The 230686-nt window shown below is 61.3% G+C and carries 203 protein-coding genes, 1 tRNA gene, 4 pseudogenes and 1 riboswitch (1 of these 209 running past the window's edge); of the genes and pseudogenes, 113 read left to right on the top strand and 95 right to left on the bottom strand.

Annotated features, from left to right (window positions below; translation table 11 throughout):
* Nucleotides 1-16 precede the first annotated feature (16 nt).
* Nucleotides 17-952 (top strand): 2-hydroxyacid dehydrogenase, encoded by a 936-nt coding sequence (locus BM216_RS15335; protein ID WP_093000044.1) that lies wholly within the window; start codon nucleotides 17-19, stop codon nucleotides 950-952.
* Nucleotides 953-1010: 58 nt separating this feature from the next.
* Nucleotides 1011-1883 (top strand): D-amino-acid transaminase, encoded by an 873-nt coding sequence (locus BM216_RS15330; protein ID WP_093000043.1) that lies wholly within the window; start codon nucleotides 1011-1013, stop codon nucleotides 1881-1883.
* A gap of 112 nt (nucleotides 1884-1995) precedes the next feature.
* On the opposite strand, the gene BM216_RS15325 is transcribed toward BM216_RS15330, so the two are convergent.
* Nucleotides 1996-2904 carry a ribokinase gene (locus tag BM216_RS15325; protein ID WP_093000042.1) on the bottom strand — a complete coding sequence of 303 codons (909 nt, stop codon included), beginning with the start codon at nucleotides 2902-2904 and terminating at the stop codon, nucleotides 1996-1998.
* A 155-nt stretch (nucleotides 2905-3059) separates the two neighbouring features.
* Here BM216_RS15325 and BM216_RS15320 point away from each other — a divergent pair, with 155 nt between their 5' ends.
* The 7 genes from BM216_RS15320 (at nucleotide 3060) to BM216_RS15290 (ending at nucleotide 8175) form a co-directional block, all read left to right on the top strand.
* Entirely contained in the window at nucleotides 3060-3815 is a 756-nt protein-coding gene (locus BM216_RS15320) for a FadR/GntR family transcriptional regulator (RefSeq protein ID WP_093000041.1), read from the top strand.
* Nucleotides 3816-3844: 29 nt separating this feature from the next.
* Entirely contained in the window at nucleotides 3845-4291 is a 447-nt protein-coding gene (rpiB, locus tag BM216_RS15315) for a ribose 5-phosphate isomerase B (protein WP_093000040.1), read from the top strand.
* A gap of 30 nt (nucleotides 4292-4321) precedes the next feature.
* Nucleotides 4322-5239 (top strand): NAD(P)-dependent oxidoreductase, encoded by a 918-nt coding sequence (locus BM216_RS15310; protein WP_093000039.1) that lies wholly within the window; start codon nucleotides 4322-4324, stop codon nucleotides 5237-5239.
* On the top strand, nucleotides 5236-5913 hold the full coding sequence (locus BM216_RS15305) for an amino acid ABC transporter permease (RefSeq protein WP_093000038.1): 678 nt from the start codon (nucleotides 5236-5238) through the stop codon (nucleotides 5911-5913). The genes BM216_RS15310 and BM216_RS15305 overlap by 4 nt, the downstream gene beginning before the upstream one ends.
* Before the next feature lie 11 nt (nucleotides 5914-5924).
* Entirely contained in the window at nucleotides 5925-6596 is a 672-nt protein-coding gene (locus BM216_RS15300) for an amino acid ABC transporter permease (protein WP_093000037.1), read from the top strand.
* A 27-nt stretch (nucleotides 6597-6623) separates the two neighbouring features.
* Nucleotides 6624-7349 (top strand): amino acid ABC transporter ATP-binding protein, encoded by a 726-nt coding sequence (locus BM216_RS15295; RefSeq protein WP_093000036.1) that lies wholly within the window; start codon nucleotides 6624-6626, stop codon nucleotides 7347-7349.
* A 67-nt stretch (nucleotides 7350-7416) separates the two neighbouring features.
* A complete protein-coding gene (locus tag BM216_RS15290; RefSeq protein ID WP_244530195.1) occupies nucleotides 7417-8175 on the top strand; it encodes a transporter substrate-binding domain-containing protein in 759 nt (252 codons plus the stop codon).
* A 130-nt stretch (nucleotides 8176-8305) separates the two neighbouring features.
* Here the strand turns inward: BM216_RS15290 and BM216_RS15285 are convergent, their stop codons facing one another.
* Genes BM216_RS15285 through BM216_RS15255 form a run of 7 tightly spaced genes read right to left on the bottom strand, consistent with a single transcriptional unit; the run spans nucleotide 8306 to nucleotide 17269 of the window.
* A complete protein-coding gene (locus BM216_RS15285) occupies nucleotides 8306-9631 on the bottom strand; it encodes an omega-aminotransferase AptA (RefSeq protein ID WP_244530189.1) in 1326 nt (441 codons plus the stop codon).
* A gap of 50 nt (nucleotides 9632-9681) precedes the next feature.
* Nucleotides 9682-11106, bottom strand: a complete 1425-nt coding sequence (locus BM216_RS15280; protein ID WP_093000034.1) for a M20 family metallopeptidase — start codon at nucleotides 11104-11106, stop codon at nucleotides 9682-9684.
* 19 nt (nucleotides 11107-11125) lie between these two features.
* Entirely contained in the window at nucleotides 11126-12733 is a 1608-nt protein-coding gene (locus BM216_RS15275; protein ID WP_093000033.1) for an ABC transporter ATP-binding protein, read from the bottom strand.
* Nucleotides 12733-13527, bottom strand: coding sequence for an ABC transporter permease (locus BM216_RS15270; protein WP_244530188.1), 795 nt, complete (start codon nucleotides 13525-13527; stop codon nucleotides 12733-12735). Before BM216_RS15270 ends, BM216_RS15275 begins: the two co-directional genes overlap by 1 nt.
* Before the next feature lie 17 nt (nucleotides 13528-13544).
* Complete coding sequence (locus BM216_RS15265; RefSeq protein WP_093000032.1) at nucleotides 13545-14498, bottom strand: ABC transporter permease; 954 nt, start codon at nucleotides 14496-14498, stop codon at nucleotides 13545-13547.
* Nucleotides 14499-14502: 4 nt separating this feature from the next.
* Nucleotides 14503-16068 carry an ABC transporter substrate-binding protein gene (locus BM216_RS15260; RefSeq protein WP_093000031.1) on the bottom strand — a complete coding sequence of 522 codons (1566 nt, stop codon included), beginning with the start codon at nucleotides 16066-16068 and terminating at the stop codon, nucleotides 14503-14505.
* Nucleotides 16069-16105: 37 nt separating this feature from the next.
* The gene (locus tag BM216_RS15255; RefSeq protein ID WP_093000030.1) at nucleotides 16106-17269 is read right to left on the bottom strand and encodes a C45 family autoproteolytic acyltransferase/hydrolase; all 1164 of its coding nucleotides are present in this window, start codon (nucleotides 17267-17269) and stop codon (nucleotides 16106-16108) included.
* 108 nt (nucleotides 17270-17377) lie between these two features.
* On the opposite strand from BM216_RS15255, the gene BM216_RS15250 reads away from it, so the two are divergent.
* The 11 genes from BM216_RS15250 to recX all read left to right on the top strand — a co-directional run bounded on the left by BM216_RS15250 (nucleotide 17378) and on the right by recX (nucleotide 27173).
* Nucleotides 17378-18247: a GntR family transcriptional regulator gene (locus BM216_RS15250; RefSeq protein WP_093000029.1), complete on the top strand. Its 870-nt coding sequence runs from the start codon at nucleotides 17378-17380 to the stop codon at nucleotides 18245-18247.
* A gap of 130 nt (nucleotides 18248-18377) precedes the next feature.
* Complete coding sequence (locus BM216_RS15245; RefSeq protein WP_093000028.1) at nucleotides 18378-18692, top strand: hypothetical protein; 315 nt, start codon at nucleotides 18378-18380, stop codon at nucleotides 18690-18692.
* Nucleotides 18693-18705: 13 nt separating this feature from the next.
* Nucleotides 18706-19695 (top strand): sugar phosphate isomerase/epimerase family protein, encoded by a 990-nt coding sequence (locus BM216_RS15240; RefSeq protein ID WP_093000027.1) that lies wholly within the window; start codon nucleotides 18706-18708, stop codon nucleotides 19693-19695.
* A gap of 46 nt (nucleotides 19696-19741) precedes the next feature.
* Nucleotides 19742-20806, top strand: coding sequence for a sugar ABC transporter substrate-binding protein (locus BM216_RS15235; protein WP_093000026.1), 1065 nt, complete (start codon nucleotides 19742-19744; stop codon nucleotides 20804-20806).
* Between the two features lie 88 nt (nucleotides 20807-20894).
* Entirely contained in the window at nucleotides 20895-22427 is a 1533-nt protein-coding gene (locus tag BM216_RS15230; protein ID WP_093000025.1) for a sugar ABC transporter ATP-binding protein, read from the top strand.
* Entirely contained in the window at nucleotides 22420-23394 is a 975-nt protein-coding gene (locus BM216_RS15225; protein WP_093000024.1) for an ABC transporter permease, read from the top strand. Before BM216_RS15230 ends, BM216_RS15225 begins: the two co-directional genes overlap by 8 nt.
* 11 nt (nucleotides 23395-23405) lie before the next feature.
* The gene (locus BM216_RS15220) at nucleotides 23406-24281 is read left to right on the top strand and encodes a MurR/RpiR family transcriptional regulator (RefSeq protein WP_093000023.1); all 876 of its coding nucleotides are present in this window, start codon (nucleotides 23406-23408) and stop codon (nucleotides 24279-24281) included.
* Nucleotides 24278-25162, top strand: a complete 885-nt coding sequence (locus BM216_RS15215) for a ribokinase (RefSeq protein ID WP_093000022.1) — start codon at nucleotides 24278-24280, stop codon at nucleotides 25160-25162. Before BM216_RS15220 ends, BM216_RS15215 begins: the two co-directional genes overlap by 4 nt.
* Nucleotides 25163-25429: 267 nt before the next feature.
* Nucleotides 25430-25633 (top strand): cold-shock protein, encoded by a 204-nt coding sequence (locus BM216_RS15210; RefSeq protein ID WP_093000021.1) that lies wholly within the window; start codon nucleotides 25430-25432, stop codon nucleotides 25631-25633.
* Between the two features lie 409 nt (nucleotides 25634-26042).
* Nucleotides 26043-26501 (top strand): nuclear transport factor 2 family protein, encoded by a 459-nt coding sequence (locus BM216_RS15205; protein ID WP_093000020.1) that lies wholly within the window; start codon nucleotides 26043-26045, stop codon nucleotides 26499-26501.
* A gap of 78 nt (nucleotides 26502-26579) precedes the next feature.
* Nucleotides 26580-27173: a recombination regulator RecX gene (recX, locus tag BM216_RS15200; protein ID WP_093000019.1), complete on the top strand. Its 594-nt coding sequence runs from the start codon at nucleotides 26580-26582 to the stop codon at nucleotides 27171-27173.
* Nucleotides 27174-27222: 49 nt separating this feature from the next.
* Here recX and BM216_RS15195 read toward each other — a convergent pair.
* The 7 genes and pseudogenes from BM216_RS15195 to BM216_RS15165 all read right to left on the bottom strand — a co-directional run.
* A pseudogene (locus tag BM216_RS15195) lies at nucleotides 27223-28566 on the bottom strand (FGGY-family carbohydrate kinase); the annotation flags it as partial.
* Entirely contained in the window at nucleotides 28563-28883 is a 321-nt protein-coding gene (rhaM, locus tag BM216_RS15190; protein ID WP_093000017.1) for an L-rhamnose mutarotase, read from the bottom strand. The pseudogene BM216_RS15195 and the gene rhaM, both read right to left, overlap by 4 nt.
* Nucleotides 28883-29881, bottom strand: coding sequence for an ABC transporter permease (locus BM216_RS15185; RefSeq protein WP_093000016.1), 999 nt, complete (start codon nucleotides 29879-29881; stop codon nucleotides 28883-28885). Before BM216_RS15185 ends, rhaM begins: the two co-directional genes overlap by 1 nt.
* Nucleotides 29878-30882 (bottom strand): ABC transporter permease, encoded by a 1005-nt coding sequence (locus tag BM216_RS15180; RefSeq protein ID WP_093000015.1) that lies wholly within the window; start codon nucleotides 30880-30882, stop codon nucleotides 29878-29880. Before BM216_RS15180 ends, BM216_RS15185 begins: the two co-directional genes overlap by 4 nt.
* Before the next feature lie 8 nt (nucleotides 30883-30890).
* The gene (locus BM216_RS15175) at nucleotides 30891-32420 is read right to left on the bottom strand and encodes a sugar ABC transporter ATP-binding protein (protein WP_093000122.1); all 1530 of its coding nucleotides are present in this window, start codon (nucleotides 32418-32420) and stop codon (nucleotides 30891-30893) included.
* A 195-nt stretch (nucleotides 32421-32615) separates the two neighbouring features.
* Entirely contained in the window at nucleotides 32616-33611 is a 996-nt protein-coding gene (rhaS, locus tag BM216_RS15170) for a rhamnose ABC transporter substrate-binding protein (protein WP_093000014.1), read from the bottom strand.
* Between the two features lie 53 nt (nucleotides 33612-33664).
* Nucleotides 33665-34477: a DeoR/GlpR family DNA-binding transcription regulator gene (locus tag BM216_RS15165; protein ID WP_093000013.1), complete on the bottom strand. Its 813-nt coding sequence runs from the start codon at nucleotides 34475-34477 to the stop codon at nucleotides 33665-33667.
* 200 nt (nucleotides 34478-34677) lie between these two features.
* On the opposite strand from BM216_RS15165, the gene BM216_RS15160 reads away from it, so the two are divergent.
* The 7 genes from BM216_RS15160 (at nucleotide 34678) to BM216_RS15130 (ending at nucleotide 46967) form a co-directional block, all read left to right on the top strand.
* A complete protein-coding gene (locus BM216_RS15160; RefSeq protein WP_093000012.1) occupies nucleotides 34678-36774 on the top strand; it encodes a bifunctional rhamnulose-1-phosphate aldolase/short-chain dehydrogenase in 2097 nt (698 codons plus the stop codon).
* Between the two features lie 21 nt (nucleotides 36775-36795).
* Nucleotides 36796-38088, top strand: a complete 1293-nt coding sequence (rhaI, locus tag BM216_RS15155; protein ID WP_093000011.1) for an L-rhamnose catabolism isomerase — start codon at nucleotides 36796-36798, stop codon at nucleotides 38086-38088.
* A 221-nt stretch (nucleotides 38089-38309) separates the two neighbouring features.
* On the top strand, nucleotides 38310-40490 hold the full coding sequence (gene katG, locus BM216_RS15150; RefSeq protein WP_093000010.1) for a catalase/peroxidase HPI: 2181 nt from the start codon (nucleotides 38310-38312) through the stop codon (nucleotides 40488-40490).
* Between the two features lie 353 nt (nucleotides 40491-40843).
* Nucleotides 40844-42049 (top strand): efflux RND transporter periplasmic adaptor subunit, encoded by a 1206-nt coding sequence (locus BM216_RS15145; protein WP_093000009.1) that lies wholly within the window; start codon nucleotides 40844-40846, stop codon nucleotides 42047-42049.
* A gap of 12 nt (nucleotides 42050-42061) precedes the next feature.
* Nucleotides 42062-45208 (top strand): efflux RND transporter permease subunit, encoded by a 3147-nt coding sequence (locus BM216_RS15140; protein ID WP_093000008.1) that lies wholly within the window; start codon nucleotides 42062-42064, stop codon nucleotides 45206-45208.
* A 91-nt stretch (nucleotides 45209-45299) separates the two neighbouring features.
* Nucleotides 45300-45917: a TetR family transcriptional regulator gene (locus BM216_RS15135; protein ID WP_093000007.1), complete on the top strand. Its 618-nt coding sequence runs from the start codon at nucleotides 45300-45302 to the stop codon at nucleotides 45915-45917.
* 177 nt (nucleotides 45918-46094) lie between these two features.
* Nucleotides 46095-46967 carry an MBL fold metallo-hydrolase gene (locus BM216_RS15130; RefSeq protein ID WP_210217047.1) on the top strand — a complete coding sequence of 291 codons (873 nt, stop codon included), beginning with the start codon at nucleotides 46095-46097 and terminating at the stop codon, nucleotides 46965-46967.
* A 13-nt stretch (nucleotides 46968-46980) separates the two neighbouring features.
* Here the strand turns inward: BM216_RS15130 and BM216_RS15125 are convergent, their stop codons facing one another.
* Nucleotides 46981-48045, bottom strand: coding sequence for an ornithine cyclodeaminase (locus BM216_RS15125; RefSeq protein WP_093000006.1), 1065 nt, complete (start codon nucleotides 48043-48045; stop codon nucleotides 46981-46983).
* Complete coding sequence (rocF, locus tag BM216_RS15120; protein ID WP_093000120.1) at nucleotides 48045-48965, bottom strand: arginase; 921 nt, start codon at nucleotides 48963-48965, stop codon at nucleotides 48045-48047. The genes BM216_RS15125 and rocF overlap by 1 nt, the downstream gene beginning before the upstream one ends.
* Nucleotides 48966-49080: 115 nt before the next feature.
* Between rocF and BM216_RS15115 the strand changes: the two genes are divergently transcribed.
* Both BM216_RS15115 and BM216_RS15110 read left to right on the top strand, forming a co-directional pair.
* A complete protein-coding gene (locus BM216_RS15115; RefSeq protein WP_093000005.1) occupies nucleotides 49081-49518 on the top strand; it encodes an Lrp/AsnC family transcriptional regulator in 438 nt (145 codons plus the stop codon).
* Nucleotides 49519-49608: 90 nt separating this feature from the next.
* Entirely contained in the window at nucleotides 49609-50778 is a 1170-nt protein-coding gene (locus tag BM216_RS15110; protein WP_093000004.1) for a pyridoxal phosphate-dependent aminotransferase, read from the top strand.
* Between the two features lie 38 nt (nucleotides 50779-50816).
* On the opposite strand, the gene BM216_RS15105 is transcribed toward BM216_RS15110, so the two are convergent.
* Complete coding sequence (locus BM216_RS15105) at nucleotides 50817-51488, bottom strand: FadR/GntR family transcriptional regulator (protein WP_093000003.1); 672 nt, start codon at nucleotides 51486-51488, stop codon at nucleotides 50817-50819.
* Between the two features lie 165 nt (nucleotides 51489-51653).
* On the opposite strand from BM216_RS15105, the gene BM216_RS15100 reads away from it, so the two are divergent.
* The 8 genes from BM216_RS15100 (at nucleotide 51654) to BM216_RS15065 (ending at nucleotide 60352) form a co-directional block, all read left to right on the top strand.
* A complete protein-coding gene (locus BM216_RS15100; RefSeq protein ID WP_177230800.1) occupies nucleotides 51654-53204 on the top strand; it encodes a sugar ABC transporter ATP-binding protein in 1551 nt (516 codons plus the stop codon).
* A 3-nt stretch (nucleotides 53205-53207) separates the two neighbouring features.
* Complete coding sequence (locus BM216_RS15095) at nucleotides 53208-54278, top strand: ABC transporter permease (protein ID WP_093000002.1); 1071 nt, start codon at nucleotides 53208-53210, stop codon at nucleotides 54276-54278.
* A 99-nt stretch (nucleotides 54279-54377) separates the two neighbouring features.
* Nucleotides 54378-55322 carry an ABC transporter substrate-binding protein gene (locus BM216_RS15090; RefSeq protein WP_093000001.1) on the top strand — a complete coding sequence of 315 codons (945 nt, stop codon included), beginning with the start codon at nucleotides 54378-54380 and terminating at the stop codon, nucleotides 55320-55322.
* A 71-nt stretch (nucleotides 55323-55393) separates the two neighbouring features.
* Nucleotides 55394-56401 (top strand): aldo/keto reductase, encoded by a 1008-nt coding sequence (locus tag BM216_RS15085; RefSeq protein ID WP_093000000.1) that lies wholly within the window; start codon nucleotides 55394-55396, stop codon nucleotides 56399-56401.
* Nucleotides 56402-56405: 4 nt separating this feature from the next.
* Nucleotides 56406-57218 (top strand): amidohydrolase family protein, encoded by an 813-nt coding sequence (locus BM216_RS15080; RefSeq protein ID WP_093000118.1) that lies wholly within the window; start codon nucleotides 56406-56408, stop codon nucleotides 57216-57218.
* Between the two features lie 144 nt (nucleotides 57219-57362).
* Nucleotides 57363-58097 carry an SDR family oxidoreductase gene (locus tag BM216_RS15075; protein ID WP_092999999.1) on the top strand — a complete coding sequence of 245 codons (735 nt, stop codon included), beginning with the start codon at nucleotides 57363-57365 and terminating at the stop codon, nucleotides 58095-58097.
* Nucleotides 58098-58143: 46 nt separating this feature from the next.
* On the top strand, nucleotides 58144-58989 hold the full coding sequence (locus tag BM216_RS15070; protein ID WP_092999998.1) for a fumarylacetoacetate hydrolase family protein: 846 nt from the start codon (nucleotides 58144-58146) through the stop codon (nucleotides 58987-58989).
* Nucleotides 58990-59062: 73 nt separating this feature from the next.
* The gene (locus tag BM216_RS15065) at nucleotides 59063-60352 is read left to right on the top strand and encodes an L-fuconate dehydratase (RefSeq protein ID WP_092999997.1); all 1290 of its coding nucleotides are present in this window, start codon (nucleotides 59063-59065) and stop codon (nucleotides 60350-60352) included.
* Nucleotides 60353-60607: 255 nt separating this feature from the next.
* On the opposite strand, the gene BM216_RS15060 is transcribed toward BM216_RS15065, so the two are convergent.
* From BM216_RS15060 to BM216_RS15015, 10 genes are all read right to left on the bottom strand, one after another.
* Nucleotides 60608-62131, bottom strand: coding sequence for a UxaA family hydrolase (locus BM216_RS15060; protein WP_092999996.1), 1524 nt, complete (start codon nucleotides 62129-62131; stop codon nucleotides 60608-60610).
* Between the two features lies 1 nt (nucleotide 62132).
* Nucleotides 62133-63143, bottom strand: coding sequence for a zinc-binding alcohol dehydrogenase family protein (locus BM216_RS15055; protein ID WP_092999995.1), 1011 nt, complete (start codon nucleotides 63141-63143; stop codon nucleotides 62133-62135).
* A gap of 37 nt (nucleotides 63144-63180) precedes the next feature.
* Entirely contained in the window at nucleotides 63181-64587 is a 1407-nt protein-coding gene (locus BM216_RS15050) for a mannitol dehydrogenase family protein (RefSeq protein WP_092999994.1), read from the bottom strand.
* Nucleotides 64584-65783, bottom strand: a complete 1200-nt coding sequence (gene uxuA / locus BM216_RS15045; protein WP_092999993.1) for a mannonate dehydratase — start codon at nucleotides 65781-65783, stop codon at nucleotides 64584-64586. Before uxuA ends, BM216_RS15050 begins: the two co-directional genes overlap by 4 nt.
* Before the next feature lie 16 nt (nucleotides 65784-65799).
* Entirely contained in the window at nucleotides 65800-66837 is a 1038-nt protein-coding gene (locus BM216_RS15040) for an L-idonate 5-dehydrogenase (protein ID WP_092999992.1), read from the bottom strand.
* A 61-nt stretch (nucleotides 66838-66898) separates the two neighbouring features.
* The gene (locus BM216_RS15035; RefSeq protein WP_092999991.1) at nucleotides 66899-68305 is read right to left on the bottom strand and encodes a TRAP transporter large permease; all 1407 of its coding nucleotides are present in this window, start codon (nucleotides 68303-68305) and stop codon (nucleotides 66899-66901) included.
* 3 nt (nucleotides 68306-68308) lie between these two features.
* Nucleotides 68309-68884 (bottom strand): TRAP transporter small permease, encoded by a 576-nt coding sequence (locus BM216_RS15030; protein WP_093000117.1) that lies wholly within the window; start codon nucleotides 68882-68884, stop codon nucleotides 68309-68311.
* Nucleotides 68885-68940: 56 nt separating this feature from the next.
* On the bottom strand, nucleotides 68941-69915 hold the full coding sequence (locus BM216_RS15025) for a sialic acid TRAP transporter substrate-binding protein SiaP (RefSeq protein WP_092999990.1): 975 nt from the start codon (nucleotides 69913-69915) through the stop codon (nucleotides 68941-68943).
* A 61-nt stretch (nucleotides 69916-69976) separates the two neighbouring features.
* Nucleotides 69977-70690: a FadR/GntR family transcriptional regulator gene (locus BM216_RS15020; RefSeq protein WP_092999989.1), complete on the bottom strand. Its 714-nt coding sequence runs from the start codon at nucleotides 70688-70690 to the stop codon at nucleotides 69977-69979.
* A gap of 85 nt (nucleotides 70691-70775) precedes the next feature.
* Nucleotides 70776-71834, bottom strand: coding sequence for an Ldh family oxidoreductase (locus BM216_RS15015; protein ID WP_092999988.1), 1059 nt, complete (start codon nucleotides 71832-71834; stop codon nucleotides 70776-70778).
* 118 nt (nucleotides 71835-71952) lie between these two features.
* Here BM216_RS15015 and BM216_RS15010 point away from each other — a divergent pair, with 118 nt between their 5' ends.
* Nucleotides 71953-72978, top strand: coding sequence for a GntR family transcriptional regulator (locus BM216_RS15010; protein WP_177230799.1), 1026 nt, complete (start codon nucleotides 71953-71955; stop codon nucleotides 72976-72978).
* A 27-nt stretch (nucleotides 72979-73005) separates the two neighbouring features.
* The gene (locus BM216_RS15005) at nucleotides 73006-74124 is read left to right on the top strand and encodes a mandelate racemase/muconate lactonizing enzyme family protein (RefSeq protein ID WP_092999986.1); all 1119 of its coding nucleotides are present in this window, start codon (nucleotides 73006-73008) and stop codon (nucleotides 74122-74124) included.
* An 88-nt stretch (nucleotides 74125-74212) separates the two neighbouring features.
* On the opposite strand, the gene BM216_RS15000 is transcribed toward BM216_RS15005, so the two are convergent.
* Nucleotides 74213-75538: a dicarboxylate/amino acid:cation symporter gene (locus BM216_RS15000; protein ID WP_092999985.1), complete on the bottom strand. Its 1326-nt coding sequence runs from the start codon at nucleotides 75536-75538 to the stop codon at nucleotides 74213-74215.
* Nucleotides 75539-75804: 266 nt separating this feature from the next.
* Here BM216_RS15000 and BM216_RS14995 point away from each other — a divergent pair, with 266 nt between their 5' ends.
* The 3 genes from BM216_RS14995 (at nucleotide 75805) to BM216_RS14985 (ending at nucleotide 81627) form a co-directional block, all read left to right on the top strand.
* On the top strand, nucleotides 75805-77598 hold the full coding sequence (locus BM216_RS14995; protein ID WP_244530194.1) for a sensor histidine kinase: 1794 nt from the start codon (nucleotides 75805-75807) through the stop codon (nucleotides 77596-77598).
* Nucleotides 77595-78944 carry a sigma-54-dependent transcriptional regulator gene (locus BM216_RS14990; protein WP_092999983.1) on the top strand — a complete coding sequence of 450 codons (1350 nt, stop codon included), beginning with the start codon at nucleotides 77595-77597 and terminating at the stop codon, nucleotides 78942-78944. Before BM216_RS14995 ends, BM216_RS14990 begins: the two co-directional genes overlap by 4 nt.
* 157 nt (nucleotides 78945-79101) lie before the next feature.
* Nucleotides 79102-81627, top strand: coding sequence for a DNA translocase FtsK (locus BM216_RS14985; RefSeq protein WP_244530187.1), 2526 nt, complete (start codon nucleotides 79102-79104; stop codon nucleotides 81625-81627).
* A 187-nt stretch (nucleotides 81628-81814) separates the two neighbouring features.
* On the opposite strand, the gene BM216_RS14980 is transcribed toward BM216_RS14985, so the two are convergent.
* The 4 genes from BM216_RS14980 to BM216_RS14965 all read right to left on the bottom strand — a co-directional run bounded on the left by BM216_RS14980 (nucleotide 81815) and on the right by BM216_RS14965 (nucleotide 85559).
* Nucleotides 81815-82552: an ABC transporter permease gene (locus BM216_RS14980; RefSeq protein ID WP_092999982.1), complete on the bottom strand. Its 738-nt coding sequence runs from the start codon at nucleotides 82550-82552 to the stop codon at nucleotides 81815-81817.
* Nucleotides 82549-83487, bottom strand: a complete 939-nt coding sequence (locus BM216_RS14975) for an ABC transporter ATP-binding protein (RefSeq protein ID WP_092999981.1) — start codon at nucleotides 83485-83487, stop codon at nucleotides 82549-82551. The genes BM216_RS14980 and BM216_RS14975 overlap by 4 nt, the downstream gene beginning before the upstream one ends.
* Nucleotides 83484-84617: an ABC transporter permease gene (locus BM216_RS14970; RefSeq protein WP_092999980.1), complete on the bottom strand. Its 1134-nt coding sequence runs from the start codon at nucleotides 84615-84617 to the stop codon at nucleotides 83484-83486. The genes BM216_RS14975 and BM216_RS14970 overlap by 4 nt, the downstream gene beginning before the upstream one ends.
* A 75-nt stretch (nucleotides 84618-84692) precedes the next feature.
* Nucleotides 84693-85559: a glycine betaine ABC transporter substrate-binding protein OsmF gene (locus BM216_RS14965; protein ID WP_244530193.1), complete on the bottom strand. Its 867-nt coding sequence runs from the start codon at nucleotides 85557-85559 to the stop codon at nucleotides 84693-84695.
* Between the two features lie 358 nt (nucleotides 85560-85917).
* Between BM216_RS14965 and fdnG the strand changes: the two genes are divergently transcribed.
* From fdnG to BM216_RS14920, 10 genes are all read left to right on the top strand, one after another.
* Nucleotides 85918-89013 carry a formate dehydrogenase-N subunit alpha gene (fdnG, locus tag BM216_RS14960; RefSeq protein WP_177230798.1) on the top strand — a complete coding sequence of 1032 codons (3096 nt, stop codon included), beginning with the start codon at nucleotides 85918-85920 and terminating at the stop codon, nucleotides 89011-89013.
* Nucleotides 89014-89069: 56 nt separating this feature from the next.
* Nucleotides 89070-89993 (top strand): formate dehydrogenase subunit beta, encoded by a 924-nt coding sequence (gene fdxH, locus BM216_RS14955; protein ID WP_177230804.1) that lies wholly within the window; start codon nucleotides 89070-89072, stop codon nucleotides 89991-89993.
* Nucleotides 89993-90709, top strand: a complete 717-nt coding sequence (locus BM216_RS14950; RefSeq protein ID WP_092999977.1) for a formate dehydrogenase subunit gamma — start codon at nucleotides 89993-89995, stop codon at nucleotides 90707-90709. The genes fdxH and BM216_RS14950 overlap by 1 nt, the downstream gene beginning before the upstream one ends.
* A 135-nt stretch (nucleotides 90710-90844) precedes the next feature.
* Entirely contained in the window at nucleotides 90845-91768 is a 924-nt protein-coding gene (gene fdhE, locus BM216_RS14945) for a formate dehydrogenase accessory protein FdhE (RefSeq protein WP_092999976.1), read from the top strand.
* Nucleotides 91769-91771: 3 nt separating this feature from the next.
* A complete protein-coding gene (gene selA / locus BM216_RS14940; RefSeq protein ID WP_092999975.1) occupies nucleotides 91772-93172 on the top strand; it encodes an L-seryl-tRNA(Sec) selenium transferase in 1401 nt (466 codons plus the stop codon).
* The gene (locus BM216_RS14935; RefSeq protein WP_092999974.1) at nucleotides 93159-93986 is read left to right on the top strand and encodes a tetratricopeptide repeat protein; all 828 of its coding nucleotides are present in this window, start codon (nucleotides 93159-93161) and stop codon (nucleotides 93984-93986) included. Before selA ends, BM216_RS14935 begins: the two co-directional genes overlap by 14 nt.
* The gene (selB, locus tag BM216_RS14930; protein WP_092999973.1) at nucleotides 93983-95959 is read left to right on the top strand and encodes a selenocysteine-specific translation elongation factor; all 1977 of its coding nucleotides are present in this window, start codon (nucleotides 93983-93985) and stop codon (nucleotides 95957-95959) included. Before BM216_RS14935 ends, selB begins: the two co-directional genes overlap by 4 nt.
* 230 nt (nucleotides 95960-96189) lie before the next feature.
* The gene (locus BM216_RS14925; protein WP_092999972.1) at nucleotides 96190-96474 is read left to right on the top strand and encodes a hypothetical protein; all 285 of its coding nucleotides are present in this window, start codon (nucleotides 96190-96192) and stop codon (nucleotides 96472-96474) included.
* 285 nt (nucleotides 96475-96759) lie between these two features.
* Nucleotides 96760-96855 (top strand) — tRNA-Sec (locus BM216_RS34035).
* A 20-nt stretch (nucleotides 96856-96875) separates the two neighbouring features.
* Entirely contained in the window at nucleotides 96876-97253 is a 378-nt protein-coding gene (locus BM216_RS14920; RefSeq protein ID WP_093000114.1) for a hypothetical protein, read from the top strand.
* A 187-nt stretch (nucleotides 97254-97440) separates the two neighbouring features.
* On the opposite strand, the gene BM216_RS14915 is transcribed toward BM216_RS14920, so the two are convergent.
* The 7 genes from BM216_RS14915 to BM216_RS14885 all read right to left on the bottom strand — a co-directional run bounded on the left by BM216_RS14915 (nucleotide 97441) and on the right by BM216_RS14885 (nucleotide 103958).
* Complete coding sequence (locus BM216_RS14915; RefSeq protein ID WP_092999971.1) at nucleotides 97441-98499, bottom strand: transglutaminase-like domain-containing protein; 1059 nt, start codon at nucleotides 98497-98499, stop codon at nucleotides 97441-97443.
* 121 nt (nucleotides 98500-98620) lie between these two features.
* Nucleotides 98621-99016: a hypothetical protein gene (locus tag BM216_RS14910; protein ID WP_092999970.1), complete on the bottom strand. Its 396-nt coding sequence runs from the start codon at nucleotides 99014-99016 to the stop codon at nucleotides 98621-98623.
* A gap of 62 nt (nucleotides 99017-99078) precedes the next feature.
* Nucleotides 99079-100128 (bottom strand): selenide, water dikinase SelD, encoded by a 1050-nt coding sequence (gene selD, locus BM216_RS14905; protein ID WP_093000113.1) that lies wholly within the window; start codon nucleotides 100126-100128, stop codon nucleotides 99079-99081.
* A 161-nt stretch (nucleotides 100129-100289) separates the two neighbouring features.
* On the bottom strand, nucleotides 100290-100817 hold the full coding sequence (locus BM216_RS14900) for a flavin reductase (RefSeq protein WP_093000112.1): 528 nt from the start codon (nucleotides 100815-100817) through the stop codon (nucleotides 100290-100292).
* A gap of 382 nt (nucleotides 100818-101199) precedes the next feature.
* The gene (ribB, locus tag BM216_RS14895) at nucleotides 101200-101829 is read right to left on the bottom strand and encodes a 3,4-dihydroxy-2-butanone-4-phosphate synthase (protein WP_092999969.1); all 630 of its coding nucleotides are present in this window, start codon (nucleotides 101827-101829) and stop codon (nucleotides 101200-101202) included.
* A gap of 120 nt (nucleotides 101830-101949) precedes the next feature.
* A riboswitch (FMN riboswitch) is annotated at nucleotides 101950-102095 on the bottom strand.
* A 97-nt stretch (nucleotides 102096-102192) separates the two neighbouring features.
* Nucleotides 102193-102975 carry a glucose 1-dehydrogenase gene (locus tag BM216_RS14890; RefSeq protein ID WP_092999968.1) on the bottom strand — a complete coding sequence of 261 codons (783 nt, stop codon included), beginning with the start codon at nucleotides 102973-102975 and terminating at the stop codon, nucleotides 102193-102195.
* Between the two features lie 26 nt (nucleotides 102976-103001).
* Nucleotides 103002-103958 carry a sugar-binding transcriptional regulator gene (locus tag BM216_RS14885; protein WP_092999967.1) on the bottom strand — a complete coding sequence of 319 codons (957 nt, stop codon included), beginning with the start codon at nucleotides 103956-103958 and terminating at the stop codon, nucleotides 103002-103004.
* Between the two features lie 348 nt (nucleotides 103959-104306).
* Between BM216_RS14885 and BM216_RS14880 the strand changes: the two genes are divergently transcribed.
* The 8 genes from BM216_RS14880 (at nucleotide 104307) to tpiA (ending at nucleotide 112783) form a co-directional block, all read left to right on the top strand.
* On the top strand, nucleotides 104307-105122 hold the full coding sequence (locus BM216_RS14880) for a transketolase (RefSeq protein ID WP_244530192.1): 816 nt from the start codon (nucleotides 104307-104309) through the stop codon (nucleotides 105120-105122).
* Nucleotides 105122-106078, top strand: coding sequence for a transketolase family protein (locus BM216_RS14875; protein ID WP_092999965.1), 957 nt, complete (start codon nucleotides 105122-105124; stop codon nucleotides 106076-106078). The genes BM216_RS14880 and BM216_RS14875 overlap by 1 nt, the downstream gene beginning before the upstream one ends.
* A gap of 3 nt (nucleotides 106079-106081) precedes the next feature.
* Nucleotides 106082-107596 (top strand): FGGY family carbohydrate kinase, encoded by a 1515-nt coding sequence (locus BM216_RS14870; protein ID WP_092999964.1) that lies wholly within the window; start codon nucleotides 106082-106084, stop codon nucleotides 107594-107596.
* 97 nt (nucleotides 107597-107693) lie between these two features.
* On the top strand, nucleotides 107694-108626 hold the full coding sequence (locus BM216_RS14865; RefSeq protein ID WP_244530191.1) for an ABC transporter permease: 933 nt from the start codon (nucleotides 107694-107696) through the stop codon (nucleotides 108624-108626).
* A gap of 80 nt (nucleotides 108627-108706) precedes the next feature.
* On the top strand, nucleotides 108707-109633 hold the full coding sequence (locus BM216_RS14860) for a sugar ABC transporter substrate-binding protein (RefSeq protein WP_092999962.1): 927 nt from the start codon (nucleotides 108707-108709) through the stop codon (nucleotides 109631-109633).
* 68 nt (nucleotides 109634-109701) lie between these two features.
* Nucleotides 109702-111225, top strand: coding sequence for a sugar ABC transporter ATP-binding protein (locus tag BM216_RS14855; protein ID WP_093000111.1), 1524 nt, complete (start codon nucleotides 109702-109704; stop codon nucleotides 111223-111225).
* A 9-nt stretch (nucleotides 111226-111234) separates the two neighbouring features.
* Entirely contained in the window at nucleotides 111235-112011 is a 777-nt protein-coding gene (locus BM216_RS14850) for an SDR family oxidoreductase (protein ID WP_280141683.1), read from the top strand.
* 7 nt (nucleotides 112012-112018) lie between these two features.
* Nucleotides 112019-112783 (top strand): triose-phosphate isomerase, encoded by a 765-nt coding sequence (gene tpiA, locus BM216_RS14845; protein WP_092999960.1) that lies wholly within the window; start codon nucleotides 112019-112021, stop codon nucleotides 112781-112783.
* A gap of 62 nt (nucleotides 112784-112845) precedes the next feature.
* On the opposite strand, the gene BM216_RS14840 is transcribed toward tpiA, so the two are convergent.
* The 5 genes from BM216_RS14840 to BM216_RS14820 form a co-directional block, all read right to left on the bottom strand.
* Nucleotides 112846-113619 carry a DeoR/GlpR family DNA-binding transcription regulator gene (locus tag BM216_RS14840; protein WP_244530186.1) on the bottom strand — a complete coding sequence of 258 codons (774 nt, stop codon included), beginning with the start codon at nucleotides 113617-113619 and terminating at the stop codon, nucleotides 112846-112848.
* Nucleotides 113620-113744: 125 nt separating this feature from the next.
* The gene (locus BM216_RS14835; RefSeq protein WP_244530190.1) at nucleotides 113745-114752 is read right to left on the bottom strand and encodes an ABC transporter permease; all 1008 of its coding nucleotides are present in this window, start codon (nucleotides 114750-114752) and stop codon (nucleotides 113745-113747) included.
* Between the two features lie 71 nt (nucleotides 114753-114823).
* Nucleotides 114824-116368 (bottom strand): sugar ABC transporter ATP-binding protein, encoded by a 1545-nt coding sequence (locus BM216_RS14830; protein WP_092999957.1) that lies wholly within the window; start codon nucleotides 116366-116368, stop codon nucleotides 114824-114826.
* Nucleotides 116365-116994 carry a DUF2291 family protein gene (locus BM216_RS14825; protein ID WP_210217046.1) on the bottom strand — a complete coding sequence of 210 codons (630 nt, stop codon included), beginning with the start codon at nucleotides 116992-116994 and terminating at the stop codon, nucleotides 116365-116367. The genes BM216_RS14830 and BM216_RS14825 overlap by 4 nt, the downstream gene beginning before the upstream one ends.
* 65 nt (nucleotides 116995-117059) lie before the next feature.
* Nucleotides 117060-118001, bottom strand: coding sequence for a D-ribose ABC transporter substrate-binding protein (locus tag BM216_RS14820; protein WP_092999956.1), 942 nt, complete (start codon nucleotides 117999-118001; stop codon nucleotides 117060-117062).
* Between the two features lie 360 nt (nucleotides 118002-118361).
* On the opposite strand from BM216_RS14820, the gene BM216_RS14815 reads away from it, so the two are divergent.
* Nucleotides 118362-119342 (top strand): sugar phosphate isomerase/epimerase family protein, encoded by a 981-nt coding sequence (locus BM216_RS14815; protein WP_092999955.1) that lies wholly within the window; start codon nucleotides 118362-118364, stop codon nucleotides 119340-119342.
* Between the two features lie 73 nt (nucleotides 119343-119415).
* On the opposite strand, the gene BM216_RS14810 is transcribed toward BM216_RS14815, so the two are convergent.
* The 8 genes from BM216_RS14810 to argH all read right to left on the bottom strand — a co-directional run bounded on the left by BM216_RS14810 (nucleotide 119416) and on the right by argH (nucleotide 127582).
* On the bottom strand, nucleotides 119416-120192 hold the full coding sequence (locus BM216_RS14810) for an L-iditol 2-dehydrogenase (protein ID WP_092999954.1): 777 nt from the start codon (nucleotides 120190-120192) through the stop codon (nucleotides 119416-119418).
* A gap of 216 nt (nucleotides 120193-120408) precedes the next feature.
* Nucleotides 120409-121293, bottom strand: coding sequence for a helix-turn-helix domain-containing protein (locus BM216_RS14805; protein ID WP_092999953.1), 885 nt, complete (start codon nucleotides 121291-121293; stop codon nucleotides 120409-120411).
* Between the two features lie 176 nt (nucleotides 121294-121469).
* A complete protein-coding gene (gene speB, locus BM216_RS14800) occupies nucleotides 121470-122525 on the bottom strand; it encodes an agmatinase (RefSeq protein WP_092999952.1) in 1056 nt (351 codons plus the stop codon).
* A 20-nt stretch (nucleotides 122526-122545) separates the two neighbouring features.
* Nucleotides 122546-123424 carry a polysaccharide deacetylase family protein gene (locus BM216_RS14795; RefSeq protein WP_093000109.1) on the bottom strand — a complete coding sequence of 293 codons (879 nt, stop codon included), beginning with the start codon at nucleotides 123422-123424 and terminating at the stop codon, nucleotides 122546-122548.
* Between the two features lie 142 nt (nucleotides 123425-123566).
* On the bottom strand, nucleotides 123567-124394 hold the full coding sequence (locus BM216_RS14790) for an ABC transporter substrate-binding protein (protein WP_092999951.1): 828 nt from the start codon (nucleotides 124392-124394) through the stop codon (nucleotides 123567-123569).
* 79 nt (nucleotides 124395-124473) lie between these two features.
* On the bottom strand, nucleotides 124474-125244 hold the full coding sequence (locus BM216_RS14785; RefSeq protein ID WP_092999950.1) for an amino acid ABC transporter ATP-binding protein: 771 nt from the start codon (nucleotides 125242-125244) through the stop codon (nucleotides 124474-124476).
* 8 nt (nucleotides 125245-125252) lie between these two features.
* A complete protein-coding gene (locus tag BM216_RS14780; RefSeq protein WP_092999949.1) occupies nucleotides 125253-126125 on the bottom strand; it encodes an amino acid ABC transporter permease in 873 nt (290 codons plus the stop codon).
* Nucleotides 126122-127582: an argininosuccinate lyase gene (argH, locus tag BM216_RS14775; protein ID WP_092999948.1), complete on the bottom strand. Its 1461-nt coding sequence runs from the start codon at nucleotides 127580-127582 to the stop codon at nucleotides 126122-126124. The genes BM216_RS14780 and argH overlap by 4 nt, the downstream gene beginning before the upstream one ends.
* Before the next feature lie 183 nt (nucleotides 127583-127765).
* On the opposite strand from argH, the gene BM216_RS14770 reads away from it, so the two are divergent.
* From BM216_RS14770 to BM216_RS14750, 5 genes are all read left to right on the top strand, one after another.
* Entirely contained in the window at nucleotides 127766-128638 is an 873-nt protein-coding gene (locus BM216_RS14770) for a LysR family transcriptional regulator (protein WP_177230797.1), read from the top strand.
* Between the two features lie 173 nt (nucleotides 128639-128811).
* A complete protein-coding gene (locus tag BM216_RS14765; protein WP_244530185.1) occupies nucleotides 128812-130053 on the top strand; it encodes an efflux RND transporter periplasmic adaptor subunit in 1242 nt (413 codons plus the stop codon).
* On the top strand, nucleotides 130050-133130 hold the full coding sequence (locus BM216_RS14760; RefSeq protein WP_092999946.1) for an efflux RND transporter permease subunit: 3081 nt from the start codon (nucleotides 130050-130052) through the stop codon (nucleotides 133128-133130). The genes BM216_RS14765 and BM216_RS14760 overlap by 4 nt, the downstream gene beginning before the upstream one ends.
* 181 nt (nucleotides 133131-133311) lie before the next feature.
* Nucleotides 133312-133929, top strand: coding sequence for a methyltransferase family protein (locus BM216_RS14755; protein ID WP_092999945.1), 618 nt, complete (start codon nucleotides 133312-133314; stop codon nucleotides 133927-133929).
* 106 nt (nucleotides 133930-134035) lie between these two features.
* Complete coding sequence (locus BM216_RS14750; RefSeq protein WP_092999944.1) at nucleotides 134036-134767, top strand: response regulator transcription factor; 732 nt, start codon at nucleotides 134036-134038, stop codon at nucleotides 134765-134767.
* 58 nt (nucleotides 134768-134825) lie between these two features.
* Here the strand turns inward: BM216_RS14750 and BM216_RS14745 are convergent, their stop codons facing one another.
* Nucleotides 134826-135674, bottom strand: coding sequence for a MipA/OmpV family protein (locus BM216_RS14745; RefSeq protein WP_092999943.1), 849 nt, complete (start codon nucleotides 135672-135674; stop codon nucleotides 134826-134828).
* Nucleotides 135675-136124: 450 nt separating this feature from the next.
* Here BM216_RS14745 and BM216_RS14740 point away from each other — a divergent pair, with 450 nt between their 5' ends.
* From BM216_RS14740 to BM216_RS14730, 3 genes are all read left to right on the top strand, one after another.
* The gene (locus tag BM216_RS14740) at nucleotides 136125-137285 is read left to right on the top strand and encodes an ATP-binding protein (protein ID WP_244530184.1); all 1161 of its coding nucleotides are present in this window, start codon (nucleotides 136125-136127) and stop codon (nucleotides 137283-137285) included.
* Nucleotides 137286-137526: 241 nt separating this feature from the next.
* Nucleotides 137527-139611: a carboxy terminal-processing peptidase gene (locus tag BM216_RS14735; protein ID WP_092999941.1), complete on the top strand. Its 2085-nt coding sequence runs from the start codon at nucleotides 137527-137529 to the stop codon at nucleotides 139609-139611.
* A gap of 321 nt (nucleotides 139612-139932) precedes the next feature.
* A complete protein-coding gene (locus BM216_RS14730; protein ID WP_244530183.1) occupies nucleotides 139933-141612 on the top strand; it encodes an arylsulfatase in 1680 nt (559 codons plus the stop codon).
* An 81-nt stretch (nucleotides 141613-141693) separates the two neighbouring features.
* On the opposite strand, the gene BM216_RS14725 is transcribed toward BM216_RS14730, so the two are convergent.
* Nucleotides 141694-142491 (bottom strand): hypothetical protein, encoded by a 798-nt coding sequence (locus BM216_RS14725; protein ID WP_092999940.1) that lies wholly within the window; start codon nucleotides 142489-142491, stop codon nucleotides 141694-141696.
* A gap of 32 nt (nucleotides 142492-142523) precedes the next feature.
* Nucleotides 142524-143312 carry a porin family protein gene (locus BM216_RS14720; protein WP_092999939.1) on the bottom strand — a complete coding sequence of 263 codons (789 nt, stop codon included), beginning with the start codon at nucleotides 143310-143312 and terminating at the stop codon, nucleotides 142524-142526.
* Between the two features lie 316 nt (nucleotides 143313-143628).
* Here BM216_RS14720 and BM216_RS14715 point away from each other — a divergent pair, with 316 nt between their 5' ends.
* Nucleotides 143629-143862, top strand: coding sequence for a hypothetical protein (locus BM216_RS14715; protein ID WP_244530182.1), 234 nt, complete (start codon nucleotides 143629-143631; stop codon nucleotides 143860-143862).
* 132 nt (nucleotides 143863-143994) lie between these two features.
* A complete protein-coding gene (locus BM216_RS14710; protein ID WP_092999938.1) occupies nucleotides 143995-145734 on the top strand; it encodes a tetratricopeptide repeat protein in 1740 nt (579 codons plus the stop codon).
* Between the two features lie 111 nt (nucleotides 145735-145845).
* Here BM216_RS14710 and BM216_RS14705 read toward each other — a convergent pair whose 3' ends face one another.
* The 9 genes from BM216_RS14705 to BM216_RS14665 form a co-directional block, all read right to left on the bottom strand.
* Nucleotides 145846-146859, bottom strand: coding sequence for an HAD family hydrolase (locus BM216_RS14705; RefSeq protein ID WP_092999937.1), 1014 nt, complete (start codon nucleotides 146857-146859; stop codon nucleotides 145846-145848).
* Complete coding sequence (locus tag BM216_RS14700) at nucleotides 146856-147836, bottom strand: formylglycine-generating enzyme family protein (RefSeq protein WP_092999936.1); 981 nt, start codon at nucleotides 147834-147836, stop codon at nucleotides 146856-146858. Before BM216_RS14700 ends, BM216_RS14705 begins: the two co-directional genes overlap by 4 nt.
* A 127-nt stretch (nucleotides 147837-147963) precedes the next feature.
* Nucleotides 147964-149238 (bottom strand): BatD family protein, encoded by a 1275-nt coding sequence (locus BM216_RS14695; RefSeq protein ID WP_092999935.1) that lies wholly within the window; start codon nucleotides 149236-149238, stop codon nucleotides 147964-147966.
* Nucleotides 149235-150788: a vWA domain-containing protein gene (locus BM216_RS14690; protein ID WP_092999934.1), complete on the bottom strand. Its 1554-nt coding sequence runs from the start codon at nucleotides 150786-150788 to the stop codon at nucleotides 149235-149237. Before BM216_RS14690 ends, BM216_RS14695 begins: the two co-directional genes overlap by 4 nt.
* Nucleotides 150785-151774, bottom strand: a complete 990-nt coding sequence (locus BM216_RS14685) for a vWA domain-containing protein (RefSeq protein WP_092999933.1) — start codon at nucleotides 151772-151774, stop codon at nucleotides 150785-150787. The genes BM216_RS14690 and BM216_RS14685 overlap by 4 nt, the downstream gene beginning before the upstream one ends.
* Nucleotides 151761-152276, bottom strand: coding sequence for a DUF4381 domain-containing protein (locus BM216_RS14680; protein ID WP_092999932.1), 516 nt, complete (start codon nucleotides 152274-152276; stop codon nucleotides 151761-151763). The genes BM216_RS14685 and BM216_RS14680 overlap by 14 nt, the downstream gene beginning before the upstream one ends.
* On the bottom strand, nucleotides 152276-153229 hold the full coding sequence (locus BM216_RS14675; protein ID WP_177230796.1) for a DUF58 domain-containing protein: 954 nt from the start codon (nucleotides 153227-153229) through the stop codon (nucleotides 152276-152278). The genes BM216_RS14680 and BM216_RS14675 overlap by 1 nt, the downstream gene beginning before the upstream one ends.
* Nucleotides 153226-154203, bottom strand: coding sequence for an AAA family ATPase (locus tag BM216_RS14670; protein ID WP_092999931.1), 978 nt, complete (start codon nucleotides 154201-154203; stop codon nucleotides 153226-153228). The genes BM216_RS14675 and BM216_RS14670 overlap by 4 nt, the downstream gene beginning before the upstream one ends.
* 134 nt (nucleotides 154204-154337) lie before the next feature.
* Nucleotides 154338-155543, bottom strand: coding sequence for an alpha/beta hydrolase (locus BM216_RS14665; RefSeq protein ID WP_092999930.1), 1206 nt, complete (start codon nucleotides 155541-155543; stop codon nucleotides 154338-154340).
* Between the two features lie 193 nt (nucleotides 155544-155736).
* Between BM216_RS14665 and BM216_RS14660 the strand changes: the two genes are divergently transcribed.
* Genes BM216_RS14660 through BM216_RS14635 form a run of 6 tightly spaced genes read left to right on the top strand, consistent with a single transcriptional unit; the run spans nucleotide 155737 to nucleotide 161434 of the window.
* Nucleotides 155737-156759, top strand: coding sequence for a LacI family DNA-binding transcriptional regulator (locus BM216_RS14660; RefSeq protein WP_092999929.1), 1023 nt, complete (start codon nucleotides 155737-155739; stop codon nucleotides 156757-156759).
* A gap of 37 nt (nucleotides 156760-156796) precedes the next feature.
* Nucleotides 156797-157747, top strand: coding sequence for an ABC transporter substrate-binding protein (locus BM216_RS14655; RefSeq protein WP_092999928.1), 951 nt, complete (start codon nucleotides 156797-156799; stop codon nucleotides 157745-157747).
* The gene (locus BM216_RS14650) at nucleotides 157744-158559 is read left to right on the top strand and encodes an ATP-binding cassette domain-containing protein (RefSeq protein ID WP_092999927.1); all 816 of its coding nucleotides are present in this window, start codon (nucleotides 157744-157746) and stop codon (nucleotides 158557-158559) included. Before BM216_RS14655 ends, BM216_RS14650 begins: the two co-directional genes overlap by 4 nt.
* A complete protein-coding gene (locus BM216_RS14645) occupies nucleotides 158556-159557 on the top strand; it encodes an ABC transporter permease (RefSeq protein ID WP_092999926.1) in 1002 nt (333 codons plus the stop codon). Before BM216_RS14650 ends, BM216_RS14645 begins: the two co-directional genes overlap by 4 nt.
* A 7-nt stretch (nucleotides 159558-159564) precedes the next feature.
* Nucleotides 159565-160632 carry a phosphotriesterase family protein gene (locus BM216_RS14640; RefSeq protein ID WP_092999925.1) on the top strand — a complete coding sequence of 356 codons (1068 nt, stop codon included), beginning with the start codon at nucleotides 159565-159567 and terminating at the stop codon, nucleotides 160630-160632.
* Nucleotides 160633-160663: 31 nt separating this feature from the next.
* Nucleotides 160664-161434 (top strand): glutamine amidotransferase, encoded by a 771-nt coding sequence (locus tag BM216_RS14635; RefSeq protein ID WP_092999924.1) that lies wholly within the window; start codon nucleotides 160664-160666, stop codon nucleotides 161432-161434.
* Nucleotides 161435-161456: 22 nt separating this feature from the next.
* Here the strand turns inward: BM216_RS14635 and BM216_RS14630 are convergent, their stop codons facing one another.
* Nucleotides 161457-162368, bottom strand: a complete 912-nt coding sequence (locus BM216_RS14630) for a ribokinase (RefSeq protein ID WP_092999923.1) — start codon at nucleotides 162366-162368, stop codon at nucleotides 161457-161459.
* Between the two features lie 23 nt (nucleotides 162369-162391).
* Here BM216_RS14630 and BM216_RS14625 point away from each other — a divergent pair, with 23 nt between their 5' ends.
* The 3 genes from BM216_RS14625 to BM216_RS14615 are packed head-to-tail and all read left to right on the top strand — an operon-like array spanning nucleotide 162392 to nucleotide 165135.
* Nucleotides 162392-163234 carry a BtpA family protein gene (locus BM216_RS14625; RefSeq protein WP_092999922.1) on the top strand — a complete coding sequence of 281 codons (843 nt, stop codon included), beginning with the start codon at nucleotides 162392-162394 and terminating at the stop codon, nucleotides 163232-163234.
* A 1-nt stretch (nucleotide 163235) separates the two neighbouring features.
* Nucleotides 163236-163880: a TenA family protein gene (locus BM216_RS14620; RefSeq protein WP_092999921.1), complete on the top strand. Its 645-nt coding sequence runs from the start codon at nucleotides 163236-163238 to the stop codon at nucleotides 163878-163880.
* 10 nt (nucleotides 163881-163890) lie between these two features.
* Entirely contained in the window at nucleotides 163891-165135 is a 1245-nt protein-coding gene (locus BM216_RS14615; RefSeq protein ID WP_092999920.1) for a Zn-dependent hydrolase, read from the top strand.
* A gap of 188 nt (nucleotides 165136-165323) precedes the next feature.
* Here BM216_RS14615 and BM216_RS14610 read toward each other — a convergent pair whose 3' ends face one another.
* Nucleotides 165324-165995, bottom strand: a complete 672-nt coding sequence (locus BM216_RS14610; RefSeq protein WP_092999919.1) for an RraA family protein — start codon at nucleotides 165993-165995, stop codon at nucleotides 165324-165326.
* Between the two features lie 30 nt (nucleotides 165996-166025).
* Complete coding sequence (locus BM216_RS14605; RefSeq protein WP_177230795.1) at nucleotides 166026-167027, bottom strand: hydroxyacid dehydrogenase; 1002 nt, start codon at nucleotides 167025-167027, stop codon at nucleotides 166026-166028.
* Nucleotides 167028-167165: 138 nt separating this feature from the next.
* On the opposite strand from BM216_RS14605, the gene BM216_RS14600 reads away from it, so the two are divergent.
* The 5 genes from BM216_RS14600 (at nucleotide 167166) to BM216_RS14580 (ending at nucleotide 172105) form a co-directional block, all read left to right on the top strand.
* Nucleotides 167166-167864: an IclR family transcriptional regulator gene (locus BM216_RS14600; protein ID WP_092999918.1), complete on the top strand. Its 699-nt coding sequence runs from the start codon at nucleotides 167166-167168 to the stop codon at nucleotides 167862-167864.
* 40 nt (nucleotides 167865-167904) lie between these two features.
* Nucleotides 167905-168864 carry a tripartite tricarboxylate transporter substrate binding protein gene (locus BM216_RS14595; protein WP_092999917.1) on the top strand — a complete coding sequence of 320 codons (960 nt, stop codon included), beginning with the start codon at nucleotides 167905-167907 and terminating at the stop codon, nucleotides 168862-168864.
* Nucleotides 168864-169322, top strand: coding sequence for a tripartite tricarboxylate transporter TctB family protein (locus BM216_RS14590; RefSeq protein WP_092999916.1), 459 nt, complete (start codon nucleotides 168864-168866; stop codon nucleotides 169320-169322). Before BM216_RS14595 ends, BM216_RS14590 begins: the two co-directional genes overlap by 1 nt.
* Before the next feature lie 22 nt (nucleotides 169323-169344).
* Nucleotides 169345-170853, top strand: a complete 1509-nt coding sequence (locus BM216_RS14585) for a tripartite tricarboxylate transporter permease (RefSeq protein WP_092999915.1) — start codon at nucleotides 169345-169347, stop codon at nucleotides 170851-170853.
* A gap of 91 nt (nucleotides 170854-170944) precedes the next feature.
* Entirely contained in the window at nucleotides 170945-172105 is a 1161-nt protein-coding gene (locus tag BM216_RS14580; RefSeq protein ID WP_092999914.1) for an alpha-hydroxy acid oxidase, read from the top strand.
* A 128-nt stretch (nucleotides 172106-172233) separates the two neighbouring features.
* On the opposite strand, the gene BM216_RS14575 is transcribed toward BM216_RS14580, so the two are convergent.
* From BM216_RS14575 to BM216_RS14530, 10 genes are all read right to left on the bottom strand, one after another.
* Nucleotides 172234-172632: a RidA family protein gene (locus BM216_RS14575; protein ID WP_092999913.1), complete on the bottom strand. Its 399-nt coding sequence runs from the start codon at nucleotides 172630-172632 to the stop codon at nucleotides 172234-172236.
* Nucleotides 172629-173630: an ABC transporter ATP-binding protein gene (locus BM216_RS14570; RefSeq protein ID WP_244530180.1), complete on the bottom strand. Its 1002-nt coding sequence runs from the start codon at nucleotides 173628-173630 to the stop codon at nucleotides 172629-172631. The genes BM216_RS14575 and BM216_RS14570 overlap by 4 nt, the downstream gene beginning before the upstream one ends.
* Nucleotides 173630-174604 (bottom strand): ABC transporter ATP-binding protein, encoded by a 975-nt coding sequence (locus BM216_RS14565; protein ID WP_092999911.1) that lies wholly within the window; start codon nucleotides 174602-174604, stop codon nucleotides 173630-173632. Before BM216_RS14565 ends, BM216_RS14570 begins: the two co-directional genes overlap by 1 nt.
* Nucleotides 174601-176142 carry a gamma-glutamyltransferase family protein gene (locus tag BM216_RS14560; RefSeq protein ID WP_092999910.1) on the bottom strand — a complete coding sequence of 514 codons (1542 nt, stop codon included), beginning with the start codon at nucleotides 176140-176142 and terminating at the stop codon, nucleotides 174601-174603. The genes BM216_RS14565 and BM216_RS14560 overlap by 4 nt, the downstream gene beginning before the upstream one ends.
* The gene (locus BM216_RS14555) at nucleotides 176139-177059 is read right to left on the bottom strand and encodes a polysaccharide deacetylase family protein (RefSeq protein WP_092999909.1); all 921 of its coding nucleotides are present in this window, start codon (nucleotides 177057-177059) and stop codon (nucleotides 176139-176141) included. The genes BM216_RS14560 and BM216_RS14555 overlap by 4 nt, the downstream gene beginning before the upstream one ends.
* Before the next feature lie 23 nt (nucleotides 177060-177082).
* Nucleotides 177083-177868, bottom strand: a complete 786-nt coding sequence (locus BM216_RS14550) for an SDR family NAD(P)-dependent oxidoreductase (RefSeq protein ID WP_093000103.1) — start codon at nucleotides 177866-177868, stop codon at nucleotides 177083-177085.
* Nucleotides 177869-177876: 8 nt separating this feature from the next.
* A complete protein-coding gene (locus BM216_RS14545; protein ID WP_092999908.1) occupies nucleotides 177877-178746 on the bottom strand; it encodes an ABC transporter permease in 870 nt (289 codons plus the stop codon).
* Nucleotides 178746-179672, bottom strand: a complete 927-nt coding sequence (locus BM216_RS14540; protein WP_210217045.1) for an ABC transporter permease — start codon at nucleotides 179670-179672, stop codon at nucleotides 178746-178748. The genes BM216_RS14545 and BM216_RS14540 overlap by 1 nt, the downstream gene beginning before the upstream one ends.
* Before the next feature lie 62 nt (nucleotides 179673-179734).
* On the bottom strand, nucleotides 179735-181249 hold the full coding sequence (locus BM216_RS14535; RefSeq protein ID WP_092999907.1) for an ABC transporter substrate-binding protein: 1515 nt from the start codon (nucleotides 181247-181249) through the stop codon (nucleotides 179735-179737).
* 2 nt (nucleotides 181250-181251) lie between these two features.
* Nucleotides 181252-182031: a GntR family transcriptional regulator gene (locus tag BM216_RS14530; protein ID WP_092999906.1), complete on the bottom strand. Its 780-nt coding sequence runs from the start codon at nucleotides 182029-182031 to the stop codon at nucleotides 181252-181254.
* Nucleotides 182032-182373: 342 nt separating this feature from the next.
* Here BM216_RS14530 and BM216_RS14525 point away from each other — a divergent pair, with 342 nt between their 5' ends.
* The 7 genes from BM216_RS14525 to BM216_RS14495 all read left to right on the top strand — a co-directional run bounded on the left by BM216_RS14525 (nucleotide 182374) and on the right by BM216_RS14495 (nucleotide 192651).
* Nucleotides 182374-183876 carry an ABC transporter substrate-binding protein gene (locus BM216_RS14525; protein WP_092999905.1) on the top strand — a complete coding sequence of 501 codons (1503 nt, stop codon included), beginning with the start codon at nucleotides 182374-182376 and terminating at the stop codon, nucleotides 183874-183876.
* 283 nt (nucleotides 183877-184159) lie between these two features.
* Nucleotides 184160-184669 (top strand): RNA polymerase sigma factor, encoded by a 510-nt coding sequence (locus BM216_RS14520; protein WP_092999904.1) that lies wholly within the window; start codon nucleotides 184160-184162, stop codon nucleotides 184667-184669.
* Between the two features lie 75 nt (nucleotides 184670-184744).
* The gene (locus tag BM216_RS14515; protein ID WP_092999903.1) at nucleotides 184745-185749 is read left to right on the top strand and encodes a FecR family protein; all 1005 of its coding nucleotides are present in this window, start codon (nucleotides 184745-184747) and stop codon (nucleotides 185747-185749) included.
* 268 nt (nucleotides 185750-186017) lie between these two features.
* Nucleotides 186018-188600, top strand: a complete 2583-nt coding sequence (locus BM216_RS14510) for a TonB-dependent receptor (RefSeq protein ID WP_177230794.1) — start codon at nucleotides 186018-186020, stop codon at nucleotides 188598-188600.
* A gap of 115 nt (nucleotides 188601-188715) precedes the next feature.
* The gene (locus tag BM216_RS14505; RefSeq protein WP_092999901.1) at nucleotides 188716-189501 is read left to right on the top strand and encodes a hemolysin; all 786 of its coding nucleotides are present in this window, start codon (nucleotides 188716-188718) and stop codon (nucleotides 189499-189501) included.
* Between the two features lie 17 nt (nucleotides 189502-189518).
* Nucleotides 189519-191333 carry a type I secretion system permease/ATPase gene (locus BM216_RS14500; RefSeq protein WP_092999900.1) on the top strand — a complete coding sequence of 605 codons (1815 nt, stop codon included), beginning with the start codon at nucleotides 189519-189521 and terminating at the stop codon, nucleotides 191331-191333.
* Entirely contained in the window at nucleotides 191314-192651 is a 1338-nt protein-coding gene (locus BM216_RS14495) for an HlyD family type I secretion periplasmic adaptor subunit (RefSeq protein WP_244530179.1), read from the top strand. The genes BM216_RS14500 and BM216_RS14495 overlap by 20 nt, the downstream gene beginning before the upstream one ends.
* 30 nt (nucleotides 192652-192681) lie before the next feature.
* Here BM216_RS14495 and BM216_RS14490 read toward each other — a convergent pair whose 3' ends face one another.
* On the bottom strand, nucleotides 192682-193563 hold the full coding sequence (locus BM216_RS14490; RefSeq protein ID WP_092999899.1) for an AraC family transcriptional regulator: 882 nt from the start codon (nucleotides 193561-193563) through the stop codon (nucleotides 192682-192684).
* 136 nt (nucleotides 193564-193699) lie between these two features.
* On the opposite strand from BM216_RS14490, the gene BM216_RS14485 reads away from it, so the two are divergent.
* The 3 genes and pseudogenes from BM216_RS14485 to BM216_RS34640 form a co-directional block, all read left to right on the top strand.
* Nucleotides 193700-194443, top strand: coding sequence for an SDR family NAD(P)-dependent oxidoreductase (locus tag BM216_RS14485; protein ID WP_092999898.1), 744 nt, complete (start codon nucleotides 193700-193702; stop codon nucleotides 194441-194443).
* 15 nt (nucleotides 194444-194458) lie between these two features.
* The gene (locus tag BM216_RS14480) at nucleotides 194459-194854 is read left to right on the top strand and encodes a VOC family protein (protein WP_092999897.1); all 396 of its coding nucleotides are present in this window, start codon (nucleotides 194459-194461) and stop codon (nucleotides 194852-194854) included.
* Between the two features lies 1 nt (nucleotide 194855).
* Nucleotides 194856-195161 (top strand): annotated as a pseudogene (locus tag BM216_RS34640) (saccharopine dehydrogenase NADP-binding domain-containing protein); the annotation flags it as partial.
* 15 nt (nucleotides 195162-195176) lie between these two features.
* On the opposite strand, the gene BM216_RS34635 reads toward BM216_RS34640, so the two are convergent.
* Nucleotides 195177-195635: a hypothetical protein gene (locus tag BM216_RS34635; RefSeq protein ID WP_244530198.1), complete on the bottom strand. Its 459-nt coding sequence runs from the start codon at nucleotides 195633-195635 to the stop codon at nucleotides 195177-195179.
* A gap of 25 nt (nucleotides 195636-195660) precedes the next feature.
* Here BM216_RS34635 and BM216_RS34630 point away from each other — a divergent pair, with 25 nt between their 5' ends.
* Nucleotides 195661-195837 carry a hypothetical protein gene (locus BM216_RS34630; protein WP_244530197.1) on the top strand — a complete coding sequence of 59 codons (177 nt, stop codon included), beginning with the start codon at nucleotides 195661-195663 and terminating at the stop codon, nucleotides 195835-195837.
* A 13-nt stretch (nucleotides 195838-195850) separates the two neighbouring features.
* Nucleotides 195851-196177, top strand: a complete 327-nt coding sequence (locus BM216_RS14470) for a nuclear transport factor 2 family protein (protein WP_092999896.1) — start codon at nucleotides 195851-195853, stop codon at nucleotides 196175-196177.
* 190 nt (nucleotides 196178-196367) lie between these two features.
* Here the strand turns inward: BM216_RS14470 and BM216_RS14465 are convergent, their stop codons facing one another.
* The 6 genes and pseudogenes from BM216_RS14465 to BM216_RS14440 form a co-directional block, all read right to left on the bottom strand.
* Nucleotides 196368-197795 carry a gamma-aminobutyraldehyde dehydrogenase gene (locus tag BM216_RS14465; RefSeq protein WP_092999895.1) on the bottom strand — a complete coding sequence of 476 codons (1428 nt, stop codon included), beginning with the start codon at nucleotides 197793-197795 and terminating at the stop codon, nucleotides 196368-196370.
* A gap of 14 nt (nucleotides 197796-197809) precedes the next feature.
* The gene (locus BM216_RS14460) at nucleotides 197810-198625 is read right to left on the bottom strand and encodes an ABC transporter permease (RefSeq protein WP_092999894.1); all 816 of its coding nucleotides are present in this window, start codon (nucleotides 198623-198625) and stop codon (nucleotides 197810-197812) included.
* The gene (locus BM216_RS14455; protein WP_092999893.1) at nucleotides 198615-199577 is read right to left on the bottom strand and encodes an ABC transporter permease; all 963 of its coding nucleotides are present in this window, start codon (nucleotides 199575-199577) and stop codon (nucleotides 198615-198617) included. Before BM216_RS14455 ends, BM216_RS14460 begins: the two co-directional genes overlap by 11 nt.
* A pseudogene (locus BM216_RS14450) lies at nucleotides 199574-200122 on the bottom strand (ABC transporter ATP-binding protein); the annotation flags it as partial. The pseudogene BM216_RS14450 and the gene BM216_RS14455, both read right to left, overlap by 4 nt.
* Nucleotides 200122-200880: pseudogene (locus BM216_RS14445) on the bottom strand (extracellular solute-binding protein); the annotation flags it as partial. The pseudogenes BM216_RS14450 and BM216_RS14445, both read right to left, overlap by 1 nt.
* Nucleotides 200881-201024: 144 nt before the next feature.
* Nucleotides 201025-201933: a LysR family transcriptional regulator gene (locus BM216_RS14440; RefSeq protein WP_093000100.1), complete on the bottom strand. Its 909-nt coding sequence runs from the start codon at nucleotides 201931-201933 to the stop codon at nucleotides 201025-201027.
* A 494-nt stretch (nucleotides 201934-202427) separates the two neighbouring features.
* Here BM216_RS14440 and BM216_RS14435 point away from each other — a divergent pair, with 494 nt between their 5' ends.
* From BM216_RS14435 to BM216_RS14420, 4 genes are all read left to right on the top strand, one after another.
* Nucleotides 202428-203675: an efflux RND transporter periplasmic adaptor subunit gene (locus BM216_RS14435; RefSeq protein WP_092999892.1), complete on the top strand. Its 1248-nt coding sequence runs from the start codon at nucleotides 202428-202430 to the stop codon at nucleotides 203673-203675.
* A 10-nt stretch (nucleotides 203676-203685) separates the two neighbouring features.
* On the top strand, nucleotides 203686-206829 hold the full coding sequence (locus BM216_RS14430; protein WP_092999891.1) for an efflux RND transporter permease subunit: 3144 nt from the start codon (nucleotides 203686-203688) through the stop codon (nucleotides 206827-206829).
* Between the two features lie 168 nt (nucleotides 206830-206997).
* Nucleotides 206998-207717 (top strand): response regulator, encoded by a 720-nt coding sequence (locus tag BM216_RS14425; RefSeq protein WP_092999890.1) that lies wholly within the window; start codon nucleotides 206998-207000, stop codon nucleotides 207715-207717.
* Nucleotides 207714-209234, top strand: a complete 1521-nt coding sequence (locus BM216_RS14420; protein WP_092999889.1) for an ATP-binding protein — start codon at nucleotides 207714-207716, stop codon at nucleotides 209232-209234. The genes BM216_RS14425 and BM216_RS14420 overlap by 4 nt, the downstream gene beginning before the upstream one ends.
* Nucleotides 209235-209624: 390 nt before the next feature.
* Here the strand turns inward: BM216_RS14420 and BM216_RS14415 are convergent, their stop codons facing one another.
* Nucleotides 209625-209840, bottom strand: coding sequence for a hypothetical protein (locus tag BM216_RS14415; protein WP_092999888.1), 216 nt, complete (start codon nucleotides 209838-209840; stop codon nucleotides 209625-209627).
* 177 nt (nucleotides 209841-210017) lie between these two features.
* Nucleotides 210018-211031, bottom strand: a complete 1014-nt coding sequence (locus BM216_RS14410; RefSeq protein WP_092999887.1) for a LacI family DNA-binding transcriptional regulator — start codon at nucleotides 211029-211031, stop codon at nucleotides 210018-210020.
* Nucleotides 211032-211161: 130 nt separating this feature from the next.
* On the opposite strand from BM216_RS14410, the gene BM216_RS14405 reads away from it, so the two are divergent.
* From BM216_RS14405 to BM216_RS14375, 7 genes are all read left to right on the top strand, one after another.
* Nucleotides 211162-212196: a Gfo/Idh/MocA family protein gene (locus BM216_RS14405; RefSeq protein WP_092999886.1), complete on the top strand. Its 1035-nt coding sequence runs from the start codon at nucleotides 211162-211164 to the stop codon at nucleotides 212194-212196.
* Nucleotides 212197-212208: 12 nt separating this feature from the next.
* Nucleotides 212209-213114 (top strand): sugar phosphate isomerase/epimerase family protein, encoded by a 906-nt coding sequence (locus BM216_RS14400; RefSeq protein WP_092999885.1) that lies wholly within the window; start codon nucleotides 212209-212211, stop codon nucleotides 213112-213114.
* Between the two features lie 77 nt (nucleotides 213115-213191).
* A complete protein-coding gene (locus BM216_RS14395; protein ID WP_092999884.1) occupies nucleotides 213192-214424 on the top strand; it encodes an ABC transporter substrate-binding protein in 1233 nt (410 codons plus the stop codon).
* A 129-nt stretch (nucleotides 214425-214553) separates the two neighbouring features.
* Complete coding sequence (locus BM216_RS14390; RefSeq protein ID WP_092999883.1) at nucleotides 214554-215456, top strand: carbohydrate ABC transporter permease; 903 nt, start codon at nucleotides 214554-214556, stop codon at nucleotides 215454-215456.
* Nucleotides 215453-216280, top strand: a complete 828-nt coding sequence (locus BM216_RS14385) for a carbohydrate ABC transporter permease (RefSeq protein WP_092999882.1) — start codon at nucleotides 215453-215455, stop codon at nucleotides 216278-216280. The genes BM216_RS14390 and BM216_RS14385 overlap by 4 nt, the downstream gene beginning before the upstream one ends.
* Nucleotides 216277-217356, top strand: coding sequence for an ABC transporter ATP-binding protein (ugpC, locus tag BM216_RS14380; RefSeq protein WP_092999881.1), 1080 nt, complete (start codon nucleotides 216277-216279; stop codon nucleotides 217354-217356). The genes BM216_RS14385 and ugpC (BM216_RS14380) overlap by 4 nt, the downstream gene beginning before the upstream one ends.
* A 207-nt stretch (nucleotides 217357-217563) precedes the next feature.
* Nucleotides 217564-218937: an alpha-glucosidase/alpha-galactosidase gene (locus BM216_RS14375; protein WP_092999880.1), complete on the top strand. Its 1374-nt coding sequence runs from the start codon at nucleotides 217564-217566 to the stop codon at nucleotides 218935-218937.
* 11 nt (nucleotides 218938-218948) lie between these two features.
* On the opposite strand, the gene BM216_RS14370 is transcribed toward BM216_RS14375, so the two are convergent.
* The gene (locus tag BM216_RS14370; RefSeq protein ID WP_092999879.1) at nucleotides 218949-219833 is read right to left on the bottom strand and encodes a helix-turn-helix domain-containing protein; all 885 of its coding nucleotides are present in this window, start codon (nucleotides 219831-219833) and stop codon (nucleotides 218949-218951) included.
* Nucleotides 219834-219925: 92 nt separating this feature from the next.
* Between BM216_RS14370 and BM216_RS14365 the strand changes: the two genes are divergently transcribed.
* The 5 genes from BM216_RS14365 (at nucleotide 219926) to BM216_RS14345 (ending at nucleotide 226131) form a co-directional block, all read left to right on the top strand.
* Nucleotides 219926-221200, top strand: a complete 1275-nt coding sequence (locus BM216_RS14365) for an ABC transporter substrate-binding protein (RefSeq protein WP_092999878.1) — start codon at nucleotides 219926-219928, stop codon at nucleotides 221198-221200.
* 67 nt (nucleotides 221201-221267) lie between these two features.
* Entirely contained in the window at nucleotides 221268-222128 is an 861-nt protein-coding gene (locus BM216_RS14360; RefSeq protein ID WP_092999877.1) for a carbohydrate ABC transporter permease, read from the top strand.
* Complete coding sequence (locus BM216_RS14355; RefSeq protein ID WP_092999876.1) at nucleotides 222125-222961, top strand: carbohydrate ABC transporter permease; 837 nt, start codon at nucleotides 222125-222127, stop codon at nucleotides 222959-222961. Before BM216_RS14360 ends, BM216_RS14355 begins: the two co-directional genes overlap by 4 nt.
* 11 nt (nucleotides 222962-222972) lie before the next feature.
* The gene (gene ugpC / locus BM216_RS14350) at nucleotides 222973-224055 is read left to right on the top strand and encodes an ABC transporter ATP-binding protein (protein ID WP_092999875.1); all 1083 of its coding nucleotides are present in this window, start codon (nucleotides 222973-222975) and stop codon (nucleotides 224053-224055) included.
* A gap of 42 nt (nucleotides 224056-224097) precedes the next feature.
* Nucleotides 224098-226131 carry an aldo/keto reductase gene (locus tag BM216_RS14345; protein ID WP_092999874.1) on the top strand — a complete coding sequence of 678 codons (2034 nt, stop codon included), beginning with the start codon at nucleotides 224098-224100 and terminating at the stop codon, nucleotides 226129-226131.
* 34 nt (nucleotides 226132-226165) lie between these two features.
* Here BM216_RS14345 and BM216_RS14340 read toward each other — a convergent pair whose 3' ends face one another.
* The 6 genes in view from BM216_RS14340 to BM216_RS14315 are tightly spaced (at most 56 nt apart) and all read right to left on the bottom strand, a layout consistent with a single transcriptional unit that may run on beyond the window.
* On the bottom strand, nucleotides 226166-226924 hold the full coding sequence (locus BM216_RS14340) for an iron ABC transporter ATP-binding protein (RefSeq protein WP_092999873.1): 759 nt from the start codon (nucleotides 226922-226924) through the stop codon (nucleotides 226166-226168).
* Nucleotides 226921-227862, bottom strand: a complete 942-nt coding sequence (locus BM216_RS14335; protein WP_092999872.1) for an iron chelate uptake ABC transporter family permease subunit — start codon at nucleotides 227860-227862, stop codon at nucleotides 226921-226923. Before BM216_RS14335 ends, BM216_RS14340 begins: the two co-directional genes overlap by 4 nt.
* Before the next feature lie 5 nt (nucleotides 227863-227867).
* On the bottom strand, nucleotides 227868-228836 hold the full coding sequence (locus BM216_RS14330) for an ABC transporter permease (RefSeq protein WP_092999871.1): 969 nt from the start codon (nucleotides 228834-228836) through the stop codon (nucleotides 227868-227870).
* Complete coding sequence (locus tag BM216_RS14325; protein ID WP_092999870.1) at nucleotides 228833-229732, bottom strand: siderophore ABC transporter substrate-binding protein; 900 nt, start codon at nucleotides 229730-229732, stop codon at nucleotides 228833-228835. Before BM216_RS14325 ends, BM216_RS14330 begins: the two co-directional genes overlap by 4 nt.
* The gene (locus BM216_RS14320; RefSeq protein ID WP_092999869.1) at nucleotides 229732-230049 is read right to left on the bottom strand and encodes a DUF2218 domain-containing protein; all 318 of its coding nucleotides are present in this window, start codon (nucleotides 230047-230049) and stop codon (nucleotides 229732-229734) included. Before BM216_RS14320 ends, BM216_RS14325 begins: the two co-directional genes overlap by 1 nt.
* Nucleotides 230050-230105: 56 nt before the next feature.
* A protein-coding gene (locus BM216_RS14315; protein ID WP_092999868.1) for a TonB-dependent receptor domain-containing protein crosses the window boundary here: on the bottom strand, nucleotides 230106-230686 show its final stretch. The gene runs 1705 nt beyond the window's last position; 581 of the gene's 2286 nt are visible here — the last part of the coding sequence; its start codon lies off the right edge, out of view; it ends in the stop codon at nucleotides 230106-230108.

Below are 230686 nucleotides of genomic sequence, written 5' to 3'. Positions count from 1 at the left end.
TAAAGGAGGCTATCCGATGATTGCGCTTGTTACGCGTATGCCAGAAGACGTGGAGCAGCTCTGGCTGGCTTCGCTTTCACAGAAGATGCCAGGCGAGACGATCGTCCCGTTCCGGCAGCTCGATGAGGCTTCGCGAGCCACGGTCGATATCGCGATAGTCGCAAATCCCGACCCGGCGGACATATCGCAGCTGCCGGGCCTGAAATGGATCCACAGCGTCTGGGCCGGCGTCGAACGTCTGGTCGGTGAGCTTGGCGGAAGCCGGCTGCCGATCGTGCGCCTCGTTGATCCGCAACTCAGCCGGACGATGGCGGAGGCGGTGCTGGCCTGGACATATTATCTGTTCCGCGACATGCCCGCCTATGCCAGGCTCCAGAAGCAGCGTGTCTGGGAACAACTCACCTACCGGCGGCCACAGGATATCACGGTTGGCGTGCTGGGCCTCGGTGCGCTCGGGGCTGCATCCGCTGCGGCGCTGAAAGGGGCCGGCTTTAATGTGATCGGCTGGAGCCGTGCCGCAAAGTCGGTTGACGGCGTCGAGACCTTCCATGGCGAGAACGGGCTCGAACAGCTTCTCGGCCGGTCGGAAATCCTGGTCTGCCTTCTGCCGCTGACCGGCGAAACCAGAGGCTTGCTTGATTCCGCTCGGCTTGCCCTTTTGCCTGAGGGCGCCTCCCTTATCAATTTCGCCAGAGGTCCGATCGTTGTCGGTGATGATCTGGTCGAGGCTCTCGATTCCGGCGCGCTGAAGCATGCTGTGCTTGATGTCTTTGACGTCGAGCCGCTGCCCGCCGATGCCGCCTACTGGGATCATCCGGCGATCACTGTCCTGCCACATATCTCCGCTCCGACGGACCGCGAGACGGCGGCAGCCATCGTGGCCGGCAACATCCTGGACTATCGTGCGAACGGCACACTTCCTCCCACCGTCGACCTGGAGCGTGGCTACTGACGCGGGTGCGCCAGTGCCTGCGTCCGGCGATCAACCTTTTATCTTTCTCGGGAATTGAATGAACATGAGCTCACCTGAACGCATCGTCTACGTCGCCGGGCAATATTGCCCGGAATCGGAAGCCAAGGTTTCGGTCTTCGACCGTGGCTACCTGTTTGCGGATGCCATCTACGAAGTCACTTGCGTCATCGGCGGAAAGCTCGTCGATTTCGACGGACATATGGCCCGGCTCGCACGCTCGTTGAAGGAACTCGACATGCCCGTGCCGATGAGCGATGCGGAGCTGCTGGCGATTCATCGCAAGCTGGTGGCCGACAACAATGTCGATGAAGGGCTGATCTACATGCAGATCTCCCGCGGCAACGCCGACCGCGACTTCAACTTTCCGTCGAAGGATACCCCGCCGGTCGTCGTCATGTTCACCCAGGCCCGGCCGGTACTGGAAAGCCCGCTTGCCAAGCGCGGCCTTAAGGTCATCTCGCTGCCCGACATTCGCTGGGGGCGCCGCGACATCAAGACGGTCCAGCTGCTTTATCCCTCCATGGCGAAGAATGCCGCGAATGATGCCGGCGCCGACGACGCCTGGCTCGTGCAGGACGGCTTCGTCACGGAAGCTTCCTCGGCCAATGCCTATATCGTAACGGCCGATGACAAGATCGTCACGCGCAGCCTGTCGTCGGACATCCTGCATGGCATTACCCGCGCGGCCGTTCTTCGGTTTGCCGAGGACGCGGGCTACGCTCTGGAAGAGCGCTCTTTCACTATCGCGGAAACTCTCGAGGCGAAAGAAGCCTTCATCACTTCGGCCACATCCTTCGTAACCTCTGTACTGTCTATCGACGGTCACGTGATTGGTGATGGCGCAATCGGCCCCGTCAGCCGTCGCCTGCGCGAAATCTATCTTGAGAAAGCGGTTGGCGCGCGGATTTAGTCGAACGTTATGAAATGCAAGTGAGGTCGCCGCGCGTCATGTGGAACGCGCGGTGCCATGCGTCATACCATTTCAGGAATGGCAGCGGCTCTCGCGAATATCGCCGTCAGTTTCAGGTTGCCGCCAAGGCGGCCTCGACTGCCGCGACCATCGGGATCGCGGTTTGTGCTCCGGCGGAAAGGCAGGCAATCGACCCGGCTGCCGCGGCACGCTGCAGTGCGGTCCGAATGTCGAAGCCTTGCTCCAGCCCACCGACCAGGTAGCCGCAGAACGTATCGCCTGCGCCGACCGTGTCCACAGGATCGATCTTCAGGCTGTCTGCCTGGATGATTTCACCGTCCTTGATTGCAATCGCCCCTTCGGCGCCAAGTGTCAAAACAAAGATCTGGCCGCGTTGTTCGTGCAGGCGCATCAGCGCATCCAGTCGCAGTTCTTTCCCAGACGTAGTTAATCCTGCGAGCAGGTCGAATTCTGTTTCGTTCGATATGACGATATCGGCAAGTCCAGCCAATCGTGGGACATCCGTGGTAAATGGCGCGGTGTTCAGCACGCTTACGATGCCTCTTGCGCGTGCTTCCTTCAGTGCGTGCTCTATCGTATCCGCGGGGATCTCCATCTGCAGCATGAGCAGGTCTCCAGCCGCCATTTCCGCCAAAGCGTCGTCCACCATATCTTTGGCAACGAGATCATTCGCGCCGGCGATGACCGTGATCATGTTTTCTCCCGAGCCGTCCACCAGGATTATCGCAGTGCCTGTTACCGAAGGCACAGTCTTCACCGAGGTCAGGTCAACAGATGCTGTGCGAAGCACGCCGAGTGCGCCGGCGGCAAAACTGTCATCTCCGATCGCACCGACCATACTTACGCAGCTGCCTGACAATTTTGCTGCAAGCGCCTGGTTTGCCCCCTTTCCCCCGGCTGAATTGGCAAATGTCCGTCCCGCCACGGTTTCACCTGCGCGCGGCAGGCGTTCGGTCCTCGCGACAAGATCCATGTTTATGGAGCCGATTACGGTGATCATGGAGAACTCCTGTCTTCAGCAATAGCCAGGAAACTGGCCTTTGCTGTGCGTTAAATGCGGGCTTCTGCAATGGCTTAGAAGAAACGTCGGTTTCTGAGCTTGACAGTGTCCCTACCGTGGATAGTTTAGTGGTAATACCACGGTATGGACAAAAAATGACAGTCAAAAAAACGATCCGTCGCGAACCACAGGAAGCAGGGGCTCATAACCGGGTCGCGGCATTTCTGCGCGATCAGCTTCTGTCTGGAGAGCTGAAGGCGGGAGATTGTCTGCTGCCCGAGCGCGAACTGGCCGCCCACCTGAATGTCAGCCGCCCCGTGCTTCGTGAGGCATTGAGGGCACTGTCGATGATCGGCGCCGTGGAGATCCGGCACGGTGTCGGTACGATCGTCCGGCGCCCGGATGCCACCGCTCTTGGTGATGTCTTCAGCTTCATGCTCGCTCACGGCTCGAATGTGACGGGTGATATCATGGAGGCGAGAAAGGCGATCGAGCATCACGCTGTGCGCATCGCCTGCCAGCGCGCGACCGAGCAGGACTTTGCAAATATCGCCAGCGCCCTCGGCCGCATCGTCCAGACGATCGATAATCCGGAACTCGGCGGTCTCGCGGATTTCCAGTTCCATGAGGCGATCGTCGCGGCGTCGCATTCGCCGACCCTGGTGACGATCTACGCATCGATCTCCCAGCTGATGATGCGCTCGCATTTGGAGCGCCGCGAAAAGATCATCCGGGTGGACGGGATAGAGGAATTCCTTATCGACCATCATCGCCTGATCCTTGAGGCCCTGGCCGCCCGCGACCGGGTTCGCGCCGATGATCTGCTGCATCAGCATTTCGAGATCGGTGCCGATTTCAGGCGTCGAGCCAGCCTGCACGACATTTCCAAGGGAACGGGCGTCTCGACCTAGTTTTCCATTCAATGAAAGGGAGGATATTCATGAACATTGTCATCGGTAGCGACCACGCGGGATTTCCGCTGAAGGCGGACGTCATCGAAGTGCTGAAGGAGCTTGGCCATGAGGTCGAGGATATCGGCAGCTTCACGCCCGAACCGGTCGATTTCCCCGATATTGCCGGCCTGCTTTGCAAGAAGGTCCGCGATGGTGCGGCTGAGCGCGGCATTCTCGTCTGCGGTACCGGTGTCGGAGCGGCAATCGCCGCCAACAAGATCAATGGTATCCGCGCGGCAGTCTGCCATGACGTGCATTCCGCCCACCAGAGCGTCGAGCATGACGACGTAAACGTCATGTGCATCGGTGCCAAGATCGTCGGTCCCTGGCTCGCCCGAGACCTGGTCGTCGCCTATCTCGACGCTCAGTTCGACCGCAACGAGGACTTTGTCCGTCGCGTCGAAAAACTCTCCGCTCTGGAAAAGGCGCAGTAGGCGCCGCACGGATTGATAGGGAGAGCAGACATGTCCAGCAACACCTTCCCCAAACTGGCATTTATCGGACTTGGCGTGATGGGCCGCGAAATGGCCGGCCATCTTATTGCCGCCGGATATCCTGTTCGGGTTTTCGACATTTCATCGGATGCGGTGAAAAGCCTTGCCGAAAAAGGTGGCATTGCCTCGTCAAGTGTCGCCGAGGCTGTCGCCGATGCGGAAATCACCATCTCGATGCTGCCGAATACGCCGCAGGTAGAGGATGTGGTCTACCGTGATGGCGTACTTAAACACATGCCGCGGGGCGGCATCTTCATCGATATGAGCACCATTTCGCCCGAAGCGACGCGGTCAATGGCCGACCATCTTTCGGAAAAGTCGATCTCGATGCTCGATGGTCCGGTTTCGGGCGGTCCGATCGGTGCCAAGAATGCCGCACTTTCGATCATGGTTGGCGGAGAACGTTCGGCATTCGATCGCGCCGAAACTGTTCTGAAGGTCATGGGCACGACGATCACCTATGTAGGTGCACCAGGTGCAGGGCAGACAGTCAAACTCTGCAACCAGCTCGTCTGCGCCGTCAACATTCAGGCCGTCTGCGAAGCGCTCGCGCTTGGCCGCGCAAGCGGTGTCGATCTGGAGCAGATGCGTGACGTCCTGCTCGGCGGCTCGGCGTCCTCCTGGATGCTCGAAAAGCTCGGCCCCGCCATGATCGCCGGTGATGCCAGCGCCGGTTTCCGCATCGACCTGATGCTGAAGGATCTGCGTCTTGTTCTGGAAATGGCAGGCCAGAAGGACGTGCCTCTTCCTGCGACCTCGCTCGTTACCTCGCAATATGTCGAGGCGCGCGCTCATGGCGAAGGATCGAACGGTAACCAGGCTCTCTTCAAGGTCTATGACCGGATGACTGGCCAAGACGTTCCGGTCGCGATGGCAGGTCACCCATGAACTTCGATTTCTCCGTCGTCCTCCTTCGCTGGCAGATGCTGGTCGATGGCATGGCGCTGACGGCCCAGCTTGCGCTTGTCACGACCTTGACCGGCTTCGTCATCGGAACGGCCTGCGCCATCGCGCGTCGCTCGGGTGGTCCGGTTTTGTGTGGGATTGCCTCGATCTATATCGAAAGCGTCCGCAACACGCCGTTCCTGGTGCAGATCTTCGTGATCTATTTCGGTCTGTCGAGCCTGGGCTATTCCTTCGGCGCAATCCTCGTGGCGATCCTCGCGCTGACGGTAAATGTGGGGGCCTATACGGCGGAGATCATGCGTGCCGGCTTCGACGCCATCCAGAAGGGTCAGTGGGAGGCTGGGGAATGCCTCGGCCTTTCACCCGTCCAGCTCTACTGGCATGTCGGTCTCCGGCCTGCGATGGAACGGGTCTATCCGGCATTGACCAGCCAGTTCATCCTCCTGATGCTCGCCTCTTCGGTGACATCGCAGATCTCGGCTGAGGAACTGACGGCGGCCGGCAACTTCATCCAGTCGGAAACCTACCGGCCCTTCGAGACCTATCTCGTCATCGCCGTCATCTATCTCTTCCTGTCGCTCGTCATGCGCGCCCTATTCTGGGCGCTCGGCATGGCCCTGTTCCCGCGCCGTCGTCGGCTCGGAACGCCATTGTAAGGGAGGCGATCATGACGACTGCATTCAATCATAACCACCTGATCTTCCTCTTGAACGGCGTTGTCTGGACGCTTGTCCTGACGGCGATGGCTTTTGTCGGAGGCGGGATTGTCGGATTTCTGGTCGCGCTTGCGCGGATCACCCCGTCCAAGGCCATCCGTCTTCTCGCGGCAACCTATGTTCAGCTGATCCAGGGCACGCCGCTTCTGGTCATCATGTTCATCATCTATTTCGGCCTGCCGACGCTCGGGTTCTCGATAACGCCACTGTTTGCGGCGGGGATATCGCTGACGATCTATGTCAGCGCCTATCTCGGCGAGATCTGGCGCGGTTGCCTGGAATCGGTTCCGAAGGCGCAATGGGAGGCGGCCGAATGCCTGGCGCTTTCCAAGCCCCAGAGAATGTTCAAGGTGATCCTGCCGCAGGCTATCCGCATCGCGACGCCGCCGACGGTCGGCTTCAGTGTCCAGATCGTCAAGAACACCTCGCTTGCCTCGGTCGTCGGCTTCGTCGAACTGACCCGTGCCGGGCAGCTCATCAACAACTCGATCTTCGAGCCCTTCCTCATCTACCTCATCGTTGCAGCGCTCTATTTCTGCCTGTGCTTTCCGCTCTCCGCGGCCAGCCAGCGGCTCGAGCGCATGGGGCCGAGACGGCGCGCGCAGATAAAGCCGGCCGCTTAAGGCCGGGACAATATAGGGAGGCGGATCATGTCGATGATCGCATTGAATCAGGTGAAAAAGAGCTTTGGTGCCGTGACGGTGCTGCACGGCGTGACCTTCTCTGTCAACAAGGGCGAGGTCGCTGCGCTGATCGGTGCCAGCGGCTCCGGCAAGAGCACGGCGCTTCGCTGCGTCGATCGGCTTGAAGTCATCGACAGCGGCGAGATCACGGTGGCTGAGCACAAGGTGCACGACCCGAAACTCGATCTGCGCAAGCTGCGCCTCGACGTCGGCATCGTCTTCCAGAGCTACAATTTGTTCCCGCATTTGACCATCGAGGAGAACATTACGCTCGCTCCGCGGTCGGTGAAGAATGTGCCGAAAGCGCAGGCGCGAGAGCTTGCCCGATCGGCACTGGAGCGCGTCGGCCTGGGAGACAAGGCGGACCACTATCCCGAACAATTGTCCGGGGGCCAGCAGCAGCGCGCTGCCATCGCCCGGTCGCTCGCGATGGAACCGAAGGTGATGCTGTTCGACGAGGTCACCTCGGCGCTCGACCCCAAGCTGACCGGCGAGGTTCTGCGGGTCATCGAGAAGCTGGCCGAAAGCGGCATGACGATGATCATGGTCACCCATGAGATGAACTTCGCCCGCAAGATCGCCGATCGCGTGATCTTCATGCATCGCGGGCTCGTGCATGAGGAGGGCGATGCCACGATCCTCAATGCACCCAGGACCACGGAACTGCAGGAATTCCTCAGTCACGACCTTTGAAATGAAAAACCAACGGAGGAGAATGAAAATGCTGAAGTCACTTCTCGCATTCGGCGTCGTGGGAGCGATGCTGACGGCCCAGGCGATGCCGGCCATGGCCGATACCTATGCCGATGTCATCGCGGCTAAAAAGATCAGGGTATCAACCGATCTTGCCATTCCGCCATCGGGGATGCTGGACGCCAGTCTCAAGCCGGTAGGCTCGGATGTCGAGACCGCGCAGCTGCTGGCGAAGGACTGGGGTGTCGAGGTCGAATTCATCCAGACAACCGGTGCGACACGTATCCCGAACCTGCAGACCAACAAGGCCGATATCGTCATCTCGACGCTTTCGGTGACCCCGGAGCGCGCTCAGGTTATCGACTTCTCGAAGCCCTATGCCGGCCTTCTGTCCGTCATTGCGGCGCCGGCGTCTTCTCCGATCAAGGACTGGGCCGACCTCAAGGGGCAGACGGTGACTGTTACCCGCGGAACGACGCAGGATAGCGAACTGACGAAGATGGCGGCCGAGCATGGGTTCACGGTCACGCGTTACGACGACGATGCGACCATGGTCACGGCCGCCGTGTCGGGCCAGGCAAAGGCGATCGCAACGTCGGCGACCCTGGTCAAGCAGGTTCATGATAAGAACCCGACCCTCGCCTTCGAGCCGAAGATCACCATCCGCGTCCTCAATCTCGCTATCGGCGTTCGCAAGAACGAGCCGGAGCTCCTTGCCAAGGTCAATGAGTGGGTCGCGGCCAATCTGAAAAACGGCAAGCTCAACGAGATCTATCAAAAATACCACGGCACGCCGCTGCCCGAAGAGATCGTCAACGCGAAGTAACTCCTGTACAGCAGACGCCGCCTCTTCAGGCCAGAAGAGGCGGCGAACATGCTGAGCCATGCTCTGCGCGGCCGGGAGTAAGCGCCCCCGTCCAACAAGGCCGGGATTTCAGAGAGCTGCGCTGAAGCGGCTAGAGCGATCTCAAGGCCGCGCCGATCGTCGAAAACAGCATGTCGATCTCCGTCTCGGAGATGACAAGCGGAGGAGACAGCACGATCGTATTGGCGACGGGCCGGATCAATACGCCGCGTTCGAAACAGTGGTCGTAGACCTTCTTGGCCATGGCCTTGCCGGTCACCACATCCTCACCAAGCTCGATCCCGGCAAGCAGGCCGAGATTGCGTATATCCACGACGTTTGGCAATTCCTTCGCTCCGTGGGCGCGTTCCTGCCAGAGCGGCTCGATCGAAGCCGCATGCTCTAAGACGCCTTCGCCGAGATAGACGTCGAGTGTGGCAAGCGCCGCGGCCGAGGCGAGCGGGTGGCCAGAGTAAGTGTAGCCGTGCGAAAATTCGACGGCGCCCTGCGCTGCATTTCCCATCAGTGCTTCGTGGATCTTGCCGGAGGTGATCACGCCGCCCATCGGCACAGCGCCGTTGGTCATGCCCTTGGCGATGGCGATCAGGTCCGGTGTCACGCCGAAACGGTCGGCCGCGAAAGGATGACCGAGACGGCCAAAGCCGGTGACCACCTCGTCGAAAATCAGCAGAATGCCGTGGTGCGTGCAGATCTCCCGCAGCCGTTCCAGATAGCCGACGGGCGGGACGAGCACTCCGGTCGAGCCAGCGACCGGCTCGACGATGACGGCGGCCACGGTCGACGGGTCATAGGTCTGCAGCATCTGCTCCAGCTCATCGGCGATCTCCGCACCATGTGCGGGCTGGCCAAGGCTGAAGGCATTGCGTGCCGGATCATGAGTGTGTGGCATGTGCGCCGCGCCGGGCAGAAGCATGCCGAACTGCTTCTTGTGCGGCCCCATGCCGGCCGCCGAAAGACCACCGAATCCGACGCCGTGATAGCCGCGCTGGCGGCCGATGATGCGCTGGCGATGTCCCTGACCGCGGGCGTGATGATAGGCCAGCGCAAGCTTCAGCGCCGTATCAGTGGCTTCCGACCCGGAGTTGGTGAAGAAGACGTTGTCGAGGCCTTCCGGCGCGATCGAGGTCAGGCGGCTCGCATACTCGAAAGCGAGTGGATGGCCGAAGCCGAAGGACGAGGCGAAGTCCAGCTGCGCCGCCTGTTTCTGGATTGCCTCGACAATCTTTGGATGGCCGTGCCCGGCATTGACGCACCAGAGGCCGGCGATGCCGTCGAGCAGCCTGTGGCCGTCGCTCATCGAATAATACATGCCGGATGCGCCGGTGACGATCTGCGGCTTCTTCTTGAAATCGCGGTTGACCGTGAACGGCATCCAGTAGGATTCCAGCGAATTGGCGTTGAGCTGCAGCGTGTCCATGGTCGTCTCGTCTTCTGTCTGGTGATTTGGGTCGTGAGCCGGATCTACGTCTAGTCGTGGGCTTGAGCCGGGATCGGCGGCATCACGTCGTCGGGGATCGGATTGATGAACGGATTGCCGTCGAGGCGGCCCTGAAGGTCCGCCTTGGCCGCCTCGACGAGCGCGGGATTGAGAAAGAGTTCGACGGCCGTCGCTGCCATGGCTTTTGCGGCATGGGCCATGCCCTTGTGCGCCGCCGGCAGCTTGCCTTGCGCCACGAGTTGCCAGGAATGCCCGGGCGTGCCGATCGCATATGTCGCGCCGCGCATCTGTACCGTCGGCACGACCCAGCTGACGCTGCCGACATCGGTCGAGCCGACGATCGACGTGTCACCCGCATAGAGCGGGACGATGAGGTCGCAGAGCGGTTCGTCGTTCTTCGGCTTCACATGAAAGCGGGCATAGGACGAGGCGATGTCTTCCGGCGAAAACGTCGCCTGGAACTTGCGCGCTGTCGCCTTGTCCTCGTCGCTGAAGATCGCAGGGCCGAGACGCTCAAGCTGCGCATGCATGCAGTCTTCCAGCGGTTCGTTGCCCATCAGGTTCGCATCGCCGGAAATGATTTCCTGCCGCATCGTCGTCTCGGTCATCCAGGCGGCACCTTCAGCCACGCGCTTGACGCGGGCGACGAGGGCCAGAAGCTCGGGCAGCGTTTTCGCGCGCACGAGATAGCGCACCGTGGCATTGGCTTGCACCACATTCGGCGCCGAACCGCCCGCATCGATGATCGCATAGTGGATGCGCGCGGTGATCGGCATGTGCTCGCGCAGGAAATTGACGCCGACATTCATCAGTTCGACGGCATCGAGCGCGCTGCGGCCGAGATGCGGTGTGGATGCGGCGTGGGATGCGCGGCCGGAAAAATGAAAGTTCATCTCGCTGCAGGCAAGCGAGACCGGATTGTTGACGCCGGTAAAGGCCGCCGGATGCCAGCAGATGGCGATATCGACGTCGTCGAACACGCTGGCGCGCACCATGAAGCCCTTCGAGGATCCGCCTTCCTCGGCCGGGCATCCGTAATAGCGGACACGGCCCTTGAGGCCGTTCGCGGCCAGATAATCCTTTACAGCTGCAACTGCCAGCATCGAACCTGACCCCAGGAGGTTATGCCCGCAGCCGTGGCCATGACCGCCCGGGATGACGGGGCACGGCTCGGCCACGCCGGATTGCTGGCTCAGGCCTGGAAGCGCATCATATTCCCCGAGGATGGCAATGACCGGGCCGCCTTCGCCTGCCTCGCCCATGATCGCGGTCGGAATGCCGGCTACAGTGCGCTCGGTCCGAAAGCCCTCGGCCTCCAGCAGGCGCAGATGCTCTGCCGAGGAGCGGACTTCCTCATAATTGATCTCCGGCATGTCCCAGATGCGGTCGCTGAGATCGAAGAAGGCGGGGCTCTTCTCATCGACGATGGTCCAGACGGCTTCGGCGTTCTTCATCGTGGTCTCGCTATGAGGTTCATGCGGCAATGCCGAGCGTCGGCGTCGCTTCGAGCAGGGCGCGGGTATAGTCGTGCTGCGGATTGTCAAGCACATCGCCTGTGCTGCCCTGTTCGACGATCAGCCCCTGCTGCATGACGACGATGCGGTCTGCGACGCGCGAGACGGCGCCGAGATCGTGGCTGATGAAGAGGCAGGCGAAGCCATGGTTTTCCTGCAGCCTGCGGAAGAGGTCGAGAACCTGTTTCTGGATCGTCATGTCGAGGGCGGAGACCGGCTCGTCGGCGACGACGAAGGCGGGATTGCGGATCACCGCGCGGGCAATTGCGACCCGCTGACGCTGGCCGCCCGAGAGTGCATGCGGATATCGTTCACTGAGGCCGGAGAGCCCGACCTCGTTCAACATCTCCTTCACCCGCTCTGTCTTTTCGGCACGACCGAGCTTCGGGCCATGCTTCAACGGCTCGGCAACGATGTCGAAGATCGTCTGACGCGGGTCGAGCGAGGAATAGGGATCCTGGAAGACCAGCTGGCATTGCAGCCGGAAATCGCGCGCCGCCACTTTATCGGCGGATGCCATGGAGCGGTCACGGAAAAGAACGTCTCCGCCGGAAAGGGGAAGAAGACCGAGCATGGCCCGTCCGAGCGTCGTCTTGCCGGAACCGGAACCACCGACCACGGCCACGACCTCACCGGGCTGCACGCCGAGCGACACGCCTCTGACGGCAAGCTTCTTCTCGGCCGTGCTGAACATGTTGCCCGCGCCGGAAAAAGTGACCTCGACATCGCGCGCCTCGATCAGCGGTGCCGCTGCCGCCAGCGGCTTGCGATCATGATCACGCTTGGGCAGCGCGTCGATCAGCGTGCGCGTATACTGTTCCTTCGGTCGGTGAAGCACGTCTTCGACCGATCCCGTCTCGATCAGCTTGCCGCGCTCGAGAACGATGACCTTTTTCGCGTATTGGGCGACGAGGCCGAGATTGTGGGTGATCAGCAGGACCGCGGTGCCGAAGGTTCGCGTCAGGTCGACCATGATTTCCATGACCTCGCGCTGGGTCAGCGTGTCGAGCGCCGTGGTCGGTTCGTCGGCGATCAAAAGCTTTGGCCGGAGCAGCATGACGGAGGCAAGCATGATGCGCTGGCGCATGCCGCCGGAAAACTGGTGCGGATAGGCTGAAAGACAGGCGGCCGGATCCGGGATTTTCACCCTCGCTAGCATTTCGCTGGCGCGTTCGAGTGCGGCCTCGACGCCGATCTTCTCATGCAGCCTCAGTCCCTCGACGAGCTGCGCGCCGATCGTCAGTGCCGGATTGAGCGACACCATGGGCTCCTGAAAGACCATGCCGATCTCGGCGCCGCGGACCTTGCGGATTTCGGCCTCCGACATTGTCAGCACGTCTCGGCCCTGGAAGAGAATCTCGCCGGATGTCGGCTTGATCGCCTTCGGCAGAAGCCGCATCGAGGCACGGGCGGCCACCGTCTTGCCGCTGCCGCTTTCGCCGACGAGTGCGACGATGCTGCCCGCCTCGACGTCGAAGGAGACGTCATGCAGGATGGGGAAGCCGTTCGAGGTGGTAACGCGAAGATCGCGGATGCTGAGCAACGGAGAGGACGTGCCTGAGGTCATCACTTTTGCTCCATTCGCGGGTCGAAGCGATCGCGCAGCGCGTCTCCGAGCAGGTTGATGCCGAGCAGCGTCAGCGAGATGCAGATGCCAGGGGCAAGGCCGAGCCATGGGGCTCGCTCGATATAGGTGCGGGCAGCCGACAGCATGTTGCCCCAGGTCGGCGCCGGCGGCGGCACGCCGAGGCCAAGGAAGCTCAGGCCGCTTTCCGCCAGAACCACCCAGCCGAACATCGAGGTGGCGAGAACTACGATCGGTGCGGTGCAATTGGGCAGGACGTGGTGAAACATGGTGGCAAATTCGGAATTGCCGATGACGCGCGAGGCCTCGATATATTCCCGCTCGCGTGCCGAAAGCACGCTGGCGCGGACGACACGCAGCACGGACGGGGTAAAGGCGATGCCGAGCGCCAGGATGATGCCGTATTTGTTGGGACCGGAGATGACCATCAGGCCGAGCGCCAGCAGCGTGCCGGGAAAGGCGAGAAGCGCATCGCTGAATACCATCAGGATCCGATCGACCGTGCCGCGCGTATAGCCGGCGACAAGGCCGGCAATCGTGCCGACGATGATCGCGAAGGCGACGGTGAGTGTAGCGACAGTCATGCTTTGCACCGCGCCCGCCATCAGTCGCGAGACGACGTCGCGGCCGAATTCGTCGGTGCCGAGCCAGAATTGCGCCGATGGCGGCTTCAGGCGGGAGATGAGCTTGATCGCCGCCGGGTCGTAGGGTGTCCAGACCATGGCGGTGAGCGCCATGCCGCCGATGAAGATCAGCAGCGCCGATCCGATGAGCATGTTTGCCGGCTGCCTGATCATGAGGCGGTGACCCGCGGATCGAACAGTGGATAGCAAAGATCGACGATCAGATTGACGATCACGTAGATCATGGCCGTGAATAGCAGACATCCCTGTACCACCGGATAGTCGCGCGCGAAGATCGCATCGACGAGAAGGCGCCCGAGGCCGGGCAAGGTGAAGACGGTTTCCAGCACTGCGATACCGCCAAGCAGACCGCCAAGAACGAGGCCGATCATCGTCCAGGTCGGCGCGAAGGCGTTAGGCAGGACGTGACGCAGCAGGACCTTGCGTTCCGACAGGCCCTTGGCGCGGGCATGCATGACATATTCGAGACGCAGGATCTCGATGGCGCTGGCGCGCATCATGCGGGTCAGCACGCCGACCTCGATCAGCATCAGCGTCATGATCGGCAGGATGACATAGGTGATTGCCGTCCATGGGTTTTCGCTGAAGGGCACGAAGCCGACCACCGGCAGCCAGCCGAGATTGAGGCCGAAGATGAGTAGAAAGACGAGCCCGAGCCAGAAGCTCGGAACCGACATCAGCAGCGTCGAGGCGGCGACGATCGCGACGTCGACATGCTCGTTCTGGCGCCAGGCGGCAATCAGACCGGCCGGGATGGCGATGAGCGTCGCAAGCCCGACGGCGACGAGCACGATCGTGGCGCTGACCTGAAAGCGACCGAGCATGAGCGGCAGAACCGGCGCGCCGTTGGAGATCGAGTTGCCGAGATCTCCCCGGACGACATTGCCGAGCCAGTAGAGGAACTGCAGAGGCACCGGCTGGTCGAGCCCGAGGCTGGCCCGAAGGCCGGCGATTTCTTCCGTGCTCGCGTCGTCACCCAGAATGAGCAGGGCAGGGTCGCCCGGGATCATCCTGACGAGGAAGAACACCATCACCGCAACGAGCAGCAGTGTCGGAAGCGTCCATAACAGACGCTTGCCGATATATTTCGTAAGGGCGTTCATCGGCTCAGTTGCCCTGGGTGAAGGAGGCGCCCCACATGCGTGCATAGCCGACCGGCCATGTCTTGTACCCCTCGACATTCGAACGGACTGCACCGATGCGGGTACCGGAATAGAGCGGGATGATCGGAAGATCTGCGCGGATCATGCCTTCCAGCTTGTCGAAGATCGCCTGGCGCTTGGCCTCGTCGGTGATCTGAGTGCTTTCCGCGATCAGCTTCAGGCCCTCCGGATTGTCCCAGACCTTGTTGGCGCTCTTGTCCTTGTTGCCGCTGACCATGTCGAAGGAAAGCGAGGGGTCGAGGCGGGCGGAATAGGTGAAGGACATGGCGCCGTAATTGCCGGTCGTGTAGCGGTCGAGCAAGGTCGCCCAGTCGAGCGTTTCCACCTCGATATTGATGCCCGCTTCCTGGGCCATCGCCTGCACGAGCACGGCAGCGTCGAAGAGCGACGGATAATGCTTGGTCGCCAGCCATTTGATCGGCTGGCCATTGTAACCGGCTTCGGCAAGAAGCTTCTTGGCTTCCTCGATATTGCGCGCCGGCATTTCCTTCTGGGCAGAGCCGAAATAGGGGCTCGGCACAGGCACAATCGATGCGCTCGCCGCCGACTGGCCGTTTGTCAGCGCCTCGGTAATCTGCGGAATATCGAGCGACAGCATGATAGCCTTGCGGATCCGGACATCCTTCAGCAGCGGGTCGCGCGTCTGGAACAGAAGCCCTGTCAGACCCATGGCGTCGACCTTGTCCACCTTGATGTCGCCGTTCTCGGTCATCTCGTCGATATCGGCATTGTTGACGTCGGCCAGCACATCGATGTCGCCCGAAGATATGGCGGTCTTTGCTGCGGCATCGTCGGGAATGATCATGAAGCGGACGGCCACCTTGGGTGTCTTGTCGCCGACATAGCCGGTGCGCTCGCCGCCGGGAGAGACGTAATTCGGATTGGCGGCAAGCTGCACATACTGGCCGCTGCGCCATTCCTGCAGCGTGAACGGGCCGGTGCCGATCGGCTTCACCCACTTGCCCTCGGCATCGAGCGAGCTCTTGTAATAGATGCCGGTTCCGCCGCAGTCGGTGCGCGCAAGCGTTGCCAGGAACAGCGCGGAGGGTTTTTCCAGCGTGAAAACGACGGTCGATGCGTCAGGCGCTGCAACATCGGCAACGCTGGCGACACCCGAGCCCGTCACATCCTTGAGGCAGCGCCAGGCGGTCTTCGGATCGGTATAGCGCGCCCATGAGCTCAACACGTCGGCGGAAGTCAGCGCCTCGCCATTGCTGAACTTGAGGCCGTCGCGCAGCTTGAATGTATAGGTCTTGCCGTCCTCGGAAATATCGACCGATTTCGCCAGGAGGGGAGCAACGGATGCATCGTCGCGGTAACCGACAAGGCCTTCGACCATGTGAAGAACCACGGCATCACTGTTCGCATCCCGGTTGACGCCCGGGTCCGTCGAGCGGATGTCAGCATTCAGCCGCACCCGCATCATCTTGTCCTGGGCAAGCGCGGTTCCGGCAGTCGCGGCCATCACGGCCGTCATTGCAGTCATCGTCAGAAAATTGCGGTATTTCATCGGAAGCTCCCGTTTTTGTTCCCTTATAGGTTTTTGATCAGGCGGCGTTCGTTTGAGCCTGTCCAGGCTGTTCGATCGGTTTCACCTGCATGTCGAGATTGTATTTCCAGAAATGGGCGCCGAGTGCCGGCAGCAGGGCCACCTCGATGCGCCCTTCACTCGGTACCATGACGATCATGGCGACGGTTGCGGACTGGTTGTTGGAAAGCGGCGACGTGCGCGGAGGGCGGCAGACCGAATACGGCGTTTCGAACATATCCGACAGTGCATCCTTCACGGTGTCGACGGTGATGCGGCCGTTATGCGGCTCCAGCAACTGGCGAACACGCAGATCCCGATAGAGGCTGTCCGGCATGTTCACGACGCCCTTGTCGAGCAATTTCGACAGCGCGACCTGGCTTTGGAAGTGGTTGGCATGCACGAGAATGCCGTCCTGCGGGTGAACGAGGAAGGTTTCGTCAGGCGCACATTCGAAATCGATCGCGATGCCATGCGCATGGCCGATCATCATGTTGTTCGAAGCCGACTTGCGCGTGGCATAAACTGCCTGCATCGACATCGCCAACTGTTCCTGTTCCAGGACCTTGCGGCGGATGATGGCAAGCGGAACGCCAAGCTGCCGATAATCGCGGTCGGTCTCCAGGTAATTGCCGCTGATCGTGATGCCCGCGGAATTAAAGCCGGTGCGGGCGAGGCCGCCAGCCTCCGTGAAGGTAATGATATCGGGACCGTCTTCGCGCTTGATCTTGAGTACGATTGCTGTTTCGGCGCATTCGGCTTTCCAATCCCAGTTCTGGGCGTGGATGAAGCTGTTATCGACACTGGCGGACGGCATGACGAAGACGCCGGTGCAGCCATCGGACTGGATAAAATCCTGCTGCCCGGCTTCCCGGCGGCGCGCCAGCTTGAGGATTTCGGTCCGGGCATTGAGCAGAAGGATCGCGGAAAGATCCTTGTTCACAGCGCGGGCGATCCCCTTCATCTCTTCGATGTACTGGCTGCCGTAGTCCTCGATCGCCCCGGCGAAGCGGTCGATCACCGCTGTAAGATCGTCATCCTTCATGCCCGAAGAATGAAGCTGATCCTTGTAGTGGCCCACGCCTTTAAGGATGCGTTCGGCGGCCTGCTCGCCATATTGTTGACCGCGTTCGAACGGCGTACCAGAGACTTCGACAAGTGGGCATGGAAGGGGCAAGGTCATGACAGCATATTCCGGATGATGAGCAAAGGGTGGAGGCCTTTGGATTGCTTTCGTCAAAAAAGTATTTCATAAAACAAAAACCAAAAATATCGAGAAGGCAAGCGAAAAATGTCGGACGCAAGCACGCCTCTTCAACAGGATCTGATGCGCCGTATCGTCGAAGTCATTCATGAGGACGATCTGCGGCCGGGCGCGAGGCTTCGCCAAAGCCAGCTGGCAGAGCGCCTGCGGGTATCCCGCACGCCGGTCCGCATGGCGCTGGAACTCCTGGAGGCGCAGGGCTTCGTGCAGCATGAGCCCAATCGCGGGATGATGCTTGCATCGATCCCGCCTCGGATCGATGCGGTGGATGCGCCGTCTGCGGACGAGGAGCTTCTGATCGCTGTTGCCCGGCTGCGTCGTGAGGGAAAGCTGCCGGAACAATTTGCCGAGATGGAGTTGATGCGTCTGACAGGGCATGAGCGCACGGCGGTGCGCCAAGCGTTGATCAAGCTTGAGGGGCTTGGCGTGATTCAGCGCCGTAAAGGCTACGGATGGCAGTTCTTCGATCCCGCTCGCGACGCACGTGCGCGTGAGGAGAGCTATAATTTTCGTCTTCTGATCGAGTGTGCGGCCATCCTGTCGCCCGAGTTTTCATTGTCGGCCGGTTGGGCGGCCTCGATGCGCGCACGGCATGAGGCCATGCTGGCCGATCCCTGGACGGAGACTTCGAGTGTCACGCTTTTCGAGATGAATGCAGAGTTCCACCTCGGCATCAGCGCGGCGTCCGGAAACCGCTATATCGAAGAGGCGATGAACCGGCAGAACCAGCTTCGCCGCCTGTCGAACTATAACTGGCAGCACGGGTCGGAGCGGGTCGTGGTCACATGCAGCGAGCATCTGGAGATCCTTGATCGGCTGGAGCATGGCGACAACGAGGTGGCGGCGGCTCTCATGCGTAAGCACCTGACCGGTGCACGCGGTACCGTCAGGACATGATTTGCATTTCTGAGAAGGAAATCCAATCGGGTCCAGTGCCTTTCATGTCCGTCCTCCTGCATCCCTGACGTAAGGTCGCTAGGCACTCCTCAGAAAATCGAAGCCAAAGCTTGCTTAAGTCTTGAGCCCGATGGTCGGGTCCATCTGCTTCACTTTCTGCCGAGCCCTTGAGTGGCCCTTCGATAAATGCGCTGTTGCTCGTCGTCACGGCGCGAGCGCCGCGTCGGCAGCTCTCGCCATTGCCGGAATCAATTTGGCGCTGCGCATAGATGACGCCCGCTCGAAGCGCTGTCATTCACAGGTGCGATTCAAGCCGGGTTCCCTTCTTCTCGCTGATTTGCGCTTCGGGTTGATTGTCGCCGCCGAATTTTGGTGCGGCGCAATAACTTTTTTGGTTTACAAATTAAAATATTTTTGTGAAGTTTTGACCGTGAAGCTCATTTGATAAGGTCAGAACATTGTCCAGCCCCCGTTTCGCCACCCGCCTGAACTCCTTTGCCTCCAATGCGTCGGCCGAGTGGCCGGATCTCAAGGGTAAGCCGACGGTCATGCAGATGGCGGCGCGCGCTGCCAAGGTAGAGGGCCTGACCGACCTCGATCTCAACTATCCCGACCATGTTTCGGAGAAGCCTTCGGAAATCGCAGCGAAGCTCGGTGATCTCGGCCTGTCTATCAACGGGTTTGCCATGCGCTACTATACCAATCCCGCATTCAAGCTTGGCGCCTTCACCCATCCGGATGAGAAGGTGCGCCGCGAGGCGATCGACCTCACCAAGGCTGGGATCGACGCAGCTCGCGAGGCCGGCTCCAACCTGATGACCATCTGGCTCGGTCAGGACGGTTTCGATTATGCCTTCCAGGCGAACTACGACCGCATGTGGCAACACGAAATCGACGGCATCCGTGAAGTGTGCGAGCACGACCCGGATTGTTCGATCTCGATCGAGTACAAGCCGAACGAGCCGCGCTCCTATAGCCTGATGCCCGACTGTGCGACCACGCTGCTGGCGATCAAGGACGTCGGTTGCGACAACCTCGGCGTCACGCTGGATTTCGCCCATGTCCTCTACGCCGACGAACAGCCTGCCTTTGCTGCGGCCATGATCGCGCGCCACAGCCGTGTCCTCGGCGTTCACCTCAACGACGGCTATGCCAAGCGCGATGATGGCCTGATGGTCGGTGCGGTGCATTCGGTGCAGACCATCGAACTACTTCGCCAGATCAAGCGGGATGGCTACGACGGTGCCATCTATTTCGACACATTCCCAGACATGACCGGTCTCGATCCGGTCCACGAATGCGAGGTCAACATCAAGACCGTGAGGCGAATGCTGAAGGTCGTCGATCGCCTCGAGCAGGACAATCGCCTCTCAGGCGCGATTGACCGTCAAGATGCCGTCTCCGCTCAGGCCATCCTTCAGGAAGTGATGCTTGGCGAAGTGGCCTGACCGCTTCTGAACAAAATCTCCAATATATCCATCCGGGAGGAACCGAATGAATAAGTTCATCACATCGACCGTCGCTGCTGGCCTCGCAGCGGCTCTGTGGGCCAATGCCAGCTTCGCGCAGGAGCTCGCCCCCCTCAATTCCGATACCGAAAAGGACCGCATTGACTGGTCGCAGCTCGAGGCGAAGTTCGGCGCCATGCCGAAGCTTCCCGAGGGCACGCGCGCCGGCGGCGTGTCCAAGACGCTGACCAATGAATACTGGCGTTCGCTTGGCGAGGGCTATGAGAAATTCGGTGAGAAGGCAGGCGTCTCGGTAGCCTATCAGGCTGCCCAGAGCGAGGGTGACCAACTCGGCCAGCTGACCATTGCCGAGGGCATGGTCACGACCGGCTTCAACGTCATTCTTGTCTCTCCCCAGACCGATGCGAACCTGCAGCCGATGCTGGAACAGGCGAAGGAAGCGGAAATTCCGGTGGTCAACGTCAATGACGCGGTCATTCCGCAGGTCGAGCATTACGTCGGCAACGTCCAGCGCGACAACGGCGTGCGCGTTGCCCAGTGGTTCATCGAAAAGGCTCCGAACGGCGGCAAGGTGGCGATCATCGAAGGCCAGGCCGGCGTCTACGCGGCTGTCCAGCGAACCGACGGCTTCAAGTCGACGATCTCCGCCAACGACAAGTTCCAGGTTGTCGCCAGCGTTCCGGGCAACTGGGATCGCCAGCAGTCCTACGATGCGGCCACCAACATATTGCAGCAGCATCCCGATCTGATCGGCTTTTACTGCAACAATGACGGCATGGCGCTCGGTGTTGTCGAGGCTGTCAAATCTGCCGGCCTGCTTGGCAAGGTCGCGGTCTTCGGCACGGACGGCATTTCCGACGCATACAAGTCGATCGAAGCCGGTGAACTGACCGGGACAGTCGACAGCTTCCCGGTTCTGACTGGCGAAGTCGCGATGGAAACGGCACTTCGCCTCGTCGCGGGCCAGAAGCTGCCGCGCGTGGTCGCCACTCCGCAGGCGCTGATCACCAAGGACAATCTTGCCACGTACAAGGGCGAGGGCGTCGATATCCGCGCTGTGCTCATGAAGGACGCCGCCTCCGCCCAGTAAGCGGCGCGTCCCGAAACGACGAGGGCCGGTTATGTGCCGGCCCCTCTTTGGCCCAATGCTTCGGCCCCGAAACGCATCGGAAATGCTCATGACCACCCGTCTCAGATTCAGTGGCATCACCAAGACCTTCCCCGGCGTGAAGGCGCTGACGGACGTCTCTTTCGAGGTCGCTCCTGGCGAGATCCACGCGCTGCTCGGCGAGAACGGCGCCGGTAAGTCAACGCTTCTGCGCATCCTGTCGGGCGTTGCCAAGCCGACGAGCGGTGAGTTTTACGTCGATGGCGAACTTGCCGCCTTCAAGACGCCCGAGAGTTCCAGGCTTGCCGGGATCGCCATGATCCATCAGGAATTACAGCAGGTTCCGAACCTCACCGTGGCGCAGAACATGTTCCTCGGTCACCAGATAAAGTCTGCCGGCGGCATGCTGGTCAATCGTCGTGAGCAGGAGCGGCGTGCTGCCGAAGCTCTGGCGATGATCGATCCGACCATCGATCCCTCCGCGCCGATCAAGACCCTCAAGGTCGCGCAGCGCCAGATCGTCGAGATCGCCCGCGCGCTCCTCGACAAGGCGAAGATCATCGCCATGGACGAGCCGACGTCCAGCCTGACGCCGGCCGAATTCGAAAGTCTGGCGGCAATTGTCGAGAAGCTTGCGAGCCTCGGTGTGTCCATCATCTATGTCTCTCACAAGATGGATGAGGTTTTCCGCATCTGCCATCGCGGCACGGTCATGCGCGACGGCGTCGTAGTAGGTACCGTCGATCTGCGGGAGACCGCCGAGGCAGACGTCATCGCGATGATGGTCGGCCGCGAATTACAGCACGAAGAACATAATTCCCATGTGAAGGAGGACGTTCGTGTCGACGTGCGCGACCTCTCCTCCCGCGTGACGCATGTCCGCGACGTCTCCTTCACAGTCCGTCGCGGCGAGGTCCTGGGCATTGCCGGCCTCGTCGGCTCGGGTCGCACAGAGCTTCTTCGCCTCCTTGCCGGGGTCGACCCGATTGCTACAGGTGCCGTTCATGTCGACGGCCGCGAGCTGAAACTCACCAATCCCCGCTCGGCCATTTCCGCCGGCATCGGACTGCTTCCCGAGGAGCGCAAGCGCGAGGGCATCATTTCCGGCCGCTCCGTCTCGGTCAACATGGCGCTTCCGTCCTTCGGCAAGTTCTCGAAGTCCGGTCTTGTCCGGCACGGTACGGTCAAGACGAGGGCCGAAGAGCTGCTCAAGCGCGTCAATCTGCGGCCATTCCAGATCGATCGCGCCATCCGGCTGTTTTCCGGTGGTAATCAGCAGAAGGCGATCATCGCCCGCTGGCTGGCTGCTGGCTCCGAGATCCTTCTCTTCGATGAGCCGACGCGCGGCATCGATGTCGGTGCCAAGTCCGAAATCTATCATCTGATCGAAAACCTCGCCGCCGAGGGCAAGTCGATCATCGTCGTGTCGTCCGAGCTTCCGGAAGTCATCCGCCTTTCCGATCGCGTCATGGTCATGCGCAACGGCAAGATAGCCGCAACGCTTGAACGGCACGAACTGTCCGAGCAGGCGATCGTCGCGCATGCCGTCGGCGATGCCGCTCTCAAGAAAAAATCGGTCCAGCAGGAGCACAATCATGTCTGACATCGCTTCCAGCGCCCCTGCGCGTTCTGCGAATTTCCTATCCTCCTTCTCACTGCGCGATGCCGGCACCCTGATCGGGCTGATCGTCATCATGGCCGTCTTTGCCATGCTGGTCCCGGGCTTCCTGTCCGAGCGCAACCTGATCAATATCCTGCAGCAGTCGAGCATCAATGCCTGCATCGCGCTCGGGATGACGCTCGTCATCATCTCGGGCGGCATCGATCTCTCGGTCGGCCCGACGGCAGCGATCGCCGCGGTTCTCAGCGCCACACTGCTGGTGGCCGGCTATCCGGTGCCGGTGGCAATTATGGCCGGTCTCGGCATCGGCATGCTCTGCGGCCTCGTCAACGGTGTTCTCGTCGCCTATGTCGGCCTGCAACCGTTCATCGTCACGCTCGGCACGTTATCGACCTACCGCGCTCTTGCCCTCATCTATACGGGTGGCAATCCGGTTCTTGGTATTCCGGCGACATTTCGCTCGCTCTTCAATGGTTCGGTGGCCGGTATTCCCAATTCCGTCATCATCGTTGCGATCGTTGCTGTTATCGCCTGGATCGTTCTGAAGAAGACGCCGGTCGGTGAATATCTCCTCGCTGTCGGCGGCAACGAGGAAGCCTCTTATGTGGCCGGTGTGCCGATCGCGCTGACCAAGATCACCGCCTATGTCATTTCCGGCTTGCTGGCGGCTCTTGCGTCGCTGATCCTCATCGGCCGCCTTGGTGCAGCCGAACCCATTCTCGGCAATCTCTGGGAGCTCGATGCGATCGCTGCTGCTGCGATCGGCGGTGCGTCACTGATGGGCGGCAAGGGCTCGATCATCGGTACGATCCTCGGTGCGATCATTCTTGGAGCAATGCGCAACGGTTTGACGTTGATGAACGTCCAGGCTTTCTATCAACTTCTCGCAACCGGTCTTATTATCCTCGTCGCAATGATGATCGATCGCGTGACACGCGGACGCGGATAAGGGGAATACGAATGAATTCCGAGCACCTGGACCTGAAAGCTGTCGGACCACGGATCAGGATGCGCATGCCGCTCCTGACGCCGCTTGAGGCCCGGGTGGTGGAGACGGTCTTCGCGCTCAGAACATTCGCCGACGAAACCTCGCTGAAGGAGATCGCCACCGAGGCCGGAGTCTCCGAGGCCATGGTGGTGAAGATCACCAAGAAGCTCGGCTTTGCGGGTTACCGGGAATTCCGCACTGCGGTCGCGCAGTACAACCGCCTGCCGACCGCTGAAATGCACCAGGAGCTGTCGCCTGACGATACCTCGCAGGAGATCATCCAGAAGGTGTTCCGCACCTCGATCCAGGCCTTAGAAGAAACGCAGTCGATCCTTGACGTAGAAGCGTTCGACCGGGCCGCCGACATGCTCCATTCGGGCCGCCAACGCGATTTCTACGGCGTGGGCGGCTCGGCGCAGATCGCCCGCGATGTCGCGCACAAGTTCCTGCGCGTAGGTGTCAGGGCAAGCGTCTACGATGATTCCCACATGATGCTGATGTCGGCGTCCCTGCTCGGGCCAGAGGACGTCGCGATCGGATTTTCCCATTCGGGCAATACGGTTGCCGTTATTGAATCTATCCAGTTGGCCAGGCGAAACGGCGCCCGTACGATCGCGATCACCAATTACAACGCTTCGCCATTGGCGCAGCAGGCCGATGTGGTTCTCTGCTCGACGGCTCAGGGCTCGCCGTTGATGGGCGAGAACGCGGCCGCCCGCATCGCACAGCTCAATATCCTTGATGCGCTCTTCGTCGCCGTCGCCCAGCGCGACTACAAGGCGGCCGAGAGAAATCTCGAAAAGACGATGACGGCCGTCGCGTCGAAACGGAAAGACAAGTTTTTATGAATCTGAAAGATCCAGCCGTCGTCGTCTTCGGTAGCCTGCATTACGATATCATCGTCGACGGCCCGGCTCGACCGAAGAAGGGGGAAACCGTCACAGGCTCATCCTGGCGTCCCTCATGCGGTGGAAAAGGCGGCAACCAGGCGGTATCGGCGGCCAAGCACGGCGTACCATCCGCCATGATCGGCGCGGTCGCGGACGATCAGTTCGGCGCCGCACTTCTCGGCAATCTCGGCCGTCACAATGTCGATTGCGGTTTCGTCCGTACCATTCCGGGTATCGGCTCCGGCATGAGTGTTGCGATCTTCGATTCGGAAGGCGATTACGGCGCCGTCATCGTCTCCGGCAGCAATCTCGAACTGTGCAACGAGGATGTCGAGGCGGCGAAGGATCTGTTCCGATCCGGTAACATTCTGGTCTTGCAGAACGAAGTGCCGGATGCGGCGAATGTCCTGGCTGCCGATGCCATGAAGCGGGCGGGAGGCACGGTCATTCTCAACGCAGCCCCGGCCCGAAAGCCGTCCGCGGAACTGGAAAAGCTCGTCGACATCGTCGTTGTAAACGCGGTCGAGGCGGAAGCGCTTTCAGATGGCGTGGAAGTCAACTCGCTCGACAGCGCGCTGGCGGCCGCCAGAATACTCGCCAGGACCTATCCGGTCGCAGTGGTGACAGCGGGCGGCGAGGGTGTCGCGGCATTCGAGCAGGAAGGTGGCAAGGACACGCTCATCCCGGCAATCAAGGTCAAGCTGATCAGTACTCACGGCGCTGGAGACGAATTCATCGGGGTGCTGGCTGCGCAATTGTTGCAGGGGGGAGCCATCAATACTGCCCTCGCTCGGGCAAACAAAGCGGCAGCCATTCTGGTCAGCACGCCGCGGGGCTAAGTCGAAGGATCGCTCCCAGCGCCAGTCCAGGATGGCGTCCCTGGCGATGCCGTCACCTCGGAGCGCGTACTAATCTCCGGCGATATCTCTTCAAGCCGTGATTAAGCAGCAATGCGTGGCGCATCAAACGTATACCGGAATGCCATTCCGGACCGGATGATTGTTGTCTTCTACGGCATCTGCAGCGCTTCCTTTTCGTTCAGCGCTTGATGGTCTGTCGATTGAAGGCTAAATCTGTTCGCGTCATACGAACACAACGAGGATCCCATGGCGACCGGTAGCGTAAAGTTTTTCAATCAGGACAAGGGTTTTGGCTTCATTACCCCAGACAACGGTGGCGCGGACGTCTTCGTCCATATCTCCGCAGTCGAACGCGGCAGCGCGCTCCAGGACGGTCAGAAGGTCAGCTATGAAGTTGGCCAGGACCGGAAGACTGGAAAGTCGAAGGCTGAAAACGTCGAAATTCTCTAATTCTTGATACAGCCGGCCCCGGTGCAATGCATCGGGGCCGGCGCGCAGAATATGATATAGCCAATGCATACTTGTGCGCCGTGGCCGGCGCCAAGCGCCTTGCCTCCGAGGTAAGTCGAGACCGACTTGAGTCTCTTTGTAAAGCATGCCCGGCGCGTCGGCACGTCCAACGACGGATTGAATCGGTCATCGTCGAGCGATTCGAATTTGAAGGCCAGGCATAAAAGTTCAGCCCTTCACCTTAAGTCATCTTTGCCGCGGACCTCAGGCGGGCGCCATCGCATATTGCCGCAAGTTCCTTCCTGCAAAATCGTTACGCCAGTTGAAACGTACCGGAACAAGATCTCCGCGGAGAATAGGCTGCGGCGGGGCGCAGAAAGCGCATCGGCAAATACATCGGAGGAAACCCATGAGCATCGTACCGCCTTTCACGCGCGAAACGGCAATCGCCAAGGTCCGGATGGCGGAGGACGGGTGGAACAGCCGCGATCCGCAGCGGGTGTCGCTCGTTTATACCGAAGACAGCCACTGGCGGAATCGCGCCGAGTTTCCCGTCGGCCGTGCCGAGATCGTCGCCTTTCTCACCCGCAAATGGGCAAAAGAACTCGATTACCGCCTGATCAAGGAGCTGTTCGCCTTCACCGACAACAGGATCGCCGTGCGTTTCGCCTATGAATGGCATGACGACAGCGGTCAGTGGTACCGCTCCCACGGCAACGAGAACTGGGAATTCGCCGAGGACGGATTGATGGCGCATCGCTTTGCGTCGATCAACGATCGGCCGATTGCCGAGACGGATCGAAAGTTTTTCTGGCCGCTCGGCCGCCGGCCCGACGACCATCCCGGTCTGTCCGATCTCGGGCTCTGAATCATCCGCGCTCTGGCGCCTAGCCCGCGAACCGGCTATTCCGGAGCCCACTTTTGGACCCAGGACAGAGACCGAAGAATGACGCAGGCGCCGGACGCAAGCTCCAGCGAAAATGATTTCTCTACCGACGCGTCCTCGTCGGACGCGCCGACAGCGCGCATGTTCTCCTGGGCGCGCAATTCGACGATCTATCGGCTCGGTCGCCGAATGCACACCGAGAAGCAGCTGTTCGACGCGATTGCCCGCAAGGCGCGAGAAAAATTCGAGCCGATCGGCGACGCCCAGGTAAAGGCGCTTGCCGACTCCGCCGTGAGTTTCGCCAACGAGAATAAGCTGCTCGACGACAAGGCCTATGCCGAGATTAGCAGCCGCTCGGGCATGCGCAGCGGCAAGTCGAAGCGGGCGATCGCGCAAAAGCTGTCGCAGAAGGGCGTGGCGAAGGAGACGGCAGCATTGGCGGCCGCCGAGGTGGACGACCTCTATGCTGCGGTGGTGCTGGCCCGAAAGCGCGCCTTCGGACCTTTCCGCAAGGCGGATCTGGACGACAAGCGAAAGGGCAAGGAACTGTCCGCCTTCGCCCGCGGCGGTTTCGGCTTCGATATCGGCAAGACGGTCTTCGAGATGAGCCTCAACGAGGCGGAGGAGATACTGGAGAAAGGTCGGCATCTCTAACCGGCATAGATGGCACGGCAGGGCGAGCGAGGTCGCGCCAGATATCCGCATAGGCTTGCAGGCCATCGATATCCGAAGGCGAGATCGATATCTCGCTGCCCGAAGCAGGCCGGATCCCGGCAAGGAGAGCCGCACCCTGGCTGGTGCCGGTGGAGCCGGGAAGGGCGAGCACATCTCTTCCGACCAGCGCCGCAAGCGCATCCAGATAAACCCGGTTGTGGGCGAAGGGACCTTCCACCAGCACCGGTCCTCCGGCGCCGATCAGCTTAAGGCAGGTTTGTGTCATCAGCGCGAGATATAGGCAGGCTGCGGCCCAGCGCTCGGCATTCGAGGCATGGGCTTCGCCCAGCCATCGTGCCGGCCGGCCGGGATAAGGGCCCGAACCTTCCGCGAGATTGGGCAGGAGCATGATCCGCCTTGCGATCACGCCGGGCATGACGGCGAGGGCAGCCTGTTGCTCGAGTGGGCCGAGTTCGGATGTCAGCATCTCGAATTCCCGGCCGCCCATGAAGCGGGACGAAGGAACGGCGCGGCCATAGGCATCGACATTGGCAAGCGTGTCGCGCGCCGGATCGAGATGATCGAGATCTCCGCCGACGGCGAAATTGATCACCCAGGTTCCCGTGGAGACTACCGCGAAGGGCGGTTCGCGGCCGATCAGATGCGATAGCAGCGACGCGTTGGAATCATGGATGCCGCAATGGACCGGGACCGGCGCTGCCAAGCTGATCCTCTCCGCGATGTCAGGCCGGACGGTACCGATCGCATCGAAGGCGCTTCTGATCGGCGCCATCAGGTCCCGGATCGCGAGCGCCTCGACAAGCGAGGAATAGTCGCCGTCACGCGGACGCCAGAGATCTGTATGGCAACCGAGCGACGTGACTTCGGTTGCAGCAATGCCGGTGAGGCGGAAAGCCCAGTATTGCGGATAGGTAAGGATCGTCCGGACACGGGCGAAAACATTCGGGAAAGCCGATTTCTGGTAATGCAGTTGCGCGCCGACATTTAGCCCGCCGGACAGGGCAGGGGAGAATGTTTCGGAGAACGGCGGTCGCAGCATCGTATAGACCTGCTGGATCGCGTCCGGATAGTGATGCTCGTAATCCAGCACAGGCAGGGCGAGTGCGCCTTTCTCGTCGACTAATGCGGCAGAGGCACCGTGGGTGGTGATCGAGATCGCATCGAAACCGATGTCGCGGGCCAGTGCGGAAAGCGAGACGAGAATGAAATCCCACAATGCATCGATATCATAATGCGGGTAGGGCGGACCGGCGAGAACCCGGTTCGGCGTCCGGCATTCGGAGATCTCCCGGCCCGTTTGGCAGTCGAGCACGACGACCTTGGCATTGGTCTTGCCTATATCGATGACGGCGACCTTTTCCGGCGTCTTCATGGCAGGTGAAACACCGTGACGAGATCTGTCTGGACCGGGGAATTGTCTGGATTGGTCTCCATGATGTCGGCCATATGCGTCCACCAGCGCTTCATCACGGGATGATCCGGCAGGCTCGCCATCCGGTGATCTGCCGGTCGCGTCAGGATGCCGAAAAGCGTGTTGGTCTCGCGGTCCAGATGGATTGAATAGTCGGTGACGCCGGCCTCGCGCAGAATGTCGACGAGTTCAGGCCAGATCTCGTCGTGCCTTTTCCTGTACTCGGCCTCCATCCCTGGGTTGAGCTTCATCCTGAACGCATGTCTCTCGCTCGCCATCAGTGCATCTCCCTGATGCGGCGGGCGATGATCGGCACGGCGATGGTGATGATCAGCAGCAGACCGACGAAGATAGACATGACGATGCCTGGCACGTTCAGCAGGCCCAGCCCGAAGGTGACGAGGCCCATGACGAAGGCGGCGATGACGACGCCGGCGATTGTGCCGGCCCCGCCGAGGATCGAGACGCCGCCGAGCACGACCATGGTGACGACTTCGAGTTCCCAGCCTTGCGCGATCGACGGCCGGGTCGAGCCGAGGCGCGAGGTGAGGCACACGGCGGCGACGCCCGCCATCAGGCCGGTCATCAGGAAAAGGATGAACTTCACCCGCTCGACCGGAATGCCGGAAAAGCGGGCGGCAAACTCGTTATTGCCGATGACATAGACCTGCCGGCCGAAATTCGTCGCGTGCAGCAGGATCGCGAAGGAGATGGCGAGCAGGATGAACAGCACGAATTCGAAGGAAAACACCCACGCGACATAGCCCTGGCCGAAAAAGGCGAAGCTTTCCGGATATTTGCCATAGGCCTGGTCGCCGAGCACGATGTAGGAAATGCCGCGAAACAGGCTCATCGTGCCGATCGTCACGACGATCGAGGGGAGTTTCAGGCCGGCGACCAGCAGGCCGTTGAAGGCGCCGCAGGCAAGCCCGACGCCGATGCCGATCGCCACCAGTCCCGGCGTGCCGATGCCGGCCTGGGCTGCGGCGCCCATGGCGGTCGAGGCGAGCGCGATGATCGCCGCGACCGACAGGTCGATCTCGCCGGCGATCACCAGCATTGCCATGGCAAAGGCGATCATCGCCTTCTCGGTGAAATTGAAGGTGGCGTCGGAAAGGTTCCAGGCGTTGAGGAAATAGGGCGAGGCGAGCGCGTTGAAGACGAAGATCAGCACCGCGACACCGAAAAGCAGCACTTCCCAGCTCGCGAGGATGCGCGAGGTTCTGGTGCCGAGCCGGTCCGGGATCACCCGTTTGGAGGTGGCGATGTCGCTCATGCGGAGGCTCCCTCGGTCTTGTTTTCGGGGGCTGCCCGATCGCGCAGGATGATGCGCCCCGCCTTCTTCTCGGCCCGGGCATTGAAGACGACGGCGAGCACGATGACCACGCCGGAGATCGCCATCTGGGCAAAGGGCGAGATGCCGATGACGGGAAGCGCGTTCTTGATGACGCCGAGGAAAAGCGCGCCGAGCACGGCACCGGCCACCGAACCGATGCCGCCCGCAATCGAGATGCCGCCGATGACGCAGGCGGCGACCGTATCGAGCTCGAAACCGGCTGCGATATCGACATAGGCGACCGCATAGCGGGAGACCCAGAGATAGCCGGAAAGGCCCGCGAGTGCGCCGGAGAGCACGAAGGCGAAGAAACGGGTGCGGCCGATATCGATGCCGGCATAGACCGCCGCCGTCGGGTTGCCGCCGGATGCGAAGGCGGCGCGACCGAAGGGCAGGCGGGTCAGCACGAACCAGGCGCCGATGACGATCAGGATGGCGATCCAGGAAAGGACGGGTAAGCCGAGCACGGCCAGGCGCGGGATGGTGAGGAAGCTCGGGGCCATCTGGTGCGCATTTACCCAGCCCCCGCCGGAGAGCACGAAGGCCATGCCGCGATAGATGGTGAGTGTGCCTAATGTGACGACGATCGGCGGGATCTGCAGCGCCCAGACAAGATAGCCGTTGATCGCGCCCAGGAACGCACCGATGCCGATGGCCATGACGATGAGGAGTATCAGCGGGAGTTCGGGATACGCCGCATTGGTCATCGCCACCGCCATGCCGGTGAAGGCTAGGTTGGCGGCAACCGACAGATCGATCGATTTCGTCAGGATCACCGTCATCTGGCCGAGCGCCAGGATGATCAGGATCGACGTGTCGTTGAAGATGTTGGCGAGATTGGCGGGAGTGGCAAAGCCCGCGGCGCGGGTGGAAAAGCCCGCGACCATCAGGGCGATGATGCCGGTGAGCAGGATTTCGCGGTTTTTCAGAAGGCTCTTCATCCAAATCCTCACTGATTGCCGGTCGCGGCGCGCACCAGCACTTCGGCGCTCAATCGGTCGCGCTCGAAAATGCCGGCCATCAGCCCTTCGCGCATCACCATCACCCGGTCCGACATGCCGAGAATTTCCGGCAGTTCGGACGAGACCATGATGATCGACAGGCCCTCGGCCGCCAGTTCGCCGATGAAACCGTGGACGGCGGCCTTGGAGCCGATGTCGATGCCCTTGGTCGGCTCGTCGAGGATGATCACCTTTGGCTGGGTCGCGAGCCATTTGCCGATCACCACCTTCTGCTGGTTGCCGCCAGACAGCGTGCCGACCGGCACGGAAAGGGCGGCTGCGCGCAGATCCAGCCGCTCGGCATATTTTCGGGCGAGCGCCAGTTCGTTGGCGGCCTTGAGAAAACCGGACCGCGACGTCTTGCCCAGCGAGGGCAGCGACATGTTCTGGAAGATCGGCATGGGCAGCGCCAGCCCGTGGCGGCCGCGCTCTTCCGGCACATAGACGATGCCGGCGCCGATCGCATCGCCAGACGAGCGGATATCGAGCGGCGCGCCATCGAGGGTAAGCCTGCCGGAGGAAGGGCGGGTGACGCCGAACAGCGACTGGCAGAGTTCCGAGCGTCCCGCGCCGATCAGGCCGTATATGCCGAGGATTTCGCCGCGGCGAAGCTCGAAGGAAATGTCGCGGAATTCGGTCGGATGGCAATAGCGCTCGACGGTCAGAACCGGCGCGCCGATCTCAACCTTCACCTTGGGAAAGACGTCCTCGACATTGCGGCCGACCATCAGCCGGACGATCTCGTCCTGCGGCGTGTCCTTCAATCTTCCGTGCCCGACGGCGCGGCCGTCGCGAAATACCGAAAAATTCTCGGCGATCTCGTAGACCTCGTCGAACTTGTGGCTGATGAACAGGATCGCCTTGCCCTTTCGTTTCAGCCCTTCGACGATGCGGAACAGATCGTCGATCTCCTTGCGGGACAGAGCGGCGGTCGGCTCGTCCATGATGACGATGCGTGCCTCGACCGACAGCGCCCGGGCGATCGCCACGAGATGGCGCTGGGCAATGGACAGGTCCCGCAGGCGGATCGTCGGGTCGATTTCGCTTTCGAGCTGGCGCAGCAGCACTTGTGAACGATCGTTGATCGCCCGCCAGTCGATTGTGCCGATCCGGGTACGCGGTGCGTGGCCGAGAAAGATGTTTTCGCCGACGGTCAGTTCGTCGAACAGCACGGTTTCCTGGTGAATAGCGGTAACGCCCGCGTCTATCGCAGCCTGGGCGCTCGAAAAGCTCACCGGCTCGCCATCGATCAGGATCTCGCCCTCGTTGGGGCGGTAGATGCCGGTCAGGATCTTCACCAGCGTCGACTTGCCGGCGCCGTTCTCGCCGATCAGCGCGGTGACCTGGCCCGGATGGAGCGACAGGCTGACGCCGTCGAGCGCCTTCACGCCCGGAAAGATCTGGCTGATGCCGCGCATTTCCAGGATGGGTGTCTTTGCGGCAGGCATGGCCTGCTCGACAGGTCTCTCATCGGTCATCGGCGCGACAGCATTCATCTTGTTTCACCTGAAAAAGACCCCTCCCAACCCTCCCCACAAGGGGGAGGGCTTAATTCAGTCTTTCCGCCGCGGTCCAACAAAGGGCGAGCGAGAGACACGAGTATTCTCCCCCTTGTGGGGGAGATGGCCGGCAGGCCTGAGAGGGTATCACCGCTTGCGATTAGTCTCGTTAGATCAAAAGATCTTCGAGAACTGGTCGATGTTCTTGGCGTCGTAGACGAAGGGGTCGGCCATGGCGGCCTCGCCGTTGTCGCCGATCTTGATTTTGCCCATTCGGCCGGCTTCGATCTCGGAGCTGGGCTTGCCGTCGGCATCGCCCTTGGCGATGTGATAGGCGATCTGGGTGGCCGAATAACCAAGGTCGATCGGGTTCCAGATGGCGAATTCCTTCGTCGCGCCGGACTTGATCGCGCCCGCCATTTCCGACGGAAGACCGAGGCCGGTGACATAGACCTCGCCAATCTTGCCGGCATCCTTGACCGCCTGCGAAGCCGCAAGCACGCCGACCGTCGTCGGCGCGACGATCACCTTGACGTTGGGCTGCGACGACAGGAGACCCTGGGCTTCACGATAGGACTTGTCGGCCAGGTCGTCGCCATAGACCGTGGTGGCGAGGTTGAGGCCGGGGAAATCCTTCAGCTGCTTCTTCATCTCGGCGATCCAGGTATTCTGGTTCGTCGAGGTGGTGGTGGCCGAGAGAATGGCGAAATCGCCCTTGCCGCCTTCCAGATGGTCCTTGGCAAGCGTCAGGCACATCTTGCCGATCAGCTCGTTGGAAGACGGGTTGAGATGCATGATGCGGCCTTCGGGCGCGACGCCCGAATCCCAGGAAATCACCTTAATGCCGCGCTGCGCCGCCTTTTTCAGCGCCGGAACGACCGCATCCGGGTCATTCGCGGAAATGGCGATCGCGTCCACCCCTTGCGCGATCAGCGAATTGATCACTTCGATCTGGCCTTCCGCCGTGGTCGTGGTGGGTCCGGTATAGATGATCTCGACGCCGCCCAGTTCCTTGGCGGCTTCCTGTGCGCCCTTGTTTGCAGCTTCGAAAAAGCCGTTGCCGAGCGATTTGACGACCAGCGCGATCTTCATGTCGGCGGCACTTGCGGCCGATGTCATCGCCGTGAACGCGATGGCGACGCCAATCGCGAGTTTCCTTGCAAGCTTCATGATCCACTCCTCCCAGTTAAATCAACAGAACCCCTTTTTCGCGTCGGCGCTCCTCAGGCGACCGACGTGAAATCCTCCTTTGTCGTCTCCGTGCCGCTGCCGGCGATGACCAGCGCGACACCGGCAGCTTCGACCATGCGCATCGCCTCCTCGGTGATGCCGTCGTCGGTGATGATGGTCGTCACCCGGTCCAGCGGGCATAGAATGAGGCTGGAGCGGCGATGGAACTTCGATGAATCGACCATCACGATCAGTTCCTCGGCCTGGTGCATCAGCTTCTGCTCGCTCTGGATGACCAGCGCGTCGCACTCCATGATGCCGAGCGGGCTAATGCCCTGGGCGCCGATGAACATCCGCCGCGCATAGAAATTGCGGATCGCGTCGTTCTCGAACGGCGACAGGATCAGGCTCTGTTCACGATAGATCGCGCCGCCTGGGATCGTCACCGTACTCTTCGAATGCTTGACCAGATGTTCGGCGATCGCGAACGAGTTGGTCATGACCTGCAGACGCCGGGCCGAAAGGTAATGCACCATCTGGAAGGTCGTCGTGCCGCCATTGATGATGACGCTGTCGCCTTCCTCGCACAGATCGACGGCGCAGCGGGCAATCACCCGCTTCTTGTCGATATTGACCGCTTCCGAGACACGGAAGGAACGGGCGGCGAGCTGGCCGATCTGCGGCGGGTGAACCGCTTCCGCGCCACCGCGCACGCGCCTCAGCTTGCCCTGCACATGCAGCGCCGCGATATCGCGCCGGATCGTCGCCTCCGAGGCCTCGGTTAGTTCCGCAATGTCCTGCACCGTGATCACAGGCTTTTCCTGGATCGCGCTCAGAATGATGCGGTGGCGTTCGCGTTCGTGCATGGTGCTCCTCCTTGAATAGCAACTATTGCTTGAAATTACAGGTTGTCAATCAGAAACGATCAAGTTTGATTATATTGCAGCGCACAATGAAAGTTTATGATTGTTTATGATTGACAGCGAGCGAAACTGTGGGCGATATCCACCATCAGGGAGAAGCCGATCATCGTCATGAGGATCGGAGCCAGATTGGGAGGAAAGCGATGTCGGGCCAAACCCGCCTTCTCGAAAGCCGTTGGGATGACGCTTATGCCGCGGGGCTCGACGAGCCCGGCAAGCTGCTCTACCGCTCCAACCTTCTCGGCGCCGACAAGCGCATCACCAATTACGGCGGCGGCAATACATCCGCCAAGGTGATCGAAACCGATCCGCTGACCGGCGAAAAGGTCAGGGTCATGTGGGTCAAGGGTTCCGGCGGCGATGTCGGCACGATCAGGCTCGACGGTTTCGCCACGCTTTACATGGACAAGCTGGAAGCGCTGAAGGGCATCTACAAAGGCGTGGAGGACGAGGACCGGATGGTCGGCTTCCTGCCCCATTGTACCTTCAACCTCAACCCGCGAGCCGCTTCGATCGATACGCCGCTACACGGTTTCGTGCCCTTTACCCATGTCGACCACATGCATCCCGACGCGATCATCGCGATTGCGGCCGCGAAGAATTCCCGCGAGTTGACCGAGATCATCTTCGGCAGCGAGATCGGCTGGCTGCCCTGGCGGCGCCCCGGTTTCCAACTCGGCCTCGATCTCGGAGCGTTCGTCAAGGCCAATCCGACGGCCAAGGGCGTCGTGCTGGAAAGCCACGGCCTGTTCACCTGGGCCGACGGCGCCAAGGCCTGCTACCTGCTGACGCTGGAGATCATCAACAGGGCGATCGAATGGTTCTCAGCCCAGACCGAGGGCCGGACGATTTTTGGCGGGGCCGTCGCGAAAAGCCTTGGAGCCGGTGAGCGCCGCGCCATTGCAGCGAGGCTGATGCCGGAAATCCGCGGTCGCATCGGCAAGGCGGAGCGCAAGCTCGGCCATTTCGACGACCAGAACGCCGTGCTCGAGTTCGTCAATTCCGCAGAGCTGAAGCCGCTCGGCGCGCTCGGCACGTCCTGCCCGGATCATTTTCTGCGCACAAAGATCCGACCGCTAATCGTCGATTTCGATCCGGCGAAACCGGATGTCGATGCGGTGATTGCCGGCCTCGACGCGGCGCTGGAGGACTATCGTGCCGATTACAGCCGCTATTACGAGACCTGCCGCCACGACAATTCGCCAAGGATGCGTGACCCGAACCCGGTGATCTTCCTGGTGCCGGGCGTCGGCATGTTCTCGTTCGCCAAGGACAAGGCGACGGCGCGCATTGCTGGGGAATTCTATGTCAACGCCATCAATGTGATGCGCGGCGCCTCGACGGTGTCGGACTATCAGGGCCTGCCGGAGCAGGAGGCCTTCGATATCGAATACTGGCTGCTGGAGGAGGCCAAGCTGCAGCGCATGCCGAAGCCGAAGAGCCTTGCGGGGCAGGTGGCCTTCGTCACCGGCGGGGCGGGTGGCATCGGCCGGGCGACGGCGGCGCGGCTGATGGGCGAGGGGGCCTGCGTCGTGCTCGCCGATATCGATGCGGCCGCCCTCGACGCGGCCAGGACGGATTTCGAAAAGAGTTTCGGCAGGGATGCGGTGCGCAGCGTGCTGCTCGACGTGACGAGCGAGGATGCGGTGCTTGCCGCCTTCACTGAGGCCTGCGTGGAATTCGGCGGCGTCGACATTCTCGTGTCGAATGCCGGGATCGCGTCCTCGGCGCCGGTCGAAGACACGACGCTTGCCATGTGGAGCAGGAATATAGACATCCTCGCGACCGGTTATTTCCTCGTGTCGCGCGAGGCTTTTCGCCTGTTCCGTCGCCAGAAGCTCGGCGGCAATGTCGTTTTCGTCGCGTCGAAGAACGGGCTTGCTTCGTCGCCCAACGCGTCCGCCTATTGCACGGCGAAGGCTGCCGAGATCCATCTCGCCCGCTGCCTTGCGCTGGAAGGGGCGGATGCCGGTATCCGCGTCAACACGGTCAATCCGGATGCCGTGCTGCGCGGCTCGAAGATCTGGAGCGGCGAGTGGCGCGAACAGCGTGCAGCGTCGTCCAAGATTGATGTAGATGAGCTGGAGGAACATTATCGCAAGCGCTCGATGCTGAAGCTCAACGTGTTTCCAGAGGATATCGCCGAGGCGATCTATTTCCTTGCCTCCGACCTGTCGGCGAAATCGACCGGCAACATCATCAATGTCGACGCGGGTAACGCGCAGAGTTTTACGCGCTGACGCATTCTCGGGGAGGAGAATATGGTTGAGCTGAAGATCGCGGCTGATGTGCTTGCCGCCGAGAACGACAAGCGCTCGAATGCACTCCAATCCGACTATGCGGCGCTGGGCGAAAACCTGTCTCGACGCGGCGTCGACATCGAGACCATCACCGCCAGGGTCGCAGAATTCTTCGTGGCAGTTCCCTCATGGGGGGTAGGCACGGGTGGAACACGTTTCGCCCGCTTTCCGGGGCAGGGGGAGCCGCGGGGCATTTTCGATAAGCTGGAAGATTGCTCGGTGATCCAGCAGTTGACGCAGGCGACGCCGAACGTGTCGCTGCATATCCCGTGGGACAAGACCGATCCGAAGGAGCTCAAGGCAAAGGGCGATGCGCTGGGCCTCGGTTTCGACGCGATGAATTCAAACACGTTTTCCGATGCGGCGAGCCAAGCGCATTCCTACAAATACGGTTCACTTAGCCACACCGACGCGGCGACGCGGGCCCAGGCGGTCGAGCATAATCTCGAATGTATCGAAATCGGCAAGGCAATCGGGTCGAAGGCGCTGACCGTCTGGATTGGCGACGGCTCGAATTTTCCCGGCCAGAGTAATTTTACCCGCCAGTTCGAGCGATATCTCGCCTCGATGGCTGAGATCTACAAGGTGTTGCCGGAAGACTGGCGGCTTTTCTCCGAACACAAGATGTACGAGCCGGCCTTCTATTCGACCGTCGTGCAGGACTGGGGCACGAACTATCTGATCGCCCAGACGCTCGGCGAAAAGGCCCACTGCCTCGTCGATCTCGGCCACCACGCGCCGAACGCCAATATCGAGATGATTGTCGCGCGCCTGATCCAGTTTGGAAAGCTTGGAGGTTTTCACTTCAACGATTCGAAATATGGCGATGACGACCTCGATGCGGGGTCTATCGATCCCTATCGGCTGTTCCTGGTGTTTAACGAACTTGTCGATGCTGAGTATCGTGGCGTGACGGATTTCCGCCCGGCGCACATGATCGACCAGTCGCATAATGTTACCGACCCGATCGAGAGCCTGATTTCCAGCGCTAACGAGATCCGCCGTGCCTATGCTCAGGCCCTGCTTGTCGATCGCCCGGCACTCGACGGATACCAACAGGATAACGATGCGCTGATGGCGACGGAGACGCTGAAACGCGCCTATCGCACCGATGTTGAACCTATCCTCGCTGAGGCCCGCCGCCTTTCGGGCGGCGCGATCGATCCAGTCGCGACCTATCGAGCCAGCGGCTATCGGAGCAAGGTCGCGGCGGAGCGCCCCGCCTCCTCGGCGGGTGGCGGGGGTATTGTCTAGATTGAACGATAACGGCGATAATTTAAAGCTATCGCAGCGATCGATAAATCCAACTTAAATCTATCAGAAGCTTTCGCTAAGAATAGCGGAAGGGGAAGACGTGTGCCTGTCATCGGGACCTGACACTGTGATGCCAGGGTTCGCTGGTGTGGAGTGTCGGACATTGACGAACGGAGCGCTTCGCCTGCGGCTCATTCTACAGGAAACATGAGGAGAAAATCATGGACGCGAAATCCAGCGAAAACACGGGCAAGTGTCCCGTCGCTCACGGCCCAGCCAGCAGGGCGAACCGCGATTGGTGGCCGAACCAGCTGAATGTCGAGATCCTTCATCAGAAGACCGGCCTCGCCAACCCATTGGGCAAGGCATTCGACTATGCCGAGGAATTCAAGACGCTCGACCTGGCGGCGATCAAGGCCGATCTTCACGCATTGATGACCGACAGCCAGGAATGGTGGCCGGCAGACTTCGGTCATTACGGTGGCCTGTTCATTCGCATGGCCTGGCATAGTGCCGGCACCTATCGCATCACCGATGGCCGTGGCGGCGCCGGTGGCGGCCAGCAGCGGTTCGCACCGCTGAACAGCTGGCCGGACAACGTCAATCTCGACAAGGCCCGTCGCCTGATCTGGCCGATCAAGCAGAAATACGGCAACAAGATCTCCTGGGCCGACCTCTACATCCTGACCGGCAATGTCGCGCTGGAATCGATGGGCTTCAAGACCTTCGGCTTCGCCGGCGGCCGCGTCGATACCTGGGAGCCGGAAGAGCTGTTCTGGGGACCGGAAGGCACGTGGCTCGGCGACGAGCGCTATAGTGGCGAACGCGAGCTGGCCGAACCGCTCGGCGCTGTGCAGATGGGCCTGATCTACGTCAATCCGGAAGGCCCGAACGGCAATCCCGATCCGCTGGCCTCGGCCCGCGACATCCGCGAGACCTTCGCTCGCATGGCGATGAACGACGAGGAAACCGTCGCCCTCATCGCCGGTGGCCACACCTTCGGCAAGACCCACGGCGCGGGCGACCCGTCCTTCGTCGGCGTCGATCCTGAAGCAGGCGAACTGGAAGACCAGGGGATCGGCTGGAACAGCAAGTTCAACAGCGGTGTCGGTCGCGATGCCATCGGCAGCGGTCTGGAAGTGACCTGGACCCAGACGCCGACGCAGTGGAGCAACTACTTCTTCGAGAACCTGTTCGGCTTCGAATGGGAACTGACCAAGAGCCCTGCCGGCGCGCATCAGTGGGTTGCCAAGACCTCGGATGCCTCCGTTCCGGACGCCTTCGATCCGGCAAAGAAGCATCGTCCGACGATGCTGACGAGCGACCTCGCGCTGCGTTTCGACCCGATCTACGAGAAGATTTCGCGCCGCTTCCTCGACAACCCGGCCGAGTTCGCCGATGCCTTTGCCCGCGCCTGGTTCAAGTTGACCCACCGCGACATGGGCCCGAAGGTTCGCTATCTCGGTCCGGAAGTGCCGGCCGAAGATCTGATCTGGCAGGACGTCGTGCCGCCGGTCGATCATCCTTTGGTCGACGATGCCGATATTGCTGCGCTTAAGGAAAAGGTGCTCGCAACCGGCCTTTCGGTACAGGAACTTGTTTCCACGGCCTGGGCATCCGCCTCGACCTTCCGCGGCTCCGACAAGCGCGGCGGTGCCAATGGCGCCCGCGTTCGGCTCGAGCCGCAGAAGGACTGGGAAGCCAACCAGCCGGCACAGCTCGCCAAGGTGCTTGGCGTTCTCGAAGGTATCCAGCAGGCGTTCAACAGCGCTAATGGGGTCAAGAAGATCTCGCTTGCCGACCTGATCGTGCTCGCCGGTGCTGCGGGCGTCGAGAAGGCTGCCAAGGCTGCCGGCTACAGCGTTTCGGTTCCGGTCACGCCGGGCCGCACCGACGCCAGCCAGGAGCAGACGGATGTGTTGTCCTTCAAGGCGCTCGAACCGCGCATGGATGCCTTCCTGAATTACACCAACAGTGCGAAGCTTCAGTTCCTGAAGGCGGAGGAAGCGCTGATCGACCGCGCACAGCTTTTGACCCTGACCGGACCGGAAATGACCGTTCTGATCGGCGGCCTGCGCGTGTTGAAGGCGGGCAACCCCGAGCATGGCGTCCTCACCGATAGGCAGGAAACGCTAACGAACGACTTCTTTGTCAACCTTCTGGACATGGCGACGGAATGGTCTCCTGTTGTCGGCAAGCAGGGTGTCTATGAAGGACGCGATCGCAAGACCAAGCTGTCGAAATGGACCGGCACGCGCGTCGACCTGATCTTCGGTTCGCACTCTCAGCTGCGCGCCTTTGCGGAAGTCTACGCGCAATCCGACTCCAAGGAAAAGTTTGTCAAGGATTTCGCCGCGGCGTGGACGAAGGTCATGAACGCGGATCGTTTCGATCTCGCCTAAAGAGTGACGAGCGGGTGCGGCCTATGGACGCGCCCACTCCGAAATGCGATGTTTTTCAGAAGGATGGCGCGAGGATATCGCGCCATTTTTTCGTTTGGCGGCTCACCGACTGCACGGTTCCCGCATCTAGTTGATCCTTGCGGGCCAGCACTTTTGTGCATTTTCACCTACGGCGTCACGCCTTCGGTAAGGTTGGAAGCCTTCCGCATCAGGTAGGTAAACTGGACCCCACAAGAATTTGAATACCGCGCGCACACAATTAGTGTGCAATGCAGCAAGCTCTTGCTATATGGGATATACGTATTAGTTTGTATGTAAATTTCCCACCTCGGCTTTACCCCTGGAGCTGCTCGATGCAAAAGACGCCCCTGCGCGCTCTCACCCTATTGTCCTGTCTCGTATTTCTGGCCGCCTGCCAGGAAAATCAGGAAGGCCAGGCCCAGCAAGCGCCGCCGCCGTCTGCCGTCGGCGTCGTGACGATGGCGGCTGAAGCCCTGCCGATCATCAATGACCTGCCCGGCCGCGTCGCCCCGACCCGTCTCGCCGAAGTGCGCCCGCGCGTATCGGGCATCATCGTCGAGCGCGTCTTCGAGCAGGGTTCGCTCGTCAAGCAAGGGGATGTCCTCTACAGGATCGACCCGGCACCGTTCCAGGTTCAGGTCGATAGCGCCGAAGCCACGCTCGCACGCGCCAAGGCAGTTCAGCTCCAGGCCCGTCAGACTGCCGATCGCCAGCAGCAGCTTCGCCGCAACAATGTCGCTTCCCAGCAGGAATTCGACAACGCGATCGCGATGCTCGCTCAGGGCGATGCGGAAGTGGCTGTTGCTGAAGCCGGGCTCGCCGAAGCCCGCCTCAATTTCCAGTATTCGCATGTCACTGCACCGATCAGCGGTCGCATCGGCCGTGCGCTGATCACCGAAGGCGCACTGGTCAGCTCCAACGCGTCCGAGAATCTGGCGACGATTCAGCAGCTCGATCCGATCTATGCCGACTTCACGCAGCCTGCCGCCGATCTCATCCGCCTGCGCAAGGCACTCGAGGACGGCAAGCTGATGACGGGTGACAACGAAGCCGAGGTGAAGCTGATCCTCGACGACGGCACGCCTTACGAGCAGAGCGGCCGTCTGCTCTTCTCCGAAGCAGCGGTTGATGAAACGACCGGTCAGGTGACGCTGCGTGGCGAGTTCCCCAACCCGAACGGCGATCTGCTGCCGGGCATGTATGTCCGCGTCCAGATTCAGCAGGGTGTCGAGAGAGCCGCCTTTGCCGTGCCGCAGCAGGCTGTCCAGCGGGATGCCGGCGGGCAGGCAAGTGTCCTTGTTGTCGGCGAGGCAGACAAGGTCGAATCACGCCGCGTTACGGTCGGCCGTTCGCTCGGCGATCGCTGGGTGATTTCGCAGGGACTGAAGGAAGGCGACCGTGTCGTTGCCGACGGTTTCCAGAAGACCGCGCCGGGCGCGACCGTCAAGCCGCAGCCGTGGAGCCCTGAGAAGCCCGCGACAGAGCAGGCAGCCGAAGGCAGCAACGCCGAGCAGCCCGCAGAACCTGCACAAAAGTAAGGATCCGGTCCTATGGCACGTTTCTTCATCGACCGGCCCATCTTTGCGTGGGTCGTCGCGATCTTCATCATGCTGGGTGGCGCGATCGCCATTCCGATGCTGCCGATCGCGCAGTATCCGAATGTCGCACCCCCGCAGATCAGCATTTCGACGAATTATCCGGGCGCTTCGCCTGAAAATATCTATCTCAGCGTCACGCGTCCGATCGAGGAAGAGCTGAACGGCGTTCCGGGGCTGATCTATTTCGAATCCACCTCGGAATCCTCCGGCCGTATCTCGATCAACGTCACCTTCGCGCCGGGCACCAATATCGGTGAAGCCCAGGTCGAGGTGCAGAACCGCATCGCCCGCGCCGAGCCTCGTCTGCCGGGCGCGGTTACCTCCCAAGGTATCCGCGTCGAACAGGCTGGCACGTCCTTCCTTTCGGTCGTGTCGCTGACCTCGACGGACGGAAACACCGACGCAATCGGCCTCGGTGACTATCTGCAGCGTAACGTCATCGGTGAAATCCGCCGTGTGCCGGGCGTCGGCAGCGCGCAGCTGTTCGCCACCCAGCGCTCCATGCGTATCTGGATGGACCCGGACAAGATGGTCGGCCTCAGCCTGACCTCGAACGACATCGTCAGCGCCATCGAGGCGCAGAACGCTCAGGTCGCTGCCGGCCGCATCGGCGCTACACCGAACCCGATCGGGCAGCAGATCTCCGCCACGATCAACGTCCAGGGCCAGCTGACCAACCCGGAACAGTTCGGTGCGATCGTGCTGCGCGCCAATCCGGATGGCTCGTCGGTACGCTTGCGCGATGTAGCGAGAGTGGAAGTCGGCGGCGAAAGCTACAACTTCTCCTCACGCCTCAACGGCAAGCCGAGTGCCGCGATCGGCGTGCAGCTGTCGCCGACCGGCAACGCACTTGCGACATCGGAAGGCGTTCGCCAAGTGATGGAGGAGCTGAAGCAGTATTTCCCGGCCGGTGTGGAATATGAAATTCCCTACGACACCAGCCCGTTCGTGGAAGTCTCTATCGAAAAGGTCATCCACACGCTGGTGGAGGCGATGATCCTCGTCTTCGTGGTGATGTTCCTGTTCTTGCAGAACATCCGTTACACGATCATCCCGACGCTCGTCGTGCCGGTCGCGCTCATGGGCACCTGTGCGGTCATGTTTGCCTCCGGCTTCTCGATCAACGTCCTGACCATGTTCGCCATGGTTCTGGCAATCGGCATCCTCGTCGACGACGCGATCGTCGTCGTGGAGAACGTCGAGCGTATCATGGCGGAAGAGAAGCTGCCGCCGAAGGAAGCGACGCGCAAGGCGATGGGCCAGATTTCCGGCGCCATCATCGGCATCACGCTGGTCCTGAGCGCGGTCTTCATCCCGATGGCCTTCTTCCCCGGCGCCGTCGGCATCATCTACCAGCAGTTCTCGCTGACCATGGTCGTTTCGATCCTGTTCTCGGGTTTCCTGGCTTTGTCGCTGACACCGGCGCTCTGTGCCTCGTTCCTCAAGCCGATCACGGGCGACCACCACGAGAAGAAGGGCTTCTTCGGCCTGTTCAACCGTGGATTCGACAAGGCTTCGCACGGATATTCGCGCAGTGTGGGCGGCATTATCAAGCGCTCAGGCCGGTTCATGGTGATCTATCTCGCGCTGCTCGTCGGCCTCGGCTGGGTCTATCTGCAGCTGCCGACCTCGTTCCTGCCGAACGAAGACCAGGGTTACCTGATCGTCGACGTCCAGGCGCCGGCAGAGGCGAGCACGGACCGTACCACCGAAGTGATCTCTCAGATCGAGCAGATCGCATTGAAGGAAAAGGCTGTCGAGCGGATCATCGCCATTAACGGCTTCTCCTTCTCGGGGTCCGGCCAGAATGCCGGCCTCGCCTTCATCACCCTGAAGGATTGGGATGAACGCGGTCCGGAGGATTCCGCTGCCGCTATCGCCCAGCGGATCAACGGCCAGATCTTCGGCCTGCGTGACGCCATCGCCTTCTCGCTGTCGCCGCCGCCCATCCAGGGCCTTGGTAACTCAAGCGGCTTTACCTTCCGCCTGCAGGACCGCTCCGGCCAGGGGCAGGCAGCGCTCGCTGCCGCCCGCGACCAACTTATGGCGGCTGCGGGCAAGAGCCCGATCCTCGCCGGACTGCGTATTGAAGGCATGCCCGATGCTGCGCAGGTCAATCTGCTGATCGACCGCGAAAAGGCAAACACGTTCGGCGTGACCTTCTCGGACATCAACTCGACGATCACCGCGAACCTCGGGTCGACCTACGTCAACGACTTCCCGAATACGGGCCGCATGCAGCGCGTCACCGTCCAGGCGGATGGCAATCAGCGCATGCAGACGGCTGATCTGCTCAAGCTCAACGTCCGCAATGCGAGCGGCGGCATGGTTCCCATGTCCTCCTTTGCATCGGTCGAGTGGATCCGCGGACCGTCGCAGGTCGTGGGCTACAACGGTTACCAGTCCGTCCGCATCGCCGGTCAGGCTGGTCCGGGCTATTCGTCGGGCGATGCGATCGCCGAGATGGAACGTCTGGCCGAGCAGCTGCCGACCGGTTTCGGTTACGAATGGACCGGCCAGTCGCTGCAGGAGATCCAGTCGGGCTCCCAGGCACCGGCACTGATCGCGCTATCGATCCTGTTCGTCTTCCTGCTGCTCTCGGCACTCTACGAAAGCTGGTCGATCCCACTGTCGGTCATGCTCGTAGTGCCGCTCGGCGTCATCGGCTCGGTCGCAGCCGTGATGCTCCGCGACATGCCGAACGACGTGTACTTCCTCGTCGGCCTGATCACGATCATCGGGCTGTCGGCGAAGAACGCGATCCTGATCATCGAGTTTGCCAAGGACCTGCGGGCCGAAGGCAAGACGACCTATGAGGCGACCGTGGAAGCAGCCCATCTGCGCTTCCGCCCTATCCTGATGACGTCGCTCGCCTTCACCCTGGGCGTCGTGCCGATGGCGATCGCCACGGGCGCAAGCGCTGCCAGCCAGAACGCCATCGGTACCGGCGTGCTTGGTGGTATGATTTCGGCCACGGTGCTTGCGATCTTCTTTGTCCCGGCCTTCTTCATGTTCGTCATGAGGCTGTTCGGCGGCGCGCGCAAAGAGCCGCTGACGCGTGACAAGACCGAAGCCGCGGAAACGGCATCGGCCCATTGATCAGGTCAGCCCGAAAGCCAACCGGCTTTCGGGCTGACGACGACTTTCGGTTCGCGAGCCGGGTGCTCAGGACTATCGAAAGGGGAGGAGAATGAGACGTACCAAGGCTGAGGCAGCTGAAACCCGGTGCTCCATCGTCGACGCAGCGGAAAAACTGTTCTTCGAAAAGGGCGTGGCGAACAGCACGCTCGACGAAATTGCCACCGCGGCAGGCGTCACGCGCGGAGCGATCTACTGGCATTTCGAGAGCAAGAGCGATCTCTTCCTCGAACTTTACAACGCCGCTCAGTTGCCTCGGGTCAACATGACGGATGTCGACGATCTCGACGGCAGCGACCGCGATCCCCTTCTCGTCGTCGAGACCATGGCATGCGACTGGCTGAAGATGTTGGCGCAGGACCGACAACGGCAGCGCCTCCTCTCCATTCTGCTGCGTACCAACTTCACCGAAGAATTCCAGCCGGTCATGGACGAACTGGAGAAACTCGATCAGGAACATACCCAGCATCTCGAAACCATCTTGATCGAAGGCGAAAAGCGGGGTTGCCTGGCCGCAACCTGGACGCCGAAATCGGCGAGCCGGGCGTTCAAGTGGCTGATGAAGGGCATCTGCTGGGACTGGCTTTTGTTCGGCCAGAAATTTGATCTGGTCGAGGACGGCAGCGACAAGGTCAGGCGGTTGCTCGCCAGCTTCCGGGCCGCGCGCTAGGGCGTGCTTGACCCACTTACGTCGAACGGTGTCGTTGCCAGACGCGGACAAGGTGTCAGATATTCAGGCCGCATGCTGACGAATATTTCCGCTGTAAGTCTATTGGCCGATTTTGAAGCGAATGGATTGAAACAGGCCAGTTACTTGTTCGCAGCCAATCAATAACCCGGAATTCCCATGATGAGCGCACGTCCACTGGTCAAAGGTTTCTACGAGGAACGCAGCGGCAGCATTCAATATGTCGTCGCCGATCCGGCAACGAAATGCTGCGCCATCATCGACCCGGTGCTGGATTATGACGAGAAATCCGGCAGCGTCGCGACCAAGAGCGCCGACGCCATTCTCGCCTATATCGCCAGCGAGAAGATGAAGCTCCAATGGATTCTCGACACCCATCCCCATGCCGACCACTTTTCCGCCGCTGCCTATCTCAAGCAGGTTACCGGCGTGCCGACCGCGATCGGCGCCAGGGTGACCGAAGTCCAGAAGCTCTGGCAGAAGATCTACGGCATGCCGGAGATGAAGGTCGACGGCTCGCAATGGGACCGTCTTTTCGAACACGGCGACCTGTTCGATATCGGTGAGCTTTCCTGCCGTGTGATGCATTCGCCGGGTCACACGCTTGCCTCGATCACCTATGTGGCGGGCGACGCCGCCTTCATCCACGATACGCTGTTCATGCCCGACAGTGGCAGCGCCCGTGCCGACTTTCCGGGGGGCAATGCCGCCGATCTCTGGTGTTCGATCGCGGCCATCCTGGAGTTGCCCGGCGAGACACGGCTATTTACCGGGCATGACTACCGGCCCGAAGGGCGCGAAGCGTGTTGGGAGAGCACCGTCGCACAGCAGCGAGCGGAAAACCCGCATGTGCAGAACGGCGACGATTTCGTCCGGTCGCGGCAGAAGCGCGACGCGACGCTGCCGTTTCCTCGGATCATGCTGCACGCGTTGCAGGTTAACCTGAACGCCGGGCGGTTGCCTGAGCCGGAGAGCAATGGCAGCCGTTATCTGAAGATCCCGCTGGACGCGTTCTCGGTGGCGGCCTGGTAGCAGATCCTGGGGGTCAGGCGACAGCCAGAGTGGCGGCTTCACGGCGCAAGAGCATGCCGAAAAGGTCGCGCGGTTCGTCCGGATCGGCGAGCAAGTCGAGCTTTTCGAAGCGGTCGCAGCCCTTGAGCTTGTCATAGACGTAGCGGAGCGCCGAAAAATCTTCCGTCGCGAAACCAACGCTGTCGAACAGCGTGATCTGGCGTGCATCCTCCCGACCGGTGGTCTGCCCGGCGATGACCTGCCAGAGCTCGGTGACCGAATGATCCGGGCCAAGCTGCTGGATCTCGCCTTCGACCCGCGTCTGCGGCGGATATTCGACGAAGATCGAGGCGCGTAGCAGGATGTCGCGATGCAGCTCCGTCTTGCCGGGGCAGTCGCCGCCGACAGCGTTGATATGAACGCCCGGGCCGATCATGTTGTCGGTCAGGATGGTCGCATTCTGCTTGTCGGCAGTGGCGGTCGTAATGATCTGTGCACCCTCGACCGCTTCCTCCGCTGTGCGACATGCCATGATATTCAGCCCGAGATGTGACAGGTTGCGACGGCAGCGTTCGGTCGCTGCCGGATCGATGTCGTAGAGCCGCAGGTTTTCGATGCCGAGAAGTGACTTGAATGCCAGCGCCTGGAATTCGCTCTGTGCGCCGTTGCCGATCAGCGCCATCGTCTTCGCTCCCTTCGGCGCCAGGTATTTGGCCGCAACGGCGGAGGTCGCTGCTGTCCTGAGCGCCGTCAGGATAGTCATTTCGGACAGGAGCAGCGGGTAGCCGCTGTCGACATCCGAAAGCACGCCGAAGGCTGTCACGGTCTGGCGGCCGCTCCTGGTGTTCTTCGGATGGCCGTTCACATATTTGAAGGCGTAGAGCCGGCCATCACTGGCCGGCATCAGCTCGATCACGCCATCGCGGGAATGCGAGGCGATCCGGGCGACCTTGTCGAACAGCTCCCAACGGCGGAAATCCTCTTCCACATAGGCTGCGAGTTCCCTCAGGAAGGTCTCGGTGCCGGTGGAAAGCACGAGATCCATCATGTTCTCGACGCTGATGAAGGGGACAATGTTGAGGTTCTGTTCGACGGCCATCAATAGCTCCTTGTCGGCCTGTCGAGGACGGTGCGTCCCATCAGGCTGGCGGTGAGGTCGACGAGTAGCTTCGCGGTGCGGCCGCGCTCGTCGAGGAAGGGGTTGAGCTCGACCAGGTCGAGGCTGGTGACGAGGCCACTGTCATGCAGCATTTCCATCACCAGATGGGCCTCGCGGAAGGTCGCGCCGCCCGGCACGGTGGTGCCGACGGCCGGCGCGATTGCCGGCTCGAGGAAGTCGACATCGAGGCTGACATGCAGCAGGCCGTTTGCCGCCTCGACCTCGTCGATAAAGCGCCGCAGCAGCACGGCGACACCATGTTCATCGATGGTGCGCATGTCGTGAACGGTAACGGAATTCTGCTTCAGCGCCTCTCGCTCGGCGGGATCGACGCTGCGAATGCCGATCATGCAGACGCGGGCCGGATCGACCGGATGCGAGAGAGCCGGCAGATAACCGTCGAAGCCGGGTTGTCCCGTATAATAAGCGGCAGGCAGGCCATGCAGATTGCCGCTCTTGGTCGATTCCAGCGTATGGAAATCCGTATGCGCATCCAGCCAGAGGACGAAGAGCGGTCGGCCTTGTTCAGCCGCGCGCCTCGCGACGCCGGCGACGGTGCCGGCGGACAGCGCATGGTCGCCGCCCATGAAGATCGGCATGCCTTGGCCGCTCTCGCGATAGGCGACCTCCGTCAGAAGCTCGGTCCAGGCAGCAATCTGCGGCAGGTTACGAACCGCCGGATTGGGATGGCTGACATCCGGCAGGTCGCCGATCACCACATTGCCGATATCCGTCACCTCGTGCCCAAGTTCCACCAGCGCACCCTTCAGATCGGCGACGCGAAGCGCGCTTGGCCCCATCTCGCAGCCAAGCTGCGAAGCGCCGTCCTGAAGGGGGATACCGATAAGTCTGCAATGCATGTCGTCACTCCGTTTGTTCGAAAAGATCATGGGTGGATGGCGGATTGAACAGATCTATTTGCCAAATACGTCGAAAGCACTTTTCATTTCGGCAGCATGATTTATCAATTTGTCCATGGATGAATTCGACCACAAGCTGGTGACGCTTTTGCGTCACGATGCGCGAAGAAGCATATCGGATCTCGCGGGCGACCTCGGCGCATCGCGGGCGACGGTGCGTGCGCGCATGGAAAAGCTGGAGCGCAACGGCAGCATTCTCGGTTATACCGTTATCCTCAGGGCCGACACGGTTGACCTGCCGGTGCGCGGCATCATGATGATCGAGATCGAGGGCCGTGTCGCCGACCGGGTGATCCGCACGCTCGGCGGTTTTCCGGAAGTCTCCGAAATCCACACGACCAACGGCCGCTGGGACCTCGTGGTCGAGCTGGGCACAGCGACGCTTGCGGATTTCGACAATGTGCTGCGCCGCATCCGGCTGGTGCCGGGCATCACGGCCAGCGAAACCAATCTTCTTCTGGCGACGCCGCGCAGCACCAGGGCGCGGCTGTAGATCTTTCGGCATATCCACCGTTGACGGATTTTTGCGGCGCACCTACTGCTTGAGTCTGCCCCTTTTGATCTCCTTCACGCCGAGTAGCCCATGACCATCATCAGACCGGATATCAGCGCCCGTGCCGCGGCCGCGCCGCGCAGCGGTATCGGCGAAATCGTCGCCTATGCACGAGGTCGCGACAACCTGATGCCGCTCTGGATCGGCGAGGGCGACCTGCCGACGCCGGACTTCATCACCAGGGCAGCCGGCGAGGCACTGGGCGCGGGCGAGACCTTCTATACCTGGACGCAAGGGATTCCCGAACTCCGGCAGGCGATCGTCCGCTATTATGACCGCCACTACGGCAACAATCTTTCGGTCGACAATATCTATGTCACCGGCTCGGGCATGCAGTCGATCGTGCTCGCCATCCAGGCTGTCACATCTGCCGGCGACGAGATCATCCATCTGTCACCCGCATGGCCGAATGTCGTCCATGCGATCACGGTGGCGGAGGCGAAGCCGAAATCCGTGGTGCTCGATTTCGTCGATGGGCAGTGGAAGATCGATATCGATCGCCTCGCATCCTCGATCACGCCGAAGACGAAGGCGCTGTTCATCAATTCGCCCTCCAACCCGACCGGCTGGACCGCGACGAAGGACGACCTGCGCGCCATCCTCGAGCTTGCCCGTCATCATGGTCTCTGGGTTATCGCCGACGAGATCTACGGCCTCTATTATTTCGACGGCGCCCGCGCGCCGTCCTTCATGGATGTCATGGAACCCGAAGACCGGATCATCTTCGCCAATTCCTTCTCCAAGAACTGGTGCATGACCGGCTGGCGCGTGGGCTGGATGGTGGCGCCGGCCGAAATCGGCCAGACGCTGACCAACCTCATCCAGTATTCCACCTCCGGCGTGGCGCAATTCATGCAGAAGGGCGCGATCGCAGCGCTCGACCACGGCGACGATTTCGTCCGCACGAATATCGAGCGGGCGCGCATCTCGCGCGATATTCTCTGCGACGCGCTGGTGGCGACCAATCGGGTCGAGACGCGCAAGCCGCCCGGCGCGCTCTACGCCTTCCTCAAGATCGACGGTATTGCGGATGCCCGCGAGGAAGCTTTTAGGATCGTCGATGCGACGGGCGTCGGCATGGCACCGGGCACCGCCTTCGGTCCGGGTGGCGAGGCCTTCATGCGCGCCTGTTTCCTGCGCGATCCGAAGCAGATCGAGGATGCGGCCGATCGACTGAGCCGCTACATCCGCGCACGATAAATTCCGGCCTTATCTCCAAGGCTTCGGTGCGGCCTGCCTCAGGTTTCCAGCCAGCGGCGGCCCGATGCGGCAAGATGCGTATGCATCGCGGCCTGCGCCGCAAGCGGGTCGCGCGCTTCGAGTGCGGCGAGGATGGCGTGATGCTCGGTCAGCGCCGCCGTCCAGCTGTCCGTGGTTTCGAAATGCCCGCGGATGCCGGCTGATAGCGGGCTGTGGCGTTCATCGAACAGGTTGGTGACGATCTCGGCCAGCAGCGTGTTGTCGGCGCTTTCGGCAATGGCGAGGTGGAATGCGCGGTCCTGTTCGATCGGTTTGCGACCTTGCGTGATGTCGTCGGCCATGGCCGCAAGGATCGCCCGCAGTGCTGCAATTGTTTCGTCCGTCATGGTCGCGGCGGCCTGGACGATGATCGCGCTTTCGATCACGGCGCGGGCCTGCATCAGCTCCGAAGGACTTTCCCCCAGCGACCTGCCGTTGCCCGAGGGCCTGGTCGTGTTGAGCACATAGATGCCCGAGCCCATTCTGATCTCGATCGTCCCGTCGATCTCCAGCGCGATCAGCGCCTCCCTCAGCGATGGACGCGACACGCCGAGCTGTTGCGCAAGCTCCCGTTCGGCGGGCAAGCGTGCTCCGGGCTGATAGTCGCCCTTGGCGATGAGCTGCCGGACGCGATCGGCAGTCTGCTGGTAGAGGCGTCTCGTATCGGTCATTGAGGTCAGGCCAATTTGTGCATTTCACAGGCGTTCAAATACTGTTGTCGCAAATTTCACCCCTTGTGCAAGATAAATCGGCAAAATTGGCTTGACCAAAACTCATGACCGGTCTTTGATATGATCAAGGGCCGTGGGAAGCCCTTGCGCGAAGAGGAGATCGCGATGGGAGGAGTGCCGCAACCTGTCGGCATGACGACGCCGGTTGCCGTGCTTTTGAAGCTCGACGGCGTGTCGAAGGAATTTCCGGGCGTCAAGGCGCTGTCGGGTGTCAGTTTCGATCTGCGCGCCGGCGAGGTGCATGCGGTCTGCGGCGAAAACGGCGCCGGCAAGTCGACGCTGATGAAGATCATCAGCGGCGTTTATCAGCCGAATGCCGGCACGATGACCTTCAAGGGCGAGCAGATACAGTTCGCCTCGACACTTGCGTCGGAAGCCGCCGGCATTGCCATCATCCATCAGGAACTTAATCTCGTTCCGCATCTGAGCGTCGCGGAAAACATCTATCTCGCCCGCGAGCCGCGCCGCGGTTTCCTGGTCGACCGCAAGAAGCTGTTCGCGGACGCCCGCCGCTGTCTCGACAGGCTTGGCGTCGATATCGATCCCAATGTCCAGGTGCGCACCCTCTCGGTCGCGCAATGCCAGATGGTGGAAATCGCCAAGGCCTTGTCGCTCGATGCCACGGTGCTGATCATGGACGAGCCGACCTCTTCACTGACCGAGCAGGAGGCGCAGCTGCTGTTCAAGGTGATCCGCGACCTGAAACGCCAGGGCACCGGCATTATCTACATCTCGCACCGGCTGGACGAACTGGTCGAGATTGTCGATCGCGTCACGGTTTTGCGCGATGGGCGCTATATCTCGACCGACGATTTCGGCGCGCTCACTCTCGACGATATCGTCGCCCGCATGGTCGGGCGCTCGCTGGAGGACAAGTTTCCGGACCCGACGCGGGACCCCGGCGAGGCGGTGATCTTCTCGGCGACCGGTCTGACCAGGCGCGGCGTTTTCTCCGATATCGGCTTCGAGATCCGCCGCGGTGAAATCCTCGGCTTTGCCGGGCTGATGGGAGCGGGACGCACGGAAGTGGCGCGCGCGATCTTCGGCGCCGATCCGCTCGATTCAGGCACGATCACGCTAGACGGCGAGCAATTGAAGATCACCGATCCGCGCAGCGCGATCGAAGCGGGCATCGCCTATCTGTCCGAAGACCGGAAGGCGCAGGGGCTGGCGGTGAAGATGCCGGTCGATGCCAATCTGGTCATGGCGCGGATGGAGGCGGTCTCGAGCGGCCTCGGTGTGATCGACCGCAGGCGCCATCGCGATGCGAGCCAGCGGTATGTCGACCTGCTCAATATCCGCACACCGAGCCTCGGTCAGCCCGTGCGGCTTCTCTCCGGTGGCAACCAGCAGAAGATCATCATCGGCAAGTGGCTGTTCCGCGAACCGCGCATCATGTTCTTCGACGAGCCGACGCGCGGCATCGACGTCGGCGCCAAGTTCGCGATCTACCAGATCATGGACGAGCTTGCCGCGCGCGGCGTAGGCGTCGTGCTGATCAGCTCGGAACTGCCTGAAGTGTTGGGCATGTCCGATCGTATCGCTGTCTTTCACGGCGGCCGGATCACCGCGACGCTCAAGACGCGCGACACGTCCCAGGAAGAAATCATGCATTACGCCTCCGGCAGCAGCCGGCGCGGCGAACAGGGATTTTAGAGAATGGCCGACATGACCAGCAAAAAACCGGTGCAGCAGCCGGCTCAGGCTCCTGTAGGCCAATCCCCTGCAGGTCAAAGACGCCGCCTGAGTGAGCGGCAAAAAGACATCATCCAGAAATTCGCGGCGCTCGGCAGTCTCGTTGTGCTGGCGGCGGTGTTTTCGGCGACCAGCAGCGCCTTCTTTACCGTCGGCAATGGCATGACGATCGCATTGCAAGTCACGTCGATCGCGCTGCTCGGCATCGGTGCGACCTATGTCATCATTACCGGCGGCATCGATCTTTCCGTCGGTTCGGTTCTGGCGCTGGCCGGTGTCGTTGCGGCACTTGCTGTCAAGGAGCTGCAACTGCCGATCTGGATCGGCATGCTGCTTGGCATCCTCACCGGGTCGCTCTGTGGGCTGATCAACGGGCTCGTCGTCACCCAGTTGAGGCTACCGCCCTTCATCGCGACTTTGGGCATGATGCTGATCGCTCGTGGCGTGGCTTTGCAGATCACCGGCGCACGCGCCGTGTCCGGTCTTGGCGAGGCCTTCGGCGAACTCGGCAACGGCTCGCTGTTCCGCATCGAATCGATCGACGACCAGGGCTTTCCGGTCGTCAGCTTTCCCGGCATTCCCTACCCGGTCGTGCTGATGATTGTCATCGGCCTCATCGCGGCCTTCGTGCTGAACCGGACCGTGCTCGGACGCTACATTTATGCGATCGGCTCGAATGCCGATGCGGCAAGGCTTTCTGGCGTCAACGTCTCGCGGGTAACCGCATTCACCTATGTCGTCTCCGGCACGCTCGCGGGCCTGACCGGTTGTGTGCTGATGTCGCGTCTCGTGACGGCCCAGCCGAACGAGGGCGTTGCTTACGAACTCGACGCAATCGCCAGCGCCGTTATCGGCGGCACATCGCTGATCGGCGGGGTCGGCACCATTTCCGGCACGATGATCGGTGCCTTCGTCATTGGCATATTGCGCAATGGATTGAACATGAACGGCGTCTCCGCCTTCACCCAGCAGATCATCATCGGCCTTGTCATTCTGGTCACCGTCTGGATCGACCAGCTGCGCAACCGCCGCTGAGGAGACGAAGGACGGCTCGCCGTCCTTTTGATGCAGCCAAGGGAAGGAGAGGAGCCTTCCCCGCAACAGACCCGATCGGGTCATTCGAGGAGGAAAGACATGAAGAGATTTGCAACGGTCCTGATGGCGTCGGCACTTGCCTTCGCAGGGGCATCGGCCGCTTCGGCGGGGGAAATCGCCGTCATCGTCAAGACGGTCAACTCGACCTTCTGGCAGAACGTGCAGAAGGGCGCGGAAGCCGCGATCGGTGGCGCCAAGGGCGAACACACAATGACCTTCCAGGGCCCGGCGGCGGAATCCGCCATCGCCGACGAGGTCAACATGGTCGAAAACGCCGTCAACCGTAAGGTCGCGGCGATCTTGCTCGCGCCGTCCGATCCGGATGCGCTCGTGCCGGCCGTCAAGAAAGCGTGGGAAGCCCGCATTCCGGTGGTCGTCATCGACAGCCAGCTCTCGGAAGGTTCGGACAAATATTACCAGTCCTTCCTGGCGACAGACAACCGCAAGGCCGGCGAACTAGCCGCCAAGGCGCTGATCGAAAAGGTCGGTGAGACCGGCAAGATCGCCGTCATGTCCTATGTCGCTGGTGCCGGTTCGGAAATCGGCCGTGTCGGCGGTTTCACCGACTATATCAAGGCCAATTCCAAGCTGGAGATCGTCGGCCCCTATTACTCGCAGTCGCAGATGGCGACCGCACTCAACCAGACCACGGACGTGCTGGCCGCCAACAGCGACCTCAAGGGCATTTTCGGCGCCAATGAGCCGACCGCGATCGGCATGGGCCGTGCCATCAAGCAGGCCGGCAAAGCTGGTAAGATCACTGCCATCGGCTTCGACGGAAACCAGGACCTGCAGGAATTCGTGAAAGACGGCACGCTGACCGCGACCGTCGTCCAGGGCTCCTACCAGATGGGTGAGAAGGGCATCGAGACGCTGCTTTCCATCCTCGGCAAGCAGAAGGTCGAAAAGACCGTCGACACCGGCGTCGTCGTGGTGACGAAGGACAACATCGACAAGCCGGAAGCCAAGAACGTTCTCTATTAAAATAAAGCCGGCGCGCGGGCTCATCAGGTCCGCGCGCTTCTTTTCGATGACGAGCAGGATTTGAGAATACCATGAAGGTTTCTGACAGGCGCAGGCTGCGCAATCGCGATGTCTCGTTCACGCTCATGGGGCTCGGCTGCGCCCAGATGGGCAATCTCTACCGCCTCACCAGCTACCAGGAATCGCTGAGTGCCTTCGACGCGGCCTGGGATGCCGGCATCCGTTATTTCGATACGGCGCCGTTCTACGGCTATACCCGCTCCGAGCGCCGGCTCGGCACGATGGTGACCGACAAGCCGCGGGAGGACTACGTACTCAGTACCAAGGTCGGCCGCATCATGGTGCCGGATGAAACGGTTGGGCCGGAAGAGGATGCTTACGTCTCACCGCTGCCGTTCCGTCCGAAATACGATTATAGCTACGACGCGATCATGCGTTCCTTCGAGGCGAGCCGCCAGCGGCTCGGCGTGTTCTCGCCGGATATCCTCTATGTCCACGATATCGGCCGCGCCACCCATGGCGATCTGCATCAGCATTATTGGGATCAGTTGACCAAGGGTGGTGGATTCAAGGCGCTCGGCGAACTGCGCGTCTCCGGACAGGTCAAGGCGATCGGGCTCGGCGTCAACGAGTGGCAGGCGATTGCCGACGCGATGGACGAAACCGATATCGATGTCGCGATGCTTGCCGGCCGCTACACGCTGTTGGAACAGGAAAGCCTGCCGTTGCTCGACCGCTGCCATCGCGAAGATGTCGGCATCGTCGTCGCCGGCGCCTTCAATTCCGGTCTGCTGGCCGGCAACCGTAAATTCAACTATGCCGATGCGCCGGCCGATATCCTTGCCCGCGTCGAGGCGATCGAGGCGGCCTGCGAAGCCGAAGGCGTTGCCATGCAGGCGGCCGCACTCGCCTTTCCGGCGCTGCATCCGGCCGTCGTCACCGTGGTATCCGGCGCCCGCAACGGCGAGCAGATGAAGGCCAATGTCGGCTGGTTCGAGCAGGAGATCCCCGCCTCCTTCTGGGCCCGGCTGAAGGACAAGGGCGTGATCGCTGCCGATGCCTCGGTCGATGGCGGCTGATGTCATGATCATCGATGCCCACCAGCATTTCTGGCTGATTAAGGACCGGCAAGGCGGCTGGCCGCCGCCGGAACTGGCGGCGATCCATCGCGATTTCCTTCCCGCCGATCTGGCGCCCGAGATCGAAGCCGCCGGCGTCGAGGGCACGGTTTTGGTGCAGTCGCTACCGAGTGTCGAGGATACCCGCTTCATGCTGGGGCTGGCCGAAAAGAACGAAACCATTCTCGGCGTCGTCGGCTGGGTCGACATGAAGGCGCAGGATGTTTCCGCCGTCATCGCCGATCTGGCGAGGGCGCAGAAGCTGAAGGGCCTGCGGCCGATGCTGCAGGATATCGCCGACCCGGCCTGGATCGACGATCCGTACCTCGACGCGGCAGTCGTGACCATGCTCGGCCATGGTCTCGTCTTCGATGCGCTGGTGCTGGAACCTCATCTTGCGTCGCTCGAGGCTTTCGCCCGCCGTTATCCGGATCTGCCCGTCGTCATCGACCACGGCGCCAAGCCGCGGATCGCCGGAGGGCATTATCGCGAGTGGCGTGAGGGCATACAGCGCCTCGCGGAGGTCGGAAACGTCTGCTGCAAGCTTTCGGGGCTTTTGACCGAGGCAGGCGGTCAAAGACCTGAAGCGCTTCGGCCCTATGTCGAAACGGTCCTGGAGCTGTTCGGGCCGGAGCGGGTGATCTGGGGCAGCGATTGGCCAGTGGTCAATCTAGCCGGCAGTTATTCCGCATGGATCGCGCAATGCCGCGAGATCGTGCCGGAAGCCGATCACGCAGCAATCTTCGGCGGCAATGCTCGCCGCTTCTACCGTTTGTGAGCCCATGAGATTTCCGATGAGCGACGTTCCGTACTGCATTTGCGAACAGAGGTCTTTCACGCGGCGGCTGGATGGGGAATGGTAGGCGACGATGGATGAGGATCCATCTCGACTGAAATGGGGTCGACTGAAAAGGGAGAAGAAATGACAGGTAAGCTAGGAGGCAAGGCGGTCGTGGTGACCGCTGCCGGTCAGGGAATAGGCAAGGCGAGTGCGCTGGCCTTTGCAGCTGCGGGTGCCAAGGTCTGGGCAACGGATGTCAACGAGGAGGCGCTGTCGTCGCTAGCCGGCGTGGCCGAAGTCGAGACTGCGCGGCTCGACGTGCTCGACAGCGTAGCCGTGAGAACTTTCTTCGAGCGGGTGGGCGGGGTCGACGTGCTGTTCAACTGCGCCGGCGTTGTTCATTCGGGCACGGTGCTCGACATGGCCGATAGCGATCTCGATTTTGCCTTCGATCTCAATGTCCGTGCCATGGTGCGCACCATCAAGGCGGTGCTGCCTGGCATGCTGGAGCGCGGCGACGGCACGATCATCAACATGGCCTCGATCGCCTCGAGCTCCAAGGGTGTGCCGAACCGCTGCGCCTACGGCACGACCAAAGCCGCGGTCATCGGCCTGACCAAGGCAATCGCTGCCGATTATGTGACGCGTGGCATCCGCTGCAACGCGATCTGCCCGGGCACTGTGGAAAGCCCGTCGCTGGAACAGCGTATGCGCGCCCAGGGAAACTACGAGGAAGCCCGTGCGGCCTTCATCGCCCGCCAGCCCATGGGCCGGCTCGGCTCGCCGGAAGAAATCGCCGACCTCGCCGTCTATCTCGCCGGCGCTACCTACACCACCGGTCAGGCCGTCGGCATCGATGGCGGTTGGTCGATCTGAGCCGGTTCCGAAGAAGATCAGAATTCGAAATGAAAGGACTATACCGATGAAATTCCTGCGTTATGGCGCGCCCGGCGCTGAAAAGCCCGGCATCCTTGATGCCGACGGCAAAATCCGTGATTTGTCGGCCCATGTCGCCGATCTCTCCGGCGCAGCCCTTGCCCCGGATGCGCTCGCCACGCTCGGCGCTATCGATGTAAACAGCCTGCCGGTGGTCGAAGGCGCGTCGCGTCTCGGTCCCTGCGTCGCCGGCACCGGCAAGTTCATCTGCATCGGCCTCAACTATTCCGACCATGCCGCCGAAACCGGCGCGACCGTGCCGCCGGAGCCGATCATCTTCATGAAGGCATCGTCCGCCATCGTCGGCCCGAACGACGATGTCACCATTCCGCGCGGTTCGGAAAAGACCGACTGGGAGGTCGAACTCGCCGTCGTCATCGGCAAGACCGCCAAATACGTGACGGAAGCCGAGGCGCTCGAATACGTCGCCGGTTATTGCGTCACCAACGACGTGTCCGAACGCGCGTTCCAGACGGAGCGATCCGGCCAGTGGACCAAGGGCAAGTCCTGCGACACGTTCGGTCCGATGGGGCCGTGGCTCGTCACCAAGGACGAGGTGCCGGACCCGCAGAACCTCGGCATGTGGTTGACGGTGAACGGCGAGAAGATGCAGGACGGTTCGTCGAAGACAATGGTCTATGGCATCGCCTTCCTCGTCTCCTACCTTTCGCAGTTCATGTCGCTGCATCCCGGTGATGTCATCTCCACCGGCACGCCGCCTGGCGTCGGCATGGGGCTCAAGCCGCCGCGTTATCTCAAGAATGGCGATGTCGTCGAACTGGGCATCGAAGGTCTCGGCACCCAGAAGCAGACCTTCCGGGCCGATATCTGACGCAATCGATCGGCGCGCCGGTTTGGAGGCGGGCGCGCCGATATCTCGACAAAAGCCGGCAGAGGAGGCCGCCATGACCCGCATCACCAATCTCCGCGTCTTCGACCTGCGCTTCCCCACGTCGGCTAGCCTGGACGGATCGGACGCTATGAACCCGGATCCGGATTATTCGGCTGCCTATGTCATTCTCGAAACCGATCGCGACGGGATCGAGGGGCATGGCCTGACCTTCACGATCGGTCGCGGCAACGACATCGTATGCATGGCGATCGAGGCGATGCGCCATCTCGTCATCGGCAAGGATCTGTCGGAAATGCGCGTCGCGCCCGGCGAATTCTGGCGGCACCTGACCGGCGACAGCCAGCTGCGCTGGATCGGCCCGGACAAGGGCGCCATGCATCTGGCGACGGGTGCGGTCGTCAATGCGCTCTGGGATGCGCTCGCCAAGGAAGCGGGCATGCCGGTGTGGAAATTCGTTGCGACGATGTCGCCCGAAGAAATTGCCGACATCGTCGACTACCGCTACCTCACCGATGCGCTGACCCGCGACGAGGCGGTCGATATTCTCCGGAAGGCTGAAACCGGCAAAGCTGAGCGCATCGCCATTCTCGAACAGGAAGGTTATGCCTGCTACACGACCTCTGCCGGCTGGCTCGGTTATCCGGACGATAAGCTGCGACGTCTGGCACAGGAGGCGGTCGATTCGGGATTTCACCATGTGAAGATGAAGGTCGGCCGGGATCTCGAGGACGATATCCGCCGCCTGACGATCTGCCGCGAAGTTATCGGCCCGGATCGCTATCTGATGATCGATGCCAACCAGGTCTGGGATGTCGACCAGGCGATCGACTGGGTGAAGGCACTGTCCTTCGCCAAGCCATTCTTCATCGAGGAGCCGACCAGCCCGGACGATGTGGCGGGCCACAAGAAGATCCGTGAGGCGATCGCGCCGGTGAAGGTCGCGACCGGCGAAATGTGCCAGAACCGCATCATGTTCAAGCAGTTCATCGCCGAAGGAGCGATCGATATCGTCCAGATCGACGCCTGCCGCATGGGCGGGCTGAACGAGGTTCTCGCGGTGCTGCTGATCGCCGCCAAATACGGCAAGGCGGTCTGGCCGCATGCGGGCGGGGTTGGCCTGTGCGAATACGTCCAGCACCTGTCGATGATCGACTATATTGCCGTGTCGGGCACGAAGGAGGGGCGGGTGATCGAATATGTCGACCATCTGCACGAGCATTTCCTCGACCCCTGCGTGATCAGGAACGCCGCCTACATGCCGCCGTCACGCCCGGGCTTTTCCATCGAGATGAAGCCGCAATCGATCGAGGCCTATCAGTTCGGACGGCCGAAGGCTGCTTAAGAGCGACGGGAAGCGCGCGCCATCAGCGGCTGGTTCTGGGCCCCCAAACGCCCCGGTATGCTGTTTTTCTGATGCATAGGCCCCAACCTCTCTCATCCCTGTGCTTGTCACAGGGATCCAGCTAGCGCGGCGGGGCGAAAGAGTCTTCTCAGCCCAAGGACTTGGGCTGGCTGGATTCCTGTCACAAGGACAGGAATGAGGGTGCGTGGAATTGCTCCTCCAGACAAAAGTGAAGCTCACACTCGTCCGCCACCATCACATCACCGCCCCGATCTGCCACGGCACGAACTCGTTGCGCCCGTATCCGAGTTCCTCGGATTTCGACGGCTTGCCCGAAGCGACCGCAAGGATGGTGTCGAAGATCTCCTTGCCCTTCTCCTCCAACGTCACGCCGTCGATGATGTCGCCGCAGTTGATGTCCATGTCCTCCGGCATCTGGGCATAGAGCTGGTTATTGGTGGCAAGTTTGATCGACGGCACCGGCTTGCAGCCATAGGCGGAGCCGCGTCCGGTGGTGAAGCAGAGGATATTGGCGCCGCCTGCAACCTGCCCGGTGGCCGCGACCGGGTCGTAGCCGGGCGTATCCATATAGACGAAGCCCTTGCGGTCGATCCGCTCGGCATAACGATAGACGCCGCGGAGCGTCGAGTTACCGCCCTTGGCGACGGCACCGAGCGATTTTTCCAGGATCGTCGTCAGCCCGCCCGCCTTGTTGCCGGGCGAAGGGTTGTTGTTCATTTCGCCGCCATTGCGGGTCGTGTATTCCTCCCACCAGTGGATGAGATCGACGATCTTCTGGCCCACCTCGACGCTTTCGGCGCGGCGGGTCAGCAGATGTTCTGCACCGTAGATTTCCGGTGTTTCGGACAGGATGCTCGTTCCGCCCTGACGCACCAGCATGTCGGCGGCGACGCCGAGCGCCGGGTTCGCCGTCAGACCCGAATAGCCGTCCGATCCGCCGCATTGCAGAGCGAGCGTGAGTTCCGAAGCGGGTAGTGGTTCGCGCTTCGAGCGGGCGACGAAGGGCAGCATGTCCTTGATCCGCGCGACGCCGGCTTCAACCGCCTTGCGGGTGCCGCCGATCTCCTGGATGGTCAATGACTGGAAATGCTCGCCCTCGGCGATCTTGTAGGTGTCTTTCATTCGGGGGATCTGAAACACCTCGCAGCCGAGGCCGATCAGCACGACGGCGCCGAAATTCGGGTGGCTGGCATAACCCCATTGGGTGCGCGAGAGAACGTCGAAGGCTTCGCCCTTGCCGGCCATGCCGCAACCCTGGCCATGTGGCAGCGGCACCACGCCGTCGATGTCCGGGTAATTGTCGAGAATGCCGGAGCGGTTGATCTCGTCGGCGACATAGTCGACGACGGTGGCCGAACAGTTCACCGAGGACAGGATACCGATATAGTTCCGCGTGCCGGCGCGGCCGTCAGCGCGGCGAAAGCCTTCGAAAAAGGCGGGCACTTCGCCCTGGCGCAGTGCATCCGGCGGCCCGGCTTCGGCGGCGAAGGCATAATCCCGCTCGAAATCCTCGCCCATGGTGACGTTCTTTTCGTGTACCCATTCGCCGGGCTTTATGTCGGTCGAGGCAAAGCCGATCACTTGGCCGAACTTGCGGATCGGCTCGCCTTTCACGATAACGCGGCTTGCGATCTTGTGGCCGCGCGGAACCCGCGCCGATGTCAGGATGTCGCCTTCGACGGGAGAGCCGGTGGGCAGGTCGGCGATCGTGACGACGACATTGTCCTGCTCGTTCAGTCTCAATGTTTTCGCAGGCATTTTATACCTCCAGAATGGCCTTGATCACGCCGGCTTCCGGCTTCGACCAGGCAGAAAAGAGTTCGACGGCGTCTGTCAGCGGCGCCCGATGGGTGTTGAGCGCCCGGGTCGGCACGCGGCCGGCCTCGATCTGGCGCACGACTTCGGCGAAATCGTCCGGCTGGGCATTGCGGCTGGCAATAAGCGTAGCCTCCCGCTTGTGGAATTCCGGATCGGAGAAGGTGATGTCCTGCCGCACGACCGACAACAGCACGTAACGCGCGCCATGGGCGAGGAAGTTGAAACCGCGCTGCATGGGAATGGCATTGCCGGTCGCGTCGATGACGACGTCGTACCACTCGCCACCGGTCAGCCGCTCGGCGGTCTTCTCGGCATCGTCATCGGCAAAGATCGTCTCGTTAGCGCCAAGCTTGTCGACGGCAAAGGCAAGCCGGTCCTCGCGTGTGTCCATTACCGTCACATGGGCGCCGCGCGTTTTGGCGAAGATGATCGCCGACATGCCGATCGGACCCGATCCGGTGACCAGCACCCGGTCATTCGCGGTGATGTTGCCGCGCTTCACCCCATGCGCGCCGATGGCAAGAAACTCGATCATCGCCGCGTCTTCCAGCGGAATGTTGCCGGTCGGAATGACATTCTCTTCGGGAACGCAGACATATTCTGCCATGCCGCCATCGCGATGGACGCCGAGCACCGCGATATTTCGGCAGGCATTGGTGAGGCCGCGCCGGCAGGCCTGGCAGGTGCCGCAGGAGAGATAGGGGACTATATAGACCGGTTCGCCTGCCTTCAGTCTGCTGCCCGCCTGCGCCTCCGCCACCGTGCCGGAAAGCTCGTGGCCCATCACGCGCGGATATTCGAGAAACGGATGCTTGCCGCCGAAGATGTGAAAATCCGTGCCGCAAATGCCGACATGGCGGATGCGGACCTTGACCTCGCCTTCGCCGCGGACGGGATCGGAGCGATCCTCCAGCGCCAGGCGACCGGGCTCGATGCAGACGAGCGCCTTCATGATGGACTCCTGCAGGACATTTCAGATGGGGTGGGCGTCAAAGCCATTTCAAGACCTCCGCATGGACGCGGTCGCGCCACGGGCGCGCCTGGACGAGCTGCTTCGGAAAAAGCCCGTCGATCGCAACGAAGCTTGCCGTATAGTCCTGCGGATCAGCGGCCCCTGCCGCCCTCAGCAGCTCGTCGCGGCGGGGATCGTTGCAATCTCCGAAGTGGAGCAATGCGGCGATCCAGAGGCCGACGACGCGGGCAAAGCTCGCGCCATCCGATCCAGCCGCCAGCGCATCCATGGCCGGCGAAAAGATCCGTTGTGGCAGCTTCTGGCTGCAGTCCATCGAGATCTGGATATTGCGATGGGCAATCGCGCGATTGCTGAAGCGGGCGATCAGCTGATTTGCGTAGTGATCCAGATCAATGCCTGGAACCGGGTCGAGCGTCGCGGCCGCCGCTGTCATGTGCTCGCGCGTCATCGCCACGAATTCCGGCACCGCCATCACGTCGCGTACGCATTCCAGCCCCTTGAGCAGCCCGAGATGGGCGATCATCGTATGCGATCCGTTGAGCAGCCTGAGCTTCAGCTTCTCATAGGGTTCGACATTCTCGACGAACAGCGCACCGCCTGCCTCCCATGCCGGGCGGCCGGAGACGAAGTCGTCCTCGATCACCCATTGCATGAAGGGCTCGGTATCGAGGGCAAGCGCGTCCTCGACGCCCAGCAGTGTCTTGGCACGGGCACGCGTGTCTTCAGTGGCGGCGGGCACGATGCGGTCAACCATGGAGGAGGGGAAGGTCACCTCCTCACGAATCCAGTTCGCCAACTCGGGATCGCGCCGCTCGGCCATCTCCAACACCAGCTGCCGGACGACCCTACCGTTGGAGGGAAGGTTGTCGCAGCAGAGAATGGTGAAAGGCCGCATGCTCTTATCCCGACGGGAGGCAAGGCCTGCGACGAGATAACCGATGGCGCCGACGGGTGCATCGGGGTTTGCGAGATCATGGGCTACGGCCGGATGGGCCTCGTCGAGCCCCCCGGTCGATGGATGGAGACCATAGGCTTTCTCGGAGACCGTCAGGGTCACGACATGGATATAGGGGCTGGCGAGATAAGCGAGCACGCGCTCCCTGTCAGTCGCCGCACAAAGCCAGTCCACCGTGGCGCCGACCACCTCGCTGGTGTCGCCATCGCTGTCGCGTACGGTGATCGAATATAGCCCATCCTGCGCCGCCAGCGCATCGACCGGCTCCGGCGAACGCAGGTTGACGGCGACGATGCCCCAGGGGCCGAATTCGCTCTGCAAAGCGCGCTGGGTATAGATGCCCTGATGGGCCCGATGAAAGGCGCCGAGGCCGAAATGCAGGATGCCGGGGCGAAGCTCGTTCCGATCGAAGCCGGGCCGGGCGACGGATGGCGGGAGGGTTGCCTGGGGCGAGAGATAGGGTGTCATCGGCCCAATCCATATTGGCTGTGGCCGAGCGCCCGCTCGATGCCGCGCAACTCCGCCAAACCTTTCAGCCGCCCGATGGCAGGATAGCCGGGTTGCGCGCCACGTGTCAGGTCGTCGAGGATTTCCTGACCGTGGTCGGGGCGCATCGGGATCTGGTGATCTTCGCGACCTTCGGCCTTGCGGCGCTTTTCTTCGGTCAAAAGCGCTGCGATCACCGCCACCATGTCGGTGCCGCCTTCAAGGTGCTCGTCCTCGAAGAAGGAGCATGGCAGGCTGTCTTCGTCGCGGGTGACGTTGCGCAGGTGGACGAAGTGAATGCGGTCGGCGAAGCGTCTGGTAATCGCCGGGAGATCGTTGTCGGCGCGGGCGCCGAGCGAGCCCGAGCAGAGTGTTACACCATTGGCGCGGCTGTCCACCTGGCCGAGCATGTGGGCGTAGTCACTTTCCGTCGAAAGAATGCGCGGCAGGCCGAGAAGGGGCCATGGCGGATCGTCGGGATGGGCGCAGATGTTGATGCCGACCTGTTCGGCAACCGAGGTCACCTCTGAGAGGAAATCGACGAGATGTGATTGCAGCCGGTCGCGATTGATCCCCTGGTAGGTCCTGAGCTTTTCGAGAAGCTGCGCCAACGTATAGCCATCGGCCGAACCCGGCAGGCCGGCACCGATATTCCTGCCCAACGCGGCGATGCGTGAATCGTCCATCGTGGAAAAGCGCCGGGCAGCCTCGTCCTGCAGCTTTTCCGGATAGTCGTGCGCCGCGCCCGGCCGCTTCAGGATGTGAATGTCGAAGGCAATGAAGTCGACGAGATCGAAGCGCATCGCCTTGGCGCCGTGCTTCGTCTCCCAGCGAAGATCCGTGCGGGTCCAGTCGAGGACCGGCATGAAATTGTAGCAGACGGTCTTGATGCCGGAGGCTGAGAGGCGACGCAGGCTCTCCTGCCAGTTCGACACGTGTTCGCGCCAACTGCGGGTCTGGGTTTTGATCTCCTCCGAGACAGGCACGCTTTCGACCACGTCCCAGTATAGCCCGCCCGCGCGAATTTCCTGGTGGCGCTTGTCGATCTCATCAACCGGCCAGACCGCGCCCGTCGCGATATGGTGCAGCGCACTGACGATGCCCTCGGCACCCGCCTGTGCTGCATCCCTGACGCTCACCTTGTCCACTGGTCCGAACCATCGCCATGTATGTCGCATCTGTCGTCCTCAAGAATTAGCCGAGCGCGATCTGCACCTTGCAGGCGGCGCTGCGGTCGCCTGCCTGCTGGAAGGCTGCAAGCGCCTCGTCGATCGGGAATGTATGGGAAAGTATGGGTCGGACGTCGATCGCGCGGCTGCCGATCAGTTCGACGGCGTGCGCAAACTCCTCGTGAAAACGCTGCGAACCGCGCCAGACGATTTCCTTGCCGACCAGCATGTTGAGCGGGATTGTCATTTCGCCCGTGACGCCGACCTGGACGATCGTGCCGCGCGGCTTGACGCTCTGAAAGGCCGAGACGAGCGCGGGGCCGGCGGCCGAGCATTCGAACACCGTATCGAAAGTACCCTTGTTATTGTGGTAGGGCGCGAGCGCATCAGGCCTTGAGACATTGACTGTCTCGTCCGCACCCATGGCCGGCGCGCGGGAGAGTGCTGCATCGGCGAGATCCGTGACGGTAACCCTTCCGGCGCCTGCGTGGCGGGCGGCTGCGACGACCAAAAGACCGATCGGGCCGGCACCGGTGACAAGCACGTTTTGGCCCGACAGGTCACCGGCCTGGGTGACCGCATGAAGGCAGACGGCAAGGGGTTCGGCGCAGGCGGCCTCCTCGGCGGAAACCTCGCCTTCGACCGGCACGCACTGGATCGCGGGAACGACGAGATATTCGCGGAACATGCCCTGCTCGTGGGGAAGGCGCATGGCGGAGCCCATGAATTTCATGTCGAGGCAATGGATCGGTTGGCCGATCTCGCAATAATGGCAATGGCCGCAGGGCTGCGACGGGCTGACGGCGACGAGCATTCCCGGTTTCAGCCGCGAGACGCCGGGGCCGACCGCTTCGACGAAGCCGGAGGCCTCATGGCCACTGATGATCGGTTCGCGCACCCTGACCGGGCCGAAGCCACCATCCTGGAAATAGTGGAGGTCGGAGCCGCAGATGCCGCCCCAGGCCATCTTCAGCCGAACCTCGCCTGCGCCCGGGTCGGCGCACTCCTGCGTTTCGACCTTGAGGTCCCGCTTGCCGTAGAGACGAACGATCTTCGTCAACATGATGGAATGCCTTCGATTGGGATCGGGAGCCTGCGCCGTCTGAGCGGCGCAGGCGATTGGTTTACCGGATCAGGCCCATCTCGGTCGGCAGCCACAGGGTGACGGCCGGGATGAAGGTGATGATGATCAGCGCGATGAACAGCGGCACCAGCCAGGGCAGGATGGCGATCGTCGTGCGTTCGACCGACAGTTTGGCGACGCGCGAGAGCACGAATAGCACCATGCCGAGCGGTGGATGCAGCAACCCAATCATCAGGTTCAGTGTCATGATCAGGCCGAAATGGACCGGATCTATGTCGAACTGCAGCACCAGCGGCATCAGGATCGGGACGAGGATGGTGATCGCCGCGATCGTGTCGAGGAAGCAGCCGACGAACAGCATCAGCAGGTTGACGAGGATGAGGAACACCCATTTGCTGTCGGTCAGGCCGGTAATGGCCGTCGAGAGCAGTTGTGCCGTCTGGCTGACGGTGAGGAGCCAGGCGAAAACCGAGGCGGCCGCGACGATGAACAGCACCGAGGCTGTCGTTTCGACCGTATCCATCGTCGCCTTGGCGAGCGACTTGAACGTCATCGTGCGATAGCGCACCAGCCCGAGGAACAGCGACCAGAGAACCGCCGCGACCGCGGCTTCCGTTGGCGTGAACCAGCCCATCGTCATGCCGCCGATCAGGATGACCGGGGTCATCAGCGCCATCACGGCCGAGAAGTCGAAATACCAGTCGGCCGCAATCAGTGCCACGAGCGCAATGCCGACCGCGACGTTCAGCGACAGGCCCAGCAGCGTCAACAGATAGATGCCGAGAGGCACCATCATGACGACGACGACTTCGAGCGATGCGCCGAAGAGGTTGCGGATGTTGAACGGAGTATCCGAACCCCAGCGCTTGATGAAGGCGAAGACCGCAACCGTGATCATCATCAGGAGCGTCATGACGACGCCCGGAATGATACCGGCCATGAACAGCGCACCGATCGAGACGTTGGCCATCATGCCGTAGATGACGAAAGGCAGTGACGGCGGGAAGATAGGGCCGAGGGTCGCTGAGGCGGCGGTGACGCCAACCGCAGCCTCGACCGGATAACCATGGTCCTTCATCGCCTTGATCTCGATCGTGCCGATACCGGCAGCATCGGCAAGTGCGGTGCCGGACATGCCGGAAAATACCACCGAGCCGATGATGTTGACCTGGGCAAGGCCGCCCTTCATCCAGCCGACCAGCGCGACGGCGAAGGAATAGATGCGGCCGGTAACGCCGGCGACGTTCATCAGGTTGCCGGCGAGAATGAAGAACGGCACGGCGAGCAGCGGAAAGCTCTCGACGCCGGCGATGAGGCGCTGCGCGGCAATGATGTCCGGTGCGACGCCATAGAAGACAATATAGGCGAGCGAGGACGTGGCCATCGATATGGCGACCGGCACGCCGAGCAGCATCAGCGCCAGGAAGGATCCGATAAGAAGCAGCATGGCTCAGCCCTCACTCTGGAATGCTTCGGGGCGCTCAAGCACCGAATAACCGCGGCGCATGTTGGCGACGAAGACCTGGATGGACCGGAAGAGCATCAGCACGAATGCCGCGAGGACCGAATAAAAGACGATGTCGCGGGGCAGTGCGACGGTGACCATTTCCTCGCCCGCGACAACTTCCATGTAGCGCCACATCAGCCAGGAGCCGTAGGCGAAGAAGCCGATGCGGATGATGTCGACGATGGTCGCCATGACGCGCGTCAGGCCTGCGGGCAGGTAGTGGTAGAGCACGTCCACCTGTATGTGGCGCGACATCCGCACGCACATGACGGCGCCCAGAAAGACCACCCCGATCAGGCAGTTTACGGCGATTTCCTCGGTCCAGGCATAGCTGTCATTGAGGACATACCGGGTAAAGAATTGCAGGAAGACGCAGCCCGTCATCAGCCAGAACAGGCCGAGCGTGATCCAGTCTTCGAAGGCATAGACCTTGAGATCGACGTCGGCCGGGGCCTCGTCAAAGGTATGCGCTATCTCCTCAGGCGTGACCTGAGTGTGAATTTCCTGTGCTGTCGACATGAGTGTGTCCCATTCAAGAGAAGCCGGCGCGGTCTTCCCGACCGCGCCGAACGGGATCATTGGATGGCGCGGATCGCTTCCCAGTCGGCCTTTTCGTAGCCGAAGTCTTCGAATTTCACCTTTTCGAGGACGTTCTTCTCGAAATCGGCCTTGTCGACTTCGACGACGTTCAGGCCGCGCTTCTTGAACTCCTCGACCAGCGCCTTCTCACGCTCCTCGATGATCTTCGTCGTCTTGGCCGCAGCTTCCTGCATGACGTCGCGGAAGATCTGCTTGTCTTCGTCCGAAAGGCTCGCCCAACGGCTCTTGGAGATGACAGTGTTGAGGTGGTCGACGATATGGCCGGACAGGACGATGTTCTTCTGCACTTCGAAGAACTTCTTGGCCTCGATCGTCGTCAGCGGGTTTTCCTGGGCGTCGACGGTACCGTTCTGCAATGCCAGATAGACCTCGGCGAATGCGATCGGCGTCGTATTGGCTCCACAGGCGCGCGGCATGGCGAGATAGGCCGGGACATCGGGAACGCGCATCTTCACGCCCTTCAGGTCCTCGCATTTGGTGATGGCGGTGTTCGACGTCGTGTGGCGCGTGCCGTAATAGCTGACGGCAGTGATGACGTTGCCTGTCTTGTCTTCATAACCCTTTGCGAGGCGCTTGAAGACGTCGCTCTTGGTATACGCGATTAGGTGGCTCGGGTCGCGGAAGATATAGGGGAAATAGGTGACGCCGATCGGTTTGAAATCGCGGGCAGCGAAGCTCGAGCCCGAGATGATCATGTCGACGGTGCCAAGCTTCAGGCCCTGGTTGATGTCGGCTTCCTTGCCGAGCTGCGATGCCGGGTAGACATCGATCTTGTAACGCCCGTTGGTGCGCTTGGCGATCTCCTGGGCCGCCCAAACCGATTCCGTATGGAACGGCTCGGACGTCTCGTAGACATGCGCCCATTTGAGCGTCTCTTCTGCGTGAGCAGACAGTGCCGACGCCATGACGACGGCCGCTGCACCAAGCAGCATCTTGAATCTTGAACTCATTCTCTCCTCCCGAATTGCGTTCAGATTGCTCCCTTGATCGGCCGCTTCCCGGCGGTCGCGATCACTCCTCTCTCGTCGGCTCCTCCCCGAAGCTTTCCGAGAACCTTTTCTGCGACTGCGTCAGATGCATTCGCATCGCTTCGCGTGACGCTGCCGGGTCTCCCGCCGCCAGCGCATCGCGTATGACCTTGTGTTCCTCAAGCGCGGCCCGCCATGTGTGCGGCCCTTCGAAATAGCTTGCGAGCTTTTCGAAGAAGGGCGACGAGCGCTTGTCGTAGATGAGCCCGGTAAACACGTTCAGAGCTGAATTGCCGATGATGTCGGCGATCGCGGTATGAAATGCTCGGTCGAGCGTCAGCGCCCGCTCAGGCTCTTCCAATGCGCCTTCCATCTCCTCCAAGATCTGGTCTATCCGCTCGATGCCGGCCGCGTTGACACGCCTTGCCGCTTCTTCGGCAATGGCGCTTTCGATCAGGCAGCGCGCCTGCAAAATTTCGAACGGGCCTTCGCTGTCGTCCGCGGCAAGGATGTGGCTTTCTTCCGTCGCCCGTCGGTTGACATAGACGCCCGATCCCATTCGGATCTGGACCAGTCCTTCTACCTCGAGCACGATCAGCGCTTCCCGCACCGTCGGTCGAGACACGCCGAGGCGTTCGGCAAGATCGCGCTCGGCCGGCAGCCGTTCGCCAACCGGGATCTCTCCCGACTGGATCAGGCTACGCAGCTGTTCCGCAGCCTGGCGATAGAGCCTGCGTGGTTCGAGCGCGACGAACATGAAATCCTCCTGGCGCCATTCTCCTCCAACGCCGTGTGGTCAGATTGTCTGACCAATTTGCATCCGTCAAGCGGCTATAGGAATTTTATAGAAGCGCCCGCACCCGATAGGCGTTTGCCAGCTTGCCGAAGGCCTCTTGCGTGGCCGGGTCGAGCTCGACGCCGTGAGTCTCGCGATGGCGCGCGACCTTCCATTCACGATCGCCTGGCGCCATGACGGAAGCGCCGGCACGCGCAGGGGAGGTCCGCAGTGTTTCCACATAACGCGTCATCCCGGCCTCGAAGGTTTCGCGGTCGCCAAAAGCCTCCGGCATGATCGCCATCACGAAGGCGCCCAGCTTTCGGGGTGTTGCCATATCGTCGCTGTTCATCGGCGGGATATCGAAGCTGAGCCTCATGCCCGTCAGTACTGCGCTGAAGATTTCGGCGATGCCGGCAAGTGCGGCTCCTTTGAAGCCGAAGGCAGCGCCGACGGGCGCCAACATCTCGGTTATCTGTGCGTCTGTCGTGTCGAGCCCGTTTGCATCCGAGGCCACGCCATCTGGCAACGTCGTGCCCGTGCTGCGGTAGAGCAGAACGCGGTTGAAGGGTACGGCACTTGTCGCCATGTCGAGCAGCCACGGGTCGTTTCCGGCAACCGGTACGGCCATCGAGATCGGGTTGGTGCCGTGGAAGCGGGAGGCTCCGTCATGCAGGCGTACGAAACTGTCGGAATTGCAGAAGGACAGACCGATCAGCCCCTGCCTTGCAGCCTCGATCGAATAGGCGCCGGCGGCGCCGAAATGCGAGCCGTTGCGGATGCCGACGGCACCGATACCGAACTGGCGCGCAAGCGTGATCGCCCTGTCCATCGCCGCATAGCCGCCAACGGCGCCCTGGGCATGATCGGCATCCAGCGTCTCGACCGCGCCGAAGCCCGAGGCTTTTCGCAGATTGGGGGTCTTATTGAGCCTGCCGCCTTCCAGCGCTTTCACATAGTGGTCGAGCAGACGCATGCCGTGGCTGTCCACGCCGCAGCGCGTCGCATGCATCATCGCGCGCGTCGTCGCATCGGCGGTCGCATCATCGGCGCCGCATCCTTTAAGAATCTCGCGGCAAAAGCGGTCGAGATCGACAAGCGATACCGTCGACTGATTGGCGTCCATGCTCCTCCCTCACGATAACGTCTTTTGTGTACACTAGACATTATTTTCGGCAGATGCAAATGATTGGTGCGAACCGGGACCGTCTTCAGGACCTTGGGTGACGATGGGAGGAAGCGGCATGACGGATGATGGGGACGGCACGATCGCCGGACGTTCGCCGCGGCTCTATCAGCGGGCGCTCGAAGTCATCGCCTCCGAGATCCGCGGCGGCCGATGGCAGGATGCGGCGAGGCTGAACGAGACGACGGTCGCGGCGCGCTTCGGCATCAGCCGAGCGCCTGCGCGTCAGGCGCTCGTGGAACTCGAGCTCTCCGGTCTTGTCCGCAAATCGGAGGGCAGGGGGTATCAGGTCGTGGCTGATCGCGAGGCAAACGCGGCAGCCAATCATGTCGATGCGCCGGAAAGCTCTGCCGACGGAGACGATATGCGTCTGCATTTCCTGGCGAGCTGGGAACTGATCTACCATCAGGTGGAGATGGACATCGTCTCGCGCACCTCGATCGCCAGCTGGCGGGTCAACGAGGCGGCGCTGGCTAAATCCTTCGGTGTCAGCCGCACTGTTGCCCGGGAAGTGGTTGCGAGGCTTCAGCAGCGCGGCATCGTCAGCAAGGACGATGGCGGCCGCTGGCATGCGCCGGCCCTTACCGCCACCCATGTCAACCAGCTTTACGAATTGCGCTGGACGCTGGAGCCGCTTGCCCTGGAGCAGGCTGTTCCGAGGTTGCCGGCTGGCCTGCTGCCGCAACTACTGGCGGATCTCCAGGTCGCCATCGCGGCCGGCGAGGGTGCTGATGTCGAGATGCTCGATAAGGTCGAGCAGCAGCTTCATGGACAATTACTGGGCCATTGCGCCAACCTGCCGCTGATGCAGGCGATTAGTCTGCCGCAGGCCATTCTCGTCGCCCATCACCGCCTCTATCAGCCCAAGGCGCCGTCAATTGCCGACGAGCCCTTCCTGCTCGAACATCTCGTCGTGTTCGAATGTCTGATGGCCGGCAGGATCGGTGAGGCACAGGAGGCGCTGAGCCGCCATCTGAGAATATCGCAGGAGCGGGCGATGCTGCGCATCGCCAGGACCGCGCGCAGCCTCGCGCTGCCGGATGTCCCTTATCTGGAGCGCCTGCGCGACGTCGAATTCAGTTGAAGGCAACGATCATTGGGAGGAGCCAATATGAAGATCAAATCGCTGGAACCGTTCATTCTCCATCTGCCGCTGACATCGGCGTCGATTTCCGACTCGACCCACAGCATCACCCATTGGGGCGTGGTCGGGGTCGCGATCACCACGACGGATGGGCTGGTGGGTTACGGCTTCACCGGCACCCATGCGCATCTGGCTTCCGACCGGCTGATCACCGCCTGCATCCGCGATTGCTACGCGCCGCTTCTCGTCGGCGAGGATGCCAATGACCACCAGCGTCTCTGGACCAAGCTTGCTCGCTACCCCTCGCTGCAATGGGTCGGCCGGGCCGGGATTACCCAGCTGGCGCTTGCCGCCGTCGACGTGGCGATATGGGACCTGAAAAGCAAGAAGGCCGGCCTGCCGCTCTGGGCGTATCTCGGCGGTGCCCGGACAGAGCGGCTGGAGGCTTACAATACAGATATCGGCTGGCTCTCATTTTCACTGGACGATCTTCTCTCGGGTTCCGCCCGCGCGGTGGAAGAGGATGGGTTTACCCGCATCAAGCTCAAGGTCGGACATGATGACCCGAATGTCGACGTGCGCCGGCTGGAAGCGGTGCGCAAGCGGCTGGGTGCGGATGTCAGAATCGCCATCGACGGCAACGGCAAATGGGATCTGCCGACCTGCCAGCGCTTCTGCGAGCAGGCCCGCGGTCTCGACATCTACTGGTTCGAGGAACCGCTTTGGTATGACGATGTCGAAAGCCACCGGCTACTGGCGCGCTCGTCCACCATTCCCGTGGCGCTCGGCGAACAGCTCTACACGGTCGATGCGTTCCGGTCATTCATCAGCGCCGGTGCTGTTGCCTATGTCCAGCCGGACGTGACCCGTCTTGGCGGCATTACGGAATTCATCCAGGTTGCCGATCTGGCGCTGGCGCATCGCCTGCCTGTCGTGCCCCATGCCGGTGAGATGAGTCAGGTCCACGTGCATCTGAGCTACTGGCACCCTGCGTCGACGATCCTGGAATATATCCCCTGGATCAAGGATCACTTCGAAGAGCCGGCGGATGTCGTCAGGGGTATCTACAGGCGGCCCCAGCAGCCGGGGGCGGGAACGACAGTGCTCGCCGAAAGCTTCGCAAGATTCGGCAAGAGCCTGGCGTAGCCGGGCAGCCTATCCCTGAAAGCAGATCTGCCGCCCGTAGGCGGCAGATCGAGGCGGAGCATATGGCTCCGCATTTGCCTTGGGAGGCTTACTCTGCGGGCTGAAGTCGGCCCGTTGCGGCATCGCTGGATCCGCCGGCAAGCGCTGCGTCCAGCATGTCCTTGTCGAGTTCGCCTTCCCAGCGGGCGACGACGATCGTTGCGACGGCGTTGCCGACGAGGTTGGTCAGCGCGCGGCATTCCGACATGAAGCGGTCGATGCCGAGGATCAGCGCCATGCCGGCGACCGGCACGGACGGAACGACCGAGAGCGTCGCGGCGAGCGTGATGAAGCCGGCGCCGGTGATGCCCGCGGCACCCTTGGACGAGAGCATCGCGACGAGCAGCAGCAGGATCTGGTCGGTAAGCGACAGATCGATGCCGGTTGCCTGGGCAATGAACAGTGCCGCCAGCGTCATGTAGATGTTGGTGCCGTCGAGGTTGAAGGAGTAGCCGGTCGGGATGACCAAGCCGACGACCGAGCGCTTGCAGCCGGCGCGTTCCATCTTCTGCATCAGGTTCGGCAGGGCCGCTTCCGAGGAAGACGTGCCGAGAACGAGCAGCAGCTCCTCCTTGATGTAGCGCAGCAATGCGAAAATCGAGAAGCCGTTATACTTCGCCACCGCACCGAGAACCACGACGACGAAGAGCACCGCTGTGATGTAGAAGGTGAGGATGAGGAAGGCGAGGTTGGCGACCGAGCCGATTCCGTATTTGCCGATGGTAAAGGCCATGGCGCCGAAGGCGCCGATCGGGGCGGCCTTCATCAGGATTGCGACGAGGCGGAAGACCGGAGCCGTGAGGGCGGTGAGGAAATCCGTGACCGGCTTGCCCTTTTCGCCGACCATGCCGAGCGCGATGCCGAACAGGACCGAGAAGAACAGGACCTGCAGGATGTCGCCCTGGGCAAACGCGCCCACGATGGTTTCCGGAATGATGTTCATCAGGAAGCCGGTAATCGTCGTCTCATGCGCCTTGGTGGCGTATGTTGCGACGGCCTTGCCGTCGAGCGTTGCCGGGTCGATGTTCATGCCGGCGCCAGGCTGCAGCAGATTGCCGACGATCAGGCCGACGATCAGTGCCAGAGTCGAGAACGCCAGGAAGTAGATCATTGCCTTGCCGGCAACGCGACCGACCTTCTTCAGGTCCGACATACCGGCAATGCCGGTGGCGACCGTAAGGAAGATCACCGGCGCGATGATCATCTTGACGAGCCGGATGAAGGCGTCGCCGAGCGGCTTCAGGCTGGCGCCGAAATCAGGCCAGTAATGGCCGATCAGCATGCCGGCGACGATGGCGGCAATAACCTGAACATACAGGTGGCGGTAGAATGGCAGGGGTGCACGCGGCTGCGTGGATGTGGGTACTTCAATCATTATGTCCTCCATCGCGCCTCAACCAACTATTGGCTCTTCCCGGGCGCATTGATGTCAGAACGAGGACAGCAAGCAGCGTGCCAGTTTTGAACGTGCGGCATAAAGTCTTGATTTCAATCGTTTAAATAACCGGTGGTCATTTATGGAGCACGATATGAGCGGATTTTCGCACGAAGATATTTGCGCGATGTGCGGATTTGTGCTCAAGTGTCGTCGTGTCAGATAATCAACCTATCGAGCATAGTCGCTCAACGCGGCGCACCTGGATCGTCTTCGGTCTTGCCGCTCTGGTCGCCTGTGCTGCAGTTTTTTATATCGCCGGCGTTTATGGCCGGGCGACGGCTCTGTCCGCCTTGTCGGCCCAGGGCAGGACGGAGGCCAACCTGAAGGTGGCGCTGCTGCGCGCGGTTCTGGAGCGTCCCAGGGCGCTACCGCTGCTGCTGGCCCGGGATCGCGACGTCGAGGATGCATTGTCCAGCAATGATCCTGCCGTGAGAACCGCCCTTAGCCGCAAGCTGGAGGATCTGATCGCGCCGACCAAGGCAGCCGTGATTTACGTCGTCGGTGCCGACGGCATCGCGATCTCGGCCAGCAACTGGCGTGAGGAAAAGAGTTTCGTCGGCAACGACTATACGTTCCGGAGCTATTTTTCGCGCGGAATGAAGGAAGGGGGCGGCGAGCACTTCGCGCTCGGCTCCGTCAGCAACCGGCCGGGCCTCTATATTTCCCACCGGGTCGGATCGGCGGAAAAACCGCTCGGTGTGGTCGTTGCCAAGATGGAGTTCGACCAGCTGGAGGCTGACTGGCGCGATACGCAACGGCCCTCCTTCGTCACCGACGACAATCATGTCGTGCTGATCACCAGCGTGCCGTCCTGGCGCTTCATGACCACCGAACCGCTGCCCTCGTCGAACCTGGCGTCCATCCGCGACAGCCTGCAGTTCGGCGATGCGCCGCTCGTGCCGCTGCCGCTCGTTCAGCTCGAAACGCTGGCGTCGGACGCCTCGATCGTCCGCGTTTTCCTCCCCGGCGGCGGCGCGGTTCGTTATCTGCAGATCATGGTACCGGTTGCCTCCACCGACTGGAGTTTCCAATATCTTCTTCCGATCGACGGGGCCGTGGCCGCAGATATGCGGGAATTCAGGCTGCTCGGCGTATTGGCGCTGCTAGTCCTGTTCGCGGTCGCTGCCATCTGGATCCGGCGCCGGCAGATGGCCGAGATGGCGATGGTACAGCAGAAGGCTGCGCGGGAAGAACTCGAGCGGCGGGTCGTGGAGAGAACCCGCGACCTTAGCCTCACCCGCGACAGCCTGCAGGCGGAAATTTCCAACCACCGCACGACCGAAACCAAGCTTCAGGCGGTGCAGCAGGATCTGGTGCAGGCCAACCGGTTGGCCATTCTCGGCCAGGTGGCTGCAGGGGTCGCCCACGAGATCAACCAGCCGGTCGCCACGATCAGGGCCTATGCCGACAACTCCAAGGTTTTTCTGGAGCGACAGCAGGTAAAGCCGCTAAAGGAAAATCTCGGCCTTATCGCCGGGCTGACGGACCGGATCGGCGCGATCACTGATGACTTGAAGGCGCTTGCCCGGCGGGGGCGGACAGCGGCCGAACCCGTGCCGCTCGGAGAAGTGCTGGAGGGTGCCGTCATGCTGCTGAAAAGCCGGTTCACCGGCTCGCTCGACATGCTGACCATCGACAGGATTCCGGATGACCTGAAGGTCATGGGCAGCCGGCTGCGGCTGGAGCAGGTCTTCATCAACCTCCTGCAGAACGCGCTGGAGGCGGTGGAGGGGCGCGCCGGCGGTGGTCGGGTCACAGTTTCGGCAGTCGCTTCAGCGAAGGATGTCGCCATCACGGTGGCCGACAACGGACCGGGTATCGCGACGGATATTCTCGCCGAACTGTTCCAGCCGTTCAATTCTTCGAAGGATACCGGCCTCGGGCTCGGTCTAGTGATCTGCAAGGACATCGTGGCGGATTATGGCGGCAGACTGACGGTCGAGACCGGAGACGGTGGCACCCGCTTCGACGTTCATCTGAAAAGGGCTGAGCAATGACCGCGCCGGTATTTCTCATCGACGACGACAAGGATCTGTTGCGGGCGACGGGCCAGACGTTGAGCCTCGCTGGTTTTGATGTCCGACCCTTTTCGTCCGCCGGCGAAGCCCTGGCACAGTTGGACGAGACGTTTCCGGGTGTCGTCGTGACCGATATCCGAATGCCCGGCATGGACGGGCTTCAACTGTTCGAGCGCATCTCAAGTTTCGACCGCGAATTGCCCATCGTGCTGATGACGGGCCACGGAGACATTCCGATGGCCGTGAAGGCCATCCAGGACGGCGCCTATGATTTCCTCGCCAAGCCGTTTCCCGCCGAACGCCTTGTCCAATGCGTTCGCCATGCGGCGGAAAAGCGCGGCCTCATCATGGAGAACCGTCGGCTGCGGTCGGCCGAGCGGGATGGCGACGATGACGGTTTTCCGCTGATCGGCCAGACCCCGGTGATGGAACGGCTGCGACATATGCTGCGCCAGATAGCAGACACTGACGTGGATGTTCTCGTCACCGGCGAGACGGGCAGCGGCAAGGAGGTCGTTGCCGGTGCGCTGCATGCGTGGAGCCGCAGGTCGGGCGGTAATTTCGTCGCGCTGAACTGCGGCGCGCTGCCGGACCAGGTGATCGAGAGCGAGCTTTTCGGCCACGAAGCGGGCGCCTTTACCGGCGCGCAGAAGAAGCGTGTCGGCCGCATCGAGCATTCGAGCGGCGGCACGCTCTTCCTCGACGAAATCGAGAGCATGCCGCTGTCCACCCAAGTGCAGATGCTGCGTGTTCTCGAAATGCGCGAAGTGACACCGCTCGGCACCAACGAGGTGCGCCCGGTCGACCTGCGCGTGGTCGCAGCCTCCAAGGTCGATCTCGGCCAGCCGGACCAGCGGGCGATCTTTCGCGAAGACCTCTATTACCGTTTGAACGTCGTGACGCTGACAATTCCTCCGTTGCGGGAGCGAAAGGAGGACATCCCCCTTCTTTTCAATTATTTCGCCAGGAAGGCCAGCCGTCGCTTCGACCGTGAGGTGCCGATCGCTCCCCATGCGGTCCTCGGCCATCTGCGCGATCACCCATGGCCGGGCAATGTCCGCGAGCTCTCCCATTATGCGGAGCGGTTCGTCCTCGGCCTGGAGCCCTCGGAGCCGGTGCCTGCCAAGCCCATCCTGCCGATGGGGTCGAGCTCCTTGCCAGACCGGCTGGAGCGCTTCGAGGCTGATATCATCCGCGAAACGCTGACCGAGTGCGGCGGCGACGTGCAGCAAACGATTGCCGCACTCGGTATTCCGCGCAAGACATTTTACGACAAGCTGCAGCGCCACGGAATTGTTCGCAGCGAATATGCGGAACGACGATAAGATATTGATAAGATTTAATTTAATTCGGTTCTGACACGTGCCGCTACCAGCTCTTCATGCCTATGTGTTCTGAAATGAACGCTGAAAATCGCGCCGCGGAAACACCTGGTTAAGGTTTGCATTTTATTAACAGGGGCTGGTGTGAACACGTTGTTTGATGGTTTCGCGTAGCATGAATTTCCCGCCTTCCCGCAAAGACATTTCCCCGATCGACAGCACAAATTGGAGCAACGAACAGGAGTTCGTCGCGGCCAATGATCCTGATCATCCGCTGCCCTTGCCCGAGCCGATCCCGGCAGTCGAGCTCGACCCGGACAAGCTTCCGACCTGGCAGCGTGCCTTCATCCTCGGCCCCAATGTCCGCTTCACCCGCACGCCGGGCCGCAGCCCGTCCAAGGCGGAAGCTGAAGTGGCTGCCGGGGAGCCGGATGCGGAGCAGGCGATCGTCACGCCTGTCCATCCGTCGCATACCGTGGCTTTGCCCGCAGGTCGGGCTCAGCCGACGCACACTCATATCCATGCAGGTTTTCAGGTGAACAATCTCCAGCGCCGGATCGTCCAGGCATTTGCCGCGGGCGAAAACGCAGCTCCGATCTCCCAGCCCATCGATGCGGCCGTTCAGCGGCTTGTCGAGCAGCCTCTCCGGCAGCAGCCGGTCATGCCGGCCGAACCTGTCGCCAGTGCTGCGCAGGCGACGCCCTCCCGCCGCATGACGTCAATCCCCGATCACCTGATCTGGGAGATGATGAGCCTCGGCGCATCCGAAAATGTTGAAGCGAAGATCACGGCCCGTTCGTTGCCGTCAGCTCCTGCTCCGGCCCCCCGCAAACCGGCCGCATTGGCGCCCACGGTCAAGCGCTTCGTGCCGCCGGCGCCCGCTCCCGTTCAGGCACCCGTCGTACAGGCCCCGCTCCCGGCGTCTGTCCAGCGGGAAGAGGCTTCCGCAATCCATCTGTACCGTCAGGTGGCTATCCGCGAATGGACGCCTGCGCCGATCCATGTCGAACCTCAGCCGCTGCCGGTCGTTGAAGCGCAGGTGAATGTCGAGCCGGAGGTCGTCGAGGCCGCACCGGTCGTGCCGTCGATCGAGATGGCGGCAGCGCCGCCGGTCGCCCGCAAGCCGCGTGTCCTGCAATTTGCCGAAGACTATACTTTCCCGGATATCGATCTTCTGCAGCCGCCGGCACCGCGCGAAGAACAGACGATGAGCCAGGAAGCGCTCGAACAGAGCGCCGGCCTTCTCGAAAGCATTCTTGAGGATTTCGGCGTCAAGGGCGAGATCATCGACGTGCGCCCCGGCCCGGTCGTGACGCTTTATGAATTCGCCCCGGCACCGGGCGTAAAGTCCTCCCGCGTGATGAACCTGTCCGACGATATCGCACGCTCGATGTCGGCGCTGTCGGCCCGTGTCGCGGTCATCCCGGGCCGCAATGTCATCGGCATCGAACTGCCGAATGCCGAGCGCGAGACCGTCTATCTGCGCGAACTGGTCGAGAGCAATTCCTATATCGGCACCGATTATCGCCTGCCGCTCTGCCTCGGCAAGACGATCGGCGGCGAACCGGTGATCGCAGAACTCGCCAAGATGCCGCATCTTCTCGTCGCCGGCACCACCGGCTCCGGCAAGTCGGTTGCCATCAACACGATGATCCTGTCGCTGCTCTACCATCTTCGCCCGGAAGAATGCCGGTTGATCATGGTCGATCCGAAGATGCTGGAACTTTCCGTCTATGATGGCATCCCGCACCTTTTGACGCCCGTCGTCACCGACCCGAAGAAGGCCGTCCTGGCGCTGAAATGGGCCGTGCGCGAGATGGAGGACCGTTATCGCAAGATGTCGCGGCTCAACGTCCGCAATATCGACGGCTTCAATGCCCGTGTCTCCGAAGCGCGCAGTCGAGGTGAAACGATCATGCTCAGCGTGCCGGTCGGTTTCGACCGCAGCACCGGTGAGCAGATCTTCGAGGAACAGGCGCTCGATCTAACCGCGCTGCCCTACATCGTCGTCATTATCGATGAAATGGCCGACCTGATGATGGTTGCAGGTAAGGAGATCGAAGGCGCTGTCCAGCGGCTGGCGCAGATGGCGCGTGCCGCGGGCATCCACTTGATCATGGCGACACAGCGTCCCTCGGTCGATGTCATCACCGGCACGATCAAGGCGAACTTCCCGACACGCATCTCCTTCCAGGTCACGTCGAAGATCGACAGCCGCACAATCCTCGGCGAGCAGGGTGCAGAGCACCTTCTCGGCCAGGGCGACATGCTGCACATGAAGGGTGGCGGGCGTATCTCCCGTGTCCACGGCCCCTTCGTCTCGGATTACGAGGTGGAAAAGGTCGTCGCGCATCTGAAGACGCAGGGCCAGCCATCCTATCTCGGCAGCGTTACCGAGGATTCGGAAGAGGACGCGACGGACGAGGAAGAGGATGCGGCCGTCTTCGACCAGACGTCGATGGGTGCGGAAGACAACGGCGACGATCTCTACGAGCGTGCCGTCAAGGTCGTCCAGCGCGACAAGAAGTGCTCGACCTCCTACATCCAGCGCCGCCTATCGATCGGCTACAACCGCGCCGCCTCGCTGGTGGAACGGATGGAACAGGAAGGCCTGGTCGGCGCTCCCAACCATGTCGGCAAGCGAGAGATCCTGGGCCAGCAGGCGCAGCGCACGAGCGAAGAATGACGTCTCGGCCGGCCTCGCTCGAGGCCGGCTATCTCATTAGAGAATCCCCGACCTATCGTCATGCACGGGCTCGTCTCGAGCATCTACTCCTGCCTCGCTTTTCTTGACGTGGACAGAATCTCGCCATAAGGGCGAGGATGATGCCAGGTAGGCGGTAGGGATAGCCAACCGCTGACTTTGTCTGGGTCTAGGCGGCCTTCCATTTCATCAATGATCGTTCCAGTATCGACAGCAGGTCGAAGACAAGGATTGCGAGCGCCGCGACAAGGAGCGCACCCTGCAGGATGAAGGCGAGGTTGTTGGATTGCAGTCCGGCGATGATCACCTCGCCGAGTGTTTTCGCCGCAACCGTCGAGCCGATCGTCGCCGTGCCGAAGCCGATGACGGTGGAAATCTTGATGCCGCCGACGATCATCGGCAGGCTGAGCGGCAGCTCGACCTGGCGGAAGACCTGCGCCGGTTTCATGCCGCTGCCCTTCGCGGCATCCGCGACATTCTGCGGAACCGTCGTCAGCGCCGTCATGGTGTTCTCGAAGATCGGCAGCAGCGCATAGAGAAACAGCGCCACCAGTGTCGGCCCATTGCCGAAGCCCATGGCGGGCACGGCGAGTGCCAGAACCGCGACCGGCGGAAAGGTCTGGCCGATATTGACCACGGTGCGGGCGAGCGGCAGGAACTCTGCGCCGAAGGGCCGGGTGACGAGAACCGCCAGCAGAACGGCGACGACGGTGGCGAGCGCTGTCGAGAACAGCACCATCCGCACATGCAGAAAGGTCAGTGACGCCAGGCTGCCCTGATTGTAGATCGCCGGCGCATTGGCCTGAACCAGCGGCTTGAAGACGAATTCGAAGCTCTGCGGCGATGCGAGAAAGCCGATCAGCAGAACCAGAAGTATCAGGCGGGGGATAAGGCGCCAGATGCTCATTGCGGCCTGACTGCCTGGCCGAGCAGGGTTTGCAGCCGAACGCGCCCGAGCGGTTTGCCATCCTCGGAGACGACGGGCAGGGCATCCGCGCCGCTCCACATTAGCGCCGCCAAGGCCTCCTGCTGCGTCTTGTGGCCTTCGATCGGTGTGCCGCCGGCTTCGCCCGGCTCGACGACCGTGGATACAGTCGCAAGCGACAGAAGCCGGAATGGGCGGTCGAAGGTCCCGACCAGTCCTTCGACGAAGGGTGTGGCCGGCGCCTTCAACAGCTCGAGCGGGTGGCCGTATTGTAGCAATCTGCCCTTGTCCATCACGGCGATGGTATCGCCCAGATGAAACGCCTCGTTGATGTCGTGGGTAACGATCACGATGGTCGTACCGAAACGCTTCTGGATCGACAGCAACTCGTCCTGCGCCTTGCCACGAAGCACCGGATCGAGCGCGCCAAAAGGCTCGTCCATCAGCAGGATCTTCGGCTCCGCCGCGAGCGCCCGCGCAACGCCGACGCGCTGCTGCTGACCGCCGGAAAGCTGATGCGGATAACGGTTGGCATAGAGCGCGGGATCGAGCTGGAAGAGGTCGAGCAGTTCCTTCACCTTGGCATCGACGCGCGACTTCTCCCACTTCAACAGCCGCGGCACGGTTGCGATGTTTTCCGCAACCGTGCGGTGGGGAAACAGGCCATGCCCCTGGATCGCATAGCCGATCCGCCGGCGCAGCTCATGGCCGGCAATGGTTCGCGTGTCCTCGCCGTCGATGAGGATTTCGCCCTCGTCCTGGGAAACGAGCTGGTTGATCATGCGCAGAAGCGTCGTCTTGCCGGAGCCGGACGTGCCGACGAGGACCGCGATCGATCCCTCCGGAACGGAAAAGGAGACGTCGTCGACCACGGCCTTGCCGTCATAACGCTTCGTCACGGATTTTATGTCGATCATGCGGAACGGGCCTCCGTGCCGGGAGCTTTGCTGAAATCCACCAGCGCATCGAGCACGATGGCGGCGACGAAGGACATGGCGACGGTCGGCAGCGCGCCGAGCAGCACGAGGTCCATGGCCGACTGGCCAAGCCCCTGGAAGACGAAGACGCCCATGCCACCGCCGCCGATCAGCGCTGCGATGGTTGCCATGCCGATATTCTGGATGAGCACGATGCGAATGGCGGCAAGCAGGCTCGGGAAGGTGAGGGGAAACTCGATCGAGACGAGCCGCTGCAGGTCGGTCATGCCGGCCCCGCGGGCGGCGTCATTTGCCTCACGCGGCACGTTTTCCAGCCCCGCCACCGTGTTGGCGACGACCGGCAGCAGCGAATAGAGCACAAGCGCGACAAACGCAGGGGCAACGCCGATGCCGGAAATGCCGACCGCCGAGGCGCCGGGCACGTTTGCCGCGACCCATCCGAGCGGCAGGATGAGCAGGCCGAACAGCGCGATCGACGGGATGGTCTGGAGAATATTGAGACTGTTGAGCAGCGCCGCACGCAGCCACGAGACGCGATGGCAGATAATGCCGATCGGAAGGCCGATCACGAAGGCCAATACCATTGAGCCCAGAGCCAGGGTCGCGTGGCGGGACATTTCCGCCCAGAAAGCCTGCGATCGGTTGATATATTCCTTGGCCACCGAGATTTCGGCAAGCACACCGGATGCGAATATGCCACCGATGATCGCAATAGCGACAACGAGAAGCAGCAATCGAAACTGTGGCGATGGCTTGAGCCGTGCGATCGCATCGACGGCCGCAAGTGAAAGACCGAAAAGCAGAACCCACAGGCCGGAGCCGGGAGACACGCGGGCATAGGTATTGCCAGGCGGCAGCTGTGTATGGGCGGCCCAGCCGAGCGCAAGAACGGTGGCGACGAGCGCCGCCATCGCAAGTACGAGCTTCATCGCCGACGGCAGGCGGACGATCAGGCAGAGCGCGATGGCCACGAGCGCCGCGGTCAGCCCGATCCCGGCCCAGGAGGGGAGAGATTCGAACAGAAGACGCCCTTGTCCCTGGAGGATGCGGTTCGGCTTGATCACGACGAAGGGCAGGGCAAACGTCGCGGCGAGAATGAAGGCGGCCATCAATACGCCCGTCTTTTCCAGCCCAATCCGCAACGTGCCCGACCTTTCGCTTCGTGTCCTGATGGTATCAGTGGCTTACTTCAGAAAGCCGTTCTTCTTGAGAAAATCCTCGGCAACGGCCTTGGCCGGCTCGCCGCCCACCTGAACGCGACCGTTCAGCTCCTGCAGCGTCACGAGGTCGAGCTTTTCGAAGACCGGCTTCAGCAGTTCCTCGATCTTCGGGTTCTTCTTGAGCGTTTCCTGGCGGATGATCGGTGCAGGCTGATAGACCGGCTGGACCTTCTTGTCGTCTTCCAGCACAACGAGGCCGGACGGTGCGATACCGCCATCGGTGCCGTAGACCATCGCCGCATTGGCTCCGTTGGTTTCATTGGCCGCTGCCGCAATCGTGGCGGCGGTGTCACCGCCGGACAGCGTGATCAGCTGGTCCGAATTCAGCTTGAACCCGTAGGTCGTCTGGAAGGCGGGCAGGGCGGCGGCCGAGTTGACGAATTCCGAGGACGCGGCGAGCACGATCTTGCCGCCGCCGGCAATGAACTTGCCGAAATCGGACAGCGTCTTGAGGTTGTTTTCCTGGGCGATATCCTGGCGAACGGCGATGCCCCAGGTGTTGTTGGCGGGCGACGGCGTCAGCCAGACGATCTTGTTGGCATCGAGATCGAGCTTCTTCACCGTCTCATAAGCCTTGGCCGGGTCCTTCCAGGCCGGATCGTCGGCCTTTTCGAAGAAGAAGGCGCCATTGCCGGTATATTCAGGATAGATGTCGATCTCGCCGGCGGTGATCGCCTTGCGCAGAACCGGTGTCGCGCCGAGCTGGATTCGGTCGGTGGCCTCGATGTCGTTGGCCTGCAGGACCGACAGGATGATGTTGCCAAGCACGCCGCCCTCGGTGTCGATCTTGGAGGAGACGACGACCTGGGCCGAGGCGGCCGTGGCCGTCATGGACAGGGCAAACAAGAGGCCTGCAAATTTCTTCGTGAACGACATTGGAGCTTCCCTAGACTGGCGGGCCGGTCTTGACGCCGGCGCGTTCGGTGGCGGATCGATCAGCATAGGTAGTGCATGCGCTCAAACTGTCGAGGCAAGTTTCAACTGTAAGAGCCGCATTTAGAGAAAAACCTTCGCAATCCTATCGACTTACGCGCTATGCGCGGCTGCGTTACACGCTCCGTGTCAAGCGAAATTGATTTGTCTAAATCCGTCACAATGTCGGCATCGGGCCCGGCCGTTAACTTGACATGGACGTGCCCAGGCATAATGTCGCATGCTGGTTCGTTCTCTAAAATGGAGAGTAATTACAATGAATATGGACCTCTCAAGGCGCGGCTTCTTGAAGCTGGCCGGAGCAGGTGTCGCGGCGACTTCCATGGGTGCGTTGGGCTTTGGCGAGGCTGAGGCTGCAGAAATAGCCCATGTACGGCCATTCAAACTGGCCATGACCACCGAAACCCGACAGACCTGTCCTTACTGTTCCGTCGCCTGCGGCATCATCATCTATTCCAAGGGTGACGTTCGCAAGGGTGACAAGGCGGAAGTTGTTCACATCGAAGGCGATGTCGACCATCCGACCAACCGCGGGACGCTCTGTCCCAAGGGGGCGGCTCTCAAGGACTTCGTCAAGTCCCCGACCCGCCTCCTTTATCCGATGCACCGCAAGCCCGGTTCGGACAAGTTCGAACGCATGTCCTGGGACGAGGCTCTCGATCGCATCGCACGGCTGATGAAGGACGACCGCGACGCCAACCTTCTTCTGAAGAACGAGAAGGGTCTGGACGTGAACCGCTGGACGACGACGGGCATGCTCGCCGCGTCGGCTACGTCAAACGAAACTGCCTGGGCGACCTTCAAGTTCGCCAAGTCCATAGGAATGGTCGGTTTCGACAACCAGGCACGCGTCTGACACGGCCCAACGGTGGCGAGTCTCGCCCCAACATTCGGCCGTGGCGCAATGACCAACGCCTGGACTGACATCAAGAATACCGACCTCGTCGTCGTCATGGGCGGCAACGCGGCGGAAGCGCATCCCTGTGGCTTCAAATGGGTGACGGAAGCAAAGGCCCACCGCGGCGCCAAGCTTATCGTCGTCGACCCGCGCTATACCCGCACGGCCTCCGTGTCGGACTATTACGCGCCGATCCGCCAGGGATCCGACATCGCGTTCCTCAACGGCGTGATGAAATACTGCATCGACAACGGCAAGGTGCAGTGGGAATACATGAAGGCGTTCACCAACGCTTCCTATATCGTCAAGGACGGCTTCGGTTATCAGGACGGCCTGTTCACCGGCTATAACGAGGAAAAGCGCGACTATGACCGGTCGAGCTGGGACTACGTTATCGGCGAGGACGGCTTTGCCGTTACCGACCCGACGCTTGAACATCCCCGTTGCGTCTGGAACCTGCTGAAGGAGCATCTTGCCCCTTACACGCCGGAACTGGTCTCACAGGTCTGCGGCACCCCGAAGGAGAAATTCCTGAAGGTGGCCGAAATGATCGCGGAATGCTCTTCCCCGACCAAAACGATGACGTCGATGTATGCGCTCGGCTGGACCCAGCATTCCAAGGGTTCGCAGAACATCCGCGCCATGGCGATGCTGCAGCTGATCCTCGGCAATATCGGTGTACGTGGTGGCGGCATGAACGCCCTTCGCGGTCACTCCAACATCCAGGGTCTGACCGACCTCGGTCTGATGTCGCACCTTCTCACCGGCTATCTGACGATGCCGACCGAGAAGGACACCGACTTCGAGACCTACATGTCGACGCGTCTGTTCAAGCCGCTTCGTCCGGGTCAGACCAGCTACTGGCAGAACTACAAGAAGTTCATGGTCTCCTTCCAGAAGGCCATGTGGGGTGATGCCGCGACGGCCGAGAATGGCTGGGCGTTCAACTACCTGCCGAAGCTCGACGTTCCGGCATACGATATCCTTCGTATGTTCGAACTGATGAACCACGGCAAGGTGAACGGCTATATCTGCCAGGGCTTCAACCCGATCCTCGCCTTCCCCAACCGTGCCAAGATCACGTCTTCTCTGTCGAAGCTGAAGTTCATGGTCACGATGGATCCGCTCGAAACGGAAACCTCCCGTTTCTGGGAGAACCACGGCGACTTCAACGACGTCGATACGGCTTCGATCCAGACCGAAGTGTTCCAGCTGCCGTCCACCTGCTTTGCAGAAGAAGACGGTTCGCTGACCAATTCGGGCCGCTGGTTGCAGTGGCACTGGCAGGCAAGCTCGCCTCCGGGCGAAGCAAAGCATGACAGCTGGATCATCGCGCAGATCTTCCTGCGGATGAGGGAATTGTATCGCAAGGAAGGCGGCGCCTTCCCCGATCCGATCCTCAACCTGTCATGGGAGTACGAGGACGAGAACGAACCGACGGCGGAAGAGCTGGCGAAGGAGATCAACGGCCGTGCGCTGACCGATCTCATGGACCCGACCGATCCGACCAAGGTTCTGGTGGCCGCCGGCAAGCAGGTGGTCAACTTCTCGCAGCTCAAGGACGATGGCTCCACCATGTCCGGCTGCTGGATCTATTCCGGCTGCTGGAACGAGCAGGGCAACAATATGGGCCGTCGTGACAACCACGACCCGGACGAAACCGGCGCCTATCTGGGCTGGACTTTCGCCTGGCCGCTGAACCGCCGCACGCTCTATAATCGTGCATCCGCGGACATCAACGGCAAGCCCTGGGATCCGACCCGCAAGCTGCTCGAATGGGATGGTGCAAAGTGGACCGGTTATGACGTTCCGGATATCGCCCCCACGGCGAAACCCCAGGATGTCGGCCCGTTCATCATGAACCAGGAAGGTGTTTCGCGTCTGTTCACCCGGGGCATGATGCGCGACGGACCGTTCCCGGCACACATGGAGCCCTTCGAGTCTCCGGTCGAAAACGTCTTCAACCGGAAAATGCGCGGCAACCCCGTTGCCCGCGTATTCCAGTCGGACGCAGACCAGCTCGGTACGTCGGCGGAGTTCCCTTATGCGGCGACCTCCTACCGCCTGACCGAACATTTCCACTACTGGACGAAGCACAACCGGGTGAACTCGGCGCTTCAACCGGACTTCTTCGTGGAAATTTCCGAAGAACTGGCGGCTGAGAAGAAGATCACCAATGGCGGCTGGGTCCGCGTGTGGTCGAAACGTGGTTCGGTAAAGGCCAAGGCCGTGGTGACGAAGCGCATCCGGCCCCTCATCTGCGACGGAAAGCCGGTTCACATTGTCGGTATCCCCCTGCACTGGGGCTTTACCGGCTCGGCGAAGAAGGGCTTCGGCCCCAACTCGCTCGCAGCCTTTGTCGGTGACGCCAATATCGAAACCCCGGAATCGAAGGCGTTCCTCGTCAATATCGAACCCTCGACCGCACCCAAGGACAAGGAGGCAAGCGTCTGATGGCCAATACCATGGACAGCCCACGCACCGCCGTCAGCAATCCGCCGGTGCAGCCGATGGAGACCAACCTGACGCAGCGCGACCTCATCCGTCGTTCTGCCACATCCGAGCTGCCGCAACCCGAGCGGCAGCTCACCCCCGTCGCAAAGCTCATCGACGTGTCGAAATGCATCGGCTGCAAGGCCTGCCAGTCGGCATGCGTGGAGTGGAACGACACCAATCCCGTCATCGGCGAGAATGTGGGTTACTATACCAACCCGCACGATCTCACCGCCGACATGTTCACGCTCATGCGGTTCACCGAATGGGTGAACCCCGAGACGGACAATCTGGAATGGCTGATCCGCAAGGACGGCTGCATGCACTGTGCCGACCCGGGCTGTCTCAAGGCCTGCCCGGCCCCCGGCGCGATCGTGCAGTATTCCAACGGCATCGTCGACTTCGTCCACGACAACTGCATCGGCTGCGGCTATTGCGTGAAGGGCTGTCCCTTCAACATTCCTCGCATCTCGAAGGCGGATCACCGTGCCTACAAATGCACGCTCTGTTCCGACCGCGTTGCCGTCGGTCAGGGCCCTGCCTGCGCCAAGGCCTGCCCGACCCAGGCGATCGTCTTCGGCACCAAGGAAGACATGAAGAAGCATGCGGAAGGCCGCATTGCCGACCTCAAGTCCCGTGGCTATGCCAATGCCGGTCTCTACGACCCGCCGGGCGTCGGGGGCACGCATGTCATGTACGTGCTGCACCACAACGACAAGCCGCAGATCTATGCCGACCTGCCGGTCGATCCGAAGATCTCGGCCGTGGTCCAGACCTGGAAGGGCGCGACCAAGTATGCCGGTCTCGCCGTCATGGGGCTGGCCGCCGCAGGCACGATCCTGCACGGTCTTTTCGGCAACGCCAACCGCGTGTCGAAGCACGAGGAGGAAGAGGCCCAGGAAGCAGTCGACCACGCTGAAAAGCGGGTGGAGGACGCCTGATGAGCACGCCTGCAAATACCGCATCCGCCAAAGTCACCCCCGCTAAAGTAGGGGGTGAGGATACCATTCGTCGCGGACCACCTGTCGAGGTGGTCCGTTACGGACCCGGCAAGCGGATCAACCACTGGATCACGGCGATCAGCCTGATCCTGCTACTGATCTCCGGTCTCGCCATGTTCCATCCGTCGCTGTTCTTCCTCACCGAACTCTTCGGTGGCGGGCAGACGACGCGCTGGATCCATCCGTGGATCGGCGTCGTGCTGTTCTTCTCCTTCTTCATCCTGTTTGCGCAGTTGTGGAAGCTGAACCTGCCGAACCGAGACGATGTTCAATGGGCCTCGCAGATCGGCGACGTCGTTGCCGGCAACGAGGAAAAGCTGCCGGAACTCGGCAAGTACAATGCCGGCCAGAAGTTCATCTTCTGGGGTATGGCCTCGCTCATCATCGTACTGATCGTCACCGGCATCATGGCGTGGGAACAGTATTTTGGCCAGCTCACGAGCATTCCGACCCAGCGCATCGCGCTTCTGGTTCATTCGCTCGCGGCTGTCGCGATCATCCTGATCTTCATGCTGCATGTCTACGCGGCCATCTGGACCCGCGGCACCATCAGCGCCATGACGCGCGGTACCGTGACCGGCGGCTGGGCCTGGCGCCACCACCGCAAGTGGTTCAAGGACATGGCTGGACGCGGCAGGATCGATCCGGCAGAATGAGCCTAAAGGCGTTGCGCGTCTTGGATGCGCAACGCCGAATCCGTTTCAATGACGCGCGCGCCTTTCGAAGATCGATGCGATCTCCGGGCCGATGCGCAAGATGAAAGCTGTGGCCGGTCGGCCCTGCGAGGTAGAATGTCCGTATCTTCCATTCAGCCCGATCCCTCGATGATCGGGGGCATTTCCAAGGCGCCCTTCGCCCTGATGCCGAACCCGGCCCGTTTCTTCAAGGAGCGCGCCATCCGCCTTGAGGTTCTCGCCGAAACGAGCAATCTCGCCCCCTATCTGAAATTCCTCGCTGGCATCGTGCGCATCCAGGCGGATCTCATTGCCGAGCTTCCGCCGGTTGAGCCGATTGCGGCCGAGCAGATCGCACGCGCCAGAGAGGCGGCCATGCCGCCGATCGACCGGGCGGCCATGGTGCTGTCTGACGATTATCGCGAGACGGTGAAGCTGTTCCTCGATCGAACCCAGGAGCTGGAAAAGCCAGCTGCCGCTGCCGAAGCGCTCGAAGCTGTGCGCGCCGCCGATGACGAGACGCTGAACTGGATGGTCGACAACGTCATCGCCGACAACCTGCCGATCGAGAGCTTGGCGCATCACCTCTATGTCGCAGCCGCGACCCAGGTTCATGCCGCGCGGCTTGCGGCCGGCATCGACGGCAACGGCCTCGTCCCCGTCTCGATCGGCGTCTGCCCCTGCTGCGGTGGCAAGCCGGTCGGCTCGATGGTGATCGGCGTGCAGGGTGCCGAGGGCGCGCGTTATGCCTGCTGCTCGTCCTGCGCCACGATGTGGAACGAGGTCCGGGTCAAGTGCCTGTCCTGCGGCTCCACCAAGGGCGTAGGCTACCGCGCCATCGAGGTCGAAGGCGGACAGGAGCCGGTCATTAAGGCCGAGGTCTGTGACGAGTGCCAGAGCTGGACGAAGATTTTCTACCAGAACCGGCACCCGACGCTCGAAATCGTCGCCGACGATATCGGAAGCCTCGGTCTCGACCTCTTGATGAAGGATAGCGAATACCGGCGCGCCGGCTTCGATCCGTTCCTGATCGGATATTAGCCGATGTCGGGTCTTGCCGATCTCCGCTCACTTCCCTCCGTCGACCAGGTGCTGAAGGCGCCGGCCGTCGCTCCGCTTGTCGAGAGCCACGGCCGCACCGTCGTCACCGATGAACTGCGCAAGGTACTTTCCGAAATCCGCGAGGCGGTGCGGGCGGGAGGCACTTTGCCGGATGTGGCAGGCGTGATCGCCTCGCTCGCCAGCCGCCTCGGCTATCTCGAAAAATCCAATCTGCGGCCGCTCTTCAACCTCACCGGCACGGTGCTGCACACCAATCTCGGCCGCGCGCTTCTCGCCGAGGAGGCGATTGCCGCTGCCGTCGATGCCATGCGGGATGCGGCGGCACTCGAATTCGACCTCGATACCGGCAAGCGCGGCGAGCGAGACAGCCATCTGCGGGAGATCCTCTGCGAACTGACCGGCGCCGAGGATGCCACAATCGTCAACAACAACGCGGCGGCGGTGCTGATTGCATTGAATGCCGTCGGTGCGGGCAAGCAGGCCATCGTCTCGCGTGGCGAGCTGATCGAGATCGGCGGCGCCTTCCGCATGCCCGATATCATGGAGCGCGCCGGCGTCGATCTCGTCGAGGTCGGTACGACCAACCGCACCCATCCGCGCGACTATATCAAGGCAATCGGACCGGAAACGGCGCTGATCCTCAAGGTCCACACGTCGAACTACCGGATCGAGGGGTTCACCGCGGAAGTCGAAGGCGCCGAGCTTGCGAAGATCGCCAGAGACATGGGTGTGGCGCTGCTCAACGATCTCGGCTCCGGCACGCTGGTCGATCTGTCGCGCTACGGCCTCGCCAAGGAACCGACGGTGCGCGAGGCCGTGGCCGAAGGCGCCGATCTCGTCACCTTCTCCGGCGACAAGCTGCTCGGTGGGCCGCAGGCCGGCTTCATCGTTGGCCGCAGGGACCTGATCGCCGAGATCAACCGCAATCCGCTGAAGCGGGCGCTGCGTGTCGACAAGATCCGCATCGCGGCACTTGCCGCCACGCTGAAACTCTATCGCGATCCCGACCGTCTCGGGGAACGCCTGCCGACGCTGCGCATGCTGTCGCGCAGGGAGCCCGATATCCGCGCCCAGGCCGAGCGCCTTCTGCCGCAGGTTTCCGCCGTGCTGAGCCCGAAGGGCTATGGCGTCGAGATCTGCCCCTGTTCCAGCCAGATCGGCTCCGGCGCCCTGCCGGTCGATACCATCCCGAGTGCCGGGCTCAGGATCACCGCATCCTCGGGCAGCGCGCTTGAGGCGCTGGCGGCCCTGTTCCGCTCCCTGCCGCGGCCAATCCTCGGGCGGTTGCAGGACGGCGCCATGGTGCTCGACCTGCGCTGCCTGACCGACGAGGACGCCTTTATCCGCAGCCTGTCCGAAGGTGCCGGCCATGCGGTGGCTTGATCGCCTTCGCGGCCGCGGAGCCGAACCGCAGGCCAACACGGACCCCACGGCCGTGCAGATGGACGAGGCACTGGCTGCCGCCAAGGCCGGCGACTACGAGACCGCGCTTGCCCTTTGGGAACCGCTGGCGAGAGCCGGCAATGCCCGTGCCCAGAACAATATCGGCGCCTGTTTCGCCGAAGGCCTCGGCGTGCCCTCCGACCGCTCGCTGGCGCTGAAATGGCTCACGCTCTCGGCCGAAGCGGGTGATCCCGTCGGCCAGCGCAACTGCGCCGCCTTCCACATGCAGGGCTCCGATGCCACCGGCTCTGATGCCGATCCAGCCAAGGCCGCCGCCCTTTATCGGCTCGCCGCCGAACACGGGGACGCACCGGCGCAGGACATGCTGAGCTGGCTGCTCCTCGAAGGCGAGATCATTCCATCCGATCCGGCGGAAGCAAAACTCTGGGCCGAACGCGCGGCGGAAGGCGGCGTCGCCGCCTCGATGACCCGCCTCGGCATGCTCTATCACAACGCCATCGGCGTCGACCGCGATCCGGCTCAGGCCGTCATTTGGTGGCGCAAGGGCGCCGAAGGTGATGATGCCGATGCCCAGGCCATGCTCGGCGCCGCTTGCCATATGGGCGCTGGAACGCCGGTCGATCGTGTCGCCGCACTCGCCTGGCTGCTGCGTTCCGTGAATGGCGGCAGCGCTCTGGCCCAGCCTTTCCTCAAACCTGTCCGAGACAGCCTGTCGCCGGCCGAAACGGCGGAGGCCGAGCGCCGCGCCCGCCTGCCGCTTGCGGAGGCGATCGCGGCGGGGAGCGCGCCATGATCATCGGGACAGCCGGCCATATCGACCACGGCAAGACGACGCTGGTGAAGGCGCTGACGGGCACCGATGCCGACCGCCTGAAGGAAGAGAAGGCCCGCGGCATCACCATCGATCTCGGCTTCGCCTATGCCCGTTTTGCCGGCGAGGCAGTCACCGGCTTTATCGACGTGCCCGGCCACGAAAAATTCATTCACACCATGCTGGCCGGCGCCGGCGGCATCGACTACGCGCTGCTGGTGATCGCCGCCGATGACGGCATCAAGCCGCAGACGCGCGAGCATCTCGCCATTCTCGACCTGCTCGGCATCGACCGCGGCATCGTTGCGCTGACCAAGGTCGATCTCGCAGACGCCACCCGGATTGCCTCCGTCACCAATGACATCCACGTCCTGCTTGCCCCGACACGACTGAGCGATATCGAGATCCTGCCGGTCTCCGCCTCGACCGGACAGGGCATGGACGAGCTGAAATCGATCCTCGCGGAAGCAGAGCGCGCCACGGTCGAGACCGCCACCGAAGGCCGGTTCCGGCTAGCCGTCGATCGTTCCTTCACGCTGCCGGGTGCAGGCACTGTCGTCACCGGCACGGTTCTCTCCGGTTCCGTTGCGATCGGCGATGCGGTCACCGTGTCTCCTTCCGGCCTGTCTGCCCGCGTACGCTCCATCCATGCGCAAAACGTGGCTGTAGAGCGCGGCTTCGCCGGCCAGCGCTGCGCCCTCAATCTCGCAGGCGAGGCAATCGCTAAGGATGCGATCCATCGTGGCGACATGATCGTTGATCCCGTCCTGCACGCCCCGACCAATCGCATCGATGCCGAGCTCTCGGTCCTGTCTGGCGAACCGAAGGCGATCGGCCAGTGGTTTTCCGCCCGCTTCCATCATGAAAGCGTCGAGGCCGGCGTACGCATCGTGCCGCTGGAAGGTCCGGTTTTGCCGGGTAGCACCGCCCGTGTTCAGCTCGTTCTCGACCGCCCCATCGCCGCCGCGGTCGGCGACCGCTTCATTCTGCGAGACGTCTCGGCTCAACGCACGATCGGCGGTGGCTCACTCATCGATCTCAGGCCGCCAGCGCGAAAACGGCGCACGCCCGAACGCCTCAAACAGCTGACGGCTGCGGCCAAACCGGGCGCGGCCGAGCAGTTGTTCGCCCTGCTGGACGTGGCGCCTTTTTTCGTTGATCTCAACGCTTTTGCGCGTGACAGGGCAATGTCGGTGTCGCAACTCACCGCCGCAACGGAAGCCGTCGGCATCGTGCTGGTCGAGGCCGGCGGCGTCGGCTACGCCATGTCGGCAACGCATCGAGCCGCCTTTACAACGCAGCTGATCGAACTTCTTACCGCTTTCCATGCGGAAAGCCCGGAGCTTCAGGGGCAGGGCCGCGAGCGGCTGCGCATGGCGATGACACCGCGCCTGCCGGCCCCCGCCTTTCTGGCCGTATTGCGCACCGAGGTGGCAGCGGGAAACATTGTGCTTGAAGGCGCCTTCGTGCGCCTGTCCGGCCACATTGCCCAATTGGGCGAAGTGGAAGAGACGCTCTATGCGGAAATCCTGCCGCATCTGATCGGCGAAAACCGTTTTCGCCCGCCGCGGGTTCGCGATTTCGCCGATATGCTCGGCGCCGACGAGCGTGAAGTCCGGCGCGTGCTGAAGCTCTGCGCCCGGCTAGGCCGCGTCGACCAAGTCCGTCACGACCACTTCTTCACCCGTGCCACGACCGCCGAAATGGTGGAGATCGTCCGACAGGTGGCGGCGCAAGCGGAACATGGGGAGTTCGCGGCCGCAGCCTTCCGCGACCGGGTCAGTAGCGGCAGAAAAGTTGCGATCGAAATCCTCGAGTTTTTCGATCGTCATGGTGTGACCCTGCGGCGTGGCGATCTTCGCCGCATCAATCCGCACCGACTCGATCTGTTCGGCCCGTCCGTTGCTGATGCGGAGAATGGACGAGGTCCGTCCCCAACGGGACGCCTGGACTGACTACCATTCGCTATTGTTCAAATCTATAATCTCGGCCTTGGAGTAGACCGTCATCTGGAGCGGCGGCGCGCTTGCCCGGGGCTTTGGTCTCTAAGCAACGTCACGTTACCAAGCGGTCGACTATCGATAGGAATGATACATTCGTGATGAATCTCGAATGTTTATCGCCTTTGTCACAAACAGCACCTATCTAAAGTCGCTTACGCCAGGCGAATGAAACGGAGATTTAGATGAGTGCCACGTTCGGCCCGTATGTACAGATGCGCAAGCTCGCTCAGCAGATGGCCATCCAATATCAGAAGGATACCAACCTCGCTCTGGCGCCGCTTCTCGCGCATTTCATGGATGAGGTCGAAGTGAACGTGGCTTCCGATCAATACGACCACTCCGGGTTCATGGAGAGGATCCGTGGACCGCTTAACCTTGATGCCGAGATGACATTGGACCACCGCCGCAAGGAATTCCTGCACGCGGTCGCTGACGCGCTGCAGGAGCGCATTCAGCAAGAGGCTTAGGAAGTCACTGGTAGTCAACGTCAAAACAGCCCCGTCTCCGATGCATGGTGTTCAATTGCCGCTGACCTTTATTCATTCAGCGCGCGACGCCACTTAGAGATCGTCGGCAAACAGCCTTTACCGACATGTGATGCCGGTCGTGCGGGCAAATACTGCCATGCAGATTGACGAGACGATCCGTCGTGCGGTAGGGGACACTGGCGAAGGCAAAGGGTAGCAAGGCGGTAGCAATTGCCCGTTTTCGCTCCCGTCGTTTCTGATGAAATGGCAATGAACTCAATGCCTGGAAGAGAAGCATGCCCGGTGGCATGTCCGGACTTCAAATCCGGGTGGGGCAGCGACGCTGTCTTGGGTGGGTTCGACTCCCATTCTCTTCCGCCATCAGGAGAGAAATCTTGACCATGCCTTCCGCCGATACCGATTTCGACGACTGGGTCATCGAGACCTATGCCGATGCCGGCTCCTTCACCATGCTTTTCATCCTTGTGGCGATCACCGAGACCAAGGTCGAGCTATTGCGCTCTGCCTATCTGCATGTGGTCGGCGACGAGCTGCGCTGGCCGGAGATGACGGGTGTCTTCAAGGGGGCAGGCGTCAACTGGTCCGGCGCCGTCTTTTACCGCGCCGGCCGCGAAGGACTGGTCGAGGACAGGGAAGCCAAGTCGCGGCTCGCCTCTCTCGTACGCAAGCTGGATGAGGACCGCTCGCTGATCCGCGACGGAGAGTTCTTCAACAAGGATGGTCTTCGGCTGATGATCGAGGAAATCAAGCCGCATTGATGGAAATCTTATAGTGATCCGGCACGTCTTCCCGCCAGCCGGAAGACGTTTTGTGGCACGGTCGCAAGCCCATATGCGAGCAGCCATCTAAAAGGCCATATCGCGCGAAACAGGTTCTTTCGAAGCAGTTACGGAAAACAAAAAAGCCGCCTCGAGGGCGGCTTCTCCATCTGAACTCGAAGCGAGATCAGACCGTGATTTCCTTCGACGTGATGGAATAGGCAAAGGTTTTCGGGCTCAGGCAGTCCACTTCGCCGCGCGAGGTGAAGGCGGCCGGATACATGAAGAAGTTCTGCTGGATCGAGTTGCCCGGCAGCACAAGGTCGCGGGCCGTGTTGAAGCCGACCCAGTTCATTTCCCAGTTGCCGAAAGCCTTGGCGCGGAAAGCCTGGACAGCATCATTGTCGAGCGGCAGCTTCTCTTCCAGCACGACCTTGCGGACGTCTGCCGGATCGACCGGGACCCAGCCCTGGCCCTGAAGGTAGACTTCGGCGCGACAGTGCTGGGCACCTGTGATATCGCCGGCACGGCCGAGTGCCTTGAACTGCTCGGATGTGGCGACGCGGACGCCGAAGACGTCGCGGGCCGGCAGGCCGGCGGCGCGTGCAAGCGCGGTGAAAAGGCTGTTTATGTCGGCGCACTTACCGCCAAAATAGCCGGTCTCCAGCATGTCCTTGACGTTGCCCACGCCGCAGCCGGCAACATTGGCGTCACGGAAGGTGTTCTCGACAACCCAGTCGTAGATTGCACGGGCCTTGTCCTCATCCTTCTCGCGGGAGCCGACGATCTTCATCGCCGTTTCCTTGACGATGCCGTCGATCGGGGCGCTCGGCGTGCCGACGAGGGCGGCATCGAGTTCAGCCTGCGGAACTGTAACGCCGTCGGCGCTGCGGTTGCGCGTCTGGACGGTCTGGACGAATTCGATCGTTCGTTCGCCGTCAGCATTCCATTCTGCTGCGAGAACATCGGCACCGGAAGCCGCGTCCTTCTTCATTTCGACCGATTTGCTGTCGGACACCCAGCGCGGGCTGTAAGCCGACTGGTATTCGCCGGCGGACTGGATTACGGGCAACCAGAGCTTGGCCGGGCCGGTGACATCGGTGAGGTCTACCTTGGTGGTGACGTCGAACGTGCGCCAGGCGCCAGCCTTCTTTTCATCGGCGAAAGCAAGAGAGCCCTTGGAAACAAAAGCTGCCGCGAGCGATGCCGTGGCGGCGTTCGCAAGGAAATGACGGCGATTCAACATGATGATCCAACTCCTGTAGGCTATGCGATAGAATGTCGCCTCGCCATACTCCCTAGCAGGTCGCATGGGAACAGAAATTGTAACTATCAATCCTTTTTGATTTCGACTGTAAGGCTGTTGCTCAGCAGCCCTTGCCGGCTTGGCCGGCATTGTCGGCCGGAGCCTTTGCCGGCACTGCCATGGCGAGATCCAGCCCGCGCGCCGTCGGCGGCTGCCACGTCTTCGATTCCGGCAGGGCACCGGCAGGATTGGTTGCCGTGTGGGCGCCGCCCGTGCCGCCGGTCCAGCCCGTTGATCCCGTATTGCCGGGCGACGTACCGGCCGCCGAATGAGTGTCCGCCTTGGTCGCAGCCTCGGCTACACTGGCGGGATCGCAGGCCCCCTTGTTTTCGAGGCTTTGATCGCTCGGGGGCGTCCCGGCGGCTCCCGTTTGAGCGGAGACCGCCCCTGCGGACAAGAGCATCAGAGCTGCGGCGGCACCGAGAAATTTGTGACAGTGGGGAGCAGGAACGGACATGGGTAACTCCTTAAGGACGTACCCTTCAACGCCAATCCCATGCCCTTGTTCCGGGTGAACAGTCAGTCGACGACGATCGCGGCCGGGCCCTGTTCCACCGAACCGACGATGCTGGCCAGCGGATAGCCCGCGGCGCGGATCGTCTCCAGCAGTTCGTCCGCCTTTTCGGCGCTGCAGGCGACCAGCAGGCCACCGGAGGTCTGCGGGTCGGCGAGCAGCATACGCTGCCAGTCCGGCATGCCTGCGGGCAGGGTGATCGCATCGCCATAGCTTGCCCAGTTGCGGCCGGAGGCGCCGGTGATGAAGCCTTTCTCGGCCAGTTCTTCCGCCTTGGTCAGGAATGGAATATCGGCGAGCTTGAGGCGCAGCGTGAGATTGGAGGCGCGGGCCATTTCCAGCCCGTGGCCGAGAATGCCGAAGCCGGTCACATCAGTGATGGCATGCACATCCGCGCTGGCGGCGAGTTCGGTGCCGACCTTGTTGAGCAGCGTCGTCGAGGCGATCATCTCGTCATAGGCTTCCTTCGGCAGCGCGTTCTTCTTGATCGCCGAGGAATAGATGCCGATGCCGATGCCTTTGGTGAGGATCAGCGTGTCGCCGGCCTTGGCGCCGCCGTTGCGACGTACCTTGGAGGGATGACAGATGCCGATCACGGCAAGCCCGTAGATCGGCTCGACCGAATCGATCGAATGGCCACCTGCAACCGGAATGCCGGCCTGTCCGCAGATGGCGGCGCCGCCTTCGAGGATCTTGCCGATCGTTTCCGGCTCCAGCTTGTTGATCGGCATGCCGAGAATGGCGAGCGCCATAATCGGCTTGCCGCCCATGGCATAGACGTCGGAAATAGCATTGGCAGCGGCGATCCGGCCGAAGTCATAGGGATCGTCGACCATAGGCATGAAAAAGTCGGTGGTGGCGATGACGCAGGTATTGTCATCGATCTGCCAGACCGCGGCATCGTCGGACATTTCATTTCCGACGAGAAGCTGGCTGAAGGGCTGTGCGGCCGGCTGGCCGGCGAGGAGCTTCTGCAGCACGGCGGGCGCGAGCTTGCAGCCGCAGCCGCCGCCGTGGGCAAGTTCGGTGAGGCGGGAAGGAGAAGAAATGTCCATGTCGACAACCATTCGATTGGGCGAGCCCTATCGGCCTCGCGGGGCAACAGTCGCAGGTGGTGATAGACGCTTTGGCACCACCCGTCCATGTCGCTCACGACAAATGTGATCGACGCTCAGCGGCGACTTGTTCAAACCCATCGCAATCCCTGGTGGGCCGTTCAGGCCTCACCCTGGAGAGCAAGATATCTGCGCTTGAAGTAGACAAGGCCGTCGCCTTCGGATTTCTGCCTTATTGCCTCGACCTCGCAGATCAGGATGTCGTGGCTGTTGCCGTCGGCAACGGTGCGGATCCTGCAATCGATGGATGCCAGGGCTCCATCGAGGGCGGGGGCGCCGGTCTCAAGCGCTGACCAGCTCGCGCCGCCGAACCGTTCTTCAACCGGCGTCTTGCCGCCGAAGAGGCGGCTGAGCGGTTCGTGGTCCGCGGAAAGCACGTTGATGCAGATCACCCCGTTTTCGATTGTTGCGGCATAGGCTGAAGACGATCGGTTCAGGCAGACAAGCATCATCGGGGGCGTATCGCTGACGCTGCAGACCGCAGTTGCCGCGAATCCCGCCTTTCCGGCCGGACCGTCCGTCGTGACGATATTGACCGCTGCTCCGAGCTTCGACATCGCTTCGCGGAAGTCTGCCCTGATATCGGCAATCGCAAGGCTCGATTGCTCTGCGGTTGAAAGATCAGACATCAAAACTTGCTGGTTCATGTGTACTCACAAAAGCGTTGTGCATTCGTCCCGGGCTTCACCATCAATGCAGGAAGCAAGGTTGGTGCCAAAGCATCGCCCGGCGCAAATTGCGCCCTAACAATGCCAGCAAAACAAGATGTCGGGTTGAGTGTCGAGCAACGATCGCACAAAGAGCCTGCCAATCAGGCAAAGAAATTCCAGCGGTCATTGCATTAAAATGAAGCGACGATGCCTCGATCGTCAGCATTCCGACGGGAACCAGCGTTGCCTCGCGCATCTCGGCTTCTGTGCTTTTCGGAGGGGGCGGCGGCTTAGCAATTGCCTGAAAAATGGGGGCGCGACAAGGCACAGAGCAGCCTCGAAATCGCTGCCCCCGATCAGGTCAGGCCGCGGCCGTCAGCCGTTCACGGTCTTCCAGAAATGTGACGAGATCCTCGATCGTTACGACAAGCAGTCCATGCTTTTCGGCGAAGATCTCCAGATGCGGCAGACGTGCCATCGTGCCATCGTCATTGGCGACCTCACAAATGACGCCGGCCGGAGCGCGACCGGCGAGGCGTGCGAGCTCGACCGCGGCTTCCGTATGGCCTGGCCGGGCGCGGACACCGTCCGGATGTGCCCGCAGGGGGAAGATGTGGCCAGGGCGGGCGAAGTCTTCCGGTCTGGCACTGCCTTCGGCAAGAGCGCGTACCGTGGCTGTGCGGTCGGCTGCCGAAATGCCGGTCGTCGTGCCGGGAATGTAGTCGACGGAGACGGTGAAGGCGGTCTTGAGGGATTCGGTGTTGCGGCTCACCATCAACGGAATATCGAGTGCATCGAGCCGCTCGCCTTCCATTGCAATACAGACCAGGCCACGGGCATGGTTCATCATGAACGCAATATCCTTCGGCGCCACGGCATCGGCGGCGATCACGATGTCGCCTTCGTTCTCGCGATCCTGGTCGTCGACCACGACAACCATGTCGCCGCGGCGGATCGCTTCAATCGCATCTTCAATTTTCGAGATAGTCATTTCCAAGCCTTTCAAGGGTTATGCCGGCGAACCGGCATCCAACTCGCGAACGTCATGACAACGGCCGCAAACATCCCTTGGGCGAACAAGCGTCGCACACCCGGCTAAGGGTGTTCTTCGCATTGTCCTCTTCCATCCGGACTATACCGTCGGCTCCGGCCTCTCACCGGATCTGCTGACCCTTCAATTGCTTGAAGGCGCTCGCGGGCTCCGGAATTGATTCCGATACCGCCGGTGGGGAGTTGCACCCCGCCCTGAGAACATTTCAAACATAAGTTCTTAATGTAGCAAAAGGCAAGAGGCTGCCTTCGCATTTGGAATGAAGGAACGGCCCGTCCGGTGAACGGACCGTTCGAGGGTGATTTACGACATGATCAGACCGCCATCGACGTTGATGGTCTGGCCGGTAATGTAGGCCGCATCGTCACTGGCGAGAAAGGTGACGAGACCGGCGACGTCCTCGCCGGAGCCCGCGCGTTTCATCGGGATGCCTTCGACCCATTCCTTCATAAGCTCGCCGGGTGCATAATTGCCGAGCAGCTTGCCCCATGCCTGGTCGTTATAGGCCCACATGTCGGTCTCGATGATGCCGGGGCAAAACGCGTTTACGGTGATGTTGTCCGTCGCCACTTCCTTGGCAAGGCTCTGTGTGATGCCGACAACGCCCATTTTCGAGGCGGCGTAATGCGGTGTGTAGATGAAGCCGTCTCGGGCCTGGCCGGATGCGGTGTTGATGATGCGGCCGCCCTTTTTGTGCTTCCGGATGCGGGCAATCGCCTCCTGGGCGCAAAGGAATACGCCCTTGGTATTGACCGCCATCACCTTGTCCCACTCGTTTTCGGTCATGTCTTCAATCTTCGCGATAGTGATCACGCCGGCGTTCTGGATCGATACGTCGACCGAACCGAATTCTTTCTCCGCCGCATCATAGAGTGCCACAACGCTCTTCTTGTCGGTTACATCGCCGACAAACGAGATCGCCTTGCCGCCATCCGCCCTGATCTGATCCGCAACCGCATGCACCGAATCCTCGTTTGCGGAGACTACGAGATTGGCGCCTTCGCGTGCGAAGCGTTTGGCGATTGCTGCGCCGATTCCGCGGCTGGCGCCGGTGATTACGACGGTCTTGTTGGTGAAGCGAGACATGGGACCTCCCTGATATGGTTTGCTTCTTAAGTGAATTCGGTCAGCCGCTCCGCGGTGAAACGGTCGGTGATGAGAACATCGATCAGCTTGCCGCGCAGCGCGCCGGCGATCGCAGCCGTCTTGCGCTGTCCGCCGGCGGTGCCGATGACGCGGGGCACGGAGCGGAGCTCTTCCAGCGTCATGCCGACGACACGCTCATAGATCTCGCCTGCCAGCGGCTCGCCATCGGCAGTGTAGAAGCGCAGGCAGATATCGCCGACGGCGCCGCGGCCCGCCAGCTCTTCGAGTTCCGCCTGCGTGAAGGTGTTGCCGGAATAGATGAGGTTCTGCGACGGGGACATGGCGCCGATGCCGACAAAGGCCGTCGTTACCCGTTTGAACTGATCGACGGTCGCCTTCACCTGCGGGTCCGAGACGAGGATTTTCTTCGATCTCGGCGACCCGGTGACGCAAGGTGCCGGCAGAAGCTGAGGTACGGCATTGATGAGATGCGCCAGCCTTGTCGTCAGCTGCGTGGCGTGGATCTGTGCGCTCGGCACGCCAATGCCGCCGAGAAGCTGGATGACGCGTTCGGCGCGTACACGCTTAATCGGGTGGATGTTATCCAGCATCTGCTGAAGCGTTGCGCTCCAGCTGGATACGCCGATCACGTCGCCATCCTCCAGCGTCTGTTCGAGAAGGTGAGCTGCGGCTATGCCGATGGCCGAAAATACGGCGTCGTCATTGTCCTCGCGGCAGTCGGCGACGATGACCTCGCTGATGCCGAATTTGGTGCGAATGGCAGATTCGAGATCAGGATAGGTACCGCTTGGAGCAACGACCGAGACTCGGACGATGCCTTCCGCTTCCGCCCGCTTCAGCAGGCGGGATACGGAAGCCTGCGAAATCCGCAGCACGTCCGATATGTCGCTCTGTTTCAACCCTTCCAAGTGATACATCTGTGCGACACGGGTGATCATGCGCAGTTCGTTGGTGCGGCTCATCGGTGATTGGCTCCTGTCTTGACAGCGCGCGATGCGGCCCAATCAGGCCGTTCGGTACTTTTCCGAGCCATAGGAAAAAAATGCCACCATTGGAATGAGTTGACCGCGATAGCGGGCGGACGCCACGAGTTTTCGCGCAATCCGGACGAAGTCGCAAAGCGGATACCTTCGGACCTGCCTGTCCTTTGAATTTTGAGAACGACGCTTGACATGGGTCGATCCTGCCGTATCATGAATATTAAATCAAGCATGAATAAATATTCAAGCTTAGGAATTACAGGAGGAGATGCCGTGACTATTTCAGTCTGGCCAGACAACAAGCCGCTCGATGTCGCCGCCATCCGCGACTTGCCGGAAGCCGAGCGCGGGGAGCAACTCAAGCTCGTTGCCAAGCAGGTCCGCCGCCTCATCGTCCAGACGATCGATAGCGCACGTGCCGGCCATATCGGCGGTGACCTGTCGGTGACGGACGGCTTGGTGACCGCTGCTTTCGGTGTGCTGAACATAGCCCCGGAGCGAGCCGACGACCCGGCAAGAGACCGTCTCATCCTCTCCAAGGGACACTGTGCGGCGGCTCTCTATTCGGTTCTGGCGCTGCGCGGGTTTTTCCCTGTTGCGGATCTCGAAACCTTCATGAAGCCCCTGTCGGCGCTCAACGGCCACCCCAATCGCCGCAAGGTGAAGGGCGTCGAGGCCAATACCGGTCCTCTCGGCCATGGCCTTCCGATCGGCGTCGGCTCGGCAGTTGCCTCAAAGCTCTCGGGAAAGAACTGGCAGACCTTCGTCTTTCTCGGTGATGGCGAATTGCAGGAAGGCTCCAACTGGGAAGCCGCAATGACGGCCGGTCACCGAAAGCTCGACAATCTGGTTGCTATCGTGGACCGCAACCGCCTGCAGCAGGGTGCGCGCACCGAGGATACCGCCTCGCTTGACCCGCTCGGCGACAAGTGGGCCTCATTCGGTTGGGAAGTCGCAGATATCGACGGTAACGACACTGCCGCTCTGCTGAAAGCCTTTACGCAGGATCGAAAGGGCAAGCCACTCGCCGTGATTGCCAATACGCTCAAGGGCAAGGGGGTCTCGTTCATCGAGGACCGTGTCGAATGGCATCACAAGGTTCCGTCCAGGGAACAGGTTGAACTCGCATTGAAGGAACTTGCCTGATGAACGCGCATGGCATCGTTTCCGCCGATACTTTCGATTGCCGGGTCGCTTTCGCCGAGAAGCTCATCGAGCTTGCGGAAGCGGATAGCCGCATCGTCGCCGTCTGCAATGACTCCGTTGGCTCGAGCAATCTCAACGCCTTCCGCGATCGGTTCCCGGATCGCCTGATCAATGTCGGCATAGCGGAGCAAAACATGGTGGGTGTTGCCGCCGGTCTGGCCAATGGCGGCTTCATCCCGTTCGTCTGCGCCGCAGGGCCATTCCTGTCGGGCCGCGCGACGGAACAGGTCAAGGCCGATATCGCCTATTCGAACTACGGTGTCGTGCTGTGCGCCATGAGCCCAGGCATGGCCTATGGCGAACTCGGCCCGACCCACCACTCGATCGAAGACCTGAGCTGGATGCGGGCAATCGACAACCTTGATGTCCTGGTTCCGGCCGATCCGGAACAGACCAAGGCGGCGATGGACTGGGCGGTATCGTCCGGCCGTCCGATCTATATGCGGGTCGGTCGCCACAAGGTTCCGTCGGTCACTCCGGCTGACCGCGACGTCGCTTTCACGTTCGGCAAGATCGACGTGACCGGCGACGGCACGGATGTGGCGCTGGTTGCCACCGGCACGCTGGTGTCCCGGGCACTGGAGGCGGCAAAGCTGCTGGAGGCGGAAGGCATTTCGGCCCGCGTGCTCAACGTGTCGACGATCAAGCCGCTGGATGCGGAGACGATCATCAAGGCCGCCCGGGAAACCAGGGGCCTTGTCGTCGCTGAAGAAGGCGTGCTCGAAGGCGGCCTCGGCGCTGCGGTCGCGACCACCCTTGCCGAAAACCATCCGGCAAAAGCGAAATTCCTCGGCGTCACCAGTTTTGCCCCGACAGGATCGAATGATTTCCTGCTCGAGCATTTTGGCCTGACCGTCAAGGGGATCGCCGACGCTGCGCGCAAGCTGGTGGGCTGATCCATGGCAGGCCCTCTCGTCCTCGCGATAGATCAAGGTACGGGCTCGACCAAAGCCCTGCTTGTCGACCGTGACAGCAAGGTCGTTGCGCGCGGCCAGCACCCGCTCGGTTTGTCGACACCCCAGCCGGGCTGGGTCGAACAGGATGCCGAAGAAATCTGGCAGAGCGTCCTTGCGGCGATCCGCGAGGCGGTTTCAACCCACATCGCAGGCGATATCGTCGCAGTCGGCTTCTCGACGCAGCGCGAGAGCTGCCTCTTATGGGAGCGCGCGACCGGCAAACCGCTGTCGCCGCTTCTCTCCTGGCAAGATCAACGGACGCTGAAGCTTTGCGAGGCGATACCAGAGGCGACTCAGCGGATGATCCGGGCAAAAACCGGCCTGCCGCTGGATCCGATGTTTTCTGCCGTCAAGGCGCAGTGGCTGCTGGATCGTGTCGACCCCGACCGGGTGCGCGCCAAGGCCGGAGAGATCTGCGTCGGCACCATCGATTCCTATCTCATCTTCCGTCTCGGCGGCGATCATGTGGTCGAAATCGGGAATTCGTCTCGCATGCAGCTCGTCGATCTCGAGAAGGGCGACTACGACGCCGATCTTCTCGCGCTCTTCAATATTCCGCGCGCGTCGCTTCCGCGCATCGTGCCGTCGCGTTACGACTTCGCCAAAGTCAGCGGTATTGCCCCGCTCGTCGACGGCACCCCAGTCACTGCAGTTTTGGCGGATTCGCATGCCGCTCTCTTCGCCCACGGCGCCTTCCAGCCCGGCAAGGTCAAGGCAACCCAGGGCACGGGTTCGTCGGTCATGGGGCTTTACGACAGTTCGATCCCGGCGGATCGGATCGATCTCGGCGTCTGCCGCACGATCGCCTGGCAGGTAGATGACATTGCCTACGCATTCGAGGGCAATATCCGGTCGGTCGGCTCGACGCTCGTCTGGCTGGCGGATTTTCTCAACATCGACACCGCCGAACTGGCGAGGCTTGCGGCAAGCGTGCCCGACAGCAACGGCGTCAGCATCGTGCCGGCCTTTGGCGGCCTCGGCGCTCCTTACTGGGATGCGAATGCCGTCGGTATCATCGGCGGCGTGGCGCTCGGCACGTCGCGGGCTCAGGTCGCGCGCGCGGCCGTGGATTCGATCGCCCATCAGATCGTCGATGTCCTCGACCGGGTGCTCGCATCCGATCTCAAGGTCGAACAGCTTTATGTCGATGGCGGACCGACCAAGAACGACCTCCTCATGCAGCTGGAAGCGGACATGGCCGGCGTGCCGGTGATGCGTCCGCAGACGGCGGAGCTATCGGCGATGGGCGCCGCCCATCTTGCCGGGATCGGTGCAGGCGTCTGGACGCTGGAGGATCTCGCGGCCCTGCCGCGCGAAGGGACTGTTTTCAAGCCTGCGATGGACGATCTCGGTCGCCAGAGAATGCGAATGGAATGGCGGCGGATGGTGGCACGCTCACGCGGCCTGTCCGTCCACGAGCGCCAGGAGACCCGCAAGGAGCGGCTGGGCAACTACTGAGTAATAATCGATCGCGCGGCAGGAGTAGTAGCGCGACAGGGAGGTATAAATGAGTGAAATCACGGGACAGACAGCGCCGAAGTCAGGCTTCATCAGCATGTCGTTCGTGAAGAAGATGTCGGGACCGCTTGTCGGCTTGATCCTGTTGTGCATCTTCTTTTCGGTTACCTCGGAATATTTCCTGTCCGCACGGAACGGGCTCAACATCCTCGATCAGGTCACCGTGCTTGGCATTCTTGCCATCGGCATGACGCTGGTTATCGTCATTGGTGGCATCGATCTATCGGTCGGATCCGTGCTCGCCTTTTCGATGATGATGATGGGCGTGATGGAGCGGCAGATGGGATTGCCGCTCGGGCTCGCCATTGTCGTCGGCATTCTGACCGGTGCGGCCTGCGGCCTTGCGTCCGGCCTGCTGATCACCGTGGCCAAGTTGCCGGCCTTCATTGCCACGCTGGCGGTCATGTCGGTCACCCGCGGCCTTGCCAATATCCTGACGGAAGGCAAGCAGATCGTCGGCTATCCCGAATGGTTCACCTCGCTTGCGACGGTGCGTCAGTTCGGCTTCCTGTCGATGACGGTCGCGACTTTCATCGTGCTTGCCGTCATCGCTGCGATCATCCTGAAATTCCGTCCTGCCGGTCGCAACCTCTTCGCGATCGGTGGTAACCCGGAAGTCGCCCGTCTGGCCGGTATCAACGTCAACCTCAACACATGCGTCGTCTACGCTCTCAGCGGGGCGCTTGCAGGTCTTGCTGCCGTCGCGTTCGCTGCACGCCTCGACAGCTCTCAGCCCAGCGCCGGTCTCGGTTACGAACTCGACACGATTGCCGCCGTGGTCATCGGAGGAGCATCGCTCTCCGGCGGCGTCGGATCGATTTCCGGCACGGTCATCGGCGTCTTCATCATCGGTGTCCTGCGTAACGGCCTCAACCTTCTCGGTGTCTCGCCCTTCGTTCAGCAGGTGCTGATCGGCATCGTGATCGCTGCTGCCGTCACCTTCGACACGCTCGGAAGAAGAAGGAGATAACCGGCACCGGAGGAGGGTGCTCTCCAGACTCGCGTAATCACAAGCATAGCAAAAATGTCGTCAATTCAGTGGAGGAACACATGACGAAGACTTTCCGCATGCTCGCAGCCACCGCAGCTTTCTCGGCGCTGGCATTCGCTGCCCAGGCCCAGGACAAGGTCACGATCGGTCTCGCCGTCGCCAACCTGCAGGCTGACTTCTTCAACCAGATCAAGGAATCAGTAGAAAAGTCCGCCAAGGAACAGGGCATCGAGGTCGTCACCGTCGACGCTAAGGGTGACAGCGCCACGCAGGTCAGCCAGATCCAGGATCTGATCACCCGCCAGGTAAAGGCCCTGATCTACATTCCAGCCGGTGCGACCGCTGCCACCGTTCCAGTCAAGGCTGCCAAGGAAGCCAACATTCCGGTCGTCACGGTCGACCGCAATCCGGAGGGCGCACCCGGCGATACGTTCATCGCCACCGATAGTGTCGCCGCCGCCAAGGAACTCGGCGATTACGTGTGCAAGGTCTCCGGTGGAACAGGCGTTCTCGCCATCATCCAGGGACAGCTCGGTACGACGCCGGAGCAGGACCGCGACAAGGGCTTTTCGGAAGCGATGAAGAATTGCCCCGGGATCAAGGAAGCCGGTCGCCAGGCCTCCAATGCCTGGATGCAGGATGAAGGTTTTGCGATCGCCCAGGACATGCTCCAGCGTAACCCGACCATCAACATCTTCTTCGGCCGTGCTGACGCTCTTGCGCTCGGTGCCGCCCAGGCTGCCAAGGTCGGCGGCGTGACGGATGCGATCATTGTCGGTTTCGACGGCGACCGCGCCGGTCTCGAGGCCGTCAAGGCCGGCACGCTGAAGGCAACGATGACCCAGCAGACGCAGGGCATGGGCCGACTGGCGCTGAAGTCCGCTCTCGACCTGATCAAGGGCGAAAAGCCGCCGGCAGAACAGCTGCAGCCGGCAACCTTGACCACGGCAGACAATGCTGAAGGCTTCATCAAGGAACATCCCTGATCTCCAATCTGCGCCCCGTCTTGAAGTGGGGCGCAGATCCCATGCTCGGAAAGGAGGCCGACATGCCCATGCAGCCCGATCGGCAGACGGAAAATCAAGCAAGCGGCCAGGCCGGAGAAGTCATCCTGTCCGTCCGCAACGTGTCGAAAGCCTATGGCAAGATCACTGTCCTGAAGAATGTCAGCTTCGACATCAGTAAGGGAGAGGTCGTTGCCCTGCTGGGTGAGAACGGTGCCGGCAAGTCGACGCTTTCGTCGATCATCGCGGGACTCGCGATCCCGACCGAGGGGCAGATGCAGTGGCAGGGGAAACCCTATGCGCCGGTCTCGCCATCGGACGCGCTGGCTGCAGGGCTTGGGCTCATCCATCAGGAAATGCGGCTCCTGCCCGAGCTTTCGATCGCCGAGAATATCTTTGTCGGCCGCCTGCCGGTCCGCTCCGGCCGCATCGACAATCTCGAAATGTATCGTCGCGCCGAGGAGCAACTGAAACGCCTTGGCCTCAACGTATCGCCGGCCACGAAGGTCAAGTATCTGCGCGTTGCTGCCCAGCAGCAGGTGGAAATCGCCAAGGCGCTGACGTTGAACGCTCGTTTCCTTATTCTCGACGAGCCTACCGCTGCCCTTGGCGGGGAGGAGACGGACAGGCTGTTCGAACAGATCGAACGGCTTAAGCGTGAAGGTGTTTCCTTCATCTATATCTCGCATCGTCTCGAAGAGATCGCACGGATTGCCGACCGCGTCATTGTCCTGCGCGACGGCGAACTGGTGGCAAATTTCGATAGCGCGAAGGTTCCGGTCCCTGAACTGGTCGAGGCCATGGTTGGCCGCCAACTTGACCGCATTTTCCCGCATCTTCCCGCGCCGACACACAAGCCGCTTATCGAAGTGAAGAACCTGTCGTCCGCAGAAGGAGATTTTCACGATGTGAGCTTTTCGGTGTCTGCCGGTGAGGTCATGGGCATTGCAGGCATCATCGGTGCCGGAAGAACCGAACTCGTCCGTGCCATAGCCGGTGCTGACCCGGTCAATGGCGGTTCGGTGTCCGTCGATGGGCAGGTTATTGTGCTGAAAAGTCCGGCTGATGCGATGGCAGCCGGCATCGCGCTGGTTCCGGAAGACCGGAAATTGCAGGGGCTCGTCCTCGACCACACGATCGGCAACAATATAGCGCTTGGCAATTATCCGCGCATCACGCCGAGAAATTGGGTGACGCCCTCCGAGATCCGTTCCTTTGCGACGACTGCAATCAAGCGCTTCGGCATCAAGGGCGGCCCTGATCAGCGTGCCAGCGAACTTTCAGGCGGCAACCAGCAGAAGATCGTCATCGCCCGGGCCATCTCGGCCGGGCCAAAAGTCGTAATCCTCGACGAACCCACCCGCGGCATCGATGTCGGCGCGCGTTCCGCCATCTATGACGTCATTGCCGAGCTCGCGAAGCAGGGCATGGCCGTCATTGTGGTCAGCTCGGATCTCGATGAGGTGCTTGGCCTTTCCCACAAGGTTCTGGTCATGGCCCGAGGCCGCAACCAGGGCATCCTTTCCGGCGCGGAAGCCACGCGCCATGCAGTCATGGAACGGGCAACCGCTTAGCGTTCCGATATTCAGGAGACCGTCATGAAACTCTTTTCCCTCGTCGGCGACGTTGCTTTCGTAACCGGCGCCGGCAGCGGCATCGGCCAGGCGATCGCCATCGGGCTCGCGGAAGCCGGTGCCGATGTGGCGTTGTTCGATCTTTCGGCAAACGGACTTGCCGAAACTTTGGATGCCGTGAAGGCGCATGGTCGCAAGGGCTTCGTCTTCGAAGGCAGTGTCGCAGACGAGAAACATTTGGCCGCAGCCGTGGAAGGTGCCGAAAAGGAGCTAGGTGCCCTGACGGTTGCGGTCAATTCGGCCGGTATCGCCAATGCCATGCCGGCCGAGGATATGCCGCGTGAACGCTGGCAGCAGATGCTGGACGTCAACCTCACCGGCGTCTTCCTCTCCTGCCAGGCAGAGGCGCGGGTAATGCTGCCGCGCAAGAAGGGTTCGATCGTCAATATCGCTTCCATGTCAGGCTCGATCGTCAATCGCGGGCTGTCCCAGGCGCATTACAACACGTCCAAGGCAGGTGTGATCCATCTGTCGAAGAGCCTTGCTATGGAGTGGGTAGAGCAGGGGCTTCGCGTCAATGCGATCAGCCCGGGATACACGCTGTCGCCGATGAACAAGCGGCCGGAAGTCGCCGATCAGCTAAAGATCTTCCAATCGGAAACACCGATGGCCCGCATCGCTACCGTCGACGAGATGGTTGGCCCGGCCGTGTTTCTTTCAAGCGCCGCCGCTTCCTTCATCACCGGCCATGACCTTCTGGTCGATGGCGGGTTTACTGCCTGGTAGGATCGCTATGCCCAACACAATCCGTCCCCTCGTTGCAGGCAATTGGAAGATGCATGGGCTGGCCCATTCGCTTTCTGAACTGGCACTCATCGCGCAGGGCTCTGAACAGCACAAGCATTGCATCGACACCCTGATCTGCCCGCCGGCGACCTTGCTGGCCGCTGCCAGCAACCAGTCTGCCGGCACATGCCTGGCCATTGGCGCGCAGGATTGCAGCAGCGAACCGTATGGCGCGTATACCGGTGATATTTCAGCGGCCATGGTCGCTGACAGTGGCGCCCGTGCGGTCATCGTCGGTCACTCCGAACGCCGGCAGGGTCGCAGCGAAACCGACGCGGACGTGCTGCGCAAAAGTCAACGGGTGCTGGAAGCGGGACTTCAGGCGATCATCTGCATTGGCGAGACCGAAAGCGAGATGCTTGAGGGGCGTACGGAAAGCGTTTTGCTGCGGCAACTGAAGGATTCCATTCCTGCAAATGGCCCCTGCAGCTCACTTGTCATTGCCTACGAGCCGGTATGGGCTATCGGTACCGGCCGGACGCCGACTATTGAGGCTATCGCCGGCCTGCACGGATTCATCCGCGGCTATCTCGTCAGCGCTTTTGGCCGTGACGGTGCAGCGGTTCGGATCCTGTACGGAGGATCGGTCAAAGTGGATAATGCCGCCGAGATTGCTTGTGTTGATCACGTCAACGGCGCGCTCGTGGGAGGCGCAAGCCTCAAGTCAGAGGATTTTCTGGGTATCTTGAAGGCCTTCGGATCAATCCACTAGCGCTGTTTTAGGCTGCGCCGGGTCTCCCGTTGCAGGCACAGCCTTGCTCCGGCAGACGCGCATCACTTCGCAATCAGGACCTCGATGCCGCGCTTTTCAAATTCGCGTGCATCCCGGTCGGAAATGCCCTCGTCGGTAATGAATGAGTTGATGACGTCCAGTGATCCGAGACGCGTGAAGGATGAGCGGTTGATCTTCGTGGAATCGGCCACGAGGTAGACGTGCGCCGCTGCTTTGATCATTGCTTCCTTGAGCTGAAGATCGGCAAAGCTGGGATAGGTCAGTCCCGCATCCAGGGCGACGCCGGCCGTCGCCAGAAACAGCTTCCCGGCGAATATATTGCGGAAATACTCGACCGATTTGTCGCCCGATAGCGAGAGGGTCGGCGATTTGAACTGCCCGCCCGGCATGTGCACGGCGAAGGTTGGAACCGATCCCAGAATGATCGCGATATTGAGTGCATTCGTGATCAGCGTCAGGTCACGACGATTGGTCAGGCGCGTCGCGATTTCGGTCGTCGTGGTCCCGGCGTCGAGGATCAGCGTCTCGCCGTCCTTGACGAGGCTTGCCGCCATCGCGCCGATCCGCCGCTTCTTGTCCATGTTCTCTTGGTGATGGAGCGTCATGGTTCCGGTCTGCGGCCCCACCGTGTTCAGGTAGGCGCCGCCATGCTCGCGGGTAATGAAACCTTCGTTTTCAAGCCGCTCCAGGTCCTGCCGGATGGTTGCTTCCGACACGCGAAAAGCAGCCGCAAGTTCTCTGACGCGAGCGGATCCTTCTTCCTGAAGCCATTCGAGGATGCGACGGCGTCTCGGCTCGGACAGAAGTCCTATCATCGAATCCGAAGCATCTTGCTCGTCTCTTGCTTCCATCTGTGCCTGCCTAACCACTCAAATCGCAAACAATCGAAACCAGTCGATTCTCCTCAATCCTTACAGGAACGTTCTGTGGCATCAAACGCTCAATTGACGTTCTGCTGCAGCACGACCCGCGCCTGAAGCTTCTGCTGGATCTGATCGACCACCACGGCTGCGATGATGACCAGTCCCTTGATGACGGTCTGCCAGAAGGAGGACACACCCATCATGATGAGGCCGTCCGCCAGAATGCCGATCACGAAGGCGCCGACGATCGTGCCGCCGATACGGCCCCGCCCGCCGGACATGGAAGTCCCGCCCAGGACCGCAGCGGCGATCGCATTGAGCTCGAATGTTTCCCCGGTTGCGGGATGGCTCGCCTGCAGCTGCGACGAGATGATGAGGCCGACAAGCGCCGCGCAAAGCCCGGAAAACATGTAGACGAACAGCTTTATCCGGTCGACGCGCACACCCGACAGCGCTGCACCCCGTTCATTGCCGCCAACCGCATAGATGTGCCGGCCAAGCGGCGTGCGGGTAGCCAGATAGGCTGCGGCAAGTGCCACCACGACCATGATCCAGACCGAAACAGGCAATCCGAGAAATGTGCCGGAACCAATGATGCGGAACGTGTTCGAACCATAATCCGCATTGCCAGCGAGGTTCGGGAAAGTCCGGCCATCCGAGAAAAGAAGCGCCGCACCTCGGGCCACGTAGAGCGTCCCAAGCGTGGCGATGAACGGCGCAACGTTCAGTTTGGTTATCAATAACCCGTTGATCCAGCCTATGAAAATTCCCGCGACGAGCACGATCAGGCAGATCTCGATCGTGTTGAACTGGATGCTGTAACCGAAGCCGAGAAAATTGAGATCGATGCCATAGAGCACGAGATAACCGGCGACCATGGCGCAAAGTCCGACGATGGAGCCGACCGACAGATCGATCCCGCCCGCGATAATGACGAAGGTCATGCCGATAGCGAGCAGCGCGTTCAGCGCCACGTGCTTGGAAATGATCAGCATATTGCCGGTCGTCAGGAAGTTGGGTGCGGCAAACGCAAAGAACGCGAAAACCAGAATCAGCGCGACGAAGGTGCGCATGTGCAGCAGCATCAGCAGCGCCGAAGTCCTGGATCTGGAACCTCCGATAACGGTCTTGACGTTGCCTGACGCGTCGATGCTGCTCATGTCGTTTCAACCCTGTTGAGATTGGGAGTGGCCGCCGAAATGACGTCCGAAGCATTCGCTCCGGCCGGGAACTGCCCTGTCAGTCTGCCGTTCGCCATGACGAGAATGCGATCGGAAAGGGCAAGAACCTCCTCCAGATCGGAGGTTACAAAAAGAATGCCGAGGCCGTCGGCTGCCAGCCGTCGCATCGTGCGGAAGATTTCCGCCTTGGCACCGATATCGATACCGCGGGACGGCTCATCCATCAGAAGGATTTTGGGTTTTGTCATCAAGGCTTTCCCGATGACCACCTTCTGCTGGTTTCCGCCTGAAAGGCTGGACACGGGATGTTCGAGACTGGCGATCTTGATTGCCATCCGCTTCACGAATTCGGCGGCTTTTGCCGCTTCTGATCTCAGGCTCAGGTGAAAACCGCGTGTAAAATCGTGGAGCGACGATAGCGTCAGGTTTTCGCGGATCGTCATGATCTGCACGAGGCCATCACGCTTGCGATCTTCAGGTATGAGGGCGAGACCGCGGCGGATGCGCCCGGCCACGCTCTTTTCACGCAAGGGCTTGCCGGAGACGAAAAGCTGCCCGGATGAATTCGGATGCTGTGCCATGATGCATTCCAGCAGTTCCGACCGCCCGGCGCCCATCAGGCCGTAAAGACCGACGATTTCCCCGGCGCGCACGGAGAGCGACATGTGATCGACCGCGTAGCCGCCGGCAGGGCTTGGGAGGCAAATTCCTTCAACGCGAAAAACCTCGTCCCCGAGGTTATGATCGACGGTCTTCGGGAATTCCTTTGAGGCGCTGCCGATCATGTTGGCGACGATCCAGGGAATATCGACGCCTTTCATCGTCCGCGATCCGGTGATGACGCCGTCACGCAGGACGGTGATGTAGTCACCGATACGGATCAGCTCTTCCAGCCGGTGGGAGATATAGACGATACCGACGCCTTGCTTCTTGAGGTCGTTGATGACTCTGAACAGCACTTCGACCTCGGCAGCCGAAAGGGCGGATGTCGGTTCGTCGAGGATGAGGATGCGGGCATCTTCGGCCAGAGCCTTGGCGATCTCGACGATCTGCTGCTGGCCTATCCGCAGGCTGCCGAGGGTTACGTCCGGATCGATGTCCTGTTCTAGCCGCTTCATCAGCGTCCGTGCTGTCGCAGCCTGCGCCTGCCGGTCGATATGAATGCCGCCGCGCGTTCTCTCGTGTCCAACGAAGATGTTTTCCGCGACGGTCAGGTTCGGAAACAGATTGAGTTCCTGAAATACGATGCCGACGCCATGCCGGGCAGCATCGGACTTATCTGCAAACACGATCGGCTTGCTGTCCAGTTCGATCGTGCCGCCATTCAACTGCTCCACGCCGGCGATGATTTTCATCAGCGTCGATTTGCCGGCACCATTTTCGCCAACGAGGACGTTCACCGCCCCCATGCGCAAGTCGAAATCGACATTCTTCAGCGCCTGGGTGCCCGGATAGATCTTCGAGCCGTTGCGGATGGAAAGGCCGATAGGGTTGAGCTCGCTCGTCTCGGCTTGGCTCATGGCGCCACCTTTATCGAGACCGGCATGATGAGCGGTTTTTCACCGGCGGAGCGCATCACCACGGCACCGACGAAGTCGACCTTTTTACCCTTGAGTGTACTGTCGGGCCCAGGGAGCTTGGAAACGGCCTTGTCGTTCAATGCCCTACCGAGTTTTGCGTATTCGATCTGATCGCGGAACGTGGAGAAGTCGTACAAGTTCGTGGTGTCCCGCAATGCCGTGCCCTTGACCACCGGGCCAAGCTGCAGCGTCGCGTCCGGGGTGCCGTCGCCATCGAGGTCTATGTCTGCCACGGCAGCCTTTGATGCGCGGTTCTCATCCACCACGGTGGCAGTTCCCTTGACCGGAAAATTCCAGCCGCCGCCAGCACCTCCGACGCGTACGCCATGGCTTTCGCCGGCCTTGTCGAGGCCGCCTTTGACTGCGTCCCGCAAAACAACCAAATCCACAGCCTTCTCGTTCAGCGCCGGAACGAGCTTGGAATCGAATGTGGTTTCGACGAGTTCGGCAATCGGATCGGCGGCCGCGCCACCGGCTTCGGCATTGTCGGTCTTGACCAGTTTGCAGCCGGAAAGGGACGCGGCGAGCATGCTCGCCACAAGCAGGGTCTTGATTTTCATGGGCATCCGCACTTCCTTGAAAGCAGGCGCCACCCGGGAGGCAACCGCGCGCCCCGGGTGGTAATCGCGGGTCACTGCGTCAGCGCAAAGGTCTCAAGCTTGGCCGCGTTGTCGGCGTTGATGAGAATGCAGTCCATCAATTGCTTTTCTTCAAGCCCGGTCTTGCCCGTCTTGATGAACTTGTCGGCCTGTTCGACCGCATTTTGAGCCTGCTGATAGGCAGGCTGGAGGACGGTCGCCTTGATGCCACCCTTCTTGATGGAATCGCGCACGTCGTTCGAGCCGTCGAAGCCGACGACGATCACATCCTTGCGGCCCGCGGCCTCCAGCGCAGCGTAGGCGCCCATAGCCATGGTATCGTTGCCCGAGATCACGCCCTTAATATCGGGATGCGCCTGCAGGATTGATTCCATCACCGTGTAGGCTTCCGTCTGCGACCAGTTCGCCGTCTGCTTGGCGGCCAGTTTCATGTCGGAATACTGATCGATGACGTCATGATAGCCTTGGGAACGGATACCGGCATTGGTGTCGGATTCCTTGCCCACGAGCTCGGCATAATTGCCTTTTTCGCCCATCAGCTTGACGAATTCCTCGGCCCCCAGCTGGGCACCCTGGTAGTTGTTCGAGACGATCTGCGATACGGCGACACCTGTCGTGGTGATCTCGCGGTCGATCAGGAACGAGGGGATGCCCTTGTCCTTGGCCTTCTGCACGGCTGCAACAGATGCATCGGCTCCGGCATTATCGAGGACGATAGCCTTCACGCCAGCCGCAATGGCGCTGTCGAAAAGCTCGTTCTGCTTGTTGGCGTCGTCGTCATGGACAAGAACCATCGTCGCATAGCCGAGCTCTTTCGCTTTCGCGGCGGCGCCGTCAGCCTCTGCCTTGAAGAAAGGGTTGTCATGGCTTGGTGTGATGATTGCGATCGTATCCGCCGCGAGTGCAAAGCTCGAAAACGCTCCGGCAACACCGAGCGCTACCACGGACATCAATAGACGTTTCGTAAGTTTCATTAGGACCTCCCGTTGTCAAACCACCCTCCCGTGGTTTTCGATTGCAACTATCGATTACTTTCGTTTGGTGTCAATAAATTTTTAAAATGGCCTCCGTTTGAGGTGATGCGGTGACAAATCACCAGCTTCATGCTGCGTTGCAGCGACATTTAGGGAAGTTGTCGGTCCGGCTTCGCATGGATATGGCTTGAATGGCGATGCAATCTATGCGAGACAATCTTAAAAGCGAAAAAATCGAAAGTAATCAAAAGTAACTTGATGTAGGCTGGTGCCAAGCGCTTCGTTTCGAGGAGGAACAAAGTCAGGTGGAGGAATTGCGGGCTTGCCGCCCGTGTGGGCAACAGGCAATGGAGGATGATAATGACGGCACAACGATTTGGCGCAGGAATCTGGCATTTCGCCACCTATCTTGACCGCTATGCTACCGATGGATACGGCGCTCCACGTAGCGTCATTGAAGCGATCGATCTGGCCGGCAAGGTCGCGGACCTGTCGGTCGTGGATATCAACTACCCCTTCTTCGGCGGCGATTTTTCGAATGCTCAGGTCAAGGAGGCACTGGACCGCAACAAACTTGGTGTCATCGGCATCACGCCTGAGATCTACACTCGCGAATTCGTCAAGGGATCTTTCACCAATCCCGATGCGGGTGTTCGTCGCCGCACGCATGAGCTGGTCACGGAAGCCTGCGATCAGGTCCGCTATTTCGGTGCGGATTACGTCAAGCTGTGGCCGGGGCAGGACGGCTGGGATTATCCTTTCCAGGTTGACTATGGCACGCTGTGGAAACACTCGCTCGATGGGGTCGGGCAGCTTGCGAGCGAAAATCCGGACCTGAAATTTGTCATCGAATACAAGCCGCGCGAACCGCGCGTGCGGATGAGTTTCGGCTCGGTTGCTCGCACCCTGCTCGGAATAGAGAAGATCGGCCTGCCGAATGTCGGGATCCTGCTCGATTTCGGCCACGCCATCATGGGCGGAGAGTCGGCGGCCGACAGCGCTCAGCTCGCGATCGACTATGGCCGATTGTTCGGCATGGATGTGAACGACAACTACCGTTCCTGGGACGACGACCTCGTTGCCGGCAGCCTGCATCCAATCGAGCTTTTCGAGTTCTTCCATGTTTTGAGAAAGAACAAGTGGGAAGGCGTCTGGCAGCTCGACCAGTTTCCGTTCCGCGAAGACAGTGTGGCTACCGCCAATCACGCCATCGACTTCCTCAAGGCCGCATCGAAAGGGCTCGACGCACTCGATGTCGAAGCGCTGGCGGAAGCGCAGAGCCGCCACGATGCGATCGGTGCCTTGAAGATCGCTCAGAAAGCCCTGTTCGGCGCCATGTAGACCGCGCGGTACATCGCACTTCTTGCAGAGAGATGGATGACGGCGGCCTCGGGCGGGCCGCCGTATTTCCAGCTCAACTCATCCACTGGCCGCCGTCGACGTTGTAGCACTGCGCCACGACGTAATCTGAATCGGCCGATGCGAGAAAGACTGCCATGCCCGCAAGGTCTTCGGCAGTCCCCATACGCCCGTAAGGTACGGCGGCACCGACTTCCTTCTTCTTCTGGCCCGGCGCCTTGTTTTCGTATTTTGCGAAAAATGCGTCGACGCCATCCCAGTGTTCGCCGTCCACCACGCCAGGGGCGATGGCGTTGACGTTGATCTTGTGTTCGATGAGGTTCAGGGCTGCCGACTGCGTCAGGCTAATGATGGCAGCCTTCGTGGCACAATAGACCGCGACGAGCGGTTCTCCGCGCCGGCCAGCCTGTGATGCCATGTTGATGATCTTGCCGCCTTTGCCCTGGGCGATCATCTGCTTGGCAACCGCCTGAAGAGTGAACAAAGGGCCATAGACGTTGACGTCGAACACCTTCCGGTAGTCCGCCTCGGTGATGTCCACAATGGGCGCGGCGGTGAAGAGGGCGGCATTGTTGATCAGGATGTCGATGCTGCCGAAAGTCTCCGCGACTCTGGCGACAGCCTCCTCGATGCTGTCCTTGCTGGTGACGTCCATCCTGACTGCGATGGCGCCATCGCCGAGTTCCTTGGCCGCGGCCTCGGCCCGGGCGATATCGATGTCACAGATGGCGACGCGCGCGCCTTCTGCGATGTAGGCCTTGGCAAAGGCAAGGCCAATGCCCCGTCCAGCGCCTGTGATCATTGCGTTCTTGCCTTGCAGCCGTCCTGACATCTAAGCCTCCCTTGAATGCTTCTGTTTGCAGAATACCCGAATGTTTTCGGGATCTGTCCGGTGAACTCGATAAGCGGAGAGATCCCGGCGATGGAAACAGAGAACTAGCCCGCTGCTATTCTCAAGACTAGCGCCCGCGATGCACAAATATGATGAAATTTTATCTCACTTGCGCCAATAGAGGACGATGGTGCGCGCTATTTTGGAAAAATAGCGTCAGTTTCGGGTTTTCCGCCTGATTGTCCGATATCGGCTCGGTGTCATGCCGCGCAGCAGGCGGAACGTCCGATTGAAGTTGGAGAGGTTGTCATATCCAACCTCCGCCGCAATCTCCGTGACAGCAAGTTCTGTTCGATCGAGGGCCTGACAGGCCTTGGCGATGCGCAATTCGCTGAGGTAGCGGCTGAAAGTCGTACCGGTGTGGCGCTTGAAGAAGCGCGAGAAAGAGGTCTCGGTCATGCCGACGCGCGCAGCCGGATCCGCGAGACGGATGTCGTCGGCGCAATTTTCGGCCATCCAGCTCAAGACGTCACGAATGGCTCGATGGGAATTGAGATCCGAATTCGGTGCAAAGTCTTCCGATGAGAGAAGCCACTTCTCCGTGCTCGAAGAAAGCACATGAAGCAGGCGAAGAAACAGGGACAGACGTTCCACACCGCTGGCTTCTCCTATTGCCTCCATCAGTCGCGCACCTGTCGTCCTGGTCTCGCCTTCAAAAACCATGCCCCGGCGAGCAGCGAGCAGAAAGGACTTCAGGCTTGCAAGTTCCGGCCATTCGCTGGCCGTCCGCAAAACGCGATCCTCATCGAACTGGATAAGCAGGTCGCGGCCCTCTATCACCTCATCCTGAGCAAGCGGGGTAACCCAGTTATGGGCAAGCCCGCGCCCTGCCATGAACAGATCTCCAGCCGCAAAGCTGCCGACATAATCGCCAATATGACAGGTGCCCCCCGCGTTGCAGATCAGATGGATTTCGCATTCCGGGTGCGCGTTCCACACGCTCCAGGGCAACGGGTAGTCATCGCGTCGCCAGACGAAGGAATCCGTCGGGGAAGCCACTATCGGCTCATGGACAGGCTTACGTGCAGCCTTGGGCGGCATCGCGGAATTTCCTCAAATCGGCGTCGGTTGCGTTGAGAGTCGCCGCTTCGAGAGCATTCTAGCTGGAACCGAGCCAAGCAAAAGGCTCATGTTGATCGACCGGTTTGAAGACATGCGCCATGCCCGAACCCATCAGGGCATGGCGCATTTATCTGTTGTGGATCGCCGACAGCTGCTCAGTTGCCGGCGATAGCCGGGCTGAAGCGGATCAGGCTGAGGATCTCGAACAGCATCTGCGCGCCGGCATGGGCCGTGTTGGTGGTCGTGTCATATTGCGGCGCCACTTCCACGACGTCGCCGCCGACGAAATTCAGCCCCTTCAGACCGTGCAGGATGTCGAGTGCCTGGCGGCTGGTCAGGCCGCCGATTTCCGGCGTGCCGGTTCCGGGCGCAAAGGCCGGGTCGAGGCTGTCGATGTCGAAGGAGAGATAGGTCGGGCCATCGCCCACCACTTCGCGTGCCTTGGCGATGACGGCCTCAATGCCCATCTTGTCGATCTCCTCGGCATGGATGACGGTCATGCCGCTTTCGTAGGAAAATTCCCAGAGATATTCGGCCGCGCCGCGAATGCCGATCTGGATGACCCGGGTCGGGTCCAGCACGCCGTCGAGCACCGCGTTGCGGAACGGACCGCCATGGTGGAATTTTGTCAGGTCGTAGGCGCCGCCGGTGTCGCAATGGGCATCGATATGGATCATGCCAACCGGCCTGTCCTTGCCCACGGCCTTGAGGATCGGGTGGGTGATAGAGTGATCACCACCGACGGACAGCGGGATGACGCCGGCATCGACGACCTGATTGAGGCGCTTTTCGATATCCTCATGGCTCATCTCCAGCCGGTAACGGCTTCGGAAGGCAACGTCGCCGATATCGGCGACCTTGATCTCGAAGGTCGGCGCGGTCTTCAATACGTGGTTATAGGGGCCGACGCGCTCAATGGTGCGCACGGCCCGCGGCCCGAAGCGCGAGCCCGGACGGTTGGTCACGCCGAGATCCATCGGCACGCCAATCAAAGCCACCTGCAGGTCGCCAAAATCCGGATGTTCCGTGTCGACCGTCATCAGCGGCGCGTCGAGAAAGGTCGGGACGCCGGCATACGGCGCGGCACGGGTGCCGCTCGCCGAAAAAATGCGGTCTGCTACGGCGCGGAATTCCGGGTCATGGATGCTGCCACCATGGCCTTCGCCGTATTTCGCGCGCAGCTCTTCCAGTTTGTTCTTGTGGAATGTCATGTCCGTCTCTCCCCGTTATTTCAGGCGTTTGCGCGCGCCGCTTCCAGCGCTTCGAAATGGTCGGCGATCTGTTCGCCCGTGGCAATCCAGACGTCGGATTTTGCCTGCACGTGCTTCAGGAAATCGCGCAGCAGGTGCCAGCGCATCGGCCGGCCGGAAACCTGCGGATGCAGGACGAGTGTCGTGACGCCGCCCCAGGCATGGGTCGCCTCGAATTCATCGATCCACATCTGCAGCACGGCGTCGCGCCCGAAGATCGGACGCGAACTCGTGCGGCTCGTCATGCCGAAATTCCAGTCGTCGAAGGTGAAGTTGACCGGGATCTCGATCAGGCCACGCTCGCCGCCGTGCTCGGCATGGCGATAGGGCAGGATGTCGTCGCGGAAGGAGCTGGAATATCGCATTCCGGATTTGGAGAGATGGGCCAGAAGCTCCGGGAAATTTTCGCCGGATGGTGCGCGATAGCCGATCGGCCGCACGCCGAGCACATGCTTCAGTGCCTCATAGCCGCGGTCGATCTCTTCAAATGCCTCCTCCAGCTTGTCCCGATCCGGGCACTTGTGGAGATAGCCGTGATGGCCGATCTCGTACCCCCCCTTTAGGATCGCCTCGCATTGCGCCGGATGCGCCAATGCCGTCCAGCCGGGAATGAAGAAGGTTGCCGGCAGTGAAAGCTCGTCCATCAGCTCGACGATCTTCGCAATGCCGACACGAGCGTCGTAGCCGCCATGGGAGGTCGTCACCATGCGGTCGACATTGGACGGGGTGTTGCCGATCCAGGCAGTCTCGGCATCGACGTCGAAGCCGATGAACAGCGCACTTTTCGCGCCGTTCGGCCAAGTCATCGGCGGCGTCGAGGGCGCTGGATTGAGCGGGCGGGGAGAAAGGTCATAGGCCATGAAAGGCACCCCAATAATGCGTTGGCTGGAACCGGGCCATCAGGAGCGATGGCCCGGTATCCGGATGCAGGACGGGAGTGGTCCGCCAACCTGCCGGTAGCCATAGGCTGGCGGCAGGTGCCCGTCGTGCCGAATGGCAGTCTTACTTTACGGCTGCGCCGTTGACGTAGATGCCGTCGAGCGCTGCGGCTTCGAGGTTCCACTTGGCAAGGATCGTCTTGTATTCGCCGCTTGCCATGATCGCCTTCATCGCGCCGATATAGGCGTCACGCAGCTCGGTGTCCTTCTTGGCAAAGCCGATGCCCTGGTAGACGGCGGTGTAAGGCTTGCCGATCGCGACATAGGCGTCCTTTTCCAGGTTCATCAGGTAGGGAACGGTTTCCGAACCCTGGACGGCGGCGTCGACGCGGCCCTGCTTCAGCTGGGTGCGGGCATCGGCAGAACCTTCGGTGCCGACGACCTTGATGGCCGGCAGGCCCTTGGCTTCGCAGTTGGCAGCGCTCCACTTCGCGGTTTCATCCGGGAAGGAGGTACGGCGGCTCATGCCGACGGACTTGCCGCAGAGGTCGGTCTCGGTCTTCAGCTCGTCCTTGCGGGCGGCGACCGTGTAGAACTGGGCGCCGGACTTCATGTAGTCGACAAAATCGAGCGCTTCGCGGCGCTTCTCGAGATCGCTCATGCCCGAATGGATGAGGTCGACGCGGCCGGTGGTGACGGACGGGACCATCTGTTCGAAGCCGATGTCGGACCATTCGACCGTGGTGCCGAGCTGCTTGGCAAGCGCCAGGCCGAGATCGATGTCGAGGCCCATCAGCGTGTTGGTCGCCGGGTCCTTGTATTCCATCGGCGGGTAGTTCGGCGTGTTGGCGACGACGATCTTGCCGGCCGACTTGATGCGCTCCGGCAGGCCTTCGGCATGGACGGCCGTCGAGGCCAGGATTGCCGTCAGGGCAATGAGAGCAGTTTTCATGAAAGTTCCCCTTTTCGCGGTTGGCTGTATTGGTGTCTTGTTTGGTCCGCAGGCCGGCGCTGCCGCCGGCCCGATCATGTCAGGCGTGAACGGCCCTGATGAATTCGGCGGTGCGCGCGCTCTTCGGCGCGGTCAGCACTTCAGAGGCCGGCCCGGTCTCCACCACCTTGCCCGCCTCCATGAAGGTGACGGTATTGGCAACGTTGCGGGCAAAGCCGAGCTCGTGGGTGACGACGATCATCGTCATGCCCGAAGCTGCCAGATCCTTCATCACGTCGAGCACTTCCGAGACCAGTTCCGGATCGAGCGCCGAGGTCGGCTCATCGAACAGGATCAGGTCCGGCTGCATACCCATGGCGCGGGCGATCGCCACGCGCTGCTGCTGGCCGCCCGAAAGCTCGGACGGATAGTGGTTCGCCTTGTCGCCCAGGCCGACGCGGGCGAGAAGGGCGAGTGCCTCCTCGCGGGCTTTGGCCGCCGGATGGCCAAGCACCTGGATAGGTCCTTCCATCACGTTCTCGACTGCCGTCAGATGCGGGAAGAGGTTGAAACGCTGGAACACCATGCCGATGCGGCGGCGCTGACGGGAGATTTCCTTGTCGCTCAACTCATGCAGATTATTGCCGTCGCGGCGATAGCCCATCAGCTCGTCATTGACCCAGATGGCGCCTTCGTCCATCCGCTCGAGCAGGTTGATGCAGCGCAGGAACGTGCTCTTGCCGGAGCCCGAGGGCCCGATGATGCAGGCAACTTCGCCGCGCTTCACTTCCATGCCGACCTTGTCGAGCGCCTTGAAGGCCTCGAAGCTCTTGGTGACGTCGATCGCCTTGACCAGAATATCCTTTGTCATGTCCAACCTCACATCGATGCTCTGATGGATTTCGATCCGCGGCCATAATAGCGCTCGATGCGCTGCTGGATGACGGACAGAACGGACACCACGACGAGATACCAGAAGCTTGCCACCAGCAGCAGTTCGAGAACGCGGGTGTTGGCATAGTAGATGACCTGCGCATTGTGCAGGATTTCGGAAAACTGGATGACGCTGGCAAGCGAGGTGAGCTTGACCATGCCGATCACCTCGTTGCCGACCGGCGGCACCATGACGCGCATGGCCTGCGGCAGCACGATGCGGCGCAGCATCTTCATCTGCGTCATGCCGATCGTGCGGGCGGCCTCATACTGGCCGGCATCGACCGACAGGAGGCCGCTTCGAACGACTTCCGAGGTGTAAGCGCCCTGCTGGATTCCGAGGCCGAGCATGGCCGCGACGAACGGTGTCATGACGTCGACGGTACGGAACTCGAACAGGCCGGGAATGCCGAGCGTCGGGAAGATCAGCGCTAGGTTGAACCAGATCATCAGCTGCAGCAGAGCCGGCGCGCCGCGGAAGAGCCAGAGATAGCCGATTGCGATCCAGGACAGGACCGGATTGCCGGAAATACGCATGATGGCGACGACGACGCCGAGCACGATGCCGATCGCCATTGCCGCGACCGTCATGACAAGCGTGTTGACGAGGCCCTGGAGAATGACCGGCGCGAACAGGAAGTCGCTGACATAGGACCATTCGATCTGGCCTACGCTGAAGGCGCGGATAAGCGCCGCGAGCAGCAGAAGCACGATACCGGCCGCGACCGTGCGGCCGATATGCCGCTTCGGCACCAGCTTCAAATGGGCGATCTCGTATTTCTGTTCGAGCGTGGTGGGAGACGTTTCGGCTGTGCTCATCGGGCACCTCGGGAAATTTCGGACGAAGCCGCCGCGCTGGCCGGCAGAATGTCGACCGTAGCAAAACGTACCTTGCCTTCAAGTGCCGCGTTGAAACGCTCGATCTGCTCGCGCACGCGGGCCGGCGACGTTGAGCCGTAGCCTGTTCGGCTTGCCAGCGCGCCTTCAAGCGTGATGGCGTCGAGCACGCCGGGCTTCAGGCGGTCATCGATCTTCGGCAGATCTTCGGCGGTGAGGCCGGCCAGATCGTGACCGCGCTCTTCGCAATAACGAACCACGGCACCGGTGATCTCATGCGCCTGGGCGAAGGGCACGCCCTCCGATACCAGCCAGTCGGCCACTTCGGTTGCGAGCGTGAAGCCCTTGGGCGCTTCTTCGCGCAGTTTGGCGACATCGAATTCCAGTGTCTCGACCATGCCGGCGAAAGCCGGAAGGATCAGTTCCAGAACGTCGATGCTCTCGAACAGCACACGCTTGTCTTCCGCGAGATCGCGGTTGTAAGCGAGCGGCATCGCCTTCATCGTGGCCAGGAAGCCGGTGACATTGCCGATCAGCGTGCCGGTCATGCCGCGCGTCAGCTCGGCGATGTCCGGGTTCTTCTTCTGCGGCATGATGGAGGAGCCGGTCGAATAGCTGTCATGCAGCTTCACCCAGCTGAACTGCTTGGAAGCCCAGATGCAGATTTCCTCGGCAAGCCGCGACAGGCTGACCGTCGCCAGCGAGCAGATGAACAGGAATTCCGCGACGTGATCGCGAGCCGAAACGGCGTCGATCGAGTTCTCACAAGCTGCAGAATAGCCGAGTTCAAGGGCAGAAAGATCGGGACGGCACGCAATTCCGGAGCCGGCGAGTGCGGCGGCACCCAGCGGCGAACGGTCGAAGCGGCGGTCGAATTCCTCGAAGCGCTCCAGATCGCGCAGCAGGCTTTGGGCATGGGCCATCAGGTGATGGCCAAGCACGATCGGCTGCGCAGGCTGCAGGTGAGTAAAGCCCGGCATGACCGTTTCGACATGCTTGGCGGACTGCGCAACGAGCGCCTTCTCCACCTCGATGATGCCGCGCGAGAGCTCACGGGCCATGCGGCGGAGATAGAGGCGGGTGTTGTTGGACGTCTGGTCGTTGCGGGAACGGCCGGCACGCAGCTTGCCGCCGAGCGTGCCGAGACGCTGCATCAGCAGGCGCTCGATAAAGGTATGGATGTCCTCGTCGGAGGCGATTGGCTGCTCGCGCTTTTCCGCAATGTCGGCTTCGATCTGGTCGAGCGCTTCGCGGATGGTCACGAATTCAGCATCGTCCAACACGCCGGCGCGCTTCAGTTCCGATGCATGGGCGCGGGAACCGGCAAGATCTTCACGATACAGACGGAAATAGGAAGGGTGCGCGCGGGAAAGATTGGCAAGCGCTTCGGATGGGCCGGACTTGAAACGTCCACCCCAGAGCTGTGTCGGCTCCGACATATGTGTTCCCTTGTTTGTTGTAAATTTAGGCAAAGATTCCACGTGGCCGCATTTGCGGCAAACGAAGAAAATGACTTGGCTTATGACAAAAACGACTAGCCATGGGGCTGCGTCACCCCTAGTCTGGATTTGACTAATGTTCCGCGTGGGTTTGAAGTGTCGGGTCGCAAACAATTTCCGTCGATGACGGCGCTACAGGTCCTGCTGGCTGTTGCCGAGCGCGGATCCACAAGTGCGGCGGCCGAGCCCGTTTCATTGTCGCAGAGTGCCGTCAGCAAGCAATTGCTGGGATTGGAGGAGTTGATCGGCGGTCCGGCGTTCCTGCGGACCCCGAACGGCATGGTGCCGACCGAACTCGGGGCCATCTACATCGAGCACGCGCGCACGGCGATCAAGGCGATGGAGGATGCCGCGCTGAAGGTGGCGCGAATGAAACCTGGCCCGCGCGTGCTACGCCTCCAGGTGCCGCCGATCTTTGGTGACCGCTGGCTTCTGCCGCGCTTTGCACAATTCACCGAGGCGCATCCGGAAATCGAAGTCCAGTTCACCACATTCGTGTCGAAGACACAGACGGAAGTGCCGGATGGCATGGTTCGCTTTGTCGTGAAACCAGTGGACGACGAAGAGGGCGAATATCTGTTTGGCCACGACATCCGGCTCGTCAGCGCGCCTTCCTACTGGGAGAAGATTGGTGAGCCGGCCACGATCGAGGCGGCGTCGAAGGGCGTGATGCTCGAACACCCCCAGACGCCGTTTCACTGGCCCTTCCTGGCCGCCTTTCACGGCAACAAAGGGCTCGAGGCGCGGCACACGATGCGTTTCGGTTACTATACGATGGTCATTCGTGCAGCTCTCGCAGGACAGGGCATGGCGCTGATACCCCATGGGCTGATCGTCGAGGAGCTTGCCGCAGGCCGCCTGGTAAACCCGGCCGGGCTGGGGTATCGTAGTGACCATGGCTATTGGTTCACCCGGCCGCGCAATCTGCCCTTGAGCCAGTCGATGGCGCTGTTCAACCGGTGGATCCACACGGAATCGGGATCCGTGCGAGACTAGGCCGTTCTCGGTTAGGTCGTCGATTCTCCTCACATCTTTCCATCTCACCTGATCGCGACCGCTCGCAACGTTTCTTAACGCGATGACATCTCCGTCGTTCGTCTTATCGCTACGGTCTGATCCGGATCATCCGCATAGGCAACTGGCCCGCGGATCAAACGGAAGGTCGTTTCATGGGTGGGTTGTCCCTGTCAGTCTTGTCGCCGGCGCGCATCGTCGCAGTGCTTTTTTTGGCAAGCGCCGCATTGCTCTGGCTTGTTCCGCTCTCTGCCTCTCACGCGAAAGAGCAGATGCCGGTTACGGTCGTCGTCGCGCGACAGGGCGCCGTGACGGAAAAGATCCCGGTCGTTGGCTCGCTGGCCGCAAGGGAAGAGGTCGATGTCCATCCTCTCGTCCAGGGCCAGGCGATCGAAAAGATCCTGGCGGAGGTGGGGCAGAGTGTCCAGAAAGGACAGCCGCTCGCCATCATAGACACGACCGAAGCAGTCATGCTCCTCGACAAGAACGCGATCAGCATCCTGCGCGCCAGGGCCGCCATGCAGGTGGAGATGAGCAGACTCGATGTCGCATCGGTGGCCGAGACACAGGCCCGCCGGGTACTGGAGCGCAGCCGTGCATTGCAGCCGCGAGGCGCGGTGTCGCAACAGGTTCTGGACGAGCATGAAAATGCCCATGCCCGTGCTCTCGCGGAACTCGGCCTTGCACGCCAGTCCGTGGCGCTTGCCGAAGCCGACATGGAACTTGTTGCCCGCGAGCGGCGCGAGATCGAGCTGACGATCGAGCGCAGTACGGTGAGGGCGCCCGAGGCCGGCCTGGTGCTGCGAAGAACCGCCCGCATCGGCGCCATGACGTCCGGATCGGCGGCTCCGCTCTTCGTCATCGCCAGGGACGCAGTCGTTGAATTCGTCGCACAGGTGACGGAAACCAGCTTCCTGCGGCTCGGTGAAGGCATGCGCGCAGAGATCAATCTGTTCGGGTACGAAGGCTCGCTCGGTGGAACCGTGCGACTGAACGCAGCCGGTCTCGATGCCGCGACGCGCAGCGGCGAAGTGCGTGTCGAACTTGACGAGACGTCCGGTCTGAAACCGGGAGCCTTCGCGCGGGGCACCATCAATGCCTCGGCACGGCGCAACATCCTGCTTCCCGGCAGTGCGGTAAAGACCGCCGGCGGCCGCAGCAATATCCTTGTGGTGCGCGACGGTGTGATCGACCTGCGGCAGGTAACGACCGGGGCGCGTCAGGACGGACTGGTCGAGATCGTCGACGGCGTCAGTGATGGCGAGATGGTCGTATTGAAATCGGGCGGGTTCCTAAAAGCCGAGGACAGGGTCAGGCCCCTGGTCGCCGCCTCGGGTCGACCCGCCGAGGATCATCTTGCTGCCTTCACCCTGGAAGAGCGCGAGGTGGCGCGATGAACGCCAATATCTCCGCCTGGGCGATCCGCAATCCTCTTCCATCCGTGCTTCTGTTCGTCATTCTGACCGTTGCCGGGCTCTACAGTTTTGCCCGCCTGCCGATCACCTATTTCCCGACGATCATCACTCCGACGGTGAAGGTGACGGTCGAGCAGTCCGGTGCCACGCCTGTCGAACTCGAGACCGAAGTCACGCGGCATGTGGAGAACGCAATCGCCTCGCTGCCGGCGATCAAGGAACTGTCTTCGACGATCGGGGAGGGGCGCTCGGTCACGACGGTGGAGTTCGAGCTGGGCCTCGTTTCGCCGGATCGGGCAATGGCCGACGTGCGAGATGCTGTCATCCGCATCCGGGGCGATCTGCCGGGCACGATCGACGAGCCTGTCATCGAGCGGGTCGAGGAAGAGGCGCAATCCGTCGTCACCTATGCGGTGGCCAGCCAGGACATGACGGTGGCGGAGCTCTCCTGGTTCGTTGACGATTCCGTGACCCGTGACCTGCAGGGATTGTCAGGCGTGGGGCGGGTCGAGCGGATCGGCGGGGCCGACCGGGAAATCCACGTCGAACTCGATGCCGACAGGCTGCAGGCACTTTCCCTGTCCGCGGCCTCGATCAACGAGACGATCGTCGAGACCCAGCTCGATCGCTCCGGCGGGCGCAGCGACGTCGACGGCGGTGAGCAGGTTTTGACGACTGCCGCTGCGGCCGGCACGGTGGAAGAACTCGGCGCGCGGCGCCTTTCTCTGTCGGGCGAGAATTCCGTGCGTCTGGAGGATATTGCCCGTGTGCGCGATACCATCGCCGAGCCGAGGACATTCGCGACGCTGAATGGATCGGATATCGTCGGCTTTGCCATTTATCGCTCCCAGGGGGCAAGCGACGTTTCGGTAGCGGCGGCCGTCGCGGAGGCGGTTGCGAAACTGCAGGCCGTGCATCCTGGCATCCGCTTTAGTCTTGTCGATGACAGTGTCTCCTATACCGCCGGCAACTATCATTCGGCGATGAACACGCTGCTTGAAGGCGCCGCGCTTTCGATCGTCGTCGTCTTTCTCTTCCTGCGTGACTGGCGGGCGACCATGGTTGCCGCCGTTGCCCTGCCGCTGTCGATCATCCCGACCTTTTTTGCACTCGACCTGCTCGGCTTCTCGCTGAATATCCTGAGTCTCCTTGCCATCACGCTGGTGACTGGCATCCTGGTCGACGACGCGATTGTGGAGATCGAGAATGTCGTGCGCCATCGCAATATGGGCAAATCCGCCTATCGGGCGGCACTCGATGCTTCCGACGAGATCGGCCTCGCGGTCATTGCGATTTCCGCGACGATCATCGCAGTCTTTGCCCCGGTCGGACTGATGAGCGGCGTCGTCGGGCTTTATTTCCGGGAGTTCGGCCTGACTGTAGCGGTCGCGGTATTCTTCTCCTTGTTGGTCGCGCGCCTGATCACGCCGATCATGGCCGCCTATCTGATGACGGGTGCCGCGCCGGTGGAAGCGAGCAAGGGCAGGGCTTCCCTGCTTTACGAAAGTTTGCTGCGGATGAGCTTGCGCTGGAGATGGGGCACAGTGGCATCCGCAATCGGCCTCTTCGCCATCGCCATTATCTCGCTGATGTCGATACCAACGACGTTTCTGCCGGAAGAGGATACGGGACGGCTGGTGCTGACGGTCGAACTGCCGCCCGGATCGACGCTCGACGAGACCCGCAGCGTGACGGACGGCATAGCCGCTGTTATCGACAAGTTGGATGAAGTCGATGGCGTTCTCGTTCGCGGAGGGTCGAGCATGACCGGTCAGCAGGACGTGCGCCATGCCGTGGTTTCGATCGACCTTAGTCACAAGAGTAACCGGAATCGTTCCTCCTTCGCGATCGAGGCCGAACTCGGAAAGGCGCTTGCGGATATTCCCGACACGCGCCTGCGCTTCCTCAATGATCGCGGCAGCCGCGACCTGTCCTTTTCCGTGCTGGGCAGCGATGGCGATTCCGTGCAGCGGGCGACCGACCGCATCCTGCGTGAAATGGGGGCAGATGGCAGCTTCATCGATCCCGCCAGCGACAATCTGGCCCTGCGTCCGGAGCTTCGCATGACGGTCGATACCGACAAGGCCGCAACGCTTGATGTTTCGACCGCCGACATCGCCAGCACGATGCGGATCTCGACGATCGGCGACGTGGATTCCAGGTTGGCGAATTTCCTTGAAGGTTCGCGGCAGATCCCGATCAGGGTCCTGCTCGACCGCGCGGCGCGGGGACGGTTGCCCATATACGAAACGCTGAGAGTGCCGACAGGAGCCGGCGGCCAGGTGCCGCTTGCCGCGGTCGCAAGGATCGACTTCGACCAGACCGTTGCCGCGATCGACCGCTACAACCGGCAGCGGCGGATCGAGATCGGCGCGGACATAGCGGATGGCCTGACTTCCGGCCAGGGCCTTGCACGGCTCATGCAACTGGACAGCGTCAGGAGCCTTCCCGATGGCGTGCGGGTACAGGCCACCGGCGATTCCGACACCGAGGGCGAGGTGTTCGAAAGTTTCGCCGTCGCCATGGGGGCAGGCATCATGCTGGTATTCATCGTCCTGATCCTCTTGTTTAAGAGCGTCCTCTCGCCGGTTACCATTCTCGCATCTTTGCCGCTCTCAATCGGCGGCGTCGTTGCCGCGCTGCTCTTAAGCGGTCACGCCATCTCGCTGCCCGTCGTCATCGGGATCCTGATGCTGATGGGCATCGTGACGAAAAACGCCATCATGCTGGTGGATTTCGCAATCGAGAGGGAGGCCCATGGTCTCTCGCGCATTGAAGCCGTCGTCGAGGCGTGCCTGGAGCGCGCACGGCCGATCCTGATGACGACGCTCGCCATGGCCGGTGGCATGCTGCCGTCCGCCTTCGGCGTCGGAGACGGCGGCGAGTTCCGGGCGCCGATGGCGATCGCGGTCATTGGCGGGCTTCTCGTATCGACCATCCTGTCCCTGATCGTCATTCCTTCCCTGCACCTAATCATCTCTGGCTTCGGTGATCGCGTGAGCTTTCTCCTCCGGCCTTTCCTTCAGTCGGCCGAAGCGGGTCTTGACCAGACCCGGTGATTGCGCGCCGTACCCCCCAATCGCACAGCGGCGCGCGACGACGGAGCCGGCCAGTCACTCGGCCGGCTCCGTCACGTTTCTCTGCCCCGCTTAACAAGGTGCAACATATCATTAAGCCGGAACGCCCGGCGGCGTGGGAAGAACGGATGTATTTCCTTCTCCACGAGGCCTCGAACCCTTCATGAATAACGTCCACGCACCCTTTCTTCAGCTCTACCGCATCAACGCGCTTCGGGCGCTTGGCGGTATCGCCTTCTGCCTACTCGCCATAACCTCCGTACCGCCGACACTGCCGCTGGTAAACATCGTTTTCGAAGTCATCGGCACATTGGCGATCTTCGTCGCGATTGCCGGCCGCGGATGGTCGCTCTTCTATATCGGCGGGCGCAAGAATTCCGAGCTGGTGACCGTCGGTCCCTATTCTATCACCCGCAACCCGCTCTATTTCTTCAGCCTGATCGGCATCGCCGGCCTCGGCGCCCAGACAGGCAGCCTGTTGTCGATGGCGATGTTCGTGCTGGCCGCCTATCTCGCCTTCGACATGGCGATGCGCGGCGAGGAAACCTATCTCGGCAGCCGCTATGGCAATGGTTTCGCGGAATATAGGAGCCGCGTACCGCGGCTCTGGCCGGATTTTTCGCTTTGGCAGGAATGCGAGGATGTGCCTCTCCGTTCATCGGGCGCGATCGGCAGCCTGAGGGACGGGGTAGTCTTTCTCGGCGCCTGGATTGCTATCGATCTGATCAGGCTCGGCCAGGATGCTGGTGTTCTGCCTGTCGTCTGGACGATGCCTCTCTGACATCAATTCAGGGGCATGGAGCCTTCCCAGCGCCCGCAACAAAACTTAATAAAGCGAAACATTTGCAGCCAATGGGGCGTGCGATGCACGCTTCAGGCAAGCGAGGATGACGGTCGTGCAAGCAAATTCCGCCAGCGCAAAAATTCTGATCGTAGAGGACGATCCCGAAATCGGTAAGCTGCTGGCGCTTGCGATGCAGGAAAACGGCATGATCCCGACCGTGGCGGAAGACGGGCAGGTGATGAACGCTTTGCTGCGCAGCAACGAGTTCGATCTCATCATCCTGGATGTCATGCTGCCCGGCGAGGACGGTCTCAGCATCTGCCGGCGCATCCGCTCGGAAAAGACGACGCCGATCATTCTCCTGACGGCGCTCGGCGAAGAGGTCGATCGCATCGTCGGTCTGGAAGTCGGTGCTGACGACTACGTCACCAAGCCTTTCAGCCCGCGCGAGGTGGTCGCACGCATCCGCAGCCTCCTCAGGAGAGCATCCTACGGACTGGCGCACACGACGGTGCAGCGCAAGCTTCGTTTCGAAGGCTGGCAGATCGATCCGCTACGGAGGCAGTTGCATGACCCGAGCAATGCCCGGGTCGCGGTGACGACGACGGAATTCGATCTCCTACTCGCCTTCTGCCGCAATCCGGGGCGCGTCATCACGCGCGAGGAGCTTCTTTCACTCACCCATACAGGGCTCGCAGGGCCGATCGAGCGAAGCGTTGACGTGCATATCAGCCGCTTGCGCCAGAAGATCGAGGCGGATCCGAAGAACCCGGTCCTGCTGCAGACCGTAAGGCTGGGTGGCTACATGTTTACCGCCAGCGTAGAGCACGCCTGATTCCAACAAAGAAAAGCCGGGCGATCGCCCGGCCTTCCTCGTTGTCATCCATCCCGGCTCAGAATTTGTAGCCAACGAACAGTGACGTCGAGGGCTGCAGCTTCTCTTCCACGATCGGGCTGTCGGCCGCGTCGCCTGTGAGGATGCCGAGGCTTGCCTCGCCGCGCACGAGCCAGTTCTCGCTTAGCATGTAGGTGGCGGAAGCCGAGATGTTGACGCGCTTGAAGCCCGCCTCCGCCTTGTATTCTGGCAGGCCTGACCGTGCAGCCTGGGCAGCATTCACGCCGAAATAAGCCTCCATGTGCTTGTCGTTGGCGATGACTGCTTCGACCCCGGCGCCGAGGATCAGCCGCTCCGTGACCGGTGCCTGATATTCAGCCCCGATGGTGCCGATCAGGCTTTCGCTGCCGTCGATGGTCTGGTCGATCGTGGCGTAGACTTCGAAGCCGTTCCAGGTGTAGGAGGCCTTCGCGCCGACGGTGGCGGCAAAGTCGATATCGCCAAGGCCGTCAAGCCGATCTGCGTCATCCTCGTCCCGGCCGCCTTCGTATCCGACCTTGGCCGCCAGTGCGAAGCCATCGCGGCGAAAGGGTGTGATGGTCACGCCACGCGGGTCAATCTCCAGCCATTCGCCATAGGTGAAGACCACGATCGGTACGGGTTGTACCTCGAACTTGTCGCCGCCTTCATATTCGGGCTCGTAGATGGCGCCGGCGCCGAGGATAAGGCTCCAGTTTTTCTGGGGCTTCTCGTCATTGAAGCGTTCCTGGTCGAAGGGCGGTTCCGGTGATTGGCCTGCCAGGCTCGCATCGGCTGCAAGCGCATTTGCGCCCGTGCCGATCAGCACGAATGAGACGTATAGGGCACTTGCGAGAAGTCGCCGTTCGGTCCGTTGGATAAAAGACATGGGTGCTCCAGTGATTTGACACGGGCGCCGTCGAGAAAAAAGCGATCCGTGCTTGCAACATGTCCGTCCTGTCACGAACGAAACCGGCACTGCATGTCTTTGTGTTAAGCAATGTTGCGAGTGACGCACCCGGACCAAATCCGGCGACTTTTCCGCGGGATCGACACAAAACTTAATGTCCAATTTCTCCGCCGACCGTTATCCTTGGCGCGCAGGTAACCACGTGCGCGCATTGTTCACACGCATCGGGCTTTGTCCCGAGGAGGCATTTTGGGATTTCGACTATCCCGGTGGGGCTCGACCATCCACGGTCAGATTACTGCCGTCATTCTGGCCTGCCTGGTGATTGCCTTTGTCATAGGGTCGACATTGGAAAGCTGGGTGAGGGACGAATATGACGCGCCCGATCTTGAAGGCATGTCCGCACGTGTCTCCGCGATCGCCTTGGTTTTGGCCGACGCGACACCCGCGGAGCGGCAGGTGATCGTGGAAGCTGCCAACCGAAATGACCAGCGCCTCGAGCTGCGCCCGGTCTCCTTTTTCGACAATGTAACCACGTCGTCGCCAGACGAGCCTTTCATGCAGCGGATGATCGATCGGCTGTTGCCCCCGGAGGACCGTCCGGTGCCATTCGGAGGATGGAGAACCTTTGTTGAGGGAAAGCGTGTACTTGCCGCGCAGGTCGATCACGAAACGTTGCTGGTCAAGGAACTGCTGCCCGAAAGTTTTCTTCGCAGTGATGCGTTGAGATTCGGGTCGAATTATCTGGTGGCAACCGCCACCCTGATCATCCTGTTTTCCGTTTTTGCCGTATGGGCAATCACGAGCCCCCTGCGCGGCATCGCATCCGCGGCACAGAAGGCGGACATCTCGGTCGGGCCAGCCTTGTTCGAAGAGCGCGGCAGCGTGGAAATCGTGGCCCTCGCACGGGCGCTGAACGGCATGCAGCGCCGCATCTCGACCATGGTCGAATCCCGAACGCGCATGCTGCGCGGCATCAGCCACGACTTGCGGACACCGTTGACACGTCTACGTCTGCGCGCCGATCGTGTCGAAGATGGCGAGGTGCGAGAAGCGCTGCTCACCGATATTGAGCGCATCGACCGCCTCTTGAAGGAGAGCCTCGGCTATCTTCGCGACAACCACCAGAGCGAGGCTCCTCAGCGGGCGGACCTCGCTTCCGTTCTGCAAACTGTCTGCGACGAGTTTGCGGACATGGGCCATGACATCGCCTATCGCGGCCCGATGCGCATGGTCATGAGTTTCAAGCCCCTGGCGCTGATGCGCGCCGTCACCAATCTCTGCGAAAACGGAGTGAAGTTTGGCACTCATGTGGAGGTTGAACTCCGCAACGTCGATGGCTTTGCAGTCATCGATGTGATGGATGACGGCCCCGGCATTCCTGAGGCGTATCGGAGCCGCGTCCTGGAACCTTTCTTCAAGCTCGATGCGGCGCGCGGGGGCGCGGATGCAGGTTTCGGCCTGGGGCTCTCCATCGTTGCCGAAATCATCCAGGCTCACCACGGGAAGCTGGAATTGCTGGATCGCGAACCGAGCGGGCTGACCGCACGGCTGATCATACCCTTGGCGGAGCGGTCAGTGGCTTCCTAGTCCGGTCCGAAGCGCGTATCGCGCTGTTCAAGAGCCGCTTCCTCAGCGTACCTGTCAGGCAGTGGGTGTCGCGATCGCCCAGATTCATCTGGCGACCGTTGAAGCCAGGATTTGTCTCATCATGCCGAATTTGACTGGCAGACACGGAATTTTGCGCGGCGGTGCGGTTGCCAAAACAGCGCCAGTGGTTCACCAACAGCGCTTGGTAAAGACACGACGTTGCAATTGGAGGCCAGGCTGGATGCGGATTAAATATGGTTTAGTTGGCGTATTCCTTGCAATCGCATCACCGGCATATTCGCTGGAGGCTGGATTGCCTCCTGTCTTGTCGCCGCAGCCACAACAGGCGCAGGCCGCTCAGTTGAGCGCGCAATTCCTGAGCCGTTACGCCTACAAGCCCGTGCCGCTGAACGATGCATTGTCAGCCAAGATAATGGACCGGTTCATCAAGTCTCTGGATCCGGATCGCAGCTTCTTCCTGCAGGCAGACATCGATACATTCGCTCCCGGCAGCACGGGCATCGATGATGGCATTGCCAGCGAAGACCTGTCGATTCCTTTTTCGATCTTCAACGTCTACACGCAGCGTGTCGTCGATCGCATGACATATGCGCGCAACCTGCTGAAGCAGGGTTTCGACTTCACCGCCAAGGAGGACTATACCCTCTCAAGCGACGACACACCCTGGCCGCAGTCCGCGTCGCAGAGCAATGACTTGTGGCGCAAGCGCGTCAAGAACGACTGGCTTCGATTGAAACTGGCAGGCCAGACCGACGCACGCATTCGCGATACGCTGGACAAACGCTATCAGAATATCCTTCAGCGCGTTTATAGCTACAAGAGCGACGACGTATTCCAGTCGTTCATGGCCGCCTACACGACCTCCGTCGATCCGCATACCGACTATTTCGGCGCCGCAGCTTCGGCCGACTTCGACATTTCGATGAAGCTTTCTCTGGTCGGTATCGGCGCGGTGCTGCAGGAGCGTGATGGATATACGACGATCCGTGAACTCGTTCCAGGCGGGCCGGCGCAGCTGTCGGGAAAGCTCGCCGTCGGGGATCGCATCATCGGTGTCGGGCAGGGCGATCGCGGTGACGTGAAGGAAGTCGTCGGCACTCGGCTCGACGAGGTCGTGCAAATGATCCGCGGCGAAAAGGATTCCATCGTTCGCCTGGACGTCCTGCCGGCGGATGCCGGCGAGAATGCGAGCCATCGCGTCATTAGCCTGGTGCGAGATAAAATCAGCCTTGAAAAGCAGGCCGCCAAGCAAAACGTCATTTCCGTGCAAGACGGCGGCGTTACGCGCAAGATCGGAGTTATAACGCTGCCGGCCTTCTACGAGGATTTCGAGGCCCGGCGGAAAGGCGACAAGGATTACCGGAGCGCAAGTCGCGATGTCGCCAAGCTTCTTGGCGAGCTGAAGAAGCAGAATGTCGATGGTGTTCTGGTGGATCTGCGCGACAATGGCGGCGGCTCCCTGGCTGAATCCATCGATCTGACGGGCCTGTTCGTCGGCAAGGGACCGGTGGTCCAGCAACGTGATGCCGAGGGCAGGGTCGAGGTCGAGCGCGATGATCTCTCCAAGCCGGTCTGGGCTGGACCGGTTGGCGTCCTTATCAATCGTGGTTCAGCCTCGGCCTCCGAGATTTTCGCGGCAGCCATACAGGATTATGGCCGTGGCGTGATCATAGGCGAACCCAGCTTCGGCAAGGGCACGGTGCAAACCGTGATCGATCTCGATCAGGCAGCCCGCAACAGCAAGCCGAAATACGGTCAGCTGAAATTGACGATTGCCCAGTTTTTCCGGATCAATGGCGGTACGACGCAGCTGCGCGGGGTGACACCCGACGTCAGTCTGCCGGGTCTTTCCGACCCGAAGACTTTCGGGGAGTCGAGCTACGACAATGCTCTGCCATGGGCCCAGATCAAGCCGGCGAAATACAAGGCCACCGGCAATCTTGAGGCGCTGATACCGCAGCTGCAAAGCCGCCACGATGCACGCGTCGAGAAGGATCAGGATTTCCAGCGCTTCGTCGAAGACGCCGCGGAGCTGAAATCGCAGCGCGACAGGCTTGTCATCTCCCTCAACGAGACCGATCGTCGAAACGAACAAGCAGCCTTGGCGAAGCGGCTCAAGGCGCGCAACGACGCAGGCGCGCCGAGTGATGACGATGGCCTCCAGGCAAACGAGCGTAGCCTGAGTGCCGATCTCGCCATCGAGAATGCCCGCAAGAATGCCAAGGACGTGCTGCAAAACGAAGCGGCCTCCATCGTTGCCGACGAGATAAATCTACGCAACGCCGGGCAGACGGCGACGAAATAGCAACCGGGCAATTGCCAGCGGCAAATAGCCAAGGCCCGCGTCCATGGCCGTCGCTATGCTGCTTACGGATAGATCACATCAAGCAAGTGACCGGCATGAGACACAGTCTCAGATGCCGGTCACGGCCTATTTGTTGCCTGGATTGAGCTGTTCGGTCGATGCCGGACTTTCCAGCAAACGTGGCCCGGGAGATGCGTGGCCTAACGTCGATTTACACCCTGATCCCTGGCGATTTACCGTAACGTACTTCCTCGCACCCAAGGGCGATGCAAGATCCTCTGTTGTTGCCGCTCAAGGCCAACCGGACAGAGGAGATATGTCATGAGCATTCCCGAAGCTGGAGCGCGGGACCAAACAATGCTGGATGAAAGCCTGGCATCCGTCAGCCGCCGCAACCTTCTTCTCGGCGGGACGTCACTTGCGCTCGCCGGTGTCGCGGTTTCATCCGGTGGCCCCAAGCTCGCCGCGCAGACGCAACCGGCCACCCCGGCACAGAACGGTGGTGCAAACCGCCCCCCGAACATTCTCGTCATTTTCGGCGATGACATCGGTATCCCCCAGATCAGTGCTTATACTATGGGCCTGATGGGCTATCGGACGCCGAATATCGACCGCATCGCCAAGGAGGGCGCGATCTTTACGGATTCCTACGGTCAGCAGAGCTGCACAGCTGGCAGGGCCTCCTTCATTCTTGGCCAGGAGCCGTTCCGTACGGGACTGCTCACCATTGGCATGCCGGGTGATCCGCATGGTATTCAGGACTGGATGCCGACCATTGCCGACGTGATGAAGACGAGAGGTTACGCAACCGGCCAGTTCGGCAAGAACCATCTCGGCGACCAGGACCAGCATCTTCCCACGAAGCATGGTTTCGACGAGTTCTTCGGCAATCTCTATCACCTGAATGCTGAAGAGGAGCCTGAGGGTTACTTCTATCCGAAGGATCCGGCCTTCCGCCGGCAATTCGGGCCTCGCGGGGTCATCAAGTCGACCGCCGACGGCAAGATAGAGGATACCGGCGCGCTGAACACCAAGCGAATGGAGACCGTGGACGCGGAATTCCTGGCGGCGGCCAAGGATTTCATCGACCGGCAGGCGAAGGCCGATAAGCCGTTCTTCTGCTGGTTCAACTCGACCCGCATGCATGTCTTCACCCATCTCGCTCCGGACGCCATGGGCAAGACTGGCAAAGGCATCCATGCCGATGGCATGGTCGAGCATGACGGTCACGTCGGCCAGCTTCTCGACCAACTGGATGAGCTTGGCATCACGGACAACACGATTGTTCTCTACACGACGGACAACGGCGCCGAGATCGCCTTGTGGCCCGACGGCGCCATGACGCCGTTCCATGGCGAGAAAGGCACGACATGGGAAGGTGGTTTCCGCATTCCCATGATGGTTCGCTGGCCGGGTGTCGTCGAGGCTGGACGGGAGATTAACGATCCCGTCACGCTGATGGATTGGATGCCGACATTTGCCAGTGCGTCGGGTCTGTCCGACCTGAAGGAGCAGATGAAGGCAGGCTTCAAGTCAGGAACCAAGACGTTCAAGGTGCATCTCGACGGCTACGATCTCATGCCATTGCTGCAGGGTGCCGCGGAGGCCGGCCCGCGGGATTCGGTCTATTACTTCGATCAGGGCGGCAACCTGAATGCGATTCGCTGGAACGATTGGAAACTAGCCTTCGCGAACGCCAGCCATGGCAATATTGCGACGGCGACACGCGAGGTTCCGAGCTGGGCGATGATCTCTAATCTGCGCATGGATCCTTACGAACGCGGGCTGGAAGAAGGTGGGGGCGCCATCGAATTTCTGGCTCGGAACATGTGGTTGCTCGTCCCGATCCAGCAGAAGATCAAGGAGTTCTTCTCGGACTTCGAACAATACCCTTATCAGGAAGGCAGCACGCTGAATGCCAGCGGCATCAACTATGGTCTGCTGCGGCAGCAGGCAGCGCTGAAACGCCTGAACGAACTGGAAGGGCTGGCTCCTCGATAAACATTTTTTTGCCGCCGCGGATGCCTGACGACACCCCCGGCGGTGGTCTTCACAATGCGAAAGCCGTCGGAATGAGCGGCGTCATTCGGGGAACAGAAGTGTCACGCCCGCGCGAACGCCCCAGCCTTCCGGCCCGTTGTCAGGAGCCGCCGCCCAGTAGCGCGCGCCTAGCTGGAAGCTGACGGGCTGCTTGCCGAATTTCACAAGCTTTGCCACGGAAAGGTTGATAGGGACGGACCACTCGTCGCCTTTCCAGTCGTAGGTGCTTTCGGTGTTGAGGGTGAAGGTCCAGGCGTCCGGCGTCGTGTAGGATACGAAGGGCTGTAGGAATGTTGAACTGATGTCGTCGCGGTCACTGTCGCCCGCAACCGACCAGATGTGGTTCGCCAGCGCGCCATAGGTGAATCCGTGGTCCTGTTTCAGAAGGACGACAGTCGGGCCGAGGCCGAATTTTTCGCCGCCGAGCAATGGTTCGGTGGCGGTGGGAAACAGGAAAGCCGGCCCGGCACCCCAGATCAATCCGCCGGCGGTCGGTTGTTTGGGCGAGAAGAAGAAGCTCTGCAGAACGTCGCCGAGCCCGAATTGGCTGCCGCTCTCGCCGGCAATATCGTCCTGCCATACTACTGGAAGGATGGTGCGGGAAATTACGTTCCAGTCATCATTGATCGAGATCGGGATGACCGGTTGAATGTTCAGGACGGATTTTTGCCCATCGAACGGGCCGTAACCGCCGTCGTAGTTGAACTGGAACGGTACGCTGATCAGCGACGCCACGGGATTGGAGAGTTGCTTGGCGAGATCCGCGTCCTCGGCGAGCGCGCCGGACGCGACCGTCGTCAGGGACGCGACTGCGGCGGTAAGAGTTACCGTCGGCTTCATGCAACCTCCTTCTCGATGAGATCTATCGATGGCTAGAACTTGATGTTCATGCCGATGATCGGTCCATGCTGGATCATGTCGTAGGTGAACCCGTCATCGCTGAAATCCACGCCCTGCGCGCGGTAGCCTGCAACAGCCGAAAAGGTATCGTTGAACTTGTAGCCGAGGCCGGCCAGGACATCCCAGTCGAGATCCGCTCCGCCGCCGCCAACCATTCCCCACCCCGTGACGAAAACCTTGTCCGTAAAGGAATAGTTGCCTTTGAAGCCCACGAGGCCGTCGACCCAGCTGGCGCTATCCTTGTCCGACACGCTTCCGACCAGCCCTCCGCTGAGAGTGATGCGGGTCTCGGCGTCCCAGTAGCGCGCGCCAGCCAGAACATCGAGATGGGCCTTCTCGTCCTCGTAGATGGTGTAGGCACCGGCCAGCAATGCCGTGAAGGTGGTGGACTTGACGGTGATGTTGTCGGCAATGATCCCCCGCGGCGTGGCGGATTCCGTCGTCACCTTGACGTAGCTCATGTCGGTGAAGATGCTGAAGCGGCCATAGCGTGCTTCACCTGCTCCCATCAGCCCGAAATCGAGATCAGGCAGTATGTCGGAGAAGTCCTGGCTGACATGGACCCTGCCGAGACCGAAGACCTCGCTGTCTCCGTCGAGCCCCGCGATCCAGAAATACGGAGAAAACGAGAATTGCCACCTGTCCGGTTCCGACGGCGCGGGTTGCTGCAACGGAACAGGTAAAACATCGGCCGCAAGAGCAGGAGATGTCAGAAGCATCAATGGGACCAGTCCGGCGGCATAAATGATCTTGCTTTGCATGCTGTTGCCCTCTTTCAGGGGCACATCTACTCATTCTCAGGGCAGCGGGCGGAAGTACGTTACTGTAAATGCGGGGGTAAATGGCGACCGGGCGCCTGGGTACGGAGCATTTACAGTAACGTACTTCCCGTAACCGCAGCCGTCGGGATAATCCGTCGGTCAACTGGCGGATCAGCCCTCGGCTCGGAAGCGATTTCCGACCGGGATGATGCCAGGTTCCAAATGCTACAGCGACGGGGGTCGCGGTCTGATGGATAAGCATGGCGATATCACCCGGGGCAGCTCGGATCTCGCCCGGAGAGGGCTTTGGCGGCTCATGCTGAAGCTACCCGCCATGCGTGGGCGGTTGCAGATTTTGGCTCAGAAGTCGACCGTTCTGACGGATCTATGCGAGGCCTATGAGGAAGCGAGCATGGCTGCGGAACGGATGTCGAGGGAAATTCCGCATGCCAATCCCTCACGGCTTGCCGAATATCAGAGCATCTGTTCGGAGATCGAGACGGATGTCGTGCATCTCGTCCTCCAGAAATCCAGAAACGTTCCGGATTGAGACGCAGCTTTTTTCCAAAAGATACCAGTCCTGACCGTTGCGATACAACTTACTTGCAACCGATCGTCAAATAGTCGATACATTATCATGTTCTAATCAATCTCTGCCAGTATTCGGGTACGGGGGGCAGCCATGATTGCTGAACTGCGTGATTTGAAGGCTTGCGAAGTTTCGAGAAGCGCGGCGCAGCAAGAGCTTGAGCGACTGCTCGCAGACCCACGCTTTCGGGTGACGGAGCGCCAGAAGGATATCCTGAGATATCTGGCCAGATGCCGTTTCGAAGGAGGTGAAGAAGGCGTCAAAGCCTATGCCATCGCGCTCGACGTGCTGGGTAGGTCCAGTGACTTCGATGCCTCGACCGACCCCATCGTACGCATCGAGATCAGCCGACTGAGGTCTTCGCTCGACGCCTATTACGAGGCGTTCGGAGCGCCGGAAAATGCGACCGTCTACATTCCCAAAGGTATGTATATCGCACTCTTTCCCGCGACATTCGTGCCCCATCGGCCGGACGAAGAGGTTTCGGGCAATCCTGATGCCGCAAGCGTCGATCAGCCAGCGGCTTGCGCATTTCACACTTCCGCCGATCGGCAATCATCCGGCAGCAGACCTCTTTGGGCAGGCGCTGCTGTAGTTACTTTGGTTACCCTTGCCGCCGGCGCGCTTGCGAGCGTGACATGGCTGGCTTACGCACCGTCGCTCATCGAGAAGCCTGTCGTCTATGTTTTGATGGAGGCCGTTGATGGCAGGATGGAAGGGGAGGCCAGCCAGATACGCGACACGCTGATGACTGCGCTCACCCAATTTACGACCCTCACGGTTGCCAAGTCGGGTTATCCCGTCGCCGGCGCAGACAAGCGCGCCGGGCGAAGCTACGAACTCCACCTGAAATATTATGGCAACGGGGAAGACCGGAGCGTTTGGTGGCAGGTCGCAGACAGTAAAACCGACCTCGTCCTCAAGTCTGGACTGGATACGGTTGATTCCAGCGGCAGAAGCATGGTTTCGGTCCGGGAGGAAATCGCCGGACGGCTGGCATCCAGTTTCGCGTCTATCCACGGGGTCATCAACACCATTGAGATCCAGGAAGACGCCGACGATGCTCTCGGCAACACCTGCGTTCTGCGCGCGGAACATGCGCTGGATGACGGTGGACAGGCCCGTCTGGCAAAGGCCCGCGTCTGCCTTGAGCAAAGTCTGGCCCTGGCTCCGAAAAATCCGGATGCAACGGCCGTGCTTTCTCGGGTCATGCTTGCGGGCAAGAGCGCGGCACAGGACCCCGGTGTGCGATTGACGGCGCTGGAACTCGCAAAAGACGCCGTATCCCTGGCGCCCTTGTCGGACAGGGCCCAGATCGCGCTCATGGCCGCCCAATTCGCCGCCGGCAGCATGGATGCGGCCATCCAGGCAGGTAACCGTGCTGTTGAGCTCAATCCAAACAATAGTGACGCCGCGGCCAAGCTTGCCTTCGTCCTCTATCTGGGAGGTTATAGGGACGCGGGTGTGGCGATGGCGCACGGGGCGGGGCTTGCCACGGAGACGATACCCTCCGACGCCATGCTGGTCCTGGCGCTGGATGCATACAGGGAGGGACGTTACTCGGAGGCCTCGCTCTTTGCGGAGCAGATCAACGGGACGGATCTTCTCGTTGCAATGCTGAGGACCGCTGCTCTCGGTCAGCTTAGCTCGCCTGAAGTGGTTGAAAGGCTTTCCGAACTCAAGGACAAGACTTCCGATCCGAATGGCGGCTTCCGCAACGGGATGTCCTGGTGGCGCCTGCAGCAGTCCATCACGACCGAATTGGAAGGCGGTTTGATCAAGGCCGCCGCTCGCGCCGAGGAAGGAACCAATGTCAGTATCGGCCAGCGCTAAAGTTGTTTGTGCGGCCCTATGATGAACAGTCGCGCTTCGGTCGGCCTATGTGCTTTTTCCGAGAGCTCGGTTGCAAAGATTACAATTGCCTGCAGCGAGCAAGGGGCCGTATTATTGCTCGAATGAAAATATTTTCTTCCAGTCGTTCTTCATGTCGACGACCAGCCAGTTTCTTTTCTCCGCCTCGTCGAGCGCCTTGTCCAGCTTTCCGAAGGGTGACTGCCTGTCATAGGCATATTCCCGATCGGCATCGGTGTGGTGGACGATCATGGCGAAGCCCGGTCCCTTGGCTGCAGTTGTCCAGCGCGCCATCTCGTAGTCTCCATCGGAATTGCCGGCGATGAAGATCGGCTTTCTCCCGATGAACTTGTTGATGCCCGCCGGCTTGCCCGGACCATCATCGACGAAATCTATTTTTGGCAGCCGCTTCAGCACGGGTATATCGCCGACGATCGCGTATTGGGTGAGGATGGTGCTGCCGACCACCTGTTGCGGCGGAACTCCATAGAGTTTTTCGGTGATAGGCCGCATGAATTCCACGCCACCGCCCGAGACGATATAAGTGGTGAAGCCGTTGGATCGCAGATAGTCGAGAAGTTCGCGCATCGGTTGATAGGTCATCTCGGTGTAAGGCCTGCCGGTCTTCGGATGCTTGGCTGTCTCGAACCAGGTATCGACGATTGCGTTGAACTGGTCAGTAGTCATTCCGCCATGGGTGGCCATGACAACTTCGACAATGCCCTTTTCACCGCCCTTCGCAGCGTCTTTCAGATTGCCTTCGAGAATGCTCCTGAACGGTTCCTTGGCCTTCCATTCGGGATGCTGCGGCGCGAGTGTCTTCACTCGGTCTAGGGCGAAGCCAAGCTGGACGTAATAAGGCTGCTCCGACCAAAGCGTACCGTCATTGTCGAACACGGCGATGCGGTCTTCCGGCACAACGTAGCCATCGCCACCCTGCTTCACCGTCTCCTCGACGAATTTCATGATGCGAGCCTTGGCCTGCGTGTCGTTCCAGGAGGCCAACGGCTCCTGGCCGAAGGCGGGTGGAAGGCCGACCAGAAGCAGGACGAAACCGGTGATCAGCGAGGCGATAATGGCATCGACGACATGAAGCGGCCGGTTCATCTGATCTCTCCCTCGGTGTGAACTCTCTTGATGCAGCGGAAGCCGACATGGCTGGTAGAGGTGTCCTCCGGCTCGGCATGGCGTGCCGCCGGCCGGTAGCGCCGGCAATAGTTAGGCGCACAGAGATGCGATCCGCCCTTCAGCACCCGCCTTGCGATGCGGATTTCAGGCAGGTTCGGGTCGTAGCTCGCCTCGGCGTCATGATTACGCGGGTTTTTCGGGATGCAGCAGGCCTTGTCGGCGGGCTCGGGATGCCGAGTGCTCCAGTAGTCGCTGGTCCACTCCCAGACATTGCCGATCATGTCGTAGACGCCGTAACCGTTGGGTGGGAAAGACCGCACCGGCGTCGTCCGCTCAAGGCCCTTTGGCTTGGTCGATCGCGTCGGGAAGACGCCCTGCCAGGTATTGGCCATGATCTGCCCTCGAGGCGTCAGTTCGTTTCCCCATGCGAATTCGGCATCTTCCAGGCCGCCGCGGGCGGCAAATTCCCACTCGGCCTCCGTCGGCAGATCGAGGCCGGCCCAGTCGGCATAGGCCCTCGCGTCCGGCCATGCGACATGCACGACGGGATGATCGAGCTTGCCGCGCAGGTCGCTGAGGCCACCCAGCGGGCGGCGCCAATTGGCGCCGAACTTGAATGTCCACCATTGCGAAATCTCCGGCCCGTTGACGCTTTTGGGCTGTACGAAGAGCAGGGAGCCTGCCCGCAGCATTTCCGGAAGCGCGCCGGGGTAATCCTTCGGGTCGGGCACCCTTTCGGCCATGGTGACATGTCCGGTGGCTTCAACGAAGGCCATGAACTGCCGGTTCGTCACCGGCGCCTCCTCGATCCAGAAACCATCGACGGTGACGGGATGCGCAGGAGCTTCCTCCGAATAGTGCCCGTCCGACCCCATCAGGAAGCGCCCCCCGGGTATCCAGATCATGCCGGCCGGCGCCGAACCCGGCTTTGAGTTGCTGTCGAATGCCAAAGCCATTACCGCCCCCGCGTTCACGTTCGGCCATAGTCGCGGGCGCGTGACTGCCGGATAAGTACGTAACGGTAAATGGTGGCGTCGTTTACGTCGGGCGGCCGTAAATTCTCGCTTCGTGGGAGGAGGCCGGTCACCGAGTTGGATTGAGTTCCGGCAGAGCATGGCGGATGCTATGGTGCGGCGTCATGCTGTCTCGGTTGACGAGACGTGCCATGCGCCGACGATCGAAATTGCCGTGACGGCCTGAATACATCAGCTCTTCCAGACCGCGAATGTCGACGGCGAGATCGGGATGGTGGCTTGCCACCCAATGATGCAGCGTTCGGAATCCTTCCAATTGGCTCCAGGCCTGAAGCGCGCGATAAACTTCCGAAGGATCGCCGTGAAGGATGGATCTTCGCAGCTGACGGAGCCGGTAGCGGCGGGAGGCAATCATGTGCTGGCGCAGGGCGAGGAGACGCCGACGGGCGACTTTGGCGAAGTGCCATAGAACCCATACCATGGCGACAGCGGCGAGAAATAGACCGATCCGCAGCATCACCTGCCGCCGCCGTTCGAAAAGCGGAACCACGTGCTGGGGGCCAGCATCCGGGGCGATGCCGCTGGTTGTGGATGCGGGCGAAACCGACACATCTGTTGCCGGAAGATGCGCGACCGTCATTGCGTGCCGATCAAGATCGAACCAGGGATATTCGATTGCGGGGATGATGAATGTGCCTTCGGTGACGGCCGTGTAGACCAGTGTCTCGGTTCGCCGGCTGACGGTGCGGCGATCCACCGCGATACCGTCCTGCGTCTTCGCCGCCTTGGCATATTGAGGCAATCCCGCTGCCGTTCCCGGGTTGGTCGGCGGAATGATGATCGCCTGGGCATCTTCAGCGGAAATGCTAATGGTTCGCACCACCGCATCGCCCGCCTTCAAGGTGCTCGGTGGCCTGTCGAATGCCTGTTCGACTGTCACGTTACGAGCTGCGAAAGTCGCGGGCGCTATCCCATCGCCGCCGACCGAGAAGGAGAAGGGCGCGGTTGTCACGGTGGCTTGGACAGCCGCCCCGTCGACCGAATATCCGAGATCGATGTCAATCGGCGGTACCTGATAATCGCCCGGTATCTGCGGAACCACGGCATAACGCCGGCGGATGCCGGAATACTCGATACCGTCTGTCGTCACGTTTAGATTCAGAGTTCGCTCCTCGGGAAGCGTCACCAGGGCATTCGGCAGTTCGAACAGGGGAAACAGAGGTGGAGAGGTGAAGAAATTCGGTGCGAAGACATCAACCGCCACATGGATCTGCTGGCCGGCGACGATCGCGCCGGCATCTTCCACGGCGGCCCTGGCATAAGGCTCGGCTGCCATCGCATGCAGCGGGGCGAAGAGGAAAAGCGCCAGCCAGGTGATCCTCACGGTGAGCCCTCCCGCAATTCGATGGCGAATTTCCGTGCCATCAGATCGGTCGGGCTGACCTCGATATTCTTCATCCACATTTCGGAGGTCTGTTCGGCGGCCGCCACCGTTCCCGCCTTTCCCCGCTTGCCCTTGTCATCGAACTGTATGCTGTCGGGCTTCTGGTTCGGATCTTGCTGCTGCTCGCTTTCCTCGTCCTTCTGTTGCTGAAGCAGGCGTTGGGCGACGGCGAGGTCAGCGACCGCCTCGGGCCAGGCCGGACGTCTTTCGAGTGCTGTCTGATAGGCTGTGGCAGCCTCCTCAAGCTTGCCGAGGTGGAAGAGGCTGTTTGCCTGGTCGAACCAGCTTTCCGCGGTATCCATCACCGCGAAACTGTCGATGGCATCCTGGAAGCGACCTGCGCGATACAGCGAGACGCCCTTCCACATCGGATCGTGGAAATGCGCGGCTGCGCTTTCGAAATCCCCGCGCTCGAAGGCGCGGCGGCCTTGCTGGTCCGGCGTCAGCCACATGTCGGCCATCTCTGCTGCGGCTGTCGGCGTTGGCAAAACGAACCGCAGGCAGAAGCACAACATGGCGACCTGCACGACCCAGCCGCGTCGGAACGAAAACACCAGCAGAAGCGCGATGGGAAACAGCAGCCACCAACCCGCGTCGTGCCAGCGATCGCCCTCCCTGGCGATCTGCTGGGTGACATTGGTGCTGACATGCCGGATGATCCAGCGAATGTCCGCATCGTCGCTGGTCAGCGTCGCGACGGGAAAGCCATTTGTGTTGGCGAAGCCTTTCAATGCGTCGAGGTCAAGCTTGGCGACAATCCTCGAACCACCTGCACCGGTCAGGAAGCCGCCGTCGGCCTGTTTCACCAGACCGCCCTCGGCGGTGCCGATGCCGAGAACAACAACATCGCTATCGATTTGCAAAGCATGACCAGCCGCCGTGTTCTCGATACCGTCGGTCATCAGGAGAATGGTGCCGGGGCCGCCGTCCGCCTTGAGCAGATTGTTCGCGAAGCTGAGCGCGGCTGCGGTATCCTTGCCGGGCTTCGGCATGATGCGGGTGGCGAGCGCGTCGGAATAGGTCTTGATCAGCTCATCGTCTTCGGTAAGGGGCACGACCAGATGCGCGGTTCCTGCATAGGCGATAATGGCCGAGCGCGCGCCCCGTCTTGCGGCCAGGATGTCGTCGATCTTCAGCTTCGCGTGCTCCAGCCGGCTCGGGCTTATATCGATCGCATCCATGGACGGTGACAGGTCAACCGCGATAACCAGTGATGCGGCATCCGAGACGAAGGGCGGTGCCTCTCTCTGCCAGGTCGGCCCGGCTCCAGCGAGGATCACCAGGACTATGACCATTGCAATGATCCATGCCGGGCGCATGTGGCGACGGCGATCGGGTGCGATGATAAGATGATCGAGCAGATGCGGCGCAATCATGCCTCGCCACCGGTTCCGGTGGTCGCCGGCGTTCGATGCCAGCCACAGGACAATTGGGGGCAAGAGGAGTGCCATCAGCCACCAGGGGCGCAGGAAATGGAAATCGACGATCATGCGGAAATCCTCCGCCGGATCAGACCCGCGCTGCCAGCGATCAGATAATAGAGGGCGAGCAGCATCAGCGCGCCGGCAAGCGGCCAATGGAAGAGCTCAACGCGCGGCCGCCAGGTCAAGAGCTTCTGCTCGACCGGGGTGATGCGATCGAGGGTCTCGTAGATGGATTGAAGCTGCTCCTGGTCGGCCCCGAAAAAGTACCGGCCGCCGGTGCCGCTTGCGATCTTTTCCAGCGTTGCGGTATCGAGCTTGTCCTCTCCGGTCGCGGCAGGGTCGCCCATGCCTATGGCATGGATCGCGATCTTCTTCGTCCTCGCGACATCGGCAGCTTTCAGAGGCGGCATCCTGCTTGCCGTGTCGTTGCCGTCCGTCAGCAGGATCAGCACCTTGTCGGGCGCCGTGGTCTTGTCGAACATGCGGATGGCGAGCCCAAGGGAATCCCCCATCGATGTCCGTTGCCCCGCAATCCCTGGCAGCAGGCTCTCGACCATGCTGTGCACGAGCGCATGATCCATCGTGAAGGGCGCAAGCGGATAAGGGGCGTCACCGAAGGCGATGAGGCCGATCCTGTCCTCGCGGCGCTTCGTAATGAAACCAGTGACGACCTGTCGCACGGCATCGATGCGTGACACCAGCGTCCCGTCCGTCGCACGAAAATCTCTTGTTTCCATGGACTGCGACAGGTCGAGTGCGAGCAGGATATCCCGTTGTGGCTCCTTCTTTTCGAGCGGCGGTTCGACATATTGCGGCCGGGCAAGGGCGATCACGATCAGGCACCAGGAGAGGGCGAGCACGATGGATTGCGGCCAGGAGCGGTGCGCGATGACCGAGCCTTCGCTCGGCTCGATGCCGGCGGCTTTCGCAATCTGATCGAAGAATGGCATGCGCACGGAGGCCGAGGTCTCGCGCTTTGGCGGCATGAGAAACCAGACCAGAAACGGCAGCGGCAATGCAAGGAGCAGCCATGGAAATTCAAGCTGATACATGATGTCTCTCGATCCAGTCACGAGCCGCGCGGAGGGCATCTTCCGCCTGATCCTCGGAGAGGACGGCAAGGGAGACATCTCCGCGATATTCGAGATCATCGAGCAGTGAAGCAAGCTCCCGGCCGGCGCCACCCGAACGGCCGAGGAACTGCGCCCAGACCGAGCCGGTGAGTGTGGCTACCTGCGCCCGCGGCCAGGCCGCCAGCGCCGTCCGCTTCAACAGTTCGGCCAGTTTGCGGAACGCCTGGGCACGCAACGCCGCATCAGTCATCCCGCCTTCCAGATCTGCAAGGTGCTGCAGGGCATCACGGCGATAGGCGTTGCGGCGAAAGCGGCGAATGGCCCGGATCGCAAAGGTCAGCAGCAGGACAAGAACAATGGCGGCGAGAAGGCCCCAACCCCAGGTCTGCGGCATTCGGGAGACAGGCTGAGGCAAGACAATGTCATGCAGAGAGCGCAGTGCCATTTCGGTCATCGGGTCGAGTTTCGGTGCCGCTTCCATCAGCGCCTCCGCTGCCGGAAGGCCGACTGCTCCAGCAGCCGGCGCAGTTGCGGCGCCGTCTCCTCGGCGGCCGAGACCGGAAGCATGGGCAGGCCAAGCTCTCGCTGCCACGCGCGCAAGTCATTGCCCCGGTCGCGCGCGAATTTGTCGACCGCTTTCCGGACGGCACCGCGGCCGAGCGCCAGTTCGGCCTGCAAGCCGCCACCGCTAACGACGATATCCCCGGCCTTCGGTAATTCCAGCAAGAATGGATCGTAGATTAGCAGGCAGATGACATCATTGCTGGCGGACAGCCGCAGCAGGAGGTCCCGCGTCGTGCTGCCGTGCCCGTCGAAATCGCTGATGACGACGATGAGATAGTCGTGGCGGGCTCTATTGGCCGTGAGTTGCAGCGCATCGTCCAGCGCCTGATGGGCGGAGGCAATCGCGTAGTCGGCCGAAAGCGCTGCATTTTTCTCCGCGATGCGGTCCGCCAGCGCGATGACGGCATTGCGGCTCCGATGCGGTCGCAATTCGCTCGTGCCGGCATCGTTGAAAACCAGTCCGCCGACCTTGTCTCCGGAGCCGAGGATGCGCCAGGCACAGAGCATGGCGGCCTCGGCTGCCGTAACTGATTTCAGCGATCGGCGACTGCCGAAGAACATGTTGATGCGCTGGTCGACGAGAAGAATGGCGGGACGCTCCTTCTCTTCGCCATAGACGCGTATGGTCGGTTTGGTCGTTCGCGCCGTTACCCGCCAGTCGATGGAGCGGACGTCGTCTCCCGGAAGATAGTCGCGCAGTTCCTCGAAGATCAGGCCGCGGCCGCGCAGCGAAGATTGCAGGCGTCCCGCAAGCTGCTGATGGCTTTTCGCCTTCTGGACGAAGCGAAGGTCGCGGGCATTGGCTTCCAGGGCAACAAGCTGTTCGGTCGTCACATAAGCGCCTTCTCGGCCTGTCGAGATCGGGATCATGAGACGGCCACCAGTTCGATGATGCGGTCGATGATTTGGTCGGGCGGCGTATTCGACGCGTGGGCCTCGTAGGACAGGATCAGCCGGTGGCGGAAGACATCGTGCACGACGGCCTTCACGTCATCCGGCGTCACATAGTCCCGTCCTTGCAGCCAGGCATGCGATCTTGACACTTTGTCGAGGCCGATCGCACCGCGCGGGCTCGCCCCTACCTGCAAAAGTCCAGCGAGATCCTTGTCGAAGCGGTTCGGATAGCGAGTCGCGAAGACTAGAGCGACGATGTAGTTCTCGACAGGCTCGGCCATGGTGACGGCACCGATCTGCCTGCGCGCATCGAATATGGCCTGTGGATTGAGGCGCTCGGATGCCGCATGCTGGGATTTGTCGTCGCCGGCATTCTCCTCGTCTCGATTGAGACGCATGATTGCGGCCTCGGATTTCTCGTCCGGATAACCCACTTCGACATGCATCAGGAAGCGGTCAAGTTGCGCCTCGGGCAGCGGATAGGTCCCTTCCTGCTCGATCGGGTTCTGCGTCGCCATGACCATGAACAGATCAGGCAGCGGATAGCTGGTGCCCCCGACGGTTACCTGCCGTTCCTCCATTGCTTCCAGGAGAGCCGATTGCACTTTGGCAGGTGCACGGTTGATTTCGTCCGCGAGGATGAGATTGGCGAAGATCGGCCCCTGCTGGAACTTGAACTCTCCTTTTCCCCCTTCGGAAAAATAGATCTCCGAGCCGGTAATATCGGCGGGCAGGAGATCGGGTGTGAACTGCACGCGCGAAAGGTCGGACTGCAGGTTCTTCGCCAGGCTCTTGATCGCCCGCGTTTTTGCAAGCCCAGGCAGTCCCTCGACAAGCAGGTGACCATTGGCGAGCAGACCGAGCAGAAGCCGCTCGACCATCGCCTCCTGCCCGATGATCGACTGGCCGATGCACTTGCCAAGCGCGATGATATCGTCATGTGAAGTCATTGATCGAACCCGGTTGTTGCCGCAACAAATCTGGGTGGAGGTCGACGGAAATCAGCCTGTTTTGTCTTGGGACGGCGCGTAAGTACGCAACAGTAAATCGGCACGTAACTCGGCGGTAAGGCGCCGCATCCACCCTAATAGGCCACCGGTCTCGACTGCGGGTCGGCCTGCAACGTCTGGCTGACGTCGGTGGTGCTAGGCTGGGCTACCGACTGTTCGGCAATTGCCAGCGGCGCTGCCGCGGCCGCGCCGACCGTTCGCGCCGTGCCGCCGACGACAGCCGCGACGCCGTCGCCGAGACTGATCGTCGAATCCGTCAGCGTTTGCCCGGTCATCAGGCGCTGGCCGATGAGCTGGACGACCTCCGGGCTTTCGGCGAACTTGCCGTGGTTGAGATTGTCCCCGGTCTTGACCTGGGTGAGGTCGATTGCGGTGATCCCGGCTTCATCGAGCCGGCTGCGATAGGGCTCCCTGGAAGGATCGATCGCGCCGAGACGCGAGACCTTGCCGGTTATCAGGCTTGAGAATGCAAGCGCGCGGTCGTCCTGGGAAACAAAGATGGTGAACTTCGGCGCCGGCTTGCCCATCTCGACAAATTGCTTGGCAAAGACCTGGATATCGATATCTGGAGAGGCGAGTATGACGTTACGGATCTTGCCGTTCACATGGCCGTCGCGGATGCCCATTTGCCGTAGAGCCTCCATCGTCAGCCAGGTGCCCATGGAGTGGCCCAGCACCGTGATTTCCTTCACGCTCGGGTCCTGCGCCAGGATACGGAGTGTCTGCTCAAGCGCCGTGCGGGAATAGTTGGTGCTTTCCTTGTCGTATTCGTAGTCCCTGAGCTTGGCGCGCGAAGGCCAGGTGAACAGGACCGGCGTTGCCTGCATCCCACTGTCGTGGACGATCTGCGCCAGGCGGAAGACGGAATCTTCGTACTTGTTGTTGAACCCGTGGACGAAGACAAGCGCATGACCAGCTATCAAATGCTGTCTCACCCAGGCCCGGCCGGCCTGGATCGTATCGATCTCGCTGACACGCGTGACGGCAAAATCGGCGGCCGGATCCGGCGGCAGCCGCTGCGGCCACTGCACCTCGCCCGCCTTCCTTCCGGGGGGAAGCGATACAACGATCTCGGTCAGGTGGGCTCTCGGGCTGCGTTCGCCGGTGAACAACGTCGCCCGGTTTCCGGAAGGTTCCCGCGTGGTGGCAACGAGCATCTCTACCCGCGGCGTCTTTGGCGTTGCCGCTGTCACGGCAATAGGCGTCATGACACCTGTTGGGTGGCCACACCCGGCCAAGGCCAGGACGATGATGCATGCAATAAGAGCCTTCATCCGCATTCCACCGGTTTGCCGGCGCGACGATAGCTTTGACCTGCCCGTTCGGAAGTACGTTACTGTAAATCAGGGCGTTAACAGTCGAGCTTTTGAGGGCCTCTTTGGCTTGACAGCTCAAAAATGTGTGGCATCGTAAAGCGGTTTAGTAAAGCGCTTTACTAGAGGTTGACCGAGAGTTCGAGGTTGCGGAGACATCATGTCTAATAAGCGTGCCACCAGCTTGAAGGATGTCGCAGATGCCGCCGGCGTCTCGGTCGCCACGGTGTCGCGCCTCCTTAACGGCTCGCTTCAGCTCCCGGCCGAAACCAAGCAGCGCATCGATAAGGCGATCCAGGATCTTCGATACGAACCGAACCCGCATGCCCGCCGCCTGAGCCGCGGTCGCTCGGATACGATCGGGCTGGTGGTGCCGGATATTGCCAACCCGTTTTTCGCAACGCTCGTGTCCGCGGTCGAGGAGGAAGCGGACAAGCGTGGCCTCGCATTGTCGCTGCATGCCACGCTCAACCGCCCCGGCCGCGAGATCTCCTATGTCACGGCGCTTGCCCGCAATCACGTCGATGGCCTTATCTTCGTCACCAACCATCCGGACGACGGCGAACTTGCCACGCTGATCAACCAGACGGGCAAGGTGGTCATCGTCGACGAAGATGTGCCGAACGCGATGGTGCCTAAACTCTTTTCCGACAACGAGCAGGGTGGTTATCTGGCGGGGCGGCATCTCGCAGATCACGGCCATCGGCGCGTCGTTTATATCGGTGGTCCGCAGGAGATGATCAGCACCCGCCGCCGTTCCCTGGGTCTCGAGCGCGCGCTTAAGGAACGGGGGGAGCCGTTCCAGGTGATCCGTTACGAGGGCAGTTTCACGGTGGAATTCGGCCGGCAGGCCGCGCGCCGTTTCCTCGATGAAGGCAGGCAGGCGACGGCGATCTTCGCCAGTTCAGACGAGATCGCGATCGGGCTGATCGAGGTGCTGCGTGCCGAGGGCATTTCCATTCCCGACGAGGTCTCTGTGATCGGCTTCGACGATGTGGGACCATTGCATCTTTTCGCGCCGCCCCTGACCGCAATACGCCAGCCCGTGCGGGCGCTCGGCCAACGGGCGCTGGCGCTGCTTCTTGAAACAAACTGGCAGGAATCCGAAAGCCTCAGCTCGGAGGAATTGCTGCCGGTAGAAATCGTCGTGCGGAACTCCGTTGCGCCGCCGTCGAAAGCATAAAAAGCAACGATAATGAAGAAAACCAGAGGACGAACACATGACTATTTTCACACGCAGGATGTTGACCGCGACGCTCGCGGCAACCGCATTCGCCGGCATTTCCTTCGGCTCCGCGGCTCAAGCCGCTGAGAAAACCTTCGCTCTTGTCCAGATCAACCAGCAGGCCCTGTTCTTCAACCAGATGAACGAGGGTGCGCAGAAGGCCGCCGACGCTGCCGGCGCCAAGCTGGTCATCTTCAACGCAAATAACGACCCGGCCGCGCAGAACAGCGCGATCGAGACCTATATCCAGCAGAAGGTCGACGGACTTGCGGTCGTTGCCATCGACGTCAATGGCATCATGCCGGCCGTGCAGCAGGCCGCCGCCGCCGGCATTCCGGTCGTCGCCATCGACGCCATCCTGCCGGACGGCCCGCAGAAGGCGCAGATCGGCGTCGACAACGCCAAGGCCGGCGCCGACATGGGCAAGTTCTTCCTCGACTATGTGAAGAGCGACATGGGTGGCAAGGTGAAGTACGGCGTTGTTGGTGCCCTGAACTCATTCATCCAGAATGTCCGCCAGGAAGGCTTCGAGAAGACCGTCAAGGGCGCGGAAGGTGTCGAGACCGCGGGCGTCGTCGATGGCCAGAACATCCAGGACAATGCGCTTGCCGCGGCCGAAAACCTGATCACCGGCAATCCGGACATGACCGCCGTCTACGCCACCGGCGAGCCGGCGCTGATGGGGGCGATCGCCGCCGTCGAAAGCCAGGGCAAGCAATCCGACGTGAAGGTATTCGGCTGGGATCTGACCGCCCAGGCGATCGCCGGCATCGATGCCGGCTACGTCACCGCCGTCATCCAGCAGGACCCGTCCGCCATGGGTGCGGCCGCGGTGGACGCATTGAAGAAGATCGCGGACGGCGGCAGCGTCGAGAAGACGATCTCAGTGCCGATCACCATCGTCACCAAGGAGAATGTCGAACCCTACCGGGCCGTCTTCAAATGATCTCTGACCGACAGCTCCCAACCGCTGTCGCAGGGGCTGGGGGAGGAGAAATCCTCTCCCGGCAATCCGGCGAGGGCGCCATTCGTCAGCCACGAATTTCATTGAAGGGCATCCGCAAGAGTTTCGGTTCGCACCAGGCGCTGCGCGGCGTCGATCTCGACATCTATCCGGGCGAGTGCCTTGGTCTGGTGGGGGACAATGCCGCCGGCAAGTCGACGCTGACCAAGGTCATATCCGGCACCTATATTCCGGATGACGGCACGATCTCCATCGACGGACAGGATGTTCGCTTCAGCGGACCGGCCGATGCCCGGGACCGTAATATCGAGATGGTGTTCCAGGATCTGAGCCTCTGCGATCATGTCGATGTCGTCGGCAATCTGTTTCTCGGTCGTGAACTGACCAAGGGGCCGTTTCTCGATCGTCCACGCATGGTCTCGGAAGCCCGTGCCATGCTGGATGCGCTCGAGATCCGCATTCCGCGTCTCGGCGCCAAGGTGGAAAAACTCTCAGGCGGCCAGCGCCAGGCGATCGCCATTGCGCGTGCGGCATCCTTCAATCCGAAGGTCCTGATCATGGATGAGCCGACATCCGCTTTGGCCGTCGCCGAGGTGGAGGCAGTGCTCAACCTGATCAATCGGGTCAAGGCCAAGGGCGTGTCGGTGATCCTGATCACACACCGCCTGCAGGATCTGTTCCGCGTCTGCGACCGCATCGCCGTCATGTACGAAGGCACCAAGGTCGCCGAGCGCGATATCGGCAAGACCGACCTGCAGGACCTCGTGCAGCTTATCGTCGGAGGCAGACATTGAGCGCCTATACCGAACGCGCGGCCGGCTCTCCGGTCGCAGACTTTCTCTCCGAACATGCGCAGGTCCTGTCGATCACGGCCTTCTTCGTCGCCTGCCTTTTGTTCTTTTCCATCACCACCGACACCTTCCTGACGCTCGGCAATATTCTCAACGTCTTGCGCCAAGCCGCTCCCATCCTCGTCGTGGCGGTCGCCATGACATTGGTCATCATTACCGGCGGCATCGATCTCTCGGTCGGTTCGCAGGTGGCGCTGGTCAATGCGGTGGCGGCGATCATCCTTGCGATGGGCTACCCCTGGCCGACCGTGGTGATCGGCATGGTCGCCTTCGGTGCCCTGATGGGTATCGCGCAGGGATGGTTCGTCGCCTATCAGGGCATTCCGGCATTCATCGTGACGCTTGCCGGTCTGTCGATCCTGCGCGGTTTCGCGCTCTGGCTGACGCAGGGCTATTCGATCCCGATCAAGGACGTTCCCGGCTTCTTCTGGCTCGGCCGAGGTGAATTCCTCGGGCTTCCGGTTCCGGCGGTGATTGCGGTGCTGGTAGCAGTGATCGGTTACGTGATCATCGCCTATACGAAATACGGCCGTCAGGTCGTGGCCGTCGGCTCCAACCTCGAGGCTGCCCGTCGCGTCGGGATGCCGGCGAAATGGATCGTTGCTTCCGTCTACATGGTATCCGGCATCGCCTGCGCGCTGGCCGGGTTGCTGATCGCGGCACGTCTCGGTTCCGGTTCGTCCAATGCGGCGGTCGGGTTCGAACTGCAGGTCATCGCCGCGGTGGTGCTCGGCGGCACATCCCTGATGGGCGGGCGCGGCAGCATTCTCGGCACCGTGCTCGGCACGCTGACCATCGCGGTCATCGGCAACGGGCTGATCCTGATGCATATTTCGCCCTTCTTCACACAGATCGTAACGGGCGCGATCATTCTCGTGGCGATCTGGCTCAACACCAAGATCTTCACCACCAACTTCCGTTTCGGCGGAAAGAAAGCGTGAGGGCGGTATGAGCAAGGATCTTTCCGAGGCCCATATCCGATCGGGCAAGGTGATGACGGTGGCGGGAGCGATCCCAGTTTCCGATCTCGGCCTTACCCTGATGCACGAGCACATCCTCAACGACTGCCGCTGCTGGTGGCATGCGCCGAAGACGCCGGAACGCCAGTATCTCGCCGAGAGCTTCGTCTGCATCGAGATCCTGAGCGAGCTGCATCAGGACCCGTTCGTCAACAAGCACAATATCACGCTGGACGACGAGCCGCTGGCGATCACCGAACTCAAGGATTTCGCCAGGCATGGCGGCAATACGGTGGTCGAGCCGACCTGCCAGGGGATCGGCCGTGATCCGCGGGCGCTGAAGCGCATATCGCAGGGGGCGGGGCTCAACATCATCATGGGCGCCGGTTATTATCTCGGCTCCTCGCATCCAGCCAAGGTGGCCGGAATGTCGATCGACGAGATTGCCGACGAGATCGTTCAGGAGGCGACCGTCGGTGTCGACGGCACCGACATCAAGGTCGGTCTGATCGGCGAGATCGGCGTGTCGTCGGATTTCACCGACCAGGAAGAGAAGTCGCTCAGGGCGGCCGCGCGGGCGCAGGCGCGCACGGGCTTGCCCCTGATGGTGCATCTGCCCGGCTGGTTCAGGCTCGGCCACAAGGTGCTGGATATCGCGGAAGAGGAAGGGGCGGAGCTTCGCCATACGGTGCTCTGCCACATGAACCCGTCGCATGACGATCTCGCCTATCAGGGCGAGCTCGCATCACGCGGCGCCTTCCTGGAATACGACATGATCGGCATGGACTTCTTCTATGCCGATCAGCAGGTGCAGTGCCCGAGCGATGAGGAGGCGGCGCGCGCGATCGTCAAGCTGATCGAGCGCGGCCATATCGACCGCATACTGCTGTCCCACGATGTGTTCCTGAAGATGATGCTGACCAGATACGGTGGCAACGGCTACGCCTACATCCTCAAGCATTTTCTGCCGCGCTTGAAGCGGCATGGGGTCACCGATGCGCAGCTCGACATCCTGATGCGCGACAATCCGAGATCGGTGTTCCAGGCCAAGTCCTGATCACCAGAAAGACCATAGAAATGGAAAGACCATGACCAAGAAAGTCCTCCTCGTCGGCGAGAGCTGGGTCAGCTCCGCCACCCATTACAAAGGCTTCGACCAGTTCGGCAGCGTCACCTTCCATCTCGGCGCCGAACCGCTGGTTGAGGCGCTGAAAGGAAGCGAATACGAGCTGACCTACATGCCGGCCCATGAGGCGGTAGAGAAGTTTCCCTTCGAGATGGAAGGGCTCGACGCTTATGACGTGATCATCCTGTCGGATATCGGCGCCAATTCGCTGCTGCTGCCGCCTGCCGTCTGGCTGCATTCCAAGACCGTGCCCAACCGCCTGAAGCTGATCAAGGCCTGGGTGGAAAAGGGTGGTGGCTTGCTAATGGTCGGCGGCTATTTCTCCTTCCAGGGCATAGACGGCAAGGCGCGCTGGCGCCGCACGGCTGTGGAGGACGTACTGCCGGTCACCTGCCTTCCCTATGACGACCGCGTCGAAATTCCGGAAGGCACCGGAGCGGTTATCACCAAGGCGGACCATCCGACCGTTGCCGGCATGTTCGGAGAATGGCCGCTGCTTCTCGGCGTCAACGAGGTGGAGGTGCGCGACCGTGCGGATGTCGAGGTCGTCGCCCGTCTACCGGAAGACCAGGGCGGGCACCCGCTGCTGGTGACCGGCGCGTTCGGCAAGGGCCGCAGTGCCGCCTGGACCTCCGATATCGGGCCGCATTGGCTGTCGCCGGCATTCTGCGAATGGGAGGGTTATGGTCGCCTGTGGAAGAACATCCTGGGCTGGCTGAGCGAGAAACGCTGAGCTGGACGGTTTCCGACGCGTGTCAGCGCGCCAGGATCACCTGCAGCTCGTCAGCGCTCGGGAAGGCCTGGCGGGTGCCGCGGCGGCTGACGGTCAGGGCGGAGGCCGCGGCGGCATGGCCGATGGCGCGGGTATCGAGTTCGACGCCACGCAGGGCTGCGGAAGCGAGGGCCACCGCCATGAACGTGTCGCCGGCGCCGGTCGTGTCGATTGCGTTGGCGGCGACCGCCGGGATGGTGGCGATCTCCGCGTCTTGACTGGCAAGCAGTGCGCCGTCGGCGCCGAGTGTCAGCACGACATGGCGAACGCCGGATTGCAGCAGCTTTTCGGTCGCGGCGGTGTCGGACGAACCGGTGAGACTCTGCGCCTCGCCCCGGTTCAGGAAGGCGATGTCGATGAGCGGCCAGAATTCGGCGAAATAAGGCCGCAGCGGCGAGGGGTTGAAGGCGGTGACGAGACTGAGGCGGCGGGCCTCCTGGAGCAGGCCAAGGGTCGTCGCGTGGCTGAGATTGCCTTGGAAGACCACGAGATCGCCGGGAGCGGCCTCGCCAAGTGCGGCGATCGCTTTCTCCGGCTCAAGCGAGCCGGCGGAATCGGTGGTGGTGACGATGGCGTTTTCGCCATCCGGCGTGGTGAAGATGATGGAGAAGTCGCTGGAGCGGCCGGCAAGCGTGATCAGCTTCGCCTCTACCGGTTCCGGCGCCAACTGATCGCGAATGGTCTGGGCGCGGAAATCCTCGCCCACGGCCGTGACGAGGGTGGTGGGAAGGCCTGTCCGGGCCATCACGACCGCCTGGTTCGCACCCTTGCCGCCAAGGTCTCGCGTTTCTTCGCGACCGAGGATCGAAGCTCCGGCTTCCGGCATGGTCGACACTGAAATGGTTTCGTCGACAGCGACGTTACCGATGACAAAAGCACGAGTTTGGGCAGGCATGGCTGGCCTTTGAAAGGATGAAAATGCAGACGATTTCGGATAACAATTCAAGCGCCATAAGGGAAATATTTGGCACTGACAAGGCATTGATCGGGATGATCCATTGCTCGCCTTTCCCGGGCGCACCGCGTTATCGCGGCGCTTCTATGAACTCCATCTACGACATTGCCATGCGCGATGCCGAAGCCCTGATCGATGGCGGCCTGCATGGCCTGATCATCGAAAACCATGGCGATATTCCGTTTTCCAAGCCCGACGATATCGGCCCGGAAACCTCAGCTTTCATGTCTGTCATCACCGACCGGATCGCGCGGGCGACCGGCATTCCGATCGGCATCAACGTGCTGGCGAATGCGCCGATCCCGGCCTTTGCCATCGCCATGGCGGGCGGCGCGAAATTCATCCGCGTCAACCAGTGGGCCAATGCCTATGTCGCCAACGAGGGCTTCATAGAAGGCCGTGCGGCCGAGGCGATGCGTTACCGTTCGGCTCTGCGGGCCGAGCATATCAAGGTGTTTGCCGACAGCCATGTGAAGCATGGAGCGCACGCGATCACCGCCGACCGGACGATCGAGGAACTGACCCGGGATCTCGCCTTCTTCGATGCCGATGCGGTGATCGCAACCGGCCAGCGCACCGGCAATTCGGCGACCGTCGAGGAGATCGAAACGATCGCGTCGGCGACCCATCTGCCACTGCTGGTCGGCTCCGGCGTCACCAAGGATAACATCGTCGAGATCCTCAAGCGTACCAACGGCGTCATCGTCGCCTCATCGCTGAAGGAAGGAGGCGTCTGGTGGAACCCGGTCGAGCCCGCCCGGGTGAAGGCCTTCGTCGAGGCCGCGCGCCCGGCATTGGGTGCCTGAGATGGGTGAGACGCTTTCCGAGCACATCCTGCGCGAAAACACTGAAGTCTTCGAAGCGATGGTCAGCCACCGCTTCGTCGAGGATATCAAGCAAAATCGCCTGCCGAAGGAGGTGTTCGAACGTTATCTCGTGTTCGAAGGTGCCTTCGTCGACACCGCCATCTCGATCTTCGCATTCGCCGCTGCCAAGGCGGAGACGATCGTGCAGAAGCGCTGGCTGATCGGCGTGCTGGATGCGCTCGCTAACCAGCAGATCGCCTATTTCGAGAAGACGTTTGCGGAGCGCGGTATCGATCCTTCGGCCTTCGATACTTCGATTCCCGAGGTCGCTGCCTTTCGCGACGGCATGCTGGCGATCTCCCGTGACGGCGGTTATCTCGACACGGTCGCGGCCATGTTCGCGGCCGAGTGGATGTACTGGACGTGGTCGAAAGAGGCCGCGCAGCATGCGATGAGCGATCCGCTGCTGAAGGAGTGGGTCGATCTACACGCGCACGAGGATTTTGCCGCGCAGGCGCTATGGTTGAAAGCCGAACTCGATGCGGCCGGCGAGGGGATGAGCCCGCAGGAGGGGTCGCGCCTGAGCGGCATATTCGGCCGTGCGCAGGCGCTCGAGATCGCCTTCCACGACGCTCCCTATCTGTGAGGAAGAACGCATGATCGAGATTGACGGCAACCGTCTCAATGGCCGGCTCGAGACCTTCGCGGCCATCGGCGCCACGCAGAAGGGCGGCGTCAATCGCCAGGCGTTGACGGAAGGAGATCGCAGGGCCCGGCGACTCCTGGCGGAACTCGCCTGGACACGAGGCTTCTCAGTCTTTCAGGATCCGATGGCGAACCTGTTCATCCGCCGTGCCGGACGGGACGAAAGCCTGCTGCCGCTTGTGATCGGCAGCCATCTCGACAGCCAACCGGCCGGCGGCCGGTTCGACGGCGCGCTCGGAACGCTGTCCGCCTTCGAAGTGCTGGAGAGCCTTGAGGATGCAGGCGTCGAGACCGAGCGTCCCATCGTGGTCGTGGCATGGACGAACGAGGAGGGATGCCGTTTCGCGCCGGGCTGCATGGGATCCATGGCGTTTTCCGCCGGCGAGATCCCTGCAGAATGGCAGCGGAAACTTGCAACCGACGGCGTATCGTTTGCAGCGGAGTTGACCGCGACGATCGAAAGTCTGCCGCGGGCGAAGATGATCCCCCTCGGCTTTCCGATCCATGCCTATCTCGAAGTGCATATCGAGCAAGGCCCGTCGCTCGAGGCGAGCAATATCCCGATCGGCGTCGTCGGCGGTATCCAGGGAACGCGCTGGCTTGACGTGACGGTATCGGGGCAGACCGCCCATGCCGGCACGACAGGACTTGGCTATCGTCGAGATCCGTTGCGGGCGCTGACGAGCGCCCTTTCCAACCTCTACGAAAGGATCATGCCCGCCGATCCCGATGCGCGGTTCACAATTGGGCGGATCTCGGTCGAGCCCGGCTCGGTGAATGCCATTCCCGAAGAGGCCCGCTGCACGGTCGATATCCGCCATCCGGATCCGAGCCGTCTCGACGAGCTTGAGCAACTCGTCTCCTCCACCATCGCGAAAGAGGCCGAAGGGCAGCGCTGCTCCGTTGTACTCTCACGATCCTTCGACATGCCGCCCTGCACATTCTCGGCAGATCTTCAAAACGCAATCGAACGGGCCGCGGCGGACAAAGGCTTCAAAAGTGCGCGCACGTTGTCGGGAGCGTTTCACGATGCGCTGTTCGTCAATCGTGTCGCGCCGGCGTCGATGATCTTCGTTCCTTGCCGAAACGGATTGAGCCACAACGAGGCCGAATTCGTCGAGCCTGGACATGCCGTCGCGGGCTGCGAGGTGCTGGCTCAGGCTGTCGTGGTTATCGCCGGAAAAACGGATCGTTAGTGCATCGAGCGGATGGATTGAAATATTTTCGATTCGAGGCTGTTGAGGCCGAGCATTCTAATGGGTGGCACCACCATGGTGGATGAATAAATTGGCGGCATGTGCCATGGATGGCACGGCGCTTGCCGCATCCCTGTGATCGTTCAGCATAGCGGACATTGGCGACCGCCGAAGCGGTCGCCTTTCCTTCAAAGGCCTTCGCAGCCGAGCTTTGTGAGCGCGGCGTCCACCCAGCTGCGATCATTGGTTCCAGCCTTGATGCTGGCCATCTGCCTGGTTTCCGCCTCGTGCTTCTTCGTTGCAGCACCGTGGACGGTCTCAACGTCATCAATACCGACGCTCAGGAGGCCATCGGCGTCACCGCAGATCAGGTCACCGGGATTGATCACCATGCCGGCAATGGAAATCGGCACGTTCACTTCGCCCGGTCCATCCTTGTAGGGACCACGATGGGTGACGCCGGAAGCGAATACGGGAAACGACCCGGCGCTTAGCTCTGCGCTGTCGCGTATCGCCCCGTAGATGACGATTCCGCCGAGGCCGCGCTGGATGGCGTGAGCGACCATCAGTTCGCCGATGATGGCGTTCGACAGATCGCCTCCGGCATCAACGACCACGATGTCGCCCGGCTCGGCAATGTCCAGAGCCTTGTGGACCATGAGATTGTCGCCTGGACGGGCCTTCACTGTGATGGCCGGGCCGACCATGATGCCGCCCGTATAGTAGGGGCGAAGCGCGGCTCCACCCGCCGTCATCCTGCTCATCACGTCGCTGACATTGGCAACGGGCAGCGCTCTAAATGCCTCGACCCACTTCGCCTCGACCTTGCGCTCGCGTTTGCAAATGCGAAAACCAATCATTCCATTCCTCCTTCTGAAACTTCTTGCCGCTCAGGCGGCTGCGATGAGATCGCGGTTGGCAAGTGCCTGGTTGTCGAAGCCATGGCCTTCGAGCACGCCTATGATGTGCTGAGCGCTCTGGACCGCCATGTTGCGCAGGGCAGAGCGGCTGGCGCCGCCGACATGGGGCGTGGCAATGACGTTCGGCAGCGCCCATAGCGGGTTGTCGGTTGCGGGCGGTTCTATCTCGAAACTGTCGAGCGCTGCCCCGGCGATCGTCTGCGCCTTCAACGCATGGATGAGAGCCGTTTCGTCAACCACGGCTCCGCGCGCCGTATTAACGAGAAACGCCGTCGGCTTCATTGATGCCAATCTATCGGCGTTGATGAGGTGATGCGTCTGCGGCATGAGCGGGCAATGGAGGCTGACGATGTCGGCAGCCTTCAAGACGGCATCGAGGTCGCGGCTGACCGATACCTCTGCGGTATCCTTGGCGAACGGATCGTAAGCGATCACCTGCATTCCTACGCCCCGTGCGAGGGCAGCGGCGCGCTGACCGATCTCACCGAAGCCGACAACGCCGAAGACTGCGCCGGCGAGATCGCGCCCGACATATTTCGTCTTCGGCCAGCCACCGCCTTTGACGGCCGCATCCAGCGGGACGATATCTTTCATCACGCTGACGGTCAGGCTGATCGCCAGTTCGGCGACCGACTGTGCATTGGCGGCCAGTGCTCGCAAAACCGGAACGTTGCGGTCAGTGGCGGCTGCGAGGTCGATATTGTCGACGCCGCTTCCATGCTTGGCGATCACCTTCAGGCGCGGCGACGATGAGATGACCGACCGATCGATCTGTCCCTGGCGAACCAGAATTGCGTCGACCTCGTTGTCACGCGCAATTGCAGCCAGATCATCCGACGTAGAGTAGGCAGGCGCGTAGATCGCTTCCACCTCATGGGAAGCGAGCAATTGTCTAGCTTCCTCAACGAGTTCTGCCCCAGTGATCATCACTCGTGCGGACCGGCTGCCTCCGGTTTGGATTGCCGCGCTCATATGCTCCTCCTGCATTTGCATCGACACAACGGTCGGACAGGGCGCGCCCTGTTGACGAACGTCATTTATCGCGTATTGTACTAATTGAAAAGGTGTTGTACCAAGTACAACGTACATCATCTTTTTTGGGAGGAGCCCATGCCTGGAAATTCAGCCGGCGTCGCAGCTGTTGAGCGTGCCGCATCTTTGCTGGAAGCATTCACCGACCGTGATTTCACGCTGTCGCTGGGCGAGCTCGCGCGCCGCGTGGAGCTCGACAAATCCACCGTTCTCCGCATTGCCAGGTCGCTGGCCAAATTCGGGCTGCTCGTTCGCAATGACGATGCAAGCTGGCGTCTCGGTCCGAAGCTGATGAAGCTCGGCAATATCTATCAGTCGACCTTCCGTGCATCGGACATCATCGAGCCGCTTCTCGCCGATCTGGTCGAGAAGACTGGCGAAAGCGCTGCGGTCTACGTGCGTGAAGGTGACGAGCGGGTCTGCCTGTTCCGTCATGACTCTCATCAGGCGATCCGCCATTCGGCCCGCGTCGGCAGCACTTACCCCCTGGATCGCGGCGCTCCTGGCCGTGTCATCCTGGCATTCGTCGGCCGTGCCGGGGCGATCTACGACGACATTCGCAAGGCCGGATTTTTCACCACGTCGGGAGAGCGTGATCCCCAGGTTGCCAGCCTTGCCGTGCCGATTTTCCGGGACGGCGCTGCCCTTTTCGGATCGCTGGCCCTGACCGGACCGCCGGCGCGCTTCTCGGATGAAGCAATCAAGAAAAATCTCGAAATTCTTCAGATGGCTGCACGGAAACTGTCCGTCGCCATGGGAGGAGACCCCGGACCATAAGGCGGGAACCGGGCCCGCCATTTCCAATGGAGGATTGGACATGGACTATCGCAGGATAAAGCTCTCTCTGGCCGCCGCGGCATTTGCCGCGTCCGCTTCCTATGCCCACGCCGAATGGCCGAATGACCGCCCGATCCAGATGATCGTGGCTTTTGCGCCAGGGGGCAGCACGGACGTGATGGCACGCGCCATCGAACCGTTCCTGGAAAAGGAGCTTGGGGCCGACGTCGTTATTGAAAACCGTCCGGGCGCGTCTGGCGAAATCGCCTACACGGCTCTGTCGAAGGCAAAGCCAGACGGTTATACCTTCTCCTACATCAACACGCCGGGCTATCTGTCGATGCAGGTGCAGCGCAAGCTCGGCTATGATCCGAAAACGATCAAGCCGATCGTCCGTATCGTCGATGATCCGACTGCCATCGTCGTTCCGGCAGCATCCGAAATCAACACGCTCAAGGATTTCGTTGAGGCCGCCAAGGCGAATCCCGGCGGTGTTTCCTATGGTTCCTCCGGCGTCGGCACCGACGACCATCTGGCAATTATCCTGCTCGGCTCGGCAACGGGCACAACCTACACGCATATTCCCTTCAGTGGCGCTGGTGAAACCCGCACGGCAATTCTCGGTTCGCAGGTTACCGGTGGTGGTCTCAACGTCAGTGAATTTGCTGGTAACGATCGCTCCGGGCTGCGGATGATCGCTCATTTCGGGATGGAACGCTCTCCCCAGCTTCCTGATGTTCCCACGGCCAAGGAGCAGGGCTTCGACGTCGAGATGACGTCGGAACGCGGCATCGCCGCGCCGCGTGAGTTGCCTGACGAGATCACCCAGAAATTCTCCGAGGCCATGAAAAAGGTTCTCGACAATCCGGAGTTTCAGAAGCAGGCGAAACAGCTGGCTCTTCCGCTTGCCTATCTCTCCGGCCCGGATTGGGAAAAACAGATGCCTGACAGGCTGGCGCGGTTCCAGAAGATCTGGAACGAAACACCCTGGGTGCAGTGATGCCGGGCTCCTCCAACGCGAAACGGGATATACCCGATATCCTGGCAGGAGCGGTGATGATCGGACTGGGAGCGCTCGGCCTTTGGGCCGGACGTGACCTCCGGTTCGGCTCTGCTGCCATGATGGGGCCGGGGTTTCTTCCCGATGTCATCTGCGGATTGCTGATCGCCTTCGGCGGCTATGTACTCGTCAAGGCTTTCTCCAAGGCTTACGAGCCGATCGGGGAATCGAACATCAAGCCGCTGATCATTCTCGTCATCGCCATTGCCGGCTTCGCCTTCATGTCGGAGACGCTCGGCTTCGTCGTCTCCACCATCTGGCTCCTCGTCATCGGCAGTCTTGCGGATCAGGAATCGCGCTGGCGCGAGATCGCGATCTCCACGCTCCTGCTGACGATCTTTGGCGCATTCGTCTTCATCTACGGCCTCGGCGTGCAGATGCCGATCTGGCCGTTCTGATCGAGACCGGAAGGAAATACCAATGGCATTTCTTGATGTCCTGATGCTGGGCTTCGCCGAAGCCTTCACGCCCACCAATCTTCTGTTCTGCTTCATCGGTGCACTGCTGGGCACGCTGATCGGCGTGCTGCCCGGCATCGGTCCGACGGCAACGGTCGCAATCCTTCTGCCGGTGACCTTCTTTCTCCCGCCGCTTGCCGCGCTGATCATGCTCGCGGGCATATTCTACGGTGCCCAATACGGTGGCTCGACGACGGCGATCCTCGTCAACCTGCCCGGCGAGGCCTCGGCGGTGGTGACGGCAATCGACGGGTACCAGATGGCGCGCAAGGGGCGGGCGGGGGCGGCGCTTGCGATTGCAGCCCTCGGCTCGTTCTTCGCTGGCACGGTCGCGACGATCGGCCTCGCCGTCGCCGGTCCCACGCTCTCGTCCTTCGCACTGTCGTTCGGGCCGGCCGAATATGTATCGCTCTGCGTCTTCGGCCTGCTGGCGGCGACAATTCTCGCCCATGGCTCCGTGATCAAGGCGATCGGCATGGTGTGTCTCGGCCTGGTGCTCGGCATGGTCGGCATCGACGTCAACAGCGGCTCGACGCGCCTCACCTTCGGTTCGACAGAGCTTTATGACGGCATTGATTTCGTCGTCATCGCAGTTGGTCTGTTCGGCGTGGCCGAAATCGCCAGCAACCTCGAATTCAAGGAGGCGCGCGGCGTTCTCCAGAGCACGATCGGCCGCCTCTGGCCGACAAAGCAGGAATTCAAGGAAAGCTGGGCTGCGGTACTGCGCGGCACGGCTGTCGGCACCATTCTCGGTGTTCTGCCGGGTGGCGGTGCGACGCTCAGTGCCTTCAGCGCCTATTCAGTGGAAAAGAAGATCTCCAGGACACCGGAGAAGTTCGGCCATGGTGCCATCGCCGGTGTCGCGGGACCAGAATCGGCGAACAATGCCGGCGCGCAGTCCTCCTTCATCCCGCTTCTCACGCTCGGCATCCCGTCCAACTCCATCATGGCCATGATGCTTGGCGCGATGACGATCCATGGCATCACGCCCGGGCCGTCAGTCATCCAGAAGCAGCCGGAGCTGTTCTGGGGCCTCGTCGCCTCCATGTGGCTCGGCAACGCGATGCTGCTCATCATCAACCTGCCGCTGATCGGCATCTGGGTACGACTGCTGAAAGTGCCTTACCGGATTCTCTATCCGGCGATCCTGCTGTTCTGCTGCATCGGCGTCTACAGCGTCAACAATCGCGGCTTCGACGTCGCGTTGGTGATCCTCTTCGGCGTGTTGGGTTACGTGCTGCGCAAGGCACGTTGCGAGGCGGGCCCGCTTCTCCTGGGCTTCGTGCTTGGTCCGCTTCTGGAGACGAACCTGCGCCGTGCGCTGCTACTCTCGCAGGGCGATCCACTCGTGTTTGTCGAGCGTCCGATCAGCGCGGTGCTTCTGCTGATCACGGCCGGCATGCTGCTGACATTGATCCTTCCCGCGATCCGCAAGGGACGCAAGGAAGCATTCGAGGCAAGCGAGGACTGAGCAGTCATCAAAATCATGCCGGCGCGGCGTTTATTGCTCGCGCCGGCTGTTCGATCGCAAACAGAACCTCTTCGTAAAAGCAGTGCCAAACATGTCTGTCCGCAATCTTGCGAACATGCTTTGCCTTGATGATTTCGAGGAAGCAGCGCGTCGCCATCTACCCAAGCCGCTGTTCGGCTACATCGCCGGAGCAAGCGAAACCAACGCATCGCTGCGTCACAATCGCGAGGCGTTCGACGCCTATGCATTCGTACCGCGCGTGCTGCGCGATGTTTCCAGCCGCAGCACCGGGACCGAATTGTTCGGCGAGACATTCGAAGCGCCATTCGGCATTGCGCCGATGGGGATCAGCGCGTTGATGGCTTATCGCGGCGACATCGTTCTGGCCGAGGCCGCGAAGCAGGCCGGCATCCCGATGATCATGAGCGGTTCCTCCCTCATCCGCATGGAGGACGTTGCCGCCGTGGCACCGCGGACCTGGTTCCAGGCCTATTTGCCTGGAGAGCCGGACAGGATCGATGCCCTGATCGATCGTGTCGCTGCGGCGGGATTCCGGACCCTTGTCCTGACAGTCGACACGGCAGCGCTCGCAAATCGCGAGAACAACATCCGTGCCGGGTTCTCGACCCCGCTGCGCCCCGGACTGTCGCTCGCCTGGCAGGGTATCTCGCACCCGCGATGGACCGTCGGAACGTTTTTGCGAACCATTGCCAGGCATGGCATCCCGCATTTCGAGAACTCTTACGCGACCCGCGGAGCGCCGATCATCTCATCCAATGTCATGCGCGATTTCGGCCGCAAGGACCATTTGAGCTGGGTGCATCTTGAACGGATCCGGCAGCGCTGGCAGGGCAATCTGATCGTCAAGGGGATCATGCATCCGGACGATGCGGCAATGGCGGCGGATGCCGGCGCCAACGGAGTGATCATCTCCAACCATGGCGGCCGCCAGCTGGATGGCACTGCTGCACCCCTTCATGTTTTACAGCAGGTTCGCGAGCGGCTGCAGGGACGTGTGCCGATACTGATTGATGGCGGTTTTCGGCGAGGCAGCGATGTTCTGAAGGCTCTGGCACTCGGCGCGGACTTTGTCTTTGTCGGCAGGCCGTTTCTTTATGCGGCCGCAGTCGGCGGCCTGGCCGGCGTTGTCAGAGCCGTCGAGCTTCTGAAGTCGGAGCTTCATCGCAACATGGCCCTTTTGGGAGAGACTGAAATTGAAAGCCTCGGCACCACCCATATCACGCGCAAATAGCGAGGGCGTCTGCCACAACGCGTAAAGACTTAGTCCCTCAGAATTTTACAGGCAGGCTGCGAAGAGGCCGGCGATTTCCTATCTGCTGGATGCCGGCCCCCAGGTCGGCCGCGGAGATCTGTTCGGCTTCAGGCCGCGGCGATCGCTTCTATCTCAAGCAGCCAGTCCGGATCGTAGACGTCCGTGATGATCGTCGAAAGCGCCGGGCGATGATCGCCCATCACCTCGAAGCGGATCTTTGCGTTGATATCACGGTCCTCGTAGCGCTTCAGAAAGACGGTGACCTTGATCAGGTTGCCTATACCCATGCCGGCCGCTTCGAGTTGGGCGAAAAGATTGGCCCAGCAGAGTCTGGCTTGCGCTTCAAAATCGGTAGGGACATGGCCGTCCCTGTCGGCCGGTATCTGGCCGCTGATGAAGAGAAGCCGTTGATGGCCTGAAAGCGAGACGGCCTGCGAATAGCGGCGATGCAGTGACTGCGGCGCATTCTCGGCGTTGACGGGCGTGATGATTGGTCGGCTGGTCATGCGGACAATCCCTCCTGTGCCGGTGCCGCGGCGCGCAGATGACATGCAGCCTGCTGGGCCTTGCCCACCTGGACCAGCGGAGGCGGATCGAGCCGACAGATATCGACCGCGAGCGGACAGCGGGTGACGAACGCGCAGCCCTTGGGCGGATTTGCCGGGCTCGGCAGATCGCCGGTCAGCACGATCCGCTTCCTTGTCCGTTGCAGCACTGGGTCGGGCAGCGGAACGGCCGAAAGAAGCGCTTCCGTATAGGGGTGGACCGGCCGCGCGAAAACCGTATCGGTCGGGCCGGTCTCGACCAGCTTGCCGAGATACATGACGGCGACGCGGTCGGCGAAATGCCGCACGACGGAAAGGTCGTGGCTGATGAACAGATAAGAGAGGCCGAAACGCTTTTGCAGGTCGAGCAGAAGATTGAGGATCTGCGAACGGATCGACACGTCGAGCGCCGAAACCGGTTCGTCGAGGATCAGCAGTTTCGGCTGGAGCGCAAGCGCCCGGGCGATGACAATACGCTGGCGCTGACCGCCGGAAAAGGCATTCGGCCGTCGTTCCGCATGTTGCGGATGGAGGCCGACGAGGCGCAGCAATTCCGCTACGCGCTCTGCGCGGCTTTTTGCATCGCCGACGCCGTGAATCGCAAGCGGTTCGGCAATGCTGTCACCGACCGACATTTTCGGGTTGAGCGCGGCGACCGGATCCTGAAACACGGTCTGGATGTCGCGTGACAGGCGTGTTCGCGTCGCGCTCTCGCCGTGCCGGACGGCTTCGCCGGCAAAGGAGATCGTGCCGGATGTCGGCACCTGCATGCCGAGAACGGCGGCGCCGAGGGTGGACTTGCCGCATCCGCTTTCGCCGACCAGCGCGAGGCTTTCACCGGGTGCGATGTCGAAGGTGACGCCGTCCACCGCCTTTACGTTGCGGATCTCGCCCCGGAAAAAGCCCTTGCGGATGGGAAAATGGACCTTGAGGTCGCGAACGGAAAGCAATGGTGTCATCAGACGAGAGCCTCCACGTGATCGCTACGCCAGCAGGCGGATCGGCCGACATCCGGTCGTGCTTCCAGCGCCGGTTGTTCGGCGAGGCATTTGTCGGCGGCCAACGGACAGCGCGGATTGAAGCGACAGCCCGGCGGCCAGTCGCCGATATCCGGTACGGTGCCTTCGATCACCGGAAGGTCCGTCTTCGGTGGGCCGTCGAGCCTCGGGATGGTGGAGAGCAGGAGCCTCGTATAGGGGTGTCGCTGCTTTGCGAAGATCGCATCGACCGGCGCCTCCTCGATGATCCGCCCCGAATACATCACCGCAACGCGATCGGCCATGTCTGCAACGACGCCCATGTCATGGGTGATCAGCAGGATAGCCGTGCCGGTATCGTCGCGAAGGCGCTTCATCAGGTCGAGAATCTGGGCCTGGATCGTCACGTCCAGCGCCGTCGTAGGCTCGTCGGCGATCAGCAGTTTGGGGCGACAGATCAGTGCCATGGCGATCATCGCACGCTGGCACATGCCGCCGGAGAGTTCGAACGGGTGCTGGCCGTAACGTAGGCCCGGCTCGGGGATGCCGACTTCCGCCAGCATCGCGATCGCCTCCTCCTTTGCCTTCTTTGCGCTGACACCGCGGTGGACGATAAGGCTCTCCTCGATCTGTCGGCCGATGGGCATAAGCGGATTGAGCGAGGCGATCGGTTCCTGAAAGATCATTGCAAGCTCCGTCCCGCGCAGATTGCGGCGCTCCTCCTCACGGATCGATACGAGATCGGTGCTCCCGAGCCTGACCGAACCGGATGCAATCTTCGCCACCTTGGGCAAGAGCCCCATGACCGCGAAAGCGGTCATCGACTTGCCGCAGCCGCTCTCACCGACGAGCGAAACGATCTCACCGGAGCGGATATCAAGAGAGACGCCGTCCACAACCGTATTGCCGCGGATTGAGACCGAGAGGTTGTCGACGGAGAGAACCGGCGTGCTCATCGCTCCTCCTTGCCGGTTGCAGCCCAGGGGTGGTTGGGGTGCGCCATGGCCACGAACTCATCTGCGTCGCGCATGACGGCGGACGGTATGGCGAAGTTGACCGGATAGAGCGTGTCCTCGACGATCTCGACCGGAAATTCCGTCGATACCGTATTGGCGACGTCGGCGGGCGCCCGTCGATCGACGACGATCTTCACGCCGCTGGCATCGATGCGCGGGCTCATGAACGCCTCTTCCAGGGAAAGACCGAAACAGGCGACGTAGGATAGTAGCTGCACGACGGCGGGCATGATCTGCCGGCCGCCGGCAGCGCCGAGCGCGAGATAAGGCTTGCCGTCGCGCTTGGCGATGATCGGGCACATATTGGCAAGCGGCCTGACGCCGGGGGCAATCGAGTTCGGCTGGCCTTGGCGCGGATCGAACCACATGACGCCGTTGTTCATCAGGAAACCGGTTTGCGGCAGCACGACCTTCGAGCCGAAGCGCGACAGGAGCGTATTCGTCAGAGAGACCATCGTGCCGGTGGAATCGACGACGCTGATATGCGTCGTGCAGCTTGCGCCGCCGGCATGGCCAAGGCTGCGCAGACGGTGTTCCGAGGCCCGTCGCAGGGCGCGTGCAAAGGCCAGCGCGCTCTTGCCCGAAAAGGGTTCGTGTGTCGGGAGCGTCTTGTCGAGCTCGCCAATCGCCTCGATCATCGTCGGGCCGCCGGAAAGCCCGCCCATGGCATAGATGTCCAGGCCGCGATAACCATGCTTGAGCGGCTCCAGCCAGCGCGGCTGATAGCGCGCGAGGTCTTCCGCCCGGATGCGTGAACCGCCAGCCTTGAGATCTTGGGCAATCTTCGCCGCGACTTCACCCTCATAGAAGTCGCGGGCACCAGCCTTCGCAAGCCTCTCCAGCGTGGCGGCCTTGGCCGGCATCGGTATATGGGCCTGAACGCCGCGCTCCGGAGCGCGAGGCGGCCGTCCATTGACGAGAAAGAGCGAGGACGACGCCGGAAATTTTGCAAGACCGGCGGCGTCGATAGCCAGAGCCAGAACCGTGAACCAGTCGAGTTCGGTTCCCCGACGGGCGTGTTCGATGGCGGGCTGGAGCGCTTCCTCCCAGCTCAACGTGCCGAATTTTTCAAGAGCCTCGGACAGACCGGCGATCGTGCCCGGTGTACAGATGGAGGAATAGCCGATCAGGTTTCGATCATCGACCACGGAAGGCCAGTCGAACCAGTCCCCATCGCGCCCGGCAGCCGGCGGATAGTCCTTCGGATCGAGATCGAATGGCGAGATGACATTGAAGTCGAGCGTGTCGACAGCGCCGGTCTGGGCATCGGCCCTGAGCATGAAGCCGCCGCCACCTATGCCGGACAACCAAGGCTCGACGATGCTGAGCACGAGTGTCGTCACGACGGCCGCGTCGATGGCGTTGCCGCCCCGCGACAGGACCGCCGCACCGGCCTCGGCCGCCAGTCGGTTCTGGCACGCGACCAACCCATGACGGCTGCGCGTCTCGCCCTTGCGAATGGTCCAGCTTTCCTTCATGCCTGCTTTCCAAATCGCCTCGGCGCAATCGCGGCCGGTATCCTTGCTTCGACCGCGAAACGGCCGTGATTGTTCGAGCCCTGGTGGAAACGGGTGATTTCTTCCGCTGTCGCAACCCAGGTCGCGGGCTCGTTCGCGATGTCCTGCAGAAGCTCCTCAAGCATCGCGATGCGCTGTGCCCGGCCCGAGATCCAGTCATGGACGGTCAGGGTGAAGAGACCGCCGAAGCGGTGCAATGTGCGCCATTCCGACTTCCAGTCTTCCAGCACCATCCGGCCCGACTGCATCGGAAAGCGGTCGCGCCCGCCGCCTTCGAATTTGAAGAAGATCGCGTCGTCGACTGCCCATTGCACCGGAATCTCGGTCACACCGTCGATCTCGTAAGGATGATCGAAGCCGGACAGCGAGCTGTCGTAGGCGAGACCGAGCCGTCTCACCTCGGACAGCATATGAGGCGTCATTTCCCAGGCGGGGGAGCGGAAGCCGACCGGACGTTTGCCCGTCTGCTTGATGAAGAGTTCGAGGCTCGCCTCCAGTGCACTGGTGAATTCGTCGTCGGAAATCTCCGAGACGATTTCATGGAAATAGCCATGCAATCCAATCTCGTGGCCCGCGTCCAGCAGGGCCGGCAGCATGTCGGGGTGCTGCTCGGCGACATGCCCCGGCACATAGAAACTTGCCTTGCAGTCGAAGCGGGCGAAGAGTTCCACGAGCCGCCAGAGGCCCGTCCGCGGACCGAAATTGCGGATTTCATGCGTCCCCAACCGTTCGGGGGCATTTTCGCCCAGCGACCAGAGCAAGGGTGAGTTCGCATCGACATCGACGGAGAGCAGCACGGCCGACTGCTTTCCTTCCGGCCAATGATAGGCCGGGAAGGACGAAAGTGGCGCGGCAATATCCGGCTTCGGGTCTGACATGCTTACGTCCTCGATATTGGCGCCTATAGCGCAGTCTTCTTGTCCTGGAACACCGCAAGCGAGCCGATCGAATTGCCGCCATCGACGGCAAGCGTCGCGCCGGTCACATAGGACGCGGCCGATGACGACAGGAACAGCACCGCGTTCGAGACGTCATCGCGGCTCGAGGCGCGACCGAGCGGAATGGAACTCGTCACCGTGTTCACATGCTCGTTGGTCAACGCGCTGACGTCGCTGCCCGCGGCAAAGCCCGGCTCGACGATGTTGACGCGGATACCGTATTCGGCAAGCTCGATGGCAAAGCCCTTGGTCAGGCGATCGAGCGCCGTCTTCGAGGTACAATAGGGAACGACCGTGCGTCGCATCTTGCGGGCGGCGCCGGATGAGATATTGACGATCGACCCCTTCACGCCCTTCTCCACCATCTGTCTGGCGAAGAGCTTGGAGAGATAGAAGGGCGCGCGCAGGTTGACGCCCATGATTGCGTCGAAATCATCAATGCCGATATCGAGAAGGAAACCGGAGGGATAGATGCCGGCATTGTTGACGAGAATGTCCGGCGCGCCCCAGCGTTGTTCGATCTCGGCGGCAAAGCGATCCATATCGGCCGCATTCATGAGATCGGCGGCGATGCCGAATGCGCGACCCTCATAGGTTTCCACCGTCTCTGCCAGCGCGTCGGAGCGATGATCGGTGAGGCAGATTTCCGCACCGGCGGCGGCAAAGGCCTGGGCGATCCAGCCGCCGATAATGCCGCAGCCTCCGGTCACGATAACTTTCTTGCCGACGAAATCGTCCTTGAAGTCCATGGTCAAAATTACCTTGCTTTCGGATCGAGGCGGTCACGCACGTGGTCGCCGATCAGGTTGATGGAAAGAACGAGAAGAAAGAGGGCGAGGCCGGGGAAGGTGGCAATCCACCACGCGGTTGCCACATAGTTGCGCCCGGTCGAGAGCATCGCGCCCCAGCTGGCGGTTGGTGGCTGAACGCCGAGGCCGAGGAAGGAGAGGCCTGCCTCGAAGAGAACCATGAGGCCGAATTCCAGGGTGGCGACGACGACGAGCGAGCCGGCGATGTTGGGAAGGATGTGGCGTCCGAGAAGCCGCGGCCAGCTTGCGCCCATGAAACGGGACAGCCTGACATAGGGCATGTTGGCAACCGACAATGTCTGGCCATAGGCGACGCGGGCGTAGCGCGGCCAGCGTGTCAGCGCGAGCACGATCACCACGTTGATGAGGCCCGGACCGAGCACGGCAACGGTGATGATGGCAAAAAGAATGGCTGGCACCGACAGGACTATGTCGACCAGCCGCATGATGACGATTTCAACCCAGCCCCGGTAGAATGCAGCCACCATGCCGAGGATACTGCCGATCGTTCCGGACAGGATAACCGAGGAAAAAGCGACGAAGAGCGAGACCCGTGCTCCATAGATGAGGCGGCTCAACACGTCGCGGCCGAGTTCGTCGGAGCCGAGGATATAAGTCACGCCACGAGAGACCGTGCCTGGGCTTTTCAGGCGCGCGAGCAGGTTCTGTGTGTTGGGATCAACGGGAGCGACCAGAGGCGCGGCGATGGCGAGGATCACCATGGCGCCGACGATGAAGAGGAAGGGCAAAACGGCCCAGGGCAGTGAGAAGGATTTCGCGGATTTGACCGCTGCGATCTTTTGGCTTGGTGCGCTCATCAGCCGGATACCCCCATGCGGATCCGCGGGTCGATCAGGCTGTAGAGAAGGTCGGCCACGAGATTGAGACCGATCGCGGTAACGGCTCCCAGAAGGACGACGCCCTGCACCACCATGAAGTCGCGGGCCGTGATCGCCTGGATGGTGAGCTGCCCGAGCCCCGGCCAGGCAAAGACTGTCTCGACGATCACGGCACCCGCCAAAAGATTGGCGATTTCGAGCGCAGAAACCGTCACGACCGGGATCGAGGCGTTGCGCAACAGGTGCCGGAAGATGATGCGCCGCATGGGCAGGCCCTTGGCATGGCCGGTGCGCACATAATCCTTCTCCAGCTCATCGAGCACGGCCGTTCTGGCAACGCGGGCGAAAGTGGCCATGGAAAGGAGGCCGAGCGCGATCGACGGCATGACGATACTCGATACTTCACGTGCGCCGGACGGAGGTGCCCAGCCGAGCCAGACGCCGAAGACCATGATCATCAGGATGGCGCTCCAGAAGGTCGGCATGGATTGGCCAGCCAGTACCAGCGCCGACAGAAGCCGTGCGATCGGCCGGCCACGCCGGATAGCGAGCGTGATGCCGACCGGGATGCCGATGCCGAAGGCAACCACGAGGGCACCGCCGGCCAGCATCAGTGTGTAGGGCAGACGCGTCCAGATGAGGTCGATGACCGGCACGTTCTGCACATAGCTGCGCCCGAAGTCGAAAAGCATGACATTGCCCAGATATTCCAGATACTGGATGGCGACCGGACGGTCGAAGCCGAGCGCCACGCGCATGCGCTCGATATCCGCCTGCGTGGCGTCCATAGGCACCAGTAGCAGGACGGGATCACCGGCCAGCCGCTGGAGGAAGAAGATCAGCGTCATCACGCCGAATATGGCGATCAGTGCTTGGAATAGACGCTTGGCGAAGAAAATCGACACTTTGGATTCCTGAGCTTTTCAGGAACGCGGCCCGCAATCCGGCTGGCCGCGTCCGGTTTTCGTCAGTCGTTCCAGGTCATGCGATTCAGGAACATGCTTTCGTTGGCGGTCGGCGTCCATTGCAGGTTCTGCGCCCCGCCGTAGATCACGGCTGCTTCATAGAGCGGAACGATCGGCACTTCGTCGGCAACGAACTTGGCAACGTCAGCATAGGCGGCCGAACGCTCGTTCTCATCCAGTGTATTGCGAGCCTTTTCCAAGAGACCATCGATCTTCTGGTCACGCAGGGATGACCAGTTGCTGGAGGAGTGAAGAAGCGGGAAAAGCACCCCATCGACATCCTGGCAGGCGCAGGACCAGCGGCCGAAGGCGAGGTTCGCCTGCTGGGCCGGCTCGCTCTGTGCACGTTTCAGGTAGGCGGCCATGTCGGTAAGCTGGATTTCGACATTGAAGCCGACATCCGACAGCATCTGTGCGAGTGCCTGGACGATGCGCTGGTCGAAGACCGGCGAAGTCGCAAACGAGAGCTTGGTCTTGCCCGCGCCGGTTTCCTCGACGATCTTTTTGGCCGCCTCCGGATCGAAGGGCAGGTTTTCAAGGTCGGGCGTGTAGCCGAAATAGGTATCGCTGGCCATCTGGGTCGCCGGCTTGTCATAGCCGCCGAGTAGGCCTTCGACGATGCCCTGCTTGTCGATTGCCATCGAAACAGCCTGGCGGACCTTGGCGTCGTCGAGCGGTGCGATCGTCGGGTTGAGCTTCAGGTAGCCGATGCGCTCGGTCAGGGCGCTCAGGACCTTGGCCGAGCCGCTGCCTTCGACCTGCTTGGCCTGGTCGGCATCGATCGTGACGACGAGATCGGCATTGCCGGCCTGAAGGTCGGCGAGCCGTGTCGCGGCATCAGGAACAGCGCGGAATTCGGCCTTTTCGAACGGACCTTTCGTGCCCCAGTAATCTGCATTGCGCGTGAGGCTCACCATGGAGCCGCGCTCCCAGCGGTCGAACTTGTAGGGGCCGGAGCCGACGGGTGCTGCGTTGAACGAATCATCGCCCACCTTTTCGACCACGTGCTTGGGCACGATGGAAAGCTTGACGAGCTGCGCCAGCAGGACGGGGTAGGGGCCGTCGGTGGTGATAGTCACCTCATTGTCGCCGGTCACGGTGGCCGACTTGATCTTGTTGAACTGGCTGAGCTGCGGGCTCTTGAACGCAGGGTCGATGATACGCGTGACGGAAAAGGCGACATCCGCTGCCGTCAACGGCTGGCCGTCGTGGAATTTAGCGTCGCTGCGCAGCTTGAAGACGACTTCGGTCTCGGATTTCTGATCCCAGCCGGTCGCAATCTCGGCGACGATCTTGCCGTCGTTGTCGCGGGTAATCAGATTGTCGAAGATATTGCGGTAGACGTAGTAACTGTCCGGATTCCACTGTTTCTGAGGATCGAGAGACGACGGCTCGTTGACGAGATCCACGACGAACATGTCCTTGGCGTTCGCGGGCGCCGCCAAGGATGTGGCAAGGCCGAGGCTCAGGGTCGCGGTAAGGAGAAGTCCGGAAGTCATACGTCTCAAGGCTGGCATGGTCAGTTCGTCCTTGTTCGTTCCTGGTTCGGTTGAATTTCGGTTTTCTCTGTCGTGACCTTCTTCGCCCGCTTGCGTCGCAAGGCGGGTTCATCGAGCACGGCAGAGGATTCGAGAAAGCGCGCCGCGAGATAGGCCTCGAGCTGATCCGTTGCCTGGGCGAGATGCGTTTCCGCGCCATCGCGATCTCCGGCGAGCAGAAAGGCGCCGAGCAGGGCTCGGTCTGCGCCCTTGAACTTGATCGTGCTGCGGCCTTCGAAAAATGTCACGAGGCGCGCGGAACGGTCCCATAGATCCAGAAGCCATCCGGCCACTGTCGGCATGTTGAGGCGTCCGGCGAGCAGCGCGAGAAGATCGCGCTCGGCGCGCCGCAAGGTGCCCTGAAGGTCAAGGGAAGGATCGCTGCGGCCATGCAGCGCGGTATACATGTCGCAAAGCCGGGAAACATGGGTCTGGTCCGGCTCGCTCAAGGTGACATTGGCGAGCAGGCGCTCAAGGTGGCGCCTTGCAGCGATGACTTCGCGGATTTCAGCAGCGGAAACCGGCGAGACCTGCCAACCGCTGCGCGCGGAGGCCGAGACAAGGCCGCTGGCCTGAAGTCGCTGGAGCGCGGTGCGTACCGCTCCACGACCAATCGCGAACTCATCGCAGAGTTTCGCTTCGGAAAGAATTTCACCGGGCCCCAGGACGCAATGCACAATTGCGCTGCGGAGCGTCTGCTCCGCCGAAAGACCCTTTGCAAGACCAGGGGTCGGAGAGGAATAAGCATCGTTATCAAGCATTCTGGCATCTCAATCGCAAGCATTGACAGCCGAAGTGACCGTCTTCCAACGCTTTCATTGTCAGGTTTGCCATGCTTGTCAAAGCAGATTCCCAGTATGCGGCGATAGCTCGCCTTGCCGGTACTTTCGGCTCTTGCGGCCGTTTGTGAACCGGCTTTTGTTCACCTCGAGATTAAGGATTGCATGCTGGAATTTAAGATGTCAACATCTGGTAATGATGTATCAGAAATATAATTTTGACATCTCAATTAATGAAAAATATCGCCCGCCTGCGCCGGGCGGCGATCCACAGATAAGGCGTCTTCAGAGGAATGAACCAATCTCAGTTCAAGGGAACAGCTCATGCTATCGCACCGCCGTCTCATCTCGGCACTTCTTGTTGCCGCGACCACGATCATCCTGCCGTCTTCGGCTAACGCTTCGAAGGATCTCTTCGTCATCGACCTGCCGGGCGAGCCGTCATCGCTCGATCCCCATGTCCAGTGGAATCCCGACAGCTACAATGTCTACCGCAACGTATTCGACAACCTGATCACCCGCGACGATGAGGGAAAGATCGTCGCGCAGGTCGCGACAAGTTGGGAATACGTCTCTGATACGCAGATCCGCTTCAAGATCCGCGACGACGTGAGCTTTCATGACGGCAGCAAGCTGACCGCCGAGGATGTGGCTTTCTCCGTCAAGCGGATCACCGATCCCGCATTTGCCAGCCCTCAGCTTGGCCAGTTCAACCAGGTCACCGATGCGGTTGCCGATGATGCGACGACGGTGACGCTCACTACCAACGGTCCATATCCGCCGCTCTTCGCGCAGCTCGTCAAGCTATCCATCGTGCCGAAGACTGTCGTCGAAAAGGTCGGCAAGGATGCGTTCAACGAGAGCCCGGTAGGATCCGGGCCTTACAAATTTGAGACGTGGCAGCGCGGCGTCGAAGTAACTCTCAGCCGCAATGACGGCTATTGGGGCGACAAGGGCGCTTTTCCGAAAGTGGCCTTCCGTGCCGTGCCTGATGCCGCAACCCGGGTCGCCAACCTGCAGGCCGGGGCAAGCGATCTCGTCACCTATCTGAACGGTGACCTCGTGGCGCAGATCGAGGCGTCCGGCAAGGGCAAGGCGCTGGTCGGCAATACCGAGCGCGTCGCCTATCTCGGCATGAACGTTACCAAGGCGCCGCTCGACAAGCCGGAGGTGCGGGAAGCGATCGCCATGGCGCTCGACAAGGTCGGCATCGCTGAGGGCATCCTCGCGACAGGCGAAAAGCCGGTGCCGCAGATCGCTTCTCCCGCCCATATGGGCTGGGTCGAGGGGATCGCCGAACCGCCGTATGACGCGGCAAAGGCCAAGGAGATCATCAGTTCGACACCGGGTGCCGATACGCCCATCAAACTCCTCACCTCGCCGGTCTACGATCAGCGGGTCGTCCAGGCCATACAGCAGATGCTGAACGATGCCGGCATGAAGGTCGAGATCGAGATGACCGACATGCCGAACTGGCTGAAGCAGATGCAGGGCGGCCCCGGCGTCATCCCCGCCATAGCCTTCAGCCGCTGGAGCTGTGGCTGCCAGGATGCGGACGGCATCCTTTATCCCCTGCTGCACTCGTCGAGCGGATGGTCCAGCGTCAAGGATGCGGAGATTGATGGGGCCCTCGATCTCGCCCGCAAGTCGCTGTCCGAAGAAGAGCGGCTTGCGGCATACAAGAAGGTCCATGAGAAGGTGAACGCGGAAAACTACGTCATCCCGCTTTACCAGGCCTCCGTCGTCTACGGGGCGGCCGAACAGGTCAACTTCACACCCACGCCCAACGAAAGCATCTTCCTGAACCGCATTCGCTGGACTGACTGACGCGGGGTGAGGAGTTTCGCCGGTACACTTCTGTGTGCATGCCTTTCTCAAACGGCGCATTAAATATGCGTCGTACTCAAGGTGGAAACCGGGGGCAGTCTCGATGCGACTGCCTTCTTTCCAGCGGCAAATATGTCTCGCCGCCAAATCTGTGGTTTGGCTCTGATCGTAGATGCCAAGCTTTTGGTATGATCATAAATATGAGAATAATAATCATGATATCTACCGAACGTGGCCGATCTCGCCTATAGGACTGTCGATATTTTCAGGACGGTATTCGTAAATGAGCGTCGAAGACGACATCAGGAAGGTGATGTATGCCGCGCATCGTGCCACCCTGGTGTCTTACGCCGCTTCATTCATCGGCTCTCGGGATGAAGCCGAAGAAGTGGTTCAGGAGGCTTTCACAAAGCTCCGGCCCGACAGTTTGAATAATGTCGAATCGCCGATCGCCTATCTTCGAACGATGGTGCGGAACCTCGCCATCAACCGGCGCAGGCGGCAGCGCTACGAGCTGGAGCAGGCGACCGAGCACGCGCCAGAATGGATCCAGCCGCTCAGGACGCCGTCCCCGGAGCAGCAGACGGTCAACAACGACCAGATGAGGCTTCTCGCAACCGCATTGCAGGCGCTGCCCGACAAGGCCCGCATGATCGTCGAAATGCACAGGTTTGACGGCTACACGCTGCAGGAAATCGCCAACAGGTTGGACATGTCGGTGACGAGTGTCCATCGGGCGTTGACATCGGCAATGGCAAGCTTGGCGAAACAATTGAATGCGGGCTTCAAGTAAGATGGAAAAAATCACGACGTTGTTTGTCTATGTTTCTAAAGCGGGGATGATCCCCGTAAGCTTGGACGGCGGCGAATGACTTCAGACAATCTCAGTAGCGAGGACAGAATCCGCGAGGAGGCTGCTGCGTGGCTTTTGGAACTCAATGGCCCGCACTGTCGTGACGACGCGTTCGAACGTTGGTTGATGACCTCGCCGCAACACATGGATGCCTGGGCCGACATTCAGGCCATGTGGGGGATGCTGGAGGCCGCAGAGCCTCACTACCAGCGTCTGACAACGCCTCGCGCGGTTCTCCCAGGTGCTCCTGACCTCAAGCCGCATGCGCGGCGTCGGCCCGGATGGCAGAAATCTGGCTTCAGGATTGCAGCCGGGACGGTAGCCGCAGCCATTCTTGGGCTTGCCGCCTTTGCCGTCGTGCCGGGCTTCATGATCCGATGGCAGGCCGACTACAAAACGTCCACCGCAGAAAGCCGCAGTGTGACGCTGGAGGACGGAAGCATTGTGCAGCTCGGTGCGGACAGTGCGATCCGGGTCGATTTCTCGGCTGGCGAGCGCCATGTCGAACTGCTGGCGGGTGAGGCTTTCTTCACCGTCACCCATAATACGGCGCGGCCCTTTGTCGTGGACGCGCAAGGTCTCGATGTTCGGGTCGTGGGCACTGAATTCGATGTAAAACTCGATGATCTTGCAACACGGGTTTCACTTGCCAGCGGGGCTGTGAATGCGTCTTTGAGCGGCGACGCCGGTCCCACACAGGCGCTTGTTCCGGGAGAGCAGCTGACAGTCGAGCGCCGGACCGGCAAGATGAGCATCGAGCGGATCGCAACCGATGATATCGGCATCTGGCGCAGCGGTCGGCTTTTTGTCGTGAATGCCAGCGTCGCCGAGGTGATCGAGAGCATCCAGCGCTATCATCCCGCCTGGATATCGGTACCGGATCGTGATCTTTCGCAGACCCGCGTTACCGGGATCTATGATCTGTCGGACCCTGATCAGGCGCTCGTAGCGCTTGTCAGCCCGTTTGGCGGCAAAGTCCATCACATCGCTGGCTTCGGTCGGGTGATCGCGCGCTTCTAACGTGCGCTGACGCTTGCCGTAATCTTTTTTCAAGAATCTTCGAAAAAATCCGGAAAAAATCATGACTACGTTTGTCTAGATTTCAGGGCTTCCTCTGAAGCCTTGAAATTGGGGACAAAGGGACACGATGAGAGTGTGGGTATCGGGGGCGAGCCGTCGGGCGCGTATCGCCAGGAGTTTGTTTGCGACAACGGCGCTGGTCGCGCTTCAGTTTGGCGGTTTTGACTATGCATATGCCCAACAGGCGCCGGCTAGGCAGAGCGCTACCATGCGCCAGGCCAGGGCATACGATATTCCGGCACTCCCCGTGGCCAGCGCGATCAGCACCTTCAACAGGCAGTCAGGCATTCAGGTCAGTCTCCCGGCCGGTGCCGGCGCGAACGTGACCACAAGGCCCATTCGCGGCAACTACACCGCAGCCGAGGCTCTGAGGCTGATGCTCGAAGGCACCGGCGTCACCTACAGTTTCGGTCAGGCCGGTGAGGCCATCCTGAATTCCGAGGGTGCCGCGGCCGGTGGCGATGGGACGGCGCTGGATCCGATCGTCCTTCGTCGCGGTCGCTTGGGGCGCGGGTATCAGGGGACGCCGGACGAGGTCTACGAGACGCCCGCCGCCGTAAGCATCGTCACCCGTCAGGCGATCGAGAACACACCGGCCGCGCGCAGTGCTGCGGATGTGCTCGATACTGTGTCGGGCTTGATCACCAATCGCGCCGAGGGCCAGAAACCGGGCATTGCCATCAATCTGCGCGGGCTGCAGGATATGGGGCGCGTGACGACCAGCATTGACGGCGCCCGACAGAATTTTCAACGCTCCGGCCATGGCGGCTATCAGCAGATCCTGGTCGATACCGCCTTCATCCGTGAAATCGATATCGAAAAGGGCGGTGTCGACGGTGTCGGCGGCGCGGGCTCTCTTGGCGGCGCTGTGGACTTCCGTACCGTCAGCGCGGATGATCTCTTGGAGGACGGCAAGAATTTCGGCGGCGAGGTCCAGACCGAAACCGGCACCAACGCATACGATTTCGTTGGTTCGGCGGTCGGTGCGATACGATTTTCCGATACGTTCTCGCTCGTCGGCGGCGTCGCCAAGCGCAAGATCGGTGACTACGATGTTGGCCGCCGTGGCCGCCCGGACGATTTGCCGGACCAGACCGTGGTTGACGACAGCGTTCTCTTCTCCTCCCGTGAAACACTCAACACGCTTCTTAAAGCGGAGTGGGATATCACCGATGATCTGAGCTTCACCGGCTCTTGGATGCATTATAAAGGCGATGGGGCGACTGGCGGCAATGGTTTACGCACCAATGACCAAGGCTACCTCAACGACACGTTCACGGCGACATTCGAATTCGATCCGGAATCCGAACTCATCGATGCCCGGTTAAAGCTCTGGTACAACGACACGTCCAATGACGAGTCCCGCGAATACGTCGATATAGACACCGGGAGCAGCTATTTCGAGGATTATTCCTACGGGATGAAAAGCTTCGGCGGCAGCTTGGAGAATACCAGCTGGTTCAACCTGCCGGTCGGTGAATTGGCCTGGCATTACGGGGTAGAGGCCTACCAGGACAATGGCGAGACGGAAAGCCTGACGCCGCCGGCGGTCGACCAGGGATTCGACGGAGGCTGGGGACTGGTCGGCGCGAATGCGCCCGGCAAGCGATGGGTCGCGAGCGCCTTTACCAGCGCCACGCTGCAGCATGAGGATTGGCTTACTCTCACCGGCGGTCTTCGCTACGACCACTACCGTCTGTGGGGTTCGACCCTGGTGCAGAACCGGAGGACGGTCAACAACCCGCCCAGCAACTGCCAGCAATGGGCGGATATCGATAGCGACGGCACGCCCGATACAAACGGCATCTATATAAATGAGACGACGGGCGTCATTATCGACGGTGGACAGCCTAATCCTGGACCAGGCTTCCTATACATTCCGGCCGAGTGCTGGTCGTGGGGAGATCCCGGCGGACCGGCGCAGGTTATCGATGCGATCCCGGTCGATGTCGATCAGTCTGATGGTGCCTGGCTTCCTTCGGCAACGATCGCGGTCAAGCCTGTCGAATGGCTGCAGCCGTTCGTAAGTTACTCACGCAGCTACAGGCCTCCGGCCGTATTCGAAGCACTCCTCTCCGGTGGCCATCCGGGACTGCCTTTCGAGAACGCGCCGTACCCATATTTACGGCCCGAGCGCGGCGAGACTTGGGAGCTTGGCGTCAATATCGCCCAGGACGGCATATTTACGTCAGGCGATGCCTTTCGCATGAAGGCTGTCTACTTCAGGCGAGACATCAAGGACTACATTTCTCAAGGCTACAATTACTACGACCCCATAGGCCGGGATCAATCCTACATCATGTCGGTCAATCTGGATGGAACGACCAAGATGCGGGGGCTGGAGATTGAAGCCAACTATGATGCCGGTTCCTTCTACGTCGGTGGCTCCTACACCTATATCGATACCGATTGGGCCGACAGCTATACGCCAATACAAAATCCGGACGCAGGCGGTATCGACAGCACGCCGGATCCTACCATCCTGTACCTGCCACCAAGGGAAAAATTGACGATCGATGCGGGTGTACGGCTTTTTGACGAACGCCTGGTGCTCGGTGCGCGCCTGAACCATGTGAGTGAGACCGCGACCGGCTTCGGCCAGTTGAGTGGCTACACCAACGCGACCTACACGACCTACGACCTCTACGGTTCCTTCGACGTGACACCGCAGGCCAAGCTCCGTTTCGGCATCTCCAATCTGACCGACGAGTTCTATGTGCCGTCGCTCGGCATCGAATCCTATCCCGCACCGGGGCGTACCTACACGGCATCACTGAAAATGAGGTTCTGACGACATTGGCGCCGGTCTTGCCGGCCGGCGCAAACGAGCGTTCGCGGGCACTAGGGAGCCGCGAAAACGAGGTTTGCCGCCGAGGCAAACAATAGTGCAAACCAAGGAGATGAACATGGTTGCGACTATCAATCTGACACTGACCAATCGTGATATGGTCAGCTATTTCAACAATTGGACGGCCAATTTCGGCTATGAAGGCAATGGCGCGTTCAGCCCCAGCTTTGCTGCGGCTACGCAATGGTCTGCCGGCAATACCGAGGGCACGACCAATACCGGCGTCATCATGAACGGCAACTTCGCCTACGTTCCGCCAGGTGGGTTTACCGGCTCCGTCAACAACCTGCAGTTCGGAACGGATCTCAACGGCTCCGTCCTGACCGGTTACAGCCTGGCTTCAACGGGCCTCACCGTGCAGCTCGGCGATGCCCCGAATGCAACGTTTACGGGCGCCATCTACTCGCTTTCGCATGGTGGCAGCTTCACCGGCATCACGTCGGCAAGCGGCAACGCACAGCCGGGCCTCTACGACTACTTCGGTGAAGTCGGCACGGTGCAGAATGGTACGACCCTTGCCGACACGCTCTACAGCTTCGACGGCAATGATACGCTGAACGGTGGCGCTGGCCGCGATCGCTTCATCTTCGATCGCGATATCGACGGTGCGCTGTCCTCCACGATTGGCAACGATACGGTCACCGGCTTTACGGCGGGCGCCAACGGCGATTACCTGATCTTCGCCCTGCAGAGCACGGCCTTCGACACCTTTGCGGAAGTTTATGCCGCCTCGTCCCAGGTCGGCGCCAACACCGTGATCGATCTTGGTTCGCTTGGCGAAATCACGCTCGCCAACGTGACCAGGACCAATCTGGTTGCCGGCAACTTCGAATTCGTCGCTTGAACCCACGGTTTCGAAACTTGTTCGGTTTTTCCCAACAGGCGCCGTCGCAGCTCAACGCTGCGACGGTCGTCCCGGCCTCCAGACTGGCTATCCTCGCGATAGCCCTGATCAGCGGCGTTGTAAACGTTCTGGCACTGACCTCGCCGCTGTTCATGCTCCAGGTCTATGACCGCGTACTGGCAAGCGGCAGCGTGCCGACGCTTGTCGGGCTGGCGATCCTCACCGCCGGCCTCTTTGCCGTGCAATGCGTGCTCGACGTCATTCGTGCGCGTGTTCTCCTGCGCGTCGGCGAGCGTCTTGATCGGCGCCTCTCCGATCATGTCTTTCAGGCCGTCGTGCGGCTGCCGCTGATCACGCGTATGCCGGGAGACGGGCTGCAGCCTTTACGTGACCTCGACAATGCCCGTGGCTTCCTTGGGAGCCAGGGACCGACCGCTTTCTTTGATCTGCCCTGGATGCCGCTCTATCTCGGCATCTGCTTCCTGTTTCATGTCTGGATCGGTATCACTGCGTTTGTCGGGGCCCTGATCCTGATTGCGCTGACACTCATCACCAATTCGCTTTCGCAAAAGCCGGCACGGGACATAGCCCAGTCCAACGCCGTCCGCAGCGGCGGGCTGGAGGCTGCTCGGCGCAATGCGGAAGTCATCGCATCCATGGGGTTGGGAAGGCGCCTGGCTGCGCAATGGCAGACGTCGAACTCCGCCTATCTCGGAGCCAATCGACGCGCCGGCGACGTCGCAGCGACGCTTGGCGGCATTTCCAGATCGATGCGTCTCGTCATCCAGTCGGCGATGCTTGGCGTCGGCGCCTGGCTGGTTATCCGCCAGGAGGTGACGGCCGGGGTGATGATCGCAAGCTCGATCATGATGGGGCGGGCGCTCGCGCCGGTCGATCTGGCGATATCGAGCTGGAAACCGTTTCTGATGGCGCGGCAGAGCATGACCCGTCTCGAGGCGCTGCTGGCAAAAATGCCGCCTGTGGTGCCCTCGATGCTTCTACCTTCGCCGGTGCGGGAGTTGCGGGTGGAGAGCGCCACGATCGTTCCGCCCGGTTCGACCAGGCCATCGGTCGTCGGCATCCAGTTCGCGGTGTCTGCCGGTAGCGCACTGGGTGTGATCGGCCCATCGGGTTCCGGCAAATCGACCCTGTCACGCATCCTGGTCGGCGCGTGGTCTCCGGCCGTCGGGAAAGTCCGGCTTGACGGTGCCAGCCTGGAACAATGGGATCGCGAGCTCCTGGGGGGCCACATCGGCTATCTGCCGCAAGGCGTGGAACTTTTCGATGGCAGTATCGCGCAGAACATTGCCCGCTTCGAGGACGATGCTGATCCAGAAGCGATTGTCGAGGCTGCCCGTGCCGCCGGCGCTCATGAACTCATCCTGCGTTTCGAATTGGGCTACGAGACACAGATCGGCGAGGCGGGATCGGCGCTTTCTGCCGGACAACGGCAGCGAATTGGTCTTGCGCGGGCACTCTATCGCAATCCTTTCCTGGTCGTGCTCGACGAGCCGAATGCCAATCTCGACACGGACGGTGAGGCGGCGGTTGTGAAGGCGATTGCCTCGGTGCGCGAGCGCGGCGGCATTGCCGTCATCGTCGCGCATCGGCCGAGCGCCATCGCGGCCTGCGACATGGTCTTGATGATGGATGGCGGACAGATGAAGGCGTTCGGCCCTCGGGACGCCGTGCTCGCCGCGGTCTTGAAGAAGGAAGCGCCCGCTGCCTCGCAGGGCTTCAGCGTGACGGGACAGGGCGTGGTTCCGCTGCGCGTGGTGGCCAATCTGGAGGCGGGTACCAAGGGAGCAAGCCATGATGCACGATCGGAATGACAAGACGCCGGGCAGTGAGCTCGAATACGGGGTATCCCGTTCCATCCGCAGGCACCTCCTGGCCGGCGTATTTTCCTGCATTGTCCTAGTTGGTGGCGGAACGACCTGGGCGGCCACCACCAGCCTCGCCGGTGCGGTCGTCGCAGGCGGGCATTTCGTCGTCGATAGCTACGTCAAGAAGGTTCAGCACCCTACCGGTGGTGTGGTCGGCGAAATTGCGGTTCGCGAAGGTGCCGCGGTGCATGCCGGCGATATCGTCATGCGGCTCGACGCCACCCAGACCCGAGCCAGCCTCGCCATCGTCACGCGACGCATCGACGAGCTGACGGCACGCCTGGCGCGGCTCGAGGCGGAACGCGACGATCTTGAAGTGGTCGGCTTCCCCGATTGGCTTGTCGAGCGGCAGGATAATCCTGACGTTGCGGCCGCATTGCGCAGCGAAACGCGGCTGTTCGAATTTCGCCGACAATCGAGGGCGGGGCACAAGGCTCAGCTCCGCGAGCGCATCACCCAATTCGAACACGAAATCCGCGGCCTGAAGGCGCAGGAAGATGCGTTCCAGCAGGGCATAGAGGTTCTCGACAAGGAAATCGCCGCACTTTCATCGCTTCGCATGCAGGGCATCGTCTCGGACCAGCGGCTCAACGGCCTCAAGACACAGGTTGCTACTTTCGGCGGCGAGCGCGGTGAGAAGATCGCCTTCCAGGCGCAGGCATCGGGCCGCATTTCCGAAACAAGGCTGCAGATCCTGCAGATCGACCAGGATCTCAAGGCGGAGGTGGGGAAGGAACTACGCGAGGTTCAGGCGCAACTCGGCGAATTCATCGAGCGCCGGGTCGCCGCCGAGGATGAATTGAAACGGATCGATATCGTCGCGCCGCAGTCCGGTACGGTGCACCAGCTTGCCGTCCACACAGTGGGTGGCGTCGTTTCCCCAGCCGATCCGATCATGCTGATCGTGCCGGAAGGAGACGATCTGGCGCTGGAGGTGCAAGTGCTGCCGAAGGATATCGATCAGATCCATCTTGGCCAACCCGCCGTCCTGCGCATGTCGGCCTTCAGCCTGCGCACGACGCCAGAACTCAATGCGCATGTCACGCGGGTGGCGGCGGACCTGACGACGGACCAGCGGTCGGGAGCGTCCTATTACCTGATCCGGCTCTCGGTTGCGGCCCATGAAGTGGCAAAGCTTGGCGAACTGAAACTGGTTCCCGGAATGCCCGCCGAGGCGCTTATCCAGACGGGTGAGCGTAGTGCGCTGTCCTATCTGATGAAGCCGTTGTCGGACCAGGTCAGCCACGCCTTTCGCGAGGAGTAATCGGCGGGCGGAGATCCGCTTTTCATCCGGTCAGGCTGCCTCACCGCGCAACCGTAACACATCCTTTGAAGGTGGCAGACCGAACTGACGGGCGTATTCGCGGCTGAACTGGTTCGGGCTTTCGTATCCGACCCCGAAGGCCACCGATGTCGCATTGCCTTCGCCAGCCATCAGAAGCGTCCGCGCATGCAGCAGCCGGACTTGCTTCTGGTACTGGATCGGGCTCAGCGTCGTTACAGCCTTGAAGTGACGATGGAACGCAGAGACGCTCAAGGCCGCCATTTCCGCAAGCGCCTCAACTCGCAGAGGCCTTGCGAAGTTCTCTCGGATCCACTGGATCGCAATGCCGATCCGCGCAAGCGCCGCGTCCGGCGCTGCAATATCCCTCAGCATCCAACCCAGAGGCCCCTGCAGCACCCGGAACAGGATCTCTCGTTCGTAGGCGGGCGCGAGTGCGGCAATCTCGGCGGGCTGACCCATCAGCCGAAGCATGCGCACCCAGGCATCGAGAAGCTCGTCGCTGACCGGAGCGATCGAGAAGCCTGAGCTGAACGGCCTGCTGCTAGTCTGCTCGGGCAGGTCGCTGATGAGCTTTGCGACCGTCGGTGGATGAAGCGTCAGGCTGACCGCCAGATACGGCTCCCCCGTGGCCGACGGATGTACCGCACCCACCGCCGGAAGATCGACCGACATGACGAAATAGGTGGCAGGATTGTAGGCCAAAGTCCGTTCGCCGACCGTCATCGTTTTCGAACCGGTCAGGATCAGGTTGATCATCGGCTCGTAGACGGCCGAGAGCCGATGCCGCGGAATCTCTCCCTGCACCATCGCCACGCGGGGAATGCCTGTGTCCGTCCGGCGATTTTCGGCCGGCGAGGCGAGATGGCGCAGTTCCTGAAGTTGCTTCTCCATGGCAGCGACCGTGACAGGCCGAAGGCTGCATCGCAAGAGCGAAGCAGAAATAGGCAAGTTTCAGAGAGGAATGGGTGAGCGCTGAAGACCGCTCAATTCTAGCTTCAAGTCTCCCCGACTATGGAAGGAATGAAAAGTGAAGATCGTCATCGTCACCGGTGGTAGCCGAGGCCTTGGAGCAAGCACCGCGATCGAATGCGCCCGCAAAGGCATGGGCGTCATCATCACCTACAACAGCAATCTCGAAAAGGCCGACGAGGTCGTGAGAACGATCGTCGAGAACGGCGGCCAGGCTGTCGCACTGAAGCTTGACGTCGGCGATGTCGGCTCGTTTGCGGGGTTTCATGAGGCTGTCGCCGCACAGCTTCGCTTCGTCTGGCGCCGCGGCGATTTCGACTATCTCGTCAACAATGCCGGATACGGCCTCTTCAATCCGATCGCCAGTGTAACGGAAGAGCAGTTCGACGGGCTGTTCAACGTCCATCTCAAAGGGCCGTTCTTTCTGACCCAGATAATGCTGCCGCTGATGGCGGACGGCGGCCAGATCATCAACATCACCAGTGCCACGTCGCGCGTGGCCACGGCCGGCATCGCGCCCTATGCCGCCTTCAAGGGTGGTCTCGAAGTCCTGACCCGCTACATGGCAAAGGAGTTCGGTGACCGGCGAATTCGGGCGAACTCGATAGCGCCGGGCGCTATCCGAACCGAACTGGCCGGCGGCCTCAACGACGAGTTCGAAATGATGCTCGCTGGCCAGACTGCGCTTGGTCGGGTGGGGGAGCCCGAAGAGATCGGTGGCGTCGTCGCCAGCCTTCTGTCCGGTGAAAACCGCTGGATCAATGCCCAGAACATCGAGGTTGCGGGCGGTTACATCATCTAAAGCAGGGAGGAAAGCATGATCGATCACGTTTTCATTTCCGTCCGCGATGTCACTCGCTCGATCGCCTTCTACGAGGCGGCGCTCCGGCCCCTCGGGATCACCCACGTGCTCGACTACGACGGAAAGGACGGTCCATCTGGCCATCCGGACCTGAAGGGTTTCGGGGCGGACGGTAGGGTGTTCTTCTGGCTCCGGGAAGGTGTCGTTGACGGACGCGCCGCCCATGTCGGCTTCGTCGCCAAAGGCCCCCATCAGGTCGATGCCGCCTTTATCGCCGCCATGGCAGCGGGCGCGTCAGAAATTCATCCGCCCGGAGCGCAGCTCCATTACGACCCACGTTACTACGCCGCGCAGGTTCGCGACCCTGACGGCTACAGCCTCGAATTCGTCTACAAGGAATGGCAGCACTGACATGACAAAGCTGATGATCTACGGCGCGACCGGCTATACCGGCCGCATGACGGCGGAACATGCGAGGGCGGCGGGCACGCCTCTCGTTCTCGCAGGCCGCAGCAAGGACACCCTCTCAGGGCTTGCCGCCGAACTTGGCGTTGAACACCGGGTGTTCGGCCTTTCCGACAACGGGGAGATCGACGAGGGCCTTGCAGACATTTCGGCCCTCCTGAATTGCGCGGGACCGTTTCTGCGCACCGCCGAACCTCTCATGCGGGCGGCAATCCGCAATCGAGTCCACTATCTCGACACGGCTGCCGAACTCGATAGCTATCGCCTGTCAGAAGCTTTGGACGATGAGGCGAAGGCGGCGGGAACAATGCTGATGCCGGGCGGTGGCGGAAGCGTCGCAATGCTCGGCATTCTCGCCGGATACGCTGTCGGAAAGGTCAGCGACCCGCGCAAGATAGAGATCGCGCTGCGCGTCGCGGGCGGTCTTTCGCGCGGGTCGGCGATCAGCGCCGTGGAGAATGTGACCACCGAGACCCTGGCTCGTGTAGACGGGAAGCTTGTCGGCGTTCCGGCCGATGGCATCCGGAAGTTCGACTTCGGCAGGGGTGAGGTGGACTGTTTCCCTGTGACGCTTCCCGATCTCATCACGATTTGGCGGGCGACGGGCGTCCCCGACGTCGAGACGTTCGTTCAGGTGACGGGCTGGATTTCCGCAGGGCGATCTGTCCCTGCTTCCAGACGGGCCGAGCGAAGAGGACCGTCTTGCAAACCGATACCAGGCGGCCATCGAGGTCACCAACGCGGAAGGTCATGTGACACGCGCGCGTCTCGACACGGTCAACGGATACACCTTCACGGCGATGGCCGCGGCCGAGGCCGGCCGGCGCGTATTGAAAGGAGAATTTCGTCCCGGCTTCCATGCGCCGGCAGCGCTGTTCGGCAGCGATTTCGCGCAGACGATCGCCAACACCACGATTATTGATGTCTAGGGAGCGTAGCAATATGCAGGAGATCATCCAGCTCTTCATCGAGAAGGCCAATGCCTTCGATGTCGAAGAGGCTCTAACCCTGTTTGCTCCCGACTCCGTCATCGATGATGCTTCGGTCGGCGACGCCTTTCTTGGCAGAGATGGCGTCCGTCAGTACCTCGATCGGTTTTTCGTCGGTTACAACACCAGGAGCGAGTTGTTGTCTCTGGAGGAACTGGACGGCTTCCGGTCGAGCGTCCGGCTGGATTTCACAGGCGACTTCGGCCATGAGATCGGCATCCTCGACATCACGATCAACGCGGATAACCTGATCCAGCGCGTTGACGCGGATCTGGAATAGCGGAGCCAGCGACGGTCCAGCCAAGTCGTGACATCGGCACCGAGGGCGCCGATGTCACGATTGAAGAGGAGCTGAGCTTAGCGGATGAAATCAGGCAGATCCGCGCGATACCCATTCCTCGGAAATTTTCTGAGCGGATGGTGGTTGTCACGGCCTGGCGCGGGCTCCCCCAACCCGATCTGTCAGAACCTCACTCGTGCTTGATCATGACATGCCGTACCGCGGTATAGTCCTCCAGCGCATAGGCCGACATGTCCTTGCCATAGCCGGACTGCTTCAATCCGCCATGCGGCATCTCGTTGACGAGCATGAAATGGGTGTTGATCCAGGTGCAGCCATATTGCAGCTGTGCGGCGGTTTTCATGCCGCGGCCGATATCCTTGGTCCAGACGGAAGAGGCCAGGCCATAGTCGCTGTCGTTTGCCCAGGTTACCGCGTCCTCGACATCGGAAAACCGGGTGACCGAAACGACCGGGCCGAAGACTTCGCGGCGGACGATCTCGTCATCCTGCGTGGCGCCTGTGATCAGTGTCGGCGTGAAGAAGAACCCCTTGTCGCCAGCCGTCTTGCCGCCGGTGGTGATCTCCATGTGCTTGTGTTCCGAAGCGCGCGCGACAAAACTTTCGACACGGTCGCGCTGGCGCTTCGAGATCAACGGGCCGATCTCGTTTTCGGTGTCGTCCGCCTGGTTGAACTTGATGCTGGATACCGCGTCGGTGAGATCGGCGACGAAATTGTCGTAGACCTTGGAATGCGCGTAGATGCGGCAGGCGGCGGTGCAATCCTGGCCGGCATTGTAATAGCCGAAGGTGCGAATACCGGCGACGACGGCTTCGATATCGGCATCGTTGAAGACGATCACTGGAGCCTTGCCGCCGAGTTCCAGATGCGTGCGCTTGACCGTCCTGGCAGCAGCGGCCAGCACTTTCTTGCCGGTCGCAACATCGCCGGTGATTGACACCATGGATATCTTCGGATGGTTGATCAGCGCATTGCCGACGCTCTCGCCACGTCCGAGCACGACATTCACCACGCCTTCGGGCAGGATTCCCGAGAGCAGTTTCGCCATTTTGAGCGCGGTGAGCGGCGTTTGCTCCGAAGGCTTGAAGACGACTGTGTTGCCGCCGGCGATCGCCGGAGCGAGCTTCCATGCCATCATCATCAACGGGTAGTTCCAGGGCGCGATCGAGCCCACGACGCCGATCGGATCGCGGCGGATCATCGATGTGTGGTTGGGCATGTATTCGCCGGCGACCGGACCGTGGAGATTGCGCACTGCGCCGGCAAAGAAACGGTAGCAGTCGACGATCGCAGGGATTTCATCGTTCAGCACGGCATTGATCGGCTTGCCGCAATTCAGCGCCTCGAGCGTGGCGAAAGCTTCCGCATCCCTCTCGATCGCATCGGCGATCTTCAGCAGATAGGCCGAGCGTTCGCCCGGCGTGGTACGCGCCCACGAGATGAACGCCTTTTCGGCCGCATCGACGGCGGCATCTATCTGGGAAAGCGAAGCTTCGGGCAGGTCGAGCACCGTCTCGCCGGTCTTCGGATTGAGAATATGTTCTTCATTCTCCGTGCCGGCTTCGAAACGCGCGCCGATCAGCATCTCGGTATCCATCAGTGTCTCCCTTGTCATTTGTCGGACCCGGCGATCTGGTCGCCGTCGCGGGTGAGGTAATAAGCGGCCAGGATCGGCAGGAAGGTGACGATCACCACGATCATGGCGACGACATTGGTGACCGGCCGCTGGCGTGGGCGGATCAGTTCCTCAAGCATCCAGATCGGCAGGGTCGATTGCTGGCCGCCGGTGAATGTCGTGACGATCACCTCGTCGAAGGACAGCGCGAAGGCCAGCATTCCGCCGGCAAGCAGCGCCGTGCCGATATTCGGCAGGATGATATGGCGGAAGGTCTGGAAACCGTCCGCGCCGAGATCCATCGATGCCTCGATAAGCGAGCCGGAGGTGCGGCGGAAACGAGCGACCGCATTGTTGTAGACGACCACGACGCAGAAGGTCGCGTGGCCGAGCACGATCGTCCAGACGGAGAAGGGGACGTCCATCAGGCTGAAGGCGGAGCGCAGAGCAATGCCGGTGATGATGCCCGGCAGCGCGATCGGCAGGATGACGAGAAGTGAGATCGCCTCGCGGCCGAAAAAGCGTGTCTGGCTGACGGCGGCGGCGCAGAGCGTGCCAAGCACAAGCGCAATGGCCGTCGCGATACAGGCGACCTGCACCGAGAGGCCAAGTGCCGCCCAGACATCGGGCCGGTTCCAGGCGATGCCGAACCATTTCAATGTCAGGCCAGGCGGTGGCCATTGATAGCTCTTCTCCTCCGTCGTGAAGGCATAGACGAAGATCAGCAGGATCGGCAGATGCAGGAAAAGCAGGCCGAAAGCGGCCGCAATCTTCAGGGACAGGGGAGCGCGCGAGCCGCGGTCAGAGCGCATCGAAAGCCCCCATGCGTTTGGCAAGCCAGAGATAGATGCCCATGATCACGATTGGCACGACGGAGAAGGCGGCCGCCAGCGGCACGTTTCCGGCCGTTCCCTGCAGGGCATAGACCGCCTGGCCGATGAAGAGGCGCGATGAGCCGATGATCTGCGGAATGATGTAGTCGCCGAGCGTCAGCGAGAAGGTGAAGATCGAGCCGGCGATGATGCCCGGTAGGGCGAGCGGAAAAAGCACGGTGCGAAAGGTCTGGCGCGGGGTGGCGCCGAGATCGGCCGAGGCCTCGACAAGATTGCCGGCCACCCGTTCGAGCGCTGCCTGTGTCGGCAGGATCATGTAGGGCAGCCAGATATAGACGAAGACGATGAAGGTGCCGAGATAGCTGACCGAAAGCGAATTGCCGCCGATGATCGGCAATGCAAGCAGGCCGTCCAGCAGCCAGGCCATATGAAACTTGGCGAAGAACCAGGTGACGATGCCTTCCTTGGCAAGAATGAGCTTCCAGGCATAGATCTTGACGAGATAGCTCGACCAGAGCGGCAGCATGACGCCGAGATAGAACAGCGCTTTCCATTTTCCCTGCGCATAACGGGCGGCGTAATAGGCGATGGGAAAGGCGATGAAGGCCGAGGCGATGGTGACCAGCGTCGCCATCAGCAAGGTGCGCAGGATGATGTCGAAATTGGCCGGGCTCAGGAGCTGGGCATATGTTGCCAGAGTGAACTCGTAGCTGACCATCCCGGAGAATTCGTCGATCGAGAAGAAGCTCTGCAGAAGCAGGGCTATCAGCGAGCCGATATAGATGATGCCGAGCCAGAGCAGCGGTGGGGTGAGCATCAGGAACAGAAGAAGTTTCGGGTGCCGCCAGAACGTATCTGACAGCGCGCCGGCCAATCCCCCGCGCCGTGGGAGGATTGATGTTCGCTGTGTCTCCATCCCGAGCATCGTCATGCCGCATCATCCAGGTAATGCAGATCTGCCGTCTGCCAGGCAACCCTCACCTTGGCGCCGATTGCGGGAACCGCCGTGCCGGCCGGCAGCATGACATGCAGTTTCAATCCGCCCATATCGACTGCGAGCCGTGTGGCGGCGCCGAGGAAACTGACATTCTCGACGGTCGCCTCTCCACCACTCTCCGAAAGCCTTATAGCTTCCGGCCTGAGGCTCGCCCAGCGGCTCTCGCCGCCAAGTGCCGCCATCCTGTCCGGAGGAATGACGTTGGACGAACCGACGAAGTCGGCGATGAATCGCGTCTTCGGTCGATTGTAGATATCCTGCGGCGTGCCATGCTGGACGATACCGCCATTGTTGAAGACGGCGACGCGGTCGGCCATGGACAAGGCCTCGCCCTGGTCGTGGGTGACGAAGACGAAGGTGATGCCGAGCGCCCGCTGCAGGGTTTTCAATTCCTCCTGCATCTGCTCGCGCAGCTTGAGATCCAGCGCCCCGAGTGGTTCGTCGAGCAGCAGGACCTTGGGCCGGTTGACCAGCGCCCGACGCCTTCGTTCTTGAAGTCGTCGATCTGGATCATCGCGTCGTGCCAGTAGCGGGAAACGAGCTGGCGCTGGCCGCGCAAGAGGTCGAGTGCCGCCTTGTACTGGTCCTCGTTCAGCTCATAGGGATCCTTGATGCCGAGATCCGGCTTGTGCGCCATCAGATAGAGGGCGGCGTCGGCGATGTAGATCGGCCCGTCATAGGCCTGGACGCGGCCTTTGTTGGATTTGCCATCGGGAAGCGTTTCCTCCTCGAACACGACCTTCCAGCTCGCCGGCGCCTTGTCCTTGAAAGCGTCGGTATTGTACATCAGGACGTTCGGCCCCCAGAGGTAGGGAGTGCCGTAATGCACGCCCTTGACGGTGTGCCAGGGAGCATCCTGCAGGCGTTTGTCGACAGTCTTGAAGCTCGGGATCAGGTCGGTGTTGATCGGCTGGACGCGCTTGCCGGCGACAAGCCTGAGCGATGCATCGCCGGACGCGGTAACGAGGTCAAAACCACCCTCGTTCATCAGCGCCACCATTTCGTCGGAGGTAGCGGCGGTCTTGACGGAAACCTTGCAGCCGGTCTCTTTCTCGAAATCGGTGACCCAGTCATAGGCCTTGTCCGTCTCGCCGCGCTCAATATAGCCGGCCCAGGCGACGATGCTGACGGCGCCTTCACCCTTTCCGAGTTCCTTCAGTGGTTCTGCGGCAACGACCTGCGTGACGAGACCGAAGCTCGCCAAAGTAACGGTGCATGCTTTCAAGAGATGCTTCATCGTCCGTCTCCCGGTTCGGTGCCGCTTTTGCGGCGTTTTGTTCCCGAACGAAAAGGTGACTTCCAAACGGTGTTTTCGCAAATTCATTTATCAGAAACGCGATATCGGAGTTTCCGATATCAGGCGGATGGAATGTGCGCCCGATTATCGAATTCGGCCGGAGCGCAGGTTCTCGGCAATGGCGACAAAGTCCCGTGCTGCTTGCGGCAGGCTCGACCCCTTTCGCCAGACCATGCCCACCTGCACGACAGGCAGCGATCCCGATACATCACGGCTTTCAATCCGGTCGCCTTCGAGCGACCACGGCCGATAGACGAGATCCGGCAGGAGTGCGACACCGGCACCGGTCGCGACAAGGCTGCGAACCGCCTCGACGGATCGGGTGCGGAAGGCGACATGCGGGCGTGCCCCGAGCGCGGCCAGGAGCTTGCCGGTGTTTTCCTCGATTTCGTCGACGGTGAGCATGATGAGCGGCTCGCGCGCGATGTCGGCAATGGAGATGATATCGGCGGAGACCAGCGGATGTCCAAGCGGAAGCCAAAGGCGGTAAGGAGAGGTCTCAAGGATTTCCGCCTGCAGGGCCATGCGGTCGCGCAGGTTCGAGATGACCATGACAGCCACGTCGAGCTCGCCACCGATCAGCAGATGTTCCAGATAGCTGCCATTATCCTCCATCGCACTCACCTCGACATTCGGGCAGGCGCGACGATAGCGCGCCAGCAGATCGGACAGCACATAGCCCGCGACCAGCGAGGTCACGCCGATATTCAGCGCGCCGGTCGGTCCATGTCTCTCGTCGGCGAAGTTGGTCTTGGCATCGGAAACCGCCGCCAGGATTTTGGTGGCGTGCCGCAGGAACTGATGTCCGTTATGCGTGATCGACAGGCCGCGTGGATGGCGCTCGAACAAGGCCATCCCGAGGTCGGCTTCCAGTTCCTTTATGGCCTCGGTGACGGAGGATTGCGAGATCGACAGGTTTTGCGCCGCGCGCGTGACCGAGCCTTGTTCGGCGACAGCCACGAAATACTGGATCTGACGGAGGGTGAAGGCCATGGTGAGCACGCCGCGCGAGAATGTCGATTGCGGCCAACTCGACCAAAAAGCGGACATAAACACAATCGGCAATGCTATCGCGGACCGACATTCTCTTCGGAAGAGAGCCACGATGTGCGTATAGTTGATGCCTCGGTCTCCTCGGACAGCTGTTGGCGCGCTGTCAGCTGCACAAGGCAATGCGGGTGCGACACCGAGCGTTGGCAGCTCTGCTGGCGCGAAGACCCATACCTCCAAGAATGGGATGCACGCATCCGCAAAATCAAATCTCGGCACGCCCGACCTGCGGGGCCCATGTTCGACTTCGTAATGCCGATGCCGATGCCGAGGCATGCCTCTTTCGTCGCAAGATCGCGATACAACAGGTTACAGTTTTCATCCGCCATGGCACACCTCTGCGACAAAGCGAGGCTAGCGTTGGAACCTGCCGTCTCCGCCGTAAAGCGAGGCGCACCGGTTTCCTGAGCTTTCCCTTCCGCTTTGAGGTGCTAAATATGGTCCGCCTGGGTTCTGATCTCCTTTCCCGTGTCGTTCTGCTCGTGCTGCTGTCGACATGGTTGGCGGGCTGCGAAGCTGACGCTCAACAGCCCGCTGCGAGAGTAAAGCCTCAGGTCAGCGCGCAGACCTTGCATCGGCAGGCCGTCACGTTGTCGGTGGAACTGCCCGGACGAACCAGCGCGCATCTCGTCGCGGAGGTCCGGCCGCGCGTTACGGGTATCGTCCGGCAGCGAACCTTCGAAGAGGGCGGGATCGTCGAGGCAGGTGACGTACTTTACGAACTTGATCCCACCCCATTCGAAGCGGCCTACCGTAATGCTCAGGCAGCGTTGCAGCGCGCCGAAAGCGCGGTTCCCAGCGCGCGAGCGCGTTTCGAGCGCTATCAGACCCTGAGCGCCAACAATGCCGTCAGTCGCCAGGAATTCGACGAGGCTCAGACACAGATGCTTCAGGCTGAGGCAGATGTCGCGGCGGCCGAGTCGGCGCTGGAAACGGCGCGCATCGAACTCGACTATACCAAAGTCCGTGCACCGATCGCAGGACGCCTCGATGCATCGAACGTCACCCAGGGCGCGCTTGTGACCCAGGACCAGTCGCTCGCGCTGACGACCATTCGCCAGATGGACATCATCAATGTCGATCTTGTTCGCTCGAGCGCCAGCCTGCTTGCCCTGAACAAGGCACTGGCATCACAACGGGTGAAGTCAAATGGAGAGTTCGTATCCGTCGAGCTGCAGCTCGAGGATGGCACGCACTACCCGCATCCGGGCAAGTTGCAATTTCACGCGTCGGCCGTGTCCCAGTCGACCGGTATGGTCTCCCTGCGCGTCGTCTATCCAAACCCCGAAGGCGTTCTCCTTCCGGGTATGTATGTGCGCGCACTCGTAGAAGAAGGCTATGTGGAAGACAGTTTTCTCGTACCGCAGCGCGCCGTGTCGAGGACACCGCGTGGCGAAGCGACGGCAAGGTTCATCAATGACCAGATGAAGGTCGAGGAACGGGTCATCTCCGTCGATCGTAGCGTCGGCAACAGCTGGCTCGTCACGGGCGGGGTGCGGGATGGTGACCGAGTGGTTGTGGAAGGCGTGCAAAGGGCTGGGATCGGACAGGAGGTCGAGGTCAGCGAGGTCATCGTCGACGAGGATACGGGAGAGGTGCGGACCGCGGCAGCGCCCGACGCCCCGGCCGGCGGCCAGGGCGGTGATGCGCAGGTATCGATCCGGAACACCGTCAACCTTCAGTGAGTGAACAGCCATGTCACGCTTCTTTATCGATCGGCCGATCTTCGCCTTCGTTCTCGCCATGGCTGTCATGCTTGTCGGCGCTCTGTCGATCACAACACTGTCCATCTCGCAATATCCCCAGATTGCGCCGACTGCCGTGCGGATTACCGGAAACTATCCGGGAGCGGATGCGCAGACTGTCGAAGACTCGGTCACCAAGGTGATCGAGCAGGGCATGACCGGTATCGACCACCTCGACTATATCTCGTCCAACTCGACCTCGACCGGCGAGGCGTCCATCACGCTGACATTCACCAATGCCGCGGACCCGGACGTCGCCCAGATGCAGGTCCAGAACAACCTCCAGCTCGTCGAAGCCAGACTGCCGCAGGCGGTTCGCGATTCCGGCCTGGCAGTGTCCAAGTCGACGGCAAGCTTCTTCCTCATCGCCGCCTTCGTCTCGACCGATGATCGTTTCAGCGGAACCGATATCGCCGATTTCGTCGACACTTCGCTGATGGATGCGTTGCGTCGTGTGCCGGGGGTCGGGGAAGCGCAGCTTCTCGGTTCCAACAGATATGCCATGCGGATTTGGCTTGAGCCCGACAGGCTCGCCCAGCACGGGTTGATGGTGAGCGACGTCACGCAGGCGATAAGGGCGCAGAATACCCAGGTCTCCGCCGGACAGCTCGGGGCGCTGCCGCAACGTCAGGGACAACAGCTCAACGCGACCGTCACCGCGGGCAGCCGCCTGCAGACGAAGGAGCAGTTCGATGCGATCATCCTGGCGAGTGCAGCGGACGGTTCGGTCGTGCGTCTCGCCGACGTCGCGAACGTGGAGCTTGGCGCCGAAAGCTATACGACATCGGCTATCTATAGTGGCCACCCTGCCGCCGGTATCGGCTTTCGACTTGCAGCAGGCGCCAACGCGCTCGACGTTGCCGAGGCCGTGCGGTTAGAGATCGAGCAGCAGCGCGCCGGCTTCCCTGCAAATGTCGAGGTGCAATATCCTTTCGACACATCGCCTTTCGTTCGCCTGTCGATCGAAGGGGTTCTCGTCACCCTGGTCGAAGCGATCGTCCTCGTCTTCGTCGTCATGTACGTGTTCCTGCAGAACCTTCGCGCGACGATCATCCCGACATTGGCCGTACCTGTGGTCCTGCTGGGCACTTTCGGCGTGCTGGCCATGTTCGGCTATTCGATCAACACATTGACCATGTTCGGAATGGTGCTGGCCATCGGCCTTCTCGTAGATGATGCGATCGTCGTGGTGGAAAATGTCGAACGCGTGATGGAGGAGGACGGTCTTGGTCCTCGAGAGGCCACGATCAAATCCATGCGCGAGATCAGCGGCGCTCTCGTCGGCATCACCACTGTGCTGGCCGCCGTTTTCATACCCATGGCATTCTTCTCGGGTTCCGTCGGCATCATCTACCGGCAATTCTCGATCACGATTGTCTCCTCCATGGTCCTGTCGGTGCTGGTCGCCCTGATCCTGACGCCGGCGCTTTGCGCGACCATTCTCAGAAAGCCGCAGCACCACGCAAAGAGAGCGGCCCCATTCAGATGGTTCAACTCCGCCTTCGGCAGCTTTACCGGCTTCTATCAACGGACAACCGGATCGGTTCTACGGCGCAGCGGTCTCGCCCTTATCCTGTTCGCTGCCGTCTCCATCGCCACCGGTTTCATGTTCACCAGGCTCCCGTCCGCCTTTCTTCCAGAAGAGGATCAGGGGCGTCTGATCACGGCAATTCAGCTGCCGCCCGGCGCGACGGCCGACAGAACGCGGCGTGTGCTTGATCAGGTCATGGAACACTATCTGACTAACGAGCGCGATCATGTCGATGGCGTGTTCGGAAACGTCGGCTTCAGCTTTGCCGGCCAGGGCCAGAATGTCGCAACGGCCTTCGTCGCGCTCAAGGATTTCGACCAGCGTCAAACGCCGGAATCCTCCGCCCAGGCGATTGCCCAGAGAGCCATGCGTGCCTTCGGCACCATCGCCGATGCGCGTGTCGTTGCCCTTGCACCGCCCGCGATTCCCGGCTTTGGCAACAATAGCGGCTTCGACTTCTTCATCCGCGATACCGGCAACGCCGGTCATGTCGCGCTGATGGCAGCGCGCAATCAGCTGCTGGGGGCGGCGGCGCAGAACAGCCAGTTGACCGGCACGCGCCCCAACGGGCAGGACGACACGCCGCAATATTCGGTATCGATCGATCGTGCCCGGGCAAGCGCGCTCGGCATTCCCTTGGCCGATATCGATGCGACGCTCTCGACGGCGTGGGGCGGGACCTATGTGAACGACTTCGTCGACCGTGGGCGTGTCAAGCGCGTCTATGTCCAGTCGGATGCCGATTTCCGAATGCAGCCCCAGGACTTCGAGCGGTGGCATGTTCGTAACGACCAGAACGAGATGGTGCCGCTTTCGGCCTTCTCGACAGGGCAGTGGAATTTCGGTTCACCGCGGCTGGAACGATATAACGGCGTATCGGCAGTCCAGGTCCAGGGTGCGGCGGCCGCCGGCGTCAGCTCGGGGCAGGCAATGGCGGAAATCGATCGCATGATGGGCGAATTGCCGGATGGTTTCACCCATCAGTGGACGAGCCTTTCGGCGCAGGAGCAGCTGGCCGGCAATCAGGCGCTCCAGCTTTACGTGATCTCGGTGATCGTTGTTTTTCTGGCACTGGCCGCGCTCTATGAAAGCTGGACCATCCCGCTGTCGGTCATGCTTGCCGTGCCCGTCGGCATATTCGGCGCTCTCGCCGCCGCAACCCTGTTCGGGCAGGTGAACGACGTCTATTTCAAGGTCGGCCTCCTGACGACGATCGGGCTTGCGGCAAAGAACGCCATCCTCATCGTGGAATTCGCCACCGCCGAGCAGGCATCGGGCAAGACGCTCTTTGAAGCGACGGTGGAGGCGTCCCGCCAGCGCCTTCGGCCGATCCTGATGACATCATTTGCCTTCATCCTCGGTGTCCTGCCGCTTGCGATCGCGGAGGGAGCAGGTTCCGGCAGCCAGAACTCGATCGGCATCGGTGTCATGGGCGGAATGATATCCGCAACGGTGCTCGGCATCTTCTTCATCCCGGTGCTCTTCGTCGTGACCCGTCGGCTCTTTGGCGGAAATGCCGGAGCGTCCCGTGCTCTGCCGGCCGAAAGCGTGCCGGCAGAATAGGCTCGCGACACCCCCGGCAATGGCCGCGCCTGCATACGAGGGCGCGACGATCGCCGGAGTGCGAATATGTCCGGGTCGGGTAGATCCTGTGAAACTTTGATACACTTTTTCGCGTGCGGGATGGCCGGCTCTTCCTGTATGATTGATCGCTCAAAGAGGTTAGGCACAATGCAGGATGCTGCCCATGTCGTGGTCGTTGATGATCACGGTGATATCCGCGATCTCGTTCGACAATATCTCGAACAGCAAGGCTACAGGGTGAGCGTTGCCGAGAGCGGCCAGGCCCTGCGGCGGCTGCTTGAACGTCATGCCGTCGATCTGATCGTGCTGGACATCATGATGCCGGGCGAAGATGGGCTTGCCGTGTGCCGGCAGGTCCGGGCGACCTCGAACATCCCGATCATCTTCTTGACCGCGATGGCGGAAGATACCGATCGCATCGTCGGGCTCGAACTCGGCGCGGATGACTATCTGGTCAAGCCGTTCAATCCCAGGGAGCTTCTCGCCAGGATCAGGGCCGTTCTTCGCCGCATGAACGACGCGCCGCAAAGGATGAGCAAAGAGCAGCTGAAGAAGGTTCGCATCGGTCCCTGGTGCGTCAACATGGGGCGGCAGGAAATTTCCGGCGACGACGGCGTCGGTGTGCCATTGAGTTCGGCCGAGTTTCGTCTGCTGAAAGTCTTCATCGAGCGCCCCGGCATCGTTTTGAGCCGCGAACAGCTCCTCGACCTTACCGTCGGCAGAACCGCTGACATCTTTGACCGCAGCATCGACAATCAGGTCAGTCGGCTGAGAAAGAAGATCGAGGACAACCCGAAAAGCCCGTCAATCATCAAGACCCATTGGGGTGGCGGTTACAGCTTGTCCGCGGAGGTGAGCTTCGAATGATGCAGCTTCTGAGACGAAGCCTCGCGGCACAGTTTATCGGCTTCACGCTCGCTGCACTGTTGATCTCGCAGGCCCTGACCTTCCTGATTTCCTGGGATGAGCGTTCCAAGGCACTCAGTGCCGCGACGAAGAGCGAGTTTTTCAGCCGCGGCACGTCGATTACGAGGCTCGTCGAGTCGATCCCTCCGCAGTTCAGGGCGCAAGCCCTGAACGCCAGCGAGACCCGGTATTCGAAATTCTGGCTGACGGACAATGAGCCGGAAGATCCGCGCACCTGGCGTCTCGATGCATTGGACCAGCTTTCCAGGCCGCTCGAAAACTTCGTCGACCTGAGCCAGGCTTACGGCTGGGCCGCGCCATCCAAGCTGAAACTGCCGGATCGAAGCGAGGTGGCATCGGAGAATGGCGGCGAGGGATGGGCTCGGCCGTCGGCCCTGCTCTGGAACCTTCCGCAGGAAGCAAAGGCAATCTATTTCGATCGCCGGAATGGTTACGGGCTCGCGGTGCAGCTCAGTGACGGCCGATGGCTCAATGTCGCCACCTACCAGGAGGACAAGGGGCGCTGGTGGACATCGAAGTCTCTGACTTCGGTCGGGCTTACCGCTCTCATCCTGGCTCTGATCGGCGTTTTCATCGCCAGCCGGATCGCACGGCCGCTGCGCAATCTCGCGCGGTCGGCGGAGGCGCTCGGGCGCGGTGAAAATCTACCGCCTCTCGCCGAAGACGGTCCCGAAGAAATTCGCCGTACCGCCGTCGCCTTCAACAAGATGCAAAGCCGGCTGCATCGGTTCATCGAGGACCGCACCAAGATGCTCGCTGCTATAGGCCACGACCTGCGCACGCCCCTGACCTCGCTGCGGCTGCGCACGGAATTCGTCAAGGATGAAGACATCCAGCGCAAGATGCTCGCCACGATCGACGAGTTGCAGAGCATGACGGAGTCGGCCATCGCGTTCACAAGAGGTGAAGCGACGGCGGAAGAGACGCGCGCAATCGAGCTTGAGGCGCTTGTCGGCAGCATCTGCGACGACCAGTCCGAACTCGGACAGCCGGTGACCTATGTCACGGGAGAAAGAACGACCTATCGCTGTCGTCCCGATGGCTTGAGGCGAGCCGTCCGCAATCTGGTTGAGAATGCGGTGCGATATGGCGGCGAGGCGAGGGTGTTTCTACGCCACACCGCCACCTCGATCGATATCGTTATCGAGGACAGTGGTCCGGGCATCCCGGAGGCGATGAAGGAAAAGGTGTTTGCCCCCTTCTTCCGGCTGGAAGCATCGCGCAACAAGGAGACGGGCGGCATCGGTCTCGGCCTGTCGATCGCGCGTGCCGTTGCCCGCCAGCATGGCGGGGATATCGCTCTGGTTTCCGTCGAGAAGGGGATGCAGGCGGTGATTTCCCTGCCCCGGGAAGGCAATGTGGAAATGACGGCGATCCGTCGGGCGCGGCGGTGGCAGCTTGTGGGACCGGTGAAACTTCCCCAGGCCGGCAAGCTGGCAGGGCGCGTCAAGCCATGACCCAGCCGACCGACCTGATATTCTAGAAGAGCCGTTTTTCTCTGCCGCGCATGGTTTATGGCAGGAGTCGTTGACTGCAGCCGGAGCGTGGGAGTGGCGTGAAGAGGCCGCTGCAAATGTGTCGGAGGTTCACCATTGTCCCTTCGCGATCCGGACCGCGCGGGCACCATCATGGCAAGATGACTTGTTTCGGCAGGGAGTGCGGGTGTCTAGGGGAATGATACGCGATCAGTGGAAGAACTGGGGCGGAAGGGGCTGCGCGCACAATTGCGGCGTTTCTCTATTCCGCAAGCCGCCCGATAACCTTGAAACGGTACTTTGCTGTCAGCCGGGTGATCCTGAATTTTCAGGGGAAATGAGGACCTGCTGAGGATTCTCGTGCCTTGGAACTCAGTCCTCCGGCCGTGACTGTGTCTCGCCCTCAAAGGCGTGACGACGCAGCTCGGATGCCAGATCCTGAGAGTTTTCTATGCCTTTGGTCGTCGCACCCAGAAGATAGTCGCTCGCCTTGCGCGCAGCTTCTTCGTCGATAATAAGCCGGTGCTGGCTGCAAAACTCGTCGAGTGCTTTTCTCGCTTCGGCAATCTGCCAGAACTCCAGGGCCATTTGGCTTCTCCCGAGATATTTTCTCACAAGTCCAATGGCAGCCGTTCTAGCAAGCCCCTGTCGCAGACCTTTGTCGAGTTTGTCGCAGAATGTTTCTTCGCGTAGCGCCTCGAGATTTTCGGCGATGCGGCTATGTCGGTAGCTGTGATATCGCGGTTGGCCTCTGGCGGAGCGTGCCTAGCCGCTGGCTCCCTCGACGAGTGTCATGGGCCATATCCGGCGGCTTACGCCGGTATAATGGCCTTGATAACCCGGCATGACCGAGAGGAGACTTTCGGCCAGGCATATGCCGAGCTCGTGCAGGGAAAGGCTGAAGCCCGTCAACGCCGGCGAAAGGAATTGCGTATGCGGGCTATGACGGCCGACAATGGCGATATCCTTGCCGGGTCGGATGCCCGCTTCCTCCAGTCCCTTGTAAAGCCCGGTGACGAGCGTTTCGTTGACAAGTGCGACCGCCGTCGGCCGCCTCGGCCTTCCTGCGATTTCCTGAGCAACTTCATAGCCACCCGTTTCGCTCGGCTTTGCGCGGAAGATATGCTCATCCGGTAGCGCCAGCCCATGCCGGGCAAGAACATCCCGGCAGCGTTCGACGAAGAGGTGCCCCAGGTTCAGGTCGCCGTTCGGCCAGATCACGCCGATCTCCCGGTGTCCTGCCCGAACAAAGCGCTCCATCGCAATCTCGGCCATGCCCTCGAAATCGAGATCGATCCAGGGCTGGCCGACATCCGTAAGGCTGCGGCCGAGCGAGATAAACGGGATCTTGTGGCGGTCCAGCAGTTCAAAGCGCGCGTCATTTCGACGTGTCGCCGAGAGAATGACGGCATCGGCAAATCCTCTCGCTACGGTGCGCTGCAGATATGCGTCGGGATCCTCCGACGACGAGCAGAGAAGTGCGACGAGATCGAGACTGTGACGCGCAAGCACGGTCTGCACGCCGTCGAAGACGCTCATGAAAAACGTGTCGCCCTGGCCGGTGATTTCCGGTCCCGTCTGCATCATGAAGCCGATGACGCCGGTCGAGCCCTTGCGAAGGGATCGACCCGATTGGTTGGCCACATAACCCAGTCTTTCAGCGGCTTCGAGAACACGCTGGCGCGTCTGCGGGTTGACGTCGGTCTTGCCGTTCAATGCCCGCGATACGGTCCCGATCGATATGTCGAGATGTTCCGCAAGTTGGCGAATGCCCTTCATGATGTGACCCGTCTTCCATCAGCGTTTCCATAAACAGTATTGACAAAATACCGGACGTGTCCATAGTTTCCGTAAACGTTTACGACGCCGATGGAGGTTGGGTTTGTAGGCGTTGTTTGGGAGGATATTCGTGACATACAACGTCGTTTTGTGTGGCTGCGGAGCGATGGCCAAGGGCTGGCTTCGCGCGGTTCGATCTATGCCGGATCTGAGTTCTGCGCTGCAGATAGTCGGCCTCGTGGATCTCGACCGCGGCACTGCGCAGGCTCTTGCCGATGAGTTCGAACTCGGTTCGGCGACGATCGGCACCGACCTGCGCGAGGTGCTCGAGCAGACGAAGGCGGATGTCGTGTTCGATGTCGTCATCCCCGCGGCGCGCCATTCCGTGGTGCGCACTGCGCTGGCCCATGGTTGCCATGTGCTGAGCGAAAAACCCATGGCCAACTCGATGGAGGAGGCAGCCGATCTCATCCGCGCGGCCCGGGAGGCGGGAAAAATTCACTCCGTAGTACAGAATCGCCGCTTCATTTCCGGCGTGCGCCGCATGCGCCGCTTCGTCGAGAGCGGGGCGATCGGGGATATAACCGCGATCCACTGCGACTTTTTCATCGGCCCGCATTTCGGCGGATTTCGCGAGCGGATGGACAATGTCCTGCTTCTGGACATGGCAATCCATACGTTTGATGCGGCACGTTTCGTCTCCGGGAAGACGCCTCTTTCTGTCTACTGTCTCGAAACGAACCCGAAGGGCTCCTGGTATGCGCATGGCGCTTCCGCCAATGCCACGTTCAGGCTCTCAGATGACGTCGTCTTCACCTATCGCGGTTCCTGGTGCGCCGAGGGCGAGCGGACGAGTTGGGAAAGCGTCTGGAGGATCGTCGGGACGGCCGGCATGCTGACATGGGACGGGGAAGACACCTTCAGGGCTTCGGTTGCAGGTGCGCAGGATGGCCTGCTGCGTGGGGCCACACCGGTGGAGGTGCCTCCTCCGACCCGGGAGGAAGATACCCATGGGCACGCCAGCGTCATTGCCGACTTCCTGACGGCCATCCGCACCGGACATGCGCCGGAGACGGCCGGTGAAGACAATATCAGGAGCCTCGCAATGGTTTTCGGCGCCATCGAGAGCGCCCGGTCCGGCCGGACCGTCGATCTTGCAGCATAGGAAAAGAGAGTGATGAGCCAGCAACAAACGCATTCCATCCGCGCCGGTACAATGGTGAGTGCCACCAAGGGACAGGCAGCCCAGCGGATATCCCAGATCGCCGACATGGGGTTCGAGAGCTTCGAGCCCTTCTTCTGGCAGACGACGAATGGCCAGGACATTGCCGAGCTCGGAAAACGATGTGTGGAGGCGATCGGTGACAGGGACATCACCATCTCGACGATCGGCATGTTCGGCAATCCGCTGGAGGAAACCGAAATCGATCTTCAGACCCTGCAGGGCTGGAAGGACTGCATCGACAACGCCCATCATTTCGGTGCCACCTGCGTGGCCGGCTTCACAGGGCGCATAAGAAACAGGCCGCTCCCCGAAAGCCTTCCGCGATATAAGGAAATCTGGAATGAACTCGCCAAGCGTGCGGCCGACAAGGGGGTGAAGATCGCCTTCGAAAACTGCGCCATGGACGGCAACTGGGCGACAGGCGACTGGAATATTGCCCATAATCCCGACGCCTGGGAACTGATCTTCAACGAGACCCCGGACGACAATATCGGTCTCGAATGGGAGCCCTGCCACCAGATGGTCTACCTGATCGATCCGCTGCCGCAGATCCGGAAATGGGCGCACAAGATCTTTCATGTCCACGGCAAGGACGCGACCATCCGCTGGGACGTGATCCGGGAGCACGGCATCTTCGGAAAACATCCGTTCGTCTTCATGCGCACGCCTGGCTTCGGTGACAGCAACTGGACGGACATCATATCGGAACTGCGCCTCGCCGGTTGGTCGGGCTCGATCGATATCGAAGGATGGCACGATCCGGTCTATCGCGATGCGCTGGAGATGACCGGTCAGGTCCATGCGCTGAACCATCTGAAACAGGCACGGGGCGGCAGTTTCGTCGTCGATCCGTCCTGATGGAAATGCCTGCCGGCTGCATGAGGAGGTTTGTGGCCGGCGAGGTGACGTGAGGATAACCTAGAAGGAGGAGAACCATGGGTATCCGAAAGCATTCGATTGCCATTGCCCTGGCCATGACATGTGCCTCGTTTGTCGGTTTCGACGTGAAGGCGGAAGACGTGAAACTGACCGTCTGGTCGCTGGACCGGGACATTCAGCCGGCCCCCAACCTGATCAAGGAATTCAACGCCCAGAATAACGGCATCAAGATCGAGTACCGTCAGATCCAGTTCGACGATGTCGTGAGCGAGGCCATGAGAGCCTATTCGACCGGCAAGGCTCCCGACATCATCGCCATCGACAATCCCAACCATGCGATGTTTGCCTCTCGCGGCGCGTTCCTCGACCTCACCGACATGATCGAGACGTCGACGGTCATAAAGCCAGAAAACTATTTTCCGGGGCCGCTGAAGTCCGCCACATGGGATGAAAAGTATTTCGGAGTGCCGAAGGCGACCAACACGATCGCGCTCTACTACAACAAGGATCTGTTCAAGGCGGCCGGGCTCGATCCGGAAAAGCCGCCGCAGACCTGGGATGAGCTCGTCGAGACGGCCAGAAAGCTCAATGACCCTTCGAAGAACATCTATGGCATCACGTTTTGCGCAAAGGCCAACGAGGAGGGGACGTTCCAGTTTCTTCCCTGGGCGCAGATGGGTGGCGCGAGCTACAAGGCAATCAACGGCGAGGGAGCCGTGCGTGCCCTCACCATCTGGAAGCAATTGCTGGACGAGAAGCTCACCTCTCCGGACACGCTGACGCGAAGCCAGTGGGATTCCACGGCGACCTTCAATGCCGGCAATGCCGCGATGGCCATCTCCGGCCCCTGGGAGATCGACCGCATGCTGGCCGATGCAAAGTTCGACTGGGGCACAGCCCTGCTGCCTGTCCACCAGGAGGGCGCGCAGCGGTCCTCGGCGATGGGCGATTACAACTGGGCGATCTTTTCCAGCACCGAGCATCCGGAAGAAGCGTTCAAAGCTCTGGAGTTCTTCGTGTCCAAGGACGCGACCATGTACAAGGACTTCGGCCAGCTGCCGGCTCGCTCGGACCTTCCCGTGCCGCCTACGGGCAACGCAGCGAAGGATGCTGCCCTCGCGACCTTCCTCGAGCAGATGAAATACGCCCAGCCGCGTGGCCCGTCTCCTGATTGGCCGAAGATCTCCAAGGCGATCCAGGACGCGATCCAGGCAGCACTCACCGGCCAGATGGCGCCCAAGGCGGCGCTCGATCAGGCAGCGGAGAAGATCAAGTCGATTGACGGCTGATGCGCCCGGCTATCCGCCCCCGTTCAACGGCGGATAGCCATATCTCGCTTCCTCCCGGACGGGATTGCCCGGCACATTGGCCTCGGGGCCGATGTGTCGGGCGGTTCCGAGCGATGACAAGAGGTTCTGATGAGACGAATGATTTCCAGCGTCAGGGACGGTCGCGGCTTTGATCTGATGCTTGTCGGCGTGCCGTTCGCCTTTCTGTTCGCGCTGGCCGGACTGCCGTTGATCTACAACATCCTGATGAGCTTCCAGGAGGTCGACATGTTCAGCCTCGGCAGTTTCATCCGGCCATTCGTCGGCTTCGACAATTATGCGGCCCTGTTCCGTCAGCCGGAAACCTGGCCGATCCTGACGAATACGCTGGTGTTCGTCGTCGGCTCGATCGCGGGCCAGTTCGCGATCGGCTTCGGGCTGGCTTTGTTCTTCTGGACGAGTTTTCCCGGCGCGAGCTGGTTGCGGGGTCTTTTTCTGGTCTCCTGGGTCATGCCTGGCCTGGTCGTCGGCGCGATCTGGAACTGGATCCTGTCCGGCGACTTCGGCGTGCTGAACTTTCTCCTGCGCGAGAGTGGCCTGATTGACGGCAACATCTTCTGGCGTTCGGATCCGAACTTTTCCCTATGGGCCGTGATCATCGCCAACATCTGGCTCGGGACATCCTTCAACATGATCCTCCTGTCCGTCGGGCTCTCCGCCATTCCCGGGGATCTCTACGAGGCGGCGGAAATGGATGGCGCCAATGCCTGGCAGAGGTTCTGGACGATCACGCTGCCGATGATGCGTTCGACCATCGGTGCGATCATCGCGCTTGGCCTCATCTTCACCCTTCAGCAGTTCGATCTCTTCGCGGCCATCACCGATGGCGGACCGAACAACTCTTCCAACGTCGCGCAATACTGGGCCTGGGACCTGTCCTTCCGCCAATACGACTTCGGCAGGGGAGCGACCATTTCGGTGATCATGACGGTATTCGTTATGTTTGCAGCTTTGGTCTATGTGCGCTCTACCCGTCATGAGGTGCGCGGATGAGCGAGACCGCCCGCAATCGAATGATGCTCGTGATCGCTCTCGTCATGGCTGCGATCTATCTGTTTCCGCTTTACTGGATGTACGTGACCGCGCTCAAGGGCGGCTCGGAAATGTTCGCCAATCCGCCGAGCTTCTGGCCGTCTTCGCCGCAATGGGCAACATTTACCTATGTCTGGGAAAGCCGGAACATGGGCCGTTACCTCTGGAACTCGACGGTTATCGCCTTCGGCTCCGTAGCCCTGATTGCTGTGCTGGGCACCGGTTGCGCCTATGTACTTGCGCGTTACCGCAACGTCTGGGTCGACATCGGCCTGTTCCTGATCCTCATGCTGCAGGTCCTGCCGGCATCGCTCATGGTGACGCCGATCTTCGTCGGCTTCACTCAGGTCGGGCTGCTCGACTATCCCCGGCTTGCGGTCATCCTTGCAATCGCCGCCAAGAGCATGCCGTTCTTCGTCGTTCTGGTGCGGGCGACCTTCATGGCCGTGCCGATGGAACTGGAGGAGGCGGCGCTCGTCGACGGAAATTCCCGTGTCGGCGCCTTCTTCAATATCGTCCTGCCGCTTGCCCGCAACGGTATTCTGGTCAGCGCAATCCTGATCTTCATGCAGGCCTTCGGCGAGTTCGTCTATTCGAAGTCCATGATCCAGGATGTCAGCCTGCAACCCGCAAGTGTCGGCCTGAACTCGTTCATGGGGCCGAACACCAGCGAATGGAACAACATCATGGCATACGCCACAATGTATGTGACGCCGATCCTTGCAATCTTCGTGCTCCTGCAGCGCCGCATTGTCTCCGGTCTCACATCGGGAGCCCTCAAATGACCCAGCAAATCGAGCTTTCCGGCGTCAACAAGTATTATGGCGCCTATCACGCCCTGAAGAATATCGATCTTTCGATCCGCAAGGGGATGTTCGTCGCGCTTGTCGGCCCTTCGGGATGCGGGAAATCGACGCTGCTGCGCTCGCTGGCCGGGCTTGAATCCATTTCGGGAGGCGACCTCGTGATCGCCGGCCAGCGGATGAATGATGTGCCTCCGAGAAAGCGCGACCTCGCCATGGTGTTCCAGTCCTATGCGCTCTATCCCCATATGACGGTGGAACAGAACCTGACCTACAGCCTGAGGATAAAGGGCATTAAAAAGGCCGAGGCAAGGAAGGCGGCCGAGGAAGTCGCGGCCATCACCGGCCTGTCCGACCTGCTGCACCGTTACCCGCGAGAGCTTTCCGGCGGCCAGCGCCAGCGCGTGGCGATGAGCCGGGCGATCATCCGCCACCCCAAGGCGTTCCTTTTCGATGAACCGCTCTCCAATCTGGATGCCGCATTGCGCGTCCATATGCGCAAGGAGATCAGGGCGCTTCATGACCGGCTTGGCGCGACCTCCGTCTATGTGACCCACGACCAGGTCGAGGCGATGACGATGGCCGATCATGTCGTCGTCATGCGCAGCGGCGTTATCGAGCAGCAGGGCAGGCCGCTCGAACTCTATGACCGGCCGGCCAACCGGTTTGTTGCGGGGTTTATCGGATCTCCGGCAATGAACTTCATTCCGGCCCGGACCTCGTCCGACGGCAGGTCGCTCGTCCTCGATCTTGCCGGCTCGAATGCCGTGGAACTTGAGCGATCATTGCCGCCGGAGCGGGAATTGCTGGTCGGCATCCGCCCGGAACACCTCGTGTTCGCGACGCCGGGCATGCCGGGTTTCGACGTGCCCGTTGCCGCCATCGAATCCACGGGGGCCATGACATACGTGACGACCGCCACGGCACCCGAAATCGTTGTGGTCCTGAATGGCAGGGTGACGATTGCGGCAGGCGAGACGGTGCGGCTCACCTTCGATCAATCCAATCTGCATGTTTTCGATGCCAAGACAGAGCAGCGGATTGAGCCATCCGCCTGAGAGCGCACCGGATTTTGGCTGGTACGCAGAGCGTCTTCCGTAATCGGAAGATAGTGCGGGCCGCCTGCCATCGTGCCATAGTCTCATCCAACGGGGCCGGATCATCGAGTGGAATTTGTTGAGGGCGTCCGATCCGATCCCCGGACCAGATGCACCAATCGGTTGATCAGCCGGGCCTTCCAGATTGCCCTTCGCCGGAGGAAATACATGGCAAGACATCCCAGGATCGCGTTCATCGGAGCCGGCTCGACCGTGTTCATGAAGAATATCGTCGGCGACGTATTGCAGCGGCCGGCACTTGCCGATGCCACCATCGCGCTGATGGATATCAATCCGCAGCGACTGGAAGAGAGCGCCATCGTCGTCAACAAGCTGATCGCCACTCTCGGCGTGAAGGCGAAGGCTGAGACCTATGACGACCAGCGCAAGGCGCTTGCGGATGCGGATTTCGTCGTGGTTGCCTTCCAGATCGGTGGCTACGAGCCTTGCACGGTCACCGATTTCGAAGTGCCGAAGAAATATGGCCTGCGCCAGACGATTGCCGATACGCTCGGCGTCGGCGGCATCATGCGTGGCCTGCGCACCGTGCCGCATCTGTGGAAGATCTGCGAGGACATGCTCGCCGTCTGCCCGAACGCGATCATGCTTCAATATGTCAACCCGATGGCGATCAACACCTGGGCGATTGCGGAGAAATACCCGACCATCCGGCAGGTGGGCCTTTGCCATTCGGTACAGGGCACGGCGATGGAGCTCGCCCACGATCTCGACATTCCCTATGACGAGATCCGCTATCGCTCGGCCGGCATCAATCACATGGCCTTCTTCCTCGAGTTCGAACATCGCCAGAAGGATGGAAGCTATCGCAATCTCTATCCGGATCTTCTGCGCGCCTATAGCGAAGGACGTGCGCCCAAGCCGGGCTGGAACCTGCGCTGCCCCAACAAGGTGCGCTACGAGATGCTGACGCGGCTCGGCTATTTCGTCACCGAAAGCTCGGAGCATTTCGCCGAATACACGCCCTATTTCATCAAGGAGGGGCGCGAGGACCTGATCGAGAAATTCGGCATTCCGCTGGATGAATATCCAAAACGCTGCGTCGAACAGATCGAGCAGTGGAAGGGACAGGCGGAAGCCTATCGTTCGGCAGAGCGGATCGAGGTCAGGCAGTCGAAGGAATATGCCTCATCCATCATCAATTCGGTGTGGACGGGCGAGCCTTCGGTGATCTACGGCAATCAGCGCAACAACGGCAGCATCACCTCGCTGCCCGCCAATTGCGCGACCGAAGTTCCGTGCCTGGTCGACCATAACGGCATCCAGCCGACCCATATCGGCGATCTGCCGCCGCAGCTGACGGCCCTGATGCGCACCAATATCAACGTGCAGGAATTGACGGTCAGCGCCCTGATGACGCAGAACCGGGAGCACATCTTCCATGCCGCGATGATGGACCCCCACACCGCCGCCGAACTCGATCTCGACCAGATCTGGTCGCTGGTGGATGATCTGCTCGTCGCCCACCGGGACTGGCTGCCGGAGTGGACACAGGCGCCTATCCGCCACGCGAAAGCGAGCTGATCGCCCAATGATCAGATCGCTGCGGCGCGTCCGTCGCGGCGGAAATCTGAGGGCGGCATGCCGGCAATCAGGCGGAAGGCCTTGTTGAAGGCGCTGACCGAGCCGAAGCCGCTTTCCATGGCGACACGCAGGATGCTGTCGCTGCCGTTCATCAGCATCGCCTGTGCCCGGGAAAGCCTGAGCAGCGTCAGGTATTTGATCAGCGTCATGCCGGTCGACTTGCGAAACAGGTTCATCGCGTATTTCGGATGAAGCGAGGCCGCGGCGGCGATATCGGTCGCATCTATATCTTCGAGAAAATTCGCGGCGATGAAGTCGCACATGCGCACCACGGCGATGGACGGCATGGCGGTTTCGGCATCGCTGGTCCGCGAGGTTTTGGACGTGATGACGGTATAGTCTTCCATGAACATCCGTTCGACGCGCAAGAGAAGCTCTTCGACCGCGTGCTGCGACTTCGCCTCGTCGCCCGACGTAACGTAGCGGAACCAGCGCGGAAAATTCTCGCTGTCGGCGGCGTCCGTTTGTCCGGTCAGCATCGTCGTGCCGCCCATCAGCAGCCCGGAAATCGCAGCCGGAAGCCGCATTCGGAAGAAATGTACGAGCGGAAGATGGGCGCCGGCATAGATGGAATCGGTGGAGGAATGGTCCATCCTGTGCGGCTGGCCGCCCCAGAAGACGCAGATCTGGCCGGCCGAAAGCCTGAGATCATGGCCGCCCATCCGGTAATGTACCGAGCCGCGCATCACGTAGTTGATTTCGATCTGCGCGTGCCAGTGGGGGCGTAGCATGACCTTCGGATGGCCGTGGAAGAATTGCAGCGTCGTCGGCAGGCCCTCGATGCTGCTTGCTCCCGGCTGGTAGACCGCATCCTCCTCGATCTTACTTTTCGCCAAATCGGCATTCCCTTTTTACGAGACAGATTTTCGACGCACGCTAATCTGCCCACGTTCGCTAAAGAACGGCAATTGAAAAAGGGAGGTTTTCAATGTGCTACAGGCTTCTTGGCGCGACGGCATCGCTCGCTCTTCTGGCAGTAGGGCCGGCCGCCGCGCAATCGACCGAAATCACCATCTGGAGCTGGAACGTCGCCGCCTCGGCGCTCAAATCCACGCTCGAAGGCTTCAACCAGAAATATCCTGACATCAAGGTCAACGTTCAGGACCTTGGCAACGACCAGGTGTTCGACAAGACGCTGGCCGCCTGTGCTGCCGGCGGCGACGGATTACCGGATATCGTGACTGTCGAGAATTTCGAGGCCGAACTGTTTTGGAGCCGTTTCCCAGATTGCTTCACCGATCTGACCGCGCTCGGCTACACGCCGGAGATGCAGGCGCTTTTCCCCGAGTTCAAACGGACCGAACTCGAGATCGACGGTGCCGCCTATGCGATGCCGTGGGATAGCGGGCCGGTTGCCGTGTTCTACCGACGCGACTTCTACGAAAAGGCGGGCGTCGATCCGGCGTCGATCAAGACCTGGGACGATTTCCTCGCCGCCGGCAAGAAGGTGATGGAAGCCAATCCGGGAACGGTGATGGCCCAGGCTGACTTCAACGGCGACAGCGAATGGTTCCGCATGATCTCCAACGAGCAGGGATGCGGTTACTTTTCGACCGATGGCGAGACCATCACCATCAACCAGCCCGCCTGCGTGGCGACGCTGGAAAAGGTCAAGGAGATGAAGGACGCCGGCATCATCACGGCGGCGATCTGGGACGAAAAAATCCAGGCCAACACCGCCGGCAAGGCGGCGAGCCAGATGTATGGCGCCTGGTACGAGGGCACGATCCGCTCCGGTTCTCCTGATCTCTCGGGCAAATGGGGCGTCTATCCAATGCCGAGCCTGACGGCGGACGGGCCGCATGCCGCCAATCTCGGCGGTTCGTCGCTCGCGATCAGTGAGGGTTCGGAGAACAAGGAGGCCGCCTTCAAGTTCGTCGAATATGCGCTGACGACCAATGAAGGCCAGGTGGCGATGCTCAAATCCTTCGGGCTGGTGCCGTCGCTTCTGTCTGCCGTCGAGGATCCCTTCGTCAAGCAACCGCAGCCCTATTGGGGCGGCCAGGCCGTGTGGTCCGATATCCTGTCGACGCTTCCGAAGATCAAGCCGGCGCGGGGCACGGCGTTCCAGTCGGATGCGGATTCGATCTACCAGGCCGTCCAGGCGAAATATTTCGCCAACGGCTATCCGGACGCGAAGACAGCACTCGACGATGCGGCCAAGCAGATCGAGAGCGCAACCGGGCTTCCAATCGCGGAATGACCAGGATCGCGGCCGGGGCCTTGGCTGCCGGCCGCGCATGACCGCATCAGCTTGACGGGAGAAGACCATGCGTCTGCGCAACGGGATCGCCTATGCGTTCCTGGCCCCCTATCTCTTGATCTTCGCCACGTTCTGGCTGTGGCCGATCATCAGTTCGTTCCTGATTTCCTTCCAGAACACCCGGGTCAACCCGTGGCGGTTCGCCCCGTCGCTCAACTGGGGGCGGCTCGTCGGCGATCCGGCCTTCTACAATGCGCTTTACAACACGCTGATCATTCTCGTCATCCAGGTGCCGGTCATGATCGCGCTCGCGACCGTAATGGCGGTGCTGCTGAACTCGCCGCTTCTCAAGGCGAGGCCGCTCTATCGCTTCGCCTTCTTCGCGCCTGTGGTCGTTGGCGAGGTGGCCTATGCCGCCGTCTTCCGGCTGATGTTCAGCATCGACTTCGGCATCGTCAACAAGCTGCTCGGCACGGTCGGGATCTCGGCTATCTCCTGGTTCGACAATGCGACGGCGGCAATGGCGCTTGTCATCATCGCGGTCACCTGGCGCTGGGCCGGCTATAACGCGATCATTATTCTGGCAGGGCTGCAATCCGTTCCCGGCGATGTCTATGAGGCGGCGACGCTCGATCGCGTCAGCAAGGTCCAGCAGTTCTTTCACATCACCCTGCCGTTGCTCAGGCCGATCATCCTCTTCTGCGTTGTGCTTTCGGTCATCGGGACCATGCAGCTGTTTACCGAGCCGTTTCTCATCACCAATCGCGGCGGTCCCGGTGGGGGCACGGAAACGCTTGGCCTGCTTCTCTACCGGCAGGGCTTCAACTCGCTGAACTTCGGCTACGCCTCGGCGATCGCATACACGATCGCGGCGCTGGCGGTGGCGATCTCCCTTCTCAACCTGTTCTTCGGGAGGCAAGCGAAATGAAATCCAAGTCCCGCTCGCTCCTGATGCGCCGGCTGGCGCTGCATGCGGCGCTCACGCCGCTCGCGATCATCTGGCTGTTTCCGCTCTGGATGATGTTCGTGTTTTCGACCATGCCGGACTACGGCATCTTCAACCCGGATATCGTGCTCTGGCCATCGACGAATTTCGTCGAGAACTTCAACGTCCTTCAGACGGAAACGAACTTCCTGCGGGCGATGTTCATCTCGATCACGGTGGCCGTCATCTACACGGTTCTGTCGGTCATGCTGACATCCATGGCCGGCTGGGCGCTGGCGCGATACCGGTTCGCCGGCCGTTCCATCGTCATCGCCATCATTCTCGGCACCATCACGCTGCCGTTCGCGGTCGTCGTCATCCCGCAATTCATCATGGTGGCGCGGGAATTCAAGCTGGCGAATAGCTGGGTGGCGCTGATCGTGCCGCCGCTGTTCAACTCGCTCGGCGTGCTGTTCATGCGCCAGGCATTTTCGATGATGCCTTCGGAGCTCTTCGATGCTGCCCGCGTCGAGGGCGTCAAGGAATGGCGGATTTTCCTGCACATCGCCCTGCCGCTGGCGCGGCCGACCATGGCGGCGCTCTCGATCATCCTCTTCCTCGCCTCCTGGAATAACTATCTCTGGCCGCTGCTGATCAATTCTAAGCCGGGCATGATGACGGCGCCGGTGGCGCTCGGCACGCTGATCGGCATCACCAAAGTGTCCTGGGGCGGCATCATGGCGGGGGCCGTGCTGCTGACGGCGCCGATCCTCGTCGTCTTCATCTTCCTTCAACGTCATTTCATATCCGGCATCGCAGCCGGCGCGATCAAATAGTCGGAGACCGCATGGCTGGACTTACCCTTACCAATGTCGTCAAGCGCTTCGGTGCCCTGCAGGTCGTCCATGGCGCCAACCTGGAAATCGCCGACGGAGAATTCGTCGTCTTCGTCGGGCCGTCTGGCTGCGGAAAGTCGACGCTCTTGAGGATGATCGCCGGGCTTGAGGACGTCTCCGGCGGAGAGATCGCGATCGACGGTACCGTTGTCAACGATGTGGAGCCGGCCGAGCGGCGGATCGCCATGGTCTTTCAGTCCTATGCGCTCTATCCGCATATGACGGTGCGCCGGAACCTCTCCTTCGGGCTGCAGATGAACGGCAATCCGAAAGAGGATACGGAGAGGCGCATCGCCCATGCCGCCGATATCCTGCAGATCAACGAGCTGATGGACCGCCGGCCGGCCCAGTTGTCGGGCGGGCAGCGCCAGCGCGTCGCGATCGGCCGCGCCATCGTGCGCGAACCGCAGGTCTTCCTGTTCGACGAGCCGCTCTCCAACCTCGACGCGGAGTTGCGCGTGCAGATGCGCGTCGAGATTTCCAAGCTGCACAAGCAGCTGGGCACGACGATGATCTACGTGACCCACGACCAGACCGAGGCGATGACGCTGGCCGACAAGATCGTCGTGCTGCGGGCAGGGCGGATCGAGCAGGTGGGCGCGCCGCTCGATCTGTATGACGATCCGGCCAACCAGTTCGTCGCCGGTTTCGTCGGCTCGCCGAAGATGAATTTCCTGAAGGGCAGGGTGGAGGCGGTCGGCGGCGGAAGCATCACCGTCTCCTTGATTGCCGATCCCTCGGTGCGGCTGACGATGCCGGTCAACTCAATGCCAGCGGAAGGAACGCCGGTGACGCTCGGCATCCGGCCGGAGCATTTCACCGATGCCGGCGCCGGCAATGCGGACCTGAAGGTCGCCGTCGATGTCGCCGAGCATCTTGGCCATACGAGCTACATCTACGCATCCGTTGCTGATGAGGCGCTGATCATCGAAAGGCCGGAAACGCGCCATTCAGGCCACCGGCAGGACTTTACCGTTGGACTGCCGGCAAGGCGCTGTTTCCTCTTCGACGCCGACGGCCAGCGGCTCCGCTGACCCGGCTTCATCAAACTCCCAGGACACCGAGAAGGACAAGCCATGAGTTCAGAGCAGAAAATCCGCTGGGGCATTATCGGCCCGGGCACGATCGCGCGGACATTTGCGGAAGGGATCGCCGGCTCCGAAACTGGCAAGCTGGTCGCCATCGCCACCCGCAATCCGGGGCGTGCCGGGCTTGGCGAGGGCTTTCCCGGCGCGCGGATCGTCGAGGGTTACGAGGCGTTGCTCGCCGATGCCGAGATCGATGCGGTCTATATCGCCACGCCGCATACGGCCCATGCCGAATGGGCGATCAAGGCGATCCGCGCCGGCAAGCACGTCCTCGTCGAAAAGCCGATGGCGCTTTCCGCCTATGACGCGGACGTGATCTTCTACGAGGCCAGGAAAGCCGGCGTCTTTGTCGGCGAGGCCTTCATGTATCTCTTCCATCCGCAGACGAGCCGTCTCGTGGAACTGGTAAAAGAAGGCGCGATCGGCGAAGTGCGGATCATCCGCTCCAGCTTCGGTTTCGACATGGGCACGTTCCGACCCGACCATCGGCTGTTTTCCAATGATCTGGCGGGTGGCGGCATTCTCGATGTCGGCGGTTATCCCGTCTCGATGGTGCGGCTCATCGCCGGCGCTGCCATGGGCGGCGGCTTCGCCGAGCCGGTGACGGTCGCCGGTGCCGCCCATCTTGGCCAATCGGGCGTCGACGAATGGGCATCCGCCGTCCTCAAGTTCCCGAACGAGATCATCGCCGAAGTCTCCTGCTCGATCATGGCCAATCAGGATAATACGTTGCGCATCATCGGCTCGAAGGGCCGCGTCGAGGTCAAGGATTTCTGGTTCGCTGGCGGCAAGCAGGGCGGGACGGGTCGTATCGAGATCATCAAGGGCGACGAGCGTCAGGCGATAGAGGTCGAGGAGAGCCGGCATCTCTATTCCTTCGAGGTCTACGCCGTTGCCGAAGCCATCCGTGGCGGGCGTGGGGAATTCGGCTTTCCGGGCATGGGCGCCGAGGCGACGGTCGGCAATCTGCGTGTGCTCGATCGCTGGCGCGCATCGGTCGGCCTCGAATACGGGATCGAAAAGGCCGCGCGGCGTGTCACCAATATCGTCGGTGAGCCCGTCGTGGCTGGCAATAGCGTTCCCAAACGCCAACTCCCCGGGCTTGCCAAGCCTGCTTCAGTAGTGGCGCTCGGCTTCGAGTTCTTCCCGAACTTTGCTTCGGCCTCGCTGACACTCGATGCGTTTTATGAGGCGGGCGGCAACCTCTTCGATACCGGCTTCGTTTATGGCGCCGGCAAGACCGAGAGCATTTTCGGCGACTGGCACACGAGCCGCAACGTCAATCGCGAGGATATCGTGCTGATCGGCAAGGGCGCGCATTCGCCGCTCTGCTATCCCGACGTGATTGCAAAGCAGCTCGACCAGTCGCTGGAACGGCTGAAGACGGATTATGTCGACGTCTATTTCATGCATCGCGACAACCCCAACATTCCCGTCGGCGAGTTCGTCGATGCGATGGATGCCGAGGTGAGGCGCGGCCGGATCCGCGGCATCTTCGGCGGCTCCAACTGGACGCAAGCGCGCATGGACGAGGCGATCGCCTATGCGCAGAAAACCGGCAAAGCGGCACCGGCGGCGCTCTCCAACAACTTTTCTTTGGCGGAGATGCTCGATCCGATCTGGCCCGGCTGCGTCACCGCGTCGAGCGACGACTGGAAGGAATGGCTGAACGAACGCCAGATCCCCAATTTCGCTTGGTCGAGCCAAGGACGCGGCTTCTTCACCGACAGGGCAGGGCGCGACAAGCGGGACGATGAGGAGATCGTTCGCTGCTGGTATTCGGACCGCAATTTCGAGCGTCGCGACCGCGCGATCGAACTCGCCGGCAAGCTCGGCTGCAGCCCGATCCATATTGCGCTTGCCTATGTCATCGCCCAGCCATTCCCGATGATCCCGCTGATCGGCCCGCGCACGGTGGCGGAACTGGAGGACAGTCTTTCAGCTCTCCGGATCAAGCTGTCTCGGGAAGAGGTCCGCTGGTTGGAGGGGACAGGCTGCGCGACCTGCGACATCTGCGAATGAGCCATCACGGTGCTCGCTCTGCCTGCGTGCCAGACTATCGAAAGGGTAGGGCAACCGGCCGGCCATCTATCGTGGTGACCGGAATTTCGAAGCCGTAGATCGTGTTCAGCATGTCGGTGGTAATAAGCTCATCCGGTCGCCCGTCTGCGACGATCCGGCCGTTCCGCATGGCAAGGATGCGATCTGCGAAAGTGCCGGCATAATTGATGTCGTGCAGGACGATCACGATCGTCTTGCCGCGCTCGTCCGCGATCCGCCGCAGCGAGCGCATCAGGTCGCGGGCGAAATACATGTCGAGATTGTTGAGCGGTTCGTCCAGCAGCAGGTAGTCGGTATCCTGGCAATAGGCCATGGCGACAAGCGCGCGCTGGCGCTGGCCGCCGGACAGGGTCTCGAGAAAGCGGCCGGAGAGATCGTCGAGGTCGAAAAGCATCAGCGCCTCGTCGACGACCTTGCGGTCTTCCGCCGTCAGATGGCCTCGGCTGTGCGGAAACCGGCCGAAGCCGACCAGTTCGCGCACCGTCAGTCGACTGCCGAGGTGATTGTCCTGCCGGAGGATGGCCATCTTTTTTGCCAGCACCTTGCCCGGCGTGGAGGCGACGGAAAGGCCATCCATGGTGATCGCACCGGATTGCAGCGGTTGCAGCCGGGCAACCAGCGCCAGCAGCGACGACTTACCCGCGCCATTCGGGCCAATCAGCGCCGTGACCCCGCCTTTCGGAATGGTCACCGAGATATCGCTGAGGATATTCGTCACGTCATAGGCGAGCGAAACGCCATTTATTTCGATCATCTGCGGCTCCCGCGCCAGAGGAGAATGAGAAAGACGATTCCGCCGGCGAATTCGATGACGACGCCGAGCGTCGAACTGTTGCCGAGCGCGTGCTGGAACAGCGTCTGGCCGCCGACCAGGACGATGACCGCAATCAGGGCCGCTGCCGGAATGAGCAGTGCGTGGCGGCGGGACTGGACGACCCTTTCCGCCAGCGCGACGAAGAGAAGCCCCAGGAAGGCGGCCGGCCCGACAAGCGCAGTGGAAACCGCAACCAGCACCGAAACCAGCAGGAGGCAGCCAACCTGCGTCTTCGTCCAGTCGATGCCGAGCCCGATCGCCGCATCCCGGCCGAGCGCGACGACGTCGAGAATGTGGCGAGCCCGCCAGACAAGGACGAGGGCGCAGAGCGTCATGAGCGAGGCGAGGGCGAGCAGGCCGGTATTCACGTCGTTGAAGTTGACGTAGCTCATCCCTTGGACGACGGCAAAATCGTTCGGATCGAGAATGCGTGCGATCAGCGAATGGAGGCTGCGGAAGAGGACGCCGAGCACGACGCCGGCCAGCAGCATCAGCCCCATGTCGAGCCGGCCCCGCAGCATCGGCAGGATGAGAACGCAAGACAGGATCATCAGGGCTGCGATTCCGATGGCGAATTTCAGGCTAGCGTCGAGCGTCGCATAGGCAAGGCCGCCGAGAATGAGGACGAGCAGAATCTGGGCGAATAGGTAGAGCGCGTCGATGCCCATGATGGACGGGGTGAGGATGCGGTTCGCGGTCACGGTCTGGAAAACGACGGTGGAGACGGCGATGGCGATGCCGACCTCGATCAGGGCCGCAAGCTTGGTGGCGCGCAGGGTCAGCACGAAGCCCAGATTGCCGCGCAGGCCGAGTGTCAGGAACGCGATGGCACAGACGGCGGCGAGCAGCGTGAGGATGATGAGCCTGCGGTCAATCATGGCGGCTATCCATGAGCCGGCCGCCGAAAGAGCATGAGGAGGAAGAGGACCGCGCCGGTAACGCCCATGACGGTTCCGACAGGAATCTCATAGGGAAAGCGGATCAGGCGACCGAGGATATCGCAGGCGAGTACAAGTATCGCGCCGGACAGGGCGACGACCGGCAGTGTCGCACGCATGTTGTCGCCCATCAGGCGCGACACGAGGTTCGGAACGACGAGGCCGACGAAAGGCACGATGCCGATTACCACCACCGTGACGGCCGAGATGACGGCGATGATGACGAGGCCGATCTGCAGCATGCGTTCATAATCGATGCCGAGCCCGATGCTGGCTTCCCGGCCGAGGGCCATGATGGTCAGGCGGTCGGCAACCAACCAGGCGCCGGCGACGAGGCCCGCGCCGATCCAGAGAAGCTCGTAGCGACCGCGCAGGACGCCGGAAAAGTCGCCATTGCTCCAGATCGCAAGGTATTGGAGAAGGTCGGCCTGCCAGGCGATGAAGGTGGCGGCGGCGCCTAAGACGCCGCCATAGACGAGGCCGAACAGTGGAACGAGAAAGGGCTGCGTCGGCGGCAACCTGTGCGCGGTCATCAGGAATATACCGGTGCCGAGCAGGGCCGCCGCGCTCGCCACCAGAGTCTTGAAGCCGAGCGATGCGGCGGGCCAGGCGACGGTCACGAGGAGGATGCCGAGTTCGGCCGACTGCGCGGTTCCAGCCGTCGCCGGCTCGACGAAGCGGTTGCGTGCGATCGCCTGCATGATCAGCCCCGCGATGGCGAGGCCGGCGCCGGTGAGAATGGCGGCCAGGGTTCGCGGCAGGCGGCTGATCGCGAGAAGGTCGATACCGCCGGATCCCTGCCAGAGGTCGGCAAGGGTCGCTTGGTCCGCGCCGACGCCGAGGCTCGCCACAAACAGGATCGCGAGCACGAGGCCCGCGATGACAAGACAGGTCCGGTTGGCTTTGACGATCATCTGGCTGCGGCGAATGCCTCCCGGAGTGTTGCCATGACACGCCGGGTCGCCTGGATGCCGCCGGCCGCGATGTAGAAATCGGCGGCGGGCAGATAGACGACCTGTCCCTTCTTCCAGGCCGTGGTCCCGGCGACGAGTTCGTTGTCAAGCGTGGCGCGGGCGCTCTGTTCGCCGGAGCCGATCGCGGAAGCGCGGTCGACGACCAGCAACCAGTCTGGATTGGCCTTGTGGATGAACTCGAAGGAGACCGCTTCGCCATGAGTTGCGGCCTGGACGTCGGTTATCGCGGGCGGCAGGCCGAGCGTCGCGTGCACCCAGCCGAAACGCGAGCCCTGACCATAAGCGGTGATCTTCGGGCCGTTGGTCATGATGATCAGCGCCTTGCCTTTGCCAGTCGTGGCAAGGCGGGCTGCATCTATCTCACCGTCCAGCTCGGCTGCGATCTTCTCTGCCTCCGCCTCTCTGCCGAAGAGGAGACCGTAGTCGGAGAGCCGTGCCTTGGCCTGTTCGACGAGGTCGTCGCCATCCATGGTCATGTCGATCGTCGGTGCGACCTGAGCCGCGGCGTCGACCTTGGTCGAAGAACGACCGCCGAGGATGATGAGATCGGGACCGAGCGCGCTGAGTGCCTCCAGATCCGGCTCGAAAATATCGCCGACGACTTCCGCGCCGGATTTCAGATGCTCGAGCTGCTGCAGGTAGAGTTTTTCCGGAAGGCCAGCCGGCTTGACCCCTAGACGGTCCAGGGTGTCGAGGGCCGCGATATCGAAGACCGCGACCCTTTCGGGTGATGCGGCGACGTCGACTGTGCCGCGCGCCGTGCGGATGTCGGCTGCGAATGCCGTAAGAGCTGAGGCGAGAAGCAGGGCGAGGATTGCAACGAAGCGTAGTGCCATCACGCCTCTCCCTTCGCACTGACCGGCTCGAACCGTCGCTGCCACTGCAGTGGGCCGATCTCTTCGCGAAATGCGAAGCGGACGAGATGCCGCTCGATCACCGACTGGGTTTCCTGCAGCTGTTCTTCATCCGGCGAAATCGCCTTGATGCTGAGCGCATTTTCCGCTGCGTCGAGGATGGCGGTTCCGCACATGAAGCGGCATTCGCCATGATCATAGTCGTAGGAAACGTCGATCTTGTGGGCGAAATGCTTGCAGAGCTGGGTCAGGTATTTGCCCGCATGCTCGGTCTTCAGGGTTGTCGAGGCTTCAATCATGTATGGTCCCGTTTGGGCGCCACCGGAGATCTTCGGTGACGCCGTCATCTGCTCGATCAGAAGGTCGCCTTGGCGGTGATCAGGAAGCTGCGTCCCGGCTCATAGAGCGGCGTGACATTGCCGAATTCCTGACCGTAGGTGGCGCGGTCCGAATAATTCTCGTCGAAGACGTTCTTCACTTCGGCCCGGAAGGTGAAGTGCTTCATCTGCTCGGGCTTCCATTCGGCGAAGACGTTGACGACTTCATAGGCCGCATAGGGCACCCGGTCACCGTCCTCGTTCTTGACGACGTGGTCGTATTCCGGCGCAATCTCGATATCGCCGCCGATCGTCAGGTTCCATTCCTCGAACGTGTGGGCCGCCGTGATCGTGATGATGTCGCCGACAGGCGAGGCAAGGTAGTTGCCGCTGTCGGAATTGGCGGGCTGACCATCAACGTCGACGTCGATATGGGCGTATTTGACCTTCACGTAGCCGCTCGCCCATTCATAACCCGCGCCGATCTCGAAACCCCTGGATTTCAGATCGCGCTCGTTAAGGGCGCCAGCCGTGGTTAGATTGTAGAGCGGCACGCGCGCATTATCGATATCCGTCCTGAACAGGCTGGCTTCGGCGGTTAAGCCTTCATATTCGGCTT

Source organism: Rhizobium sp. NFR07, assembly GCF_900111905.1.
Classification (GTDB): domain Bacteria; phylum Pseudomonadota; class Alphaproteobacteria; order Rhizobiales; family Rhizobiaceae; genus Neorhizobium.
Note: the sequence above shows the minus strand (reverse complement) of the source record. Positions and strands in the feature narration are given on the sequence as shown.

Bases quoted from the DNA above. Each gene is read 5' to 3' on its own strand.
- BM216_RS15335 (WP_093000044.1), top strand. From the start codon at position 17: ATGATTGCGCTTGTTACGCGTATGCCAGAAGACGTGGAGCAGCTCTGG.
- BM216_RS15330 (WP_093000043.1), top strand. From the start codon at position 1,011: ATGAACATGAGCTCACCTGAACGCATCGTCTACGTCGCCGGGCAATAT.
- BM216_RS15325 (WP_093000042.1), bottom strand. From the start codon at position 2,904: ATGATCACCGTAATCGGCTCCATAAACATGGATCTTGTCGCGAGGACC.
- BM216_RS15320 (WP_093000041.1), top strand. From the start codon at position 3,060: ATGACAGTCAAAAAAACGATCCGTCGCGAACCACAGGAAGCAGGGGCT.
- rpiB (WP_093000040.1), top strand. From the start codon at position 3,845: ATGAACATTGTCATCGGTAGCGACCACGCGGGATTTCCGCTGAAGGCG.
- BM216_RS15310 (WP_093000039.1), top strand. From the start codon at position 4,322: ATGTCCAGCAACACCTTCCCCAAACTGGCATTTATCGGACTTGGCGTG.
- BM216_RS15305 (WP_093000038.1), top strand. From the start codon at position 5,236: ATGAACTTCGATTTCTCCGTCGTCCTCCTTCGCTGGCAGATGCTGGTC.
- BM216_RS15300 (WP_093000037.1), top strand. From the start codon at position 5,925: ATGACGACTGCATTCAATCATAACCACCTGATCTTCCTCTTGAACGGC.
- BM216_RS15295 (WP_093000036.1), top strand. From the start codon at position 6,624: ATGTCGATGATCGCATTGAATCAGGTGAAAAAGAGCTTTGGTGCCGTG.
- BM216_RS15290 (WP_244530195.1), top strand. From the start codon at position 7,417: ATGCTGACGGCCCAGGCGATGCCGGCCATGGCCGATACCTATGCCGAT.
- BM216_RS15285 (WP_244530189.1), bottom strand. From the start codon at position 9,631: ATGGACACGCTGCAGCTCAACGCCAATTCGCTGGAATCCTACTGGATG.
- BM216_RS15280 (WP_093000034.1), bottom strand. From the start codon at position 11,106: ATGAAGAACGCCGAAGCCGTCTGGACCATCGTCGATGAGAAGAGCCCC.
- BM216_RS15275 (WP_093000033.1), bottom strand. From the start codon at position 12,733: ATGACCTCAGGCACGTCCTCTCCGTTGCTCAGCATCCGCGATCTTCGC.
- BM216_RS15270 (WP_244530188.1), bottom strand. From the start codon at position 13,527: ATGCTCATCGGATCGGCGCTGCTGATCTTCATCGGCGGCATGGCGCTC.
- BM216_RS15265 (WP_093000032.1), bottom strand. From the start codon at position 14,498: ATGAACGCCCTTACGAAATATATCGGCAAGCGTCTGTTATGGACGCTT.
- BM216_RS15260 (WP_093000031.1), bottom strand. From the start codon at position 16,068: ATGAAATACCGCAATTTTCTGACGATGACTGCAATGACGGCCGTGATG.
- BM216_RS15255 (WP_093000030.1), bottom strand. From the start codon at position 17,269: ATGACCTTGCCCCTTCCATGCCCACTTGTCGAAGTCTCTGGTACGCCG.
- BM216_RS15250 (WP_093000029.1), top strand. From the start codon at position 17,378: ATGTCGGACGCAAGCACGCCTCTTCAACAGGATCTGATGCGCCGTATC.
- BM216_RS15245 (WP_093000028.1), top strand. From the start codon at position 18,378: ATGGTCGGGTCCATCTGCTTCACTTTCTGCCGAGCCCTTGAGTGGCCC.
- BM216_RS15235 (WP_093000026.1), top strand. From the start codon at position 19,742: ATGAATAAGTTCATCACATCGACCGTCGCTGCTGGCCTCGCAGCGGCT.
- BM216_RS15230 (WP_093000025.1), top strand. From the start codon at position 20,895: ATGACCACCCGTCTCAGATTCAGTGGCATCACCAAGACCTTCCCCGGC.
- BM216_RS15225 (WP_093000024.1), top strand. From the start codon at position 22,420: ATGTCTGACATCGCTTCCAGCGCCCCTGCGCGTTCTGCGAATTTCCTA.
- BM216_RS15220 (WP_093000023.1), top strand. From the start codon at position 23,406: ATGAATTCCGAGCACCTGGACCTGAAAGCTGTCGGACCACGGATCAGG.
- BM216_RS15215 (WP_093000022.1), top strand. From the start codon at position 24,278: ATGAATCTGAAAGATCCAGCCGTCGTCGTCTTCGGTAGCCTGCATTAC.
- BM216_RS15210 (WP_093000021.1), top strand. From the start codon at position 25,430: ATGGCGACCGGTAGCGTAAAGTTTTTCAATCAGGACAAGGGTTTTGGC.
- BM216_RS15205 (WP_093000020.1), top strand. From the start codon at position 26,043: ATGAGCATCGTACCGCCTTTCACGCGCGAAACGGCAATCGCCAAGGTC.
- recX (WP_093000019.1), top strand. From the start codon at position 26,580: ATGACGCAGGCGCCGGACGCAAGCTCCAGCGAAAATGATTTCTCTACC.
- rhaM (WP_093000017.1), bottom strand. From the start codon at position 28,883: ATGGCGAGCGAGAGACATGCGTTCAGGATGAAGCTCAACCCAGGGATG.
- BM216_RS15185 (WP_093000016.1), bottom strand. From the start codon at position 29,881: ATGAGCGACATCGCCACCTCCAAACGGGTGATCCCGGACCGGCTCGGC.
- BM216_RS15180 (WP_093000015.1), bottom strand. From the start codon at position 30,882: ATGAAGAGCCTTCTGAAAAACCGCGAAATCCTGCTCACCGGCATCATC.
- BM216_RS15175 (WP_093000122.1), bottom strand. From the start codon at position 32,420: ATGACCGATGAGAGACCTGTCGAGCAGGCCATGCCTGCCGCAAAGACA.
- rhaS (WP_093000014.1), bottom strand. From the start codon at position 33,611: ATGAAGCTTGCAAGGAAACTCGCGATTGGCGTCGCCATCGCGTTCACG.
- BM216_RS15165 (WP_093000013.1), bottom strand. From the start codon at position 34,477: ATGCACGAACGCGAACGCCACCGCATCATTCTGAGCGCGATCCAGGAA.
- BM216_RS15160 (WP_093000012.1), top strand. From the start codon at position 34,678: ATGTCGGGCCAAACCCGCCTTCTCGAAAGCCGTTGGGATGACGCTTAT.
- rhaI (WP_093000011.1), top strand. From the start codon at position 36,796: ATGGTTGAGCTGAAGATCGCGGCTGATGTGCTTGCCGCCGAGAACGAC.
- katG (WP_093000010.1), top strand. From the start codon at position 38,310: ATGGACGCGAAATCCAGCGAAAACACGGGCAAGTGTCCCGTCGCTCAC.
- BM216_RS15145 (WP_093000009.1), top strand. From the start codon at position 40,844: ATGCAAAAGACGCCCCTGCGCGCTCTCACCCTATTGTCCTGTCTCGTA.
- BM216_RS15140 (WP_093000008.1), top strand. From the start codon at position 42,062: ATGGCACGTTTCTTCATCGACCGGCCCATCTTTGCGTGGGTCGTCGCG.
- BM216_RS15135 (WP_093000007.1), top strand. From the start codon at position 45,300: ATGAGACGTACCAAGGCTGAGGCAGCTGAAACCCGGTGCTCCATCGTC.
- BM216_RS15130 (WP_210217047.1), top strand. From the start codon at position 46,095: ATGATGAGCGCACGTCCACTGGTCAAAGGTTTCTACGAGGAACGCAGC.
- BM216_RS15125 (WP_093000006.1), bottom strand. From the start codon at position 48,045: ATGGCCGTCGAACAGAACCTCAACATTGTCCCCTTCATCAGCGTCGAG.
- rocF (WP_093000120.1), bottom strand. From the start codon at position 48,965: ATGCATTGCAGACTTATCGGTATCCCCCTTCAGGACGGCGCTTCGCAG.
- BM216_RS15115 (WP_093000005.1), top strand. From the start codon at position 49,081: ATGGATGAATTCGACCACAAGCTGGTGACGCTTTTGCGTCACGATGCG.
- BM216_RS15110 (WP_093000004.1), top strand. From the start codon at position 49,609: ATGACCATCATCAGACCGGATATCAGCGCCCGTGCCGCGGCCGCGCCG.
- BM216_RS15105 (WP_093000003.1), bottom strand. From the start codon at position 51,488: ATGACCGATACGAGACGCCTCTACCAGCAGACTGCCGATCGCGTCCGG.
- BM216_RS15100 (WP_177230800.1), top strand. From the start codon at position 51,654: ATGGGAGGAGTGCCGCAACCTGTCGGCATGACGACGCCGGTTGCCGTG.
- BM216_RS15095 (WP_093000002.1), top strand. From the start codon at position 53,208: ATGGCCGACATGACCAGCAAAAAACCGGTGCAGCAGCCGGCTCAGGCT.
- BM216_RS15090 (WP_093000001.1), top strand. From the start codon at position 54,378: ATGAAGAGATTTGCAACGGTCCTGATGGCGTCGGCACTTGCCTTCGCA.
- BM216_RS15085 (WP_093000000.1), top strand. From the start codon at position 55,394: ATGAAGGTTTCTGACAGGCGCAGGCTGCGCAATCGCGATGTCTCGTTC.
- BM216_RS15080 (WP_093000118.1), top strand. From the start codon at position 56,406: ATGATCATCGATGCCCACCAGCATTTCTGGCTGATTAAGGACCGGCAA.
- BM216_RS15075 (WP_092999999.1), top strand. From the start codon at position 57,363: ATGACAGGTAAGCTAGGAGGCAAGGCGGTCGTGGTGACCGCTGCCGGT.
- BM216_RS15070 (WP_092999998.1), top strand. From the start codon at position 58,144: ATGAAATTCCTGCGTTATGGCGCGCCCGGCGCTGAAAAGCCCGGCATC.
- BM216_RS15065 (WP_092999997.1), top strand. From the start codon at position 59,063: ATGACCCGCATCACCAATCTCCGCGTCTTCGACCTGCGCTTCCCCACG.
- BM216_RS15060 (WP_092999996.1), bottom strand. From the start codon at position 62,131: ATGCCTGCGAAAACATTGAGACTGAACGAGCAGGACAATGTCGTCGTC.
- BM216_RS15055 (WP_092999995.1), bottom strand. From the start codon at position 63,143: ATGAAGGCGCTCGTCTGCATCGAGCCCGGTCGCCTGGCGCTGGAGGAT.
- BM216_RS15050 (WP_092999994.1), bottom strand. From the start codon at position 64,587: ATGACACCCTATCTCTCGCCCCAGGCAACCCTCCCGCCATCCGTCGCC.
- uxuA (WP_092999993.1), bottom strand. From the start codon at position 65,783: ATGCGACATACATGGCGATGGTTCGGACCAGTGGACAAGGTGAGCGTC.
- BM216_RS15040 (WP_092999992.1), bottom strand. From the start codon at position 66,837: ATGTTGACGAAGATCGTTCGTCTCTACGGCAAGCGGGACCTCAAGGTC.
- BM216_RS15035 (WP_092999991.1), bottom strand. From the start codon at position 68,305: ATGCTGCTTCTTATCGGATCCTTCCTGGCGCTGATGCTGCTCGGCGTG.
- BM216_RS15030 (WP_093000117.1), bottom strand. From the start codon at position 68,884: ATGTCGACAGCACAGGAAATTCACACTCAGGTCACGCCTGAGGAGATA.
- BM216_RS15025 (WP_092999990.1), bottom strand. From the start codon at position 69,915: ATGAGTTCAAGATTCAAGATGCTGCTTGGTGCAGCGGCCGTCGTCATG.
- BM216_RS15020 (WP_092999989.1), bottom strand. From the start codon at position 70,690: ATGTTCGTCGCGCTCGAACCACGCAGGCTCTATCGCCAGGCTGCGGAA.
- BM216_RS15015 (WP_092999988.1), bottom strand. From the start codon at position 71,834: ATGGACGCCAATCAGTCGACGGTATCGCTTGTCGATCTCGACCGCTTT.
- BM216_RS15010 (WP_177230799.1), top strand. From the start codon at position 71,953: ATGACGGATGATGGGGACGGCACGATCGCCGGACGTTCGCCGCGGCTC.
- BM216_RS15005 (WP_092999986.1), top strand. From the start codon at position 73,006: ATGAAGATCAAATCGCTGGAACCGTTCATTCTCCATCTGCCGCTGACA.
- BM216_RS15000 (WP_092999985.1), bottom strand. From the start codon at position 75,538: ATGATTGAAGTACCCACATCCACGCAGCCGCGTGCACCCCTGCCATTC.
- BM216_RS14990 (WP_092999983.1), top strand. From the start codon at position 77,595: ATGACCGCGCCGGTATTTCTCATCGACGACGACAAGGATCTGTTGCGG.
- BM216_RS14985 (WP_244530187.1), top strand. From the start codon at position 79,102: ATGGTTTCGCGTAGCATGAATTTCCCGCCTTCCCGCAAAGACATTTCC.
- BM216_RS14980 (WP_092999982.1), bottom strand. From the start codon at position 82,552: ATGAGCATCTGGCGCCTTATCCCCCGCCTGATACTTCTGGTTCTGCTG.
- BM216_RS14975 (WP_092999981.1), bottom strand. From the start codon at position 83,487: ATGATCGACATAAAATCCGTGACGAAGCGTTATGACGGCAAGGCCGTG.
- BM216_RS14970 (WP_092999980.1), bottom strand. From the start codon at position 84,617: ATGGCCGCCTTCATTCTCGCCGCGACGTTTGCCCTGCCCTTCGTCGTG.
- BM216_RS14965 (WP_244530193.1), bottom strand. From the start codon at position 85,559: ATGACGGCCACGGCCGCCTCGGCCCAGGTCGTCGTCTCCTCCAAGATC.
- fdxH (WP_177230804.1), top strand. From the start codon at position 89,070: ATGGAGACCAACCTGACGCAGCGCGACCTCATCCGTCGTTCTGCCACA.
- BM216_RS14950 (WP_092999977.1), top strand. From the start codon at position 89,993: ATGAGCACGCCTGCAAATACCGCATCCGCCAAAGTCACCCCCGCTAAA.
- fdhE (WP_092999976.1), top strand. From the start codon at position 90,845: ATGTCCGTATCTTCCATTCAGCCCGATCCCTCGATGATCGGGGGCATT.
- selA (WP_092999975.1), top strand. From the start codon at position 91,772: ATGTCGGGTCTTGCCGATCTCCGCTCACTTCCCTCCGTCGACCAGGTG.
- BM216_RS14935 (WP_092999974.1), top strand. From the start codon at position 93,159: ATGCGGTGGCTTGATCGCCTTCGCGGCCGCGGAGCCGAACCGCAGGCC.
- selB (WP_092999973.1), top strand. From the start codon at position 93,983: ATGATCATCGGGACAGCCGGCCATATCGACCACGGCAAGACGACGCTG.
- BM216_RS14925 (WP_092999972.1), top strand. From the start codon at position 96,190: ATGAGTGCCACGTTCGGCCCGTATGTACAGATGCGCAAGCTCGCTCAG.
- BM216_RS14920 (WP_093000114.1), top strand. From the start codon at position 96,876: ATGCCTTCCGCCGATACCGATTTCGACGACTGGGTCATCGAGACCTAT.
- BM216_RS14915 (WP_092999971.1), bottom strand. From the start codon at position 98,499: ATGTTGAATCGCCGTCATTTCCTTGCGAACGCCGCCACGGCATCGCTC.
- BM216_RS14910 (WP_092999970.1), bottom strand. From the start codon at position 99,016: ATGTCCGTTCCTGCTCCCCACTGTCACAAATTTCTCGGTGCCGCCGCA.
- selD (WP_093000113.1), bottom strand. From the start codon at position 100,128: ATGGACATTTCTTCTCCTTCCCGCCTCACCGAACTTGCCCACGGCGGC.
- BM216_RS14900 (WP_093000112.1), bottom strand. From the start codon at position 100,817: ATGTCTGATCTTTCAACCGCAGAGCAATCGAGCCTTGCGATTGCCGAT.
- ribB (WP_092999969.1), bottom strand. From the start codon at position 101,829: ATGACTATCTCGAAAATTGAAGATGCGATTGAAGCGATCCGCCGCGGC.
- BM216_RS14890 (WP_092999968.1), bottom strand. From the start codon at position 102,975: ATGTCTCGCTTCACCAACAAGACCGTCGTAATCACCGGCGCCAGCCGC.
- BM216_RS14885 (WP_092999967.1), bottom strand. From the start codon at position 103,958: ATGAGCCGCACCAACGAACTGCGCATGATCACCCGTGTCGCACAGATG.
- BM216_RS14875 (WP_092999965.1), top strand. From the start codon at position 105,122: ATGAACGCGCATGGCATCGTTTCCGCCGATACTTTCGATTGCCGGGTC.
- BM216_RS14870 (WP_092999964.1), top strand. From the start codon at position 106,082: ATGGCAGGCCCTCTCGTCCTCGCGATAGATCAAGGTACGGGCTCGACC.
- BM216_RS14865 (WP_244530191.1), top strand. From the start codon at position 107,694: ATGTCGTTCGTGAAGAAGATGTCGGGACCGCTTGTCGGCTTGATCCTG.
- BM216_RS14860 (WP_092999962.1), top strand. From the start codon at position 108,707: ATGACGAAGACTTTCCGCATGCTCGCAGCCACCGCAGCTTTCTCGGCG.
- BM216_RS14855 (WP_093000111.1), top strand. From the start codon at position 109,702: ATGCAGCCCGATCGGCAGACGGAAAATCAAGCAAGCGGCCAGGCCGGA.
- tpiA (WP_092999960.1), top strand. From the start codon at position 112,019: ATGCCCAACACAATCCGTCCCCTCGTTGCAGGCAATTGGAAGATGCAT.
- BM216_RS14840 (WP_244530186.1), bottom strand. From the start codon at position 113,619: ATGATAGGACTTCTGTCCGAGCCGAGACGCCGTCGCATCCTCGAATGG.
- BM216_RS14835 (WP_244530190.1), bottom strand. From the start codon at position 114,752: ATGCTGCTGCACATGCGCACCTTCGTCGCGCTGATTCTGGTTTTCGCG.
- BM216_RS14830 (WP_092999957.1), bottom strand. From the start codon at position 116,368: ATGAGCCAAGCCGAGACGAGCGAGCTCAACCCTATCGGCCTTTCCATC.
- BM216_RS14825 (WP_210217046.1), bottom strand. From the start codon at position 116,994: ATGCCCATGAAAATCAAGACCCTGCTTGTGGCGAGCATGCTCGCCGCG.
- BM216_RS14820 (WP_092999956.1), bottom strand. From the start codon at position 118,001: ATGAAACTTACGAAACGTCTATTGATGTCCGTGGTAGCGCTCGGTGTT.
- BM216_RS14815 (WP_092999955.1), top strand. From the start codon at position 118,362: ATGACGGCACAACGATTTGGCGCAGGAATCTGGCATTTCGCCACCTAT.
- BM216_RS14810 (WP_092999954.1), bottom strand. From the start codon at position 120,192: ATGTCAGGACGGCTGCAAGGCAAGAACGCAATGATCACAGGCGCTGGA.
- BM216_RS14805 (WP_092999953.1), bottom strand. From the start codon at position 121,293: ATGCCGCCCAAGGCTGCACGTAAGCCTGTCCATGAGCCGATAGTGGCT.
- speB (WP_092999952.1), bottom strand. From the start codon at position 122,525: ATGACATTCCACAAGAACAAACTGGAAGAGCTGCGCGCGAAATACGGC.
- BM216_RS14795 (WP_093000109.1), bottom strand. From the start codon at position 123,424: ATGGCCTATGACCTTTCTCCCCGCCCGCTCAATCCAGCGCCCTCGACG.
- BM216_RS14790 (WP_092999951.1), bottom strand. From the start codon at position 124,394: ATGAAAACTGCTCTCATTGCCCTGACGGCAATCCTGGCCTCGACGGCC.
- BM216_RS14785 (WP_092999950.1), bottom strand. From the start codon at position 125,244: ATGACAAAGGATATTCTGGTCAAGGCGATCGACGTCACCAAGAGCTTC.
- BM216_RS14780 (WP_092999949.1), bottom strand. From the start codon at position 126,125: ATGAGCACAGCCGAAACGTCTCCCACCACGCTCGAACAGAAATACGAG.
- argH (WP_092999948.1), bottom strand. From the start codon at position 127,582: ATGTCGGAGCCGACACAGCTCTGGGGTGGACGTTTCAAGTCCGGCCCA.
- BM216_RS14770 (WP_177230797.1), top strand. From the start codon at position 127,766: ATGACGGCGCTACAGGTCCTGCTGGCTGTTGCCGAGCGCGGATCCACA.
- BM216_RS14765 (WP_244530185.1), top strand. From the start codon at position 128,812: ATGGGTGGGTTGTCCCTGTCAGTCTTGTCGCCGGCGCGCATCGTCGCA.
- BM216_RS14760 (WP_092999946.1), top strand. From the start codon at position 130,050: ATGAACGCCAATATCTCCGCCTGGGCGATCCGCAATCCTCTTCCATCC.
- BM216_RS14755 (WP_092999945.1), top strand. From the start codon at position 133,312: ATGAATAACGTCCACGCACCCTTTCTTCAGCTCTACCGCATCAACGCG.
- BM216_RS14750 (WP_092999944.1), top strand. From the start codon at position 134,036: ATGACGGTCGTGCAAGCAAATTCCGCCAGCGCAAAAATTCTGATCGTA.
- BM216_RS14745 (WP_092999943.1), bottom strand. From the start codon at position 135,674: ATGTCTTTTATCCAACGGACCGAACGGCGACTTCTCGCAAGTGCCCTA.
- BM216_RS14735 (WP_092999941.1), top strand. From the start codon at position 137,527: ATGCGGATTAAATATGGTTTAGTTGGCGTATTCCTTGCAATCGCATCA.
- BM216_RS14730 (WP_244530183.1), top strand. From the start codon at position 139,933: ATGAGCATTCCCGAAGCTGGAGCGCGGGACCAAACAATGCTGGATGAA.
- BM216_RS14725 (WP_092999940.1), bottom strand. From the start codon at position 142,491: ATGAAGCCGACGGTAACTCTTACCGCCGCAGTCGCGTCCCTGACGACG.
- BM216_RS14720 (WP_092999939.1), bottom strand. From the start codon at position 143,312: ATGCAAAGCAAGATCATTTATGCCGCCGGACTGGTCCCATTGATGCTT.
- BM216_RS14715 (WP_244530182.1), top strand. From the start codon at position 143,629: ATGCTGAAGCTACCCGCCATGCGTGGGCGGTTGCAGATTTTGGCTCAG.
- BM216_RS14710 (WP_092999938.1), top strand. From the start codon at position 143,995: ATGATTGCTGAACTGCGTGATTTGAAGGCTTGCGAAGTTTCGAGAAGC.
- BM216_RS14705 (WP_092999937.1), bottom strand. From the start codon at position 146,859: ATGAACCGGCCGCTTCATGTCGTCGATGCCATTATCGCCTCGCTGATC.
- BM216_RS14700 (WP_092999936.1), bottom strand. From the start codon at position 147,836: ATGGCTTTGGCATTCGACAGCAACTCAAAGCCGGGTTCGGCGCCGGCC.
- BM216_RS14690 (WP_092999934.1), bottom strand. From the start codon at position 150,788: ATGATCGTCGATTTCCATTTCCTGCGCCCCTGGTGGCTGATGGCACTC.
- BM216_RS14685 (WP_092999933.1), bottom strand. From the start codon at position 151,774: ATGTATCAGCTTGAATTTCCATGGCTGCTCCTTGCATTGCCGCTGCCG.
- BM216_RS14680 (WP_092999932.1), bottom strand. From the start codon at position 152,276: ATGGAAGCGGCACCGAAACTCGACCCGATGACCGAAATGGCACTGCGC.
- BM216_RS14675 (WP_177230796.1), bottom strand. From the start codon at position 153,229: ATGATCCCGATCTCGACAGGCCGAGAAGGCGCTTATGTGACGACCGAA.
- BM216_RS14670 (WP_092999931.1), bottom strand. From the start codon at position 154,203: ATGACTTCACATGACGATATCATCGCGCTTGGCAAGTGCATCGGCCAG.
- BM216_RS14665 (WP_092999930.1), bottom strand. From the start codon at position 155,543: ATGCGGATGAAGGCTCTTATTGCATGCATCATCGTCCTGGCCTTGGCC.
- BM216_RS14660 (WP_092999929.1), top strand. From the start codon at position 155,737: ATGTCTAATAAGCGTGCCACCAGCTTGAAGGATGTCGCAGATGCCGCC.
- BM216_RS14655 (WP_092999928.1), top strand. From the start codon at position 156,797: ATGACTATTTTCACACGCAGGATGTTGACCGCGACGCTCGCGGCAACC.
- BM216_RS14650 (WP_092999927.1), top strand. From the start codon at position 157,744: ATGATCTCTGACCGACAGCTCCCAACCGCTGTCGCAGGGGCTGGGGGA.
- BM216_RS14640 (WP_092999925.1), top strand. From the start codon at position 159,565: ATGAGCAAGGATCTTTCCGAGGCCCATATCCGATCGGGCAAGGTGATG.
- BM216_RS14635 (WP_092999924.1), top strand. From the start codon at position 160,664: ATGACCAAGAAAGTCCTCCTCGTCGGCGAGAGCTGGGTCAGCTCCGCC.
- BM216_RS14630 (WP_092999923.1), bottom strand. From the start codon at position 162,368: ATGCCTGCCCAAACTCGTGCTTTTGTCATCGGTAACGTCGCTGTCGAC.
- BM216_RS14625 (WP_092999922.1), top strand. From the start codon at position 162,392: ATGCAGACGATTTCGGATAACAATTCAAGCGCCATAAGGGAAATATTT.
- BM216_RS14620 (WP_092999921.1), top strand. From the start codon at position 163,236: ATGGGTGAGACGCTTTCCGAGCACATCCTGCGCGAAAACACTGAAGTC.
- BM216_RS14615 (WP_092999920.1), top strand. From the start codon at position 163,891: ATGATCGAGATTGACGGCAACCGTCTCAATGGCCGGCTCGAGACCTTC.
- BM216_RS14610 (WP_092999919.1), bottom strand. From the start codon at position 165,995: ATGATTGGTTTTCGCATTTGCAAACGCGAGCGCAAGGTCGAGGCGAAG.
- BM216_RS14605 (WP_177230795.1), bottom strand. From the start codon at position 167,027: ATGAGCGCGGCAATCCAAACCGGAGGCAGCCGGTCCGCACGAGTGATG.
- BM216_RS14600 (WP_092999918.1), top strand. From the start codon at position 167,166: ATGCCTGGAAATTCAGCCGGCGTCGCAGCTGTTGAGCGTGCCGCATCT.
- BM216_RS14595 (WP_092999917.1), top strand. From the start codon at position 167,905: ATGGACTATCGCAGGATAAAGCTCTCTCTGGCCGCCGCGGCATTTGCC.
- BM216_RS14590 (WP_092999916.1), top strand. From the start codon at position 168,864: ATGCCGGGCTCCTCCAACGCGAAACGGGATATACCCGATATCCTGGCA.
- BM216_RS14585 (WP_092999915.1), top strand. From the start codon at position 169,345: ATGGCATTTCTTGATGTCCTGATGCTGGGCTTCGCCGAAGCCTTCACG.
- BM216_RS14580 (WP_092999914.1), top strand. From the start codon at position 170,945: ATGTCTGTCCGCAATCTTGCGAACATGCTTTGCCTTGATGATTTCGAG.
- BM216_RS14575 (WP_092999913.1), bottom strand. From the start codon at position 172,632: ATGACCAGCCGACCAATCATCACGCCCGTCAACGCCGAGAATGCGCCG.
- BM216_RS14570 (WP_244530180.1), bottom strand. From the start codon at position 173,630: ATGACACCATTGCTTTCCGTTCGCGACCTCAAGGTCCATTTTCCCATC.
- BM216_RS14565 (WP_092999911.1), bottom strand. From the start codon at position 174,604: ATGAGCACGCCGGTTCTCTCCGTCGACAACCTCTCGGTCTCAATCCGC.
- BM216_RS14560 (WP_092999910.1), bottom strand. From the start codon at position 176,142: ATGAAGGAAAGCTGGACCATTCGCAAGGGCGAGACGCGCAGCCGTCAT.
- BM216_RS14555 (WP_092999909.1), bottom strand. From the start codon at position 177,059: ATGTCAGACCCGAAGCCGGATATTGCCGCGCCACTTTCGTCCTTCCCG.
- BM216_RS14550 (WP_093000103.1), bottom strand. From the start codon at position 177,868: ATGGACTTCAAGGACGATTTCGTCGGCAAGAAAGTTATCGTGACCGGA.
- BM216_RS14545 (WP_092999908.1), bottom strand. From the start codon at position 178,746: ATGAGCGCACCAAGCCAAAAGATCGCAGCGGTCAAATCCGCGAAATCC.
- BM216_RS14535 (WP_092999907.1), bottom strand. From the start codon at position 181,249: ATGCCAGCCTTGAGACGTATGACTTCCGGACTTCTCCTTACCGCGACC.
- BM216_RS14530 (WP_092999906.1), bottom strand. From the start codon at position 182,031: ATGCTTGATAACGATGCTTATTCCTCTCCGACCCCTGGTCTTGCAAAG.
- BM216_RS14525 (WP_092999905.1), top strand. From the start codon at position 182,374: ATGCTATCGCACCGCCGTCTCATCTCGGCACTTCTTGTTGCCGCGACC.
- BM216_RS14520 (WP_092999904.1), top strand. From the start codon at position 184,160: ATGAGCGTCGAAGACGACATCAGGAAGGTGATGTATGCCGCGCATCGT.
- BM216_RS14515 (WP_092999903.1), top strand. From the start codon at position 184,745: ATGACTTCAGACAATCTCAGTAGCGAGGACAGAATCCGCGAGGAGGCT.
- BM216_RS14510 (WP_177230794.1), top strand. From the start codon at position 186,018: ATGCGCCAGGCCAGGGCATACGATATTCCGGCACTCCCCGTGGCCAGC.
- BM216_RS14505 (WP_092999901.1), top strand. From the start codon at position 188,716: ATGGTTGCGACTATCAATCTGACACTGACCAATCGTGATATGGTCAGC.
- BM216_RS14495 (WP_244530179.1), top strand. From the start codon at position 191,314: ATGATGCACGATCGGAATGACAAGACGCCGGGCAGTGAGCTCGAATAC.
- BM216_RS14490 (WP_092999899.1), bottom strand. From the start codon at position 193,563: ATGGAGAAGCAACTTCAGGAACTGCGCCATCTCGCCTCGCCGGCCGAA.
- BM216_RS14480 (WP_092999897.1), top strand. From the start codon at position 194,459: ATGATCGATCACGTTTTCATTTCCGTCCGCGATGTCACTCGCTCGATC.
- BM216_RS34635 (WP_244530198.1), bottom strand. From the start codon at position 195,635: ATGGCCGCCTGGTATCGGTTTGCAAGACGGTCCTCTTCGCTCGGCCCG.
- BM216_RS14470 (WP_092999896.1), top strand. From the start codon at position 195,851: ATGCAGGAGATCATCCAGCTCTTCATCGAGAAGGCCAATGCCTTCGAT.
- BM216_RS14465 (WP_092999895.1), bottom strand. From the start codon at position 197,795: ATGGATACCGAGATGCTGATCGGCGCGCGTTTCGAAGCCGGCACGGAG.
- BM216_RS14460 (WP_092999894.1), bottom strand. From the start codon at position 198,625: ATGCGCTCTGACCGCGGCTCGCGCGCTCCCCTGTCCCTGAAGATTGCG.
- BM216_RS14455 (WP_092999893.1), bottom strand. From the start codon at position 199,577: ATGACGATGCTCGGGATGGAGACACAGCGAACATCAATCCTCCCACGG.
- BM216_RS14440 (WP_093000100.1), bottom strand. From the start codon at position 201,933: ATGGCCTTCACCCTCCGTCAGATCCAGTATTTCGTGGCTGTCGCCGAA.
- BM216_RS14435 (WP_092999892.1), top strand. From the start codon at position 202,428: ATGGTCCGCCTGGGTTCTGATCTCCTTTCCCGTGTCGTTCTGCTCGTG.
- BM216_RS14430 (WP_092999891.1), top strand. From the start codon at position 203,686: ATGTCACGCTTCTTTATCGATCGGCCGATCTTCGCCTTCGTTCTCGCC.
- BM216_RS14425 (WP_092999890.1), top strand. From the start codon at position 206,998: ATGCAGGATGCTGCCCATGTCGTGGTCGTTGATGATCACGGTGATATC.
- BM216_RS14420 (WP_092999889.1), top strand. From the start codon at position 207,714: ATGATGCAGCTTCTGAGACGAAGCCTCGCGGCACAGTTTATCGGCTTC.
- BM216_RS14415 (WP_092999888.1), bottom strand. From the start codon at position 209,840: ATGGCCCTGGAGTTCTGGCAGATTGCCGAAGCGAGAAAAGCACTCGAC.
- BM216_RS14410 (WP_092999887.1), bottom strand. From the start codon at position 211,031: ATGAAGGGCATTCGCCAACTTGCGGAACATCTCGACATATCGATCGGG.
- BM216_RS14400 (WP_092999885.1), top strand. From the start codon at position 212,209: ATGAGCCAGCAACAAACGCATTCCATCCGCGCCGGTACAATGGTGAGT.
- BM216_RS14395 (WP_092999884.1), top strand. From the start codon at position 213,192: ATGGGTATCCGAAAGCATTCGATTGCCATTGCCCTGGCCATGACATGT.
- BM216_RS14390 (WP_092999883.1), top strand. From the start codon at position 214,554: ATGAGACGAATGATTTCCAGCGTCAGGGACGGTCGCGGCTTTGATCTG.
- BM216_RS14385 (WP_092999882.1), top strand. From the start codon at position 215,453: ATGAGCGAGACCGCCCGCAATCGAATGATGCTCGTGATCGCTCTCGTC.
- ugpC (WP_092999881.1), top strand. From the start codon at position 216,277: ATGACCCAGCAAATCGAGCTTTCCGGCGTCAACAAGTATTATGGCGCC.
- BM216_RS14375 (WP_092999880.1), top strand. From the start codon at position 217,564: ATGGCAAGACATCCCAGGATCGCGTTCATCGGAGCCGGCTCGACCGTG.
- BM216_RS14365 (WP_092999878.1), top strand. From the start codon at position 219,926: ATGTGCTACAGGCTTCTTGGCGCGACGGCATCGCTCGCTCTTCTGGCA.
- BM216_RS14360 (WP_092999877.1), top strand. From the start codon at position 221,268: ATGCGTCTGCGCAACGGGATCGCCTATGCGTTCCTGGCCCCCTATCTC.
- BM216_RS14355 (WP_092999876.1), top strand. From the start codon at position 222,125: ATGAAATCCAAGTCCCGCTCGCTCCTGATGCGCCGGCTGGCGCTGCAT.
- ugpC (WP_092999875.1), top strand. From the start codon at position 222,973: ATGGCTGGACTTACCCTTACCAATGTCGTCAAGCGCTTCGGTGCCCTG.
- BM216_RS14345 (WP_092999874.1), top strand. From the start codon at position 224,098: ATGAGTTCAGAGCAGAAAATCCGCTGGGGCATTATCGGCCCGGGCACG.
- BM216_RS14340 (WP_092999873.1), bottom strand. From the start codon at position 226,924: ATGATCGAAATAAATGGCGTTTCGCTCGCCTATGACGTGACGAATATC.
- BM216_RS14335 (WP_092999872.1), bottom strand. From the start codon at position 227,862: ATGATTGACCGCAGGCTCATCATCCTCACGCTGCTCGCCGCCGTCTGT.
- BM216_RS14330 (WP_092999871.1), bottom strand. From the start codon at position 228,836: ATGATCGTCAAAGCCAACCGGACCTGTCTTGTCATCGCGGGCCTCGTG.
- BM216_RS14325 (WP_092999870.1), bottom strand. From the start codon at position 229,732: ATGGCACTACGCTTCGTTGCAATCCTCGCCCTGCTTCTCGCCTCAGCT.
- BM216_RS14320 (WP_092999869.1), bottom strand. From the start codon at position 230,049: ATGATTGAAGCCTCGACAACCCTGAAGACCGAGCATGCGGGCAAATAC.